Source organism: Lacibacter luteus (assembly GCF_004118265.1).
Lineage (GTDB): Bacteria > Bacteroidota > Bacteroidia > Chitinophagales > Chitinophagaceae > Lacibacter > Lacibacter luteus.
This window is the reverse complement of sequence record NZ_SDHW01000006.1, coordinates 1-230,686: the sequence shown is the minus strand read 5'-3', so window position 1 is coordinate 230,686 and position 230,686 is coordinate 1. Positions and strand designations below refer to the sequence as shown.

Sequence of the window (230,686 nt, the reverse complement as noted above, 5' to 3'; positions counted from 1 at the left end):
AGCAGGTAGGTATCGGTGTTACAAATGCCGATGAAGCTTTTGTATGGTATAACAAACATTTCGGAGCAGATGTGGTGGTGTTTAAGGATGCAGCACGTGCTGAACTGATGAAACGTTATACTGGCGGCGAAGGTCATGAGCGTTATGCTATTCTTGCTATTAACATGCAAGGTGGTGGTGGTTTTGAAATATGGGAATACCGCAGTCGTAAATCGCAACCGGCTGCATTTGAAGTACAGCTTGGCGATACAGGCATTTACATCATCAAAATAAAATGTAAGAATGTAAAAGCTGCTTATGCTGAATATCAGAAAGCAGGATTGAATCTGTTAAGTGCACCAAAGGAAAATCCTGGCGGCATTGAATCCTTCTTTTTAAAAGATCCTTATGGAAATATTTTTGAAGTAATGGCCGATGACAACTGGTTTGGTGATACAGGAAGATATACCGGAGGTGTATGTGGTGTTACTATTGGTGTTTCATCTATTGCGAAAGCAATTCCGTTTTACGAAAAAGTATTGGGCTACGATAAGCAATTGTTTTTAGATGAAGGCAAGTACGAAGAGTTCAGCAAAATGCCCGGTGGTGAAAACAATTTCAAACGTGTTATGCTTGGACATACACGAAAACAAGAAGGTGCATTTTCAAAACTGCTTGGTCCAACTTACATTGAGTTAGTTGAAGTAACAGATCGCACACCAAAGAAAATATTTGAGAATCGTTATTGGGGCGACCAGGGATATATTCATCTCTGCTTCGATATCAATGGCTACGACGAGCACGAACGCATCTGCAATGAAAATGGATTTCCGTTTACTGTTGACAGTGCAAACAGTTTTGATATGGGTGAAGCTGCTGGTCACTTCTCTTACAACGAAGACCCAGACGGTACATGGATCGAATATGTAGAAACACATCGTGTACCTATTCTTAAAAAGATCGGTTGGTATCTCAATCTTAAAAACAGAAAACCTGAAAAGCCTTTGCCTAACTGGATGGTGAAGAGTTTAAGTTTTTCGAGAGTGAAAGTGTAGGAGTCCTGAGCGGTAGTCGAGATGGACGTTTACAAGCGAAATAAAAAACAACAATCAATTTAACTGCGGATCAATAGGATAGTTCACCAGTTGTGCGTACTTGCCACCCATTGCCTGCAACGAATTTTTCCAGATAAGATCTGTTTCTTTTTCAAATACAAGCTGGTTCGAAGCCTTAACGGTCAACCAGCTTTTTTCTTTCAGTTCACTGTCAAGCTGTCCATTGCTCCATCCGCTGTAGCCTAGATAAAAACGGATCTTGTCCAGGTCGAGTAAACCCTGTCTCAACAGTGTTAGTACAATATCAAAATCACCACCCCAGAAAATATCTCTGGCAATTTCTTGACCACCGGGTATTTCGCCGGGTAGTTGATGAAGAAAATGAAGTGTGTCCATTTGTACCGGCCCTCCATAATACACCGGCACTTCAAAACCATCAATATCAGTTATCAGCTGGTCCAGTGTTTGTTCAAACGTACGGTTAATTACAAGGCCGAATGTTCCGGTGGCATCATTGTGTTCACAAAGAAGAACCACTGTTCGCATAAAATTAGGGTCTCGAAGAAAAGGATCAGAAATCAACAATATGCCACTTGCAGGGTCTATCATAACATTAATATACTAAGGAAAATTCAAATTTCCTTCTTTTGAAAATGTAATGTAAAAGGCACGTTAAAAAGACTGCTTGTTTTTAAATCGGGGATTTCCTTTAATTTTCAAGGGTATTTTTGCACACTGCCGAAATTGTATAACAGGAACACAACACATGAAGAAAACATTTCCCGTAATTATTGCTTTGATCACTTTATCGTTGATGGGTATTATCTATATCCAGGTATCGTGGTTAAAAAACCTTGCACAGTTGCGGGAAGAACAATTGAAGGAAAAACTGTCGACCGTTATTCAACAGGTGGGCGATGAATTGGTAATGCAACGAAGCGATGCGTTTAATAATCTCGGCCGTATGCCTGGTATGAAATTCCCCGGCGATGGCTATGATATTTACAAACAGTTTTCGGTTACCAATCGCTTTACATTGTATGAGATTAAAGAGAAGTTGCAGAAGGCCTTTCAACGACAAAACTTAAAAGATACCAAGTTTGAATTTGCTGTTGCAAGTGATAACGTGTTTGGGCATTACGAACTAAAGTCGCAACAGTTTATGGATATGGCAATCGATACGGTACATAACCTGAAAGTATGGTATCCGTTGGTTGCTGCAAGCGGAACGTATCTCGAAAGTCTTGCACCTGATGAAGTGTTTGTAATTGTGGTGCCCGACGTAAAAAATTATGTTATCCAATCGTTGGGTTGGATGATTACCGGTTCATTGTTGTTTACACTCATCATCATCACAGCATTCTTCTTAACCATCCGTACGTTGTTGCGCCAGAAAAAACTGGGCGATATGAAAAACGACTTCATCAATAACATGACGCATGAGTTAAAGACTCCGCTTGCAACGATTTCACTGGCAGTAGATGCGTTAAAGAGTGAAAAAGTGTTGAGCAATCCTGATAAGCTCAGCTATTTCACTACCATGATCAAGGATGAAAACAAACGCATGAACAAACATGTGGAACAGATTCTGCAGGCTGCACAAATGGAGCGACAGGAAGTGCAATTAAATCTGCGTGAACTGCATGTACACGACATCATCAACAAAGTATTAAGCAACCTGCAGTTACAGATAGAAGAGAAACAGGGCAAGGTAGATGTACAGCTCAACGCCACAAACGATGTAATGGATGCAGATGAAGTACACCTCACCAACCTCATCAACAACCTTGTTGATAATGCATTGAAATATTCCAAAGACGATTCATTCCGTTTAAATATCGCTACACGTAATGCAGGCAAGTTCATCCGCATTACTGTAGAAGATCATGGTATAGGCATGAACAAAGAAACACTTACAAGAGTGTTTGAAAAATTCTACCGTGCACATACAGGTAATGTACACAATGTAAAAGGTTTTGGTTTAGGCTTGAGCTATGTAAAAACAATGGTGGAAGCACACGGTGGTAAAGTAAAAGCCGATAGCGTTGTTGGTAAGGGCAGCACGTTTACAGTTGAGTTACCGTTGAAGAAGTAATCATTTCTTCGCAACTGGTATTACCAGTTTCAATCCGCTCCATTGTTCTGTAACAGCACATTCTATACTAACGTTACTACCACTCGCTTTTCAACTTGCGAAACAACATCAGCATTATTTTCGAATCCACACCAATCAGTAAAAACAACAAGGTGTCTGACATCTGCGTTGTCCTGATACCACAAACTCTCTGAAATTCGGAGATTGGTATCAGGACGTTGCTAAACGTCAGATACCTCGATAAAGTTTTTTCATTCAGGATTGATGTTGCACAAGATGAGTTGTAGAGTAGTCTGCTCTGGCAATTCGTTTAATTCACATTTAGCCTTCGTTTATCCACGGGTTATTCACCGCAATTCACATCTCTGTTCACCAAAAAAGCAATGGTTTTCCCCTGAAACCCTTTACCGTAAAGGCATAGCGGTTTGTGGAAAAAATAAAAACTTTCACTTTTGGTTTGAAAGTGGGAAAAAGTGTTATTTTGTGTGTAAATGTGTAGGTTTAGTGTCAAAATCGTTTAAATGATTGGTTTTCTGGGAGAATATGAGGTAACGCTCGACGTAAAAGGTCGATTCCTGCTCCCGGCTGGCTTTAAAAAGCAGATGCCGGAAGAGTGGAATAGCCAATTTGTGGTAAGTCGTGGCCTCGATTCCTGCCTCACGTTATACCACATGAAGCATTGGGAACCCATTTTCACCCAAATAAGTTCTTTAAACGATTTCGATCCGAAGGTAAGGCAATTCCAACGCTTCTTTTTGAACGGAGCTACAACGGTGGAACTGGATTCTGCAGGTCGTTTGCTCATCCCCGCTCAGTTGAAAGAATATGCAGGGCTCGATAAGGATGCGGTGTTGTTTGCCAAAGGAAACAAGATAGAAATATGGGATAGTAATAAGTACAAACAGTTCTTTGAAACCCTTTCAGCCAGCGATTTCAGCAACCTGGCGAGTGAGGTGATGGTGAAACTTTAGGCACAGCAAGAAGTATGGCGAAACAAAAACACATACCAACTGCTGATGAAGGCCAGGCCAATCAGCAACAGGATGTTTATCATGTTCCTGTAATGTTGAATGAAACGGTGGATGCTCTGAACATACAGTCCGATGGGGTGTATGTTGATTGCACATTTGGTGGCGGTGGGCATAGCAGGGAAATATTAAAGCGATTGGGAAAGAACGGTAAACTGGTTGCTTTCGACCAGGATCCCGATGCCAAACGAAATCTTCCCGATGATGAACGCATTGTTTTTGTGCCGCACAACTTTAAACATCTGTCACGCTTTTTAAAACTCAACGGCTTTTCAAAAGTGGACGGTGTAATGGCCGACCTTGGCGTTTCCAGTCACCAGTTTGATGAAGGTGCAAGAGGTTTTTCTACAAGGTTCGATGGTCCGCTCGATATGCGGATGGATCCATCGCAACCCGTAACCGCCGCAACCATCCTTCAAACTTACTCGCAACAGCAGCTGCATAAATTGTTTGAACAGTATGGTGAGGTAACAAATGCAAAAACGCTTGCAGCAACAATTGTTCAGCAGCGCAGCACCAATCCGTTTCAAACCATTGAGCATCTTAAACAGGCATTGCAACCGGTTGTAAAGGGTAATCCCAATAAATATTTCGCACAGGTATTCCAGGCATTGCGTATTGAAGTGAATGATGAATTAGGTGTATTGAAAGAATTGTTAGAGCAGTTGCCTGCGGTACTGAAACCCAAAGGCCGTGCGGCCATCATTTCCTTTCATTCGCTGGAAGACAGATTGGTTAAAAACTTTTTTAAAAAGGGAAGTTTTGAAGAGGAATCGTATAACCCTTTCGACAGGGAAGTAAAGGAACAAGTGTTTCACATTCTCTCAAAAAAGCCAATAGAAGCTTCGGCCGAAGAGCTGAAGCGCAACTCAAGATCAAGAAGTGCACGGCTACGTGTAGCCGAAAAACTCTAGACCCATTGTAAAACACAAGCATAAACAAAAACAGATAACGGGAAAAATTACAAACAAACCAATGGCAGTAAAAGAGCCGAAGATTGATGTAAAAAAGTGGTTCAATTACCAGTGGATCGTTCGCAACGTTCCATACTTTCTCTTTCTCTCTGTACTGGCGATCATCTACATCGCCAATGGCCATTATGCCGATAATACAATCCGGAACATTAACAAAACAACCAAAGAATTACGTGAGCAGGAGTATGAGTATAAAACACTCAACGGAAGATTAATGTATCAAAACCGTTTGAGCGAAGTGGCAAAGGCAACAGAAACAATTGGTTTAAAAGAAAATATTCAGCAACCCATCAAATTAACAGACAGTACAAAGCTGAAAGAAAATTAATGGAAGTAAAGAAAGACATATTGTGGCGTGTTTACCTCGGTTTTCTCGGACTGGGTGTATTTGGCTTCCTTATTTTGGGGAAGGCTTTTTACACACAACGTTTCGAGGGAAGCTATTGGAAAAGCATGGGCGATAGTCTGCATACAAAGATCCTTGATCTTGCTGCTGAACGTGGTACTATTTACAGTGAAGATGGAAGTATGCTCAGCACATCTTTACCACAGTTTGATATTTACATCGACTTTGGTGCCGATGGTTTGCGTGCAAAAGAAGGAAAGAATTTTTATGAGAATGTTGATTCGTTAAGTATTTCTCTTGCAGGGTTGTTTAACAATAAAACTGCTGCTGAATATAAAAAGGAATTGAAGCAGGCTTATAAAGACAAAGAGCGTTATTATCAGCTGCATAAAAAAGTATCGTTCGAAGAGTATAAAGAGTTGCGTGCTTTTCCATTGGTGCGTTTGGGCCGTAACAAAAGTGGTTTTATTGCTGAAGTAAAAACAAAACGTTTAAATCCTTTTGGTGAATTGGGTTTCCGTACCATTGGATTGTATCGTGAAAATTCGAAACTGGTTGGTTTAGAACGTTCGTTCGATAGTGTGTTGCGTGGTACAACAGGTAAACGTTTGGTGCGCTACGTAGCAGGCGGTGTGTTAATGCCGGTTGAAGGTTTTGAAGTAGAACCTGAAAATGGCGATGATGTGTACACAACCATTGATGTAAACATTCAGGATATTACCGAGCGTGCATTAATGCGTACAATGACTACCAATGAAGCATTGGAAGGAACATGTATTGTAATGGAAGTGGCAACAGGAAAAATCAAAGCCATTGCAAACCTTGGCCGCACACCTGAAGGACAATATTTCGAAACAGATAATTATGCGTTGCGTACTTCCGAGCCGGGTTCAACCATTAAACTGGTTACATTATTAGCTGCATTGGAAGATAAGCATGTAACCATCAATGATAATATTGCCATACACGGTGGTCGTTGGAATTTGAATGGAAGAACAATTGTAGACGATCATCATGGCCCTGAAGTAACAAATATTAAAACAGCGTTTATTCAAAGCTCGAATGTTGCAATGAGTAAACTTGCCTATCAATATTATACTGGCAAACCAAAAGAGTATTACAAACATTTTACAGCACTTCATCTCACTTCAAAAACAGGTGTTGAATTAAATGAAGAGTTCAGTCCGCTTATTCGTAACCCCAATAAGGTGAAACCAAAGAACTGGCACCCGCAAACATTGGCATCGTGGGGCTTTGGATATGAATTGATGGTGTCGCCTCTGCAAATGTTGATGGTGTACAATGCTGTTGCCAACAATGGTAAGATGATGAAGCCTTACCTGTTGAACGAAATAAAAAGTTACGGAACAATTATTCGCAAAAACGAACCTGTTGTATTAAACGAAGCTGTTGCAGGCGAAGCAACCATTAAACAATTGCAGGAATGTTTGGCTGCGGTTTGTACAGATGGTACAGCACGTAAACAATTTGAAACCGCTCCTTACAAAGCAGCAGGTAAAACAGGTACAGCAAAAGTGAACGATGGTAAATATAAATATCGTGATGGTGTGTATCAATCTGCCTTTGCAGGATACTTTCCGGCCGATGCACCGAAGTACTCCATTATTGTAGTGGTGAAAAATAAACCGCATGCAGCCAACTACTATGGTGGTTCTGTAGCTGCACCGGTGTTTAGAGAAATTGCCGATCACTTATATAAATACAGCATCGACAAACAGCAGCCCTTGCAATTGCCGGTACAGGATTCAATGCTGTACACATTTGCAGGTTTAAAGAAAGAAGTAAACAGTATTGCCACACAGTTTGGCTTTACTTATGCCGATCAGTTGGCAGGCAGCTGGCGACGTTCGTACTTAAAAAATAAAACAGTGCAATCACAAACCGTACAAACATCGAATGCAGTAATGCCCGATGTAAAAGGTATGGGTTTGAAAGATGCTTTGTATGTACTGGAAACAGCCGGTATGAAAGTACAGGTAACAGGAAGAGGAAGAATTGTAAACACGTCTGTTGCTGCAGGTGCGCCTGTTGCGAAAGGACAGGAAATCATGTTGTATCTCAATTAATGGCGGAGTTAAAAGACATATTGTACAAAGTGCATCTGCGCAGCGTTCACGGATCAACAACAGTTGATGTGAACGATCTGCAGATCGATTCACGCCATGTAAAAGCAGGTACCTGCTTTATTGCAGTAAAAGGTGTTTCGGTTGATGGGCATGCATTTATTGCGAAAGCAGTTGAGCAAGGTGCATCAGCAATTATTTGCGAACAGTTACCGGAGCATTTGAAGGAAGATGTAACCTACGTACAGGTTGCCAACAGTGCAGAAGCGGCCGGTTATATAGCTAACGAGTTCTTTGGAAGTGTTACAACACAAATGAACGTAGTGGGTGTTACCGGCACAAACGGAAAAACAACCATTGCAACATTATTATACAAATTGTTCAGCGGTTTAGGTTACCGCTGCGGATTGGTTTCTACGGTGCAGTATCATGTAGGCGATAAAGTTTATCCTTCTACACATACTACTCCCGATGTTATTAATCTCAACAGTTTATTAAAAGAAATGTATGATGCAGGTTGCACGTATGTGTTTATGGAGTGCAGCAGTCATGCTATACACCAGCATCGTATTACCGGTATTCATTTTACCGGGGCTTTGTTCAGCAACATCACCCACGATCACCTCGATTATCACAAAACTTTTGATGAATACATCAAAGTTAAAAAGAGCTTTTTTGATGGATTAGGTAAGGATGCATTTGCAATCAGTAATAAGGACGATAAGCGGGGTGAAGTGATGTTGCAGAATACAAAAGCAAAAAAACTGTACTACGGTTTAAAGAACCTCGCTGATTTCAAAGGCAAGATCCTTGAAAACGGATTAACAGGTTTGCAGATGATGGTGAATAATGATGAAGTGCATTTTCGGTTGATCGGTGAGTTTAATGCATATAATCTGCTGGCAGTTTATGGTGCAGCAGTATCGATGGGTGAAGACAAACAAAAAGTGTTGCAGGTATTAAGCAGCATTACAGGTGCAGAAGGAAGATTTGACTATATCATTTCTCCCAACCATTTAATACTCGGCATTATTGATTATGCACATACACCCGATGCGTTGGAAAATGTATTAGGAACTATTAAGAAATTAAGAAGAGGACACGAACAGATTATTACGGTTGTTGGTTGTGGTGGCGATAGAGATAAAACCAAACGTCCGGTAATGGGTGAAGTGGCTTGTGAATTAAGTGATAAGGTGATTTTCACCAGCGATAACCCACGCAGCGAAGATCCGTTGGAAATTCTTGCTGATATGGAATACGGGTTGAGCAGCGCAGCAAGAAGAAAATTTATTTCCATTGCCGATCGCAAGGAAGCAATTAAAACAGCAGTAAGTCTTGCAAAGAACGAAGACATTATTCTGATTGCAGGTAAAGGACACGAAAAGTACCAGGAGATCAAAGGCGTAAAGTATGCGTTTGATGATAAACAGGTACTGGAACAAATGTTTGAACTGTTAGAAAGATGAATGATGAGTAATCAGTGATGAGTAAGTATTCAGGACTCACCACTGACGATTCACGATAAAAAGAAACACATGTTAAAGAACTTATTTGATTGGTTGAACAGCATCGGAATTAAAATGCCGGGCGACAATCTGTTTCAGTTCATCACCAGCAGGGTGATGCTGGCGGTATTGTTATCGCTGATCATTTCAACGGTGTTTGGTAAAAAGCTCATCAACTACCTGCGTAAAAAACAAGTAGGTGAAACCGTTCGTGATTTAGGATTGGCGGGTGAGCAACAAAAGAAAGGTACACCAACCATGGGTGGTCTTATCATCATACTTGCAATTGTAGTTCCAACCCTTTTGCTGGCCGATGTAAGTAAGGTTTATATTCTGTTGATGTTGTTTGCAACTGTATGGATGGGACTGATTGGATTTATTGATGACTATTTAAAGATACGAGCCAAGCGAATTGCTCAGGAACAAGGCATTGCTTATAAGAAAGGTGATAAAGATGGTTTGGCAGGTTGGTTTAAAGTTTTAGGGCAAGTGGTATTGGGTATTGCCGTTGCAACAACGCTGATGTTTAACGATTCGGTTAGTGCTTACCGTGAGTTTACAGGCACAACTGTTCCGGCAAATGCCGATACAATTGTGGTAAAACTTAATGGAAAAGAACGTGTAATGGTTAAGGCAAACGAACCGGTTACAACAATTCCTTTTGTAAAAAGCCATGAGTTCAATTACTCAAAGCTGTTGCCGAAGGCAATGCGTGGTATAACCTGGTTGATATATGTACTGGCTGTCATCTTTATTGTTACAGCTGTGTCAAACGCATCCAACTTAACAGATGGTATTGATGGTTTGGCAACAGGAGTATCTGCCATTATCGGTATTGGCCTTGGCATTTTTGCTTATGCCAGTGGAGATTCACGACTTGCAGAATATCTCAACATATTGTATGTGCCGGGTATTGGCGAGCTGTCCATTTTTATTGCAGCCATGATTGGTGCATGTATCGGTTTTCTCTGGTACAACTCTTACCCTGCGCAGGTGTTTATGGGCGATACAGGAAGTTTGATGTTGGGTGGTGTAATTGCATCGCTTGCGTTTTTAGTACGTAAAGAATTGTTGATTCCGATTTTGTGTGCGGTGTTTTTTGTAGAAACACTGAGTGTAACACTGCAGGTAAGTTATTTCAAGTATACCAAAAAGAAATATGGTGAAGGCAGAAGGATTTTCTTAATGAGTCCGCTCCATCATCATTATCAGAAAAAAGGATTTCATGAAAGTAAAATCGTAACACGTTTCTGGATTGTAACCATCCTCTGCGTTGCGTTTGCGATTGTAACACTCAAAATCCGGTAAAGAGGTTTTTGAAAAACCACCCCTGGTTTTCAATCCTTACCCATCCAATCCTGTGTAAGACCAACAGTGTCCAATGTCTGTGAACCACCGAAGGATCGAGTACTAACCCATACTTGTGAAGAACCTTCTTTTATTTCTGCCGAAATGAAAGAAAGGAGAAAACCAAAATCCAAAAAGAAGTTACTGGTTGCAGGTTACCAGTAACAGGTAACAGGCAACCTGCAACCAGCTTATGGCACACAAATGTTACATACTAGGAGGCGGCGAAAGTGGAGCAGGCGCAGCTATTCTTGCAAAGAAGCAGGGGTATGATGTATTTGTGAGCGATGCAGGACCTATCAAAAACATTTATAAAGAAGAGTTGCGGGAGTATGGAATTGAGTTTGAAGAAAGCATGCACAGCGAAGAGAAAATTTTAAGTGCAGATGAAATTGTGAAGAGCCCCGGTATTCCTGAAAAGAGTGAGATGATGAAGAAAATCCGAAAACAGGGCATTCCGGTCATCAGTGAAATTGAACTTGCGTATCGCTTTAAAGGCAGCAGTAAAATACTTGCTGTTACGGGAAGCAACGGCAAAACAACTACAACATCATTGGCTTATCATATCTGCAAACATGCAGGTGTTGATTGTGCATTGGTAGGAAACATCGGTATCAGTATTGCCAAACAGGTGGCACTCGATCCAAAGGAAGTGTATGTAGCAGAGATCAGCAGTTTTCAGCTCGATGATATTAAAGAGTTCAAAGCAGATATTGCTGTGCTCACCAACATCACCGAAGATCATTTAGACCGGTACGATTACAAGTTTGAAAATTATATCAACGCAAAATTCAAGATCACGAATAACCAAACAGCAAACGATTCTTTCATATACTGTCCGGACGATCCGGTAACAGCAAAATATTTAAAGAAACTTACTCTCCAATCAAACCCATTACCATTCACCATGAAACAAGAACCGCAAAAAGGCGCTTTTATTAAAGACGGAACAATGACGATTGCAGTAAACGACGACAAACTCACTATGAGTGTCGACGATTTTAAGATCAAGGGTAAACACAATCAATACAACACCATGGCAGCAGGTATTGCAGCGGCTACGTTAGGTATCCGCAAGGAGAAAATAAGGGAAGCCGTTACTACGTTCGAGAGTCTTGCGCATCGGATGGAGATGGTGGCAATGGTAAAAGGAGTGGAGTATGTGAACGACAGTAAAGCTACCAACATCAACTCTACCTGGTATGCGTTGGAAAGTATGACCCGTCCAACTATCCTCATCTTAGGTGGTGTTGATAAAGGAAATGATTACGAAGTGTTGAAAGAACTGGTGAAGGAAAAAGTAAAAGCAATTGTTTGTCTTGGGTTAGATAACAGAAAAATTCATGAAGCATTTGGCGATACTGTTGCCTTGATGGTAAATACCACAAGTGCAGAAGATGCGGTGAAAGCAGCGTATCATTTTGCAGAAAAGGGTGATGCTGTATTGCTGAGTCCTGCATGCGCAAGTTTCGATCTGTTTAAAAATTACGAAGACAGAGGCGATCAGTTTAAGCAAGCGGTAAGAAATCTGTAAGCACAAGTACAAAGTTAGAAGTACGAGGTACGAAGTAAGAACTAAGAAACCAAAGCGTGCTCAGCAACAAGAAACAAGAAACAAGAAACGGAAAACAAGAAACAAGCTTTTGAATCAAATCGCAAACATATCATCTAAATTTTCACCGGCAGGGCTGCGGGATAAAACCCGTGGCGATAAAGTGATCTGGGCAATCGTGGTTGTATTGTCGCTGGTAAGTTTATTGGTGGTGTATAGTGCTACTAATTCATTGGCGTATAAATTATACAAAGGCAACACATTTGTTTATTTGTTTAAACAGATTGCATTCATCACACTTGGCATCATCATTGTTTATTTTGCACATCGTGTAAACTATACTATTTACTCAAGGGTGGCAAAGATGTTATTCTACATCTCCATTGTATTACTCATTTATACATTGTTCTTCGGTGCAAAAATCAATGATGGCAGTCGTTGGATAAAGCTGCCCATTATTAATCTCACAGTGCAAACATCCGACATTGCCAAGCTGGCTTTGTTCATGTATTTGTCGAGATTGTTATCGAAGAAACAGGATGTGATCAAAGATTTTAAGAAAGGCTTTCTGCCGTTGATGATGCCGATCGTTGTTATCTGCGGATTGATTGCACCAGCTAATTTATCAACCGCATTGCTTACCGGGGCAACAAGTATGTTGTTATTGTTCATTGGTCGTGTAAGCTTTAAGCATATTGCATTGGTTGCAGCTGCGGTGCTGGTGCCTGTAATTATTCTTATTTCCATTGCCGGTGCTTATTACGATAAGGCTGAGGGAAAAACAAAAGAACTGCCTGCGGTTTTATCTGCAGGGCGTATTCCAACATGGATCAAACGTGTGCAGGATTTTATGTATGCAGCAAAAAGCGAAGCACCTTACCAGGTGCAACAGGCAAAGATCGCTGTTGCAAAAGGTGGTTTGTTCGGTCTTGGTCCGGGTAACAGTGAGCAACGCAATTTCTTACCGCATCCGTATTCCGATTATATCTATGCCATCATTATTGAAGAGTATGGGTTGATCGGTGCTTCGTTCATCGTGTTTATTTACATGGTGTTTTTGTTCAGGAGTATACGGTTGTTCAGAAAATGTCCGTATGCATTTGGTGCATTCCTGGCATTGGCCTTAAGCTTTACATTGGTAATACAGGCCATGACGAATATGGCGGTGAATGTGGGTTTGTTTCCCGTAACAGGTGTAACACTTCCATTGGTGAGTATGGGTGGTAGTAGTTTTCTGTTTACGTGCTTAGCAATCGGAATTATTTTAAGTGTTGCAAGAAATGTAGAAGATGCAGAAGGTTCGGCAGAACCTGCAAAGGAGGAACTGGCATGAGTGTGAAAGTGATTTTAGCGGGAGGTGGAACCGGTGGACATATTTTTCCTGCCATCGCCATTGCCAATGCCATTAAAAAACAACAACCCGATGCAGAGATTTTGTTTGTAGGTGCAAAGGGAAAAATGGAAATGGAAAAAGTGCCGCAGGCCGGCTACAAAATAGAGGGGTTGGATATTGCAGGTTTTAACAGAAGTTCTTTGATAAAAAACATCGGTTTGCCGTTTAAGTTGTTAAAGAGTTTTTTCCAGGTACGTACCATCATTAACAATTTTCAGCCCGATGCAGTAATAGGTGTAGGTGGTTATTCCAGCTTTCCGGTATTGCGTTTTGCGCAAAGCAAAGGCATTGCAACGTTCATTCACGAAAGCAATTCGTTTGCGGGCAAGAGTAATATCCTGTTAGGAAAGAAGGCAACGAAAGTATTTGTGGCGAGTGATAAGATGCAAAAGTTTTTTCCTGCAGAGAAGTTGATGATCACAGGTAATCCAGTTCGTTCTGCAATTGCACATGCAACTGTAAGTAAGGAAGAAGGTTTGAAGTTCTTTGGTTTGAATACGGAGAAGAAAACAGTGCTGGTGGTTGGTGGAAGTCTCGGTGCAAAAAGTATTAACGAAGCCATTGATGCAGGTATCGATCAGTTTCAACAAAACGATCTGCAACTCATCTGGCAAACAGGTAAACCTTATGCTGCACAAGGCAAAGCCAGCGCAAACGGAAAAGCAAATGTGTGGGTAAACGATTTTATTAAAGAGATGGAGAACGCATACGCTGCAGCTGATGTGGTGATCTCAAGAGCAGGCGCCATGGCCATTGCGGAGATCTGTTTGGTAGCAAAGCCTGCTGTATTTGTGCCGTTTCCTTTTGCGGCAGAAGATCATCAAACAGTAAATGCACAGCATTTGGTTGAGAAGCATGCAGGGCTGATGGTGAAGGATAGTGAAGCAAAAGAAAAATTAGTAAGCAGCATCATTGCATTGGCAAGGGATGAAGCAAAGCAAAACGAATTGAAACAAAACATTGCAAAGCTGGGTGTAGATAATGCAGACACAGTAATTGCAACAGAAGTATTGAAGTTGATAAAGAAATGATTCAGTTGAACGATATAAAAGCAGTGTACTTCGTAGGAATTGGTGGCATTGGTATGAGTGCACTCGCAAGGTTCTTTAATGAGAAGGGAGTGAAAGTAAGCGGTTACGATAAAACAGTAACGCCGCTTACATCGCAACTGGAAGCTGAAGGAATTGCGATTCACTACAGCGAAGAAGTAGAATTGATTCCGAAGGATGTGCAGTTAGTGGTTTATACACCTGCTATTCCGAAAGAGCATAAAGAGTATCAGTATTATCTGCAAAACGGGTACAGTGTAGTAAAGCGGAGTGATGTATTGCAGATCATTACACAAAGTTCTTTGAACATCTGCGTAGCAGGCACGCATGGTAAAACAACTATCAGTACAATGACGGGGCATTTGCTTCGCCACAGTGGTTATGGTTGCAATGCGTTTCTCGGAGGTATTGCGGTGAATTATAACAGCAACTTCTGGGCAAGCGATAATAATGTTTGTGTGGTGGAAGCTGATGAATACGATCGTTCTTTTCACAAACTGAGTCCTGATGTTGCAGTGATCACCGCAATGGATCCTGATCACTTAGACATCTATGGAACTGCTGAAGCAATGGAAGAAGCCTTCATCGAGTTTACTCGTAAGATCAAACCCGGTGGCTGGCTCATCAGCAAACATGGATTGAAGCGATACAGTGATTTGGTTGCAGATAATCATATCACCTATCATCTCAACAATACAAATGGAACTGTACATGCAACGAATTTGAAAGTGCAAAACGGCAGTTATGTTTTTGATGTAGTGTTTGGCGATTGGTTATTGAAAGATGTGTTATTGAATGTTGGTGGATTGCACAATGTAGAAAATGCATTGGCTGCTATTGCAGTTGCACATATACTGAAGATCGATGATGAAAAAATAAAAGCAGCGGTTGCAGCTTTTAAAGGAGTGAAAAGAAGATTTGAATATGTGATTGCGCCGGGTGAAGGAGAGGTAGTGTTTGTTGATGATTATGCACATCATCCTGAAGAACTGAGAGCGTTGATTACCGGAGCAAGAAGTTTGTTTGGAGACAAGAAACTGGTGTTGGTGTTTCAGCCCCACCTGTTCACAAGAACAAGAGATCTGGCCGATGGGTTTGCAGCCAGTCTGGATATGGCAGATGAAGTAATTCTGTTACCGATTTACCCGGCACGTGAATTACCCATTGAAGGTGTAACAAGCGAGCTCATCTTAAACAAGATGAAGCTGGAGAAGAAAGCGATTCTAACGAAAGAGGAATTATTGAATAGTGTGAAGTTAAAAGTGGATGCTAACAGTGTATTTGTAACAGCAGGAGCAGGCGATATTGATGCGTTGTTGCAGGAATTAAAAAAGACGATCGAAGCATAATTATACAATGAGCAGTAAAAAGTTTTCGTGGAAAAAGTTGATGCTGGCCATGCTGTGGACAACAGTAGGGGCATGCACAATTGTATTGCTGGTTGCTGCTGCCCGCAATCAAAACGGAAAGCGTTGTAAAGATGTACTGGTGAAAATGAAAGCTGTTGATGGTGTGGAATATGTAAGCAAAAAGCAAATTCTGAAAACCATTTCCGGCGGCCGACCTGATTTAATGAAAGGTCAGCTGGTAAAAACATTCGATCTGCAACAGCTGGAACAATTGCTGGAACGCAACCTGTGGATCCGTAATGCCGAACTGTTCTTTGATAATAATGATGTATTGCATGTTGATATTACTGAACGTGAACCGGTGGCGAGAGTATTTCGTACAAATGGTCAATCGTTTTATATCGACGACTTAGGTGAGCAATTACCTGTAACCAACGACCAGGTTGCACGTGTGCCTGTATTTACATCGTTCCCTACAGAAACAACTGCTGCACGTACAAAGGATAGTGTGCTGCAACAGCAGATAAAGGAAATGGGACGGTTCATTTTACGTAACGATTTCTGGATGGCGCAGGTAGAACAGGTAAACATCAGCAACTACGAATTTGAATTAGTACCAAAGCTCGGCAATCACATCATTAAGTTTGGAGCAGCAGAAAAAATTGAACCGAAGTTTAACCGCCTGCTGTTGTTCTATAAACAGATCATGAACAAAACCGGATGGAATTATTACAGCGCATTAGATGTGCGTTTCGATAAACAACTTGTTGCAGTGCGCAGAGACAGTGCAAGTCTGTTTGCAAGTTTAGTAGTTGAACAAAATAATTATCAGGTTAACACTGCTGTTGATACCGGTTATGCTGCAACAGCAAATACAAAACCTGATAGTTTGCTTACCTCTGGGATCTATAAGAGTGAACCAACACCTACAGAGCCCGTTTTAAAGTCCGCTACTGTGAAACCACAAAACCAAAATCACAATGCTTTGAAAAACCAACTCCCTACCCCCTCAACAGGAACCAAGGTACAGGGAGACAAGGCACAAGACAAAAAGGCCAATGTGCAAAGTCCAAAACCCAAACCAAAAACCGAAGAAAACAATGTCCTTAACGAAGCTAAAAGCCAACCTGTGAAAAAACAACCTAAGGCAGTGATGAAGAAGAGGGATCAATGATGAGTAATGAATGATGAGTGATGAGAGAGTAAATCCCCTCCAGGGAGGGGGAGCAAGCTGTTACACAGGAGATAGGTAAATGGGGTGGGTTAACGAGGAGAGTTCGAAGAACGATGAAGTGAGTGACACAACGAAGATGAATAAAGTACAAAAGTTGATAACCATAAAAAACAAACACGCACACAACTAAAACAACATACAACTATGACAACGGAATCACCCACAAACGGAACAGCAACGAACGGGCAGGCTGTCAATAACAATCCCATTATTGTGGGGTTGGATATTGGTACCACCAAGATCGCTGCTATTGCCGGACGCAAAAACGAATTTGGTAAATTGGAAATTCTCGGCTTTGGTCGTGCAAACTCCAGCGGTGTACAACACGGCATGGTGTTAAACATCGATCAAACCATTAAAGCTATTGAGCAGGCTTTACAAAACTGCTATGCGAGCAATCCGAACCTTGAGATCAACGAAGTATATGTAGGTATTGCAGGCCATCATATTAAATCATTGCAAACACGTGGCGATATTGTTCGTCAGCAAAACGAAGAAGAAATTTCGCAACGTGAAATTGATCAGCTCATCGGCGATCAATACAAAACCTATATTCCTGCAGGCGATCAGATCATTGATGTAATACCGCAGGAATTTACAGTGGATAACTTTCAGAATATTCCTAACCCGATTGGGTATAGTGGCGTGAAAGTTGGAGCAAACTTCCACATCATCACCGGCGATAAAAATGCTATCCGCAATATCAATCGCAGTGTTGAGAAAAGTAATTTAAAAGTGAGAGATCTCGTATTGCAGCCGCTTGCATCTGCAGCAGCTGTAATGTGCGAACACGATCTTGAAGCAGGTGTTGCCATTGTTGATATTGGTGGTGGTACAACAGATCTTGCTGTGTTTTATGAAGGTATTTTAAAACATACTGCAGTAATTCCGTTTGGTGGTGAAAACATTACCAACGATATTAAAATGGGATTAGGTGTGTTGCGTACACAGGCCGAACAAATGAAAGTGCAGTTTGGCAGTGCGTTGGCCGATGAAGCAAAAACAAATGCATTCATCACTATTCCGGGAATTCGTGGTATGCAGCCGAAAGAGATCAGTGTAAAAAATCTTGCACACATCATCCAGGCACGTATGAGCGAGATCATGGATTTTGTAACCTATCATTTAAAGCAGGTTGGTTTAGATAACCGTATGCTCAATGGTGGTATTGTGTTAACAGGTGGTGGTTCGCAATTGAAACATTTGATTCAGTTAACAGAATATGTAACAGGTTTAAATGCAAGAATTGGTTTTCCAAACGAGCATCTTGCATCCGGACATATTGATGAGTTGGCGAAACCAATGTATTCAACCTGTATTGGTTTAATTCTGAAAGGATACAATGTTTATGAAAATACAGAGAACAAACTGAAGGGCATAGAAATAAAAGAAGAACCAGTTGCAGAAGTTATACAGGAGTACAACGAACAAACCGATACGCATGTTGTTCGTGTTAAAAAACGCAAGAGCCTGAAAGGATTTATGGATAGCATTAAAGACGGATTGATCGATTTGTTTAACGAAGAAGAAGACAGGAAGCTATGAGTGATGAGTAAGTAGTGATGAGCAATTCATTCACTATTGACCATTCACCATTCACAACAAAAACTTACTAACCCAGCAAACCCGGAAAGTTATGATACATTTTGATCTGCCAAAGGAAAAGTCATCCATCATTAAAGTAATTGGTGTTGGTGGCGGTGGTAGCAATGCAGTTAATCACATGCATGCTCAGATTATTGAAGGCGTAAATTTTATTATTTGTAATACAGATGCACAGGCTATTGCAACCAGCATGGTGCCAAACAAAGTGCAGTTAGGTCCGCATTTAACACAGGGCCTTGGTGCAGGTGCCAATCCTGAAATTGGAAGGCAGGCAACCGAAGAAAGTTTAGAAGAATTAAAAGCAATGTTGGAAGTAAACACCAAGATGGCGTTTATTACTGCCGGTATGGGCGGTGGTACAGGTACAGGTGGTGCACCCATCATTGCAAAAATCTGTAAGGATCTTGGCATTCTTACTGTAGGTATTGTTACAACACCATTTAGTTACGAAGGAAAGAAACGTATACAACAGGCAGAAGATGGTATTGGCCGTTTGAAAGATTATGTTGATACATTGCTTGTCATCAGCAACGATAAACTGCGTCACCAGTTTGGTAATTTGAAAATGAAAGAAGCATTTTCAAAAGCTGATAACGTTTTGGCAACTGCAGCTAAATGTATTACTGATGTAATTAACAGCACCGGCCAGATCAATGTTGACTTTGCCGACGTTTGTACAGTAATGAAAAACGGTGGTGTAGCTATACTTGGTAATGCAAGTGCAAATGGCGACAACCGTGCACAACGTGCAATTGAAGAAGCACTCAACTCACCATTGCTGAATGATAATGATATTCGTGGTGCGAAGTGGATCCTCATTAATATTAACAGTGCTGAGAATGAGCACGAGTTTACAATGGATGAAGTAGAGATCATTCAAAACCATTTATTATCGCAAGCCGGCGAAAACACAGATGTAATTCTTGGTTTAGGTTACGATAATACATTGGGCGATAAAATTGGTATTACATTAATTGCAACAGGTTTTGAAGCAAAGAATCCGTTTGATAAAAAACCTGCTGTTGTAGAAGAAGTAAAACCAAAGGTTGAAAAGATTGTAATGACCTTGGCCGAACCTGAAAAAAAAGCATACTCACAACCCGCTCTTTTTACGGAAGAGCCGAAGCCTGTTCCAGCGCCTGCTCCGGCTCCTGTTGAAGTTGCGCCTGTGGCAGAGAAGGTAAATCTGCAACCTGTATTGGTAACAGAAACTCCTGTTGCAAAGGTTGAAGAAAAACCGGCTCCGGTTGTTGAAACAGAAAAGATCGAGTTTGTATTAGAGCCGCTTGTTACGCCAATGCAAACAGTACAACCGGAAGTAAAAGTTGAAGAGCCTGTGTACGCTGCGCCTGTTGCGCAAACACAATCGGTAATTAAACAGGAAGTTGCAGAGGTAAAACCGGTTACTACAGGTGGGTTTCTGAAAAAACCTTCCATCATTTATGTAGAAAAAGAAGAAGAATCCATTCCGGAAATAAAGGCCGAAGAAAAACCGGTTGCAGCTCCAGTACAGTTGAATATTGTTAAGGACGATGAAGAATCGTTCGATATGCAGCTGGTGGAGAAAAAAGAACAACCAACGGCGGAGAAAGAGCCTCGGGCCGATCAAAATGTTCATCTTGCTTTTTCGGAAGAGCCTCCGGTAACGGATGAGGCAGAAGAGCAACGGAAAAAAGCTGCAGATCGTTTACAGAAGTTGAGAAACCTCTCGTTTAACATCCATGCCGCTGATCCGAACAATGAGTTTGAAACTGTGCCGGCATACCTCCGCCGTAATTTAGAATTGTATAATACTATTTCGCCTGCAGAAAATTTCTACAGCAATTATACTGTTCAAAGCGATGAAAACAACCAGGCACAGATCAATACCATCAATACATTTCTGGATGGTAAAAAACCCGATTAATGCATAGCTCCGTGCTTCAGCATGGAGAGAAATTTAGTTTTATAGTTGTAAGGTGAATTTTTAGACCCTTTGCGTTTTATTAGTTGTGTAAAAGCCCCTCCATAAAGAGGGGCTTTGTTGTACATAAACCTTAAACAGAGAAAATACTAAACATGCATACGGGAGAAAATAATACCTGCAATCAACGCCTGGAAAAATCCATACAACAACCACGAGCCTACTGTTAACAACGAAACATTGATTGCGCTGTATAATATAATTAACGAAGGAAGTGTTGCTATAGCTGCATAGATCAGTGCCATTTCAATTCCCTGCATTAATGCATTTCCTTTTAATAACGATTTAAATCTGTTCCAGAACCAGGCTAAACCAAAAGCTAATAGTACAGGGTGCACATAATAAAACATATTGCGGCTTTCATCGTTCACAAATGCAGGGCTGTAATATTCTTCGGCTACTTTCGGTAAAAGCACGGGCATAATCAATATACATATGTAAGCAAAAGCGAGTAATGCAACACTGGCTACAAGACCGGAGCTGATGATTTTTTTCATACGTGATGATTTAACAGCGAAAATACTTTGCACGCCGAAATCCGGAACTAACAATGGTAAGAAAATGAACTGATCGTAGTCATTTGTTATCTCAAAGACGGATAACTTTTTTGAAGAAAGATAGAAAGAGTACTGTTTGATGTGAAAGTATAACCTGTTATATACGACAAGGTTTAATAGCTGGATTTCGATAAAGAAAATTTATTTTTTTTGAAAATTTTTATAGCATTCACTTCATGTTCTTGTTCTTCTGAAAGCTTGTTATGCATTGATTATTAATTGAAATTGCATGCTCTTCATTTTAATGTGTAACAAAAAAATCGATTGGCATGCTTTATGCAAATGCAAGAATAAAGAGGTTGAAAATTTTTATCAACAGATTTAAACCTCGCAAAAAAACACCCGTCAATTAATCCGTTAAAAGCAAAGCGCTTTTAATTTTTAATCATCTAAAAACAACTCTGTATGAAGAACAGTATGAAAAAAGTAATGATCGCATTTGGTGCAATTGTAATTACAAACGCAGTAATGGCCCAGGTTAATGTAAATCTTAACAGTACAACAAGTGCAGTTACAAAGGCTACAGTAAGTACAACAAAAGTAGCAGATGCCGTAAGTAAAACAACACAGGCTACAACACGAGTGGTTAATGCAACAGGTAAAGTTGTACAAACAACAGCAAATGTTGTAACAAAAACCACGGGTAACGTTACAGCACAAACAAATGCAGCTGCCAATGCAACAGCAAAAAGTAACAATGCTTCCGTTAAAAATGAAACAGCGGTTGATGCTAAGGTAAAAGCAGAAACCAATGCCAAAGAACAGGCAAATGGTATGGCAACAGAAGTTAAAGAAGAAGTTGTAACAGAAGCAAAAGGTATACGCACAACTGCAAAGGAATTGCGTAACGAAGTAAAGCCTGGCTTAAACGTTAGCAGCAATACAAACACCAATACACAAGGTGAAGTTAGCTCTGAGAACGGTGCATTGAATGGTGGCATTAACAGCAGTACAAATGCTGAAGCCGATGTAAAAGTAAAAACTGATGAAGCAAAGCAAAAAGCAGATGCCGCAAAACAAAAAGCAGCAGAAGCTAAACAGAAAACAAAATCATCGGTTGAAAAAGTAAAGAAAACGAAAGTAGAAGTAAAAGCTGATGCTTCGGCCAGCAGTACTACTACAACAAGTACCGGTAATAATTAATTCAACTGTTTCAGTTGTGTGATTGGTGATTAGTGACCGGACATAAGAGTCCCGTACGACGGGACTCTTTTTTTAACCCTTTACCAAAACGTAAATCCATGAAAAAGATAATTCAGTTACTGGTAGCATTTATCTTATCACTGCATTTTTTTGTACAAGCGCAAGACAGTACAGATAAGCGTAAACCCGTGTTTGCTGCCAACATTGCACACCAGAGTTATGTACACTTTCTTGGACGTTCGGATAGTTTGAGCAGCAATGCTACTTTGCCGATTGTAAGCTACCAGCTTAAAAACGGATTGTATGCACAAGGCGCAGCAATTTTTATTGCAAACAGTGCAACTCCTTTTCAATATACAGGTACAAGTGTGGAAATGGGCTATCGTTTTCCGCAGAACGATAAGTTTTCAGGAAATGTTTTTCTATCCCGATTTTTATATAAAGACCAATCGGTGTTGGTACAGTCGGCGTTAAAATACCAGGCAGGTGTAAATACCAGCTTTCAAAATAAAATAATCAATATAAATCTGGGTGCCGATTTAAAATTCAGCGATAAAACAGATGTGGGTGCAACAGCAGGCATCGATCATTTATTTATCATTAAACTGAAAGAAGGTAAGCCAAGAGCATTTGCAATTAATCCTACACTTACTGCATATGGCGGTACACAGCGATTTACCGAAACTTATCAGCAAAAACAAAATACCGGTATTGGCGGCTTGCCAATTGGAGGCAATCCACAAACAACAACAGCTACAAGAAACGTAAACACATTTTCACTTCTTGCTTACGAATACACAATGCCGTTGGTGTTGGTGGTTGGAAAGTTTAATGCAGCATTAAGTCCTTCGTATGTAATGCCACAAAATATTCTTACATCCAATGGTGAGTATGGACGAAATCGTTTTTATGTAACGGCAAGTGTAGGCGTTCGATTATAACGAATCTTATTCCCTTAAATATATAAATGCCCTGGAGACATCCGGGGCTTTTAATTTAGAACAGCTGTAAACGAATATTAACCAGTAGTTTAATGAGCGGCAGCAGGCTTTTTTTTGCTTAACACTAAGCGGAAAAAAGTGTTACTGTATTTATAATCGCAATGAGATTAAGATCTCGGGAAGGTTAAAATCGGTTAAGTATTGAGCAAATAACAGCATTGAAAATACTCCTGACTAAGGTAGTTTTGGATGAGAGGCGAAATTAAACTGCTTGTTTCTGTAGCGTACGCAACAGATTTTAAAGAAAGGAATCAGTAATTAAAGTAATCCCGAACAGGTTTAGTTCTAATTTCAGCTTTCGATCATTTACTCATTTTGCAATAAGGAAACATGAATTTTCTTTCGAATAAATTAATTGCTGCAATTATACCGGCATCAGTTTTCAGCTGCTCTGTTTTACACGCACAGGTAAAAAACGATTACCCCATACAACCTGTTGTGTTTACACAGGTGCATGTAACCGATCAGTTTTGGGCTCCAAAGATCAATGTAAATGCAGATGTAACCATTCCCTATACATTGGAACAATGCAAACGTACAGGCCGCATTGATAATTTTCTCCGTGCTGCGGGTGTTATTCCTGTTGATACATTAACAGCATTCACATTTGATGATACCGATCTGTATAAAGTAATTGAAGGAGCATCGTACAGTTTGCAAACGAAGAAGAATGCATCGTTGGAAAAGTATTTAGATACGCTCATCAATGTTATTGCTGCTGCACAGGAACCCGATGGTTATCTCTACACTTTCAGAACCATGAAACCTGCCAAACCGCATGAATGGGTGGGCGGCAAACGTTGGGAAAAAGAAGAAGACCTGAGTCATGAATTATACAACAGTGGACACTTATACGAGGCAGCTGTTGCACATTACCTTGCTACAGGAAAAAGATCCTTACTCAATATCGCAATAAAAAATGCCGATCTGTTGGTAAACACTTTTGGCTGGGGCAAGGAAGAAAAATTTCCCGGTCACCAGGTAGTAGAAATGGGACTGGCACGTTTGTATCGTGTAACAGGAAAGAAAGCTTATCTCGATCTTGCAAAGTTCTTTCTCGATCTCCGTGGTAAGAAAGGCCATCTTAATCATGAATACAGCCAGGCACATGTACCGGTAGTTGATCAGCATACAGCTGTTGGGCATGCAGTACGTGCAACATACATGTACACAGGTATGGCCGATGTGGCAGCACTCACCGGCGATCAGCAATATCTATCTGCAATTGATGACATCTGGCGTGATGTCATCAGCAAAAAAATATATATCACCGGTGGTATTGGTGCAACGGGCAATGGCGAAGCATTTGGTGCAGCGTTTGATCTGCCCAATATGAGTGCTTATGCTGAAACCTGTGCATCTATTGCCAATGTTTATTGGAACAGCCGCATGTTTTTATTACACGGCGATGCAAAGTATATTGATGTGTTGGAACGTGTAATGTACAACGGGTTACTATCAGGTGTTTCATTAAATGGTAAACGTTTTTTCTATCCTAATCCATTAGCATCACTTGGTCAGCATCAGCGAAGCGAATGGTTCAGCTGTGCCTGCTGTATTTCAAACATGACTCGTTTTCTTCCATCGATGCCGGGATATATCTATGCGCAAAATAAAAACGATCTGTATGTAAATCTTTTTGTAGGCAGTTCGGCAAGTATCAAATTACCTGCTGCAAAAGTTGAGCTTACACAAAACACCAATTATCCGTGGAGTGGTAAGAATGAGATCAGCATCAATCCCGACAAGAAAACAAGTTTTTCGGTGTATGTACGTATTCCAGGTTGGGCAATCAACGAACCTGTGCCCGGCGACTTGTATACCAATAGCAAGAAGAATGTAAAGCCGGTAACAATATTATTGAATGGCAAAGCTGTGAAGTATGAAATGAAAAAAGGGTATGCTGTTATTACAAGAGTATGGTCGAAGAATGATAAGCTGCAGTTAGAGCTTCCAATGGACATACAAAAAGTAATAGCGAACGATGCAGTTGCAGCAAATAAAAATCGTTTTGCATTGCAAATGGGCCCCATCGTTTATTGTTTGGAAAGTCCCGATAACAACGATTCGGCTGTGATGAACATTGTAGTTGATCAAAATACCGTCGTTAACACAACCTATCAACCAAACTTACTTAATGGTGTAATGACGTTACAGATGAAAGGCTTCGCTACCAAACGGCAGGAGCAAAGTAATCAACTGTTGAAAACAGAGCAGGAGGTAACTGCTATTCCTTATTATGCATGGGCTAATCGGGGACCATCGGAAATGGAAGTATGGATTCCTTATAACGAATCGGCAGCCCGTCCAAAACCGGCTTCAACCATTGCATCAAAAAGCAAGATATCAGCATCGGTTAAAAATAAAATGATGTACAGGTCGCTCAACGATCAGTATGATCCTGTTGATTCTAAAGACCCCGGCGCTTCTTACCTGCATTGGTGGCCAAAGAAAAATACAACTGAATGGGTGCAGTACGATTTTGATGCAGCGTACACTGTTTCCTCATCAAAGATCTATTGGTTCGATGACGGTCCCTGGGGTGGTTGCCGTATTCCTGCAGCATGGAAAATTTATTACCTCGATAACGGACAATGGATACCTGTAAAGAATACAAGTGCATACGAAATACAGAAAGATAAATTCTGCACAGTAAATTTTGAACCGGTAAAAACAACTGCTTTAAAAATTGAAGTACAGTTGCCGGCAGAATATGCAACCGGTATACACGAATGGATCGTACAATAAATAATCCAACTGGATCTGAGCTGTCACCGGAAAATTATTAGTCTACTGAATAGGTAGATTGTAGTAAGTTTGCAGCAACTATTTTTTCATGGTTACAGATTTTAGTAATTTTACGTCAGTGGATACAGTAGCGCTATATACCGATGAGTATTTGCTTCAGCAAATAGCAGCAGGCGACAGGGATGCGTTTTCAACGTTATATAACCGTTACTGGGATGAGTTGTTTACTACTGCCGCTAAAGTATTAAGAGGTACAGAGGAAGCGGAAGATGTATTGCAGGATGTTTTTCTTTCATTCTGGAAAAGAAGAAATGAATTAAATATCAACGGTTCTCTGGCTGCTTATCTCCACACAAGTGTTCGTTACAAAGCCATACATTATATTGAAAAAAATATAACCCGCCGGGATTACCTCGCCTTACTTACAAATGTTGCGGTAGAAACACTGCCGCCCGATTCGGAGTTACAACTTCAGTTTAAAGAAGTACAGCAACTGATCTCCAATGCAGTTGCCGAAATGCCTCCCAAGATGCAGGAGGTATACAAACTCAGCAGGCAACAATACCTCAGCCACCAGGAAATTGCCGATAAACTGGGTATTTCAGCAGAAACGGTAAAAAAACATATTCAGCACGCCCTTGCCATGATCAAAACCGCCCTGTCCAAATCATCTGTACCTGTTTCCGTACTGCTGGGCTGCCTCTTTAAATAATTATTATTTTTTATTACCCCCTCGGGTTTAGTTGGCGGACATCTTTAATAAGAAACGCATTTTATGAATTTGAAAGCTGCTAACGATTTGCTGCAACGCTACCTGAATAATGAATGCACTGCTGAAGAAAAGAAGCTGGTGGAAGATTGGTATGGTCACTTATTAGAAACGGGTGATCTGCAATTATCAGCCGAAGAAAAACTGGTAGTAAAGCAACGAATGGAGAAAAATATCCTGCAACAGATATCCGGATCGGAGTCTGATGCAGGAGGGAAGGTTTATAAAGCACAGTTCAACTGGCGAAAAGTTTGGTGGGCTGCTGCAATAGTAGTGGCGCTCTTGAGTGCTGGTCTGTTTGTGTTGACCGATCGTACAGAAACAAAAACAGAATTGGCTCAGAACAATATAGAAGCTGATGTACAAGCGCCGGAATCGAACAGGGCAGTGATCACACTGGCAAACGGACAAAGAGTATATATCGACAGTGCTATCAATCGCCAATTATTGCTACCGGGCAATATGAAACTGGTGAAGCTGCCAAGTGGAGAAATTGCTTATGAACTGGATGAAACTGCAGCAGGAAGCAACATCAGTTATAACACTGTTTCAAATCCTAGGGGCAGTAAAGTTCTTTCAATGATGTTGGCAGATGGTACAAAGTTTTGGTTGAACGCAGGTTCTTCACTTACATACCCGGTTGTATTTACAGGTGATGTAAGGAAAGTAGAGATAACCGGTGAAGCATATTTTGAAGTGGCACATAACGACAAGCTGCCGTTTGTTGTTGCCAAAGGTGAAACGGAAATAAAAGTATTGGGTACGCATTTTAATGTAAATGCATACCATGATGAGAAGGAATTAAAAGTAACACTGCTCGAAGGTGCAGTGCAGGTGCAGAATGGTAAAGAAGCATTACTGTTAAAGCCAGGCCAACAGGCAGAAGTTGAAACGGGTATTAAGCTGGTTGATGGTGTAGATATTGAACTTGTAATGGCCTGGAAGAATGGAATGTTTGCTTTTCATGATGCAAGTGTGCAGGAAGTGATGCGGCAACTGGCAAGATGGTACGATGTTTCAGTGAGGTACGAAGGGACAATACCTGTTCACTCATTCAGGGGGAAAATTCAAAGGGATAATAACCTGTCGGTGGTATTGCAGATTTTGGCAGAAGCAAATATTCATTACAAGATAAACGGTAATGAAATAGTGGTAACAAAGTAGAACCTGAACGAATTAATTCAAACAAAAAACCGGGCGTGTTGGAAGCACTACCCGGCGAACGGATGAATTAATACAATTGACATAGTCTGGCGACTTATTTATTGTTTAACCCAAACCAAAACAAAGTTATGTTTTTAACGGCTCTTGGTAACAATTCTCTATGGACGCATGTGTTACCATCACAAAAACTGCTGCGGATCATGAAACTATCTGTCTTCATTATGTTTCTGGCCTGCCTTACCGCAAGTGCAGGCGGCTACGCCCAAAAGGTTTCTATTTCAGAAAGAAACGTTTCTCTCGAAAAAGTATTCCGGATCATCGAGGTGCAAACCGGTTATGTTTTTTTCTACGATTATTCGGTACTGAAAAAAAGCAAATCGGTTTCGTTGAAAGTGAATAACATTTCACTGGATGAAGCGCTTGCTCTTTGTTTTAAAGAGCAGCCTTTAACGTATTCGATCCTGAACAAAACCATTGTTGTAAAACAAAAGCAGGAAGTGGTTACTACGTCGCCTGCAGCGCCCGAAGTACCACAAGCCCCGCCACCTGTGGAAGTAACAGGTGTGGTAAAAAGCCAGAACGCCGACGAGCCGTTGATCGGTGCTACGGTAAAAGTGAAATCTGCCAGCAAAGCTGTTACAACAAATGGAAAAGGACAGTTTACCATTTCAGTTGATGAAGGTGCTGTACTTGTAATTTCCTATGTTGGTTATGTAGATAAAGAAATTAAAATTCAGAAAGCCGGTTATTACGAAGTAAAGCTGGAAGTTTCCAGCAAATCAATGAACGATGTAGTTGTAACGGGTGTGTTTTATCGTCCGAAAGCAAACTACACAGGTGCTGCAAGTTCATTCTCTGGAGAAGACCTTGCAAAAGTGAGTAATAACAACCTGCTTACTGCATTAAAATCAGTTGATCCTTCTTTTCAATTACCGGAAAATATCAATTTAGGTTCAAACCCTAATGCATTACCGGAAGTGGTATTGCGTAGTGGTAACAGTTTGGTTGATCTGAGTCAGCCAAACAATACACCTTTCAGTTATACAACAGGTGTTAACACACCGCTCTTCATCTTAGATGGTTTTGAAGTATCGCTGCAACGTATCAACGATCTTGATATGAACAGGATATTGAAAGTAGACATCTTAAAAGATGCGGCCGCAACTGCTATTTATGGTTCAAGAGCAGCTAATGGTGTTATCGTTATTGAAACCATTCGTCCGAAAGATGGTAAGCTTCGTTTTTCGTACAATGGTAATTTATCCATTGAAGCACCAGACCTCAGCAGCTATGATCTGTTGAATGCAAGAGAAAAATTTGATATAGAAAATAAAGCGAACGCTTATACATTCTACAACTGGAATTTTCGTGAACAGGATCTTGCGTTTTATTACAATGCACGTCTTGCAGCCATCAACAGCGGTGTTAATACCGATTGGCTGGCACAACCGGTACAAACAGGTATTGGGCAAAAGCATAATATTTATGTTGAAGGTGGTGGTAACAATGCATTGTATGGCATTAACCTTACCTATAACAGAATTTCCGGTGCAATGAAAGGTTCTAACCGTCAGAACATGTCGGGTAATACCTTTTTGTCGTACAGGGTTAAGAATTTCCAGTTCAGAAACGATCTGACGATTTATAACAACAAAGCAAACAACTCGCCTTACGGTTCGTTTTCGCAGTATGCACGTTTAAATCCATACTGGAGCCCGTACGACAGTGCAGGTAATCTGAAAATCTATCTGGAAGATGTAAGAAATCTTTCAGGTGCAAGATTAACCAACTTCGATACCTATGACAATCTTGATGGACAGGCTGTTGGTCGTCCTACAAATCCATTGTACAATGCAAGTCTCAATATTGTTGATCAAACATCGTACAACAGTATTGTCAACAACTTTTCATTACAGTGGCAGGTAAAACAATGGTTGCGTGTTTCAGGTCGTGTTGCTTATCAATACCAGGCCGATGAGTCGGATAAATTTTTACCGGCACAACATACATCCTTTGTATCGAAGCCAACGTTTGAAAAAGGTACTTATACAAAAGGCTACGGTAAAAAGAATAATATTGAAACCATGCTTACTGCCGATGTAAACAAAGCAGTAGGTGCTCACATGATCTTTGGTACTGTTGGTGTAAACACAAGCCAGGCAAAATATCATACTGAAAGTTTTATGGTGCAGGGTTTCCCTAATCCAAATCTTGATCAGTTGGTGTTGGGTAATCGTTTCCCTGATGCTACAAAACCAACAGGTACAGAAAGTATTTCACGTATGATTGGTTTCTTAAGCAACCTTAGCTATTCATACGATAACAAATACCTTCTTGATCTTTCGTACAGAATTGATGGTTCATCACAATTCGGAACAGACAAACGTTTTGCTCCGTTCTGGTCGGTTGGTGCAGGTTGGAATTTGCACAACGAAAAATTCTTTAAAGATCATTCGATCATCAACCGTTTGAAGCTTCGTTATTCATTTGGTTACACCGGTTCGCAAAACTTTGCAAGCTATCTTGGTTTAACTACCAGCCAGTATTATACCGATCGTGAATACCGTGGTGTCATCAGCACTTATCTGTTAGGCTTTGGTAACTCAATACTTGCATGGCAAAAAACACAGAAGAATAATATTGGTGCTGATATCACTTTGTTTAAACGCCTCGATATCATTGCCAACTACTTCGTTGAAAAAACACAGGGTAGCATTGCTTCGATCTCTACTGCACCATCAACCGGTTTCAACTCGTATGCAGAAAACATGGGTGATGTAATTGGCCGTGGCTGGGAACTCAATACACGTTTCAACATACTGGCAAATCCTAAACGCAGAGATAACTGGAGTGTGTTTGTAAACATGTTCTCTGTTAAAAATAAAATTGAACGAGTATCGAACACCATCGCTAAACTCAACGAAGCAGCAAACAACACAAAGAGTTCACGCCCCATCGTCCGTTATGCAGCTGGTCAATCAACAACTGCAATCTGGGCAGTGCCATCAAAAGGTATTGATCCATCAAACGGCTATGAAATTTTTGTAAAGAAAGATGGTACGTTAACCAATGTGTATGATCCACGTGACCAGGTGATCGTTGGTGATCTGCGTGCAGATGTAGAAGGAACATTCGGTACAAACTTCGAAAAGAATGGTATTGGTTTTAACGTGTTCTTCCGTTTCCGTTATGGTGGACAGGCGTATAACCAAACATTGATCGAACGTGTAGAGAATGTAAACGTTGCTTTATATAATGTTGACAGAAGGGTAGCAGAACAACGTTGGTTAAAACCCGGTGATGTAACCTTCTTTAAAGGATTGATCGATAATGCAGGGTTTGCAATTACAGAACCAACGTATGCAACTTCACGTTTTGTGCAGGACGATAATTCAATTTCACTGGAGAATATTTCATTGTACTACCGTTTCTCTGATCAGTTTAATAAGCGACTGAAAGTAGAGAACACAAAAGTTACGCTGTACAGTGGTAATATGTTCTGGATGTCATCTATCAGAAGAGAGAGAGGTCTTGACTATCCATTTGCAAGAACCTTTACAGTTATGTTACAAACATCGTTCTGATCCATTCATTAACCTAAACTGATTACAATGTTGAATACATTAAAATATAAAAAGCAAAATTTCCTGAAAGGGAAACTGCATTTGAAAGCAGGGCATCTGTTACTACTTGTGCTTTTGCTCTCAGCAAGCTCCTGCAAAAAATGGCTGGCAGTAAGTCCTGCTACGCAGATAAAAGAAGATAAACAATTTTCTACTCAACAAGGATTTGTTGATGCCTTGTTTGGTGTGTACCAGAAAGCAGCCGGTACAAACGGTTACAGTTACAATGCAACCTATGGTTTTGTAGATGTAATGGCACAGTTGTACGAAAACAAAAGTTCGCAAACAACAACCTGGTACGGGCAAACAGCTCGTTACAATTTTGTTTCGGAAGTAGCAACACAACAAAATGTACGGAGTACGATCAATAATATCTGGGGCAACTCCTATGCAAGTATTGCACAGGCGAATTATATTTTGAAGAATGTTGATTCACGCCCCGGTGTATTATCGCCTGCTGCCTACAAGATTATTAAAGGTGAAGCATTGGCCTTGCGTGGTTTTTTACACTTCGATCTGGTGCGTTTGTTTGCACCTGCTTATACAGATGCAGCAAGTGCAGCTGCAAATGCCATTCCTTATATGGAAGCATTCACCGTTACACCACAAGCGAAATTAACACTTGGCGCTGCATTGGATAAATGCGAAGCCGATCTGAAAGCAGCTGAGGTTTTACTAGCCGATCATCAAACGATCGATCAGATAGCTTTGAACCAGGGTTCAACATCTGCCGATCTGTTTTTAATGTTTCGTCAGAATCATTTAAACTATTGGGCAGTAAAAGGAATGCTCGCAAGATTGTACATGTACAAAGGCGATAAAACAAATGCATTGAAATATGCATTGGAAGTGATCAATAGTGCCAAGTTCAGCTTTGCATCACCAACAACATTGAGTGTGGATGCTACAACTACTGCATCAGATATGACCTTCAGCAGTGAGCATCTGTTCTCCTTTTATGTTTCCGGTTTAAAAGGCATCAGTGATAATTATTTTAAAAACTCAACTGCTGCAGGTGGCGATGCCAACGATCTGTTTTCAACCAAAGCAAAACTCACTGCTTTGTATGAAACATCAGTAGTTGGTTATGGTACCGACATCCGTAATCCTGATGCATCAAAAAGTTTGTGGACACAGGTTACAACAGGTGTTGTTTATACCAAAAAATATTATTCGGATAATGTGGCCAATGTAAAGCAGTTTCTGGTTCCTGTATTGCGTTTGCCGGAGATGTATTACATCGCAGCAGAAGCAGCAGCAACATACACCGATGGTTTAACGTATCTCAATGCTGTACGTACTGCACGTTTATTACCTGCTCTTACAACAGCTTCTGTAACATCGGATGCGGTATTGAATGCCGAAATACAAAAGGAATACCGTAAAGAGTTTTATGGTGAAGGACAGATCTGGTATTATTTCAAGCGCAAGAATGTTACCACCATTCCTGATGGAGTTGGTAACCCAATGACGGCTGCTAAGTACACACTGCCTCTTCCTTTGGCTGAACTTGAATTTGGTAAATAACAAAACAAGAAACATGAACTTATTTAATTCATATACACGCATCATTGCAACACTGGCAATTGGTTTGTCGCTTGCCGGTTGTTCAAAGAACGACAGACTGATGTACGAAGAAGATCCACGTATTTACTTTTACACAAGCGCTGTTGTAGACTACACATTTGCTGTAAGACCTGCATCGTATACAGTAGATACATTGTACATGCCCATCCGCATTATGGGTTCTGCGCAAAACAGGGATCGTACGTTTAATTTAAAAGTAGAAGACAGCTCTACTGCAAAGCTTGGTTATCACATAACCTTTGCTCCGCTGGTAATTCCAGCGAATACGTACCAGATATCATTGCCTGTTTATCTACATCGCAAACCGGGTTTAAAAGACAGTATTGTAACTGCACATATTTCTATTGTTGAATCTGCCGATTTTAAGTTGGGTTATATTAATGGTGTAACAGGTACCGGTACAACAGGCGTGTTAGATCGTTTGCATTACCGTATCAACATCACCGATCAGTTAACAAAACCTGCGAACTGGGAAACTGTTTGGGTGAATTATTTTGGTGTTTTCTCCAAAGTAAAATTCCAGTTCCTTATACAGGTTACCGGCCGTACATCATGGACAAGCACAGGTCTTCCACAAGATCTCAACTTTATGATCCAGACAGCCAAGTATGCTTTGTACAACTACGAACTGGCAAACGGACCATTGATCGATGAATTCGGTAACAGGGTGGTTTTCCCATAACTTAAAACAGCAACACAATGAACAAGCAATCATTTTATATATCATTTGTACTTGTAGCAGCACTGGCATTCTTTGCCGGTTGCTATAAAGACAAAGGCAATTACGATTATACAAGCGTTAATAAAATAACGGTAACAGATGCACGTGCTGCCAACCGGATATTTGTTTTCCAGGGCGATACATTACGTTTGTCGCCAGCAATCACCCAAACTATACAAACAGAAGGATTAACCTATTTGTGGTTTGTGTATAACAACTCTTCAAACAGTGCGTACAATCTTCCGAGAGATACCATCTCCCGTGTAAAGGATCTCAACTATGTTGTCGACAGTCGCATATTTGTATTGGGTGAAAACTATCGGTTGACATTGAAAGTAACTGATCCGAAAACAGGTGTATCAGCATTTATACTTTACGATCTTACTGTATCAAATAAGTTGGGTGAAGGATGGATGCTGTTTGAAGATAAAGGCGGCGAAGGTGATGTATCGATGATCTTACCGAACAATACGATTGAACGGAAAGTGTATTCATCGATCAATCCCACTGCACCTTTAGGTAAACCTGTTGCTATCAATGCAACATCGTTTAGCATTACCGATGATCTTTCATCACCCGGCAAACGTATTTACCTGTTAACAGAAAATGACGGACAGGAATTAAATGCATTAACGCTGCAAAAGAAATTTCCGTTTGGTTATTTGTATTTCGCAACACCTTCTGTTGTGAAGCCAACATTCCAGGGATGGACAGCATACCTCAGTGGCGTAAATCCGTTTCAGCGTATGGGTGTATCAGTTAACAATGGAAAAGTGCATGTAAACCTTGTTGGTGGTTTCCCCGGTATTAAAAAATGGGGTGAAGCATTAAGTACACCTGATGGTGGTTTTGATTATGATATGGCTACAGATATTGCAGGTGCTGCATCATTCTCTGCAACGTATCCGATTGTGATGTTTGATAAGAAGTACAAGCGTTTCTATTCTGTTGGTACAACACGTTTGGCAAGTTTTCCTGCAGCAGCAAGCACTGTGTTTGATATGAACAATGTAGGACTTGATCTGTTGAAACTTGATTCGTCAAATGTTTCAGGTGTGTGGAGTGCGGTAATGAAAGATGCAACAACGCCTTATCTCTTGCAGTTTAAAACATTGGCAACTGCTGCCGATCCTGTTATTACCACAGCAAAGATCAGCATGAATGCACCTGGTTTAACTGGTACAAATGTGATCACCGCTTCAACACTTACACCACATATTTATTATGGTGCAGGTAATACCATCACGAAATACGAAACAACATCAAACACTACAGCTATGTCCTTCAGTTTTGCTGCAGGTGAAACCGTAACAAAACTGGTTTATCAGAAAGTTGTTCCGGGCACAGGTGCTGCACGCCTTGTTGCTGTAACATGGAATGGCACAGAAAGTAAAGTGTACTACTTCACGGTCTCGGCAGTGGGCGATCTTGGTGCTACTTACACAAATGTGTTTACAGGTTTTTCAAAGATTGTTGACCTCGTTTACAAAGTACCATAGTAGTTATTCAATTTAATTGTTCATACACAATACCGGGGACAAAAAATGTCTCTGCTGTCCCCGGTATTGCCTTTTAAAAAAAAAGAAAGCATGAAAAGCAAACTACGATTGTCAGCATTGTTACTGTGTGCACTGTTGCTGGCAACTGCAACAAAAGCACAGACAGTTAAAAAAGGATTTGTTATTACAGGAATAGTGAATGGTATTGATACAGGCAAAGTGTACTTAAGTCATTTTTTAAAAGATGGTACACGGGTAAATGATTCAACAAGACTGAAGAGTGGGAAGTTTGCCTTTAAAGGCGCTGTAAAAGATGCTGATTTTTATTATCTGCGTATGGCAAATGATGGGTTGCCGCTTTTTGTTGAAAACAGCAACATCAGTATTACAGCAAACAAAGGCGAGCTGCGTAAAGCAGCAGTGACAGGTTCAGAAACACATATACAGTTTAAAGAGTGGAGCGAACTGTGGAGTGCTATTACAAGCAGGGCCGGAGAATATTATCGTTTGCTTGCTACGGGTAAAAAAGACAGTACGGGCAATGTAACCATGCAAACCGATTCAGTTGTGCGCAAAGCATTTGATGATGGTATGGCTGCATTAACCATCAGTACTGATAGTGCCATTAACGTCATGGTTTCAAAATATCCATCATCGCCTGTTACTGCATACGTTATCATTGACCGTTATATCAATTATACCGATCTGCCCCGTGTAAAAAAGTTCTTTGCATTGCTCGACAGTAAAGGAAAGAATACATCGTTCGGAAAACAGATATCAGAATATCTCTTGATTGCTGCCAAAACTGAACCGGGGGCTACACCAACATTTGCTATTGCCGATACATCAGGAAAAATATTAAAGCTCTCTTCGTTAAAAGGAAAATATGTACTGGTTGATTTTTGGGCAAGCTGGTGTGTGCCCTGCCGCAGAGAAAATCCAAACGTAGTAAAAGCGTATCAAAAATATCATGAGAAAGGATTTGAGATCGTTGGTGTTTCGCTCGATACAAAAAAAGATATGTGGATGAAAGCAATTGCCAAAGATGGATTGAACTGGTACCATGTAAGTGATCTGAAAGGATGGGAGAGTGGTATTGTAAAAGAGTTGGGTGTTAAAGTGGTGCCTACGAGTTTTCTGCTTGATCCGAATGGAAAAATCATTGCCAACAATTTAAGAGCTGAGTTGCTCTGGGAAAAGCTTGCCGAAATATTTAACTGATAAACATTATTCATCACCATTCATACAGCTGTTGCTGTATTCGTAAACAAAAAGCAAATGAAAAAACTTGGTTTCCTTATTGTTGTAGCAGCTTTGTTCTGCACACAGTCATCTGTTTTTGCACAGACCGGTCGTCCTGCGGCTGATACCCTGCGCAGGTATTACACACGGTTAGCTAATTCAAAAGACCAGGCCGATAAAGATCTGCTTGCCTCAAAAATGTATGAGTTGCTGAAAAGCAAAAACGAAAGCGATTGGTCAACAGCCAGGCAATACTTTTATCAGTTGCAGAAAACAAATGTGTCAGATTCAATTGGTAAAGCCATTAAGATCAAATTTCCATTAGGTGCAGCGGTAAGAAACGAAGAAGCAAGCAAGATCTATGAAGCTAAAACAACTGCAACAAAAGAAGCAGCTTATAAAGCATGGGTGAAAAAATTTCCACCTGCAAAATTCGGTAACGACAGGATCATGTACGATTATGCACGCAATAATTTAGCTACTGCATTTGCCGAAGAAGATAATGTAAAGAAAGCAATGCTGTATGTGAACATGATGGAATCGAAATTCTGGAAAGGCGAAGGCTCAATGGGTTCTATCCGTTCATTTATTAAAAACGGACATTACAAAGAAGCAAAACTGTTGATGCAGGAAGCCATCGATAACGCATACAAATACAAAACCATCTGGAAAGATTCTACCGGTGCAGGTTTTGCAGCAATGGGCTATCCTTCTTATTTAAGTATGTATGCAAACATTCTGCTTGAAAGTAAAGATTACCAACAGGCGCTCGACTATCAGCAAAAAGCATACGATGTAGCGGACAGTACACGCCGCATCGGGATGAACGGAGTGTTTGCAAAAATTTATATGGCATTGGGCAGAGACCAGGAAGCGTTTGATAAATATGATGAACTGGTGCGCCATGGTTTGGCAACACCTGAGGTAAACGAAAATCTGAAAGTGCTGTATAAAAAACTGAAAGGTGAAACAGGGTTTGATGCATACATGGCCGAAGTGCGTAAGATACTTGCAGCGAATGTGCGTAAAGATCTGGCGAAGCAGATCATCAACAAACCGGCGCCAGCATTCAGTCTTGTGAACTTTGAAGGAAAAACAGTTTCATTGGCAGACCTGAAAGGCAAGATTGTGATCGTTGATTTTTGGGCAACATGGTGTGGCCCTTGTAAAGCTTCTTTCCCCGCTATGCAAACTGCAGTAAGCAAATACAAAGACAACCCGGATGTTGCCTTCCTCTTTATTCATACATGGGAGCGTGAAGAGGCGGCAGTTGCTACAGAGAACGCTATCAAGTATATCAAAGAAAATAATTACACATTCAACGTAATGATGGATCTGAAAGACCAGGCATCAGGAACAAATAAAGTTGTTTCAAGCTTTGGCGTATCGGGCATTCCTACCAAATTCATTATCGATAAGAACGGAAATATCCGCTTTAAGTTCATTGGTTTCTCCGGTGGCAACGAACTCGCTGTTGAAGAAATTGATGCCATGATTGAAATGGCTTTGAAAGGATAGTTGTTGCTTCACTTGCCCCGGCCTTAAGGCCGGGGCAAGTGAACAAAATCCACCTGCACTTTAATGCTCCGTTAGTGGTTGCGTAAATACGATCACTAAAAAAAACAGTTGATGAACGGTTTTAAAACTCTTTAAATGATGGGGTAAGGGATTGCTTTGCCCGTAAAAAAATAATGTTACCTGTTCTTGGGGTAAAACTGCACAGTTGTTAGTCTACTATCAAAGTTTTCAAAAGCAGTTTCCTTCAAGACGATAAAAAACAAACCATGATTCGTAAAGTAAAACAGTGCTTCTTTTTTTCAGTTGCCCTATCAGGTCTTTTACTATGCAGCAATGAATTAACTGCACAAGCAAGACCAACAACAGCTCCAGCCGATACAACAAATGGCGGAAACAGAACAATGCGTCCACCTGCTGCAGGCGGGTTAAGACCATACCAGGAAGTTGTGCCTGCATCTGCACGAACAGATAAAGGCATGTTCAGCGTGCATAAAGTAAGTGAACGTTACCTGTTGGAAATTCCGGATTCATTACTTGGCAGAGAAATATTAGTGGTGAACCGTATTGCCAAATCAGCCGCTGGCGGCAGAGCAGGTTTTATGGGTTATGCCGGTGATATGATCGGTGAAAATGTGATCCGTTTTGCAAAAGGTCCCAATAACAAATTGTTTTTATACAGTGTATCGCACCAGGAAGTATCGAAAGACAGCAGTGAAAATGGAATGTATCGTTCGGTGATGAATTCGAACCTGCAACCCATTGTTGCATCATTCGATATTAAAGCGTTGGCGAAAGATTCTGCCGGAGTGGTGATCGACTTCACTGATTACATCAATACTGATAACGATATTTTTTACTTCGAAGCAATGACCAAGCGCCAGCTTTCATTGGGTATGATGCAGCCCGATAAATCATTTATCAGCGGCATGAAATCATTTCCACAAAATATCGAGATCGGAACTGTGCGTACCTATATGCGTACACCTGCACAACAACAGGGACAACAAAGTTTTGGTCCGGCAACAGGTGCACCTGCAACTTACGAACTCAACAGCTCCTTAGTGTTGTTACCAAAAACACCTATGAAGCCACGTTATTTCGATAACAGGGTTGGTTATTTCGCAACAGGCTTTGTTGACTTTGATGCAAATCCTCAGGGTGTGAAAACAACGGCCATGATCACACGCTGGAGACTGGAACCAAAAGCAGAAGACATTGAAAAGTATAAGCGTGGTGAATTGGTAGAACCAAAAAATCCCATCATTTATTATATCGATCCGGCAACACCAAAAAAATGGGTGCCTTATTTAATACAGGGTGTAAACGATTGGCAGGCTGCATTTGAAAAAGCAGGTTGGAAGAATGCCATCATTGCAAAAGAAGCTCCGAAGAATGATCCTGAATGGAGTGTGGAAGATGCACGACATAATGTGATCGTGTACAAACCATCGGATGTAGCAAACGCAAGTGGTCCGCATGTGCATGATCCTCGTAGTGGTGAAATTATGGAAACACATATCAACTGGTACCATAACATTATGGAGCTGGTGCATAACTGGTATATGGTGCAAGTATCACCACTTGATCCAAAAGCAAGAAGCATGCAGTTTGATGATGAACTGATGGGGCAACTTATTCGTTTTGTATCATCGCATGAAGTAGGACATACATTGGGCCTTCGTCACAACTTTGGTTCTTCTTCAACTGTGCCTGTTGAAAAACTGCGTGATAATAAGTGGTTGACAGAACATGGTCACACACCATCTATCATGGACTATGCACGTTTTAACTATGTGGCACAACCGGAAGATAATATTGATCGCAACAACCTGTTTCCACGTATTGGTGAATATGATAAGTGGGCCATTGAATGGGGTTACAGATGGATGCCGGAAGAACAAAAAGAAACATTGAACAACTGGATCATCAGTAAAACAACTGCAAACCCTTATTTGTGGTTTGGTACAGAAACAGATGCAAACGATCCACGTGGACAAAACGAAGATCTTGGCGACAATGCGATGAAAGCAGGATTGTATGGTATTAAAAATCTGAAGCGCATTGTACCTAATCTTATCACCTGGACAAAAGAACCAACAGAAGGTTATGCAAGCCTGCGTGAAATGTATACGGAAGTAACAGGACAGTTCAACCGTTACATGGGCCATGCAGCAAAAAATATCGGTGGTATTATGACCACGCCAAAAACAGTGGAAGAAAATGGTTCGGTGATCGAGTTTGTATCGAAAGCAAAACAAAAAGAAGCCATGGCTTTCTTACAGGAACAATTGTTTACCACACCAACCTGGTTACTCGATAAAAAGATATTCTCGTTAACAGGCGCAGGTGATATGAATACGATTGCTAACATGCAGAACGGAGCACTCGGTCGTTTGCTCAGTAATGCAACCATCAGCAAATTATTGTTGTTTGAATCAGTTCATGGAGCACAGGCATATACAGCAAAAGAAATGTTGGATGAATTAAAGAGAGGCATCTGGAGCGAATTGAAATCAGCAAAAGCAATTGACATCTATCGTCGTAATCTGCAGAAATTATATGTTGAACGTTTGATCGCATTAACCGCAGAAGCACCTGCCGCAACTGTTCCCGGTGCACCAAATACAAGTGCTGCTGTAAGTAAGATGAATGATGGTCTGTCAATCGTGAAAGGACACATGCGTACGTTGCTTGCAGAAATTAAAGCAGCGATTGCAACCAGCAGCGATCCGCTCACCAAATTACACCTGCAGGATCTTGCAGACAGATTAACCACATCACTTGACACTAAAAAATAAAGATCATGAGGAAACTAGTATTGTTCGTTGTGTTATTAGTGGCAGGCTTTATGGCCAATGCCAAGGTACAAAACCCAGTTAAGTGGGCGTACAAATTAAAGAAAGTAAACGCCACTACGTACGAAGTGCATATTACCGCCACCATTGATAAAGGCTGGCATATCTATTCACAAACAACACCCGATGGCGGGCCTGTACCAACAGCTATCAACTTTACTAAAAATCCATTGATTACACTGGTAGGTAAAGCCAAAGAAGTGGGTAAGCTTGAACAACGCCATGAAGAATTGTTTGGTGTGGATGTAAAACAGTTTTCCAACACGGTAAACTTTGTGCAAACCATTAAAGTAAAAGCAGCTGTTAAAACAGCTGTATCAGGAACGGTTGAGTTCATGGTGTGTAACGATACACAGTGTTTACCACCCACCAGCAATAAATTTTCATTGGCCATTCAATAGTTAAACGATGAGAAAGATCTGTGCGGTTCTTGGCCTGCTGTTCTGCTTTGTTACAACAGCAGTTCAGTTGCAGGCTGCCGATTCGTCGGCTGTAACATTCAGTTATAACAAACAACGCATCAGCGATAAGGAAATGCTGTTGCAGTTAAGGGTGAGTATTAAGCCCGGGTATAAACTGTTTGCTTTGCAGAAGAAAGAAGAAGATGTGTTATTCTCAACACTCAATTTCGATTCTGCTGCTGCCAAATATTTGTCGGGCACTGTTACCGAAAAAGGAACAGCAAAAACAGAACTTGATGCCGGCACAAAGGCGCAGGTAAGTTTCTTTTCCGATTCGGTGTTGTGGGAGCAAAAGATCAATGCAACTGCAAGCGATAGCTTTTTGGTAAAAGGAAACATCAGTTACCTCTTTGCTAAAGGCGATGAATACTTACCCGGTGAGCAATCGTTTAAGTTTTTTATTCAACCGGAAACGACAGCAGTAAACACAGCTGCTGATGGGAGTAATTCTGTTGCAGATAAATCATTGCTCTGGATATTTCTTGCTGCCTTTGGCGGTGGTTTACTGGCATTGCTTACACCTTGTGTGTATTCAATGATACCCGTTACCGTTAGTTTCTTTACCAAACGCAGCAAAACAAAAGCAGAAGGTATCCGCAATGCTTTGTATTATGCAGGTTCTATTGTGGTGATCTTTACACTGCTTGGCTTTTTGGTCACACTCATTTTTGGTCCGGCAGCGTTGAATAACCTTGCCACCAACTGGATCGCCAATCTTGTGTTCTTTGCTTTGTTTTTGATCTTTGGTTTTTCATTTCTTGGAGCATTTGAAATTACATTGCCCTCAAGCTGGACAAACAAGAGCGACTCCAAAGCAAGTACCGGAAGTTTTCTCGGTATCTTCTTTATGGCATTAACACTGGTGCTGGTATCATTCTCCTGCACAGGTCCTATCATTGGTAATTTGTTGGTTCTTGCTTCAAAGGGAAGTTATTTTGGTCCCCTAGTAGGTATGCTTGGTTTCTCCACTGCTCTTGCATTACCGTTTGCTTTGTTCGCTTTCTTCCCCAGTAAATTAAATGTATTGGGAAAAGCAGGCGGCTGGTTGAATGCTGTGAAAGTAACACTCGGCTTTTTAGAGCTGGCACTGGCATTGAAATTTTTATCGAATGCAGATTTGGTAAAAGGATGGCGGTTGTTGGATCGTGAAGTATTCTTAGTGTTATGGATCGTCATCTTTGCATTACTTGGTATTTATCTGTTGGGTAAACTCAAATTTCATCACGATGATGAATTGCCAAAGAATGATTTTGGTTTGCCCTATCTCACTGTAACAAGGTTGATGTTTGCGATCACTGCTTTTGCATTTGCTGTGTATATGATCCCCGGTTTATTTGGTGCGCCATTAAAAAGCATCAGTGCATTTGTGCCGCCCATGGGTACACAGGATTTTGTAATGGGAGCAGGTATTCATCAGCGCCCTGAAAGGAACGCTGCTACTCAGCATCCGCAGAAATATTATGAACAGATGAAAGTGTACGAACCGGAAGTGGTAACAAAGTATGGCATGGTCACTTATTTCGATTATGATGAAGCATTGGATGTTGCAAGAAAATTAAAGAAACCATTGATGCTTGATTTTACCGGTATCAACTGTGTGAACTGCCGCAAAATGGAAGGACAGGTGTGGAGCGATGCAGCAGTGATGAATAAACTGAAAGAAGATTTTGTGATCGTATCGTTGTATGTGGATGTGCAGAATGTTGACCTGCCGGAGAGTGAACATTATTTCTCCAAAGCATTGAGCAAACAAGTGGAAACGCTGGGCGATAAAAATGCAGACCTGCAGGTAACAAGCTATGGTGCCAACAGTCAACCCTATTATTTCTTCCTCGATGCCAATGAAAAAAGGATCGTTCCCGATGGATATGGTTATGATCCGGATATCAACAAGTTTAAACAACTGCTGGATACCGTAAAAGAAAAATACGCAGCAGGCAATCAGTAAAACTATGATCATGCAGAACGAACTAACATCAAACAGCATCAACAACGATTGCGGTTGTTATGATGCTTCACCTTCCGTATCGGATAAATTGGAAAGCAAGTTTCGTCACCTCTGGGGATTGGTGGGCAATACACCTATGCTTGAAATTGCTTACAAATACAAAGACGAGTGCAGAAAAATTTATGTGAAGTGTGAGAACTATAATCTTACCGGGAGTATTAAAGACCGTATGGCCCTGTATATTTTACAGCAAGCCTATCGTCAGAATAAAATAAAACCAGGCGATACCATTGTGGAAGCCACAAGTGGCAACACCGGTATTGCCTTCAGTGCAATTGGTAAAGCATTGGGACATGATGTAACCATCATTATGCCCAACTGGCTCAGTAAAGAACGTATTGATATCATCAAGAGTCTTGGTGCTGATGTGGTACTCATCAGCAAAGAAGAAGGTGGTTTCCTCGGCAGTATTGCATTGAGTGAACAAATGGCTGCTGCAGATAAAACAGTTTTCTTACCGCAGCAATTTGAAAATTTATACAATGCTGAAGCACATGAAAAAACAACCGCCAAAGAAATTTGGATGCAGTTGCAAAGCATCGATCTTACACCCGATGCATTTGTTGCTGGTGTGGGCACAGGTGGTACAGTAATGGGCATGGGTAATTATTTGCGTAAGCGTAATCCTGCCATTAAAGTACATCCGTTGGAGCCTGCAGAATCACCCACACTTTCCACTGGTTATAAAGTTGGTTCGCATCGAATACAAGGTATTTCCGATGAATTTATTCCTGCTATTGTAAAGCTTGATCAATTAGATAAAGTAGTAAAAGCATCCGATGGTGATTCCATCATCATGGCACAGAAGTTAGCGAAGCAATTAGGATTGGCAGTAGGTATTTCATCGGGTGCTAATTTTTTAGGTGCTATTCAGTTGCAGAACGAAATGGGTGCAGATAAAGTTGTTGTAACCGTATTCAGCGACAGTAATAAAAAATACCTGAGCACCGACTTAATGAAAGAACAACCGATGCGCCAGGAATATTTATCACAACATATTGAACTGATCGATTACAAAGCAATCGATCGATTATAATTTGGTTTAAGTAAGAATGTTTTCTCATGTTGATTGTACCCGGAGGATTGTGTCGACTTTCCTCCCGGTTAATCACAAATGTCAAAATCAAAAAAGCAGTTCAATTGAACTGCTTTTTTGTGCCCGGGACTGGATTCGAACCAGCACGTCCTTTCGAACACCACCACCTCAAAGTGGCTTGTCTACCAATTTCAACACCCGGGCTTAATTGGGCAGCAAATGTAAAGTGCTTGCCCGACCTCATCAAATTTTTTTTTAGGGCGGGAAAAATGTAAAATGAAAAATAAAAAATAGCCGCTTGCAGCTTATTTCTTCAACACAATTCTGAAAGTAGTACCCTTACCCGGTTCGGAATGTTTTACATACAGCTGGCCTTTGTGGTACTGTTCAATAATGCGTTTGCTCAGCGAAAGGCCTAAACCCCAGCCACGTTTTTTAGTAGTAAAGCCCGGTTTAAATACTCTGTTTACGTTTTGCGATGCAATGCCCTTTCCGGTATCACTTACATCAAGGATAATACTCCGTTCTTCGTTATGCATATCAACGATAATATTGCCTTTTCCATCCATTGCATCCAATGCGTTTTTCAGCAGGTTTTCAATAACCCAATCGAAAAGGGGAGGCGAAATTTTAGCGCTCATCTCAGCAGCATTTTTCTTCACATCCAGGTGAACCTTTCCTGTTGCACGTTTGCGGATGTATTCAACCATTTCTTCAACCTGTATCACCACATCATGCTGTTCTAACTGCGGCGTACTGCCGATTTTTCCAAAGCGATCGCTTACAAGTCGTAAACGTTGTACATCTTTTTCAATTTCGGTAGCAATTTGCCGGCTGCTATCTTCTTCTTTCAACATTTCCACCCAACCCTGTAAAGAAGATACAGGTGTGCCCAGCTGATGTGCCGTTTCTTTGGCCATGCCTGCCCAAACCTGGTTTTGTGTTGATTTATTACGGATCTGCAGGGAGAAGATCGTAATGATGATAAACAGCGCCACTATAAACAACTGCACCATTGGGTAATACTTTACCTGCTGCAGTAATACCGAATGACCATAGTAATACTTGTTAATGAGCAAAGGTTGTTTGCTTATTTCAAGTATGATGGGTTGATTCTGTGTTTTAAATGCTTTCAGTTGTTTTTGCAGGTACATGGGGTCGGCAGCAATTTTTGTACTGTCGATGTTAATGTAACTCACTATGCTGTCCTTCTCATCTGTTTCAATAATGGGGATCGATTTCTGTTCATTCCGTATCAGCGATGGCAGTTTTGTATCGGCATCAACAGGCGCATAAATCAGGAAACGGCCTGCTTCAACCCATTGCTCAACTTTCTGTCGCTCTTCCACAGCAATTTTCCCGGCTAAATAATTCGAGTAGAAAATAGTACCCGTAACAATAAGTATTGCAACAAGTGCCAACAACGTGCGCCAGTTAAAATATTGACCAAGCATGCCCTAATTTAGAGAAGGTTTGGCTCTGTTGAACTATTTTTGAAAAAATATTTATCGCCCTTGCAAACTCAACCTGCAGTAGCTGTTGTAATTCTTAACTGGAATGGAAGAAAATTCCTGCAGCAATTTTTACCATCAGTACTTGCATCAACTTATCCCAACCTGCGCATCATTGTTGCCGACAATGCATCAACCGACGATTCGGTTGCGTATGTAGAGCAAATATTTCCAACGGTTGAAGTTTTAATAAGCAAAGAGAATTATGGTTTTGCAAAAGGGTACAATCATTTTCTCCAAAAGGTTCAATCGGATTATTATATTTTGCTCAACAGCGATGTGGAAGTGGAACAGGGTTGGATTGAACCGGTAATCAGTTTGATGGAAAGCGATGCATCAATTGCAGCATGTCAACCGAAACTATTGGCGTATCATAACAAAACCGAATTTGAATATGCAGGTGCAGGCGGGGGATGGATAGACATGTTGGGCTATCCTTTTTCCCGTGGGCGGGTGTTTGATGAGTTGGAAAAAGACGAAGGGCAATACAACAACGCAACCCCCATCTTTTGGGCAAGCGGCGCAGCTTTATTTATCCGTGCCGATCGCTTTCATGCAATGCAGGGCTTCGATCCGTTCTTTTTTGCTCACCAGGAAGAAATTGATCTTTGCTGGCGACTGCAACGGGCGGGCTATAAAATTTATGTATGTCCACAATCCGTAGTATACCATGTAGGTGGCGGCACATTGCCCACCGGCAGTAATCGCAAAGTGTATCTTAATTTCCGCAATAACCTTGTAATGATTACCAAAAACATGCCCTGGAGTGAGCTTTGGTGGAAGCTGCCGTTGCGGTTGGCATTGGATGGATTATCGGCCTGGAAAGAGCTTTTGGCAGGAAAAGGAGGGTATTGGCTGGCGGTTTACAATGCACACATGGCTTTTTGCGAATGGGCATTGGGCAGGCAAAAACGAAACACGCAAGCCTACCCTGTATTGCAAACTGTGTACAAAGGCTCTGTGGTATACCAATACTTCCTCAAAAAAAAGAAGAAATTTTCTGAAATTGTAAAGCAAGGGTAAACAGATGTTGCGATCATCCCTTACATTTGCAACGATAAAAAACTGACGCATATATGGCACACGAAACTAACGATACAAAGCAAAAAGACATTACCCGCAACTGGGTAACATCATCCCGTTTTCTGTTTTATGTTCAACTGTTTTGTATTGCTGCGTTTTTATTAGGCGGTTGTTACAAATTGTACAATTCACGCTATAAAGGCAAGCCTGCTGTAGAAGTACCCGAAAGCACACTCTACAATCCAAAGTATAAATAAGTTACTTGTTTAAATAACTGAACCCTCTTAACAGAGGGTTTTTTTATAGCATTTTGCAGCATTGAATATGAATACACCAAAACAGCTTTACATCGCAACAGGTATTGCCATACTGGTAAGTTTCTTCATTTACTATCCTGTTTTTTTTACCGATTATGCGTTTACCGATGAAGCGCACCAGCTCTGGAACAATAAAGACGGTTCTAATTTTACTATTTTTTTAAACCATGGCAGGATCATAACCGGCTGGTTATTCGATGCTGCTTTCGCAAACATTCAATCTGTAGGCGATATAAAATGGTTGCGGATGTTTTCTTTTGCCAGCCTGCTTGTATTTATTCTTGTATATGCTGTTTACGGAAGAAAGCTGTTTAAACAACTTGGTCTGCCTGCTGAATTATGGTGGCTTTCAGTTGTGTTTATCCCTTGCAGCTTATCTGCCGCTATTTATATTGGCTGGGCATCCTGTGCAGAAATATTTTTTGCAACAACCACAGCTTTTCTTTCGGGCTATATTCTTTTTACCAAACTCAATAGTAGCGAACAATATATTCAAATACCAACCGGAACACTTGTAATGAGTGTTGTATTCGCTTTAAGTTCGCTGTTTACCTATCAAACGGCATTTGGGTTTTTTCTGTTTCCATTTTTCCTCTATTTCATTTCGAAGAAGGCTGCAAAAACTGACAGAACAGTTGTAATTGGAATTGTATTTTATCTTGCCTGTTATGTTCTCTATTATTTACTTTTTAAATACTCATTAAAAGTTTATAACGTAACTGCAAGCGAAAGAACAGCAATAAATATCGATCCGTTGGGGAAGCTCAGTTTTTTCTTTTCCTATCCGTTAGCACAGGCGTTTAGTTTTAATTTTCTGTACAATGCCAGGAGTATTGTGTCGCAACTGTTTTATCCTGCAATGCTGGTTTTATGGATGCTTAGTCTCTATTGGCAAAATAATAAAAAACAGGTTGGTAAAATTTTACTGCATGTTGCTTTCTGTATTGGTTTTTTTGTGTTGATGTATCTGCCATTGATGATCTCACTCGAAAACTTTGCATCTTACCGAACAATGTTTGCTTTTAATTTTGCAGCTTTTGTTATCCTGTGTTATAGCCTGCTGACATTTTTTAAAAGCGAGCCAATTATTCGTTGGGTTACTGTTACCGCATCGTTGATTTTAACTGTAACGGCTTTTTACAATTACCACTACAATTTCTCCAAACCGTTGGCAATGGAGTATCAAACTTTACGCAACGTTTTTTTAACGGCGTATAAAGAAGGAGATAGTGTGCTTCTGAAACGGCCTCCGGTTAATGCATTTAAACCTCTTTACGGCATTAATTATTATACCGATGAGTTTGGTTATCCTTCAACTGAAAAAGACTGGACAGCCGATCCTTTATTAAAACAATTGTTGTTGGAGAAGACAGGAAGCCGGGAAAAAGCAGGGCGTTTGATTGTACTACAATATGCCCATGCCGATTCAGTGCAATTTAATGAGAAGCGAAGAGCATTTTCAGGGTTAGTGATTGATATGGAACAACTAATGATGAAAAATAATGCTGAATGAGTTATGCAGGAGAGAAAAGAAAAAGTAATTTTTTTAGAAATTTTTCTTCAACTTTTTTGTCAATATTAAAACGTCCCTTACATTTGCACCCCAATCGTTCTTTAACACATCAGCGGAAGTAGCTCATTTGGTAGAGCACGACCTTGCCAAGGTCGGGGTGGCCGGTTCGAGCCCGGTCTTCCGCTCAAAGTCCCGCTCACAAGCGGGATTTTTTTTCACTAAACGGATGCCCCGGTGGTGGAATTGGTAGACACGCAGGACTTAAAATCCTGTTCGCAGCAATGCGAGTAACGGTTCAACTCCGTTCCGGGGCACAAAAAAAGCGACGAATTATCGTCGCTTTTTTTTATGCTCATTACTTCCTGTTCATTATCATCATTCATAACTATACGTTACATATCCCATCAGTTGTTTCTGTTTGCTGAAACAGCTTTCTTTTGTTTTTAATCCCTGCTCATTGTATTGGTAACGCCAGGTAACATAATCGCTGCTGCCGCTTTGTACAGAGATCATTTGTGTTAATTGCGATTGTTCGTTGTACTCATACATATAATCAGGCAGTAAACGTTTGGCTCTTGTGTTATAACGTACAACATCTGTCAAACGGTTTTTATCATCATAATAATAATACCAGGTTTCTGTTTGTTTGTTACGGCCTGTTATGATCTCTTCACCAACATTTCCTTTCTCATCGGGCTTAAACTGTACATAACTGGTATCTGTTACATTTTTTATTCGCAGCATCGATACAGGAAAACCGGTTGAATCATATTTGTATTCATGCCGTACTGTTTCTTTTGTTTTGTATGCATAAGCCTGCGATACATTTTCAACCACCAGCAAACGGCCGGCAGCATCGTACACGTAATTCGATACGTTTAATGTTGTGTTCGAGCTGTCGGCACTGCGTATCAATTGCCCTTTTGTATTAAACTGTGTTACCAAAACCGATTGCATGGTAGCAATGGTTTGCGTATACGTTTTAATGATGTTGTAGGCAGGAGTAATTTCCTGGAAACAGATAAACTGATCAACAGGTTCTCCTGTTGCTTCGAACGATTGTAATACAACCTTTCTTACTTTATTGGTTTTGTACTGCTTTACCTGGTTCGTAGCCTGCTGAGTACTTACAATATCTTTTTGATAATACTGGCTGCTGCCGGCTAACGGCAACAACATCACTGCAAGAAGCTGAAAATAGAGTTTACGCATATGGTTGTTCAAAGATATTCCTGAAATAAGAAACGTTTGGGGTAATCTTTTTATTTTTAGCAAAAGCAAAAGGGTATGTCGCACGGGCACGAACGAAAGGAAAAAAACTGTTTAAACTGTAATGCAAGGGTGTTTGGCCGTTATTGTCATGTATGCGGACAGGAAAATATTGAGCCCAAAGAGTCGGCATTCGGACTTATTACGCATTTTTTTAACGACATCACGCACTTCGAGGGTAAGTTTATTACCTCTTTACGATACATTCTTTTTCGTCCGGGTTTTTTGGCAAAAGAATATGAACGGGGCCGCCGTGCAAGTTATATGAACCCGGTGCGGATGTATGTATTTACATCAGCATTTTTCTTCATTGTTTTCTTTTCCTTATTTAAAGTGCCCGACGAAGATGTGGCGATGAGCTATAATAAACTGGAAGAACGGTTGAAGAACAGCAATGCCAATTTCAACGTAAACTTTGTAACCGGTAACATTACGGTTGATAAAGTGGTTGTGGGTAACATTAAGCAAATGGAAAAGGTGAATGATCGTTTGATCGATTCCATTGCCAATGCTGCAGCAAAAAAGGATACAGCTTCAACTGCAGTTGCCGACTCAACAGAAGAATCGGGTTCTACGCTTTTTAATTTTGGTAAACGTTATACAACTGTAGGGCAGTACGATTCTGTACAGCAAACATTGCCGGCAGCAGAAAGAGATGGATGGTTAGGTACGCAGTTGAACAGGAAAGTAATTTATGTAAACAATAAGTACAGTAAAAGTCCCGGACTTGCCTATGCACGCATCTTCGATGTGTTTCTGCACAAGCTGCCAACTATATTATTTATATCCCTGCCTTTGTTTGCACTCATCTTATCGTTGTTGTACATACGACGCAGACAATACAATTATGTAAACCATGCAATTTTCAGCATCTATTATTATATCTTCTGTTTTTTAACTCTGCTCATTTATTTTGGTACCGATAAACTTTCGGAGCTTACACATTGGCGCATTTTTTCCTGGTTGGAGATCATCTTGTTCCTCTCGTTTTATGTGTATCTCTACAAAGCGATGCGGCATTATTACCTGCAGGGGCGGGCAAAAACAATTTTGAAATATATGTTTCTGAATTTCGTGTTTTTATTTGTGATCATTTTCCTGTTTGCCGGGTTCTTTATTTTCTCGGCTTTAAATATTTAAACTATGCAAGCAACAGCAGACAGCTTTTTACGTTTGGTGAAAATTATGGATGAATTGCGGGAACAATGCCCGTGGGATAAAAAGCAAACCATTCATACACTCCGTCAGCTTACTATTGAAGAAACCTACGAATTAACCGATGCTATTTCTGAAGAGAACTGGAAGCATATTAAAGAAGAGCTGGGCGATCTGATGTTGCACCTTGTGTTTTATGCAAAGATCGGTACCGAACAACAGCAGTTTACATTGCCCGAAGTGTTGAATGGTATTTGTGAAAAGCTGATTGCCCGTCATCCGCATATTTACGGCGATGTAAAAGTTACCGACGAAGAAGAAGTAAAACGTAACTGGGAAAAGCTGAAAATGAAAGAAGGCAAAACCTCTGTATTAAGTGGTGTACCCAAAGGATTACCATCGATGGTAAAAGCAATTCGCATACAGGAAAAAGCAAAGCAGGTAGGGTTTGAATGGGAGAATAAAGAGCAAGTGTTTGAAAAGATAGAGGAAGAAATAAATGAGTTGAAAGAAGTAGTAAACACCTGCGAACAGGATAAAATAGAAGAGGAGTTGGGCGATGTGTTTTTTTCTCTGGTGAATTATGCACGGTTTTTGCAGATTGATGCAGACCATGCGTTGGAACGTACAAATCAGAAGTTTATAAAGCGGTTTACACAAATGGAGCAGGAAGCAATTAGTGAAGGCAAACAGCTTACACATATGACGCTTGAGGAAATGGATAATATCTGGAACCGCATTAAACAGAAAAACAGGGAAGCGCAATAATATTTTGAACCACATTTTAACCATCCGCCGCTTTGTTTACCGAAATGGCTACCTGCTTATCCTGGCAGGTTGGTTACTTACATTTTCCTACTTATTTCAATATTACTGGTCGTACACCTCTGCGCCGGAACAGGTAAAGAAAACATTGCAGAAAGCAATTAATAAACGAGAGAAGGATTTTGCACGGCTGCTTACCGATTCTTCGCTTCTGCTGAAATTAAAAACCGGTAAGGCCGATTTAGAAACCGTTGAAAAACTTGTAGAGAAAGATTATTTCATTTTTGTGGCAAGCGATGGAGACGATGGTTTTCAAACACGCTTCTGGAATACACAGGCTATTTTACCCACTTACCAATTATGGCAACGAGCAGATGGTATCTGGTTCGAGCAATTAATCAATGGATATTATACAGTTTATAAAAAAACAAAAAAACTTGGCGATGGAAGTATTTGCCAGGCAATGGCCTTAATTCCTGTTAAATGGAATTTTTTTGTTGAAGCCGACTACATCAGTAACGATTTTGCATACCTCAGGGGAATAGAAAAATATTACAACTTAAGTGATGTTGAACAATCGCAACTAAAAGTGCAGAGTACCGACGGTACAATATTGTTCTGGTTAAAAGAACTCAACAATCTGCCACAGCCTTTAAACAGTACAACCATTATTTTCCGTTTGCTGGCAATGCTGTGCCTGTTTATGTTTTTGCATAAACTGTCTGCAATGCTTACCGAACTGTACTCGTTTGCAGCAGGCTTATCATTTCTCATAGCGGTTATTCTGCTGTTACGCATTTCAAGTTATTATCTCCCTATACCATTTAATCTGCGTCAGTTCGAGCTGTTCGACCCATCTGTGTATGGCTCCAATAAAATATTACGATCCCTGGGCGATTTGCTCATCAACTCTTTTCTGTTGTTGTGGATATTGCTTTTTATACGGCGGTACGCAAAACTGGCAAGAAAAATTCCATTGAAGTTAAAAGCGAATGCAGGGCTTATTATCAGCACATTGCTTTTATTCGGCACAACAATTCTATTTGGTAACATTATTAAAAGTCTTGTTTCCGATTCGCAGATTTCGTTTGATGTTATTAATATTTTCAAACTTTCTATTTTCAGCTTTGCAGGTTTTTTTGTGTTGGGTTCGCTTGCGCTGAATTATTTTATTATTGCCGATTGGCTGTCGGGCTATCTTAAACATTACAGCCACCGACGTATTCCTTTGCAATTGCTCACACTTACAGTTGCAGGTCTTATTTATCTTACATTCAACATTAATTCCTCTTCCGTTATTTATCAGTTGTGTTTGCTTGGCTGGTTGTTACTGCTTGTAATGTTGCTTAATAATAAGCGGATGCGGCTTAACTTCTTATCATCAAACGGAAAAACAATTTTCTGGTTATTTTTCTTTTCACTGTCGCTTACACTTTTATTAATAAGCGAAAACGGAGAACGGGAATGGAAAGACCGTATTCGTACAGCCGAAAAACTAAGTCTGCAAACCGATCCCTCTTCGGAAAGTTTATTGAATATTGCCATGCGCAATTTCAGAAGCGAATTTCTTCAAAGCGAGTTTCGTCGTTTTTTTGTTTCCGGCGATAACCAGTTATTAAAAGACAGTCTTATTAGTGAAAATTTCAGTGGCTACCTGAACGTATATGAAACAGAAATTTACACGTTCGATAAGGATGAGAATCCATTGTTTAATATCGATTCAGTTTCATTCAATACTTTAAATACGGTGTACAATCTGCAAAGCAGACGTACCAGTTCTGCAGAATGGAAGTATTACGAAGAGTCGTTCGACAAGTTTTATTACATCGCAAGAAAAGTAATTACTGATACAGCCGAATCAGGTCAGCCAAAGGGCTATGTATTTGTAATATCACGCCCTAAACGTTATGCCGATGAAAAGTTTAATGCGGATATCTTCTATCGTTCCGATACAAAAGTTCCTGATAATACGGTTTCATATGCCTATGCCATTTACAAAAGCAATGAACTCATCAGCAGCGTAAACGATTATCCGTTCCCCATTCATCTCGATAAAAAAGCAACAGGAGAAAAAGCTGAACGGAAAGTAATCAAGAAGGGTTACTCCGAACTGTGGTACAACGCATCCAACAACTTCACCATTATTATTGCAAAATCGCAAAACAGGTTGCTGGAAACAATTACACTGTTTGCTTACTTGTTTTGTGTGTTTTTATTGATGCTTGCCTCTTTCAGACTGGTGCAATATTTTTTGCAGTTAGGGTTGCGTCCTGCTGAATGGAAAGCACATTTGCAGCTAACCTTCCGCACACAGGTGCATACAACCATCATTGGCATCAGCATTTTTTCATTTCTCGTTATCGGGGCATCTACTATTTTCTTTTTTATAAACAGGCATAGCAGGATTAATAAAGAGCGCTTGTCAAGATCGATTGCCATCATGAAAGCAGAAGTTGAAACTGCTTTAAGTAATCATGCACTTTTGGATGATGTGTTGAAATTGTACGATGCACCTTCATCGGCAGAGTTAAAAGGAAAGATCAATCGTATTTCCGAAATACATGGCGTGGATGTAAATATCTACGACCCTAACGGTAATCTGCGGATATCGTCGCAGCCATATTATTACAACAAAGGTTTATTAAGCTCCAAAACAGATCCGCTGGCATACTACAAACTTTCAAGAGAGTACCTGGTACAAACAATTGAAAACGAAAAAGTGGGTAAGCTTTCGTATATGAGTATTTATGTGCCGGTGCGTGATGATGATGGTAAAACCTATGCTTATCTCAATATTCCTTACTTCACTTCGCAAAATGAGCTCAAGCAGGAGATATCGAATTTTCTTGTTACACTGATAAATCTGAATGCGTTTATATTTTTAATAGCAGGGTTAATTGCATTTTTTGTTACAAGCAGAATCACCAATTCATTTGCCATCATTAGTGAAAAAATGAAAGAGATCAAACTGGGAAAAACAAACGAAGCCATTGTTTGGAACAGGAACGATGAAATTGGTGAGCTGGTACAGGAATACAACCGAATGGTAAAGCAACTGGAAGAGAGTGCAAATTTACTTGCACGAAGCGAAAGGGAAGGGGCATGGCGTGAAATGGCCCGGCAGGTAGCTCATGAAATTAAAAATCCGCTTACCCCAATGAAGCTGAGTATTCAGTACCTGCAAAAAGCAGTTGACAGTAATTCTGCAGATACCAAACAGATTTCGCAGAACGTTGCCAAAACATTGGTAGAGCAAATTGATTATCTTTCTAACATTGCATCCGACTTCTCCAGCTTTGCCAATATTGGCAATCCCCGTATGGAACGGGTAAATCTTATTGCATCGGTACAATCGGTAGTGGAATTGTTTAACATGCAGGAAAATGCGCAGGTTGCATTTACTACTACAATTAATGAAGCTTACCTCATGGCCGATAAAACACAACTCAACCGTTTGTTTACAAACCTGATTCGTAATGCCATTGAAGCTGCAGGAGAAGAAGAAGCGGTTGTTGAATTGCACATTGATTTGCGGAATGATAAGGCAGTTGTTGCAGTGCGTGATAACGGACAAGGTATACCTGCAGAACTGCAACAGAAAATATTTTATCCCAACTTTACAACAAAAACTTCAGGTACAGGTTTAGGACTGGCCATGTGCAAGAGCATTGTAGAACAAATGAAAGGCGATATATGGTTCACTACAGAACAATACAAAGGCAGTACATTTTTTGTAGAACTGCCTTTACTGATGACTGGTGAGTAGTAAGTGAAAGAGCACTTTCATTATCCGCTGCTTACTACTATCCACCCGTCACTAACTACTCACTTTCCCCGGCTTCTTCTTTCTTTAATAATTGTGTTTCGATGATTTCTTTAAACACTTTTTTGGGAAATGCACCGGGCTGCATCATCGGGTCATCATTAACAGGAATAAATAAAAAAGTAGGAATGCTGCGAATACCAAACACTGCTGCTAATTCCATTTCGGCATCTGTATCAACTTTATAAACAATCAGTTTGTCTTTGTATTCATCCGATAATTCTTCCAGCACAGGCGCAACAGCTTTGCAAGGACCGCACCAGTCAGCATAAAAATCAATAATAGCCGGAACTGATCCCTTGTATTTCCATTCTTTCTCGGTATCGTAGTTAAAGATGTTCTCTTTAAAATCCTGTGTGGTAAGTTTTACTGTAGCCATAAAAAAGAATTTGTCTGTAAAAGTAACTGAAAGCTGCATGTATGCTGCAGACAAAAGCACAGGCGCAATATTTGCCTGTAACAGCAGGTAAAAGGTAACACAGTTACGAGAAGAAAACAATTAAGAATTGCTGATTGTGGTTAGGATAGTAAAGTATTGATATTAAAAAGGGTTCATCAAACAACTGTTTGATGAACCCTTTTGTAAAAGAGAATGGAGTATTAATTCCAGCCGCCGCCCAATGATTTGTAAATATTTACTTTGGCATTAAACTGTTTCAGTTTGATCTCGATCAATTCAATTTTCGAATCCAATGCTTCACGTTGTGTCAACAATACTTCAATATAATCTGCTCTTGCCGATCGGAAGAGGTCGTTTGAAATGATGATTGACTTTGTAAGTATCTCCACTTCCTTCGCTTTTGTTTCAAAGCTCTTCGTAAAATTATCCATGCGTGAAAGCTGGTTCACTACTTCGATGTGTGCATTTAAGATTGAGCGTTCATAATTATAAACGGCCTGTATCTGTTTTGCATTGGCGTTGAAGTAAGTTGCCTTGATCGCATTCCTGTTAATCAACGGAGCGATCATATCGCCTGCTAAATTGTATAGGATCGATTCGGGTCTGATGAGATACACAGGATTGAACGCCTGCAAACCAACACCTGCATGTAGGCTGAACGATGGATAGAAGTTTGCCTTCGCTACTTGCACATCTAATTTCGCTGCTGCAAGTTCTAGCTCAGCCTGCCGAATATCCGGACGGTAGGAGAGCAGTTGCGATGGTACACCTGCAAAAATGGGATCGAATGCAAGATGATTGAACGCAGTTGAATTGCGTACAACAGGTTGCGGAAAACGGCCTGCAAGAAAATTGATCCTGTTTTCTGTTTCAACGATCTTCTGTTGAATTTCGAATTGCAGATTTTTTGTGTTGAGCAATTGTGCTTCAAAACGGTTCACTGCTAACTGCGTAACCTTCGCTGCGTCTTTCTCCAGTTTTACCAGCTGCAGTGCATTGTTTTGCAGTTCGATGTTTTGCTGAACAATGGTGAGCAGGTTATCAAGCGCCATCAATTCGTAATACGATTCAGCAATTTCTGCAATGATGTTTGTCAGCATAAAGTTTTTGCCTTCGATGGTTGACAGGTATTTCATCACTGCCGATTTTTTTGCGTTGCGCAATTTCTTCCACACGTCGAGCTCCCATGTAAAGTAAGTGCCCACCATAAAATCACCAACATATTTATGCTCTTTGTCTGGGCGTGCTTTCCAGTCTTCTTCCGATAAACCATCCCATGTGTATTTACCTGCTCTGTCAACAGCAGCGCCTGCTTTCAAATTCAGGAAGGGCATGTATTCCCCTTTACGCTGCATGATCTCATTTTTCGTCATCTCAATTTCCTGCAATGTAATATTCAACTCCTGGTTGTTGATGAGTGCAGTATCGATGAGTGCAATAAGATTGGGGTCGGTAAAGTATTGCCGCCATTTCATTTTTACAATGTTGCTGCTGTCCTGCGAGTTGTTATAAGCCGCAGGAACTGATTTGTTTTCCTGTTTGCCGGTAATGGCTGGCACTTTACAGGCACCAAGCCAAACAATACAGGCAACAAGTACAACGTATTTAGCTGTTATCTTCTTTGTCATTTTTATTTCTGATTCGTTTGATAATTTTTGTAATGCGTTTGCTGAGTGCACGGTCAGAGCCACTTTCGACAAAATCTTCACTCAATGGGTTTTCATCTTCGTCCCTGATAAGATGTCTGCTTTCTGCCATTTTACCGAATATGAAGTAAAGTCCCGGCACAATGATCACACCGAACACAGTACCGAACAACATACCACCCAATGCAGATGCACCAATAGTGTGGTTGCCAACAGCACCGGGTCCTGTTGCAATTACTAACGGTATCAAGCCGGCGATAAACGCAAAGGATGTCATTAAGATGGGACGGAAACGTGCTTTTGCACCTTCAATTGCTGCCTGCAAAACAGTTGCTCCCTGGTTGTGTTTCTGTACAGCAAACTCAACGATCAACACCGCATTCTTTCCAAGCAAACCAACCAACATGATCAATCCCACCTGGGCATACACATCGTTTGCAAGCCCCATTCCTTTTAATAAGAGGAAGGAACCGAAGATGCCCGGAGGTAATGAAAGCAATACAGCCAACGGCAGAATAAAACTTTCGTATTGTGCTGCAAGAATGAGGTACACAAAGAAGAGTACCACAAGAAATAAATACAACGCTTCATTTCCACGTTTCGCTTCATCGTACGATAAACCTTCCCATGCAATATCATAACCACGTGGCAACGATTGTTTCGCTACTTCTTTAATGGCGTTGATGGCATCGCCTGATGAATAACCTTTTGCCGGCATACCATTAATAAGTGATGAGATGTACAAGTTGTAACGTGCAATTTCATTTGGCCCCTGTGTTTTTTTGATTTTCATAAACGCCGAGTAAGGAACCATTTCACCATGATCGTTTTTAATGAACATGTTCAAAATATCGCCTGGTTGTTTTCTGAATTCGGGACCGGCCTGTGTGTACACTTTGTAATAATTATTGAAACGGATAAAGCCCTGCTCGTAGGTACTGCCGATCATGATGTTGAGGTTTTCCATGGCATCGCCAACGGAAACACCTTTTTGCATCGCCAGTTCGTTATCAACAAATATTTCGTACTGCGGATACTTGGCTGAGTAAAACGAAAATAAACCTGCCAGCTCTTTTCTTTTTTTCAATGCTGCAACAAACTCTGCATTTACTCTGTCGAATTCCTGGTAATCAACATCGCTGCCTTTGTCTAACAAACGCAACGAGAAGCCATCAGATGTACCATAACCTGGAACAGCAGGAGGTTCAAAGTATTCGATGTTGGCAGGAAGATCTTTTGATTTTTCTTCCAGCTCTTCAACGATCTGTTTTACGGAATGCTTCCGTTCTGACCAATCTTTTAAATTGATCAAACAAGTACCTGCATTGGAACCACGACCTTCAGTCAAAATTTCGTAACCTGCCAATGAAGTAACCGATGCAACACCTTCTACTTGTTTCGCCAGCAACTGCAACTTCCTTGATATTTCATTAGTACGTTCAAGCGTTGTGCCCGGAGGTGTTTGAATGATGGCATAAACCTGTCCCTGGTCTTCACTTGGAATAAAACCTGCAGGCAACACTTTGTTTATACCCATAATACCAAATGCAAAAGCGATCAAAATACCAAACGTAACTACTCTGCGGTTAACGATGAGTGTTAAGAATTTTGTGTACTTACCCGTTACACGTTCAAAGGTTCGGTTAAACCAATTAATAAACATGCTGATGGGTGTTTTGCGTTTTGGCTGACCATGTGTATTCTTCAGTAAAATAGCACACAATACAGGTGTAAGTGTAAGCGCCACAAAACCGGAAATGAAAATGGCGCTTGCCATGGTGAGTGAAAACTGGCGATACAATACACCAACCGGTCCACTCATAAATGCAACGGGCACGAACACGGAGATCATCACCAATGTAATGGCAATGATGGCTCCACTTATTTCGCCAATTACTTTTTTCACCGCAGCAAAAGGGGAGAGATGTTCTTCTTCCATCTTCACATGCACTGCTTCCACTACCACAATGGCATCATCCACCACCACACCAATTGCCAATACCAATGCAAACAACGTAATGAGGTTAATGCTAAGCCCAAAAAACTTCATTAAGGTAAATGCACCGATCAACGATACCGGTACAGCAAGAATGGGAATGAATGTCGATCGCCAATCGCCAAGGAAAATAAATACCACAATAGCAACAAGCACGAAGGCTTCCAGTAATGTGTGTATTACTTTTTCAATGGAGGCATCCACAAATTTTGATACATCGTAGTTGATCTCGTAATCAATACCCGGAGGAAAATCTTTTTTCAACTCCTGTAGTTTTGCTTTTACATCTGCAATAACAGTGTTTGCATTACTACCCGGGTTTTGTTTCAACACAAGCGATGCAGAAGGGTTGCCATCTTTGTTCGAATAGATATCAACAAACTCACTGCCCACTTCCACTTCAGCAATATCTTTCAGCTTCAGTATCTCTCCATTGGAGTTAGCTTTGATCACAATATTCTCATACTGCTCGGGTGTATTGTACCAACCTTTATAAGTAAATACATATTCCTGCGACTGTGCTGTTTTACCGGAGCTAAGACCAACACGGCCCGGCCTTGCCAATACACTTTGCTCATCAATTGATTTCAATACTTCATCTGCCGAAATGCTATACGCTCTCATGCGTTCAGGATTTAACCAAACCCTGATAGCGAATGAACGGCTACCAATGGCTTGCGCAAAACCCATCCCTTTGATACGTTGCAGTTCGGGTAAGATGTAGGTATTGGCATAGTTGAACAGAAATTTTTCGTCGATGTTTTTTTCTTTGCTGTAAAGATTTAAATACATCAACATACTTGGCTGTAGCGGAGAAATGATCACACCTTCACGTTGCACCAATGGTGGAAGATTGGTCATTACCTGGTCAACTCTCGATTTAACTCTTACTGCTGCAAGTGTTGGATCGGTGCCCGGTTCAAAGATCACTTCAATACTTGCTTCACTTGCACTCGTTGCATCGCTCAAGATGTATTGCATACCCTGCACACCGTTGATGGCACGTTCAAGAATTGTGAGTGTCGATTTTACCAATACATCCGCATTCGATCCGGGAAACTCGATAAAGATGTTTACCCTTGGCGGTGCTATTTCGGGAAACTGTGCAACCGGCGATGAGTTAATTGCCAACAAGCCCATGAACACAATTACGATCGATAGGGCAATGGCAAGAACCGGCCTTTTTATAAACTTATTAAACATTGTTCTTTTGTTTTTTGGTTCCTGCCTTACTCGGCGTGTAAATTGTTTAACTCAGCTAATTCTTTTTCAAAAGGAACAAACTCGTATTTGATCTTCTCGTTGTTTTTTACTTTACCCAAACCTTCTGCAAGAATTTTAGCATTTGCCTGTAAGCCCGCTGCAACAACATATACATGCGGCATTTCGTAGCCGATGGTAATTTGTTTGGCAGTTAACACGCCATTGGCATCAACTACGTACACATACTTTTTATCGAGTACATCAAATGTTGCTTTTTGCGGAATGAGGATAGCTTTTTTAATGGTAACAGGCATTTGTATATTACCTGTTTCGCCATGACGAAGAATTCCTTTCGGATTCGGGAAGGTTGCTCTGAAAGCGATGTTACCAGTTTCGTTGTTGAAATCGGCTTCGATGGTTTCAACAACACCGGGTACATCAAACATTTCTTTGTTAGCCATTTGTAGTAATACAGTTTGTCCGCTCTTTGCTTTTGCGTTCTTCACATAGTCGAGATATTCTGCTTCGGGCACATTAAAGTACACCCACATTTTGCTGTTATCGGAAAGTGTGGTGAGTAATTCGCCTTCATCAATAAGACTTCCTAAACGTTTTTGAAAGCGATCCATGATGCCATCAAACGGTGCACGTATTTCTGTAAAACCTAAATGTGCTTCAGCTAAAGCCAGCTCGGCTTTTGCTTTATTGAGCTTGGCTTTTGCCAATGCGAGTTCGTTGGGTGATACTACATCTTTATCGGCGAGGCTTTTGGTATTGTTGTATTCGATCTCAGCAAAATTCATTTCTGCTCTTGCTTTCTCCACTTCGGCCTGGTAAATAACAGGCATGATCTTGAACAGGAGTTGCCCTTTCTTTACAAACTGGCCTTCGTCAACGTATATTTTTTCGAGATAACCCTTTTCCTGTGAGCGTAATTCAATATGACTGGATGATTGAACCTGGCCAACATATTCTTTATAAATGATCGTGTCTCTTTCTAATGGACTTGTAACTAAAAATTTTAAGTCTTCTGTTTTTTCTTCCGTTTTGTGTTTGCAGGATGAAAAAATAAATGCGGTTGCCACAATGGCGAGAATAAATATCCTCTTCATTAAATAGTTGTTTTGTTGATGAATAATAAACTGTGCAGTTGGCATAACGCCAATGCGTATTGGAAATGAGGTTTACCTGGAACTATCCGGGTAATTAAATCAAACTGATGTAAAAAGGGGAATTAAGCGAGGTGGTTTTTCCAGGAATGGTACAGAATGAAGAAAGGAATTGCAGGTTGGTCGTGAACGGAAGATGCTATTTGTAAATAGCGGCTTCGTAAGTAAGAGGTATAAACCTGTTCTTCTATTGCATGTATGGCAGCAAGGTTGCTGCAGAATTCTTCAAGATCGTTTTTGGTATCGTCTTCTTCTGCAACTTCCACTTCCATTTCAAATCCTACGGGTGAAGATTGGTAGGGAAGATGAACTGAAAGCTGTGTATTTGTAAGAGAATTTGTTCTCTGCTCTGCAGAGAAATTAGTTTTTGCAGTACCACCGGCTGTTTTTAAAACAGTAAAAGCAGAAAGTTGCTGCAGGAAAAAAACAAAAGCTAAAAGAAAAACAACGCAACGGTTAATCACTGATTTTACAGATAAACAGTGATTCGGAAAACGGTTTCTATTGTTGTTTTGCTTATGCATTTCGGTCAGCGAAAGTACAACAGATTGTACTATTCCGGAAAAAGAGCTTTTTGCAAATCGTCACTCTTCTGTTAAATTATTGCAGAACAGGTTGTTTGGTAATTGTTGTAAGTGCTGAAGCATTGGCTAAAGCAGTATTTCAAGCGGTTAAGAACCATCGCTTTTCTGCTTATCCTTCATCGCCCCTGAGTGTGTAAATTGCTACTGCCCCACCACTGCCATATAGCATGTTGCCACCAAACGGACCTTTAATAATTTTGATCATCGCAATATCTGCCGGATTGATTATGCCGGCATACGCATGCTCAACAGGCATTTCATCAATAAATACGGTTGCAAGCTGGTTGCGAATAAAAGGTAATGTAACTCCCGTACGGGTAGTATAAATTGTTAAGCCTGCTACACGGCCCTGCAACCATTGAAGAACATTTGTAAAACCCTGTGCAGTAACCTCATCAGTAAAGTCGAAAATAGTACCATGCGCTGTTTTAAACAAACTGCTGCAATACTGTTCGTTTAACTGTTCTTCCCTTGTAATTGTTTGTTTGCTGCGGTAAACCTGTGCCTGTGTAAGAACTGCCGAAGCCACAAGAAGCAGCAAAAGGATCTGCTTTTTCATACATCCACATTTTAATAGTATAAGTTACGAAAACTGTGGCTGAAGCAGCGTTAAAGGAAGGCCAAAGAATCAGCTTATTTCAGAGAGTTTTTCAACCAGTTTTTCCAGTTGACCGTTATTGTATAAAACAGGTCCATGACCAAAGCAGATGATGTTTGGTTTGAGCGCATAAATTTTTAATACGGATTGAATGGCTGTTTCCCTGTTGGTAGTAAATAAAGACGGGGGTAAACTCAAGCCCGTAATTGTGGTTAGTAAGTTCATGTTTATGAGTGCATCACCGGCAATTAACAATCTGTCCTTTTCTCTGAAAAAAGAAAGATGCCCGTTGCTGTGTCCGGGTGTTTCTATTACAGTAAAACTGCCCACAGGATCGCCTTCCTTTAATGTTTTTGAAACCGGCATGCCTTTGCCTGCCCAGTACTTTTGTTGAAACCTTGCAACAACATGTGTGGCATCGGGGTATTCATAAATAACCCTGCCTGATTCGGCATTTGCTTTTTCTGTTTCTGATGTCCAGAGAGGAATGTTGCGTGCTATACAAATAGCATTACTGCTTCCCTGGTGATCGGCATGTGCGTGTGTGAGCACATGTGTGTTGATTGTTTTAGTACGAATGGCTTTTAAAATTTTTGCTGCCGAACTGCGAATGCCGGCATCAATAAGTATATCATCTACTACATAGCAGTTAATGCTGTTTCTTGGCAGGAGCGAAAGTTGAAAAACATTTGTTGCTATTTCTTTCATGCTGTAATGCTTGTTGAACAAAACTAATTGGACAACAGGCAGCGTTACTTACCAATTGTTAAGAAATACTCTTCCGTATTCTGCTGAGTGATTCGGGAGTAATACCGAGGAACGAAGCAATATAGATCTGTGGTGTGCGCTGAATAATTTTTGTTGATGAAGTTGATAAAAAGTCGAGGTATTTATCTTTTGCAGGTACAGCTTGCAATTTTAAGATCCGATCGGCCATGCAGATGTAATTTTTTTCAGCCAGTATTCGCCCGATAATTTGCCAATTGGGTACATCTCTGTACAACTCCTGCATGTGGGTATGCGAAATAGAAAGTGTTTTCGTTGCTTCAATACATTGAATGTTTTCTGCGGAGTTTGTTTGTGTAATAAAACTGGCATAAGCCGAAATAAAACTGTTATCACACGCTAAATAGGTAGTGATCTCTTTATCGTTCCGTACATAATAATTGCGCACAAGCCCTTCTGAAATAAAATGAATAGCCGAACAAACTCTGTTTTGTTTTTGCAGAAAAGCTTTTGCTTTAAATGAGTGAGGTATAAATTTCGATACAATTAATTCCAGCTCATCGTTAGAAAAATAGGCAAACGAACTGATTTGTTGTTTCAGGTTTTTGTGCTGCATCAGTCAGATAAGGTTATATGATCGATCTCTTTAAGAAATTGTTAAGGCAACAAAAATAAACCTATTAAACGCAAATACCGTGGGAGAAAATGCAAAGAAATGCAAGAAAATGCGGTTTTTTAAGGCCGTTTTATGCTATTGGGCATCATTCGCCTTATTGGCTGAAACCCTTTACTGTAAAGGGTTTTTGCAAAATATTTTAAAATTTAAGACCATAAAAGCAACTGTTTTTTGACTTGCGGGGCAGTTTGCGGCACTGTACTTTTGTACTGTCGATGATGCTAACGGAATAAGAGAACCAAAAAACACTTCCAACATTACACAATCGACAATCTGCATCTTGGTAGATTTTCCCCGATTACTTGCCTGCGAAAAGAAACAGTAAAAAATTATTAAACTTATAAATTAAAAGACATGAAAACGACAATTAAAAACGCAGTGATCGGATTAGTTACGCTGGTAGCAATTTTTACAGTAAACTTTGCAAACGCAACAACAACAGAAGATGTTGCGCCTGCAGCAGAATTAAAATTAATTACACACTTAGATAACCAACCTGTATTTCAACTTTCGCTCAACAACGCACAAAATGCAAAATACCTTGTAGTGGTTAAAGATGAATCGGGTGCAATTGTTTACCAGGAAACTGTAAGTGGTGTAAACATTAAACGTAAGTACCAGTTAAACACAGAAGAGCTGGGTGTTACAGGTCTTACTTTTGAAATCGTTGGTAAAAGCAATGAAAAGCCGGTTGTATTTACAGTAGGCAACGGCGAAGAAACATTGATTGTAAAAAAATAATCAACCTGAGGAAACATAATAAAAGAGTCGCCTTTTTGGGCGACTTTTTTTATTGCTTGTATTGTTAACAATTGAAGAGATAAATTGTATAACGGGTTACAACATGCCGGTCAGACGTAATTGCCGGAACTTAAGAACACCAAGATGATCTACTCAAGCTCAATATTCATTTGCCGTAACAAACCATCTTCTAAACTGTATACATGTTTTACAGTACCATCAAACAGTACCTCATCCAATAAACTTTTTACAGTTTGATGAACAGTAATTTCGATGCTGCCATTTTCCCGTTCACTGAAGCTAATCGGTTCAACAACAGGATTTATCTCTGTCCATTGCCGGGTCCAGTACTTTTCTATTTCATTGTGTCCGCTTACATAGCCACCTTCAAATGCTTTTGGCCATTCAACATTGGCATGCATGGTAGAAAGTGCAGTAGCAATATCTCTTGCATTAAAGGCTGCGTAAGCTTTTTTAATTAGCTGCTCAATTTGTGGTTCCACTAGTAAAGATTTATAGTTTATAATTTGTGTTTGCTTACAGAGAACCGATGCAATGGTTATTACATCGAACGAACAAGTCCGAATTTTTTATTTTTTGTGTCGATGATCAACGTATAGTTTAAAAAAAGTTTATTACCCGTCATACCACCGATTCCCATTTTCATCATCTGCTCTGCCTGCGAATTACTGGCACCATCAATATACGTTGCTTTGTTTAAAGGTATTTTGCTGTTGCCGATTTCTATACTGTCGTTTGTTGCAACGGTGTTTGCAGTTAAATAGCTTCCCCATGATTTTACGTTGCTTTGTATAACCTGTTTATCAACAGCAAGCAACTCAACCGTTTTCCGGTTTGTCAGCAACTCGAACATGCTGGATCCTGTATCAAAATAAAGCAATGTTTGTTTACCTTTTATTACTGCAGGCAGTAATATCCTACGCTGTATGTAGATGAAATCTGTTAACGGAGCATTTGCTGCTAACTCTACCGGAATTGCTGCTGAAATGGTCAATTTCTTTTTTGGATAATCAATGATGCCAACTTTGCCATCGAGCAAGTCTGCACCAATTGTGCCGATAATTTCTATACTGTTTTTGTCGCTCCAGTTTACAGTTGAACTATCGAACGCTTTTACAGCTATCTGTTTTGCAGAAACCGGCATTTTGTCTACATGAAAAGAATAGTCAGTCAGTTCATGATCCGTTTCTTTTAACTGTACTGCTTTGGGATACCTGGCCTGAATGGCACGCAGTTTATTTTTATAAAAAAGTGAATAAGGCGAACCCAGATCGAACTGCATATAAAACCGGCGTGGACAGTTTTTTAGTTTTACAGGTAAAAGGATGGCCGTATGTTCTTCCCATTTTGCGTTAATACTATCTCCCTGCCAATAGAAAGTAATTGTTTGCGCTTTTGCCGGGAGCAGCAGTTGGTTGTCGGGAATAGCGGACGCAACTTGTGCTTTTGCTGTATCAGCAACAAGAAGCATAAAGAAAATAACTGCAGCACTTTGTTTGATCGATTTCAATTTTGTATACATCATTTACTTTTTTGGTATGCAAAACTGTAACAGATCGTTTTAACTGCACCCGCATTTTGCCCGACATTTCCCCGACGTTACTACGAATTTTACGGACAATCAAGAAGTTAAACTGGCTACTTCAAGGAAAAGTCGGTCTTTTGAATGCGCAGGAGAGTGATGCTGATAATAATTGCGTTAAGAAAATACATGGCAAAAAAAGGAACGAGATAACTGATGAGATAGTTTTTTTGAAACCAGGCAGCCATTATCAGATTATATGCCAGGGTACCTAAAAGCAGCAGCCAAAGTGCAACCTTCCAATACAACTGCGTCCTGATCATTTTTTTTGCAAATGCAACGATCGTTGGATTCTGTTCATTTGATTTTTTTAGCAAACGGGTTGGTATAAGAAAATGGATAAAGGGAACTACCAGGTAACTGAAACAGGAAAGACAAATTATTTTGAGCGTATGTTTGCTGTCTGTATAGTCGGGAGTTTGAACCGTGCTTTCGGAAGCAGGTAAATGTTCTGCAAGGTTATTATCCGCTGTTAGTTCTTCAAAACTGATGTTGAGGGCAGTTGCAATTGCTTTTAACGTATACGCTCTTGGCATACTCTCACCACTTTCAATCCGCTGAATAGTGCGGACCGTTACGTTCGATAAATCTGCAAGTTGCTCCTGCGTAAGCCCTTTTTGTTTTCTTGCATGAACGATCTTCTTATATACTTCCATTAAAGAAATGCTTTGAGCAAAGTTAGCGGTTTATGATTGCGGCGGGAAGTGCTGCACCAACAGATGACAGGATAATGCCTGACCAAACAGGTAGGGCAAAATGTTCTTTCGTTATAATAGAAGAAAGGATGCTGTTTTTGTTATGAGTAACAGAAAACGTACATCGTAATTGTTTATGTTGTTTCGGTTGGAGGAGACTCCAACCGATAAGGGAAAGATAGATGCCTTCATCAAAATAGTTGCACTAGATTTTATGAAGTTGACTTAGGCCCAAAATTTCCACCATGGCTTTTTAGGTTTTAAATAAACTGTCACAGGTTGTTGTTTATAATAGTCGGATTCCTGATGGTCAATCGTTTCTCCATTGTAATCAATTTTATATATGCTGCCATTGAAATCCATCAGTTCAATATAAGTCTCATGCATTTCAAAGGGATTCCCATCATAAAGTCTAACAAAAATGTCGGCGCCACCATAACTCCAAATGATATTTCCATTCTTGTCAATTCTTGCTATGGATGTTTCTCCATGAGTAATGTAAGAGTTCTGGTATTTATGAATTGAAAAGCATGTTGCCAAATCTGGTTCTGCCATCCAGTTTATTGTTAATTCGGGTAGAGTTAAACTGAATAATTTGTTACAGCAGCGAATTATTAAATTATTCTCGTCAATTAAAGCTGTGTCGCTATGAACACCTGTGCCGCCACCGGTTGCCAAAATAATGGCACTGCTAATAAGATTATTATCTCTATAGATTTTTATAGCATGCTGTGAAATTGATGAATATTGTTTGTCTTTGTCTGCTTGAATGACTTTATCATAACTTGTCGGACTGTCTGCTGTTTGATTAAATGCGGAGTCGTCAAAGATCTGAATTCTCAAGTCCTTATGTAGAAGGGTAATTGCCATTTAAAATTTATTTGTAGCCGAGTCTCCTGCGAGGGGCTAAGCGTGTTTCATTCATTTCTTGATTATTAAACGTCGAGTCGGTTGCACCAGACTCACCTGCGAAGTAGCGGCGTTATCAGTCCGCCGACATAACACAAATGCACCTGTTGGCAGCAGCTTTATCCGTAGCCACCAATTGAAAACTCGTCAGCTTTTTTGTCAGACAAGTTTACTCGTAAAGTGAATTTTGTAATACCTCCATGAAGTCTGCCTGAATAAATTTTCTCTTTCCAGTCAGCAAAAGGTGATGAGAAGCAAATAAGCTGAAATACTTTTTGTCCATTGTTGTCTTTGTACGGAAAATATTGTCGCTTGTATTTGGTCAAGTCAATAGTGAAACTGTCAATGGAAAATTGTTTATTGAATTCCTCATAAAGTCCTTTGCTGTTTGTCTGATTAAATTTTTGAACTGCGTCAACCAGTAAACTGTCTACAAGTTTTACATCGTCATTTGTCAGGGCTAATGGTTCAGAGAATTTTGGAAAAGTGTATAAAGCAGAGTCGTATTTAAAGACTTTGATGTAATTCGTGTCAACTTGAAGCAAACTATAATCAAAAGTGTCTTTTGCGTTTTGTCTGCAAGAGAAAACTACGAAAGCCAAAATGAGAAAATAAAAAATTGATTTGTTTGTCATTTGTAGGTCGTCACAAAGCAGCTAACAATACGTAAATATATGATATAAGGCGCCATCCTCTAAAAAACACTACTTGAAAATAAATAGGTTAGTGTTATGCAATTTACTTTGTTGTTAGTACAATCTAATATCAACTCAAATCCCTTTCTCCATCCGCACATCCATAATGTATTCTTCAAATTCTTTTAAACCAAAGCTGCTTAAGTTGCGGCTGTTGGTGAGGCGTCCTTTCTGTGCAGCCAGTACACCGTATTTAATATCGTTGTAACCACTCAGCTCGTGCGCATCGGGGTCAATGGAGATCATGGCACCTTTGGCTAACGCATACGGTATCCAGCGCCAGTCAATATCCAAACGGCGGGGGTGTGCATTCAGTTCTATCACTACGCTGTTGGCAACGCAGGCGTCAATAATTTTTTTATGATCGAGTGGGTAACCTGCACGGCTTAACAACAAGCGTCCCGTCATATGTCCGAGAATAGTGGTGTACGGATTTTCAATCGCATTCAGTACACGCATCATCGCTTTCTCTTCGTTCATTTTTAAATTGCTGTGTACCGATGCAATCACCAGATCAAAACTTGCCAATGTATCATCATCGTAATCCAGCGAACCATCACCTAAAATATCGGCTTCAATACTTTTAAAAATACGGAAGCCATTGAGTTTGCTGTTGAGCTCATCAATGTACCGGTGCTGTTGTTCAATACGCTCCACACTTAAACCATTGGCATAACCGGCGCTTTTACTGTGGTCGCTTATCACCAGGTATTCAAAACCCATTTGCTGTGCATGGCGTGCCATGGTTTCAATGGTTTCGCCACCATCGCTCCAATTACTGTGGCTGTGTATAATGCCTTTGATCGATGATACATTGATCAGGTCGTTTACAGGTTCTGCATTGTATTCTTCCCGCAGACAGGAAGGAAGAAAGGCAATACCTTTTTCTTCAAACAAGAGTTGTTCTTCTGCAGCAGGTTTTACTTCGCCCCAGCTTTGCAAAAATTCTTCAGCTGCCGATGTTGTAAACAGCGTGCTTCCAAATACATCGTTGGCTGCAATATGAAACTGCAGCGAAATATTTTCAGGCCCTTTTACCCACAAAAAATCTTCACGCTGTTCTTTTATTTCAAAATTATGATTGGTAAAAACAGGCAGCAGTGTTGCAACCGCTGCTGTGGTAACCCATTCCAGCTGGTGAATAATTTCCATCTGTCGTCTGAACTCGCCTGTTAGTTCAAACTGATGATCAGTAAAATGTGTACGCAGATTTTTATCAACCGCCAATGCATATGCTTCCACATCGGCATACAAATGAATATCCTTATGTTGCAGAAAAAATTCGATCGACTCTTTTACATTCTGCTGTGTTTTTTCACCAAAGCCTTTAAACAGCAGCAAACGGTTTTCGTTACAGGCATAGAGTAATTCACCAATGCTTTCAATTTCCATCTCTTTCCAGATGGTTGAAATTTTCTTCGGACCAATACCTTTTATCTGCAGCATTTCAATTACACCGGAAGGTGTACGGGCAATTAAATCGTTTAGCACCTGCAGTTCGCCTGTTTGCAAAATCTCCACTACTTTTTTTGCAGTGCTTGCACCAATGCCTTTGTACGTAGAAATTTTAGCTGCTTCAACTTCGGCTAACTGCACCGGCAGTTTTTCAATATTAAATGCTGCGGCTGCATAAGTTTTTGCTTTAAAGGCATCTTCACCATGGATGTCCATGAGTTTGCTTAATAATGAAAAACGGTCGGCTATCTGGTAATTATCGATCATGAAGGCAATTTCTTTCTACAAAGAAACAGATTTAGCCGATGTAAAGGAGGGAGAACAAAACAGGGTAAAAAAAGAAAAACTTCCGTTTCGGGAAGTTTTCAAGGGATAGGCGGATCCAAGTTCCGATATTCCATAAGATTAGAATTACTTGTCTTTCGCAGGAATTGAACTTTTTTATGGTTCTCTTATAGGGTAATCAGAGTTAATTCTGATACTTAAAAGTAAGCAAAGCCTCGTGTAAAAAAGGATACACTTAAACTTAATTTTCCTGTTTAAGTGTATCCTTTTACCGCTATCATAAGATAACTTTCGGTTAGAATGTATAACGGATGGCTATACCGCCCCAGTTACCACTCCAGCCACCATAATCGCCAAATTCAAATGATGGTTGCCAGTCGACTGACATGTTGATGGGTGCTCCGTTGAATTTATAATCCAAACCCAATACACCATCAATACCAATTAATGCACCACCATCGTAACCCGGATAATTTCTGTTCCAGTAACGATTGTTCCAGAAACCAACGTGTGCACCGGGACCAACATACCATTTTAAACCGGGAGCACCGTTGATGTTTCCATGAAACTCATACAGGCCTGTTACACGAATACCGTCTCTCCAGAAATAGGCAATTCCTTCAATTGCATTTTTATCAACAAAATGTTTGAGTGTAATACCTGCACCGGGATAAAATTTCACACCTAATGCTGTTTTGTAGCTGCTTCCTTTCGATTGGGCATTTGCAAATGTTACGCTTACTGTTACTAACACTGCTGCCATGATAAGTTTTTTCATACAAGTGAGTTTTAGATAGCTAACATTTGTAAAAACCATGCCAAAGTATTCTGCATTGTTCAATTAAGCGCCTTTCGGCTGCTTTCTATTACCTTTGCAGCTTCGGAAAATTTCTTGAAACGCAAAGCAGTTACTGCTTTTGCCGCTCATAAAAAAATAATCACTACAAATGAAGAGTAAGACCTTAAAAAAGGACAAAGTAAACATCATTACACTTGGTTGCAGTAAAAACATGGTTGACAGTGAAGTGCTGAGTGGTCAGCTGCAGGCAAATGAAATTGATGTGGTGCATGAAAGTTCGAAGCGTGATCATAACATTGTTATTGTTAATACCTGCGGTTTTATTGATAAAGCAAAAGAAGAAAGCATCAATACTATTTTAGACCAGGTAGAACTGAAGCGGCGTGGTAAGTTAGATAAAGTGATTGTTACCGGTTGTTTAAGCGAACGCTATAAAAATAATCTTGAAGCAGAAATACCGGAAGTGGATGCGTTTTACGGCACTATGGAATTACCGATGATCTTAAAACAATTTGAAGCCGATTATAAAACGGAACTGGTAGGCGAACGTTTGCTGAGTACACCATCGCATTATGCGTATTTAAAAATCAGCGAAGGTTGTAACCGTACCTGTGCATTTTGTGCTATTCCCTTAATGCGTGGGCAGCATGTGAGCAAAAGCATGGACGACCTGGTGAAGGAAGCAGAAGGGCTTGTAAAGAAAGGTGTGAAAGAGGTAATGCTGATTGCACAGGAACTTACGTATTACGGTTTGGATTTGTACAAAAAAAGAATGCTGGGCGATTTGATGAATCGTTTGGCCGATGTAAAAGGGTTGGAATGGATCCGTTTGCATTATGCCTATCCGCATAAGTTTCCGCTAGATGTATTGGATGTGATGCGTGAGCGCCCCAATATTTGTAACTATCTTGATATGCCGTTGCAACATGCAAGTGATAATATGTTGAAAGCAATGCGCAGACAGATTACAAGAACCGAAACAGAAGAATTGATTGCTGCAGTAAGAGAAAAAGTTCCGGGTTTGTGTTTACGTACCACATTAATAGCAGGTTTCCCCGGCGAAACATTGGATGATATTGAAGAAACAAAACTCTTCCTGCAAAAACAACGTTTCGATCGTGTGGGCATTTTTACTTACAGCCATGAGGAAGGTACAAGTGGATTTGATCTGGTGGATGATGTGCCTGCAGAAGAAAAAGAACGTCGTGCACAGGAGGTGATGGGCGTACAGCAGGAAATTTCGTACGAACTGAACCAGGAAAAAGTTGGGAAGACGTTTAAAACGATCATCGATAAAAAAGAGGCGGGCCGTTATCTTGGCCGTACAGAATTCGATTCGGTTGAAGTGGATAACGAAGTGATCATTCAAACAGATAAGCGCTTAAAGATTGGTGAGTTTGTAAATGTAAAAATCACAAAGGCGTTTGATTACGATCTGGAAGGAGAAGTGACAGCTTAAAGCAGATGATACGAATCAATTGATAATAAGAAAGCTTAATAAAAGTAAAAGCCCCGGTTGTTAATACGGGGCTTTTATTTTTATCTGAAGGGGGTCAAAAATTTTTCATCTTTTGCTATCGCATAATCAGTAAGAGTTCTCAGGAAAGCGAGCAGATCATCTTTTTGCTGTTGTGTAAGGTTTAATCGTCGTGGGCCTGTACCATCGGCATTTCGTAACTGGGGAGGTAAGTTGGTATTGAATTTAATGCCACTGTTGTAATGCTCAATCACCTGTTCAAGTGTACTAAATCGTCCATCATGCATATAAGGAGCAGTAAGCTCAATGCTTTTCAGAGATGGCACTTTAAATTTCCCTTCATCTGCAGTATTATTTGTTATGGCACCAACACCACGATCTGCAATTGGAGATTCAAGCCCATTGTTTTCTGAACGGGGAGCTGTAAAAGTTTCCGTTCCATGGCAGGTTGCACAAGCTGTTTGTGCACTAAAAAAAAGAGCTTTGCCCCTGTTTTCTGCTGCAGTAAAATTGGGGTAATCTGTAACAAGAGGATTAGCCGGCGGTACAATCGAAGATCGGCCGGTATCAAACTTAGTACGGTAAGAGATCATCGAACGAACAAATTGTGCAAGTGATCTTGCTACACGATCTGATGTGATAGTTCTGTCGCCAAATGCTTTTTCGAAAAGATAAGGGTAATGTGTTGTTTTGTTCAAACGATTCACAAGCGTATCTAAGCGCATGCCCATTTCCACTGCATCCTGAATAGGAATAAGTGCCTGCACCTCTAATGTAGCAGCACGTTCATCCCAAAAGAAACGACGGTTGGGATAATACACTGCATTTATCAATGACATGGAGTGTCTGCCGGTGCGGCCATTATTAAACCCTTTGCTTGTTATTTCTGAATCACTGAAACCTGTTTCTTTTTTATGACAACTGCCACATGATATGCTATTGTTGATGGAAAGTATCTTATCATAAAACAATACACGACCTAATGTTGCACCCCAGTTTGTAACAGGATTTGAAGCGTCGGTATTGATCTGACCAGTAATGTTAGGCGCATTAAAATAAACAGGTAACGGCTGATTGCTGTAATTGAATGGTTCTGCAGGTAAGTTGAGGGCAGCAAGTGCGTTACCGTCGTTTGCTATGTCATTATTTTTTTTCTTACATGATTCGCCAATAAGTAACAAACAAGCTATTGCAGCAGAAAAGCTGAGACAGGTGGAACGGGACATATGGCTGGTTTTAATGATGACGTTGGGCAACGCCTCTAAGCAGTATCGTTATTTTGGACCATCTTTCGGTGCCGGAACCGGCATCCTTCTTTTCCGCATTTCGTCGAGCATTTTTGTAAACAATTCCAGTTGTTCTGGTCTGCACAAGGCCCTTATCTCCATAAAATGCTTGTGAAATGCCATCTCAAATTTCTTTTTGTTGGCGGCTGCAAGTGTAAAAACCGAATCAAGTTTCAAACTATCGGTAACCCCATCTTTCAGTAACAACGTTTTTACATCCTGTATGGTTTTCTCTTCTTTACGCAAAGAGTCGAGTTCCAGCTTGTGGCTGTCACGCAAGAGTTTCAGCTGCTCTTTCTGTACTGTATCGAAGTTTAATTTTTTGCTGATGTACTCCGAATAAGGACGGCCGCCTCCGTTACCGGGGCGACGTTTTTCTCCATCTTTTTTGCCCCAAACAAAATACAGCGTAACGGCGTTGAGGGCCAGTAGCAATACTACAAGTACGGTGAGGAATTTTGTTTTGTTCATAATTACTTGCTATCAGGGTAAAGACGTGTAAGAATTATCGGTATCGTATTCGTTTATTACGGTTTCAATATCAACACCCGAAGCGTTGTCTGCAGAACTGCTGTTGCTCCAGCCCATTACATTCAATAACAACATAATGGTAAATACGCCGGCCATAGCATACACCCATTTTAGCTGAACAGGTTGCCTGTCGGGCAACTGTTGCTGAATGCGGGCCAATACACGGGTGTGCAGGTAGGGGTTACCCTCAGCCGACTGCAAACCTTGCAGGCTGCCCATTACTTCATCAACCCATTGTTCCTGATTTTTCTTCATGTCTCGTTAATTTGACGTTCTGTTTGTAAAAAACTTGCGATTATCGCTCTTTTTTATAAAAATCGGCCAACATACCCCGCAGATTTTTGCGTGCCCGAAACAACATCGACTCGATAGACGATACCGAACTGCCTGTAATTTCGCTAATTTCTGCATAACTAAGACCCGCCGTTTCACTCAGTAAAAAGGCAATTTTCTGGGTTTCGGGTAGTTTGTCAATGGCTTTGTACAGAATTGCCGCTTTTTCCCGGTTTTCGGCCACCACGCCCGGGTGCACAAAATCACCGGCATCGCTGATGGGTTCGCCACTATCGTGAAAAAGGCTGGTAAGAAAAGCAAACCGCTTCTTCCGCTTCTTGCTCCGCAAATGATCAATGCTTTTGTTGATGGTGATGCGGTACAGCCAGGTACTTACCTGGGCCTCGCCTTTAAATGTGTGGGCTTTGTTCCATGCTTCAACAAAAACATCCTGTGTAATCTCTTCTGCATCTTCGGCATTTTGCAACAGGTTCAACGCTGTATTATACACCCTTGGCTGGTGTTGCGTAATAAAGTCTTTGAACGCCTGTTCATTTTGCTGAAAACTGAGCATGAGTAATATTGGCCGTTAAGATAAGGAGGAATGTGTGAATGAAAAAAATCCCCTTCTGCTATGCAAAAGGGGAGCGATGATAAGGTTAGCTGCTATAAAAAGGAATTAAGAAACTTTTCTAAAAATGTCCTCCCGAAGAATCAGGAGGGCCTGAATCAATCAACATGAGAAAAAGGCTTTATTAAATAACTTCTTTTTTCTTTTCTTTCTTTTTTTCTTTCATATCCTCTTCGGTTGCCTGGCCAATAATGATTTTACCGAAGCTTGATTTTACTTCCACTTTCGAGGAACCGGAGCCCGATTTACCCTCGTAACTGCGGTTTGAATCGGGGCCGTATTTATCAGGTTGATCGGTACGCTTAATGTTGGCGTTGCTGCGATCGGTTACAGTTCCAAAACTTGTTTTGATGCTGTACGTACCCGAAAAATTTGATGAAGGTTTAAGGTTAACCGTACTGTACGATTCGTTTAACTGTAAAGAAGTAACATCGTTATCAATAACAATACGGCTGCTGCTGCAGAACGAAAGATTAACTTTGTTATCTCCTTTCATATTTTCAATGGAAACTGTAGAAAACTTAAACGTTGTATTTGCATCGTTGAGGTTTTTTAGATTGGCTTTGCCGAACTCAACTTCCAGTTTTTGAACGGAAGAAAGGTTGCCTGCAGTTAACGAACCAAACTTACTTACCAGCGATACAGGGCCGTTGTAATCGGGGAGGCTGATGGCACCAAACGAATTTTCAATTTTTAACGGAACAGATGCAGGTAACTGAATGCTGTAAGTAATGTTCATACTTACTTTACAGTTTTTGCAGTTAATGTTATTGTTCTTGTTTTTGCTTGTGGTGGTTTTGAATTTTATTTCGTTACCATCTTTGCTATCAGTTACATCGAGGTTTTCGAACATTTTTTCTGCCAGCTCTTTATCGCTTGAGCTTGCTTCGATGTGTACATCAACTTTTATTTCGTTTTTGTTCCAGGTAGTTATTGTAACATCGCCGAAACTGTTTTCAATATTTAACGTTGCGCCCGATGATGAATAGGTTTTTGAAACGGTACGTTCTTTCACGTGTTCGTAACGTTTACGTTCATGCTTCTGTTCGTTTTGTTGTGCTGTTGCCTGCAGTGTAAGGAACAGCAATACAATTCCTGTAAAGGATTTCAATACTAAGTTCATGCTTAAAAATTTTGTGTGATGTAAGGTGAACAGCAACCGGTTATCCGTTCGGCAGTTCATTGTTTTGTTTTGTTTGTTTTTTGATGTCGTTGGTGATCAGCAGCTGTCGGTACAATAACTCTGCCTGCAGTTGCAGATTTTGTAACATGGCTTTCATGATCACATCTTTATTGGCTGCTTGTGCAGCCTGCCGTTGCAACATATTGTAAGTGCTGTCGAGCAGTTGCAGATCGTCGAGAAACTGTTTATATAAAGCAGGGTTATCAGCAGTTGCTTCTTTTAATTCTTCCTGGCGTGTTTCAATGGCATTGAACATTTGTTTTGCCTGTGCCACGTATTCAGGCGAAATGTTTTTTAACTCAGCAGTATTTGTTTTTGGTTCAACCGAAGCAGTTTCTGTTTTCTGTTGACGGATGTAAATGAAATACACGGATGTTAAAACAATGCACAACACAGCTGCCGCTGCTGAGAATTTATAAATATCTCTTAATGAAAAAACTTTTGCTTGCTTTTTAACCGGTAGTGTTTTTTCAATTTTACTCCACACATCATTACTTGGATGTTCCGTATCAAACTCACTTCGGTTTCTGTTCACGAATTTTTCCAGGTTACTGCTCATATACTTCTTGTTTTAAGACCTGTAATAATTTTTGTTTTGCACGCATGTATTGTGTGCGTACGGTTGAATGGGCTACCTTCATCATAGCTGCTACTTCTTCCTGTTCAAACCCTTCAATTAAATGAAGCGCTAACACAGTGCGATAGCCATCCGGTAATTTTTGCATGGCTTGTTTAATACTGTCAACAGTGTACCATACTTCATCCTCTTCAAGCATCGGCTCATCTGCAACATTTTCTGCATCAGCTTCCAGTCCATTTAAATGCAGTTTTTGTTTTTTGAGATGTGCAATGCTTTTATACACCACGATCTGCCGCAACCATGCACCAAAGGTTGATCTTCCTTCAAAAGAACTTAGTTGCTGAAACGCATCGGTAAAAGCTTCCTGCAAAATATCTTCCGCATCATCGCTGCGGTTGAGTATACGCAGGGCCGTGTTGAACATTGCCTTGGCGTAGCGGTCGTACAGGGCCCTGTAAGCCGCTGCTTCGCCATTAAGGCATTGCTGCACCAATACTTCAGCAGATGGGATGATCGTTGACAGGTTCAATGGTTTATTTATAAGAAAGTATAGAGGTTATACGTTTTGTTGCATGCTTTGGACAGGATTTTTTGATCTTAGAGATAAAAGGAGAAATAGAAGGATGAGTGGCGAAAAATAAATTGCCTTAACCTCACGCCACCACAACCACCCGTTCATCTTCCTTCGTATGCTTCATCACAAACCAAAGGGTGACAAAGGTTGAAAGAATGAAGTAAGCACCAACAATATATTTAAGCACAGGACTTAGAGCAGCTGCGCCAAACCAATCACCGGTTTGTAAAAGAATAGCAATGCCAAGACAGTTTTTTATGAGTTCCCACACAATGGCATATTTGTTACGGTCCATCAATTCAGTGTAAGCATACACACTCAGGAACACAAACAATCCATAGATATAAATGTAAGAGGCGTTTAACACATTAATGGAAGCGATATTGCCAAACAGGTAACTGATGAACAACAACACCATCGTTATCTGCACCCAACTCCAAATATGTAACGAAGTGGAGGCTTTTGTATCATACTTCTCCATATTGTATACATCATTGATCTTGTACACAGGAAATTTTTCTGCAACATCAGTCGGCCGCCAGCCGGTAGGCATCACCCAAATGCGGAATTTATCGTTCCAGCTTTTAGTATGCCATGCATCTTTAATCAACAAACCCAAATGCATGAAATTTATTTTAATGGGGTTCCATGTCTGCACCGGTCTTGTAATACCATACACTGGAGGTTTATCTGCAAGTTCTTCCTGGTAAGTGCCAAACCATTTATCCCAGAAGATAAAGATCTGTCCGTAGTTCTTATCTAAATACTCTGGATTGATGGCATGATGCACACGATGATGCGAAGGAGTAACAATGATCTTCTCCAAAAATCCCATCTTGTTGATGTGTTGTGTATGATACCAGAACTGTGCAAACAAATGCAGTGGAGCTACAACTGCAATGACTATCGGCGGTACACCAAGCAATGCAGCAGGCAATAAGAAAATAGCGAAGATGCGGAACACGACTGATATGCTTTGTCGCAATGCACAGGCTAAATTAAAATCTTCGCTGCTGTGATGAATGATATGTGCGTTCCATAAAAAATTATACTCATGATCGAGACGATGCACCCAGTAACCGGCAAAGTCGAGTGCCATAAACGCAATGATGTAAGTAAGAAAACTGTTCTCTACATGCACAATGGCGAGTTTATTCACAAGCCATCCATAACCGATGATGGCAATGCTTAAACCCAACACATCTTTTGTAACATTGGTAATACCACTGCTGAGGCTGGAGATCATATCCATATTGCGGACGGTTTGTTTTCCCTTCCAAGCTCCATACAATGTTTCGCCGAGCACCAGCAACAAAAAAGCTGGCATGGCAATGAGTAAAATTTTACCGTAGGTTTCCATGTGCAAACAATCTTTATTAAAGATAAGTAATCATCAGCAGAGATCATCTCAAAAGGATCGTCATTGCGAGCCTGCGAAGCAATCTTTAATGAGTAGACTGCTTCATTCTTCGCAGTGACGAAATTAGTTTACCTGCTGCCGGTAATCGGCCATATAACGGGAAGGCGACACACCGGTTACCTGCTTGAACACACGGTTAAAACTCACCGCACTGCTGAAACCACATTCATAAGCAGCGGAGGAGATCGTTAACCCATTTACTCCCGTCATTTTTTTGCAGGCTTCGTTAATGCGTATCTCGTTTAAAAAACGCACATAGGTTTTACGGGTATGCTTTTTAAAGTAGCGACAAAAAGCCTGAACGGTCAAATGTGCCACTGAAGAAATTTGTTCAAGACTGATGTGTTCAGAAAAATGCTCCATCGTGTAACGATACACATCATTCATACGCAAACCTTCCGTATCGGAAATGGTATAACCTGCAGAAGCCGATGCAAGCACACGGTTTCCTTTTGTATAACTGATGCTTTGCAACAGGTGAATAAATGAAGCTAATTGATAACCTTGTTTGGTTCGCTGCACCAGCAATATTTCGTTGGTGAGTTTTACTGCTGCATTTGCATTGATCTGTATGCCCGACTGACTTTGTTCAATTAACCGGCGAATAGCTTTTGTTTCGGGCAGGGCCAGCAGGGTGTTAGCTAATTGTGCAGGATGAAAAAAGATCGACAACGCATGTACGGTTTTCTTTCTGCGTTTATCAAAATAATCAGGATCGCTTTTAAACACATGTGGCTGATTGGCACCAATCAGATAAATGTCACCCGTTTTAAATGGCTGCATGTAGTTGCCCGCTATCAATGTGCCGCTGCCCTCTCTTATCCATGTCAACTGCATTTCAGGATGGCGATGAAGATGTACATAAAAATGCGGCAGTACATCTTCCTGCACCACAATGGAACTGTCGCCTGCAACCGGTATGGTAAACTGTACAACTTTCATCAGATTTTATTCAGGACATATTTCGTGTTTAGCCAATATTAGCCCTTTTTGTAAATGTAAAATTATTTCAGGTTAAAATCGGTAAACTATCCGTTAAGAACGGCTTTTTGTTTGTTTACGGCATCGGTTATTTTCGTTTAAAATTTTTTACTATGTCATTTGAATGGAAAGGGGTGTTCCCCGCTTTGCTTACACCGTTTACAGCTAACGAGGAAATTGATCTGCCGATGTTTGAAAAAAATCTGCAGGCACAACTCGATGCCGGTGTACATGGTGTGATCATTGGTGGTTCGCTGGGCGAAGCAAGTACCATTACTGCCGAAGAGAAAGAACAACTCATCAAACATGCAATTAAATATCTCAACGGAAAAATTCCGGTGATCATGAATATTGCTGAAAGCACTACCAAAGATGCAGTGCAACAGGCAGCGAATGCAAAAGCATGGGGAGCCGCAGGCTTGATGTTGTTACCGCCCATGCGTTACAAAAGTGACGACAGGGAAACAGTGGAATATTTTAAAACCATTGCCAAATCAACTGATCTTCCGATCATGATCTACAACAATCCGGTTGATTATAAAATTGATGTTACACTGGATATGTTTGAAGAACTGATCGAATACAGCAACATCACCGCCGTAAAAGAAAGCACAAGAGATGTAACCAACGTAACACGATTGATCAATCGTTTTGGAGGTCGCTTAAAAATTCTTTGTGGTGTTGATACATTGGCAGTGGAAGAATTGTGTTTGGGTGCTGATGGTTGGGTGGCAGGATTGGTTTGCGCTTTTCCGAAAGAAACCGTTACTATTTTCAACCTGGTGAAAGAAGGTAAGATAGCAGAAGCTGCGGCCATTTATCGTTGGTTCATGCCTTTGCTTGAATTGGATATTCATCCAAAGCTGGTACAATATATTAAACTGGCGGCTACACAAACAGGAATCGGAAGTGAATATGTTCGTGGTCCTCGTTTAACTTTACAGGGTAGTGAGCGGGATCGTATTTTGAAGATCATTAACGATGGTATCGCTGCACGACCTGTTTTGTAAACCACTAAAAACGAACAATGAGTTATACCGACACTCCAGTACAGGAAATTGATGCATCTATGCAGGAAGCATGGAAAGCTTTTCATGTGTATCGCAAAAAAAGTTTAAAAGAAAGAGCAGCATTGATGCGTGCCATTGCTAAGGAACTGGAAAACTGTGGCGATCATTTAATTGAAGTGGCCATGCGTGAAACCAATTTGCCTGAAGCAAGATTACGTGGCGAACGTGGCCGTACTATTTTTCAATTGAACAGCTATGCAGATGCATGCGAACGTGGCGATTGGCTCGAAGCAAGAATTGATACAGCGATTCCTGATAAAAATCCACCAAAGCCCGACATCAGAAAAATGTTGGTGCCGCTTGGTCCGGTAGTGGTGTATGGTGCAAGTAATTTTCCATTTGCGTATTCAACTGCAGGTGGCGATACGGCTTGTGCATTGGCTGCGGGTTGTCCGGTTATTGTAAAAGCACATCCTGCGCATGAGCATACATCGGAGATTGTTGCTGATGCTATTCATAAAGCTGTGGCTTATCTCAATTTACCAAAAGCGGTGTTTCAACATGTGTACGGAAAAAGTATTGAAGTTGGAAAAGCATTGATACAGCATCCGCATACAAAAGCAGTTGGCTTTACGGGATCGTATGGAGCAGGTATGCAATTATTCAAATGGACGAACGAACGCAAAGAGCCTATTCCTGTATTTGCAGAAATGGGCAGTGTGAATCCTGTGTTCCTGTTACAGGAAAAATTAACTACATCAGCAACAGATATTGCAACGATGTATGCCGGTTCTATTACATTAGGTGTCGGACAATTCTGTACCAATCCCGGTCTCATCATTGGTATTGAAAGTGAAGCGTTGAAAACCTTCACACATGATCTGGGTAAGGCTATACAAAAAATACAACCTGCGGCCATGTTGCATGCAGGTATTGTGAGCGCATACAAAGAGAAAAAAGGAAATGCATTGTTGCAGGACGATGTACATCTCGTTGCGGAAAGTGAAACAGCAGTAGAAGAAAACCAAGGATTACCAACTGTTGCAACCGCAAGTGCACAGGCGTTTTTAAACAATCCTGTGTTGCACCAGGAAGTGTTTGGTCCTTATTCACTCATTATCCGTTGTGCAAACAAAGAAGAAATGCTGGCTGTTGCACAACATCTCGATGGACAGTTAACATCAACACTCATGGCAACAGAGAACGATATGCTGCAACACGATGAACTCGTAGAAGCAGTGAAAAATATCTGCGGCCGTTTTATTCTCAACAGTGTGCCAACAGGTGTGGAAGTTTGTTTGAGTATGCAACATGGTGGTCCGTTTCCTGCAACAACCGACAGTCGTTTTACAAGTGTGGGTGCCGATGGCATTAAACGTTTTGCACGCCCCATTGCATTCCAGAACTGGAGCAACAGTTTGTTGCCTGATGAATTGAAAAATGAAAACCCGTTGGGGATTATTCGTACAGTGAATAATACCCCATCTGCTTCTGTACTATAAAGCAATCGTAAAAGCAAAAACCAAAATGAGAAAAATCTGTTTATTGCTGATGCTGCCACTTGCTGTGGCAGCTCAGCAAAACAAAAGCACAACCGGTGCGCAAAGGATGACGGCATTTAAACAGCAGCAATTGTTGTTACAGCAATCGCCGTATAAAAATCTGCAGTGGCGCTTAATGGGGCCCGATAACCGAAGTGGCCGTAGCACCGATGTGGTGGGCATAACTGGTAATCCCAATGTGTTTTATGCTGCGTTTGCAACAGGCGGTTTATGGAAAACAGAAGATGCCGGTACAAACTGGAAACCCATCTTTGACAAAGAAGCAACACAATCCATCGGCAATATTGCATTAGCTCCATCAAACAGCAATGTGTTGTACGTTGGTACTGGTGAAGCAAATATTTTTCGTGCATCCTTGCCTGGCATTGGTATGTATAAATCAACGGATGCAGGCAAAAGCTTTCAGCATATTGGTTTGGAAAATACGGGCACTATTGCACGTGTCATCGTTCATCCAAAAAATGCAAACACTGTTTATGTGGCTGCAAGTGGTAACGAGTGGACGTATAACAAAGAACGTGGCGTTTATCTTACAACTGATGGCGGTAAAACATGGAAAAATATTTTGTTTGAAAGTGAGAAGAGTGGTTGTATTGACCTGGTGATGGATCCAAACGATCCAAATACACTGTATGCAAGTATGTGGAACCGCATCCGCAAACGCTGGAGCGATCCGATGCCTGAAGACGGTGACTATATTTATAAAACAACTGATGGCGGCAAAACATGGAAAAAGATCTCCAACGGTTTACCCGATACAAAACTCACAGGAAGGATAGGCCTTGCCGTTAGTCATTCCAATCCGAATGTCTTGTATGCATTTGTGGATGATCATAATAAAAAGCGTGATCCAAATCCCGGTGAAACAGATAGCTACGAACGACAGGTGCAGAAAGTAGTGATCGGTGCGGCTATCTATCGCAGCAACAACAAAGGTGAAAGCTGGGAGAAGATGGGAGAAGTGCATGATTTCTTAAAACCGTTTTCAGGAACCTATGGTTGGGTGTTTAGTCAGATACGTGTACATCCGAAAAATGAAAACCGTGTATATGCTTTTGGTGTAGAGAAAGCGATCAGCGAAGATGGCGGTAAAACATGGAGGGTTTGGGACGCAACAGATAAACAAAGTGAGTGGACACATGGCGATCATCATGCATTGTGGATCGATGAAGAAAATCCTGATCGTATGATCATGGGTGATGATGGTGGCGTTTCCATTACGTATAATGGAGGAGCGAAATGGAAAAACTTCTTTGATGAAATTCCTACTACACAATTCTATACAGTAGCATACGATATGCAAAAGCCCTTCAACATTTTTGGTGCAGTACAAGATGAAGGAACAATGAGTGGCAATGTAAGCAACACGTTTGGAACAGCAGCTGATACAACACTTCGTCCGTGGCGCATGGCACCAGGTGGCGAAGGAACACAAATTGCAGTTGATCCGGAGAATGCAAATATTGTTTATGCTTCATCGTACTATGGTCGTTTGATGCGTACCGATATGAGTAAAGGAAGAAGAGAAGGCACGAAACAGTTCAAGCAATTTGATGTGGGTCGTATTGATTCCCTGCGTGGCGAATGGCTGGCAGCAACCATCATGAGTAAGTATAACAATAAAGTATTGTATCATGGTTTGCAGCATTTATATAAAACAGAAGATGGCGGCGAAACATGGAAGATGATCAGCAGCGATCTCTCGTACAACAGCAAGCAACGTAATGGGGTATATCCTTATTTAATTTATCACCAGGCCATCACGGCTGTTGCAGAAGGTGATAAGGCAGGTGTATTGTATGCAGGTACGGATGATGGCCGTGTTTGGTTGACTACAAATGATGGCGCAAGCTGGAAGGAAATTACAAGAGGACTTCCTTACAATAAACATGTGGCAAAGATTGCTGCATCAACATTCAAGTCATCAAGAGTGTATGTGGTATTGAATGATCGTCGTGCAGATAATCATACTCCTTATTTGTATGTAAGTGATGATTATGGTACAACATGGAAACCAATCGTTGCAAACTTGCCTGCATCGCCTGTGAATGTAATTGCAGAACATCCCGACAATGCAAATACTTTATTCTGCGGAACAGACTTTGGTGTGTACATGAGTAAAGATGGCGGTAAGAAATGGATAGCGATCAATGGAACTATTCCTGCAGCAGTTTCGGTGAACGATCTGTTCATTCATCCAAGAGATAAAAAATTAGTGATCGGCACATACGGCCGTGGCGTATATGTGCTCGACGATTTAAACAGTTTACAATAATGGCAACAAGCCCGATCGTAAAAAAATATCCCAACAGTTCGCTCAATCGTTTTGGGGGATGGGTGTTTCATTGTGTGGATGCACATACCTGCGGCAATCCTGTGCGTTTGGTTGCAGAAGGTGGTCCAGCATTGGAAGGAAAGAACATGAGTGAAAAGCGACAACACTTTTTAAAAGAGTATGATTGGATCCGCAAAGGGCTCATGTTTGAACCACGTGGACATGATATGATGAGTGGGAGTATTTTGTATCCACCACATGATCCGCAGAATGATGTAGCTGTGTTGTTCATTGAAACAAGTGGCTGTTTACCCATGTGCGGACATGGTACTATTGGCACTATCACTATTGCAGTAGAAGAAGGATTGATCGTTCCGAAAACGCCAGGTGTTATTCGGATGGAAGCGCCGGCGGGATTGGTGATGATAGAATACAAAACGGACGATAGACCACGGACGACACACCACCACATCTCTTCAAAGGTTACGAGCGTGAAGTTGACAAACGTTCCTGCTTATTTACATTCAACAGAATTAACGGTTGATTGTCCTGAGTTAGGAGAGTTGGTTGTAGATGTTTCGTATGGCGGTAATTTTTATGCCATCGTTGATGTGCAGAAAAATTTCAAAGGACTGGAACATTATGCAGCTGATAAATTAATTGCTTGGGCAAGAGAATTGCGAAAGAACATCAATGCAAAATATACATTCGTTCATCCGCAAGATGAAACGATCAATGGCTGCAGTCATATTTTGTGGGCGGGTTCGGTGATCGATCCAACATCAACTGCACGCAATGCTGTGTTCTATGGCGATAAAGCAATTGACCGTAGTCCATGTGGCACTGGTACTTCAGCACGCATGGCGCAATGGTATGCAAAAGGCAAACTGAAAAAAGGCGATCATTTCATTCACGAAAGCATCATTGGCAGTAAGTTCAATGGTACCATTGAAGAAGAGTTGGAAGTGAATGGCATCAAGGCCATCCGTCCGGGTATTGAAGGTTGGGCAAAGATCTATGGTTACAATACCATCAGCATCGATAAAGAAGATGATCCTTATGCGTATGGATTCCAGGTGATCTGAAACCTTCCCGACCTCCCTGAAAGGAGGCCATCAAACACACTGAGCCAACTTATTTGAATACCTGACTTTTATTGTCATATAAATTAAAAAGTTATGCAACAATATGTCATCATCGCAAAAGACGGAACAGATGAAGGTGCGCTTGAAAGAAGAATGGAAGTGCGTCCGTTTCATTTAGCAGGTGCAAAGAAATTAAGAGAGCAAGATAATTTAGTGATCGGTGGCGCTACGCTTGATGAAGAAGGGAAGATGCGTGGCTCGATCATGATCGTACAGTTTGAAACAAAAGAAGAGTTTGATCATTGGTATGCAAATGAACCATACATAAAAGATGGTGTTTGGCAATCGATAGAAGTGAAGCCGTTTAAAGTAGCGGATGTTTAGTAACAGAATTTGTTCCGTAGGAACATTTGATCGGTAGATAAAAACATGTACATGTATTGGAGTTCCATAGGAACGCCTGGCGAATGCAGAATAGAAATACAGTACGCATAAGTGAGTGACACAACAAATGAATAATAGTAATTCAATAGCTGGTATCATGAAAAAAATAATTTTCCTTTTGATTGTTTGCCTATTTCAATTAAGCCTATCTGCGCAAAACAACCTGCAGAAAATTGAGTTCATCAATTTTTCGCAGGTAAATGTTACAGATGCATTTTGGAAACCGAAGATCGATAAGGTGGCAACCAAAACATTAGCTGCCTGTATTTATCAAACAGAAGTGGCAACACCACGTCTTCGCAATTTTGAACGTGTTGCACGAAAAAAAGGTGAACCGCATGAAGGTATTTTTTATGATGACAGTGATGTGTTCAAAGCATTGGAAGCAATGGCGTATTCGTTAAAGACGCATCCCAATGCAGAGATGGAAAAGAAATGCGATGAGTGGATCGATAAAATTGCAGCTGCACAACAACCGGATGGTTACCTCAACACATGGTACACATTGAAAGGTTTGCAGGATCGTTATACCGATATGAGTATGCATGAAGATTACAATGCAGGTCATATGATTGAAGCGGCGGTTGCTTATTACAATGCAACAGGCAAGCGAAAATTTTTAGATGTATGTATCAAGTGGGCCGATCATTTTGATGCATTGTTTGGACCGGGTAAACGTCATTGGGTAACGGGTCACCAGGAATTGGAATTAGCATTGGTGAAATTGTACAAGACAACAAAGAATGAAAAATATTTAAAGCTGGCTGATTGGTTATTAAGCGAACGTGGTAAACGTTTAGCAAAAGGTTATACATGGACCGATTGGAAAGACACTGCTTATGCGCAGGATATTCTTCCTGTGAAAGAGCAAACACAAATTACAGGTCATGCAGTACGTGCCATGTATATGTACACAGGTGCGGCTGATGTAGCTGCACAAACAGGTGATGTAGATTATATCCGAGCAATGAAAACAGTTTGGCAGGACGTAGTGTATCGTAACATGTACATCACCGGTGGTATTGGTTCTGCAGGAAGCAATGAAGGATTTAGCCAGGATTATGATTTGCCGAATGAACAGGCTTATTGCGAAACCTGTGCAAGTGTGGGTATGGTGTTCTGGAATCAACGGATGAATGCACTCACAGGCGATGCGATGTATATGGATGTATTGGAACGCAGTTTATACAATGGTGCATTGGATGGATTGAGTTTAACAGGTGATCGTTTCTTTTATGGCAATCCGTTAGCATCACGTGGACAGCATCAACGGAGAGAATGGTTTGGTACAGCTTGCTGCCCTGCAAATATTGCACGCATGGTGGCATCGCTTGGCGATTATATTTATGCAAAAAGCGACGATGGTATTTATGTGAATTTGTTTGTAGGTAGCAACACAAGTATTCAGTTGCCCAAAACAAAAGTGGATGTAAAGATGGAAACAAATTATCCTTGGGAGGGAAAGGTGAAGATTATTGTAAATCCGCAAGAGAAAAAATCAACTTTCAAATTGTATATCAACATGCCTGATTGGGCGTTTAATCATCTTGATATCGATGGTTTGTATAATATAACAACAGATGATGGTGAACCATTCCACTTCAGTTATAAAATTAATGGAAAGAGCTTCAGCGGTTCGTATGAAAACGGTTACCTGTCGATTACAAATGAATGGAAGAAAGGCGATGTAGTTGAATTAGACCTGCCAATGGATGTAAAGCTTATTACTGCAAAAGCTGAATTAAAACAGAATAATAACCGCATTGCCATTCAACGTGGACCAATTGTATATTGTGTTGAAGGTGCAGATAACAATAACAAAGCATGGAATATTGTGTTGCCTGCCGATACGAAGTTTGAAACCATCGATTATAAAATCATGGATGAACCGGTGAAAGCATTAGCGGCAGAAGTGCCGGTTGTACTTGTTGGTGAAGATGGTTTATCGATCAGAACAGAAAAAAGAAAGATCGTTGCCATTCCTTATTACACATGGGCTAACCGTGGTAAGAACGAAATGCAGGTATGGCTGCCTTCTACAATTAAAGATGTAAAAATTAATTACTGACACTGATAAGTATCATGAAGAAATTAATCTGCACAGTTGCTCTTTTGTCCTCATTGGTTTTTTGCACTGCACAATCATACATTCCCGAAAAGAAGAACGCAAAAGTAAAAGTGCAACCTGTTGTAAAGGTGAATGCATTTGCTTTTCCGTTGAATGATGTGAAGTTGTTGCCAAGTCCGTTTACAAAAGCTATGCAGCTCGATAGTGCTTACCTACTTTCATTAAGTGCTGATCGTTTGTTGTATCGTTTTTATAAAAATGCAGGACTGCCGGTGAAAGATTCGATTTATGGCGGATGGGAGAGTGATGGATTATCAGGTCATACATTGGGGCATTATTTATCTGCGGCATCGATGATGTATGTGTCAACAGGCAATGCGGAGTTCAAGAAACGTATTGATTATATCGTTGCTGAACTGGAACGTTGTCAGCTTGCACGCAAGACCGGTTATATTGGCGCCATACCAAAAGAAGATTCCATTTTTGGTAAAGTAGCAAAAGGAGAAATCAAATCATCCGGGTTTGATCTGAATGGCGGATGGAGTCCCTGGTACACGGTGCATAAAGTAATGGCAGGTTTGTGCGATGCGTATTTGTATTGCAACAGCAATAAAGCATTAAAGCTGGTTACAGGAATGGCCGACTGGACATATAACACTGTCAATCATCTTCCCGATTCAACACGTTTAAAAATGTTGAACTGTGAATACGGCGGCATGAACGATGTGCTGGCGAATATTTATTCCTTCACCGGCAATAAAAAATATCTTGATCTGTCGTATAAGTTTTACGATGAGTTTGTAATGGGCAAACTGGCGCAACGCATTGATCCCTTGCCCGGCAAACACAGCAACACCAACGTGCCAAAAGCAATTGGCAGCGCAAGACAATACGAATTAACAGGGAATACAAGTGATCAGACCATTGCTTCTTTCTTTTGGGAAACGATGGTACACAACCACAGCTATGTCATTGGTGGTAACAGTAACTATGAGTATTGTGGAGAAGCCGGTAAACTCAACGATCGTTTGAGCGATAACACCTGCGAAACCTGCAACACTTACAATATGCTGAAGCTGACAAGACATTTGTTTGCCTGGCAACCTTCGGCACAATTAATGGATTATTACGAACGTGCTCTGTACAATCATATTCTTGCGTCGCAGAATCCTGAGAACGGTATGATGACTTATTTTGTTCCGCTGCGCATGGGAACAAAAAAACAATTCAGCGACCAGTTTAATACGTTCACCTGTTGCGTGGGTAGCGGTATCGAAAATCATGCAAAGTATGCTGAGCAGATCTACAGTTACGATGGAAAGAATAGTCTCTATGTCAATCTTTTCATTCCTTCTGTATTGAACTGGAAGGAAAAAAACATCCGCATTACACAAACAAACTATATACCTGAAAGCAAACAGGCAAAACTGGTTGTTACTGCTTCAACACTAACTTCGTTTACACTCAAAATACGTAAGCCATCATGGAGTGTAGCTACTGCTGTTGTCAAAGTAAACAACGGATCAGTAAAAACAGAGGCAGATGCAGCAGGTTATTTATCTGTAACTCGTGCATGGAAAAATGGCGATGTGGTAACAGTTGATCTCGATATGAATCTCTACACTGAAGCAATGCCGGATAATCCTAACCGCATTGCATTCAAGTACGGTCCGTTGGTATTGGCAGGTTTGCTGGGCAAAGAAAAACCCGACCCTGTTGTTGGTGTGCCGGTGTTGCTAACTACAAACCGTAATGTGAATGATTGGATTCAGTCAACTTCATCTTTACAATTTCAAATGAAAGGAGTGGGTAAACCATTTGATGTAAAACTGATCCCGTTCTATCAAACATACGATCAGTATTACAGTGTGTACTGGGATTATTTTACACCTGATGAGTTTACCAAACTGCAGGCCGATTATGAAGCGGAGAAAAAGCGTGTGCAGGAAATTGAAAACAGAACAATCGATCACTTCCGTGTGGGCGAAATGCAACCTGAGCGTGATCACAATCTCAAAGCAACAGAACGTTCTTATGTAAGCAATGCAATGGATCGTATGGGTCGTGAAGCAAGAAGTAATAACTATTTCGAGTTTGAAATGAAAGTGGATGCATCTGTAAATAATACCTTGCTGTTAACTTATATCGGCGATGACAAGGATCGTGTATTTGATATTCTGGTTGATGGGATAAAACTTGTAACTGTAGAATGGAAAGGCGGCAAGACGGGTAAGTTTTATGATATGGAATATAAACTGCCTGCAAACATGATCGCCGGAAAAACAAAGATCACAGTAAAGATCGATGCGAATCATGGTAAAACAGCAGGTCGTGTTTTTGGCGTACGAACAATAAAAGAGCAACAATAAAATGGGCAAAGCAATAGTTATCGGCGGCGGCATTATCGGGTTAAGTTCTGCTTACTATCTGCAACAAAGCGGGTGGGATGTGACGGTACTGGATAAAGATGATTTTTCCGATAACTGCTCGTATGGCAACGCAGGTTATGTTTGTCCCAGCCATTTTGTGCCGTTGGCAACACCGGGTATTGTTACGCAGGGTTTGAAATGGATGTGGAATTCAAGAAGCCCGTTTTATGTGGAGCCACGTTTAAATGCTGCACTTATTTCCTGGGGATTGAAGTTTATGAAAAGTGCGACAACGAAGCATGTTGCTGAATCGGCTATCCCTCTCCGTGATATTGCGTTGCTCAGTCAGCAGTTGTATGAAGAGTGGACAAACATTCCGGGTTTTGATTTTGCGTATGAAAAGAAAGGCCTGCTCGAAATGTTTCAAACAGAAGCCAATGAAGAACATGCACATCACACAGCAGCAGATGCAGCAAAGCTTGGACTGGAAGCGGTGATGTTATCGAAAGAGGAAGTACAGGCAATGGAACCACAGGTTGAACTCAACATACGTGGTGCATTGTATTTTAAATGCGATGCACATTTGTATCCGCAGAAATTAATGAAAGGATTAATCAACATCCTTCAGCAAAAAGGCGTACAGTTAATTTCCAAACAGGAAGTAACCGGTTTTGAAATGAAGAATGATCAGATCAAATCTGTTATTTGCAACAATCAACGTTACGATGCAGATATGGTAGTGATCGCTACCGGTTCATGGTCGAGAGAAATGGCTGCAAAGCTTGATCTTAATTTGCCGCTCATGCCCGGCAGAGGTTACTCTGTTACGTTAGAGGATTCGCCGTTTACATTCAATCATCCGGCAGTATTGCAGGAAGGTCGTGTAGCCATCACGCCAATGGATGGAAACAAGATCCGCTTTGGTGGTACGATGGAAATTACCTCCACAAAAACGCCTCCCCGTTATAAAAGAGTGGAAGGTATTTTAAATGCGGTTGAACGTTTTGTTCCGCAGTTTAAAATTCCTGTTCCTTCGCCTGAAAATATCTGGTATGGTTACCGTCCCTGTTCGGCTGATGGCTTGCCCTATATCGGAAAAATAAAACAGAACGCCATCATTGCTACCGGTCATGCTATGATCGGTTTAAGCGTTGGCGCAGGAACCGGCAAGCTGGTTGCTGAAATTGCAAACGATCAAATGACTAGTGTGGATATAAAGCCTTACAATCCCAAAAGGTTTTCATAATTTGCTGTTCTCTTTTCAAACAGCAAATACATAATATGAAAAAGCTTGCATCTGTTCTTCTGTTTACTTCAATCCTGTTTACAGCAACAGCACAACATCAACTGGTAAAATTGTGGGAAACAGACACCACTTTAAAAGTTCCTGAATCAGTTTATTTCGATGGAAAAAACAAAGTGCTTTACATCACAAATATTGATGGTAAAGAACCTTGGGGTAAAGATGGAAAAGGAAGCGTTGGTAAAGTAGGGTTGGATGGAAAAATAATTTCTGCAGAATGGATAACAGGTTTGAATGCACCAAAGGGAATGGGTTTACATAAAAACAAATTGTACGTTGCTGATCTTACTGAACTGGTGGTGATCGATATTAATAAAGGAACGATCAGTGAACGTATTGCTATTGAAGGTTCAGCAGGTTTAAACGATGTATCCACAGAAGAAAACGGAACAGTGTATGTGACCGATTCTAAAGCAAGACGAGTATATGAAGTGAAAGAAGGCAAAGCATCTATCCTGCTCGATAGTTCAAAATTAAAAGGACCAAACGGTGTATTAAAACACAAAGGCAATTTATATGTGCTTGATGCGGGTACGATGTACCGTATGGAAAAAGATGGTTCGCTCTCTAAACTTGCCGAAGGCATGGAAGGTGGTACTGACGGAATCGAAAATATTACAGGTGGTGATTTTCTTGTATCAACATGGGGCGGCGTTGTTTATTATGTAAATGCGGATGGAACGAAACAGGTGCTCCTTGATGGAAGGGAACAAAAGATCAACTCGGCTGATATTGGCTATGATGCTGCGAAACGCATCGTATATGTTCCCACTTTCTGGCGAAACACAGTAGTAGCCTACGAACTAAAATAAAGGAATGTGAAAACTTGTCGGACGGTTGTTTGTAACCGTCCGGATGTTCCTAATTTTACAAAACGTATGGACTGTACATCGCAACGGATCAGTTACCGTAACACGGCTGCTTTTTCAACTATAGTTTTGGATTACCTGGATGATGCTGCGGCATTAAAGCCTTTTTATGTGCATCGCCCAAACATCGAAGGTATTAAGCAAGCCATTGCACAACGTTCGGCGTTTAATACCAATCGAACTGTTTTGGTCGATCACCTGAAAAAACAATATGCTGCAGTAAGTGAATCGGCAGCGGTTAACCGCAATATTGATCTGTTGTTGCAGGAAAATACATTTACGATTATCACCGCACATCAGCCCAATTTATTTACAGGTTCGCTGTATTTTATTTATAAAATTCTGCATGCTATTAAACTGGCCGATTCCTTAAAACAGGAGTTAACACAACACAATTTTGTTCCCGTTTATTACATGGGTAGCGAAGATGCCGATTTTGAAGAGCTGAGTTATGCAACAGTGAACGGTGTAAAGTACCAATGGGCAACGCAACAGAATGGTGCGTTTGGTAAAATGGTAATCGATAAGAACATCACACAACTGATTCATGCCATTAGTGGACAATTACTGGTGGAGCCACATGGAAAAGAAATTGTAGATGCATTGCTTACAGCCTACAAAGAAAAAACAACCATACAGGATGCAACTTTTTCATTTGTGCATTTCCTGTTTGAACGATTTGGCTTGATCGTCATCATTGCTGATGCAAAAGAGTTGAAGCAACAGATGATACCTGTGTTTGAAGATGAGTTGCTCAATCGCTCTTCATCGAAACATGTGGCTGCTACAATTGAATCGCTTGAAAAGAATTACAAAGTGCAGGCGGGTGGAAGAGAGATCAATTTATTTTATTTTGATGAAGACCTGCGTGAACGGATAGAAGCAGATGGGGATGGTTTTGCTGTTGCAAACACAACGATTAAGTTTAGCAAGGAAGAAATGCTGAAAGAGTTGAAGGAACATCCCGAACGTTTCAGTCCGAATGTGATCTTGCGTGGACTATACCAGGATACCATATTGCCCAACATTGCATTTATTGGTGGTGGTGGTGAATTGGCTTACTGGCTGGAATTGAAAGAAGTGTTTACTCACTATAAAGTACCGTATCCTGTTTTGATCGTTCGGAATTCTTTTCTTGTAACGGAACAGCAATGGATCGATAAGGTGGAGAAACTTGGTTTTACTGTTGAAGAATTTTTCAAGAACAGTGAAGCATTGCTGAATGATTATGTACATCGCACAACAGTAAATAAAATTCAACTCAATGGCAGCTTAACAAAAGCTGAAGAGTTATATGAATTGTTGAAGACCCAAGCTTCTGCAGTTGATCCTACGTTGCTGCAACATGTGGAGTCGTTAAAGGTGAATGCCATTTATCGTTTGCAGGAACTGGAGAAGAAAATCATTCGTGCAGAAAAAAGAAAATATGCCGATGAACAACGACAAATACAGACAGTAAAGCAGCAACTCTTCCCCGGAAACGGCTTACAGGAACGCAAAGAAAGTTTCTTAAGCTTTTATGCAAAAAAAGGAAAGAGTTTTATTGATGCGTTGTATCAACATTCTCTTTCCCTTGAACAGGAGTTTGTGGTATTATCCTTATAATTATTTCTTCTTAACTGCTTTTACCGGATCGAACTGAAAACCTATACTGAAATAGTTGCTGCGGTAGTTTGTATTTGTGCTACCTGTTAGCAACGATACATTCATTTGTGCCTGTATGCGAAACCAGGGCGCACTTTCAAAACCAAAGCTGGTCATTAATGCAGGTTCAATAAAAAGCAAACGCTTATTGGCAATTTCGAGCAGTTGGTATAATTCCAATTCATTATTGTCGTAATTGGTTTGAATGTTGGTGTAACCAATAGAAGTAAAACGCAATGCAGGTGTAAGCGTAAAATTATTACCGGGATGAAAACTGAATGATGGTTGAAAATAGAATCTGTTGGTTTTGCTTTTATGGAAACCATTACCCCCATTATTCGTCGTCATATTATCAGTGATATCATTTTTACCAAAACCATATCCGCCATACAATTCAAAAAATACCTGTTTGTCTAATGAAACAGGGTAGAAGATACCTGCACCAAATTCGGCAGAGGTACGATTGTATTTAACTACTTCCGTAGTTGTTGTTCCGCTGCCATTACTTGTGGTTAATTCGTCCTGGCTGCGTAACGAACCATTCCATGCAGCGGTTAATGCAAAATGATCGGTTACTGCATAAGCACCCTGCACGCTGTAACTGTTTTCTGTACCAACTAATGAACTTGCAGCAGAAGCAATGATCCTTGATTCATTTTTTTCTTTGAATGCAGGAATCTGTTGGATGGTTGGCGAATAAGCAAAACGGAATAGTGTGCATGAGCTGAACAGCATGCTCAACAGTATTGCAGAAGCAAAAAAATGTAACTGTGATTTCATAGCAGATGTTTTATTTGATAAGGAATAGAATGCAGATCAATCGAATTTATTTTCCCAGCCCTGTTGTTTCAGCTTCTCAACTTTCGTAAGCACTTCATCATTCATGTTTGTTTTGTAAGCCGCAATTTTTGCTGAAACAGCTTCATCGAATGTTCCAATGATCTCAGCAGCAAGTATACCTGCATTCTTTGCAGCATTTAATGCTACTGTTGCCACCGGCACACCGTTGGGCATTTGTAAAATAGATAAAACAGAATCCCATCCATCAATTGAGTTGGATGATTTTACAGGCACACCAATAACCGGCAAAGTAGTAATGCTGGCAACCATGCCCGGTAAATGGGCAGCACCGCCGGCACCGGCAATGATCACTTTCAATCCTCTTGCATTAGCAGTTTTGGCATATTCTACCATGCGCAACGGTGTGCGGTGTGCGGATACTACGGTCAACTCATAGTCGATACCAAATTCTTTGAGGATGTCTGCAGCGGGTTGCATAACAGGAAGATCGCTGTCGCTGCCCATAATAATGCCAACCAATACCGTTTCTGGTTTTTTGTTTATTGTTTCTTGTTCTTTCACTTTTGTCTGTCTTTAAATTTTAAACCTTTATGTGCTGTTGTGTTTAAATAGCTCATAAAGGCTGCGATTTTAGCACACAAGGTATCAGCTTTTTTGTAAAGTTCTTGAAACTCTTTTTCGGTAATGTATGTGTCGATATTTAGCCTGTGCAATTGGGATTTTAATTCACCGGCTTCACCTTTAGAAATGCCAAGGGAGTTGATAAATTCTAAGCGACTGCTGCGCTCAAAACCTTCACCAATATTGTCCATAATGGAACCCGATGAAGATTTTATCTGTTCTGCAAACCTGAAATCTTTGTTCTTCTTTAGCTTGTCTGATAGTGGTGAGATTGTTTCGTATAAGTCTTTTGCAAGTTGCCAAATTTCCAACTCCTCAAACTTGTGAATAGTTGCCATTTGTTTTTGTTTATAAGTTTAGCTTCCTTAAAAATAGAGAACCTCAACAATAAACTATAAACAAAAAACCAGAAACATTACAGCTTATTCAAATCTCCCGCCAATAGCTTCATTTCTGCTTCTGCAAGCTTGGCCATATACAGCGAGTTGATATAACGTGTTTGTCCGTTGATATAATCGATCTGCACTTGTCTTAATTCAAGTGATGTAATGGCTAATTTGCGAAAACGCTCTGTTGAGATCATATTGTTTTCTTCAATCAAACTCAATGTACTTTTTTCAAGTTTCACTAAGTTGAGTGCATTTTGAAAATTAGAATAGGCATTCAGCAGATTGGTGTACACCTGGTTTTTCAACCGGTCAATAATTACCTGTTGATTTTTGATATTGATATCAGCAACCTGCTCCTGGCGTTTAATATTTCCACCCTGGAAAATAGGAACGGCAATTCCGATGTTTCCACTGGGACCAAGGTTACGGTTAAACAAAGTAAAACCTGCATCGTTACGGCTTTGCGATAAGTTGAAGTTGCCGTTTAATGTAACAGAAGGTAGACGTTGCGCAATAATCTCTCTCTTCTGTTGTACTAACACACTTAAATTACTTTGCGCAAGTAAAAGATCGTAGTTATCGCTTTCCGATTTTGTTACCAGGCCTGCAAATGTTAATCCTGCATCCGGTTCAATTACATCCAGTACTTCAAAAACAGTTTCCGGCTTGCGTGCAAGTAAATTGTTGAAATCGGCTTTTGCAATGCGTATGCTGTTTTCGATTGTTAAGAGATTTCCTTTTTGTTGATTTAAATCTACTTCAGCTTGCAGGAAATCAGTTTTAGGAGCAGTGCCAATAGTAAAGCGGCTTTCAGCAATTTGTTTACGTTCTTCAAAAAACTTGATGGTTGCCTGTAATGCTTTTTTTTGTTGATTGAGTTGTACAATCTGATAATAAGCAGCAATCACATTAAACACCGTTGTATTCACCTGGCTGCGGAAACTAAGTTCTCCGATTTTTTCCAGTTCTTCTAACCGGCGCTTGGTTGCAAACATGCGCATACCATCAAATACACGCCAGCTTACGGCAAAACCTGCATTAAGATTACGCAGGAGAGCACCGTTACGTTTAATGGTAGTACCGTTACTTAAACGTTGTTCAAGATTATTCGATGCAATACCAATAGTAGATGTTGCACTGATTGTTGGAAGCAAACCGGCAGTACCCCAATTGTTATTGATGGCGCCGATCTGTTGGGCATTGCGTTCGATCTCCACATCAAAATTCTTTTCAACGGCAATTTTAATTGCTTCATCGATGGTAAGCGTGGTTGATGCCTGTGTATAAGCGATACTGCTAATCAGCAAGATTGCTGATAACAGTTGCAGTTTCTTCTTCATTCACTTTAATTTTTTTGGATGAGAGGTACGAATACATGGCCGGGATCACAAACAATGTAAGGATCAACGAGAACATGATACCACCCACAATTACGATACCTAACGGAATACGACTGGTTGATGCTGCACCCAATGAAAGCGCTAACGGTAATGCACCTAACGCCATTGCAAGACTCGTCATCAAAATCGGTCGCAAACGCATGGTTGCTGCTTCAATTACTGCAGGCTTCTTCAACATACCGCCGTGTTTTTTCTGGTTGGCAAATTCCACAATGAGGATACCGTTTTTGGTTACAAGACCAATCAACATGATCATACCAATTTGCGAAAAGATATTGATCGTTTGATCGAATAACCACAAAGAGAACAAGGCACCTGCTATCGCCAATGGTACAGTTACCATGATAACGATCGGATCGATAAAGCTTTCGAACTGTGCAGCCAATACCAGGAAGATGAGAATAAGTGCCAATCCAAATGCGAAAAAAGTGTTACCACTGCTTTCTGCAAAATCACGTGAGTTACCGGAAAGGGCAGTGTTGAACGATTCGTCTAACAACTTATCTGCAATCGCCTGCATTTCTTTAATACCATCACCAATTGTTTTACCCGGTGCCAAACCTGCACTGATGGTTGCCGATTTGTAACGGTTAAAGTGATACAATGTTGGTGGTGTTGTTTCTTCTTCGAACGAAACAAACTGATCTACAGAAATCATTTGCCCCGAAGCATTACGAACAAATAGATTTTTCAGATCGGTAGGGTCATCACGGTCATCACGCAATACCTGTCCGATAACCTGGTATTGTTTACCGTCTTTAATAAAATAACCCAGGCGACGGTTACTGAGCGATAACTGCATCAGTTCCGAAATATCTGTAACGCTTACACCTAATTCGCTTGCACGCAAACGATCGATATTTAAACGCAACTCAGGTTTATTAAACTTCAAGTCAACATCCACACTGTTGAAAGCTGGATTTTTTTGTGCTTCTTCTAAAAACTTCGGCAGTATGGCTTTCAGTTTATCGAAGTTGTTATTCTGGATTACAAACGCAACAGGTAAACCACCACGACGGTTTACAGAAATGGTTTGTTCCTGTATTGCAAATGCACGCCCCTCGTTATACTTTGGCAGATTACGGTTAATTACATCTACAATCTGTTGTTGCGAACGTGTTCTTTCGTTTGGATCTACCAGTAATGAACGTACAAAACCACTGTTAACAGAACCTGCACCGGTAAAGCCGGGAGCAGTGACGGAGATGAGCACTTTTGTTTCCGGCACACTGTCCATTACCAACTGGTTCAGTTTATCAATATAAGCATCCATGGCATCGTAACTGGTACCTTCCGGTGCACTTACCTGCAAACGAAACTGACTGCGGTCTTCCATTGGTGCAAGTTCGCTTTGCAGTTTGCCACCAATCATATAGATCATTACACCGCAGGCGATGATCAATACCCACGCAACCCAACGTACACGCATAAACGCAACAAGCGCTTTGTGGTAACCGTTTTCCATTGCACGGAAGAATGGTTCTGTTACACGGTAGAACCAGCCATGTTTCATACCGCCTTTGCGTGTTAAATAAACGTTGAGTACAGGTGTAAGGGTGAGTGATACAAATGCAGAGATCAATACCGCACCTGCTACCACAATACCAAACTCACGGAAGAGTCGGCCCACAAAACCCTCTAAGAAAATGATGGGAAGAAATACAACTGCCAGTGTGATGGAAGTAGCAATGACAGCAAAGTAAATTTCATTGGAACCTTCACGTGCAGCTTTGTATTTGTCCATGCCCTGTTCCATCTTTTTAAAGATGTTTTCTGTTACCACAATACCATCATCTACCACAAGCCCTGTTGCCAATACAATGGCCAGCAGCGTTAATACGTTAATGGTAAAACCGCTGAGGTACATAATAAAGAACGCACCGATCAATGAAACAGGAATATCGATCAACGGACGTATTGCCACGATCCAGTCACGGAAGAAGAGGAAGATGATGAGCACCACCAATGCAAATGAAAGCACCAGTGTTTCCTCTACTTCAGCAATTGATTTGCGTACAAACTTTGTCTGGTCCATACCCACATCAAGCTTAATATCGGAAGGAACTTCTTTTTTGATCTGTTCGTAACGTTTGTAAAATTCATCTGCAATAGCTACGTAGTTACTGCCTGGTTGCGGTACAATGGCAAGAGCGATCATGGGAATGCCGCTTTCCTTCAATACACTCTCTTCATTTTCCGGACCAAGGATCGCCTGTCCAACATCTTTCAATTTAATATCACGGCCTTCAACATTCTTTACAATAAGATTATTGAAATCTTCTTCTGTACTTAAACGGCCAAACGTACGCACCGTTAACTCCATGCTATTACCCGAAATTTTACCCGATGGTAATTCAAGGTTTTCACGTTGCAGTGCGGCCTGTACATCTTTTGCCGTTAAATTATAAGCCAGTAGTTTATCCGGTTCAAACCAAACACGCATGGCATACCGCTTCTCTCCCCAGATCATTACATTACTTACACCGGGAATGGTTTGAATGCGTTCAAGTAAGTTGTTTGTAGCATATTCTGTTACCTGCAATGGATTCCTGCTTTCACTTTGAATGGTCATGGAAAGAATAGGATCGCTGCTGGCATCGGCCTTTGTAACAACAGGCGGCGCATCCAGATCGGACGGAAGAGAGCGTGCTGTCTGTGATACTTTATCACGCACATCATTGGCCGCTTCTTCCAGGTTAAAGCCCAATTCAAATTCAACATTGATGTTGCTGTTACCCTGGCTGCTGCTGCTGGTAATATTTTTTACACCGGCAATACCGTTAATGGCTTTTTCCAGTGGTTCGGTAATCTGCGATTCAATTACATCGGCATTGGCACCGGGGTACGAAGTACGTACGCTGATGTTGGGAGGATCGATAGCCGGATAGTCACGGATACCTAAAAAGCGAAACCCGATAACACCAAACAGTACGATCATGATGTTCATCACGATAGCCAGTACGGGTCGCTTTAAACTCAGTTCGGAAATAGTCATACTTAATTATTGAACTTTTGAGAGTTTCACTTTTGCATCGGGCTTAAGGCCAAGTAAACCGGTGGTGATAATGGTGTCGCCGGGAACAACACCACTCGTAATTTCTACATTGGCAGAATCACGAATACCGGTTTGCACATCTACAAACTTTGCAACACCATCTTTATACAGGATGAGTTTTTTACCTCTTGCCTGTGGCAATACAGCCTGCGAAGGAACAAGTATAGCATTGCTGTTTTTTGCAAAATCCATATCTACTTTCGCAAAGGCACCCGATACCAATGCGGCATCGCTTTGTTGAACAACACAACGCACATTCATACCACGTGAGGTTTCACTTACGGTTGCTTCGGTTGCATAAACCTTAGCCAGGTATTTTTTTGTATTTCCTTCAATAGAGAAGCTGATGCTTTGACCAACAGCAATTTTGGAAGTGTATTTTTCAGGAACGCTGAACTGCAGTTTCATCTGGTTCACCTGTTTAATATTGGTGATGATGGTTGCAGGAGTAATATAGGCGCCAATAGAAATATTGCGGAAACCGATACGACCGTTGAACGGTGCACGAATTTCTGTTTTTGCAATATTGGTTTTCATCAATTCAATATCGGCCTTAATGTTGCTTACCTGCAAAAAGCTGAGATCGTAATCCTGCTGGCTGATGCCATTAATCTTTAAAAGTTCTTTATTACGTTCTTCTGTTTTTTCTGCGATCTGTAATTGCACTTCCAGTTTTTTTAACTGCGCCTGCAAATCGCCATCAAACAGTTTTACCAGTAAAGCTCCTTTGTTAACATAAGCTCCTTCGTTAATGGCATGAGAAACAACACGGCCGTTTACTTCGGCGTGAATTTCTGTTTCTTCCATTGGTAATAAAGTGCCCGGTAGCTGCAAAGGTTCGCTTACTGCCCCTGTTTTTACAATATAACCAACTACGGTCATAGGGCCTTGCTGTCTGCCTGCCTGTGGAGCTGCCTGTTTCTTATCGTCTTTACAACCAACAGCCAATAATGCGACTGCAGTTGCCATAGTAATTGTTCTTCTCATGTGAATATCAATTGGCTAAAGGTAAGCACAGAAGCTTGTTTACACCCCTTCAATGGATGAGTGGTAAATGTTATTCCATAACTGCTACAAATGATGGATATACAGCGTTGTTTTGCGCTGCAGAGGTTACTTCGATTTAACTTTCAACAGGTGTTTAATACGGTTGGCTTTGTAGGTAAGTTCAGACCTGTCTTTACCAATTACGGTAACATGTCCCATTTTACGGCCGGGCTTGGTTTGTGCTTTGCCATACAGATGTACAAAAGCGTTTTCCATTTTTAATACATCTTCCAATCCTTCGTAATGGGCTGGTCCGCTGAAACCCTCATCTCCTACAATGTTTAGGATAACCGAAGGCATGATAGCATCGGTACAGCCCAGCGGATAGCCGAGCATAATGCGCCACAACATATCAAACTGCGATGAATAGTTGCCTTCAATGCTGTGATGACCGCTGTTGTGCACACGTGGAGCGGTTTCGTTTACCAGTACATCGCCATTTTTATCAACAAAAAGTTCAACAGCAAATAAGCCCGGCGATTGCAGATTACGGACAACAGCCATGGCAATGGCTTCCACTTTCCACAATGTTTTTTCGGGGAGTACAGAAGGAGATATCTGGTAATCGAGCAGGTTCAACAACGGGTCGAATACCATTTCGGCAGGCGGATACATGGTGGTATCGCCATCTTGCCCCACAGCAACGATCATGGCTATTTCCTTTTCAATCGACACCAGTTTTTCCAAAACAGAAGGGGCCTCAAAACCACGTTCAAGATCGGCTTCGGTTTTTAATAACTCAACGCCTTTACCATCGTAACCACCCATACCGATTTTATGTGCTGCCGGAAGAAAGGAAGCAAATGCTTTCAGCTCTTCTTTGTTTTCAGTAATCAGAAATTCGGAAGTAGGGATCTGGTGTTGCTGGTAGAATTTCTTTTGTTCAATTTTATTTTTGATGATGCGTAAGGCCGATGGTTTGGGAAATACTTTTACACCTTCTGCTTCCAGTTTTTCCAGTGCTTCCACATTCACCGCTTCAATTTCAATGGTAATTGCATCCAAACCCTTACCAAACTGGTAAACTGTTTCAAAATCTTTAATATCACCTTTGGTGAAATGATGACAGAGATGAGCTGAAGGACAATGCTCATCGTTTTCAAGAATATATGTTTCAACAGGATAGTTTGCTGCTACCTGCAATAACATACGGCCAAGCTGACCGCCACCAAGGATACCAATACGTTTCATGGCGGCAAAGATAGTTGCTCATGGCATTTCCGTTTGAAGTTGATGGTTTTATTTAATTTTGCCTCATGCACCCCGATTATGCCAATAAACGCTTCAACGATAAACGCAGCAACTACTGTTTGCTGATGGAAGTATTGGCGACAGATTCTAACTGATTGTTTGAGAATGGTTCCTTCCCGAACCAATGTTTTTTATCGTTCTTCTTCACAGAAAAAAATCAACAATCATGTCAACAATTACTGTTAACAAACTCCGTGCTGTACAACAGGATTTTCTTCCTTTACACGGTACCGATTATGTAGAATTTTATGTAGGTAATGCCAAGCAGGCAGCTCATTTTTATATCACCGCATTTGGCTTCCAGCCATTGGCTTATGCCGGTCCGGAAACCGGTATGAAAGATATTGCCAGTTATGCAGTGCGTCAGAATAAACTCACTTTTGTATTAACCACGCCGTTACGTTCGGGCAACGAAATGGCCGATCATGTATATAAACATGGCGATGGTGTAAAAGTATTGGCCTTAAAAGTAGAAGATGCTGCTTCAGCACTGGAAGAAACCACCAAACGAGGAGCCAAACAATACCAAGAAGTAACAAAGCTTAACGATAATGATGGCGAAGTTGTAGTAAGTGGTATTCATACCTATGGTGAAACTGTACACTTATTTATAGAACGAAAAAATTATAACGGTGTGTTCATGCCGGGCTACCGTGCGTGGAGTAACCCTTATTTCAAAACCGGGCAAACCGGATTGCAATATGTTGATCATTGCGTAGGCAATGTTGGTTGGAACCAGATGAATCCATGGGTAAGCTTTTATGAAAATGTAATGGGCTTCCGCAATATCCTCAGCTTTGATGATAATGATATTTCAACTGAGTACTCTGCACTAATGAGTAAGGTAATGAGTAATGGAAATGGTTATGTAAAGTTTCCCATCAACGAGCCTGCTGAAGGCAAGAAAAAGTCGCAGGTGGAAGAGTACCTCGATTATTATGCAGGCGAAGGTGTGCAGCATGTAGCACTTGCTACTAATAATATTGTGGAAACCGTCATGGCTTTACGCAGTCGTGGTGTTGAATTTTTGCGTGTACCCACTACTTATTATGATGATTTGCTCGATCGTGTTGGGCATATTGATGAAGACCTGGAGCCATTAAAAGAATTGGGCATCCTGGTAGATCGGGACGATGAAGGATATTTACTGCAGATATTTACCAAGCCGGTGGAAGACCGTCCTACGCTGTTTTTTGAGATCATTCAGCGGAAAGGAGCGCAGAGTTTTGGTAAAGGAAACTTTAAAGCTTTGTTTGAGGCCATAGAAAGAGAGCAGGAAGCAAGAGGAAACCTGTAAATCAATAGCAAAAGGGAGCAGAAATACTGCTCCTTTTTCGTTTTGCAATATGTGATAGTTACGACAGAATATTTGTTGTTTTTCCTGCCTTATTTAACAAGGGATTTCGTTTATTTTTGTGCACATTTTCAAATATTTTTGTGTGACGGACGTTCATTAAAAATCCAGTATGCTCAACAAAGGCCTCTTTTTAATCGTAACTTTTACAGCGGCATTATCAGTCGCTTTTGCACAATCTCCCTACGAGGGTAGCAATGCTACCGTTACAGCAGCCCGCAATTTTAAAGGCGCAGGTATTTTTTCACGTGTAGAAGATTCGCTGCGGAAAGAACTGAGAGAAAAAGGTTTTCAGTGGCCGGCGAAATACATGTACATCCGTTCGTTCAAACACGAAAAGCAATTGGAAGTTTGGTTAAAGAACGATTGGAGCGAAACCTTCGAACTTTTTAAAGTGTACAAAGTTTGCGCTACTTCCGGCACCTACGGCCCTAAGCGTAAAGAAGGCGATAAGCAGATTCCCGAAGGATTTTATTATATCAATGAGTTTAAGCCTAACAGTAACTACCATTTGGCACTTGGCTTAAATTATCCCAATGTTTCCGATGCAATTCTCAGCGATCAAAACAAACCGGGTGGCGATATTTATATTCATGGTAACTGTGTAACCATCGGTTGTTTACCACTTACCGATTCCTTAATTGAACAGGTGTACTATCTCGCATCGGTTGTAAAAGATCAGGGTCAGGATTTTATTCCCGTTCATATTTTTCCTGCACGTTACGATAGTAAAAAATCAATGGAGCAGGTAATGCAGCGGGCAAAGAATAAAACAGAAGTACAAAAGTTTGCAGCACAGATACAGGATGCATATGAGTATTTTGAAGACACACATCAGCTGCCAACAGTACTCATTGCTAAAAACGGGCAATATGTTGTTTCAACCAACCCCGAAACGCCTAAGGTTAAACGGATAAAAATAATAGAAACCAATAATCCCGTTAATCCTTATGCTGCCTGGGCATTGGAAGAAAAAGTAGACCGTGTTCCTTTTTATAAAGATGGCAATGCTGCTTTGCAGCGTTGGTTATTTAATCTTAGTCAATCGCTTGTACCCATGTTGAATGGTAATAGCTCCATGTCGGTACAGGTTGAGTTCATTGTTGATAAAAACGGTAACACTGCATTGGCAACTGTTATCCGTGGTGGCTACACCGAATTAAACAGAGTGATCAAGCAAAAATTTGAACAGGAATTAAAATGGCAGCCTGCATTAAAAGGCGATCAACCTGTAAATACAAAGCTTGTACAGAATCTGAATATTGTAGCTCCCGAAGATTTGTAATATCTTACGTACCCATTACCTCCATTTTTGTAGAGCCTCGGACCCTGTGGAAATAACGAAACCACGTGAAACCCGTTTGGCCCATACTAATTTGCTTATCTCTAACTGTTTTTTTAATCCCACAAAAAAGCGGAGGGCAAACTATATCCGGTGTTATCAACAGTTATTACGAGCCAACAGCCATTATTTATTACGGCACTCACAATTCACAGTCTTATTCCGGAATTACGTTACAAAGTATTGCAGGACTTGCATCAGGAGATCGTGTATTGATCATTCAAATGAAAGGAGCTTCTATTACATCAACCGATAACTCTTCTTTTGGAAATATTACATCTATCGGAAATGCAGGCAAATATGAGTTTTCATCCATCTGCGGTTTTTTAAATAACACCATTGTTTTAAGCAATCACTTACTGCATACTTATGATGTTTCAAGTGTGCAGGTTGTGCGTGTGCCTGTGTATACCAATGTTACAGTAACCGGTACACTAAGAGCAGGCGAATGGGATCCTGCTACCGAAACAGGCGGTGTTATTGCTTTGGAAGCAACAGGAACCGTTACACTCAATGCAGCAATAAGTGCCGATAGTGCAGGATTTAAAGGAGGTGGACTTTTTGTAAATACTACAGACAGATGCGGAGAAGAAACAGCCTATTATTATTCATTGGCACAATCATCAGGCTCTAATCTTGGTGGCTCTCCAAAAGGTGAGGGGATTGCCTATTATATTTCCAGCAGAGAATACGGAAGGGGCAAACAATCAAATGGAGGAGGAGGAGCGAATGTAGATAATACAGGTGGGGGTGGAGGAAGTAACTATGGCACAGGCGGAAATGGAGGACAAAAAAGTAATTCATTTTGGTGTAGTGCCAACACTGTAGGTTTAGGTGGTGTTGCTCTTAATTCTTATGGGTACCCTGCTTCGGTTACTGCTACGAGTACAGCCAATAAAATTTTTCTCGGCGGCGGCGGCGGTAGTGGCGAAATGAATAACATTTATGATGTTGCAACAGGAATAGGTGAAGGAACCCCTGGTGGTGACGGGGGAGGTATTGTTTTTATTAAAGCGGCCACTTTAACCGGAAACGGATATACAATTTCTGCAAACGGAGCCCAGGGTGTTAATCCTGTTTTGCCTGTTAAAACAGAAGCGGCAGGTGATGGCGGCGGAGGTGGTGGCGCAGGTGGTGTTGTAATTCTGAATGTCTCCAACTTTTCGGGTAATCTTTCAGTACAGGCAAGTGGAGCAAATGGAAGTAATGCAGGATTTCAGAATGCCTGCCCCGGTCCCGGTGGTGGCGGAGGCGGTGGTGTTATTTGGTCGAGCGGATCGTTACCCGGTACAGTTACAACAAATGTAACCGGTGGTGCAAGTGGTATTATCAAAAACGCTCCGTCGCACAATCCACCTTGCGAAGGTTCGGCAAATGGTGCAGTTGCAGGTTCAAACGGTCTTATACAATCGGGCTATGTTGCTCCGCAGGGAAATATCAGCATCAACTGTTCTATTCTTCCGCTTGATCTGCTAAAACAGTTTACAGGTAAGCGTAACAATCAGCTTATTCAATTGAACTGGTCATTAATAAATGCTGAACAGGTGAAGAAAGTGGTATTGGAAAAGAAAACAGGAAATGGGGCATTTATTTCTGTTACTGAACAACAGTTGCCGGTAGAAAATGGTTTTTATGTTGATGAAATTAATGCTGCGCCTGTTACATATCGGTTATTACTTTTTGCATCAGACGGCGCTGTCCAGTATTCGAAACATTTATTTTTTGATGCGGCTAAAAATGCATCATTCAACCTTTATCCAAATCCTGTTAGCGATAAAGTAACTGTTCAGTTGCCTGTGAACACAAAAGGGAAAACGATTATTGCAATTACAGATGTTAACGGAAAACAATTGCTGCAACAGGAAATACTTATTCAACCTTCTCAAACAATTTTAGAACTTTCGTTGAAACAATTGCCGGTAGGTATTTATCAAATACGTTTAGTAAACAATGGTCAGCAGTTTATTGCAAAACTCATCCGGCAATAACCTTACAACAACAGCATCTGTACTGTTGATGCACTTTGCTGTTTCAGTTCAATTGTTTTTCCTGCAGTTAATTTTTCTACCGTTTCGGTATTGTAGTGACGAATGCTGAGCAGTGTCAATCCTTTCTCCACCTGTACATCAAATTCGTTTGATGCAGCCAACGCTAATTTCTCTACTTTATCCGGACGATCATCCAGACACAACTGCAAACTCACTGCATGTGTTTGAATAAGGTTGGGTTTAATGTGGAGCTTAGCCATCATCTCGTACAGATCGCTCATTGGTTGTTCACCAACAAACGAAAAATCTTTAGTGTGCAGTTCCAGCAATACCTGGTTTTGTTTAACAACAATAATCGGTGGCAGATTTTTTACCGGGTTGTTATGAATAACGGTGCCGGGTAAGCTTGCATCAGCAAAGCACTTTACATACAGCGGAATATTTTTATTCTGTAAGGGCTTAATTGTTTTTGGATGGATGACCTGTGCACCGTAAAATGCCATTTCAATCACTTCATCGTAATTCAGTTCGCTGATGTATTGTGCATCGGCAAATAATTTAGGGTCAGCATTCATTACACCTTTTACATCTTTCCAGATGGCTACATTTTCTGCATCGAGCATATAAGCAAACACGGCTGCAGTATAATCACTTCCTTCACGACCAAGCGTGGTGCTTTCATTTTCATCGGTACAACCAATAAAGCCCTGCGTAACAACAATGCGCTGTTTGCTGAACAGTGGTTTTACCTGTGCATCTACTTGCTGCTGTGTAAACGAATAATCAATGGCAGCATCACGAAAATTATCATCGGTGCGGAACACATCACGCACATCGATCCATTGATTAGCGATGCCGATTTCGTTGAGATAAGCACTTACAATTGCCGTGCTTAATAATTCACCCACGCAAACGATCTGATCGTAATAGTAATCGTATTCACGTACCGGTTGATCGTGCAGCAGCCATTCCACTTCAGTAAAGAAATCATTCAATTGTTCCATTAATGGATTGAAGTGTGTAACCAGCAAATACTTTGCTTCATCGAGGTGCAGCAGTTTCACCGCACGGAAAAGTTGTAATGCTTCCTCTTTTTTTCCTGCAAAAAAAGCTTCGGCTACTTTCTCCAGTGCGTTGGTGGTTTTGCCCATGGCCGAAATAACGATCATCAATTGTTCATCGGGAAACTGTTTGATGATATTGCCAAGGTTCTGCACTTTTTCATAGTTACTTACGCTGGCACCGCCGAATTTGAACACACGCATGGGGAGAATTTGAAAATTTGTTGATTTGAAAATTTGAAAATTGAATGAACGTTCAATATCAAATGAGGGACAAAGATAGGGAGTGACGGAACCCTGTCAGCGGTTGTAAACCCTGACAGCGGTTAATTTAAAAGAATGATTGAAACGTGTCTGACGTCTGCCGACGTCCTGACACTAAATATTTCTCGGATTCTTCCATTGCTTACTTAATCGTTCAATCGTTCCTTCAACACGTTCAGTTCTTGTTTTCTCCTGCTTGGCAGTAACGATCCATTCAATATATTCTTTCTTATTGGTGAACGAAAGCGTTTGAAAGAACTCGGTTGCTTTTTTATTTTTCTTTAGAGCTGTTGCAAGATCATTGGGCAGCTTTACTTCTTTGGTAGTTGGGTTCACCCAATTAAATATCTCCCGCACTTTGGGTGCAGCTTCTTTCTTTTTATCAGCTTCGGTTTTGGGGCGGAAGCCAAATGTGCTCCACGTATCATCAAAGGAAATGAGACTGATCCATGTCAGCTTATCGCCTTCGGCCAGTAAACAATCCCAGCCTTTGTCTCGTGTAAGATCGGTTTGTATGCCCGATGTGCCTTTGGGATAATAAACCCAAATCGTTACATCAGGTTTCAGTAGCTTCATCACCTTACTCATTTCTTTTTCCATCTGTGTTCTGTTAAGCACAAACCAATGTACCTGGTTGTATTGTTTACCGGTGCTGACGATTGCTACATCGGCAGGTAGTTTACCGAGACTCTTTTCAAAACCTTTTGGGGCATTGATGGTGAGTAATGAAAAATTTTCTTTGATCCTGAGTTTTTGGGCAAGAGAAGTCGGCATGTGATGTCTGATTTATGATGTCGGGTGTATGATTTCTGATTGTTGAAATGTAAACTACATTACTAAATTAACTTATTGAGGAATAAGAGTGATGAAGTTTGCCTTGCTCCGTAGGAGCAAAATGTTAGTAGCTGATTAAATGATTGTTGTTTGAGCCCCGGAGGGGCGATATGTTTTGCTGCATTGCAATGTTGCTGTCAGGACGTTGAAAACGTCAGACAGCTTTGATGAAAAAAGATTCAAGTGTGGAGATGAGCAGTCACCCGTTGGGTGAGCAGTCATCGGTCAGCAATTGCTGAAAAAAGATTCAACTGTTCAAGGGCTGCGGGATGCGGAGGGCCCGGTGCGAAACGAACCCCACCGATGCTGAAAGCGAAGGTGGGTGAAGTGGGGCACGGAACCCCGCAGCAGCCCGGACAGGAGATGAAGCCTGCAAACAATTCAGAGCCCCAACAAATGAACGCAGTAGGGCAGAAGGTGGGAGGCATAGGGAAAACAGCAGTCGATCTGCTTCTTCCCTTTAACCTTAAGCCCTCAACCATACACCCAATCTCTGCCATTTTTTCACCTAAGCCCCTCATGGCATTATCATTGAGTATTGTTAGAGAACTTAAAAACAATCCATATCATGGGCAAGATTATAGGAATCGACTTAGGAACAACAAACAGCTGCGTTTCGGTAATGGAAGGAAACGAGCCTGTTGTAATTGCAAACGACGAGGGACGCCGTACAACCCCGTCGGTAGTGGCTTTTTTGAAAAACGGCGAGCGTAAAGTGGGCGATCCTGCAAAGCGTCAGGCTATCACAAACCCCATCAACACCATCAACTCCGTAAAGCGTTTTATGGGTCGTCGTTTCGACGAAGTGGGCGAAGAGATCAAACATTGGAGCTACAAAGTATCGCAAGGTGACAATAATACCGTTCGTATTGACATAGATGGCAGACTGTACACGCCACAGGAAATTTCGGCAATGGTGCTTCAGAAAATGAAGAAAACCGCTGAAGATTACCTGGGCCAGGAAGTAACAGAAGCGGTAATTACCGTGCCTGCTTACTTTAACGATGCACAGCGCCAGGCAACAAAAGAAGCTGGTGAAATTGCAGGTTTGAATGTTCGTCGTATTGTGAACGAACCTACAGCTGCAGCGTTGGCTTACGGTCTCGATAAAAAACACAAGGACCAGAAGATCGCAGTATTCGATCTTGGTGGTGGTACATTCGATATCTCTATCCTCGAATTGGGCGATGGCGTGTTTGAAGTAAAATCTACTAACGGTGATACACACCTTGGTGGTGATGATTTTGATAAAGTGATCATCGACTGGTTGGCTGATGAATTTAAATCGCAGGAAAATATTGATCTGCGTAAAGACCCGATGGCTTTACAACGTTTGAAAGAAGCTGCTGAAAAAGCAAAAGTGGAACTGTCTTCTTCAAGCGAAACAGAGATCAACCTCCCATATATTACAGCAGTGGATGGTGTTCCCAAACACCTTGTACTTAAACTGAGCCGTGCAAAATTTGAGCAACTGGCCGATAACCTGTTTGCACGTTGCTTACGTCCTTGCGAAGCAGCATTGAAAGATGCAGGCATGAGCATCAGCGAAATAGATGAAGTGATTTTGGTGGGTGGTAGTACACGTATCCCGAAAGTGCAAGAGATTGTTGAAAAATTCTTCGGCAAAAAACCAAATCGTGGAGTAAATCCTGATGAGGTGGTGGCAGTAGGTGCAGCTATCCAGGGTGCGGTATTAACCGGTGAAGTGAAAGATGTATTGCTGCTCGATGTTACTCCACTGAGCCTCGGTATTGAAACACTTGGTGGTGTTATGACAACCCTGATCGGCAGTAACACAACCATTCCATCTAAGAAAAGTGAAACCTTTTCAACAGCGGCCGATAACCAACCTGGTGTACAAATTCATGTATTGCAGGGTGAGCGTCCGATGAGTAAGGATAACAAGAGCTTGGGTATGTTTAACCTCGATGGTATTCCACCAGCTCCACGTGGTGTTCCACAGATTGAAGTAACATTTGATATTGATGCCAACGGTATCTTACACGTAAGTGCAAAAGATAAAGGCACTGGTAAAGAACAAAAAATCCGTATTGAAGCTGGTAGTGGTTTAAGCAAAGATGAGATTGAAAAGATGAAGAACGAAGCGAAGGCCAACGAAGCTGCAGATAAAGCAGAAAAAGAAAAAGTAGAAAAGATCAACCAGGCAGATAGTTTGATCTTCCAAACAGAAAAGCAGTTGAAAGAATATGGCGATAAAATTGGTGCCGATAAAAAAGCACCGATCGAAGCGGGTCTTACCAAACTGAAAGATGCACACAAAGCACAGGACCTTGCAGGTATTGATGCTGCTATGACTGAGTTGAACACAGCATGGACTGCAGCCAGCGAAGAAATGTACAAAGCAACACAGGATGCTCAAGGCGCACAACCGGGTGCTGATGCAGGAGCCGGAGCAAGCGCCGGTGCTGCTGGCGACAATGTGGAAGATGCGCAGTTTGAAGAAGTGAAGTAGTGATTTTTTATCTTAAGCCACCTTCTAGGTGGCTTTTTTAATTTTATAATATGGCTAAACCAAGAATTTTTATTAGTTCTACATTTTTTGATTTACGTCAAATCAGGGCAGATTTGGATCGATTTATCAAAGAAATGGGTTATGAATCTGTACGTCATGAAACGGGTAATATTCCATATGGGAAGGATGAGGGATTAGAAGAGTATTGTTATAGGGAAGTTAGTGTGATAGATATGCTTGTTGCAATTATAGGAGGAAGGTTTGGCTCTAACAGTCAGCATGGAGATTATTCAGTTACACAAATGGAAATTAAAACAGCTTTAGAAAATGGTAAACAAGTATATGTTTTTGTTGATAAAAATGTCTATTCAGAACATCAAACTTACCTGTTAAATAAAGAAAATGAAACTATTAGATATAGGTTTACTGACAATATTCAAATTTTCAAGTTCATCGAAGAAATAGAGAAACTACCGCAAAACAACACCATACATCAATTTGAAACTGCTCAAGATATTGTGCTTTATTTGAGAGAACAATGGGCTGGATTATTTCAGCGATTTTTAAAGGAAGAAACACGTGTAACAGAGGTCAATTTGATTAAAGGATTAGAGAATACAGCCAAGACGCTTGATCAACTTGTAACTTACATAACGGAAGAAAAAAAGGGAAACGAAAGTGTTATAAAAGAGATTTTGTTGAGTAATCATCCTGCTATCGAGCGGATGAAAAAAATATTAGGCGTTAAGTATAAAGTTATTTTTTCTAATGTTCAGGAACTTAATACATGGCTTGATGCAAGAGGGTTTAAAATTGAGGATTATACCGAAATTTTGGATATTTATTTATGGCGAAATAGACGGCATACTCTTAAAAAGGATTATATAATTAAGGTTCATAAATCACTGTTTGACGAATTTGGTAAACTTAAAGTTGTAACTGAAGATTCTTGGGATCCTTCATTAATTCAAGACGAAATTATTCCTTTAGAAGAGCCGAATCCAACTATTTCTGATGATCTACCATTTTAGATTTCCCAGCTATCCGTAGTCTTGTTCTAACTTTCCTTCTCAGCCGAGTGAACCTAACTATACATTCCAAGGCGAAGTGTCAGATAGATATGTGTGCAGGGGCTGCGGCACTCGCCTAATCGTCCAAGTACATCGGTATCTTAAAATTTCAGAAGTCTGGCGCATGAATGAGGCGTTGAAAAAAATTGCGTAAGCTTCCTGTGCTTGAGATGAAAACTGGTTAAATCACAACTAGTCCAAGTGTTCGGCATCTTAAATTTCAGGAAACTGGCGCAGGAATGAGGCGTTGGAAAAAGTGCGTAAGCTTCCTGTGCCTGATATTTAAAATTGATAAAATCAGCGTCACTTCATCCGTACATGCACAACTCTTAGTATAACAAGCTGCTCCTTCTTTACTGTATAAATTATGGCGTAATACTTCGTAACAAAGGTTTTTCGGAAGCGTGAGTGTTTGTGGCTTTTGAAACCGATAGATGGTTGTTTTTGGAGAAGTTGCGTTTTTACAAGGAGGGCTTTTTCAAAACGGGTCAGCACTTCAGGTGGCCAACATTCTTTGAGGTAAGTTACAATATCCCAAAAATCAGCTTCAGCCTGTTTGGTCCAGACTATTTCTTTTTCCATTCCTCAAAACGTTTCATCAGTTCGGCATGTGTGGTAAACTCTTTCCGCTCGTATTGCGCTTCGCTTTCCAGCAACAGATTTTGGTCGGTAGTACTGAGGTCGTTCCACCAATCCTCAGCACCGGAGCTTTCTAACAAGGTTTTTATTTCTTCCAGCAGTGCTTCATTGGAGCAGGCATCAACCAGTGAATGGAGTTTTTCCTTAACAGTAGGCATACTAGTCGTTTGTATAAATTTACAAAAAAGCCCGTCACAAATTGTAACGGGCCATCTATATTGAATGTAAGCTTAACTTAAATAAGATCTAACGCTTTTACAAAGAAATAGCAGATAAACGGGAATGTTGCCGTAATGTAGTTAGCCAGGCCTAAACCGGGAACCATATACATAATAATACAGGCAGCTACAGAAACAAAGAACCAGATCCAGTTTAATGCAGAAGATTTCTTTTCCATGCGTTAAAAATTTTTGCGAAGATAAGGGAAGCAAGCTAAATAGAAAAGCAGAAGCTTGCCATCAATTTATACAGGAATAACAACCGTTTATCCGCTGTTTTACGCAACATGTTTATGTGGTTGTTTTTATTTGCAGCTTTTTGCTATTTTGCCGCTTATTAACCAAAAATTTAAAGCTCACTATGAGAAAGTTAATCATCGTTCTTCTGGCTGTAGTTATCAGCATCTCTTCTAACGCAGCCGGTATTATCTCTGTTCCTGTTGATGCTACAGACAATGCGAAAGCAGGTGTTGAAGCAACAATTGCAAACGTAAAAGCTTCTAACATGGAAGCCTTCCTGTCACTTACTCCCGAAAAAGTAAAAGCAATGACTGGTAAGAAAATGACGTTTGCTCAAAAAATGGCTTTGAAAATGGCACAGAAGAAAGCAAAACGTGCAGGTGGCGAAATTCCTAAAGGCCTGTACATTGTTTTAGCCATTTTTGGTCTGGCATGGATCGCAATGGGCGTAATGGACAACTGGAGCGGAAGTACATGGATCATTAACCTGGTACTTACATTCCTCTTCTGGTTACCCGGTCTTATTCATGCATTGGTAGTAATGAAGAATTATTATTAATCGGCGAATAAATAAAAAAAAGGCTCTCAATTCTGAGGGCCTTTTTTTTAAGCATACACATCCTCAGCGAAACTTACAAACTCCCGGTAGTTCTGTTCTGATTAATTACTTATTTTTAGTTTATCTATTAACCAAAAATTAAACTCAGTATGCGAAAGTTAATCATCGTTCTTTTGGCTGTAGTTATCAGCATCTCTTCTAATGCAGCCGGTATTATCTCTGTTCCTGTTGATGTTACAGATAATGCGAAAGCAGGGAAATCTTCCAATGTAGAAATGCTGGCACAAATAGATGCAAAAACGTTTGCAGCACTAACGCCGGCTAAGTTTTCTGAAATAACAGGTCAGAAAATGACTCTTTCAAAGAAAATAGCTTTAAAAATTGTTCAACGGGAAGTTAAAAAGGAGCTTAAGAAGGGCCATGATGTGAATATGATGGAAGTGGCAAAAAGAGCAGCTGGCGGTTCATTTAACTGGGGTGCTGCTGCTTTGGGATTCTTTTTGGGTTTGATTGGCGTTTTAATTGTTTATCTCGCATTTAAAAATGATAAAGAAATAGCAAGAAAATCGGCATGGATTGGTTTTGGAATTTGGGTTGCAGTTGCTATTTTAATCTACGTCGTGTAATGATTGAATTCTATTAAGTTTGTATAAAAGGCGCTCAATTTGAGCGCCTTTTTTTTGTTTGCATGAAACCGTGTTTTACTTTTACGTCCAATCAGAAAAAAATGAACGACAAACTATCGATTTTAGAACAACAGAAACAACTTATCGAAGCCAACGGTTTCCGCATTAATACCTTCGACTTTACACGCCCATGGGGTGGTTTTTTTGTACTGGACGAAAGCCAGGCAGATAAATTTATTGAGGAATATTTTCCTACATACAAGAAAGAAGACCTGATGCTGGGAAATAAATTAAGCCCAAAAATTTTATGTGTGGCCCCCGAGCAACGTCTTTCATGGCAATATCATTTTCGCCGTGCAGAGATCTGGCGTGTGGTAGAAGGTGAAGTAGGTGTTGTAATGAGCGAAACAGATGAGCAAACAGAAGTAGAGCATTTCGAACCCGGCGATATTATTGTTTTAAACAAAGGTCAACGCCACCGTTTAGTTGGATTAAGTGGCTGGGGTATTATTGCCGAAATCTGGCAACATACCGATCCATCAAACCCATCAGACGAAGAAGATATTGTTCGTTTGCAGGACGATTTCGGACGGTAATTATTTTTTGTGTTTACAATAAAAAAAGATGTGCGACATTAACGCACATCTTTTTTTATTTCAGTAATTTAATGCAAACAAAAACCGGGACTATGAGAAAAGTAGCACACTTACTGCAACGCAAAGGCGCAAATATTATTTCTGTTGAACCCGGCTTACCGGTATTACAGGCATTGCAATTAATGGCCGATAAAAATATCGGTTCGGTAATGGTGATGGAAAATGACGAGTACTTAGGTGTTATGACCGAACGTGATTATGCACGCAAAGTAATTCTTAAAGGAAAAGCATCGGCCGAAACTCTGGTGAAGGATATTATGAGTACAGGCTTGCCACGCATTACTCCCGATAACTCCATTGAAACCTGTATGCATATTATGAGCGAAAGCAATATCCGCTATCTGCCGGTTTTCGATAACGATCATGTTTGCGGTATTATTTCAATTACCGATGTGGTAACGGAAACCATTCTGTCGCAAAAAGAAACCATTGAGCAGCTGCAGAATTATATTCAGTCGTAGTAAGCTTTAAGATTGTTTCAGGCCATATACTGTTTACAGTTGTTGGTTGTTAATGTCATCTTTCATTTGATGAACGGCCATGCTGTAGATATTCCCTTTGTACCTTTGCCCACGCATGAAGCAACTCTCGCATCTCAATAAATATTTCTGGAAGTACAGGTGGCGGTTAATACTGGGCATTCTTTTCATTTTTATATCCAACTACTTTGCTGTGCTTGCACCCCAGGTTACGGGTTATATCATTGATAAAGTACAGGCGCATTTAACCGATGCAGCACAGGAAAAAATTGTACAGCAGAACGATTGGCTCGTTACGATCACCATTGCATGGATCGAGCAATTCAAATTTTCATTTACAGGTATTGTAGCCTTGTTTGGGTTGGTATTGCTGCTGTTTGCCATACTGCGAGGTTTCTTCATGTTTCTGATGCGGCAAACGATTATTGTTATGAGCCGCCATATTGAATACGATCAGAAAAGCGAAGTATTTCAACATTACCTGCAGCTCGACACCAATTTTTATAAAACACACGAAACAGGCGATCTGATGAACCGTATGGCCGAAGATGTAAGCCGTGTGCGGATGTATACAGGTCCGGCTATTATGTACCTCATCAACCTTATTGCACTCATTTGGCTGAGTGTTTATTATATGGTGAAGAAGAACCCCGAACTTTCGTTGTACGTGTTGGCGCCATTGCCCATTCTTGCAATTGCCATTTATTATGTAAACAACATTATTAATAAAAAGAGCGAAGAGGTACAGGCAAAACTTTCCGACCTTACCACCAATGCTCAGCAATCATATTCAGGTATTCGTGTAATAAAATCGTTTGTACAGGAAAAAGCCATGCTGCGTTTTTTTGAAAAAAACAGTGAAGACTACCGTACAAGCGCAACCGCTTTATATAAAGTAGAAGCCATCTATTTCCCCATCATGGGTTTAATTATCGGCATCAGCACCATTCTTGTGGTATTGATAGGCGGTTTAAAATATATGAATGGCCAGATCAACTTTGGCGACATGGCCGCATTTATTATGTACCTCACCATGCTTGCATTTCCGGTAAGTGCCATTGGTTGGGTGGCAAGCACCATCCAGCGTGCTGCAGCCTCACAGCGTAGGTTAAACGAATTTTTATTAACGAAATCTACAATACCCGTTACTGAAACAGGTAAAGAAATTGAGCTGCAGGGAAATATTGAATTTGAAAACGTAAGCTTTGTTTATCCGCATACCGGGATAAAAGCGCTGAGTAATTTTAATTTACAAATCAAGAAAGGAGAGAAGATCGCTCTGATTGGCCGAACAGGTTCGGGTAAATCCACAATCGCACAATTGCTTTTACGCTTTTACGATCCTGTGGCCGGTGTAATACGTATTGATGGAACGGAGATAAAAGATCTTGCTTTACAGGCTTATCGACGACAGGTAAGCTATGTACCACAGGAAGTATTTCTTTTTAGTGATACCATTGCAAACAACATCGCTTTCGGTGGCGGTAACGAAAATGAAGAAGCGATTAGAAATGCAGCAACTTCAGCATCTGTTCATCGGGATATACAAACGTTTCCCGAACAATACCAAACAATGGTGGGAGAGCGGGGTGTTACATTAAGCGGCGGACAGAAACAACGTATTTCCATTGCCCGTGCATTAATTAAGGATCCGGGTTTAATTATACTCGACGACTGTTTAAATGCTGTAGATGCCCGCACCGAAAAAGAAATTCTTACGCACCTTGCCACTTACCTGGAAGATAAAACAGCGATCGTAATTACGCATCGCATTTTCTCACTCCTCCAATTCGATAGAATATTGGTAATGGATGATGGGTTTATAGCCGAACAGGGAACCCATGAAGAACTGTTGCAAAAGCAAGGATTGTATGCCGATTTATACAACCGCCAGCAACTGGAAGAAACGGTTTCTTGATAGTGAAAATCAAGTGTTTCAGGGCTTTCTGGAAAATTTTGCCAAATCGAAAAGAAATATATCTTTGTCGCTGTTTGAAAATAAGCATTGACAACTAAAACCTAAAAACTGTGGCGTACGAAAACAATGACAAACGCATGGAAAGTATTTACAGCAAGCGGATCCGTGCCGGAAAGAGAAGAACGTATTTCTTTGATGTAAGATCAACCCGTGGCAATGATTACTACCTCACAATTACGGAGAGCCGTAAACGCTTTACCGGAGAAGGGTACGATCGCCACAAAATTTTTCTTTACAAAGAAGATTTCAACAAGTTTATTAAAGGATTGAATGAGGCAGTAGATTATGTGAAAACCGAGTTAATGCCCGATTTCGATTTCGATGCATTTAACCACGAAGATGCTCCTTCAAGTGGTGATGGTGATTATAATAATGATGTACAGGAAACTGTAGCAGCACCAGTTGCAGCAGCAGCTCCTGCACCAGCCCCCGCTCCTGTTGCCGCAGTTGAAGAAGTGCCTGCAGCAAGCGGCGACAACCTCGCCAACGAAGAGGTTGACAAATGGTAAGAAGAATCAAAACCGACTGATAAAAAGTAAGCCCCGCATTTGCGGGGCTTTTCATTTATGTTGAAGTCAGCTAAAAAGTTATTAGTACACTTTCACCATGTACACATATTCTAATACTTTATTCGCCTGTTGTGTACGATCCATTCCTTTTAAAGATGACTTAGAAGTAAGCTTCAGATCAACAGTAGAATCTGCTTTCTTCAATTCGTTTACTGCATCGATAATATATTTCGACTGAATGGCAAAAACAACGCCATCTGCTTTTGTTTCTTTGGTACTGAGGATACCGATCACTTCTCCAAAACGGTTAAATACAGGCCCACCGCTATTTCCGGGATTGGCTGCAACTGCAATCTGGCAGCTGAGCGTATCGCCGTTGAAGCCTGTTTTGGCACTCAGGTAACCTTCGCCGTAAACAATTTCGTTACGTGGATAACCCAATGTAAAAATAGGTTCAGCTATTGCTGTAGAAGATTTGCGGATGCTGTAAGGTAACGTAGCGGTTGCTTTATAATCTTTATCTTCTATTTTCAAAATAGCAATATCTCGTTCCTCGTCAATCTTTACAATCTGCGCTTTAAACTCTGCTCCTTTGTTGTTTGATACGAAAGCACCTTTGGCATTTTTTACCACATGGGCATTTGTAACCAGGTAACCCTTACCATCAACCAAAAATGCAGAACCAATACCGGTAATAACGATATCAGGACTTATTTTGCTGATAACATTATCAAGCTTACGATCCTGTTGTCGGTATTTTGTTTCGAGTTGATTTACTTTTTTACCTAACTCGGTAAGCGCTTTTTCGTTGCCTTTTGGTGCAACTAAAAGCGTCATGCTGCTGATTGAAAGAGCAGTAACACCAGCAATAGAAGCTGCAATGGTAATGGTGCGTTTGTAACGCTTCCATAAGTTTACCACTTTGGCGCTGCCCGATAATACTTCTTCTTTTATTTCACCATCCTGCATCAGCTGGTTGTGCACATCGTGCAGCGTATGTTTCATTTCACGAAGACCACCATAGCGCTCAAACTGTTGCAGAAAGAACGTATGCTCCACCACCATTTGATCAACCTCCTGGTTGCTTTGGCGGAGTTGCTCGAACATAGCTTTCTCTTCGGCGTTCATTTCGCCGTTGAGGTAACGTTCCGTTGCATCTAAAAGTAAAATCTCATCCATCTCAGTCCACTTTTTTATATTGTGCAAAGAATAATTTCTTTAACCGCATCAGGCATTTATACTTCTGGTTCTTTGCATTGTCGGCATTGGTATAACCAAATTCAGCGGCAATGTCAAGCATCTGTTTTTTCTGGATATAGTAGGATTCAAGTAAACTTTTGCAAGGCTCGCCCAAATGGGAGAGTGCTTTTTCCATAACGCCAAAGGCTTCGTTCTTCCGTTCATGGTCCTCCAGTTCTTCTTCCACCGGAACAGTTTCTTCCAGGCTCTCAACCGGGGCGCCAAAACGCTGAAGTTGCTGTAAACGCTTTAACCAAAGTCTTCGGCAAACCGAATAAACATAGGTTTTAATTTGGCAGTTCAGCTCCAGCGAACCATCCCGGGCCTTTTCATAAAGAACGATCATGGCTTCCTGAAAAACATCTCTTGCATCGTCTGCTGTACCATTATTGTTCAGGATAAACGCCTGTACCATGCTGTAATTCAGCCTGTAAAGGGTTTCTACCGCCTTCCTGTCGTTCCGGGCCAAGCCTTCCAGTAATTCCGATTCGTTAATCTCAGGTTTCACTATTTCTCTGTTTTAATACCAAAAAGGACAAATTGTAACCCAAAGAAAGGCCAAAAAAAATTTTTAAAAAAGTCGGGTTACCTTTTTTCGGTACAGGTATTAATCCTCGATAATTATCTTAAACTTTTAAAAATTTAAAAAGAATGAAAAAGGTTTTATTAGCGTTCGCTATCCTCGGTTTTGTAGCTTGTAACAATGAAGGTGAAAAAGCAGCTACTACAGATTCAACTGCAGTAGATACTCCAGCTGTAGCTCCAGCTACTGATTCAACTGCTACTGATTCAACTGTAGCTCCTGCTGCTGATACAACTAAAGCTGACACAACTAAGAAGTAATTTCAGCTTTCGGCTCACCGTGAAGAGTGAACAATCCCAGCTTGCCGGGGAGTGATGAGACCGAAATAAATCTTTCATATGGCAAGCAATCGTTAACGGCCGTTCCATTCCTGGAATGGCTTTTTTCGTTTTATGACCTTATCGAACACACATGCTTTTTGAAACAGAATGATCGATTGCGCAGATTTTTTTTACGGCTAACGCTTGTTTTATAGAAAACCCTGTCTACATTTGACTCTCATGACAACAAACAGAGCATACGGTTTCTTTTATTTTAGCTTCTTTTATTTTAGAATGAAGCCGGGCTTCCTTTTGTTGAAACAGAACTGATAACAGAACAAAACAACATAAAGAATCCCGGCTCAAAAGCCGGGATTCGTCATTTAAGACTATGGCGAAAGTTACAATACAAGGTTACGAAGGCAGTTTTCACCAGGAAGCGGCAAGGCAATTCTTTGGAAAGGATGTAGAAGTAATTCCCTGTGCAACATTCAGGGAAGTGGTAAAGATCGGCGCTAACAAAAAAGAAAGTGATGGTGCAGTGATGGCGATTGAAAATTCCATTGCCGGCAGCATCTTACCTAACTACAATTTATTACAGAAAAGTAACCTGGTCATTGTGGGCGAAGTGTACCTGCACATCAAGCAAAACCTCATCGTTAACCAAGGTGTAAAACTGGAAGATATTAAAGAAGTGCACTCGCATACCATGGCTTTGCAGCAGTGCTACGACTTTCTGGATAAATACAAATGGAAGCTGGTTGAAACAGAAGATACAGCGTTGAGTGCAAAACATATTCACCAGCACAAGAGCAAACATATTGCTGCTATTGCAAGTAAACTCGCTGCTGAATTATATGGATTGAATGTAATTGCTCCCGGTATTCAAACCATGAAGAACAACTATACACGTTTCCTCATTTTGCAACGTGAACAAAATGGTTCTATTGAACAGGCGAATAAAGCATCGGTGAATTTTGTGACCGATCATTCGAAAGGAAGTTTGGCAAGGGTGTTGGGAAAAATTGCTGATGGCGGTATTAACCTCAGCAAGCTGCAAAGCTTTCCCATTCCCGGCTCCGATTTCAAATACAGTTTTCATGCTGATATGGAGTTTGACAGCATTGAGCAGTTTCATAAAGTGATTGAAGCAATTAAACCTTCAACAGTTGAGTTGAAGATATATGGTGTTTATAAAAACGGAAAAACAATTTAACCCCTCTAAATCTCCCCTGAAAGGAAGACTTGGCAGCGGCACAAAAAGGTTGATTAAATAAAAGATAAACGAAAGTTGAACAGTATATGCAAACAGCAAAACGATTGGATGGCATTGGTGAATACTATTTCTCACAAAAGCTGCGTGAAATAGAAGAACTGAACAAGCAGGGTAAGCAGATCATTAATCTTGGTATTGGTAGTCCTGATCTGCCACCGCATCCTGATGTAATTAAAATATTGCAGGAAGAAAGTGTGAAACCGAATGTACATGGCTATCAATCGTACAAAGGTTCACTTGTGTTGCGCAAGGCCATGAGCGATTGGTATAAACGCTGGTACAATGTGGAGTTGAATGCTGATACAGAAATTCTTCCACTCATTGGAAGTAAGGAAGGCATTATGCATATCTGTATGACGTATTTGAACGAAGCTGATGAAGTGTTGGTGCCCAACCCAGGTTATCCAACATACAGAAGCGCAGTGAAGTTAGCTGGTGGTGTTTGTGTTGATTATGATTTGAAAGAAGAAAACAATTATGCTCCTGATTTTGCAGCATTGCAAGCAAGCGATCTTTCAAAAGTGAAATTGATGTTTGTGAACTATCCGCAAATGCCAACCGGACAAGCATCTGATAAAAAACTGTTTGAACAATTGGTTGCTTTTGGAAAGAAAACAGGCATCCTCATTATTCATGATAATCCCTACAGTTTTATTTTGAATGAAAACCCGATGAGTTTATTAAGCATTGATGGTGCAAAAGATTGTGTACTTGAATTAAACTCATTGAGTAAATCGAGCAATATGGCCGGCTGGAGAGTGGGTATGTTGAGTGGAGCAAAGGAACGTATTGATGAAGTGCTGCGTTTTAAAAGCAATATGGACAGTGGTATGTTTTTGCCTTTGCAGTTAGCTGCAGCAAAAGCATTGAGCCTTGGTAAAGATTGGTACGATGGCGTAAATGAAATTTACCGTGAACGTCGTAAAAAAGTATTTGAATTACTCGATTTGCTGAACTGTACTTATTCAACCGAGCAGGTGGGGATGTTTGTATGGGCAAAGATTCCTGCGAAGTACAAAACAGGTTACGAAGTGAGCGATGAAGTGTTGTATGGCAGCAATGTATTTATAACACCGGGCGGCATTTTTGGTAATGCAGGTGATGGGTATATCCGCATCAGCTTATGTGCACCGGTTGAACGGTTTGAAGAAGCAATCAGCCGAATTAAAAAATGATAATTGATAATTGACAATGGAACGTAAACGTATTGCAATCATTGGTGTGGGATTAATTGGTGGTTCACTCGCCATTCGTCTGCATGAGAAAAAGATCTCATCACGATTGATTGGTGTAGATGCCAGCAAAGAACACGAAACAAAAGCAATAGAGCTGGAACTGGTAGATGAAGTTTTACCATTGGAGGAAGCCATTGCACAAAGCGAAGTAGTGATACTGGCTTTTCCCGTTGATAAAATGGTGGGACTGTTACCATCGATCCTTGATAAAGTAGAAAATCAAATTGTGATTGATCTGGGTTCAACCAAATCGCAATTAACGGAAGCTGTTGCCAATCATCCAAAACGTGGACGATATGTTGCAACGCACCCGATGTGGGGTACGGAGTATAGCGGCCCCGCCGCAGCAGTACGTAACGCATATGAAAATAAAGCCGTGATCATTTGTGATGAAGGTGACAGTGATCTTGATGCATTGGAGTGGACAAAAGCGATGTATAAAAAAATAGGTATGCACTTGCTGAGTATGGAAGCGAAAGCACATGATCTGCATGCAGCGTATGTAAGTCATATTTCGCACATTACTTCGTTTGCATTAGCAAATACAGTGTTGGAAAAAGAGAAAGAAGACAATGCGATTTTCGAAATGGCGAGTGCAGGTTTTGAAAGCACGGTGCGTTTGGCAAAAAGTAATCCTGCCATGTGGGTGCCCATCTTTTTGCAGAACAAAGAAAATGTGCTGGATGTATTGAATGAGCACATTGAACAGCTGAAAAAGTTCAGAGATAAAATTGAACAGAGCAATGAACCTGAGCTGAGAGGATTGATTGAACATGCGAATAATATCAAACGGATTCTTAAATGATCTTTCGTGAAGCAACCATACAGGATATTCAACAAATGCAGGTTGTACGCAATGCTGTAAAAGAAAACACATTGAGTAACCCGGCTTTGGTAACCGATGCTGATGTGGAAAAATACATTACAAAGCGTGGGAAAGGATGGGTGTGTACGATCGGTGGTTCAGTTGTTGGTTTTGCCATTGCTGATTTAGTGGATCATAATATCTGGGCGTTGTTTGTAAACCCCGATGTGGAAGCAAGAGGCATCGGCAAACAATTGCATGAGCTGATGATGAATTGGTATTTCGAACAAACAAATGAAACGGTTTGGTTAAGTACAAGTCCGGGTACAAGAGCAGAAACATTTTATCGTAAGCAAGGATGGATTGAAACAGGTGTGTATGGAAAAGGAGAGATCAAGTTTGAAATGACGGAACAAAGATTTAAAGCGATGATGAGGGATTTATGATGTAGGATGTATGATTTAGGATATGAATGATGAATGATGAACGATCAGTAATGAGTGAGCAGAGTGTTCATCCCCTCCCTGGAGGGGCAACAGAGTGCAAAACATGAACAGAGATTGAAAGGGGTGGGTGAGATGAATAGAATTACAAAACGCACAAGAGTGCGACGCAACGAACGCTTAATAGCAGAACAAGTGTTCGCAACATAAAACTTAACTTTACAACCAATAACAATGCAAACATTAGAAGCAAACATGAAAGAAAAAGTGCAGGCTGCGTGGAATAAACGTCCGCTGGTGATCAGTGGTCCTTGCAGCGCCGAAACAGAAGAGCAACTGGTTGCCACAGCGCAACAGTTAGCCGCAACAGGAAAAGTAGATATTCTGCGTGCAGGTATTTGGAAACCCCGTACCAAACCCGGTATGTTCGAAGGGATTGGTGCAAAAGGTTTACCCTGGTTACAAAAAGCAAAAGAGTTAACAGGTTTACCAACTGCAGCAGAAGTAGCAACTGCCAAGCAGGTGGAAGATGCGTTAACGTTTGATGTGGATGTATTATGGATCGGTGCACGTACAACCGTGAACCCTTTCAGTGTACAGGAAGTAGCTGATGCGTTACGTGGTGTGGATGTACCTGTGTTGATCAAGAACCCCATTAACCCCGACCTCGAATTGTGGAGTGGTGCAGTGGAGCGTGTTGCTCGTGCAGGTATTAAACAAATCGGTTTGATCCATCGTGGTTTTTCTTCGTATGGTAATACCGAATACCGCAATGCACCAATGTGGCATCTGGCAATTGAAATGAAACGTCGTAACCCGGGTATGTTGATTGTGAATGATCCTTCGCATATCTGCGGACGCAGAGATATTTTACAGGAAACGGCACAACGTGCAATTGACCTCGACTTTGATGGTGTGATGATCGAAAGTCATATTGATCCCGATAAAGCATGGAGCGATGCGAAACAGCAGGTTACTCCTGAACGTTTGGGCGAAATGATCAGCAGCATCATCTGGCGTAAAGAAGATGTGGCATCGGAAGAATATCATGCTGCATTGGAAAAATTGCGTCAGCAGATCAATCATCTTGATGATGAATTGATGCAGATCATTGGTCAGCGTATGAAAATTGCTGAAAGCATTGGTCAGTACAAAAAAGATAACAACATCACCATCCTGCAAACAAACCGCTGGAACGAAATACTGGAACGTGCTTACAGAGAAGGTGAACGTAAAGGTTTGAGCAAAGAATTTATCACCAAGTATTTTGATGCGGTGCATATGGAAAGCATTAACCATCAGAAGAAGGTGCTTGATTCGTGAGTGGTGAATGGTGAGTTGTGAGTGGGCTGCGGAGCAATGATATTGCTTTCGTTGTGTCACTCACTTGTGCTGCAGCAATTCTATTCATCTTTTTTCTTTGTGCCTTAGTGCCTTTGTGGCAATCATATTATGGTAAAACAGACCTATCAATTTTCTACAGCATCGGTTGATTATTATTTCAACGGAAGTATGGAGCAACTGTCTGCAATTGCAGATACGAACAGCACTGTGCTCATTACCGATGAAAATGTTTTTGCTGCACACACTGCAAAATTCAATGGCTGGAAAACCATTGTAATGAAAGCAGGTGAAGCACATAAAATACAATCAACAGTTGATGATGTGATTCGCCAGTTGATTGAACTTGGCGCTGATCGTAAATCAACAGTTGTTGGTGTTGGTGGTGGTGTGGTAACTGATATGGTTGGTTACATTGCTGCAGTGTACATGCGTGGTATTGCCTGTGGTTTTATTCCTACAACTATTCTTGCCATGGTTGATGCAAGCATTGGTGGTAAGAATGGTATTGATGTAGGCGTGTATAAAAACATGGTAGGTATTATCCGTCAGCCTTCGTTTTTGCTGTATGATGTATCGTTGCTGGAGTCGTTACCATTAAAAGAATGGGAAAATGGTTTTGCTGAAGTAATTAAACATGCTGCTATTAAAGATGCAGCCATGTTTGATGAACTGGAGCAACACAGCATTGCGTACTACCAGGATAACAAAGAAGCATTGCAGCAGTTAATTGAACGTAACTGTTTAATTAAAACAAAAGTGGTTCAGGAAGATGAGTTTGAAAAAGCAGATCGCAAGCTGCTGAATCTTGGTCATACGTTGGGGCATGCTATCGAGAACAAATATGAATTGATGCATGGTCATGCTGTAACAATTGGCATGGTGGCCGCCGCAAAGATTTCGGAAGAGATCAACAATTTTTCTTCTGCTGAAAAGCAACGTCTCACCAAACTCATTGAACAATACGGACTCACTTCTTCTTTTGCGTTTGATAAAGCCGAAGCATTTGAAACGCTGAAGAAAGACAAAAAGAAAGCACAGGATGTTATGCAATATGTTGTGCTCAATAAAATAGGCGAAGCCAAAGTGATGAATATTCCTTTGGTACAGCTGAAAGAATTAATTGAAAATTTATAAGTAAAGCAAAGCCGGTGAGCCACCCTTGCGGGGTGACTCACCGCAAACAGCTATGAAGGTTACAATACATCCATCAACCATCACAGGAACTATTCAGTCGAACGCATCAAAAAGTTCGATGCAGCGTGCATGTGCTGCTGCATTGGTGGCGAAAGGAAAAAGCATCATTAAAAATCCCGGTCATAGTAACGACGATAAAGCGGCGATGGATATTACGCAACGCTTAGGTGGTACAGTTACAAACAATGGGAATGAACTGATCATTGAAAGTAATGGTGTACAACCCGTGAGCAGCGAGATCAATTGTGGCGAAAGTGGATTGAGCATCCGAATGTTTACACCACTGGTGGCATTGAGCAATCATGCACTAACGGTGAACGGCAGCGGCAGTTTGGTTACACGCCCAATGGATTTTTTTGATGAGATATTGCCACAGCTGGGTGTGCAGGTGAAAAGTAATGCAGGTAAGTTGCCGTTGAATATCCAGGGGCCGATCGTTCCGAAAAATATTACGATTGATGGATCACTCAGCTCACAGTTTTTAACTGGCATGTTGCTGGCGTATGCAGCAAGTGATGCAAACGATGTATCGATCACAGTAACAAATCTCAAAAGCAAACCTTACATTGATCTTACGCTTGATGTAATGAAACAGTTTGGGTTGAAAGTGCCGGAGAATAAAAATTACGAATCGTTTTATTTTTCAAAGTCGGATTTCGACTCCGCTCAATCCTCCGCAGAAACTCCTTCGACTTCGCTCAGGACTTACACCGTAGAAGGCGATTGGAGTGGTGCTGCATTCTTATTGGTTGCAGGCGCTGTTGCAGGTAATATTGTGGTAAAAGGATTGGATGTGTTTTCGCCGCAGGCTGATAAAGCTGTGTTGCAGGCATTGATGGATTGTGGTTGTGTAATTTCTATTCAACCCGAGCAGATTGAAATTGGTCCGGCGCCTCTGAAGCCTTTTCATTTCAATGCAACTGAATGCCCGGATCTGTTTCCACCACTGGTTGCACTCGCATCTTATTGCAACGGTAAATCAGTAATTGAAGGCACAACACGTTTAACACATAAAGAAAGCAACCGGGCATTAACACTGCAGGAAGAATTTGCAAAGCTGGGTGTAACGATTGAGTTGCAGGATGATCTCATGATCGTTCATGGCGGTGGCGGATTAAAAGGTGCTACTGTACATTCACGTCACGATCATCGTATTGCCATGGCTTGTGCTGTTGCAGGGTTGAAAGCAGCAGGTGATGTAACGATTGAAGAAGCAGAAGCGATCAATAAATCGTATCCTGATTTTTATGAGCACTTGAAAGTATTGGGTGCAAACGTATCTTTATAATCAAACCATTCAACATTGAACTCATTCGGTAAATTATTTCGTGTATCCATCTTTGGCGAATCGCATGGCGAAAGTGTAGGTATTGTGGTAGATGGTTGTCCGGCAGGATTATCATTAACAGCTGATGATCTGTTACCCGATCTTGAACGCAGAAAAGGCGGTAAGCAAAAAGGAACAACACCCCGCCAGGAAGCAGATTTTCCTTTTTTCAAAAGCGGAACGTTTAATGATAAGACCACAGGTTTTCCCATTGCTATTTTCTTTGAGAACAATAATACCCGCAGCGAAGATTATGCAAAGCAACGGAGCATTCCACGTCCGGGGCATGCCGATTGGGTGGCGCATCAAAAGTTTGGTGGCCATGAAGATTATCGTGGTGGTGGTCACTTCAGTGCACGACTCACAACAGGTTTGGTAGCGGCCGGTGCTATTGCAAAAAAACTCATGAGTGGCGTCGGCATTCATGCTGAGGTAATTGAAATAGGAGGAGAGAAGGATCTGGAAAAAGGTTTGCAAAATGCGATCGATGCAAAAGATTCTGTTGGTGGTTTGCTTGAATGCAGAGTAACAGGATTGCCTGTTGGTTTGGGTGAACCATATTTCGATTCAGTTGAATCAGTATTGGCGCAGATGATGTTTGCTATACCTGCAGTACGTGGTGTGGAGTTTGGAACAGGTTTCGCTGCAGCAAAAATGTTTGGGAGCCAACACAACGATGCCATTGATGATATGACGGGTAAAACAAGAACCAATCATGCAGGCGGTGTGGTAGGTGGCATCAGCAATGGAAATGAGTTGGTATTTCGTATTGCCATCAAACCAACTTCATCAACACCAAAAGAACAAACAAGCTTAAACTGGGATACGGAACAACAGGAAACATTTTCTATCAAAGGCCGTCATGATCTTTGTGTGGCCTTGCGTGCTCCAGTTATTGTAGAAGCTGCAACGGCTATTGTATTAGCTGATCTCATGTTACAAGAACAACAGATCAAACGTATCGTCTCCTAAACTTTTCATTATGTTTTTACGCTTAACGATTGCTTTTTTTGCCTTGCTTACTACAACCTCTTCATTTGCACAAACCGATGCAAAGATTGAAGTGGTGAAACACAATCATGTAGCACTGCATGTAAAAGATATTGCAGCCAGTACAAAGTTTTACAAAGAAGTGATGGGATTGGAGCCGGTTGCTGTACCAGATTCACTCAAAGCAATACGTTCATGGTTTAAATTAGGAACCGATCAGCAAATACATTTATTGGCAGGAAGAGAGTTTGAAGTAAAGAACGATCGCAACGGTAGTCACTTTGCATTGTTTGTTATATCGATCACTGCTGTTGAAAAATATTTAACGCAACACAAGATGAGCTTTCACAAACAGGTTCGTTTTGATGGTGCAGTACAGATCTATGTTGCCGATCCGGATGGTTACCTGATTGAACTGAACGAAGTAAAACGTTAACGATGCCCATTATTTATCATGTTACTACTGCTGCTGAATGGACTGCAGCAAAAGCCAATGGCTATTACGAATCTCCATCATTAAAAGCTGAAGGATTTATTCATTGCTCCCAAGACCACCAGGTGGCGGGTGTGCTTGAGCGTTATTTCACAGGCAAAGCCGATCTTGTAAAACTGGTGATCGATACCGATAAGCTCACGAGCCGCTTTGTGTTTGAATGGAGTCCTTCAACTGAAGATACCTTTCCGCATGTGTATGGAACAATTAATGTGGATGTGGTGGTGGACGTAATTGAACTATAAGTTTATTTAAGACTGTAGCGGACAGTAATTTGCTTTGAAACAATAACTTTCGGATTTGTGGGTTCTGCATCGGCATCACGAAGCATTGATAATGGTGGGTATGCAGTCCATCCACCTGTTCCTTCTGCTTCTTTTATTGTTATCTGAATAACCCTGTCAAGTTCACGTTGCGATTTTGAAGAAACCAGTAATGCATCTTCTTTTGCTTTCAGAAGCAGTTTGTCATAGAGTTTGTTGGCTGCCTCTTTCATTTTTGAAGAGTATGTGTTTACAAGAAAGCTTTGAATGTTTTGTATAGCTCTTATTTTTTTACTGAACTCTTTCAAATCGGTTAGAGATTTAAACAATACTGATATTTGACGATGACCTCTGTTCATATTATTGAACGCAATATCATTAACAACGGTATCTAATTTCATTTCTTTTAATAAGCTGTATACATATTTAATCGCTGGATTCTCTTCATATTTATATTCATCCTCTATTACCGTCTCGATAGGTGAAAAAAACAAAGTGAATGTAAATGTTTCCGGTTCAACCTGCACAGAATCAATGACAGTAACTTCAATAAAATCGGGTTCATTTTTTTGGGCTGAAAGCGTAAACGAAAATGATATACTGAGAAATAAGGCAAGCAGTTTTTTCATGATTAGTTCTTTTGTGTGAATTTATTAAGTTTCTTAAAATCAAGATCCAGCACTTCATAGTTTCTGTTATTCGGCCAGTAATAATGCCACCATTCTGTTTCCAGTGCAGTAAAGCCATGTTTCAGCATTACCTCTTTCAGAACTTTCCTGTTTTGTAAAACAGTTGTGCTTAATTGTGTAAAGGAGTGATGGGCAGTATCAGAAAAATTATCAAAGCCGGTACCCATATCTAATTCAATACCTGTTTTCAAATCAATGATGGTTAAGTCAACAGCCAGTCCACGGTTATGCCCACTCCCTTTGCTTGGGTTTGCAACATAACGTTCATCTTTTATCAGCTCCCAGAATTTAATGGTAACAGAGTACGGGCGATAAGCATCAAAAATTTTTAAGCCCAACCCTTTTTGTTTCAGTTCCTGTTGTACCTGTTGTAAAGCATTGGCAGCAGGCAGGCGCAAAAAAGTAGATGTGGTTGTTACAGGGTACAGAGGTAGTTTTACGAAATTGTTTACAGTAGCATAACGTAAATCATAAACTAAACCGGGCATTTTTGTTTTTAATTCAACCATTTGTTTTTGATTGTCTTTTTTTAACGTATGCTTGTAGCTTTTTTCAGATGCTATATAGGAGACACCATAAGAGCTGGTTTTCAATTCCTGTGCTGTAACAGGTGTTGGACAGTATAAAAAAAAGACAGAAAGCCCGATTGCCATGTGCAACCGTTTTGTTATTTTAATTATCTGAAAAGCATTCATGCCTAACCTGTTTAATGGAAAATAAATGTAATAAATACATGAGAAAAGCATTCGATTATTCTTTTTGTTGTGTCTGCATCGGTATTCTCTTTTTCTGCTATTCATGTGGGGAAGGAAAACCCGGAGAGATTAAAGATATTGTTGAAGAACCTGCACAAATGAACCAGCGTGTTGAAACAAATATCAACGAATATCTTTCTGCAATTGGAAATGATGGTGAGCTGGATGATACGACTACATTTGTTTTAATTGCTGATGTAAAAAACTTTTATTCCGAAACAGGATATAAACCTGTTTGGTGCGATAACGAAGCTTTTCTGCCGGTAGCCGACTCGTTGATATTGTTTATTAAAAATGCAAAACAATATGGGTTATTTCCAAACATGTACCACAATGCAGTAATGCAAACAGTGAATGATCGGTTTGTTGCAGATACGGCTTCAACAGGCGATCGCAGAGATGCTGGTTTATGGGCGAAAGCAGATGTACTTTTAACAGATGCTTTTTTTGCCATTGCTAAACATTTATACGTGGGGCGGTTAAAGCCGGATAGTTTATCGGCCAGAACCGATTCGTTGGTAACCGATGATTTTTATGCAGCACTCATTAAACAAGTAAAAAAAGGGAAACAACTTTCTGATATACTGCATGCACTCGAACCTAAGCATGAAGGTTATATTGAATTAAAGCATGCAATTCATTCATTTCTCGATAGTGCAGATTTTCAACATACGTTCACCTATGTTTCTTATCCTTATAAAGATTCGCTGGAGTTTGTAGAAACGCTTACCAAACGTTTACAGGAAGAAGGAGTACTTAGCTGGCAAATAAAAGAAGTTGACAGTATGCAGTTAAAAGAAGCATTGATTAAATTGCAGAAAAATAAAAAACTTACTGTAGATGGTAAGTTTGGCGCACAGGTAGTACGTTATCTTAACAATACCGATCAGGAAAAATTCAAACGCATTGCCATTAACCTCGACCGTTATAAATTACTTCCTGCTGAAATGCCCGAACGGTACATATGGGTTAATTTACCGGCTTATCAATTGCAGTTATGGGATAAGGATACTGTTCGTCTTGAAAGCAGAGTTGTGGTAGGTAAACCCATTACACGCACTCCGTTACTTACAAGCCGCATCAGCGATATGGTTGTTTATCCGCAATGGACAATTCCCAACAGTATTATCATGAAAGAAATTGTGCCGGCATTACGCAAAAATCCCGGCTATCTTGCCAAAAAAGGATATGCATTAATGACTTGGGAAGGAGAAGAAGTAGATCCATATACAATTGACTGGACGAAGTATAAAAAAGGCATTCCGTTTCGTATAGTGCAGGGCAGTGGTGATGACAATGCGCTTGGTATTATGAAATTCAATTTCCCCAATAAATATTCAGTGTACCTGCACGATACCAATCAACGTTATTTGTTTAAAAACGATAAGCGTGCCTTAAGTCATGGGTGCGTGCGGGTGCAGGAATGGGAAAAACTTACTTATTATATTTCAGGATTAGACAGTACAAATTATGAGTTTGATACATCAAGAGTTGTAAGCGACTCTATTCGTGTATGGCTCGACAGGAAGGAAAAGCATGTGGTAAAAGTAAAAAGTAAACTACCGGTTTATTTCCGTTATTTTACCGTGGCAGTTAAAAACGGCAAACTTGTTTTCTTTGAAGACATCTATAACGAAGACAAAACAGCTCGTGAAGCTTATTTTTCAACAAAATAACGATTGATGCCAAAACCTCTTTTCGTAGTGGGTTTGTTTTTCTTGTTTTTTCATGTTACCGCAATTGCACAGCAAGACAGCAGCAAACCCACAAAAAAAGCAACAGGCAAGTCAAAAATTCAATACGGCTTAGCCAGCTTTTATTCAAATAAATTTAATGGCCGTAAAACGGCAAATGGCGAAATATTCAGTCAACAGAAACTAACGGCGGCGCATAATACTCTTCCGCTAGGCACCTATGTGCGTGTTACTAATTTACGTAACGGTAAAACGGTTGTGGTTAAAATAAACGACCGGCTACATCATCGCAATAAACGCATTATCGATCTTACAAGGGCTGCTGCTACTAAACTTGGATTTATCAAGAGTGGTCTTACAAGGGTTAAAATAGAAGTTCTGGGTAAAAAGCCTGTTTCCCGGTAAGTTTTTCTAGGGACTTTTTTTTTGTGGGTTATTTTATTTTACGGTTATGCTACCTACCGTTATTTTTGCTCAATCCAAAACAATTGATATATGAAAAAATTGCTTTTATTGCTTTTTGTCATGGGTGGTTGTTCAGCCGCTTTTGCACAAAAAACGGATCTTAAGAAACAGCCATCCTTCGGCTTTCAATTTTCTTTTTTTGATTATAAATCAGGTGTCGACATTCAAAGCAAAGGGTTAGCTGCTGTATTAAGAGAAAAACAACTTGGCAAAGTACAGCGCATGAGCCCGGGCATTACATTAAATTATATGCAAGGGCTTACGAACAATATTGATGTAATGGCAAGAGTTGGTTTTTCATTTCTTAAATATCCTACACGTGGTGTAACTACTATTTCACAGGGTGACAAGTTTTACTCTGAAATTGATGCGAACCTAAATTTTAAGCTTTTATCAGATAATTATTGGGTAGTACCATATTTACAGGCTGGTATTGGGGCTTCAATGGAACGCACTAATTACATGGCACAAATGCCTTTTGGTGCCGGACTTCAAATTAATCTGGGAAGCCAGGTGTTTTTGCATCTTAATACAAACTATAGGGTTCCTATTACAGCTAAAGCAAACTATGGTCTTGCTCATTCATTCGGATTCAGTGTTCCTTTCACCGAACGCAAAGCTCTTCCGCCACCACCTCCTCCTGCACCTGAACCTCCAAAAGATAAAGATGGTGATGGCGTGTTAGATGTAGATGATGCTTGTCCTGATGTTGCAGGTTTAGCCGCTTTACGTGGTTGCCCCGATACAGATAAAGATGGTATTGCCGATAAAGATGATAAGTGCGTTGATGTTGCAGGTGTAGCTCGTTACAATGGTTGCCCTGTACCCGACAGCGATAAAGACGGTATTAATGATGAAGAAGATAAATGTCCTCAACAGGCAGGTGTAGCCCGTTACAGTGGTTGCCCTGTACCCGATAGCGATAAAGATGGTGTAAATGATGAAGAAGACAAGTGTCCTTCAGTTGCAGGTACTGTTGCGAACGCAGGTTGTCCTGAAGTAAAAGAAGAAATTAAAACAAAGGTTGAATTTGCAGCCCGTAATATTTTCTTTACAACAGGCAGCTACCAGTTAGCAAAAAAATCGTTTGCTCCATTAAATGAAGTAGCACAGATTTTAAAAGATAACCCAACACTTCAGTTAGATGTTGAAGGCCATACCGACAATACAGGTGATGCTGCCAAAAACCAAACGCTTTCTGAAAACCGTGCTGCAGCAGTAAAAGCCTACTTGGTGGCACAGGGTATTGAAAAAGGTCGCTTAACATCGGCAGGTTACGGTCAGGATCGTCCGGTTGCAGATAATAAAAATGCAGCGGGTAAGGCTCAAAACCGCCGTGTAGAACTGAAATTAAGAAGCTATTAATTGCAATAATATCAGGTAAAAAAATCTCCCTTTGTAAGGGAGATTTTTTTATGCCCTGCCGTTAACAAGTTTTATCTTCGCCCACTTACAAAAGCAAAAGGTCAAATACAGATATGAGTACTACGAAAGAGATAGTGATGAGTGGTCTTCGCCCCACAGGTTACCTGCACCTTGGGAATTATTTTGGAGCAATGCGCAACTATGTAAAAATGCAGGATGAATACGAATGCTATTTTATGGTGGCCGATTGGCATTCGCTTACAACACATCCCGATACAAAAGAGTTGAAGGAAAATGTACGTCGTGTATTTGCTGAAAATATTGCTTGTGGATTAGATCCTGAAAAAGTAGCATTCTATTGTCAAAGCCATGTTTACGAAACAGCAGAGCTGTATTTGTATTTAAATATGCTTGCTTATAAAGGCGAACTGGAAAAAACTACAACGTTTAAAGATAAGGTTCGTCAACATCCCGAAAATGTAAATGCAGGATTGTTAACGTATCCGGTTTTGCAGGCGGCCGATATTATTCTGCATCGTGCAAAGTATGTTCCGGTTGGTAAAGACCAGGAACAACATCTCGAAATGTCCCGCAATTTTGCCAACCGTTTCAACCATCGTTATGGCGATGTATTTCCCGAACCACTGGCTTTTAATTTTGGTGGCGAGTTAATAAAAGTGCCCAGTCTTGATGGTACAGGTAAAATGAGTAAGAGCGAAAACCAGAACGCAACTATTTACCTGGCCGATGAAGACGATGTGATCCGCAAAAAGATTATGAAGGCAAAAACAGATGCAGGTCCAACAGAACCAAATTCTGTAAAGCCGGATTATATTGAAAACATTTTCCAGTTAATGGGTTTGGTAAGCACAGCCGATACTGTGCAAAAGTTTGAAGACGATTTCAACAACTGTGTTATTCGCTATGGCGATATGAAGAAGCAACTGGGAGAAGATATGGCGAAGTTTGTAGCTCCTATTCGTGAAAAAGCAGCTGCAATACAAGCCGATGAAGATTACCTGAAAAAAGTAATGCAGCAAGGTGCTGAAAAAGCCCGGGCAAGTGCGCATGAAACAATAGAGCTGGTAAGGCAGGCAATGGGATTGAATTATTACTAAAAAATCTAAACCCCGAAAACCAAAATCCAAAAAGATTTGATACATTCAACATTCACGGATTTTAGTAATTGTTTTTTTGGAATTTTAAACAGTTTATGGCGAAAAGTAAAAAACCAAAACATGTGGCAATTGCCGGCAATATTGGAGCCGGTAAAACAACGTTAACAGAAATGCTGGCCAAGCATTACAAATGGATTCCCCAGTTTGAAGATGTGGACCATAATCCCTACCTCAACGATTTTTATGAAGATATGCCCAGGTGGAGCTTTAACCTGCAGATCTACTTTTTAAATAATCGTTTGAACCAGGTATTGGAAATTCAGCGTGGTACGGAAACGGTTATACAGGATCGTACCATTTTTGAAGATGCAAATATTTTTGCTCCCAACCTTCACGATATGGGGTTAATGGGCAAGCGTGATTTTAATAATTACTACTCTTTCTTTTCTACACTAAAGACAATGGTATCGCCGCCCGATCTGTTGATCTATCTTAAAGCATCTGTACCAACGCTTGTTGCACAAATACAGAAACGGGGCAGAGAATACGAAGAAAACATTCGTCTCGATTATCTGAAGAAGTTAAATGAGTATTACAATAAGTGGATTGATAATTATAAAGAAGGAAGCTTATTGGTAATAGATGTAGATCATAACAAATTTGCCGAAAACGAGGAGCATTTTGGTGAGATCATCAATAAAATTGATTCTCAACTGTACGGTTTGTTCTGATTCATCTTACAAAAAAATCGTTGTACAATATGGAACAGGAAAGCAAAAACGGATTTTGTTTTTATGCAGGTTTGTTTGGTGTACTCATGTCTGTTGTTTCATTGTTCCAGATGTTTGCCTTTGGTGCAGAGAACTGGATGGCACTGGCTGTAATGATAGTGGAGTTACTCAGCATTACTGCATATTCCTTCCTTATGGCAAAGAGTCGGTTTACATTACCGTTGTTATTCGGCAGTACTGTATTGGTATTACTCATGAATATCCTGTTTATTCTTACACTCTCATTTTCTTTAATAATTGTTTTCCTCCTTATTTATTCAATTGTTATTCTTTCAATTTTTTGGGCAAATGGATATACGCCCTATCTTAAACAGCGATATGCATTGAAAAAGAAAGAAACGCTTGAATGGCAAAATAAACTTTCTTAAAAAAATTAAACCCCGCCAGGAATAGCGGGGTTTTGTTCTTAGCAAACAATCGATTACGACCACTTACACTTGCGGCGAAGCAGCAAGGATATCCTCACTACAGCCGGAAGCATATTTTTTAAAGTTCGTTGTAAACTGCTCTGCTAATGCAATTGCCTTAGCATCGTATGCAGCTTTATCGGTCCAGGTATTTCGGGGATTCAAAATTTCAGCAGGTATTCCTTCGCATGTTGTTGGAATAGCAAGATTAAACACAGGCATATTTTCGTAAGCAACATCGTTTAATTTACCATTTAATGCTGCCGTTATCAACGCTCTTGTGTACGACAGTTTAATACGACTGCCAACACCATAGCAACCACCTGTCCAGCCGGTATTAACCAGCCAAACATGTACGTTGTGTGCATTCATTTTTTTGCCTAACAACTCTGCATACTTAGCAGGATGCAATGGTAAAAACGGAGCACCAAAACATGCACTGAAGGTTGACTTAGGTTCGGTAACACCTGCTTCTGTACCCGCCACTTTTGCGGTATAGCCACTAATAAACTGGTACATGGCTTGTTCTTTCGTAAGTCTTGATATAGGAGGCAGCACACCCGTAGCATCGCAGGTAAGAAAGAAAATATTTTTTGGCAGACCTGCAACGGCAGGTTCCAATGCATTACTGATGTAGTGAAGCGGATAACTTACCCTTGTGTTTTCGGTAATGCTTTTATTGGCAAAATCAATTTCGTTGCTTCCGTTGTAAAAGCCAACATTTTCAACTAATGCACCTGGCTTGATGGCACGGAATATTTCAGGTTCTTTTTCTTCTGTAAGATCAATACATTTAGCATAACAACCACCTTCGAAGTTGAACACAGAATCATGATCCCATCCATGCTCATCATCACCAATTAATTTACGTGAAGGATCTGCACTTAGTGTTGTTTTACCTGTTCCGCTCAATCCAAAAAACACAGCAACATCAGCAGCTTCACCAACATTGGCACTGCAATGCATACTCAACACATTCTTTTGTTGCGGCAGTAAATAATTCAGTACAGTAAAAATGCCTTTCTTCATTTCACCTGTATAACCGCTTCCGCCAATAAGGATCATTTTATGTGTAAAGCTTACAATTGCAAAGTTGCTATTGTTTACTCCATCAGTTTCGGGATTTGCAAAAAAGGAAGGAGCTTGTATAATATGCCAATCCGGTTCAAAGCTTTCAAGCTCTTCATCAGTTGGGCGTAAAAACAAATTATAGGCAAACAAGTTGCTCCATGCGTTCTCATTCACCACACGAATATTCAGACGATAGTTTTTATCGGCACATACATACGAATCCCGCACCCATATTTCATCCTTTGTGCCTAAATAATCCATCATCTTTTTATAAAGAATATGGAAATATTTTTCATCGATGGCTTGGTTAAACTCATTCCAATGAACTGTATCTTTTGTAACCTCATCCTGTACAATAAACTTATCCTTTGGCGAACGGCCGGTGAATTTTCCTGTATTGATGCAAAGGGCGCCGGTGTTGTTTAAATAACCTTGGCCACGGTTAATCGTTTGCTCGGTTAATTCTTCCGGACTGAGTTGGTAATGGATATTGCTCGATAACTTTAAGCCGAGCTGCAGCAATTTCTGCTCGGGCAGATAAACACTTGGTATAGACATAATCAATAGTTGACTTTATATGGCCGCACAAAAGTAACAGGTTCGGAATTTCTAAAAAAATTACGCAATCGTTTCCGTTTTTAATATTTCTACTGAAAATAACAGAATGTTAGATTGTTTCTAATTTGAGTGAATTAAAATGGAGGATATTAAAATATTTTCAAGGGAGAGTAGAGGTTTTATAAAAATATTCCAAACGTGTGTTAGTTTTTCACTTTCTGTGGATTATTAAGGCTTAGAATTGGGTGACCAAGGCCGATACCTTATTTTGCAGCCCTAATTATTGGTATATGAAATTTCAACCCGTTAAACCTCAACTCTTCACAAAAAACCGTGAACGTTTTATAAAAGCAATGCTTCCAAACTCAATTGCCATTTTCGTTAGCAACGATGAGTGGCCAATGAATGGCGATGCCTTGCATGCATACAAACAAAACAGCGATCTGTACTGGCTTACCGGCGTTATGCAGGAAGATAGTATGGTGATTTTGTTTCCGGATAATCCAGATCCTAAATTCAGGGAAGTGTTGGTACTTGTTCGCCCCAACGAATTAAAAGAAAAGTGGGATGGTAAACGTTTGCGTGCAAACGAAGGAAGAGAAATTTCAGGTATTCAAACCATTGTTTGGGTAGATAGTATTGAAGCGTTGTTACAAACATGGGTTCATCTTGCCGACCATGTGTACTTAAGCAGTAACGAGAACGATCGTAAAGCTTCGCCTATTCGTAGCCGTGACTATCGCTTTATTGATGAAATGAAAGCGAAATATCCGTTGCACAGCTTTCAGCGTGCTGCTAAAATTATGAATAGCCTTCGTGCAATTAAAACTGCAGATGAAGTGGAGCTTATGCAAAAGGCAATGGATATAACAGATGTTGCATTCCGTCGGTTACTGAAGGTTATTAAGCCCGGTGTACTGGAAAATGAAATAGAAGCTGAGATCTATCATTCATTTTTATCGCAGGGATCAACGGGTCCTGCATACGGCAGCATTATTGCCAGCGGCGACAGAGCTAGAACATTACACTATGTAAGCAATAACCAGGAATGTAAAGATGGTGAGTTGATTTTGATGGATTTTGGTGCAGAGTATGGTGGCTATAATGCCGATCTTACCCGTACAGTTCCGGTAAATGGTAAGTTTACCAAGCGCCAGAAAGAAGTGTACAATGCCTGTTTGCATTTGCATAAGTATGCAGCAGGTATTTTAAAGCCAGGCATTACCATTGTTGATTACACCAACAAAGTAGGTGAGGAAGCAACCAAACAATTCATCAAGATTGGTTTGATTTCTAAAGCCGATGTAAAGAATGAAGATGCAGAGAACAGGGCTTACCGTAAATATCTGTATCATGGTATTTCGCATCATCTTGGTATTGATGTGCACGATTTAGGAACAAAGACACAGCCCATTAAAGCGGGAATGGTATTTACTATTGAGCCCGGTATTTACATTGAAGAAGAACAAATGGGGGTGCGTATTGAAAACAACTTCTGGATCACCAAAAACGGTAATAAAGATCTGATGAAGAATATTCCGATTACTGTTGAAGAAATTGAAACATTGATGAAGTAATAACGCTGTTCATGGTTGATGGTTCATAGTTCATAGCTGTGATCCATTAACTATGAACGATGAACCATGAACCTTACATGAAACAAATCCCCAATCTCTTTACATTACTCAACCTCGTTTGTGGTTGCATTGCAACTATTCTTATTCTGCAACCGGGCGAATCGATCGTTGCAATTGACGGTGCCGCTTTTAAAATGAACATGCCGGAAAAGATTGCGTATGCTTCTTTCTTCATTTTTGCTGCAGGTATTATCGATTTCCTTGATGGATTTCTTGCCCGGCTGATGAAGGCCTCTTCCGAAATGGGAAAGCAGCTTGATTCGTTGAGCGATGCGGTAACTTTTGGTGTGGCGCCGGCAATGATTATGTACCAGTTGCTGCGAATGAGCTATTTAAAAGAAGAGTCGGCATTGGAAACTTCTATCTTACTGTTGTTACCCGCACTGCTTATTGCTTGCTGCGCAGTTTGGCGACTGGCCAAGTTTAACATCGATGAACGCCAAAGTCTGTCGTTCCGTGGCGTACCTACTCCCATTACCGGTTTTGCCGTTGCTGCCTTGCCGTTGGTGATCTGGTATAACAGCTGGAACCTTACAGATGTTATTTTGAATCGTTGGGTGCTGTATAGTTTCACATTGCTCATAAGCTACCTCATGGTAAGCGATATGCCTATCATGAGTTTGAAGTTTAAAGATTTCAGTTTTAAAAACAATCAGCCCAAAGTGATATTGCTGGTGCTGGCCATTGTATTGGCAATTGTTTTTCAGTGGGCTGCCATTCCGCTCATTTATTTAACCTACGTTGTTTTATCTTTGCTGCTTCGTAAACAAATCTCATAATTTAATTATACAACAATGACGTACACAGTTCAGGTAAAAGTAATGCCGCTGAAAGATTTATTAGATCCCCAGGGAAAAGCCGTAATGGGCGGATTAAGCAATTTAGGCTTACAAGGTGTAGCTGATGTGCGCATTGGAAAAAACATCAGCATGCAGATCGATGCTGCAAGTGCAGAGGAAGCAAAAGCCATTGCTGAAGAAGCAGCAAAAAAACTCCTTGCCAACCCGGTAATGGAGCAGTACGAAATTTCAGTTAATTAAGCAATTTGGGAATTTGAAAATTTGAAAATTGAACCTGGTTCGGTTTTCATTTTCAAATTGGTTCATTTTCAAATTTTCAAATTATGTTGATTCTTGTTCCCACTCCAATCGGTAATCTTAAGGATATCACTTTCCGTGCATTGGAAGTATTGCAGGAAGTAGATGTTATTCTTGCAGAAGATACTCGTACCAGTTCGGTACTGCTGAATCATTACAATATTCAAAAGCCGCTTTCGCCTTACCACCAGCACAACGAACATAAAATTGTGCAACACCTCATCGATCAGTTAAAGGAAGGAAAGAAGATGGCCTTGCTTACCGATGCAGGCACACCCGGTATTAGCGATCCTGCTTTTTTATTGGTGCGTGCCTGCGTACAAAACGAGGTGCCGGTTGAAACCTTGCCAGGTGCAACCGCATTTGTTCCGGCGTTGGTCAACAGCGGCTTACCTACCAACCGTTTTGTGTTTGAAGGATTTCTTCCGCAAAAGAAAGGCCGCATGACGGCGTTGAAACAACTTGCAGAAGAAGAAAGAACGATGATCTTTTACGAATCGCCTTTTCGCTTAGTAAAAACATTGGCCGATCTGATGCAGTATTTCGGCGAAGACCGTTTATGCTCGGTAAGTCGGGAACTCACCAAAAAGTTTGAAGAAAACAAACGGGGTACCTTAAAAGAAGTACATGATTATTTCGCAGCTAAAGCTGTGAAAGGTGAAATCGTACTTGTTGTTGCAGGAAAAGAATAATCTCCTTATTTATCTATTACATTCAACGTACTCTTAACAATTTGCGGCATGATAGCTGTGTAAATTGCAGTATCAAAAAAGTTGAATTATGAAATATGTTTTTTCATTTGTGCTTTCATTCATAGTTGTAAGTTTTTCTGCCAAAGCACAACAGTTGTTTTCAGTTCCTGACATTGTTAAGCAAACATTCGATAAACAATACCCCGATGCGCAGGATCTGAAATGGACGAATGGATTAGATAATCATGCTGTACGTTTTACATTAGGTGAGCGAAAGCTCAAAGCTAATTATGCGCCAAAAGGCGATTGGATTAGTACAGAGGAACAGGTAAAAATGGAAACTTTACCCGAAGTAGTACAGGAAGGGTTTAAAAACAGCAAATACAAAGACTGGGCAGTGAAAGATGTTGTAGCTGTTACAAAGCCAAGAGAAAATGCAAATGAATATTTTATTATCGTACAAAAATCTGCCATCAACAAAAAGAAACTGGTATTTGATGTAAAGGGCAGACTGTATGAAGAGTTAATAAGTTTATAGCTTATAGTTGGTATATAAAAAATGCTCCTTTTCGGGAGCATTTTTTATAACAATTGCTGTTATTATTTTTTCTTTTTTGGGAGGTGAAGTTGGAATCCTACGTTCACCGGAATATAAAAGCGGGAATATTCACTTGTGTAATCATAGCCAGTACCAGATGATGGTCTGTACTCATACATTGTTTTTGATTTACCATAGTTAAAACCAATACTGGCATAAAAACCCGCATATTGACTAATGAAATGTTCATAACCAACAGCAACACCTACGTTCCAATCGCCTTTTGGTTTTGTTGTGGTTTCGCTGCTGCTGCCCGAGCTGCTTTTACTTTTACTTTTTCCACCATAAATACCATATTGGGTATTGAGTTGTGCAAAGGGCATTCCTTTTTTGCTGCCGCCAAAATAATATCTGGCCCAGGGACCTATATAGAAAGATGGTTGCGTGCTGTTTGATTCTGATGTTGTACTGCTCGACGTATTGCTGCTGGTGCTTTTGCTTTTGTAAAACGAAAGGCTAACATATGATCCGATAGCGAGATTGTCCTGCACAAACCATGCTATATTAGGATTAACGCTGATGCTGAAACTGTTTCCTTCACTATTATAAATAGTAGGTGTGTTAGAGTAAGTTGTTTTGCTGTCGCTTGATGTAAAGCTAATGCTGCCAAGGCCTACACCAACAAGTTTGGTTCCTTTTTCTGTTTGAGCGTTAGCTGATGTAATAAGCATTACAAATGCAACAAGGGTTAATAGCTTTTTCATATTTAATTTGTTTGGTTGCTGCGAAGAAACAACTCTTAAGTGAACCGTACAATTACACAAATGGGGTATATGTGCACATAAGTGTGCATATGCTGAATTAGTTATTGAAACGTAATTTTACTGTTTGTTATTCGTAAACTTTCTGCTGCTTTTCTTTTTGTTCATGCAAAACCATTGTAAACACAGCATTGTGCATTATTAAATTGTTGTTTCAAAAAAAATACCTGATAGTAGTATTGACATTTGTTTTTTTTCTTTTCAATTTAGCAGCACTACTCGAGAGATACACATTGTAACGAACCATTTCCCCCACTGAAAACATTTTAGATCATCAGTTACCATAGTTAACGGTTGCCGTTAACCTTAAATCTTATTGTGCAATGATAAATGAATCATTGAAATTCCTCGCTGAGGAAGTGAACCGTTATTTGAATTTGAAAATACCGAACCCAACCCTTACGCAACCAAGGTTGGTGGTTAGTAATATTGCTTTTGCCAATGATACAAACGCTTCTGTTGAACCAAAGATCGATGACAGAGCAGTGCTTACATTGGTAAATGTTGAAGAAGATAAAGTTGCAAAGCAGCAGGAACATTATTCTAAAACAGATAGCTCAACTGTTTACAAGAATCCACCGCTGTATCTTAATTTTTATATTCTGTTTGCCATGAACAGAACAAGTTACAGTGATAGCCTTCGTTTTCTTGGCCATATCATTCAGTTTTTTCAACATCAGTTTGTGTTTACGCCTGTTTCACATCCCGGGCTCGATGCTAAAATTCATCGGCTGGTTGTTGATCTGCATAACCAAAGCTTCGAGCAAAACAATCATCTGTGGAGTGTACTCGGAGGTAAATATTTTCCTTCTGTAATGTACAAAGTGCGCCAGGTTACAATGAATGAAGATGTGGTGATCAGCGAAAGCGGCTTCATAAAAGAAATTCAACTGATTGATAAAAGCAAAGCACCTGTTTCATGACAACGACTTACAAAATATTATTCATGGTTGAGTTGTTGCACGATTTCTACAGGAATGGGCAGTGCACCGATTTCAGAATTGTGCCATCTACAGAAACTGCTGCACTGTTACGCAACTGCAAAGCCATGTATAAAATGACGGGCAACAAACTGGTTGTATTAATTAAAACAGATACAGCAGGTAAGCCGTTCATACAACCATCGGCTACAGATAAGTTTACATTTTATATGGAGTTAATGAAGCCTCTCTTCATTACAGTTTCGAACATCGATGCGTCATTGCTTTCAAATAAGCGTTTCTATTTTTCTAACCTGTACAACAATAAAGCAGTTGTTGCGCCGGGAAATGAATTGCTTTACCTGTCGCAACCAATAACTGCATTTGCAGGAGCAGTAAATTATAAACCCGGCGAGTTTGCTGCACAAGCGGGTACAGTTTACGAATCAATAAAAACATCAACAGGTGTAACTCCACCCGATACAACTAATTGGGTAAGCCGGAATAAAAATCAATATGCAACAAAAGAGGATATGCTGCAGTTTATTTCAACTGTACATACGTTTACAACAGCGCCGGCAACATCCATCCAGGTACAGTTGTTTGCGTTAAATACTGCAACGAATATGTTTGATGTAATTGTGTTTGATAAAACTGTTCATTATCAAACAAACGTAGAAGCAGTTGCAGTTGATCTTTCGCATTTATCCAAAGCAAAATACAAAGCAGTTGTAAACGGCACAGAGCAATTTGTATACATCAGTAACGAAGCGGTGTTCAACAACCTGTTTGCTGTAATTGAACTGTATAATCATTTGCCAAATGGTAACGATTTTTCTTTTTTTGATGCAGGCGGATTTGTGAAGGATAAAATTGTTGCAGCAAAAAATGTATGGCTTCATTTTTCTGTACGTTTTGCAAATCGTCTTGCTTTCTGGAAATATATTGCAACAAGAAAAGGAATACAGGCAATCGACAGTAATCCTTCCTATTCTTTTGCAGGCAATGATAATCCGGCAGATTATTTTGTGTCAAATATTCCTGTTCCCTTACAGGAAACGCCGCATGATTTTAAGCTAACCCTCTTTCAGCCAATAAGCCCCGAGCCACCGCCTGCACCAAATCCTGATGTACATGCAAGCGGCATGCTTACAAAAAGCGGCAACGATTATTACTGTAATATTTATTTAAACTATTAACCATTCACCTTAAAAATTAAACTATGGCAACAGTGTACAAAACTCCCGGAGTATACGTGGAGGAAATACCAAAACTTCCGCCTTCGGTGGCGCAGGTTGAAACAGCTTTACCTGCTTTTATCGGCTATACAAAGAAAGCTACTGACGGAACAACTGATCTTACTAAAAAGCCTAAACGCATTTCTTCGCTCGTAGAGTTTGAGCAGTATTTTGGTGGCGGCGCAGCACCAACTGTAACAGAAGTGAATGTTGACAGCAACAACAATTTTGTTTCTGCAAAAGTGAACAACTCGTTTTACATGTATGATGCGTTAAGGATGTTTTATGCAAATGGTGGTGGTGATTGTTATATTGTTTCCGTTGGTAAAAGCGAAACGGGTACAACCGTATTGCCTGCACATTTTACAGATGGCATGGCCGAACTGGAAAAAGAAGATGCACCGACAATTATTCTTTTCCCCGATGCTGTTGCTTTAAACGATACCGATATTGCCACTGTTCAACAGGCTGCATTACTGCAATGTGCTAACCTGCAGGATCGCTTTGGTTTGTTTGATGTAAAGCAAGCCGATACACTGGGTGCAACATTCCGCAATAATGTAGGCATTAACAACCTGCGTTATGGTGCAGTATACACACCCTGGTTAAAAGTTTCGTTGCCCAAAACAATTCGCTACACCGATGTGCAAACAGTAATTAATCGTGCAGGTATAAGCGTTACACTTGCTGCATTAACTACCGATGCAGATGTACAGGCATTGATTGGTAAAACAGAACAGTCATATACCGACAATACATTGGTAACAACTAAAACAAAAGCGCTCAATCCGCCGAATGGTGTGTTGAGTGATAAGTTTGCTTCTTTGCTTGCAACGTTTAATGCGCCTGCCGGTAATACAGATGGTAACTTGCAAAATCTGTTTGATTTTGTGCTGAGCATCGGTAACCAGGTTGATGATTTTATCAATGCCGCATCACCCAATGGTATTACAAACCCCGATTTTAAAGCCGATCTTGAGGCTGCGGTGCTTTCCAACTTCGATCCGGTGTTTGCTGAAGTTGTAGCATTAAATAAAGAAGCTGATGATGATATTGCGGCTTATGCTGATACGGATTTTATTGCCATGATTACTGCTGCCGACTGGCCGCAAAGCAATACAGCAGCAGGTGCAGCTGTTCCGGTGCCAGGTCTTATTGATGAAGCAAATGATAATGATCGGCGTATTGCTGCAGTAAACTTATTGCAACCGCTCTTCGACGAAATCAATACAGCTTACATCAACTTAATTGTAAACTCTGCTTCGTCTTATACAAAAACATTGGATGATTCGCTTGCACTTGCATTTCCTGCATACAAGTCAATTGTTACAGGCGTAAGCAACAGTATGACAGTGATGCCTCCAAGCGGTGCTATTGCAGGTGTGTATGCGCAGGTAGATCGTACACGTGGTGTATGGAAAGCGCCGGCCAATGTAAGCCTCAATAATGTTGTTGCTCCGGATGCTGTGTTTACTGCAGCACAACTTGATAATTTAAATGTAGATGCTGTTGCCGGAAAATCGGTAAATGCCATCCGCTCTTTTACAGGAAAAGGTACACTCGTATTTGGTGCCCGCACACTTGCAGGTAACGATAACGAATGGCGTTACATCAGTGTTCGCAGGTTCTTTAACATGGTGGAAGAAAGTTGTAAAAAATCAACCGAACCATTTGTGTTTGAACCGAACGATGCCAACACCTGGGTAAAAGTGCAGGGCATGATCGAAAACTTCCTTACTGTATTGTGGAGACAAGGTGCTTTGCAAGGTGCTAAACCTGAACATGCATTTTATGTTGCAGTTGGTTTAGGCAAAACAATGACTCCACTCGACATTCTGGAAGGAAGAATGATTGTTGAAATAGGAATGGCAGTTGTTCGTCCGGCTGAATTTATCATCCTTCAGTTCTCACACAAAATGGCTGAAAGTTAGTAGTGGTTACTGGTTTTAGGTTTCAGGTTGCTTCATTGCAACGGCCAGCAGTAACTACACAGCTGTCAACAATAAACATCAAATAATAAACATCAAACTAAAATTATGGCAACATATCCTCTTCCAAAATTTCATTTCCAGGTACAATGGGGTGGTGTACGTATAGGCTTTACCGAAGTAACAGGTTTAGATATGCAGGTAGAAGCAATTGAATACCGTGAAGGCAGCAGTCCCGAATATTCAAAGATCAAAATGCCGGGCATGCACAAGTTCAGCAATATCACTTTCAAGCGTGGCACCGTTGCAGGCGACAGCGATTTTTATAAATGGATCAACACCATCAATCTCACCGTTTCAGAACGCAGAGACATCGTCATCAGTTTATTAAACGAAACACATGCACCGGTAATGACCTGGAAAGCAAAAAATGCATTTCCTGTTAAAGTGCAGGCGAGCGATTTAAAAAGCGATGGCAACGAAGTAGCAATTGAAACACTGGAGCTGGCGCATGAAGGATTGAATATTCTGAATTGATGCTTGCCCTCCGCAACATTTTGCGAAGGAGAGAATGATGAGTGTTTCGTTCGACGTTATCGTTGGACGGATAAAGCAATACTTTTTCTGTAAACAGTTTAAATGAATGTATATGGCTGCCTCTCCCGGTGGATATTATCCTCCCGTTGGCTTTCATTTTAAAGTGGAGTTTGTTGGTATCGGTAACGATAACGATATACGCTTTCAGGCTGTATCGGGTTTAACCATTGAGTACGATACAGAAAGTTTTAAAGAAGGCGGTGAAAACCGTTTCGAACATAAACTGCCTGTACGTACAAAGTATGCCGATCTCTCACTCAAGCGTGGAATGCTTACCGATTCGAAAGTGATCGAGTGGTGTTTAAAAGCATTTGAAGCAAGAGAGTTTAAACCTGTTACAGTAAATGTTTCGTTACTCAACGAAAAGCATACAGCCATTAAACGTTGGGAAGTAGTGGATGCATGGCCAAAGAAATGGGCAGTGAGCGATTTGAATGCACAGGAGAACAGCATTGTTGTAGAAACACTCGACCTCGCTTACAAATATTTCAAAGTTAAAAGTTGATGTATGCCGCTTGAAATACGGGAGCTCGTTATTAAAGTAAGTGTAAACCAAGACCAGGCCGAAGTTAAACCTTCGGCCGGTAGTGGTGCTGCTGCAAAAGAGAGCGATGAAAAAGAAACACTCATTAAAGAAGCAGCAGAGCAGGTATTACGCATTATCGATAATAAAAAAGAACGCTGAGTATGAGTGAAGGTAAAATGGAGAAGCTGAAAATTTTTGCGTACAGCGATCCTGCATGCGAACAGCAATCGGGAGAGCCGTTTACTGTTATGCTCAATCCCGAAAACTATTCGCTGGAAACAAAAATGGAATTCCAGGCAGCACAGGGGCAAGGCACATCGGCAACACCGGCAAAGTTTATTGTAAAGCCACCGGAAGAACTGGCGTTTGAAATTTTATTCGATAACACAGGCATCATTGATGGAAGGCCAAGAACAGATCTTGCAGATGAGTTAAAAGCCTTTAAAGAATTTTTGATGGGATATGATGGAGAAATTCATCGCCCTAAGTATTTAAAGTTTGTATGGGGAAAAGATCTGGTGAAAGGCGTTTGTTCATCACTCAACATCGCTTACAAATTATTTAATCCGAATGGCACACCTATCCGTGCAATGTGCAAGGTTACCATTCGTGAAATGAAAGATGATGAACGTCGTGTAGCAGAAGAACGCAGAAGCAGTCCCGATCTTACACATTACCGCACTGTAAAAAAAGGCGATACGCTTCCGCTGATGTGCTATCGTATTTACGGTCATTCAAAATATTATGTGCAGGTTGCAAAAGTAAATGGACTGAGCAACTTCAGAAATCTGCAACCCGGCACCGAAATTTTTTTTCCACCCATTGATAAAACTGTGCAGTAAGTATGTCGAATGGAAATACGATACCATCAGACAGGCCCAAGACCGTTGTAACCGCAAGTATTTTTTCAGCAGGAACCAAAGTGTCGGATTCGCTGCATGTATTGTCGATTGTTGTAAACAAAGAAGTGAACAGGATTCCGTCGGCAATCATCATTATCAAAGATGGTGATGCAGCTGCACAAACATTTGAAGTAAGCAGCAAAACCGATTTTGAACCGGGAAAAGAAATTGAACTGAAACTCGGCTATCAAAGCAGCGAAGACACCGTGTTCAAAGGAGTTGTTGTAAAGCACTCGATCAAAACAAGAAAAAAGAATTCGGTACTGGTAATTGAATGCAGAGATAAAGTTGCGAAGATGACTGCAGCGTGTAAAAGTAAATACTTCCGTGAAGTGAAGGATAGTGATGTGATGGAAGAGCTCATTGACAGTTATGGTTTGGATAAGGATGTAGAAGCAACAACAGTGGATCATAAGCAGTTGGTACAATACAATTCAACCGATTGGGATTTTGTTTTGTGCCGTGCAGATGTAAACGGATTGCTCTGTATAGCGAACGATGGCAAATTGAAAATTGCCAAGCCCGATTTTTCTGCAGAGCCTGCACTTACCATTCAGTATGGTGCAACGGTGCATGAAATGGATGCAGAAATTGATGCACGTCTGCAATACAAATCGGTAAAAGGAACCATGTGGAACTATACCGACCAGGAATTGCTGAATGATGTAGAAGCAGAAGATCCAACATTACCAACCGCAGGAAATCTTGATGCAGGTGCATTGGCAAATGTGTTGGGCGAAGAAGCGTTTATGCTGTACCACAGTGGTAAAATAGAAGAGCCCGAACTGCAGCAATGGGTAAATGCAAAAATGATGAAGCATCGCCTTGCAAAAATTCGTGGCAGTGTAACGGTTGATGGAACAGCAGATGTAAGTGCAGGACAGATCATTGAATTAAAAGGTACAGGCGATCGCTTTGAAGGCAAGTTGTTTGTTACTGCTGTGCGCCAGCAATACGAAAATGGTGATTGGCAAACCAGTTTTCAGTTTGGCATTAACCCCGAATGGTTCGCAGAAACCTACAACGTACAGCAGCCAATGGCAGCAGCATTGTTACCGGCAATTGACGGACTGCAGATTGGTATTGTAACAAAACTCGAAGAAGACCCGGATGGTGAGCACCGCATTATGGTACGCATACCGGTTATTCATAAAGATGATGAAGGTGCCTGGTGCAGAGTAAGTTCGTTAGATGCAGGAAAGGAACGGGGTATGTTTTTTTTACCAGAGATCAATGATGAAGTGATTGTTGGTTTTATTAACAACGATCCACGGCATGGCGTTGTACTGGGCATGCTCAACAGCAGCAAACATCCTGCACCCATTGAAGCAAAAGATGATAATCATGAAAAAGGTTATGTGAGCAGAAGTAAAATGAAAATGGTTTTTAATGATGAAAAAAAGATCATCAACATTGAAACACCGGGCGGACATAAAGTGCAGATCGATGAAGATGCAAAAAAAATTCATCTCGAAGATTTGAATGGAAATAAAATTACGATGAACGAAGACGGCATCAACATCGAAAGCATAAAGGACATCATCATTAAGGCAGCGAACGATGTAAAAATGGAAGGCGGCAGTAATGTAAATGTAAAAGGCGGGGCACAAACAAAAGTAGAAGGTGGTGCCGGAGCAGAATTGTCAAGTGGTGCAACAACAGCAGTGAAGGGGAGCATGGTGAATATTAATTGATGAGTAATGAGTGATGAATGATGAGTTTAGTGGTGTCAGGACGTTGCAAATGTCAGACACCTGTAGTAATAAGAATTGAAGTGATGAGCATGTTCATCCGCTCCGTGGAGGGGTAGCAGAAATTAAACATGCAGAACGATTGAAAGGGGTGGGTTCTTCAGTTTCAATCAGGATGAATAGTCCTTCGACTTCGCTCAGGATTGAATAAAACGTACAAGCGTGCGACGCAACAATTGAAATATAGTAGTACAAAAGCTAACAACACAAATACAAACCATGCCATTAGCAGCAAGAGTAAACGATATGCATGTTTGTCCGATGGTTAACGGAACGGTGCCACATGTTGGTGGTCCAATACTTCCGCCCGGCGCACCAACAGTAATGATCGGCGGTATGCCTGCAGCAACAGTAGGCGATATGTGTACTTGTACAGGTCCGCCGGATTCTATTTTGATGGGATCATCAACAGTAATGATTGGCGGTAAACCTGCAGCACGTATGGGCGACAGTACTGCACATGGCGGGGTGATAGTCGCCGGATGTCCAACTGTAAATATTAATTAAACCATTATGGCTTTTCAACAACAGGATAATTTTTTAGGCAGAGGCTGGAGCTTTCCACCAACGTTTAATCTGCAATCGAAAGAAGTGCAGATGACCGAGAAAGTGGAAGACATTGAAAAGAGTTTACAGGTTTTGCTTACTACAAGTTTGGGCGAACGCATTATGCAACCACGTTATGGCTGCGATATGAATGATCTTTTATTTGAATCGCTCGACACAGGAACAAAAACAATCATCATCGATCGTATTCAAACGGCCATCCTGTTTTTTGAACCACGCATTAAGGCAACAAAGATTGAACTGAATACACAAAACGAACTGGAAGGTGAAATACTGGTGGAGATCGAATACATTATTCCCTCTACCAACTCCCGTTACAATTTCGTATTCCCCTTCTACCGTAAAGAAGGAACTGAACTTGATTTATTAACCAGTAATCATCCGTTGGGTAATTAATTATGAGCGGCTGCAAAGACCAAAAAAATCCTCTGCAACGGAACGGTATTTCAAGAGCCGATCGTTTGCTTCCCGGCATGACCAATGGTTATGTAAACGTGGATGAAAACAGTTTTGCTGCCTGGATTGTATTTGCAAAAGAGTTTGCACAATACCTGCAATATTATGGATTGAGCGATACTGTAGAAGGCGACTGGACGCCTTTCTTCAGCAGCGATGTATCGGCTGTGCTTGGCACCATTGCTTTACAGGATACAGATGCATACAGAAGAAGCATCAAAGATCGTTTCGATTTTTTGAAAGATGATGATCATGCAGAACTGTTACCAAAAGCGGAACGCAAACTCAACGAATTGTTTTGTGCAATTGTAAGTTTTAGTGAAGCATTGGATATTTATTACCGGCAGTTACCCGATGATGTTGCACTAAAATCATCCATTGAAAACAACATACGTAACCTGCTTGCACCGGCACTGCAACGTTTACTGCGTTATTACAAAGCTGCCGATGCAGCAGGTTACCTTTTAGCAGGTAACCTCAGCAATTGGCAGGTAATGGGAAAGAATGTAAAAGATGTAAAATTAATTACCGATGGTAATGGCCTGAGTGAGTTGTGGTGGATGCAGCCAAAAGCACCTGCAGCTCCGTTTACAACATGGGCTGCTTATTATGCTTCCATAACTGCCGATGCAACCATTTTTGGTAATGCAGCACTCGATCTTTATTTCGACAATCTTTACATTGCCACAACCGATTATACACAGGCGCAATGGCGGCAGTACATGAAAATGAATCATGCAGCTAATCACAATCTGTTCAGTTCGGTATTCGATCAATACCTTATGCAATACAGCAAGCTGGTAAAGGATAGTGAGAAGGAATTATTGCTGAGCCTCGAGAACAGAAATACACATGCGCCGCATTATGCTTTGTTCCTTGCCTTTCTGCGTTTGTTCCGTTTTGCACAAAACGATCTTAATACCATTACATGGCGACATCTTGATCTGTACTATAAAGAAATTCTGCAGTTAAAACCAAAAGCTGCATTGCCCAACAGTGCGCATGTAATTGCAGAGTTGGCCAAACCTGTTGATGAATTTATACTTGCAAACGATACCTTGTTCAAAGCAGGAAAGGATAGTGAAGGGAAAGAAGTGTTATATGCACTTGATGACGAGGAGACATTCAACAAAGCAAAAGTTGTATCGCTTCGTTCGGTTTATCTTGGTAAGGCAGAAGATGATCATGCGAGTGAAAGTAATCCTGCGGTAACTGTTACAAACAGTGGACGTTTGTTTGCTGCACCGGTTATTAATTCTGCAGATGGAAACGGAGCAGAACTTACATCAACCAATAAAGAATGGCATCCAATTGCAAATCGTTTGTATGTAGAAGGTAAAGTAACCGATGTCCAGATGCCTTTGGCAGAAATTGGTTTTGCTGTTGCCAGTCATTATCTCTATTTGCAGGAAGGCGAACGCAAGATCATGTTGCGGTTAGATACAAGTGACAACAATGCTTTAACGGGCAAGCAATATTCCTGTTTGCTTACAACAGAAAAAGGCTGGTATAAAGTTGCATCAGTTATTACTGTTGCTGCAGCAAATAAAATGGAGAACGGTACAAAGGCCTGTACAGAAATTTCGTTTACGTTGAATGGATCGGAACCGCCAATAAGTAATTACAATGCAGCACTGCACGGCGGTACATTAAATGTTCAACTGCCTGTATTAAAAATTGTATTGGTAAACGATGAAGCAAGCGCTTACCAATACACTGCTCTGCGTGATGTGGAGATAAACAAAGTGGAGATAGCAGTGGAAGTAGGCATGGGCACCTCTGCATTTAACCAGAAAGGGTTAAAACAGTTACTCATAAGTACCGATGCAGGTCCTGTTGATGCATCGAAACCATTTATGCCTTTTGGTGCACAACCACGAACCGATGCCACATTGGTGATCGGTAACAAAGAATTATTTACCAAGAAAAATGCAAGCGTTAAACTCAATATCGAATGGGGTGGTATTTCGGGTTTCCTTGCGGGAGATATTGATTTTGATGCAGGCTGGACTTCCGACGAAGATTATCCCAGTACACGGTTTAGTTTATTGCAAAGCGGCGAATGGATAAAAAAAGAATCAGCTGTTGATCTGTTCAATGGCAATGCTTCCGATGTGCAGATCTTTTCTTCTGCCATACAGATACCGCAGGAAGCAGTGAGTGATTATGCAACAGCTTATACAAATTATGCTGCCGATTCAGTACAGGGCTTTATGCGCTTTACATTGAATGCAGGGTTTGGTCATAAACAGTTCATTGTTTCAATGGCCGACTATTTAATTGCAAAAGCAAATGGAACAGCATCTGGCAATGCCCCTGTTGAACCTTATACGCCCATCATTCAATCCATGCACATCAGCTATGCTGCATACAGCGATGTGGTTGATTTAAACAGCAGCAACGAAACAGATTATTCAGCTAAGCAAATCAGCTTCTTTCACCTGTATCCTTTTGGCGATGCAGAGCAGCACAACGTTCAAAGCAAACAGTTATTTCATTACCTGTTACCGCAGTTTCGCCATACCGATGAAACATCGAAACCTGTTTTGCATGAAGGCGAATTTTATATCGGGTTTGAAAAATTAGGCGCACAGCAATCGGTAAATGTATTGTTCCAGGTAATGGATGGCACAGCCAATCCAAAAATTACCAAACCTGTTGAACATTTGCATTGGAGTTACCTGAGTAATAACCAATGGAAAGCATTTACAAAACAGCAGGTAAGCGATGCAACATTACAATTGCTGCAAAGTGGCATCATCAGTTTTATTATTCCTGCCGATGCTACAACAGCTAACAGCTTAATGTCTGCAGATTACTTATGGATCAAAGCAGCTGTTGCAGAAAAAAGCGATGCAGTTTGTAAATTATTGTCGGTAGATGCACAGGCCGCTGTTGTAACGTTCAGGGATAAAGACAATGCTGATGATTTCCTCAATACGGCACTGGCGGCATCAACCATCAGCAAATTAAAAACGCCTGTTGCTGCGGTTAAAAAACTTACGCAGCCCTATTCTTCTTTTGGGGGAAGAGCACTCGAAGGCAGCGAAAGTTTTTATATACGTGTAAGCGAACGGCTTCGGCATAAGGCAAGAGCAATTACTATCTGGGATTATGAACATCTGATACTTGAAGCCTTTCCGTTGATTCATAAAGTAAAATGTTTAAACCATACCAAAAGTGTGGATGCAGAATTTAATGAAGTGTTACCGGGTCATGTAACTATCATTACTATTCCTGATGTACAGCATCGCAATGATATTAATCCGTTGCGGCCATATACCAACCAGGATGTATTGCTGCAGATAGATGCGTTCTTACGCAAACGCATTTCCTGTCATGTGCAACTGCATGTAGTAAATCCTGATTTTGAAGAAGTGCAACTCAAATTCAAACTGCGGCTGGCAAAAGGTTACGACGACTTTACGATTTATTCCAACAAACTACGGGAAGAGATCACTTCGTTTTTATCGCCCTGGGCTTATGGTGCAGGCGAGTTGGATTTTGGCGGTAAAGTATATAAGTCAGTACTCATCAATTTTATTGAAGAGCGGCCTTATGTAGATTTTATAACCGATGTTGAAATGGCGCATTACGATGCAAACAATGTATTGGTAAAAGCAGATAACGATGAAATTATTGCATCAACAGGTAAAAGTATTCTTGTGTCTGTTGCCGCTTCAAAACATGTAATAGAAGAAATACCCGTAAGCTCTATTACCGAACCGGCAGAATGTGCATACATCGAAGCGTTGAACAATCAAAGCTAACCGCAACTGAAAAAGAAGAACAGCATGCAACAAAGCATCTCCATACAAAAAAATCCTGCGCTGGCCGATAGCAGTAATTACGAATTGCTGCGTAAGAAAGGGATTGAATACATCGAGCAACTGAGTAGCAGTATCTGGACGGATTATAATATTCACGATCCCGGTATTACAATACTTGAGTTGTTGAGTTATGCCGTTACAGATCTTGGTTATCGTACCAATCTTGATATGAAAGATCTGTTGGCCGAACCGGAAGAGAAGTTTCCCAAACAAAATCCATTGCGCCAGGGCTTTTATACTGCAAGAGAAATTCTTACTGTTAATCCCTGGACCAATGCCGACTATCGCAAACTGCTTATCGATATCAACGGTATTAAAAATGCCTGGCTGAAGTGTAAAGAGTGTGCCTGCAACGATTTGCTTATTTATGCCAAATGCAGCACCAGTTCTTTACAGTATCAACCAACCGAACATCCCATCATCATCAAAGGATTTTATGATGTACTGGTTGAATTTGAAACCGATGATACAGCCGGCGATCTCAACAGCGGAAAAGTTAAATACAATTTCAGTTTTGCTGTGGCCGATGGCATTTCAACAGCAATGATCGAAATGCGTTTACCTGCATGGCAGTTGATCGATGCAAACAAAACCTTATACAAAGATCTGTTGAACCCTAACAGTGAAATAGACGCAGTAACAGTTCAGTTTATTTCGGGTAATAAAAATGATAACACCGATATCCCGGCCGATCAGATGGCGAGTGTTTTGCGCAGACCTGTTTACACAACGGTAGATGTTACTTATAAGCCAGATAAAACTCAGGCTGCTACACTTACTATTACGTTTGCCGATGTGCCTACAACGATCTGGTTCCGCAGCGACAGTGATCGCAAGCAAATCAAACTTGATGCCATCAAACAATCCATCACAGACAGTTCTACTTCCGGTTTGTTTGCAAAATACCTGGCATTGATTCATAAAGCAGAAGCGGTGATGCAGGAAACAGAACAGTCGTTACATGCGCATCGGAATCTTAGTGAGGATTATTGCAGCATCAACGCAATAGCTGTGGAAGATTTTGGTATTTGTGCTGATATGGAAGTTGATCCTGCTGTTGATATTGAAGCTGTATTGGCAGAAGCGTATTACAGGATCGATCAGTATTTCAGTCCGGATATAAAATTCTATTCGTTAAAAGAACTGATGGATGCAGGTGTGCCCGTAGATGAAATTTTCGATGGCCCCAAACTCAACAACGGCTTTATCAATAACGATCAGCTTGCCTCAACCAACCTCAAACAATTTATTTATACATCCGATATCATCAATCTGCTGATGGATATTGAAGGCGTGAAGAGTATTAAGAATTTTGTACTCACCAAATTTGATGCAGAAGGAAATTTAATTACGAATGCGGAATGGGTGATGGAAGTAAGTTACAATCATCAGCCACGCTTATATCTTGAAGCATCGAAAATTCTTGTGTTCAAAAATGGTCTTCCGTTTTTACCCGATAAGCTGGAGCTGAGCGATACATTGCAAGTGATCAAGGGCGAACATGCGCAACCAAAATATTCCATTATTGAAAACGACTTGCCTGTACCAACAGGAACGTTTTATGCGTTGGGCGATTATCAGCCCTTGCAATATTCACTGCCGTTAACTTATGGTGCAGGTTACGATGGTTTACCGAAAACAGCTACTGCAGAGCGAAAAGCACAGGCAAAACAACTAAAAGCCTACCTGTTGTTTTATGAACAGCTATTGGTGAATTACCTGGAGCAATTAAAAAATGTACAGGAGTTGTTTGCAATTGATCCGTCTGTTACAGCAACTTATTTTACACGTGTGCTTACATCGGCCGATATAAACACTGTGGAAGCTGATCTTTACAATGGATTAACCGATAGTAAACTGCAAACACTTGCAGAAACACAGGAAGAATTTTTCGACCGGCGCAACCGTTTCCTCAATCATTTGCTTGCAAGGTTTGCCGAAAATTTCAATGAGTATGCATTAATGCTGTATACCTACAGCAGCAGCAAAGCCATTGCCGATGATAAATTGATAAAAGATAAGATCGGCTTTTTAAAGGCATTTCCGTTTATGAGTGCCAATCGTGGCAAAGCATTTAACTATAAAGATCCGGCACATGTTTGCAATGCAGAAAATGTAAGTGGACTGCAGGTGCGCATTCAGCGCTTACTTGGGTTAGATGCCTTTGGCAATCAGTTTGAATTGTATGAAGAAAGTGATACGGATGCAGTATTGTACGAACGTCGCTGGCGCTTGCGTGATGCTGATGGAAAAATACAATTAAGCAGCAGTACAAAATACTTCGACGAAGATCTTGCTGTTGCCGAAGCAAAAGCGTTTGCAGAAATAGCAGAAGTTAAGAAGTATATCGCCGATGAAACACGCTGGCAAATAAAGAAAGTAAATAAATGGGTCATTAACCTTACCGACCCAACAGGCGAAATTATTGCAACACGCAAACAGGTCTTTAGTAAAAAAGCCGATGCAGAAGTAGTCGTGAAAGAGCTGCTTGCATTTGGTAAACAGTTGCTGCTTGCCGATAAAGTTTTTGTTGTAGAACATTTGTTGTTGCGGCCCCGCAATGTTCCTTCGGCAAAATTTCCGGCAGGCGATCCATTGTTGAGCATTTGCATTCCCGATAACTGCGAAGCCTGTGGCGAAGATGATCCTTATTCGTTCCGTTTAACAGTTGTACTGAGTGGCGAAACAGGTATTGCCAACAGCGGTATCGAATTCAGACGTTTTGCAGAGCAAACCATTCGCATGGAAGTACCCGCACATCTTGCAGTAAAAATTTGCTGGGTTAGCAATGAACAACTCGAAAAATTTGAAACTGTTTATTGTGCATGGCTTGCTGAATTGGCAAAACCCGAACCCGATGCTGTACAGTTACACAACAAATTAACAGCGCTGTTGGCTGTATTTGAACAATTGAAAAATGTTTACCCTGAAGCAAGATTACACGATTGCGTGGATGGCGACGATAGTAACAGGGTGTTTTTAGACAATACCATTATTTAATCATTCCGCAGTATGCGGAACATAAATTTTAACCATATGCTTCCGGTGCAAGTTGAATTTCCGAAGTTCGTTGCTGATCAGTTACTCACATCTGAAGACCTGAATGATCTGTTTGGATATCTTGATGAACAGAACAGGATCACCCGTACAAACCTCATTGGTATTGGTATAGTTTGCGGTTTACAGGTACAGGTAAACGCTGCGCAATCGTCTGTTACCATTACCAAGGGTTGTGCTGTAACCTCCGAAGGTTATTTAATTACTGTTCCAACAAACAGCTACACACAATACAAAAAGTACAAAGTTGATACGCCACAGATCTACGATAAGTTTTACAAAACAATAAACGGCAGTAAAGTTGCCATGGATATATGGGAGCTGAAGAAAGCTGCTGTTGATCCCGATTTGCAAACGATTGATGCCGGTTTTTTGAAAGGCAAAGTGATCATGTTGTTTGTAGAGCTGAAGGAAATGGAAAACAAGAACTGCGATCCAAACTCCTGTGATGATAAAGGGATCAATATTGAAGTTTCGTTTTTGCCAATGGCTGTTGATATTGCCGATGCTGCATTGCTGATGGGCACAACAGCAGTAAGTTTTGGCGTAAACACATTTACTGCCTTGCCCGAAATACGGATGAAGCGTTGGGATGTACCCAATACTTCACCGGTAGGAACAGATGATATTTTTAAAGCGTACTTCGATCTGCTCAGTAAAAATTTTATCGATCAAACAGAAGCAACACTCAGTTCTGTTTATACCATGTTTGGTTCGTTGGTTGCACAAGGGTATGCATCCAATCCGTTTGCAGGTCTGTCAGCAAAATTCAGTTACCTGTATAATGGCAGCATCAATCAAAATCAACTCATCCATCTGCAATATCATTATGATCTGTTCAGCGATCTGTTGCTTGCTTACGATGAGTTTAGAAAAGCAGGTACGCATGTATTGAGCACCTGTTGTCCCGACAGCAGTTTATTTCCCCGTCATGTATTATTAGGCGAAGCAATACCATCTGTTACAAGTGGATTGTTACCATACAGGCATTATTTTATTTATTCGCCGCTATTCGATCAAAAAAATATGCTGGCCGAATTAAAACTGTTGTTCAAACGCCTGGTGCTGCTGACCGAACAGTTTTTCCTCCCGCCGGTAACAGGAGTAAACAGCAAAGAAGATGAATACCTCCGCATTACACCAAGTATGTTGTGGGATGTTCCGCTTTCGCAAAAAGCAATTCCTTATTACTATGTTGTAAACAGTGGTCCTGCGCCTTTGTATCTAAACTGGAGTTACCGTCGCAGTTTGTTGAATGATGCAACAAGAAGCCTTTCTTATCATGCAAAGCAATATAACAGCAGTAACGATTTTGTGCGGGAGCCATTGAACTACGATCTGGAGCCTTACAATTTTTTACGCATCGAAGGTATCGTTGGCAAACCTTACACGCATGTGTTGAAGCAGGTAAAACAACAGATACAGAAAAACAGGCTGCCGGTTGATATTATTGCACTCACTACAGAAACGGGTTCGAAATTCAGTACAAGCCTGCAAATGCGTGGCGATAAAATAAGCCGTACAGGTTCGCTTGAAATGCTTTGTCATTTCCAGGATCTTGAATCGATGTACGACAGTATGCGCAGGGAAATACTTTGCTCCTTGTGTAAAGAGCTGAAGTATTATTATGATTTCTCCATCAACTTCATGGGTAAGATGCTCGACCGTTATAAACTTGCGGGAGAAGTATCACAGGTAGAATTATTTGATGTATGCAGTAAAGGTTATAAGCTTCGTGAAAAGTCGTTGGGTTTGATGATTGAACTGTTACATCGCAATGGATTAACCGACGAAACGCTTACACTCGAATCATTTTTGGAAGTATTGTTTGGAGCCGATCTGCCCGATGTAAACAATGATGATATACCTGATGGAATGAATATTTCGCAAGGCAATATCCTGTTAACGGTACTCAACTTTTTTAAAGTGCCTTTGGGTATTATCCGTTTATCAACATTGTTAACAGAAGACCTGGCAGAGTTTGATGTAAAAGCCTATTGCGATGCAAGTAACAAACTTGCCGAGTACGCAAAAGCTTTAAAAGCCATGTTTGATATTTTTACCAACGCACAACGTTCTACACTTGGCAGTGCAACAACTATTGCCGAAACAGAAAAAACTTCACTTGCAGGTAATATTACAAACGATACCGGCACAGCAACAAACGATACCGGTAAGCTTGCAAACCGTAACATGTTTACTGTGTTAGCAGCAAATAACAACGGGTTAGCCATCATCTTCCTGCTCATTTTTATGATTGAAGATTTAATGGATCACCTGGATGTATTGATCTACAACTGCAAATGCAGTGCATTAAGTTCGTTAAAGAAAGATTACCTGCGCAGGTATCAGCTTGTTTCAAGATTGCGTCAGTTTGGTTACTTCAGCAAAATGCATCCCGGCTTGCAACACAAAGCAGGCGTGCCGATGGGAGGAACTTTTGTTATTGTGTATCATGCAAAACGAAGAGGAAGGATTATTGTCAGCGATTCATTAGCAGACAGGAGAAGAGAAAGTTTTATGAAAACAGAGTCGGGCGACAGATTGTTTAATAAAACAAGCGAAGTAAAAGAAAGAACAACAGCTGTTGCAGGTGTTGTAGTTGATGAAAGTAATACACCCATACCCGGTGCAGTAGTAAGCATTGCAGAAACCGGTGAGGCAACTGTTACAAGTATGAATGGTGCGTTTAAGTTTACCAGTAGTGTGGTGCCGTATACAATTGTGGTGGAAGAACATGGTTATGATGTTTATGAAGAAGAAATGAACGATGATGCAACGAACATGCGTATTGTACTTACAGCAGCAACTGCAGATGGCTTTGGCGAAATAGGACAAGGAATGGTGATTGCCGATTTTTATTTGCCTTATCGCTGTTGTTCCGATTGCCCGCCGATACAATACATCGTAAACGAACCAGCAACGCCACCTGAAACACCAAATAAAGGACCGGTTGCCAATGCAGGCCCCGATCAAACAATTGTAGCGCCGTTAAATAAAATTTCATTAGACGGCACAGCATCAACCGATCCGGATGGTGTAATCACTTTCTATCAGTGGACTAAACTTTCAGGACCGGGAAGTCCATCGTTTACTACTGCAACAAGTTCAAGAACCGATGTGATCGATCTGCAGGAAGGAACCTACGAATTTGAATTAAGTGTTACGGACGATAAAGGATCCATTGCACGGGACTCTGCATTGGTAATTGTGTTACCGGCACCACCGGAACCGAATAAACCTCCGGTTGCTGATGCAGGGGCTGATCAATCTGTTGTATTATCATTTGCAACAGCTACAAGTTTTATTCTCGATGGAAGTAATTCAAAAGATGAAGATGGTAGTATCGTTGCATTCAACTGGTCGCCGGTTAGCGGACCAAATGCAATTATTGAAACAGCATCGCTTGTACAAACTGTTGTAAAAGTATTCCAGGTTGGTAAGTACGAGTTTCAGTTAAAGGTTACAGACAACGATGGCGATAGTGCCATCGACAATGTAATAGTTGAAGTAGTGCCTCCGGAAAATAAACCGCCGGTTGCTAATGCAGGTGCAGACAGGGCTGTGATCATTACAGCAACAAACCGTTCAACAACATTAGATGGAAGTGCGTCGAGCGATCCTGAAGGTGGAGCATTACAGTTTGAATGGAAGGCAATCAGTTTTCCTGCAGGAACAACAGCTCCTGTGTTCAACGATGCAAAACTGGAAAAACCAACCGTTAAAGGTATTGCTCCAGGTGCGTATGAATTTGGATTAACAGTTACAGATAATAAAGGTGCTTCTGCAACAGATACAGTTGTGTTGAAAGTTGAAATGCAGGATATCCCACAACAAAAAGTATGCGATTCGCTTGTGGATATAATCGGACAGTTCCGTGCATTGCCAAACGTTGATACGAATCGTTTCAGTCAGTTCAGAGAAGTCTTTCAATCATATTCCTCAGTTGAATCGTTCTTTAAGCTGTTAACCACTGTTGTAAATAAACCAACCGACGATCAGCTTGCGTTGTTTGCTGCAGAGCAAAGCGAAGCAATCATTGCAAGATGGTTAGCAGAACTGCATGGGATCATCACTAATCCGGATCGTGCAGTGTTACGCATACAGGCCCTGTTCCTTTATCGTGTATTAACCAGAGTGGCCATGTACATTGTTTGTATACAGAAAGAAGATTTTGATGTAGCAAAAGTGCCGATGGCCAGAACATTTACGGCAATAAGGGCACATGTAAAAGAATGGACAGCCCTGATTGCTGCCGGAAGTTTTTCTGCGAAAGATGTGGCAATGGTAAAAGAAATGGGTAACGACATGGAGAATGAATTTAACCGCACAACACAAAACGGTGAAGCAGCAACAAAACCAAAATATCTGAAATTGTTAAAGACAATCATTGATATGATCAAATCGGTATAATCAAATGCAGGAGCAACAAACACATATCATCAAAAAAGCCAGCCTCGATTTCATGTATCATGGAAAGGAGGATGGCTTTGCTTTGCAAAAAGAAGTAAAAGATTGGCTGCAGCAGTTCATGGATCAACTCAATACAGAACTGGAAAGTTATTGCAATGCCGATGCTGTAATTACACTGGATAAACTGCAGCTGAATGTAAATCTTCGGAACAAACAGTGGAAAGAAGAAGCAACGAAACAATTGCTTTTTCAGCTGAGAGACAAGTTACAGTTATACCGTTCGGGCTCTGTTGCTAAGGCTGGTTATAAAGAAGTAAAAGTTGTACAACATTTTGAAGAAGAATTTTTATTTTACTTAAAGCACGGCTTTACTTCCTGGAAAACAAGTGTTGAGCAAAAAGCGAATTGGTTTGAAAAAGTTGAGCAATTGTTCATACAACCGGATATTCAGTTTTTACAGCAGCTGCTTCAACTACTGAAACAAAATGATAATGGAATCGTTCGTTTAAAAGAAGCGTTGCCGGCTGCTGTTCAATTGAATTTGTTTCAACCATTGTTTAAAACAGATGAGCACTATCAACAGTATACAAATGATTTGCAGCTGCTCGTTGAAAACCTCAGCAGCAGCGCACAAATAAAAGAACTGTTGCTGAAAACAGCTTTGCAAATTGCCGGTAATTGGAAGGATGAAACTTTTATAGAATATGCAGCGGTTACTTTGTTTCAACAATTGCAGCAAACAGCAGCAATACAGCCCAAAAGTTTGCAGATAATTTCTTTTCAATCAAAACTGTTTAAAAAAGCGCAATCGCAAATAGCAAGAGCAGAAAAAAATGTACAGCAGATTGATGAACAAAAGCAGTCTTCATTTACCCGTAAACAATTAACAGATGAGGCTGCTTTAAACAAATTGTTGCAGGAAGAACAGCAGCATGAGCAAACAAGCATTGCAGAAGAGGGCATTTTTATTTCCAATGCCGGTCTTGTATTGGTAGCTGCTTTTCTTCCTGTCCTGTTTGCAAAAGTGAATATTACAGCAGAGAACGAACTGTTGCATGTAAGAGATGCTGTTTGTCTGCTGCATGTAATTGCAACAGGTGCTGTACCAAAAGACGAAACAGGGTTGGTGCTGCCAAAGATTTTGTGCGGACTGCATCCCTCGCAGGCACTTGAAGTAAGTGCGTTTACAGTAAGCGATATAATGAAAGAAGAAATAAACAACATGCTTGCTTCTGTAATTGAGTATTGGAATGTATTGGGCGATACATCTGTTGCAGGTTTACAGGAATCGTTTTTACAGCGAAACGGAAAATTGTTGTTACGTAATGGTGAGTGGATTTTGCAGGTGGAACAGCAACCCTATGATATGTTATTGCAGCATTTGCCGTGGAATATGTCAATGATACAGCTGCCGTGGATGAAACAGATGCTGAAAACAGAATGGTTTTATTAACTTAAAAATAAGCATATGAAATACCCAAACCGTTTAATTGAAGAAGGCGAACAGGATGCCAGAATTGTAAAAGCTATTCAGAAAAAATTAATGGAACTGCACATCGGCGATCTGCAGGGCACGGGAGTGTATGGTAAAAAAACAGTAAATGCTGTTAAACTGTTCCAGGCAACACATATGGATCAGAACGGGAATGCATTGGAGATCGATGGCAAAATAGGTTCGTTAACATGGGCTGCTTTGTTTGGCATAGAAAATATTGTTGTAACCGATGCTGCACCCAATGTGCTGCTTACAGAAACATTGAAAGTAGCCATTACGCAATTAGGCATTATGGAAAACCCGCCCGGCAGTAACAAAGGTCCTGAAGTGAATGCTTATCTGGCAAGTGTTGGTTTGCCGCCGGGTTTGTTTTGGTGTGCCGCATTTGTTTACTGGTGCTTCGATAAAGCAGCGGCAAATGTTGGTAAGAACAATCCATTGGTGAAAACAGGTCATGTAATGACACATTGGAATAAAACTGCAGGAAAGAAAATTACAACTGCAGAAGCTGTAGATAAACCATCGCTCATAAAGCCCGGTCATATTTTTATTTTAAACACAGGTGGCAGTGCAGGTCATACAGGTATTGTAGAAAAAGTGGAAGGCGGTATTATTCATACCATTGAAGGCAACAGTAATAACAGTGGCAGCAGGAACGGTATTGGCGTGTTTCGTTTGCAACGTAAAATTGCAAAAATCAACAGAGGGTTTATTGAATACAAATGATGCATGATTAGTGATGAGTATCCTCCGGCTTACGCCTTCGTTGGGCGGAGAAATAATAATTTAAAACCCACAATGTATGAAACAGCAAAGCCCGATACAGCAAACCAAAGTTGCTGAAACATTGAACCTGGATTATAAACCCAACAACGATGAGATATGGCTTGGGAAAAACCAGGATGTACTGCGTAATACAGTAGGCATCTTGGGTTTGCTTTTACCTGTGCTTATTTACTTTGGTCTAATGATCGACTGCGGACATAGTAAACCACTTGAGTCGATCAGTCATTATTATTTTACCAGGGTAGGAAGCGTGTTTATTATTGTTGTAAGCCTGCTTGCATTCTTTTTGATCATTTACAAAGGCAACAGGGAAATTGATTTTTGGGTATCTACAATTGCAGGCATCAGTGCATTGGTTGTTCTGCTTTTTCCTACCGGCGATATTCGTGCAGCTGAATGTACACAGGGACATAAGTTTATTGTAAATGGATTAAAAGCACCGGAAGCAAGAGAAACCCTGCACCTTGTTGCGGCAGCAATTTTTTTAACCAGCCTTGCAGTTATGTCGCTTTTTCTATTTCCTCATCCAAAAGATGTAACGAAAATGCAAAAGAAAAAACTACGCAATACGATTTACCGCATTTGTGGTGTGTTGATGTTGTTGTTTTTAGCGGTGTTGCTTTTTTGTTTTCTAACAAAGAAAACGAATACTGAGTGGTATTTCAATGCAAAAATTACTTACTGGATGGAAGCGTTGGCTGTATGGAGTTTCGGAATTTCATGGATGGTAAAAGGGTCAATCGTAAAACCAATTACCGGGTAATAAGTTCAGTTAATAATGTTCACATCTGCAGAAAAAACAACGAATGTAACTGTACAGCGGCAGCAACAGCAGCCGGTGCAGACCTTCTTTCGTAAAGCAGGTGAGGAAACATTTTTTGGAGCAAAAGAAAATGCATCGTTCTTCGGTTCACCGGTGCAGGCAAAGCTTTCGGTGAGCAGTCCAGATGATCCGCAGGAAAAAGAAGCCGATGCTGTTGCCGACCAGGTGATGCGTATGCCGGAACCATCTTCCGCTAAAGTTTCGGAGGATAAAGAAGAAAAAATTCAGGCCAAAGAAGAAGATGAACTGCAAACAAAATTGCAAAAACCTGCAATAGCTGTTCAACGCAAGTGTGCCGATTGTGAGAAGGAAGATAAAGTACAGACCAAGCTGTATCGCATGATTCAGCGAAGCGAAGACAGCAGTGCTTCTTTTGCAGATGATGCCGCAGGCGAAACAGCATCTGGTTACAATATCAACCGGAAAGAATTAGCATTACACAGCTCAGATATTATTCAATGCAGCGGCAGGGGCCCGCCCGCCAGTTCCCCCCAGGCAAATTTCGAGAGCACACTTTCTTCATCAAGAGGAAGCGGATCGCCATTGCCTGATACAACGAAACAATTTATGGAAACCCGTTTTGGTGCAGACTTTAGTGGCGTTCGCATTCATACGGGAAGCTATGCAGAAGGTTTAAGCAGTACAATACATGCCCAGGCTTTCACGCATGGTAACGATATCTATTTCAACTCCGGTAAATATTCTCCGCATACGGAGGCTGGAGGTACTTTGCTTGCGCATGAATTAACGCATACTATTCAGCAAGGTGCAAGTCGTTCGCATGCCGGTAATACAACAAGTGTTGCCACAAAACTCATTGCACGGAAGAACAGCATTCAACGCAGTGCTGCTGCCGTGCCTTCGCAATTAACCAATGCGGTTACAAAAGCAAAAACAGTAGAAGGAAAGATTGATGCCAATAAACCGCAGGCCGATGGTAACCGTACCGGTTATGAACATCTCATCGATATTTTCAAAACAACATTTGGTGCAGATAAGATCATCAGTGGAGGTGGAGGTTCTGCAGTAGAAGGTGCTGTTGCCGAACAGGATATTAAAAAGAAACGGGAAACCACCGGAATGATCGTTGATAAAACAACGGTTACAACCGCTAATGCTGTTCCTAAAACAACAACAGGTAAACGTGATGCGATGCCAAGCTGGTGTGGCATATTCGTGTTTTGGGCCTTGAACAAGAGTGGTGTGCCTATGCCAAAATGGAAACTGGGCGAACGAATGATTAAGCCGGAAGCGGCACGTGCTCCCGGTACGCAACCATTACCGGGCGATATAGCATATCGCAATGCATATTCGCATTATGCAATTGTTGAAAGTGCAAATGGCGGAACGGTTACTACTGTAAATGGTAATACAGCCGGTGAAGATAATCTGGGTGGACAGGTGCAAACAAAAGATCATCCAATGAGTGAGTGGACGGCCTTCTTTGATCCGTTACAGATTATGCAGGGGCCATTAGGAACAGGTGAAGCCCAGGCTGTTGATACAAAACCAAAAACATTGGCAGAGATAAGAGAAGCTGCAAAAAAATTACAACGCAAAGAAGAAGGCGATGATGAACAACAGCTAAACGATGCATCAACTGAAGTACAGGCAAAAACAGAATTAAGTAACTGGACGGTTGATGCAGGTGGAAGCTTGCAAACAACAACTGCTGTGCAAAAAGCAACGGATGAAAAAGAGTTGCAAAAGAAAGAAGAGCATGAACAGGAGGAAGAAGTACAGCAGAACAGTTTGGAACATGGCATACAGAAAAAAGAGGCAAATGAATATGAGCAGGAAACTGCTGTATTAAACAGTGAGTCGCAAGGTTCATCTGCACAACAAATTATTCAATCAAAAGAAGAAGGAACAAACAGTTCTTTGATAAGTAACGAAGCACCTGTTGATGAAATGCAAACGGTGCAGGATCGTGGCCCGCCATCAATACAATGTAAAACAGAAGAAGAGGATGTTGTGCAGCGCTCGGTAATTGATGATGCATTATCGCACACCAGTCTTTCTGAGCTGGCAGGTTGCTTGGGTATTGATGTAAATGAAATATCCATTTGCCTGTTACGCAAAGCAAGCCAGATTGCAATGTACATACCGGGCTATAAAGCGTTGCGTGTTGTATTGGGTCGTGATCCGATTTCGCATGATGAAGTAGAACGCAATGGACATAACCTGTTGGATGCTGCGTTTGATATTATGCCGTTCGGCAATCTCATCAAACAAAAACTGCAGGAAGAAGAACTACTCGACCCTGCTGCTGCATGGATCGATACGAAGATTGCAGGACTTGAAACAATTGTAAACGATCTGTTCAGCGAGTTCGATCAGTTCTGGAATGGCATTGAGTTTGGCCTGGATATGTCGCCAATGGGTGTGTTGCGTGATGGAGCCAATATTGTATTGCGGTTCATCAACAACATTATTTCGTTTGCAGAAAATGCGGCGAAAGAAATTCTGGAAATGATCAAGAATGCATTGCTCAATGCTATTGTTGATTTCATTAAAGAAAACACAACGGCGTATCCGTTGCTTACAGTGATATTGGGCGAAGACCCTGTAACCAAACAGGAAGTTGAACGCAACGGTACCAATATCCTCAATGCAATTCTTGAGTTAGGAGGCGAAGAAGGTATACAGCAACGTACGCAAATGCAGGAAACAGGTACGTTCCAGAAAGTGGTGGCGTATATCGATGAAGGTATTGCTGTGTTTGGCAATTTGTACAATACCATTGTGCAGAACTTCAGCAACATCTGGGATATGGTTACCATCGAGGCGTTGATGAACCCTGTTGAAACCTTCCGCCGTATCTACAACATTTTTGCCGACCCTGTTGCGCAGGTGCTCGACTTTATGCGTCGTGTTGCCATTGAAATTCTCAAGCTTATTAAAGAAGCGTTGATGCAACGCCTCAGTGCCTGGGCAAGAACAGTAAGAGGCTATTCGCTTGTAACAGTCATCATAGGAAGAGATCCGTTTACAAACGAACTCGTTCCGTTTACAATGGAGAATGTAATTAAAGGATTCTTCAGTTTAATGGAAGGTGGCGAAGAGCAGTACAACCAGTTGAAAGAAAGCGGAGCAATTGATCGAACAGTCGCCAAGATCAATGCAGCCGTCCGGCGATTGAATATGACACCTGCAGCTATTGTGCAGTTGTTTATCGATTTGTGGAATTCGTTCAGCATAAGCGATCTGATGGACCCCATCGGCTGCTTCAGAAGAATACTCGATCAGTTTGGCGCACCGATTGGCAGATTGATTGCTTTCATTGTTGAGATAGTGAAAATTGTTGTTGAAGCTATTTTGATTGTGATGAACTTTCCGTTCGATCTCATCAACAACATCATTGCAAAAGCAATGCAGGCTTTTGATCTCATCAAACGTGATCCTGTTGCGTTCTTAAAGAACCTTCTTCGTGCAATCAAAGAAGGGTTCATGCAGTTCTTTGATAATATTCTTACGCATTTGTTTAACGGATTGAAGCAATGGTTCCTTGGTGAAGTACAGGCCGCAGGTATTCCGATACCAACCGACTTTACAGTAATGGGTATCATTAAATGGTTGCTGGCAGTGCTGGATATTACTATGGAAAAGATCTGGAAGAAACTGGAAGAACGTATTGGAAAACCAAAGGTGGATAAGATCAAAAAAATGATTGATACAGCCGAACGTGTAGCGAATGCTGCAGGCGAAGCTTACCAGTTTATGAAAGATGTGCAGGAACGTGGTTTTATGGCGGTGATGATTGAAAAAGTGAAAGAACAATTGAGTAATGTATGGGAAATGGTGCTCGATGCAGTGAAGAGTTTTGTGATGGATCAGATCATTAAAAAAGTAACAACCAAGTTGCTGAGTATGCTCGATCCTACGGGCATTATGGCCGTGGTAAACAGCGCAATTGCATTGTACAAAGCAATTCAGTCGTTTATTAAATACCTGCGGCAAATGCTGGAGATCGTTAATTCATTTGTTGAAGGAACATTGCAGATAGCACAAGGTGCAACTAAAAATGCGGCCGACTTTTTAGAAGGTGCATTGGCACGTGGCATTCCGATCGTTATTGGTTTCCTTGCCAACCAGGTAGGATTGAATTTGAGTGAACGGCTGAAGGAAGCGTTAGAGATCGTTCGTGAAAAAGTTGATAAAGGGTTGACATGGGTAATTGATAAGGTTGTGGTAATTGTTGAAAAGATCGTAAGCTTTGGTAAGGCGGTTGTGGCATCGCTTGTAAACTGGTGGAAGGGTAAAAAAGAATTTACAGGCGGCGATGGTAAACATCATGAAGTATTCTTCGAAGGTGAAGGAGAGAGCGCTGTGCTGATTATTAAGAGTGATCCAACACCATACACAAACTTCTTAACGAATTATGAGAAAGAATTGGGCGATGCAGCTTCTGAAGAAGTAACTGTTGATGGAAAGAAAATGACCAGGAGCCAGGTAATTGCTGCAGCAAAAGTGGTGGCAAACGATATTGAAACAGAGAAACGTAAAAAAATAGAAACTTATCCCGGTGCTGATGAAAAAGAAAAACAAACAAGCAAAGCCGGAGAAATTGATAAACTGTTAACCAAGCTTGCTGCAGTTTCAGTTCCATTATTCGGCGAAGCAAAAGATAAACCAAAGGACAATGAAATTATTGTGCCCGCAGGAGCCAATACAAACGACTTTGCAACATCGCAGGAAGCGAAGATGATCTGGAAAACAAACAAGGTTACCGGTAATGGCTCGGGGCCCGATACAAGTGCTAAACATTCGGTTTATGATAAGATCGATTTCAGACAGAAAGGCAATGGCAGTTACTACATACGTGGTCATCTCATTAACGATAATCTTGGCGGACCGGGAAAATGGAATAATATGACAGCATTATCACGCACAGCTAATCATGAACACGAAGGAAAAGTAGAAAGTAAAGTGAAAGCTGCATTTGATGCAGGAGCTGTTGTGCGTTATAAAGTTGTTGCATCGGGTAATCAGAATGTGAAGAAAGCTACGATGGCAGATAAAGATAAGTTTACCAAGATCGGCGATTTTGCTGCTGCCTTCCCGTATCTCGAAAAAATAACAGAAGCAGAATCGCATGTTCCAACAACAATTACCTGCGAAGCATATACCATGAAGAAGAAAGGCGAAGCATGGGAAGATGATAAGAAGATCGTAACAGATACCATTACATTCAGCGTAGGCGATTATAGTGATTACGAAATTGGTGCATTGGGTGGATCGGTTACATTGGATCTTACCAAGCTTAAAACAGAAGCAGCAACATCAGACAAAACATTTGTACAGTTTAAAGCGCAGGATAAGATACATGAAAACAGCATTCAGCTATTAGATGCTGCCCAGTTGGCCGAACTTGAAAAAGTGTTTATTGAACGGGATAGAGAAAAATCGAAGAAAGACGAGTTAGACAGAATAAGTAAAATGACTACAGCCGATGATATTACAACCTGGGCATCGTTTACAGCAGGAAGGAGTTTTTATACCATTAAAACAGATGCTGCTTACAGCGATGTGGAGAAAGCATTTGAAACAACGCAAACAGGGTTACGTAACGGAGCAATTCTTGCAGCTAAAACAAAAGTTGCAGGAGCTGCACCCAATGCATTTGTTTCTGTTTTATGGCAGGCATTTAAAGTAAGTGAGAAAATTAATTTCAAAGCAAGTGCAGATGAAACAACTGAGATTGGAAAAATAGAAACCGAATTCAGAAAAAAACAATAACAGCAAATTATATGAAACCTTCTATCTACCGTCGTGTACGACGCAGAGCAACACACGACACAACAGTTGCAAAAAAAGAAAACAAACAGGAACAGGGTTTCTTTGCAGGCCCTTCGTCCGAACATTTCTTTCAGCCTGTTGCGCAGGTACAACGTAAATGCGATAAATGCGAAGAAGAAGACAAAAAAGTGCAACGTGTTACGGATAAAAAAGAGGAAGAGAAGCTGCAGAAAAAAGAAGACTTGTCATCCAAAACTTCGGCGAAGGAGGAAGAGAAAAAAGACGAGAAGCTGATGAAGAAAGAAGGTGAAAAGGAAGAAGATAAAAAACTGCACAAGAAAGATGCAGGCGGAGCAGGTAATGGGTCTGCAACATCATCTTACATTCATTCACTAAATGGGAAAGGAACAACATTACCGGTAACAGCACAGCAGTTTTTTGCAACACGTATGGGTTACGATTTCAGCAACGTAAAAGTACATACCGATAAAGAGGCGCAGCAATCGGCAAAAGATGTAAATGCGAAAGCTTATACTATCGGTAATAACATTGTGTTTAACGAAGGACAGTACAATACAGAATCAACTGAAGGGAAAACGTTAATGGCGCATGAACTTGTGCATGTCATTCAGCAAAATGAGCAGGATGCTGTTTTTAGAAAAGGAGAGGAAGAAGAAGCCGAGCCCGAATGCACTGCAGGTTCTGTTGACCTTGAAGGCGAAACAAACGCTACTTATAAAAAGGGAGCAGGTACTGCAAAGAATGAAGTAACAAAGAAGAGCAAAAACTGTGATGGTTGTGGAGACGATTCCTGTGTATCAATTACAGGTACGCTTAAAGTTCCGTACAGTGTTGCAACAAAAGTGAACCTGCCTGCTGTTCCAACCGATCTCACCCCCTGTCAGCAGGATCGTGTAAGAGCAGCAATTAATGGCCCGTTAACCGTTCATGAACAAAAACACGTAGATGCATTTAATACATTTAACGGTACAGCTTCGTTGCCTATTAACTACCAGGGATGTTCCGAAAATTATGTAACCTACCAGGAAGGATTGGCTGAAGCAGAATATGAACGCCGGAAAACAATAGCCGATGCAAAAAGTGCAGCATTAGATCCGTTCTCTATACCTGTAGATCTTTGTTGTAAAGACAAACCCAAAAAATAAATTGTATTTTGTTGTATGCTTTACACCTTACATAAAAACATCAACACATCGTTTGCACTTGAATCGGCTTTAACTGATTTAAAGAAGATTATTGCGCATCGGCTGCAAACACATTTTAATGAGCAGTATGTTCACTTTCACGATTGGCTGGAACAACAGTTCAACGGCGCACTTTACAAGCAGGACATCAAACAATATTTTCCTCAACTACAGCATACTGATGAATGGATCATTTTAATGCTGGCAGTAGTGCCACACATAAGTCCTAATTTTTTTGAATCGGTAATACAGGAACAATTACCCAATGGTGGCGATTTTCCAGAGTTTGGTGGTGTAAAAGCAACCAATCATCGCAGCATGTTGCCAACCGGCGAAACAGTGCAGTTTGTATTGGCCGGTGCAAATACCGAAGAGCGTTTGCGCATTCATCAATACTTCGCCGAAGATCATTTCTTTTTTAAACAAAACATTCTTTGGCTCGAACCGGTTAAGGAAGGTGAGCCGGTAATGAGTGGCCGCATTATTCTTGCACAGGATGTAATTGATAAAGTATTGTTGCATAAAGAAACAACACCACGTTTCGGATTGGATTTTCCTGCCAAGCGAATAACAACGGAAATGAACTGGAACGATATTGTACTCAACAATCAAACCGCCGAACAGGTAAAAGACATCAGCACCTGGTTGCAGCATCATCATTTATTACACGAAGATGAAAACCTTAAACGAAAAGTGAAACCAGGTTATCGTGTGTTGTTTTACGGTCCTTCGGGTACAGGTAAAACATTAACGGCTGCATTGATTGGTAAGGAGTTTCAGAAAGAAGTGTATCGTATCGATCTCAGCCAGGTTGTATCAAAATTCATTGGCGAAACAGAAAAGAATCTGGAGAATGTTTTTCGCCGTGCAGAATCGAAGAACTGGATCTTGTTTTTTGATGAAGCAGATGCCTTGTTTGGTAAGCGTACCAACGTACAATCATCGCACGATAAATATGCTAACCAGGAGGTAAGTTATCTGTTGCAGAGAGTGGAAGATTATCCGGGTCTGCTCATTCTTGCATCTAATTTTAAATCAAATCTCGACGATGCATTTCTTCGCCGCTTTCATGCAGTTATTCATTTCCCGATTCCTAATTCTGCCGAACGGTTAATGCTTTGGCAAAAAGCCATGCCTGCTTCTTTAACTACTGATGAAACGGTAAATCTTCAGGAGCTTGCCAAGCAATACGAAATGAGTGGGGCCTCCATTCTCAATGCGGTACAGTTTGCTACACTTTCGGCCTTTGCAGCCAACAGCCGTACTCTTACAAAAGCATTGTTGCTGGATGGTATCCGTAAGGAGTATATGAAAGAAGAGAAATCTTTATAATCTTCTCCGCTCATCATTTAAGCTTTTCCAAACAGGATTTTTAAGGATATTTACCGCTCAAATTTTGAGCATGAAGAAAATTGTTTGGACGATGGCTGCTCTTATGGCCATGTTTACAGCACTTGCCCAGCCAAACCGTTGGCAGCAACGTGTAAAGTATGTAATGGATATTAATATGGATGTAACAACTAACCGTTACTCAGGAAAACAAAAACTGGAATACACAAATAATTCGCCCGACACATTAGATAAACTATTTTATCATTTGTACTGGAATGCTTTTCAGCCAAACAGTATGATGGATACCCGCAGCCGTGAGCTTGGTAAAAAGAATTTGCCGAATGGCCGTGCCGATTGGGATGCACGTGTACGGGATCGCATCCTTAATCTTAAAGACGATGAAATTGGTTACCAGAAAGTCAAGGTACTCAAATTGAATGGTGTCGTTCAACAAACGATTGACCATGAAACAATACTGGAAGTAAAACTCAGTAAGCCCATTTTGCCTAAGCAAAAAGTTGTGTTGGAAATGGAATGGGATGCACAGGTTCCTTTACAGATACGCCGTAGCGGAAGAGATGCTGCCAATGGTGTAAAATTTTCAATGAGCCAATGGTACCCGAAATTATGCGAATACGATAACGATGGCTGGCATCCCAACCCTTACATTGCCCGTGAGTTTTACGGGGTATGGGGCGATTTTGATGTAAACATTACCATCGATAAAAATTACATCATCGGCGGTACGGGTTATTTAACCAATGCCAATCAAATAGGTTATGGTTACGAAGCATCAGGAGTAAAAGTTGTTCGCCCTGCCGGCGATAAACTTACATGGAAATTTACGGCACCCAACGTACACGATTTTATGTGGGCTGCCGATGCAGAGTACAAACATCTTACACGGCAGGTAAGTGGTGGCAGAACCATTCATGTATTGTACAATTACAAACCGAATGATGCAAAGAATGATGAGGCATGGCAGAAAGTTGCCGATGCTGCTGTAATTGTATTGCCGTTTATTGAAAAGAATTTTGGTGCTTATCCTTACAAACAATATTCGTTTATACAAGGTGGCGATGGTGGTATGGAATATCCAATGGCTACTTTGTTAAACGGTCCGGGTGTTGGTACCGTTTTTCATGAGTGGATGCATACCTGGTACCAGATGCTGATGGGCACCAACGAAAGTTTATATGCATGGATGGACGAAGGCTTTACCGATTATGCAACAGGGCTTGTAAACTATTATTATAATACCGAGCTTGCAAAACAAAACGGAACTGTTTATACCGATGATAAATTGCCGAAGTATAATTCCGGCAGCTATACCAGCTATTTTAATCTTGCTAAAAGCGGATTGGAAGAGCCATTAACCACACACGCCGATCATTTCAACACCAACTATGCTTACTCAAGCGCAGCTTACTCAAAAGGCGCTGTGTTTATTGCACAGCTTGGTTATATTGTTGGCGCACAGGTAAGAGATAGTGTTTTACTTGAGTATTACAGGCAATGGCGTTTTAAACATCCTAATGTAAACGACTTTATGCGTGTGGCGGAAAAAGTAAGTGGTTTGCAGCTCGACTGGTATAAAGAATATTGGGTGAACAGTACCAAAACCATCGATTATAAAATTGACAGTTTGTGGGAAGAGGGAGGCAAAACAAAAATCAGTATTATGCGATTAAAAGAAATGCCCATGCCGATCGATCTGGTGCTTACGTTTAAAGATGGCACACAGCAATTGCATTATATACCTGCTTACTTAATGTTTGGTGCAAAGCCTGCAGAAGACAATACAGCACGTGTTGTGCATCCTGCATGGAAATGGACACACCCCACTTACATTGTTGAATTTGATAAACCATTGCGTGATTTGAAAGTTGCAGAAATTGATCCTACGCAACGCATGGCCGATATGGATCGTAAAAACAATAAGCTGGAATTGAACTGGTAGATGGAGGGATCGTGAGTAGTGAGTTGTGAGTAGGGTGAGGGCTGATGATTTCTTTCAGTATTTAAAAATAACAAAGCGGCTGTTCGGTAACGGGCAGCCGCCTTTATTTTGTGAATAGTGCTTGCTTTCCGTAGCTTTTGCGAAGGAGAGAATAGTGAATGACGAACTGTAGTCGTCTGTCGACTATCGACCATGGTCTCTTACAAAAAAAGGTGCTTAAAAAAGCACCCTCTTTATTACTCTTGATGTTGATCTATCGACCATAAAATTTATTTACGGCTTCTACACGGTTGTTAACGTGCAGCTTTTCGTAAATATGGTATACGTGCTTGCGTACAGTTTCAGGGCTGATGTCAAGTTCGTTACCGATTTCTTTATAAATTTTTCCCTGTGCCAGTTTTTCCAGCACGGCTTTTTCTTTCTTGGTTAATACAGATGTTTCTTCATTATCGCCACCGGGTAAAACTGCTTCAACAACCGGCATATCTTTAAATGCATTTACCACTTTCAATGCAATCTGGCTGCTCATGGGTGCGCCACCATCAACCAACTCACCAATAGCATCTAATAATTTAGAAGGTGAAGATTTTTTCAGAATATAACCACTTGCGCCTGCACGGAGTGCATCAAAGATCTTTTCATCTTCTTCATATACTGTACACATCATGTACAATATATCAGGATGCTGGGGCTTCAGTTCTTTTACAAGATCAATACCGTTGGTAGAACCAAGTCCAATATCCATCAGCACAACATCGGGACTAACAAGCGGAATTTTTACCAGGGCTTCTTCACCGGAGGAAAATGAACCGACCAGTACGCAGTTATCACTTAATTCAATGATCTGCTCTAATGCCTGGCGGATGTCTGTTACATCCTCTACTATACACACAGCAATTTTATTCATAGTGCAAAGTTGTTGATTTTGAACAAGCAGAGAAATACCACAAAGTGGTAGTATTTAAGGGAAACAAGTGTTTAATGCTACATGAAAACTACTGCTTTTCACTCAACGTTTTACTGCCAGCACATATTTCTCTTTAAAAAAATCTTCGGTAAACAGCTGTTCAATTTCCCAAACAAGGGGGTGCAGGCCGCTTTCATGTATTTCCTGTGTAAGATCGCCACCCTTCAAACAAATAAGCCCGCCATAGATGGGCTCGTCAAAAGCAGTAGCCGCTTTGCCCTGTCCTTTTGCTTTTAAAATTGGAACACTCCAGCGCCAAAGATCTTTTAAAGGAGCTACTGCACGACTAACCACAAAATCGAACTTGCGGTCTTTAATTTCTTCGGTACGGGTGTGCTGTGTAGTTATATTTTTTAAACCAACAGCGGCTGCCACTTCACGTACAACGTTTAGTTTTTTGTTGATGCTGTCGGTTAAATGAAACTGTACTTCGGGAAAAAAGATTGCCAAAGGGATGCCGGGAAAACCCCCACCTGTTCCAAGGTCGCATATTTGTGTGCCGGGCTGAAAATCAAAAACAGCGGCAATGCTTAACGAATGCAATACATGTTTTTCGTAAAGGCTGTCGATGTCTTTACGTGAAATAACATTGATCTTTTCGTTCCATTCGGTATATACAGCCTGCAGTTGTTGCAGCTGCTGCAGTTGCCCCGCAGAAAAGTCGGCGAAATATTTGGTTACTACTTCCAATTGTTACCCGGTTTTTTAAATAAAGTATTTGCAAAGAAAAGATAATAAAACCATTGCCAGATGTCGAGCAAAGGATAGAGCCAGACCAAATCTTTTTCATCCAGCTTTTTCATACTCTTACTGTAAACGATACCCTGTATAATTAAACGGAAGGCAAATACGCTTAATGCTATCCACCAGCAATAAAATACTGCAGCAACAACCAGCAAGGGATAAAATAAAAAATGTGCAGCTGCATACAAACCCAGCCAGAATTTATGTTTGGATTTGTAATGTTTACTGGTACTGTAATGCCTTGTTTTCTGACTGCGCCATTGTACCCAGCTTGTTTTAGGTTCGGAATAAGTAAATGCTTCGGCATCAACCACAATCGCTGTATTGGTCTTGGTTGCTACTTTATTAATAAACAAATCATCATCGCCACCCGGCAATTGGTTGTGCGATGAAAAACCTTTATTACGAAAAAACAATTCTTTGCGGTAAGCAAGGTTGCGGCCCACACCCATGTACGGCATACCGGCTAAAGCATAAGAGAAATATTGCAGTGCAGATATAAAGGTTTCGAAACGGATGAGTTTATTCAACAGGCCCGGCTTTTTGTAATAAGCACCATAACCCAATGCAATTTCTTTTCCGTTGCTGAAAGCATCCTGCATTAGTTCGATCCAGTTTTTTCCTGCTGGTTTACAATCGGCATCAGTAAGCAACAACAGCTCATACTTCGATTCTTTGATGCCCATCGACAAAGGGAATTTTTTTCCCTGGATCAATCTTGCTTCCTGCTTCAGCTCAATAGGGCGCAGGTTGCGGAAGGGTTTTGATAAATACTCCAGCACATATTTACTGTCGTCGAACGAATTATCGTTTACCGCCACAACTTCAAACGTGCTTTTATAATCCTGCTGCAATACTTCAGGCAGGTTGTCGGCGAGGTTCTGTGCTTCATCTCTTGCACATACAATTACCGATACCGCATGCTGCATCGAACTTTCACGCTTTGGTTTTTTATAAAAAGCAAAACGACTGAAGAAGTACAGGTAGTAAAACAGCTGCACAGCGGTTATTACACAAAAAACAAGGAAGACGATTTCGGGCCAAGACACACTCATAAGCAGCTGCGAAAATAAGATAAATGTAGCCGATAGCTGTTAGTCTTTAACCGATAGTTGTACAGGCATTGTCAATTGTTCGCTACGCTCATATTTTTTACCACAAAGGCACAGAGATGCAGAGGTGTTAGGAATTGGTTTTTGAGTTTTGTTTTACTTCCTGGTTGCCGGTTTCCTGCTTCTTGTTCGTTCAGCCTTTCGCCTTGTACCTTTTTCCCTTGGATTTACTTCTTGATTACCGGTTTCTTGTTCCATGAGCCTTTTTTGGTTTTTCTATCTTCCTTAACTTAGAACACAAGAATAACGTTTATGGCAACAGCACAGCAAAACATGGAACGGGTGTTTAAAATGTCGTTTGCAGGATTATACCCGATGTACATACAAAAGGCAAACAAAAAAGGACGTACACAAGAAGAGGTGGATACTATTCTTTACTGGCTTACGGGGTACAACGAAAAGACCATGCAAAAGCAGATGGAGAAGAAGGTGAGCCTTGAAACTTTTTTTGATGAAGCGCCGAAGCTGAACCCCAATGTTCATCTGATTACCGGTGTGGTTTGTGGTTGCCGGGTGGAAGAAATTGAGCATCCGTTGATGCAGAAGATCCGTTACATGGATAAGCTCATTGATGAACTTGCGAAAGGGAAAGCGATGGAGAAGATATTGAGGAAGTAGCGAGGGAAGAATAATGAGTGACGATTAACAGCTGTAAACTTGTATTGGGTTTGAACTATCGTGCAATATCAGTTATGGGTTACGTTTAATTTGTTAAAGGTGAGTGACCGAGCAATCAACCAGTTGTGGTCTTTCATCAGTCGTCTGTCGTCTATTCCTCATTTTCCTATCGGTTCACAACTATTAGCTATCGGCTATCTTTGCGCTCTTATGGCCGCATTACAGTTTCAGTTACAGTATACCGATACACAGTCGAAAGCAAGAGCAGGGGAAATCACTACCGATCATGGAACCATTCAAACACCCATCTTTATGCCGGTGGGTACCGTGGGTAGTGTAAAATCGCTTACCGTAGAACAGTTGAAGCGTGAGGTAAAAGCAGAAATCATTCTCGGTAATACCTATCACCTGTATTTACGCCCCGGAACTGATGTGCTGGAAGCTGCAGGTGGGTTGCACAAATTCAACGGATGGGATAAGCCAATCTTAACTGACAGTGGCGGCTACCAGGTTTTTTCACTGGCAGGTAACCGTAAGATCAAAGAAGAAGGCGTGGTATTTCAAAGTCATATTGATGGAAGCAAGCATTTGTTTACACCGGAAAATGTAATGGATGTGCAGCGTAGCATTGGTGCTGATATTGTAATGGCCTTTGATGAATGCCCGCCATACCCCAGCGATTACAAATATGCCCATAAGAGCATGGAGTTAACGCATCGCTGGCTGGATCGTTGCATCAAACATTTCGCCAGCACACCCGATAAATACGGTTACACACAAAACCTCTTTCCCATTATTCAAGGCAGTACGTATAAAGATCTGCGCAAAGCATCTTCGCAATTTGTAGCCAATACCAATCTTACCGGTTGTGCTATTGGTGGTTTAAGTGTGGGCGAGCCCGAAGAAATGATGTATGAGTTTACAGAATTGTGTTGCGATGAATTGCCAACGCAAAAGCCCCGTTACTTAATGGGCGTTGGTACGCCGTGGAATATTTTAGAATGTATTGCATTGGGTGTAGACATGTTTGATTGTGTAATGCCCACCCGCAACGGACGTAATGCCATGTTGTTTACAAGCAAAGGCGTCATCAATATCGATAATAAAAAATGGGAGAAAGATTTTTCGCCACTGGATGATGGTATTGATTGTCACATCAGCAATTATTACAGCAAAGCTTATCTGCGGCACCTCATTAAAGCAAAAGAAATTACCGGCTTAACGTTGGCAAGCGTACATAACCTTGCATTTTATTTGTGGCTGGTAAAAGAAGCACGCAAACATATTCTTGCAGGCGATTTTACCGGCTGGAAGAATGAAATGGTTCCTGTACTGAAAACAAGATTGTAAAAGATACGATTGTGCTATTGTTAATTTGATAAGGAAGCGTAGTGATCGTATTGTTTTTAACTAAACAAAAAGTACCTTTTGCTGACTAATTTTATTATACGTGAAACGAATTGCCAGTTTTATTGCCATATGTTTTATTGGGGCCTGTTCCCATTCTAAACAAATACAAATCCAGCAAACGATCTTTTCATCAAAAGAAGATGAAGCCATTTTTACTGATGTGCAACGTGCAACATTTCAGTATTTCTGGGATGGTGCTGAGCCGACAAGCGGGTTGGCAAGAGAACGTTTTCATGCAGATAATGTGTATCCGCAAAACGATAAACATGTTGTAACAAGCGGCGGTGCAGGTTTTGGCGTTATGGCCATACTTGTTGGTATTGAACGGGGTTTTATTACAAGAGATGAAGGAAGACAACGTTTGGAAAAAATTGTTCAGTTTTTAGAAACAGCCGATCGCTTTCATGGTGCATGGCCGCATTGGTGGAATGGTGAAACAGGAAAAGTAAAACCTTTCAGCCGTTACGATGATGGTGGCGATCTTGTGGAATCTTCGTTTATGATACAAGGCCTGCTTTGTGTACGGCAATATTTCCAAACAGGATCTTCAACAGAAAAAGCATTGGCAACACGTATCGATAAACTCTGGAAAGAAGTGGAGTTCGATTGGTATCGCAATGGAAAGAACGCATTGTATTGGCACTGGAGCCCCAACCATGCATGGCGAATGAATTTTGCAGTGGATGGTTACAACGAATGTTTAATTATGTATGTGCTGGCAGCATCATCGCCTACACATGGGGTGCCTGCAGAAGTGTATCATGAAGGATGGGCGAAGAACGGCAAGATCAATGAACTGCCTGCAGGTTACGACGGTATTCAACTAACAATGAATCATCACAACAAAGAAGGAGCTGCAGGTCCTTTGTTCTGGGCGCATTATTCGTATCTCGGTCTCGATCCACGTGGATTAAAAGATAAGTATGCCGATTACTGGCAACACAATGTTGGGCATGCAATGATCCATTATCGCTGGTGTGTAAATAATCCGAAAGGTTATAAAGGTTATGGTGCAGACAGCTGGGGTTTAACATCGAGCTATTCGGTGAAAGGATATGCTGGCCATGCGCCAAGCAAAGAAAATGATCTTGGTGTTATCTCTCCAACAGCAGCATTATCATCGTTCCCTTACACACCTAAGGAATCGATGGCTGCTATGAAAAACTGGTACAGTAATAAAAAAGATAAACTGTTTGGCGTGTATGGTTTTTATGATGCCTTCAGCGAAACAGCCAATTGGTATCTGCCGCATTATCTTGCAATTGATCAGGGTCCCATTGTTGTAATGATGGAAAACTACCGAAGCGGATTGCTTTGGAATTTGTTTATGAGTTGCCCCGAAATAAAAGATGGCTTAAAGAAACTCGGATTTGAAAGTCCGCATATAAAAAAATAAAACAAACAACGTAGGAGTTCATTATTTGTTAATGCTGTAACGAACATTACGCAGCTAATTTTGCCGCATGTTGTATTGCACTGAACAAATGGCCTGCTTAATAAAATGATGAAGCATTTAAGTTTAGCAATCGGGTTATTGTTTGTGTTCTTTGCAAAAGCACAAACGCAGGATTTAAGTCTGTACCAAAAACAATGGTTTATACAGTATGGCGATACATTGCCGTATCGCATTTTGTTACCGGAAAACTATGATGCAACTAAAACCTATCCACTCGTTTTGTTTTTACACGGAAGAGGAGAGAGTGGTAACGATAACGAGAAACAATTAATGCATGGTGCCAAACTGTTTTTGCAGGACAGCATCCGTAAAAAATATCCGGCCATTGTTGTGTTTCCGCAATGTTCGGCAACAAGTTACTGGAGTAATGTGCAGGCTGTAACAAGCGACAGCAAAACAGGTAAACGTAGTTTTTATTTTGTACCCGATGGAGAACCCACAACACAATTACGTTTAGTAATGAGTTTACTCGATAACCTGCAGGTACGTTACCGCATTCAGAAAAAGCAGGTATATGTAATGGGTTTATCGATGGGTGGTATGGGTACGTTTGAACTGGTACGACGTAAACCCAACCTCTTTGCAGCAGCAGTACCTATTTGCGGTGGTGCAAATCCTGCAACGGCAGCACAACTGGTAAAAACAAAATGGTGGGTGTTTCATGGTGGAAAAGATGATGTGGTGTTGCCTGCGTTTTCGCAAAAAATGGTAGAGGCATTAAAGCAACAAAAAGCATCGGTGAAGTTTACATTTTATCCGGATGCCAATCATAACAGCTGGGATGCCGCATTTGCAGAACCGCAACTTCTGCAGTGGTTGTTTCAGCAACGCAAACAATAATCATTCAATAAAGAAACGATCAAGTGAAACGCTTTAGTTACAGTCTTTGTCTTTTATTCTGCTTATCCTGTACAGCAACAAAACAATCAACAAAAAAAACAAACTTTGCTGCCAACCCTGTGGTGGCACATCGTGGTGCATTTAAGTTGAACCTGCTGCCCGAAAATTCCATTGCTTCGTTGAAGGAAGCTATCCGGTTAAAATGCACCGGATCGGAATTTGATATTCGCATGACGGCCGATGATTCACTCATCATCAACCACGATCCGCATTTTAATAAACTGGAAATTGAAAAAGTTACATATGCAGCGTTGATGCAGTTTAAACTTTCAAATGGCGAATCCTTGCCAACATTGCAGCAATACCTTGAGGCCGGATTAACCAACAATACAACTACACGTTTGATCCTTGAAATAAAACCTTCAGGCATCAGTAAAGAAAGAGGCAAACGCATTGCCGAAAAAGTTGTGCAGCTGGTAAAACGCCTGCATGCTGAACCGATGGCCGTGTACATCAGTTTCGATTACGATATTCTGCTCAAGATCCGTGAGCTGGATGCAACAGCCATTCTGCAATACCTCGAAGGCAATAAATCGCCTGCGCAGGTAAAGGCCGATAAGATCGATGGCATCGATTATCATTACTCTTTTTTTCAAAAGAACCCGCAATGGATCAGCGAAGCAAAGCAAAACGGTATTGCATTAAATGCATGGACGGTGAACGACAGTACCACGATAAGCTGGTTGCTGAAAGAAGGCTTCGACTATATTACAACCAATGAGCCGGAGTTGTTGTTTCGGCTGCTGAAGAAATAAGCAACTGTTGTGCGTATAATTTTACCGGTCGTTTTGCAGAAAGCGACCGGTTTTTATTTCTAACACTTCTTTTCCAAAATCTGCCCTTACTTTGCAGCCATCAATGAAAATTCTCGACTGGTACATATTAAAGTCGTTTTTAAAGACGTTCTTTTTCCTGCTCCTCATCTTCTCGATGATTACCCTGGCTATTGATGCAAGCGAAAAGAGCGAAGATTTTGTGCGGAGCGGATTAACCTTCAGCGAAATTGTTACCAAGTATTACTATGGTTTTTTACCGCACATCATCGCTTTACTGTTCCCTGTATTTGTATTGATAGCGGTGGTGTTCTTTACTTCGAAGCTTGCATTACGCAGCGAAATAGTTGCCATGCTCAGTGTAGGTATGAGTCTGAACCGCATTCTCCGTCCTTATTGGGTAGGCGGTATTTTTCTTGCATTAATGCTGGGGCTTGCCAATCACTATCTTATTCCTGTTGCCAACATCATCCGTACCAATTTCGAAAACAAGTATGTTGATATGGGCAATATTGCCAAACAGCAGCGGCAGTATCTCAACAATATTCATTTCCGGGTTGATACATACACGTATGCCGGCATGCGTAATTACGATACCACTACCAAGATCGGCAATGGCTTTTTTCTTGAGAAGGTAAAAAACAATCAGGTGTTTTACAATCTCCGTTCCGAATCCATTTTGTGGGATACGGCCAAGAAACAATGGAAGCTGGAGAATGCAGTTGAACGAAAGATCAACGGGCTTGATGAAGAAATTAAAACATTAGCCAACTACTATCTTAAAATGGGTTATTTGCCCAGCGATATTTCGGAAGATGATTTTAAGAAAGATAAACTGAAAACACCTGCATTAACCCGCTTTATTAAACAGGAACAGATTCGTGGATCGGAAGGTGTAAATGCAATTAAGTTTGAGCGCTATCGCAGGGATGCAAGTGCTGTTTCCGTAATTGTAATGACGATGATTGCCGCTATTCTCGCCTGTCGTAAAATAAGAGGCGGCAGTGGCTTTCACCTGGCACTGGCATTTATTATTGGTGTAACATTCATTGTTGTCGATAAATTCTCAATGGTGTTTTCTACAAAAGGCAACCTTCCCCCAATGATAGCGGCCTGGATACCGAACGTTATTTTTGCGGTTATCGCCTGGCGCCTCTACAAACGGGCACCTAAATAGCGTTCGTTTCAACGCAAGTTTTTTCGCTGCTGTAAATTGCTATGAAACTGCTTATTGGTTAACTTTGACGGATTCGCAAGTAAATACGCTTACAAACGATTATTTCAATATAAACAAACTTAAACAGTAAACAGGGATATGAAATAACCATTCTGGAGTTCATTTTGCAGCAACCCGGATCGATTGGTTCTTAGCCGGGCATTGCAGAAGGTTTGGTTATACATGTGTTCCATTAAAACCACAACGAATACACACATGAAAGAACGGTTTAAAGAGAAGGCGGATGCGGCGAGTGCCGAAATAAAGAATATACTGAAGGAACACGGAAACAAAGTAGCTGGCGAAGTAACACTTTCACAAATCTATCAGGGTATGCGTGGTATTACCGGTTTGGTTACCGAAACATCTTTGCTCGATTCGCAGGAGGGTATTCGTTTTCGTGGTTACTCAATTCCTGAATTACAACAAAAGCTTCCCAAGTTCCCTGATGGTGGCGAGCAGCCTTTACCCGAAGGTTTGTTTTACCTGATGCTTACCGGCGATTTACCCGATGCTGAAATGGCAGAATCGGTTACCGACAACTGGATGCGTCGCAGCCATGTACCGAATCATGTGTTTGATGCTATCGATGCATTGCCCTTGCATACACACCCGATGACGATGTTTGTGGTGGGTGTAATGGCCTTACAAACCGAAAGCACATTTGCTAAACAATACGGCGAAGGCATTAATAAAAAAGATTACTGGGATCCGGTTTATGATGATGCAATGACGTTGATTGCACGTTTGCCACGTGTTGCTGCATACATCTACCGCAGAAAATATAAAAACAACGAACATATTCATCCGAATGGTTTGCTCGACTGGTCGGGTAACCTTGCACATATGCTCGGTTACGAAGACAAAGGTTTTATGGAACTGATGCGTTTGTACATGACCATTCATGCCGATCATGAAGGTGGTAATGTATCGGCACATACAACACACCTTGTTGGTTCTGCATTGAGCGATCCTTATTTAGCGTATGCCGCAGGCATGAATGGTTTGGCTGGTCCGTTACACGGTTTAGCTAACCAGGAAGTAATTAAGTGGATCTTCGAAATGCAGGAAGCTTTGGGTACCGATGCGCCTGACAAAGTACAGATCGCAGACTACGTAAAGAAAACATTGGAAGAAGGTAAAGTGGTGCCGGGTTATGGTCATGCGGTATTACGCAAAACCGATCCACGCTTTACCGCACAAATGGAGTTTGGTAAAAAGCATATGCCCGATGATAAACTGGTGAACACCGTTTGGAATATTTATGAAGTGGTGCCACCGATCTTGCAATCACTCGGTAAAGTAAAAAATCCGTGGCCGAATGTTGATTCGCACAGTGGTGCATTACTGGTTCACTACGGTATGGTGGAATATGAATATTACACGGTCTTATTTGCTGTAAGCCGTGCATTAGGTGTAATGGCGAGCTTGATCTGGGACAGAGCATTGGGCTTCCCGTTAGAGCGTCCAAAATCAGTAACAACTAAATTGGTGAAACAGTGGCTCGACGGAAAGGATAATATCTGGGGCGATTAATTTCACTTGATAAAATAAGTAAAGCCGCTTCGTACGAAGCGGCTTTTTTGTTGATGTTCCTGTCATCCCGAAGAATGAGGGATCTGTACATCTTTCGTACAAATGCCGATAGATTCTTCGTACATCAGGATGACAGTTCTGTTATACTTTTTTTTTCTTTGCATTAATCATCGAAATCTTCAACCGCTTTGCTTCTTCCTGCCAGTTAGCTGCAGTAAGTAGTACTTCTTCAATTTGTTTGGTTTGAATTTCTTTTTTGCTGCGGATGATGACAGATGCTACCATTACCCGTTTGCCTTGTTCCAGTTGTGGTAATACATCAACCAGATCTTTACCACGGCATAAACCAAGATCAATCCCGTCCTTTACTTCGTTGAGGTAACAGAACATGCCATGATAATGATAGAAGGGGATTTTAAAGCTGAGTTTTTCCTGCACATGCGGAATCAATGTGAGAATCATTTCACGAAGCTGTTCTGCAATTGCTCTTTTTTCATCGGGCAGGCTTTCGATGTATTCATCAACGAGGCGGTTCATGAGTTAATTTAGCGATCATCTTTAATGATAAATGTAGTATCTTCTCTCAGACAATACTTGCCAACTAAATACCAAGTCAGCAAATCACCAAAAGTCATATCCATGGGTTGTCTTTCTGACTCAGAAAATAGTTGAAGTTTATCCAGATTTATTTTGCCGAAGGTTAAGATTTTTATTGCCCAAAGCAAAAGTGAAATCGGAATTGAGACGAGTGTTATCAATGCAGATGTAGATCCAAACAATTCGCCTTCAGAAAGGAAGTGTTTGGAGTAGTCAAAACCAGATGAATTAAGATTATATGTAATGATAAATTTTTCAAGTAATTCATAATTATCATCTCCTGCACAACCTAAGTCTCTATCTATTTTTGTTTTTAGTGAGGGTACTTTAACCCCAATTTCATTTTCTAAAAAAGTCTTTACTTCTAGGTATGAATGTCGTAATGTTTTAAAGTCACAGTAAATTATCGTATTAGTAGAAATCATGTGTTACAAAAATTGTAAAATTTACAGTCTGCTCAGTTTAATCATTTTTTGAACAACAGCTTTTGTTTTTTTCAACTCTTCCTGCTGTTGAAGTATAAAACTGTTTTCTTTCAGCTTACCCGTAACAGCTTCCAGTTCGGCTTCTGTTTCGTACATCATTTTGCGGAAGAGGCTGCTGTAATCTTTTTCTCTTGATGAGGCAATGCCTTCCACCATCCATATTTTGGTAGCAAGATAACTTTGCAGATAACTGCTGTATGTTTCTTTTGTGAGTTTTGTTGTGCCGGTTAATTCAAACAAACAGCTTAATGCATGCTGTAATTTTTGTTGTGGATATTGTTTTGCCTGTGCTGCATAAAATGCATGTACCGCATCCCAGCTTTTTATTTTGCCTGCAACAATTTTCTGTTTCAGCTGATTCAATTCTGCTACAGGAATTAACTGTCCGCCCACATTCACCCATTCGCTGCGTTTTTGTTTCTTGGGCAATTGTGAAAACAACTCATCGGCTGTTTTATAGTTTACTGTTGCTGCAAACTGTAACAGTTGTTCAACTGCGTAGTAAATGATCAGCTCTTTAAATGCATGATAACTTTTTGAAGTCTTCAGCACTACAATTTTTCGTTTGCTGTTTTCAAAAATGCCTGCAGGAATTTCTACCGTATCAATATTCTCTGTCAATGCTTTCTTGCCTGCATATTGTTCCATCAGTTGCAACGCATGCATTACTTCGTTCATGCTGTCGGGTGCAAAAAAATCGTATTCGAGATGTTGTGTTTTGTCGGTGCGTTTATCACGGTCAATATATTTCCATGCGTTGCGTGCAAGTGCATACATGTTGTACATAAACCAATAGCCGGGCATTACAACCAATTGATCGTTGGCTGTGTCGTTACTCACCAATGAAAACGGAAAAGGAATATTCAGTTCTGCAGGATAATCACCTTTTGCTAATAAGGTATAAGAAGCAAAGCGTGAGTTGTGTTTAATGCTTACACACAAGCCCGGCCAGAAACCACGGCCGGCAATCATTTCACCATCGGCACTGCGACTGTTGTGATTACTGCCCAGCGTTGCACCTGCAGCAATATTGCTTTGTCCCATTACGGTTGCTGCACACAAGAACGAGTTGTTATGATGTTGTTCATGCGCCGGAAAGATGAGTGAGTTCAAAACTTCGCAGCAGGAGATGGTTGCATTGTTGCCGAGATAAGAGTTGATGAGCCGTGCACCATATTTCAACTGCGAATGCGATGCCATGTAAAAACGTACGGCTTTTACACCATAGAAAATACGGCAACCTTCGCCAATAATTCCGTTCACCAGTTCGCAACCTTCACCAATCTGTGAGCTTGCTTGTGGCGATGAATTGATGGTAAGGTTTTTCAGTTTGTTGGCGCCTTTCAAATAAGCATCACTACCTATCCATACATCCTTGATGATATCGCAGCTTTTAATCACTGTACGATCACCCACTTTACCATAGTAGCCACGCAGCTTATCAAACTTATTTTCGGTGAATTCTTTCAACTTCTCTTGCAGTTGCTCATTATCCCTGTTGCGGCTCCACAGCCAGGCATCGCCGGGCAACATCCCATTGAAGGGAATGATTTTTCGACCTGCATTTTCATTGCACACTTCCAGCCAGATGCGGATCTTTTCTTCTTCGCCCTGCTTTAAAATACCATTACCAAACTTGGCATAGTTGGTAGTGCCCATTTCATGCACATTGGTAATGATCACTTCGTTGCCAATGATGTAATGGGAGAGATAATGCACATTGTCGATGACAACATTGTCGCCAAAATCGCAACTGATGATGGTGCTGTTATATAAACCCACCTGCAACTTCACCGAATGAAACTCGAGATAGTAAGGCTCCAGTTTACCAATACGCACCAAGCCAAAAAACTTACAGTTCTTTACCAACTCCGGATTGAATGCATCTGATACCAGTATATTATTCCAGTTGTCGGAAGTATTACGGTTACGCACCAGCACTTCAATTTCAAGTGCTGAGAGTTTACGGTAGTTAATACCGCTGCGGTTTTGTTTATTGCGCAGGTAGTACTCATCTTTTCCCTTTGGCAGAAACTGCTTCGGAATAAAATCGTAACCAATGCCGGAGATAGGTTGTTTATTGATGGGATTCATTTCCAGTTTTTAGTTTGTGGTTTGTAGTTTATGGTTATTTAGGTTCAATTAATCTGAATAAATGCAGTTTGTTCATGTTATGCAGAGTAGTTACATAACTATAAACAAAAAACTACAAACCATAAACTTCATTAAACTATTCCACCGTTACACTCTTTGCAAGATTTCTCGGTTTGTCAACATCAAAACCTTTGGCTACACCAATATAGTAGGAGAGCAGTTGTAACGGAATTACACTCAGCATTGGTGCCACAATTTCATCGGCTTCGGGTACAAACATAATATCGTTACTCATGGTTGGAATCACTTCATCATTGTCTGTAACCACTGCAATTACCTGTCCCTTGCGTGCTTTAATTTCCTGGATATTGCTCACTACTTTTTCGTAGTACGCATCTTTTGTTGCAACAAAGACAACAGGTAGTTTTTCATCAACCAATGCAATTGGTCCATGCTTCATTTCTGCAGCAGGATAACCTTCTGCATGGATGTAGGAGATCTCTTTCAGCTTCAGTGCTCCTTCCAATGCTACAGGGAAATTATAACCACGGCCAAGGTATAAGAAGTCGCTTGCATCTTTATACTTCAAGCCAATTGCTTTTACATCTTCTGCTTTTTCAAGTAAGGTTTTTACTTTTTCCGGTACTGCATGCAGTTCGTTTAACAAATGCATGTAACGGTCGTGTGTAATGGTGCCTTTTTCAATAGCGATCTTTAAGGCCACCATTGTTAATACTGCCAACTGTGCCGTGAATGCTTTTGTACTGGCTACACCAATTTCAGGTCCCGCATGTGTGTATGCACCTGCATGTGATAAACGTGCAATGGAACTACCCACTACATTCACTACACCAAAAATAAATGCACCTTGTTCTTTTGCTTTATCAATGGCAACAATGGTATCGGCTGTTTCGCCACTTTGCGAAATAGCAACAATTACATCGCCTTTGTTGATAACAGGATTACGGTAACGGAACTCCGATGCATACTCCACTTCAACAGGAATACGGCAGAGCTCTTCAAAAATGTATTCAGCAACTAATCCTGCATGCCAGCTGGTACCACAGGCGATCATTACTATGCGTTGTGCATTTTTCAGCTGTTCAATATTATTCTCCACACCGGCCATTGTAATACGACCGTTTTGTGCATCTAAACGACCACGCAAACAATCTTCAATGGTATGTGGTTGCTCGTTGATCTCTTTGATCATAAAATGATCGTAACCGCCTTTCTCAATAGCCGCAAGCTCCAGATCGAGCTTTTGAATGTACGGGGTGATCTTTTCATTACCGAGATTTTTAAGGATCAGTTCATCGGCTTTTACAATGGCCAGTTCGTAATCGTTTACATACACTACTTCTTTTGTGTATTCAATAATTGGTGAAGCATCGCTGGCAAGAAAATGTTCGTTCTTACCAATACCAATCACCAACGGACTGCCTTTACGTGCTGCAATAATGGTATCTGGATTGTCTTCATCAATCAGCAGAATAACATAAGCCCCAACAACACGGCGTAATGCAATACGCACTGCTTCTTCGAGCGAGCATTCGTTATTTGTTTTGATGTCTTCAATAAAATTGAGGAGTACTTCTGTATCGGTATCGCTTTTAAAGCTGTAACCTTTTTTCAGCAATTCATTTTTAATGGATACATAGTTTTCAATGATGCCGTTGTGGATCATTGCCAGTTTACCACTTTTCGATTGATGAGGGTGCGCATTACGGTCGCTGGGTTCGCCATGTGTAGCCCAACGAGTATGGCCAATACCGATGTGGGATTGTAAATTTTTTCCAATTGCTTCTTCTTCGAGTTGCGCAACCTTGCCTTTCTTTTTATAAACCTTTAAACCTTGGTTCAGCAAGGCCACACCGGCACTGTCGTAGCCCCGGTATTCCAGTCGTTTCAATCCTTTTAATACAATAGGATAGGCTTCCTTTGACCCTATATAGCCAACGATTCCACACATGATAATCAGTAGTTTGTTTAATGCAAAGATGCAAAAATATCAATATGGAAGGGGGATAAATTTCCTAAAGGATAAAGCAGCTTTTTACAGCTTTCACATTTCTTTATTAATCGAATAAGCGGTTGCTGCATCATATACGTGAAGAAAGGTAACAATTGAGGCGTTTGGTTGATCTGCTAAAAAGAAAGGATCATGAACAACAACATTCACATTGCCGCTACACTCGACAGTCCGGAACTGTTAGAAAACCTTGTTGAACAACTGGCTTACCGCCGTTACGATCTTGGCTTTGGTTTACAGCGTGTACCCGTCGACAGCGAAGCGTTGGAAACATCTTCTTCCACTATTTATCTCAGCGGAACAATTTTACTTAACAATGAAACAGAACAGTTCAATGTTCCGTTTATCACCAGCTTTTTGTTTACCTGTGTAAAAGGTACAGATGGTATTTATAAACTGGCCTGGAGTACATCATTATCATAAAAAAATGCCCCGCATAAGCGGGGCATTTTTTTATCAATTATTCTTTTTGCGGAAGGGCCACCATTTTTTCTTTGTAGTATCGGCGGCTTTTTGATTTTTATCGGTAGTTGTTTCTTTCTTCGGATCCTGTTTTTTATCGTCCTGTTTTTTTGCTTCCTGCAATACTTTGTTTTCTTCGTTTATCTGCGATTCCGGTCCGAGTGTTGGGTCGGGCGTTAATTGCAGATCGTTATAATCGGATGATGTGCCATTGCCTGCATCAGGATTTTCAGCATCAGGTTCGTTACGGTATTTGTCTGCAAAATTTTCAAAGTCCATAAAGGTTTCCACCTTCATACTTTCAGGTTGTACAAATTTTGCATCTCTTGAAATGGCCAATGTTCTATCGCTTTGTACACGATCCATAAAGTAACCCCAGATGGGTAATGCAGTACGGTTACCTTCGCCCACCATTTTCAGGAAAGGATCATCGCAACCAACCCAACCGCCTGCCAGTAACTGTGGCGTATAACCGATAAACCAGGTATCGGTATTATCATTCGTCGTTCCTGTTTTACCTGCAATCTCTCCGGTTAAACCCATTCCACGTAAACGACGACCTGTACCGATGTCGATTACACCCTGCATCATTTTTACCATTGTAAATGCAGCCGATTCGCTTAACACCACTTTTTGTTCGGGTGCGTACGATTGTAAGATGTTGCCATTACGATCTTCAATACGTGTAATAAAGATGGGTTGCGTGGTCATACCGTTTGTTGGAAACATGGTATAGGCCTGCATCATTTCAAACACGCTTATTTCGGCAGCACCTAATGCAATAGACGGATAAGGAGGCATTTCGCTTTTGATACCTGTGCTTTTTGCAAAGGTGATCACAGGTTTTACTCCAAACTGATTCATTAAATAGGCAGCACCGGGGTTTTTTGAAAAAGCCAGACAGATAGCCATTGGACCGCCGCTGCCGGTAATAATTTTTCCGCCAAGATTGATTGGCCCACTTGGTAACGGAGTTTCAGGTGTAAAACCATTTTCAACAGCATACGCATACAGGATGGGTTTAAAGGTTGAACCTACCTGGCGTTTGGTGTTTGGATTAACGTGATCGTATTTAAAGTTTTTAAAGTTTACACCGCCAACCCATGCTTTTACTTCACCTGTAAACGGATCCATTGCCATAAAACCTGTTTGAATGATCATACGGTGATAGCGAATGGAATCAAACGGCGTCATGGTGGTATCTGTTTCACGCTTGGCGTTCCATGCAAACACTTTCATTTTTGTTTTTGTTTCGAAAGCTTTGCGAATTTCATCTTCACTTGAACCGGCCTGTTCCATTTTTCGCCAACGATCGCTTTCTTTCATGGCACGCTCCAGTATTTTTTCGTGCCCTTTCCAGATGCTGTTGGTTTTGATCCATGGCAGTGTCCAGTAGTTTTTTTGCAGTGCACTCATATGCTTCGATACTGCTTCTTCGGCATACAGCTGCATACGTGGATTGATGGTGGTGTAAATTTTTAAACCATCTCTGTAAATATTGTAGTTATCGCCGTTTGGCTTGGTATGTTCTTTTGCCCACTTCTTCATAAAGTCCCGCAATACATCACGGAAGTAGGGAGCAAGGCCTGTACTTTCATCGAGCTTTTTATATTTTAAGTTGATGGGTTTGCTTTTGAGCGATTCGCCATCAGTTTCCGAAACAAATTTGTTCCGCACCATATCGTTGATAACCGCATTCCGTTTTTGCATAGCACGTGGTGGAAATAAACGGGGATTGTATGCGTAAGGTGCATTCACCATACCAATCAGCAATGCAGCTTCATCAACTGTAACCAATGCCGGTTCTTTCTGAAAAAATGTTTTGGATGCGTTGCGGATGCCAAACACATTATCGCTGTACTCAACAGTATTAAGATAAAGTGCAACAATTTCATCTTTGGTAAAATTGCGTTCCAGTTTAACAGCAATGATCCATTCCTGAATTTTTTGAAACAGTCGACGCACTTTATTTTTTGCACGGCCGCCAAACAGGTTTAAAGCCAGCTGTTGCGTAATGGTACTGCCACCACCATCGCTGCCGAGTTTTACAACTGCTCTTGCCAACGAACGGCCATCGATACCGGAGTGATCGTAAAAACGTTCATCTTCGGCAGCAATCAATGCTTTAACAATGTTGGGCGAAATATCTTTGTATTCAACATTGGTGCGGTCTTCGAGGTAAAACTTACCCATCATGGTTCCATCAGAAGCAATCACCTCACTTGCAAGTGAAGCCGAAGGATTTTCGAGTTCTTCCAGCGAAGGCATTTTACCTAATAAACCAAAGTTGGCTCCAACTACAATTACCACAAACAAGCCAATGCAGATAAAAAATGCACGCCAGAGGTATTTGATGGGTGTACGCATAATCAAATTTTAAAAACTGAATTATTGCAAATTCAGTACCAGACAAATCTATAACAATTAAGGGAGTGCTGCTGTCGTAAAAAACCTAAAATTTATCCTTGATGTGCTGCCGCAGGAAGAGCTTATATTCTTCCATACTCTTTCTCGTTTTTAATATTTCGAGGTTACGTTCAGATATAACGATGAAATTATATTTCGCCTCGGCTAACCAGGGAATGATCTGACGGGCACCTTTTTTCCACTCGTCCATATAACCCATTGCAATGGTAACATCGGAGAACATACCCATTTCCATCCAGAAGGTTTCTTTATCTGTATCGTTCACTTTCAATCCGATTGTTTCACCGCCATGCGAAGAATTGTTGTATCGCTGAAATGCATTTTTTGCTTCGCTGATGTAAACAGGATCTACCTGGTCGAAATAGATCAACACCGTATATGGTTCGTTTGAATTATAGATGTATGCCGTTTCAACTTTAACTTCCTTGATCGGTTTTAACGTAGTGGTATCTTTTGCCGGTTTGGGAGCAATGGTAATTTTTCCGGCATTATTGCGATCTGTTTTTTCAACTTCGGTTTTTTGTACCGGAGCTGCAGGGCGGGTAATGTTGGCGTTGTTTTGCGTTGGCTGATTGCCGGTTGCTATTTTATTATCCTGTTGCTTTTTATCCTGTACAATTTTGTTTACAGTTGGGCCTTCATCAAACGGAATAACAACACTGTCTTCTGTTTGGCGAACAATATTTGTACGGGTAAGATAGTCTTCGATCTCAGCTCTGCGGCTTACCACATCTTTCATGATCGCTGCTTTTTCGGCCATTGGCGAACCGGGGAAATTGCGTTCGAGGTTTGTAAGCGTTACAATGGCAACACTGTCGTTTTTTTGTTTGATGTGATACAACGATTCGATATAAAGTAACTGCGGCGTCCAGTAAGAACTGCCATAAATAGAGTCGGCAAGTTTTTTCTGTTGTACTGCTTCATCGAACTTACCTGAAATAAACAGATCGTAAATGTTTTCGTATGCAATTGTCTTTTGATCTTTACCGGGCTTAACAGGATTGTTGGCAGCGGTTATTTTCTGCACAGGATCGCCATTGGGATATTTCTTTTTCAATTCCTGTTGATAGAAGGCTGCCCGTTGTTTATCGCCCAGCTTATTGTAGCAATAAAATAATTCAAACAACACTTCTTCTTCTTTTTCGTAATTGCCGAAACGTTTCCACAGTTCTTCAAACACAGCCGCAGCCTGCGCATAATCTTCCAGCTGATTTTTATAAATCTGCCCTTGTTCAAACAACGACTCTGCAATTTTTTTGTTTGATGCAAGCAGCTGTTCTTCGGTAAGCGGTAAACGTTTCTTTAAACCTTCAACACTTAATTCATCTGCCGGAATATTGTTGGGGTCAACACTGTTCTCATCGCCGGGTTTTACATCGGCTTGCGGATTATTAGCAGCAAAACTTGTTGTTGCATCAACAGCACTTTGTCTGCGCCAGTTATCAACGTTCGGACGGTTACCCCATTTTGCTTTGAATTCATTAAAACCCTTTGCTTTCTGCGAAGCATTGTAAAAATACCAGCTGTTACCACTGCCGGTGCTTGTAAATAAAGGAGCACTTGCATCTTGCTGATTGCCGGTAAACACTGCAGGGGTATAGGCAACTTCTTCTTTAAGTCCTCTTTCTTTACGCAGCTTTCTTGCAAGCGAACGCAGATAGCTGTCCATTTCTTTCTCCGGCATTTTCGCTACAGTTTGTAAACTGTCTTGTTGTTTTACCACCGTAATTAATTGTACCAACTGTTTCAACAGTTGCTGTTTGGTTTGCAGTTGATCTGCTTTATCAACAAGAGAAGGATCGCTCATGTTTACACTGTCGAGCGATGAAGAGGCAAGAACATAATCTCTGCGATGATATGCCAGCTCCGATAACTTTACAAATGCCTGGTTTTTTACCGATGGGTTTTCTGTTTGATAGGTTACACTACGTTTCAGCAGATTCATAGCCTGTGCAGTATCGCCTTTTTGCAAGGCTGCACCAGCAGCAGCATAGAACAAAACATCTTCATACCCATCAAACCTTTCTTTCTTCGATAATTTTAAAAGGTCGGCCAATGTTTCATCCATTGTTACAGCTTCACCTTCCTTCTTTACTAATTGTGCTTCGTAAATGCGTGCATGGATGTACAATACCGGATCGGTTGTATGCGATTTTGATTTGTTGAAATATTCCGATGCAAGGCCGGGCTGGTTTGTTTTTGCATACAGCTGTGCCAGCAAATACTCCCAACGGGCCAATTCTGTTTTATCAGTTGCTTCGGTTAATGCGTTCTTTAAATAATGAGCTGTACTATCCCATTGCTCCTGCTTATAAAAGGAGTAAGCCTGAATTTCGTTTAACTGACCATGCAAACGTTTTGGAAAAGTAGGGTCTTTTTTAAGCAGGTTCACCAGGCTGTATGTTTCCGGAAAGAGATTGTCTTCGGCATAGGTTCGTGCAAGCCAGATCAATGCATCGTTACGGCTCGGAGCTTTCGTAAAAGCACGGTGCAGTAAGCTGTTGTTTTCTTTGGTAGCAATATTGAGATCACCTTTTGTAGAGCGGTCGTTTGCACCAACTACAATAATGTATTCATCTTTTCCTTTCGGGAAAAAGTTATAGTTAATGAACTGGAAAATGCGGTAAGCCGAATCGTATTTCTGCCAGTAGAAATAACTTTTGCCGATGAGCAGGTACATATCATCGATATAGCTGTTGCGCAGATCGTGTAAAACAATACCGGCTGTTGCTTTATAAATTACCGAATCCAGTTCGGCCGAATCTGCTGCTGTAATATTGGTTGAATAATTGTAAAAGGGGAGCAGCTGGGTATAATCGTCCCGATGACTTGCTTTAGCTCTCTCGAGAATAGCATTTATTTTATTGGTAGCGTTATAGTAAAAATTGTAGTGCGTTACCGTGCTTTGGTAAATTTTACGAGGTAGTGTAAACTTCTTATCATCGGTTTTTTCCGAACCCAGTATTTTGTTTTCGTACTTTTTGGGTTTAACCAGCGGTAGTGTAAAATCGGGTTGTGCCGATGCGGTGAAACAGCCCAGCAGGAAAAAGATGAAGAACAGTCGGAATTTTGGTACAAGAATTGGCTGCATGCAGGCGTTTACTCGTTTTTCTTAATAACTCAATACGGTCAAAAATATTTTAATTCGGGGTAAAATAGGGAAGAAATTCTTTTTTTACCCTTGGTAAACAGTAAATTTAGCCCTCATTTACGCTATGGCAAAACGAATTGATGCAGAAAGTACGTTGAAAAGGTTACGTAACCGCTACCGCCTGGTGGTGATGAATGATGATACCTACGAGGAAGTGGTGACGTTTAAGTTATCCCGATTAAGCGTTTATATTACTCTTAGCACCATTTTTGTGTTGTTAGTGGGGCTTACGGTGGCGCTTATTACGTTTACCAACCTCAAATATTATTTACCGGGGTATGGTTCGCAAAGCCAGCGTAAGGAATTGATCTTTTATAAAACAAAAATCGATTCGTTGGAAAAATCGATGTTGTATAAAGATCAGTATCTTGAAAACCTGAAAAAGGTTTTGTCGGGCGATGTGAAGACAAATGTGTTAGATACCGCTACCTTAAAAATACCTGAAGTAGAACGATCGACACAATAAAAACCAACGCATATGTTCAACAGTAAATCCAGTTCCTCAGAAAAAGAGTTCACTACAGGAGTAGCCACCATTGTGGCGCAGGGCACCGAAATTAAAGGCAACATCAACAGTAAAGGCGATATTCGTGTTGATGGTGTATTGGTGGGCAACCTCACCACTTCTTCTAAAGTATTAGTTGGTCCTTCGGGCAAAATTACCGGCGATGTAATTGCACAACAGGCCGATGTATTAGGAGCAATTACGGGTACTATTAAAGTTACCGAGCTGTTATACCTCAAAGGCAGCTGCCAGATCAACGGTAATATTTATGCCGGACAGTTACAGGTAGATGCTACTGCTTCGTTTAACGGCGAATGCCATATGGGTGCTGAAGCTGTATCGAAAGCTCCATTGGCAAGCGTGGTTGATATTGCGAAAGAACAGGTAAATGCCGCAGCAAACGACCAATAAAGATCCCAAAAAATATAAAAGCACTTCGGCTTACCTGCTGGAGTATTCAGGTTTAGCCATTCAGTTAATGGCTGCACTGGGCATAGCTGTTTTTCTTGGATTGAAAACAGATGGTTGGCTGAACATGAATTTTCATTTATTTGCATTTGTGTTGCCTGTGCTGGTAATTACGGGATTACTGGTAAAGGTGGTTAAAGACACATCGAAGAAGAAATGAATGCACAAACCAATAAACTTTACCTGCCCTTACTTGCTTTTTTTGCTGTACTCAACTGCTTTTTCCTGTTGGGGAAAAATCTGCTGTTAAAATATGGCATCAACCAGGATGTGTTGATCGTTGGTAACCTGCTGGTTTTTTTTGTTACCATTGTTTCTTTATTCTTTCACATAAAAGGTTTTCGAAACAACAATGCACAGGTGTTTTTGCGTGGAGTATATGCGTCGCTCATGATCAAAATGATTGTGGTTGCAGCAGCGGTGTTGATCTATGCATCAACTGCTGCCAAACTCAACCGGCCTGCGGTATATATTTCGATGGGTTTATATTTTATCTATTCCTTTATTGAAGTGCGGACCATCTTCCGCCTGATGAAACAGCGAAAAAGCGAATGAGCAAAAAGGAAGTTCCCTTACATGCATTATCGGCTTATGTGCCGGAAGGCTCGCTTGAACCTGTGCTGGAATACCTGCATCAGTACAAAATTCATTTAACCATTACAAGGGAACGTAACAGTATACTCGGCGATTACCGCCATGCAATCCATCAAAAGAATCACCGCATCAGTGTAAACGGCAATCTTAACAAGTATGCTTTTCTTGTTACGTTGCTGCATGAAATTGCACACCTGCTTGCTTTTGAATTTTATGGTAACCGCATTGCAGCGCATGGTAAAGAATGGAAACATGAATACGGAAAAATTCTTGCACAGTTTTTATTGAAGAAGATTTTTCCTTCCGATATTGAAAAAGCATTGATGAAATCGCTGCAGAACCCATCGGCTACCAGTTGCGGCGAAGAACATTTGATGCGTGTGCTGCGGAACTATGATGTACGCAAAGACGGTGTGGTGCTGGTGGAAGAATTGCAACACGATCAATTGTTTAAAACCAAAGACGGACGTATTTTTCAAAAGAAAGAAAAGTTGCGTAAACGACACAAAGCTGTTGATGTGAAGAGTAAGGCTATGTATTTGTTCAGCGGTGTGTATGAGGTGATGTTGGTGATGGAATGAAAGTGATGAATAATGAGTGATGAGTGGGTTTCGTCTAACACACGTCTGATGAATAATAGTATCAGCTGCTATTTATAATTGCAGATTAACTTTCCCGATCACTTTATATTTTGATGAAGAAAGAATAGAAGATTCAGTTGCATTTTGTTTGATGACAACCTGAGGCATTTGATAAGATGCATGAATAAAATAAAGTTCTCGGTTATTGTGATAGATAAACCCTGTATGAAAATCGAGGCCAACAATGTATAATCCGTTTTCTGATTGAAGCAGTTCGTTTATAAATGCCGGCATTACAGTGTTGCTAAAACGTTTTATGCTGTTTCTGTTGCAGATTGATTTGATCATTTCTTCACTTGGAACCTGCGCAAGCTTCACCCGGTTGATGTGTAGCCCTGCATCCCGTAATACTGTTGTAACAAAATAGCCACAGGCAATTGAGCCTTTTTGCGGCTCTTGTGTATTGCCATAAAAATTCCACTTCGTTCCGTACCAGAATGGAATAATCGAATCGACAATAAAGCGACCGTATATGATTTCGAAGCTATCCGAATCAATACTTTTTTGTTTGAAAGATTTCGCAGCAGAAAGTACAGTCAGGTAGTCTTTCTTTTCTTCTTTTTGTTTCTTAACTGTAACAGGAGTAAGCTGTATTCCTTTTTGTTCTCTGCCTTGAGCGCAGGAAATCAAAAGCATTAATAAGAAGGGAAGCGTTCTGTACATAAAAAAAGGATGCAATTACATCCTCTTTCCATATAAAAAATGTTCGTGATTTGCGCCACACTCATTTCTCATGTTCACAACTTCTTCAACATCCACCGGTCGCATCCAAAATGGCCGCTGTTACCGAGTGGTCCGTTTAAATATTCAAAGCCGAAGAGTTCGTATACTTTCAATGCCTGTTTTAATTCGGGCATGGTTTCGAGGTACACCTGTTCGTAGCCGTTAGCTTTCGCCCAGTTTAAACATTCTTCGATCATGCGTTTGCCTAAACCTTTACCACGGGCATCTTTGTGTAAATACATTTTTACCAGCTCGCATGTTTTCGCAGGTAAACCTTCGGTTGGAAAAATACCGCCGCCACCTAATAACTTGCTTTCTTCTTCAGCAATAAAATAAACACTGCCGGGAGTTTGAAACAGCTCGTATAATGCATCGGTTGTTGGATCGAAGAATACAGTGCCCGGCTTGTTGGCACCAAACTCTGCCAACGAATTGCGGACAATAATGGCTAATGCAGCATTATCGTTTGGCTGTATGTTGCGGATGGTTACTGATGAAGACATAAATGCAAAAGTACAGTAGGGAAGGCACAAGATACAAGGTGAAGGAAAATCTAAAATCCAAAATTCAAAGAAGAAAATCCAATCCTCCAATTCCTAAATCCAAATTCCCAATAGCTCTGTCATGTTCGTATTCTACTAAATCCAACATCAGCAATCCTAAATCAGACAAAGCTTAGTATTCCCCTTTGTATTCATCAAACAAACCACCACCCAGTGTAATACCGAGTTTAATACCAAAGTAGTTGTTGTTGATGTTATCGGTCTTGCCAACGAAGTTGTATTCAAAACCTGCACGTAAATGCCATATTTCAACACCTGCACGGGCAAAGCCACCAAAGCGGGTAGAGGTGGGAATTTGTATAGTACCGCCATTATCGCTGTTGGCTTCAATACTCATAAAATTATAAACACCTGCACCGCAACCAATGAACGGACGGACAAGGCGGTTTGTAAAATAATATTCAACAGTAGGGGTAAAATGTAAACCCAAGCCTGCTTCGCCATTACCATTCGGTGTAGTTCCGTTTACGCCAACATAACCACGTGCCATAGCTGTTGCTTCCATGCGTAAACCAATTGCAACCTGGTCAACAATGTTATAACGAGGTTCCATACCTAACAGAAATCCAACTTTAGCTCCCTTGCCTTGCGGTCTGGCATAACCGGCGTTCAGTTCTACTTCAAAAGGTTTGTAATGATGCACTACTTCGAAACGGTCTTGTGCAGCCAGTGCAGAGCAAATAAAAAGAGAAAGTACAAAAAGAAACTGTTTACGGATCTGTGTTGTCATACGATTTTGGTTGATGGTTATTGGCTGTACATGGTTCAAAAATGCAGCCACATCAGCTTGTTATATGCTAAAAGAAATACAAGAATAAAAAACGAACGCCATACGATTATCGTATGGCGTTCGGGAAGTTTATTTTTGTTGTGGTAGTTACGCTACAGCCTGCTTCACCAGGTCAGCAGCTTCGCTTAACTGAATAGCGCTTTGAACTTTCAATCCGCTTTCGTCGATGAGTTTTTTCGCTTCTTCGGCATTGGTTCCCTGTAAACGAACAATAATAGGAACAGGGATATCGCCAATTGTTTTGTACGCTTCAATTACACCTGCAGCAACACGATCGCAACGAACAATACCACCAAAGATGTTGATGAGGATCGCTTTTACGTTCGGATCTTTTAAAATGATTTTGAAACCTGCTTCAACTGTTTGTGCATTGGCTGTACCACCTACGTCGAGGAAGTTTGCCGGCTGACCACCACTCAACTGGATCATATCCATTGTAGCCATTGCCAAACCTGCACCGTTTACCATACAACCTACGTTACCATCTAACTTAATAAAGTTGAGGTTGTGGTTGCCTGCTTCAACTTCTGTAGGATCTTCTTCTGTTGTATCACGCATTGCAGCAACATCTGCATGACGCATTAATGCGTTATCATCAATGTTCATTTTACAGTCAACAGCAATTACTTTGTCATCAGCTGCTTTAAACAAAGGGTTAATTTCAAGCATACCGCAATCCAGGCCAACATATGCGTTGTAAAGATTGGTTACAAACTTTACACAGTTCTTAAATGCTTCACCGCTTAAGCCGAGGTTGAATGCAATTTTACGTGCCTGGAAACCTTGTAACGGACCACCCGGGTGTACCCACTCTTTAAAAATCTTTTCAGGCGTATCGTGTGCAACGTCTTCAATGTTCATACCACCTTCGGTAGAATACATGATAACGTTTTGTTTTTTTGTACGGTCTAATAAAATTGACAGGTAAAATTCTTTGCGTTCGCTGGGACCATCGTAATACATATCCTGTGCAACAAGAATTTTGTTTACCACTTTACCTGCAGGTCCTGTTTGAATAGTAACCAACGTACCACCCAAAATACCTTTTGCAAACTCAGTGATCTGATCGATGTTCTTTGCAACCTTAACACCGTTGATACCGGTTTCTTTTACAGTACCCTTACCACGGCCACCTGCATGAATCTGTGCCTTTACAACTGCAAAGCTGCTTCCGCTCTGGTTCTTGATCTGACGATAGGCTTCTTCAGCTTCATGTACAGTACTGCAGGCAAATCCTTCCTGCACGGGAACATTGTATTTTTTCAATAATTCCTTCGCTTGATATTCGTGGAGGTTCATACGTAAAAAAAATTTTGGCGAAGATAAGGAAGAATCGAATGGAGAAAACGTAAAAACATAAGCTAACAGGCATAAGGAAAACGACTGTTTGTAGTTTATAGTTTGCTTGTTTATAGTTGATTTTTTTCGTGAATCCTGACTCTTGTGCCTTGCGCTTTTCTTGTTCCTTGTAACTGCTTCTCTTCCTTATAGCTTAAACCTTAAACCATAAAGCTTCTTGCTTATATTTGCCGCCTTACAAAATTTTGAAACGATGGGCGAATTACTCAACAAGATCAATGAAACCGTTGCCTTTATCCGCAGTAAATATGCTGATGCTTCAACAACAGGTGTGGTATTGGGCAGCGGGCTTGGACATTTTACCGATGAATTGCAGATCGAAGCAGAGATCAGCTACAACGAAATTCCACATTTCCCGGTATCAACGGTAGAAGGACACAAGGGTAAACTCGTATTCGGAACATTGGGTAATAAAAAAGTAGTGGTAATGGCCGGTCGTTTTCATTATTACGAAGGTTATTCAATACAGGAAGTGGTGTATCCTATTCGTGTAATGAAATTTCTTGGTGTGCAGCAGTTGGTTATCAGCAATGCTGCAGGTGGCGTAAATACTTCGTTTAAAGTGGGTGATCTGATGATCATCAACGATCACATCAGCCAGCTTACGGTAAATCCGCTGATAGGTAAAAATGAAAATGAATTTGGCCCTCGTTTCCCCGATATGAGTGAGCCGTATAAAAAAGTGTTCATTCAAAAAGCAAAAGACATTGCTGCAAAGATGAATATTGAGGTAAGAGAAGGCGTATACTGCGGAGTAACCGGTCCTACATTTGAAACACGCAGCGAATACAAAATGATTCACGCATTAGGTGGCGATGCGGTTGGTATGAGTACGGTACCCGAAGTAATTGTTGCGGCACATATGGGCATTCCGGTTTTTGCAATGAGTGTAATTACCGATATCGGTATTCGTGAAGAAGAAAATGTGATTACACACGAAGAGGTGCTGGAAGCAGCCAAAGCAGCCGAACCCAAAATGACGGCAATTGTTAAACAGCTGATTCTTGAACTTTAAGTTGCTTTTAGTAAAGCACAAATTCAATTCAACTATTTTTGCACGGGCTTTAACAGCCCGTTTTTCTTATATGGTCCGCATATTTTTTGTTTTACTGTTTATTATTTCTGTTACAGCAGTGCAGGCACAACGACCGAACTTGTTGCAACGTTTACCAAGCGGAGGCGGTGGTGGCAGCACAAGCGGACCATTTAAAGATTCGTTGTTACACCGTACCGGCCTGGAAGATTCGGTAACCATTGCGTTCCGTTATCTGGATACAGCCCGTTTTTCAATTCTCGATTCATCGGTAAACGATTTCAGTAAACGCTGGCATTTACCCTGGACGCATATTTTTCTCGGCAATACCGGCAGTGCATCACGTTCCTTAGTGTTTTCGCCCAATATGAAACCGGGATGGGATCATGGCATGCATGCGTACGATGCATACATACAAAAAGTTGAAGAAACAAAGTTTTACAATACTACAAGACCTTATACCGAGTTGAGTTATGTGTTGGGTGCAGAGCAGGAGCAGAGCATTGGCGTGCTGCATACACAAAACATCCGCTATAACTGGAACTTTGCGTTCAACTTCCGTTTAATTAATGCACCGGGTATTTTCCGTAACCAAAAGACCAATCACAGCAATCTCAATTTTAATACCTGGTACACATCGCCTAAAAAACGTTACAGCATCTTTTTTATAGCGGCCAACAACAAGATCGGTGCAACAGAAAACGGCGGTATTAAAAGCACGGCGTTTTTAGATAGTCTGCCTTATTTCCGTGAACGTTTCAGTATTCCTACCAATCTTGGAGGAACAGATGCGGTACAGGCAGGTTTGCTCAGTAGTACTATCAATACCGGCAATCGTTATACCGTTAGCAATTTTTTAATTCGTCAGCATTACGATCTGGGGAAAAGAGACTCTGTTATCGTGAACGATTCCACCACAAACTATCTTTTTTATCCACGTTTTCGTTTTCAGCATACTGCACAGTTAAGCCGTTATACTTTTCAGTTTAACGATACACGAGTTGATGCAGAAGGTTATCAGAAACTGTACGGGTTAACCAATCTACCATCAACATTTGGTTTAAAAGATTTCTGGCAGGTACTTACCAACGAAGCTGCCATCTATACTTTCCCTGATATTAAAAATCCGTTGCAGTTTTTTAAAGCAGCTGCAGGGCATCAGCAACTCAATGCCGATTTTGGAACAAACGAGCCCGGCTTCACCAATATTTTTCTTAATGGTGAATACCGCAACAAAACCCGTAACAAAAAATGGGATATGGAGCTGGCAGGTACATTTTATTTAGCCGGTTTTAATGGCGGCGATTACAATGTACAGGCTTCATTAAAACGCTTGATTGGGCAGAAACTTGGATATTTAACACTCGGCTTCCAGAACGTAAACCGCACGCCTTCGTTTATACACGACGACAGAAGCAATTTTAAAAAGTTCAATCTTGGTGCAACCAATTTTGGAAAGGAAAATACAACCATTGCATCTGCAGTGTATGAACTGCCGCAATTTGCTTTAAAGCTCGGTGCAAAATATTTTCTTGCATCAAACTATATTTATTTTAAAAACTATACGCAGGCCGAACAGGAAGCTACATTGTTTAACCTGTTACAGCTACAGGTAGAAAAACAATTTCACTTTGGCAAACACTGGAACTGGTATGTAGAAGCCTATGTGCAACAAACAACAGGAAATGCGCCTGTAAATTTGCCATTGCTTTTTGCAAGAAGCCGGTTTGCTTTTGAAGGAAAATTTTTCCGCAGCCTTAATATCAGCACAGGTATTGAAGCCCGTTACCACACGCCTTATAAGGCCGATGGGTTTTCGCCAATACTTGGTCAGTTCTTTCTGCAAAACGATACAACCATCAACAACCTGCCCGATGTGGCTGCTTATCTGCAGTTCCGTATCCGCAGTCTGAGTTTGTTTTTGCGTGCTGAAAACCTCAACACTTTCCAGGTGGGGAGTTCAACCGGGTTTTTGAACAACAACCTGGCAACGCCGCTGCAACCAACGCCGGGTTATTTCCTGCGCTTTGGTATTTATTGGGGTTTTGTTAACTGATCCGGAAGCAGTCCATTTTACGTAGTTTATATATCTTTGTACATTGATGAAAAAACTGGTTATACTGATAATGGCTTTTTTCTACCTCACCGTTTCAAGCGGTATGGTGGTGAATGTGCATTACTGTATGGGTAAGTTTTCGTCGGTTACATTTGGCCACGAGCAAGACCATAACGATGGAGCCTGCGATAAATGTGGTATGGCTAAAACAGAAAACCATTGCTGTAAGGATGAAGTAACAAAAGTTAAGCTCAGCGATTCGCACCAACTTTCATCCTTTGCATTTGAACTGGACGGCATCAGTGCTGTTTTGCCGGAAAAAATGATTGTACTGAACGATCCGGAACAAGGCGTATCTCCTGTTCCGTCTGCTTCTTATCATTCCCCACCTCCGAATACGCTTAACAAGCTGTATCTCGCTGTTGTCACTTTTCGTATTTAGTTTAGATTGATTTCGAACCGCTGTGCTGTTAGCATAACAGTGCATGCATGTTTTATTATTATCAATCAAAAAACTAAATCAAAATGAAATCAATTAATATCATTGCTGCATTCATCTTTTTGTTTGCAGGTATTTCTGCAAATGCACAATCATCGTCTCAAGGAAAAACGTTTACTGTAAAAACCGCTGTATTTAAAGTATGGGGTAACTGCGGTATGTGTAAGAAGACCATTGAAGCTGCTGCAAAAACTGCCGGAGCCACTTTCGCAAGCTGGGATACCGAAAGCAAAATGCTTACAGTAAAATATTCAAGCAAAACAACGCCTGAAAAAATTCAGAAGTCTATTGCAGGTGCAGGTTACGATAACGAAAAATATACTGCTCCGGAAGATGTTTACAACAACTTGCATGAATGCTGCAAATACGACCGCAAAACCACGGCAGCAAAAGAAGCAGGAGCATGTTGCATAAAAGATGGTAAATGCACAGGCACGATGGAGTGCTGTAAGAAGGTAGCCGGTAAAAGTGATTGTTGCACAAACGGCACTTGTGCGAAAGAAGGCGGCTGCTGCGCAGATATGAAATGCGAAAAAGGTGCTGATTGCTGCAAAAAGGAAGGCACTGCTATGGCCGATTGCTGCAAAGATGGTAAATGCTCCAAGCACAGTTAATAATCACCTGAATATTTCTTAATTTACTGTTGAGGACAACCATCCTCAACAGTTGTTCAATAACCAAATTAGTTCCGATGAAAAAGATAGTTGTAGTTGTGTGTGTGTTGTTTGCTGTTATTTCGGCATCAGCTCAATTTAAATCGGCGAGTTTGCAGGCAAGCGGGTTAACCTGCGCTATGTGCAGTAATGCCATTAATAAATCGTTGAAAACACTTTCGTTTGTTGAAAGTGTTGAAGCAGATATTAAAACATCTTCTTTCACGATCATATTCAAAGCAGGAAGCGATATTAACTTCGATCAATTGCGTAAGAAAGTAGAAGACGCAGGGTTTTCTGTAGCAAAACTGCAGGTAAAAGCCGTGGTGAGTAATGTAAGTGTGCAGAACGATCAACAGGTAACAATCGATGGTAAAGTATTGCATTTTCTTGCAGTAAAAAATCAGCAGTTGAGTGGTGAGCAAACATTCATCATCATCGATAAGAATTTTTTACCGGCAAAGGAGTATAAAAAATATGCAGGTCTTACAAAAGCCGAAAGTTATAAAAGCGGACAGGCAAATGGCATGCGTGTTTATCATGTAACTATTTAAACAAAGGGAAGCGGATCCGCTTCCCCTTTTTCTTTATGCGTTATTTATTGAATTGTTTGCTGCTGCTGCTTGTTACGAAAGCACAAACACAGGAGCTTTATATATTTTCAAATCCTGCATCGAATATTCCGGCAAAAGCGCTGGTGGCAAAGGTTGGTACCAAAACCATGCGCTCGTACCATAACAACGAACGTGAATTTCGTTTTATGCCCGAGTTGCAGTTAGGGCTTACAAAAAACTGGATGCTTACCGGTAATGCAAGTTTTTCGAACATGTTCTTTCAATCGAAACAACAGTTTGAAAGTGCAAGACTATATACGAAGTATCGTTTTTACAGTAACGATGAAGTACATAAACATTTTCGTGCGGCTGTATATGCAGCAGGAGCGTGGAGCAATAATCCATTGGTTTACCAGGAATTGAATCTTGAAGGCGATAACAGCGGTTTGCAGATAGGTGTTGTTGCAACACAACTGGTAAATAAGTTTGCTGCATCAGCAGGTGTAGCGTATGTACGTCAGTTAGAACGGAAGGATAAACTTTTCCTCGGCTATCCTTTTTCCAACAATGCACTGCAGTATAATTTATCGATGGGCTACTTGCTCTTTCCGTTGAAGTACGAGAACTATAAGCAAACAAATCTCAACCTTTATTGCGAGGTTCTTGCGCAGCAAAACACCGATGTAAAAGTTGGGTTTATTGATATTGCACCGGCAGTACAATTAATCTTCAACAGTTCCACAAGGTTTAATGTTGGTGCACGTTACCAGTTAACAGGCAATGCGCATCGCATGGCCGATCGTTCAATGTTCATCAGTCTTGAACATTATTTTTTAAATGCATTAAAATGAAACGTGTAAAGACAGTATTGCTTTTTATTCTTTCACTTTTTCGGAAGAAAGATTGTTGCAGATAATACAGCCCCGCAATTGCGGGGTTTTTTGTTTACCGTAACTGTTGTTACTTTTAATTAACACGAATATGTTTAAAGGAATAACAAGAACGATCTGGTTTGTTTCGCTGGTTAGCCTGTTTACCGATATGGCCAGCGAAATGCTGTACCCGGTTATGCCGGTGTATTTAAAAACGATCGGCTACTCCGTATTAATCATTGGTTTGCTCGAGGGTTTTGCTGAAGCTGTTGCAGGTTTAGGTAAAAGTTATTTTGGAAGATTAAGTGATGCAAGTGGTAAACGTTTACCATTTGTTCAATTGGGGTATTTGTTCAGTGCAATATCAAAACCAATGCTCGCCATCAGTACACAATTGTGGTGGATCTTTCTTGCACGCTTTGCCGACAGGGCAGGAAAAGGTTTGCGAACAGCACCACGTGATGCCATGTTGAATGCAGAAGCAACTGTAGATAATAAAGCAACAGTGTTTGGCTTTCATCGTTCAATGGATACATTGGGTGCGGTGCTGGGGCCGTTACTGACGTTGATTTTTTTGTATTACTATCCCGGTAAGTACCACAGCTTGTTTTTATTGGCAGCTGTACCAGGTTTAGTTGCTGTGTTGTTTACTTTGTTATTGAAAGAAAAGAAAACTGTTGCGGAAAAGAAAGCAATTCCTTTTCATCAAACATTCAGTTACTGGAAACATTCACCAATTGCTTACCGCAAATTAATAAGTGGCCTTTTGTTGTTTGCATTGTTCAACAGCTCCGATGTTTTTTTGTTGTTGAAGATGAAAGAAGCAGGTTTGTCGGATGCAGCATTGATCGCTGTTTATATTTTTTACAATCTTGTATATGCATTGTTTGCGTTTCCTATAGGTAAACTGGCAGATAAAACAGGAATACAAAAAGTATTTCTCGGCGGACTATTCTTTTTTGCAATTACCTATACCGGTTTTGCTTTTGCAGATAACACAACTCTCTTTCTCCTTTTGTTTACTTGCTACGGTATTTATGCGGCTGCAACGGAATCGGTTGCAAAAGCCTGGATCAGCAGCCTTGTTCCTTCAACAGAAAATGCATCGGCTATTGGTTTGTTTACCGGTTTGCAAAGTGTTGCTACCTTGTTAGCCAGCAGTTTAGCCGGTTTTTTATGGTTCCGTTTCAATGCTTCGGTTGTTTTTTTTGCAGCAGCCCTTGCTGCAATTGTCGTTTTGCTCTGGCTGCGGCAGCAAACTAACAACCATAAATAAATTTGACTCCTTTCAACTATTTTCTATATTTGTCTAAACATAAATTTAGACAAGTCTAAAAAATGAAACAAAGAAGTATCTTTTTTATCGTGTTGATGTTGTGGTCGGTAGCAACTATGGCGCAAACTTTTACCTTATCGGGAGAAGTAACCGATCTGCGGACAGAAGAGCAATTGAAACATGTAACTGTAAAAAATATCAGGAGTGGATTATCGGTAATAACCGATCATGCAGGAGGATTTAAGTTAACTGCAAATGAAGGTGATTCGTTATTGGTTTCTGCCGTTGGTTATGCTGCTGATACAATTGCTGTAACGGGTATGCAAAAGTTTGTGCTGATCCAGTTAAAGCCGGTAACAAAAGCTTTAAGCGAAGTGGTGATCAGCGGAACATTGAAAGAAATAAAAAAATCGAACAGCCCGATTGCAGTTGAAACCTACTCTCCGAAATTTTTCAAGAAGAATGTAACAGCTTCGGTATTTGAAGCCTTGTCAATTGTAAATGGGGTGCAGCCACAATTGAATTGCAATGTTTGTAATACAGGCGATATTCATATTAATGGCATGGAAGGGCCATATACAATGGTGTTGATTGATGGGATGCCGGTAGTAAGTAATCTTGCAACGGTTTATGGATTCTCAGGTATTCCTGCAAGTTTGATCAAACGTGTTGAGATTGTAAAAGGTCCGTCTTCTACATTGTACGGCAGTGAAGCTGTTGCAGGATTGATCAACATCATCACCAAAGATCCCGGCTCTGCTGCATTGTTGAATGTAGATGTAAACATGACATCGTATGAAGAACTGAATGCGGATGTGAGTGCAAAATTTAAGTTAGGAAAAGCACATTCATTACTTGGGTTAAATGTGTTTCACTTTGATAAGCGTTACGATATTAACAACGATAACTTCACCGATGTAACATTGCAGAAACGCATTTCTTTATTCAATAAGTGGAGTTTCGAGAGGAAGAATAAATTGCCTTTCCAGGTTGGAGTACGTTTATTAACAGAAGACCGTTGGGGTGGCGAAATGCAATGGAACAAAACATGGCGTGGCAGCGATAGTGTGTATGGCGAAAGCATCTATACCAAACGGCTTGAGGTAATTGGCAATTACGGTATCAAAGCCGGTAAAGAGCAATTGCTGCTTGAGTATTCGTACAACCTGCACGATCAAAATTCATACTATGGCACCACTCCGTATTTTGCAAAACAGCATGCAGGTTTTGCTCAGCTTCGCTGGAATAAAGAGATCGCTAAACATTATCTCTCAGCCGGGTTGCCTTATCGCTTCACCTGGTACGATGATAATACGATTGCTACAATGAAACCAGATGCTGTGACGAACAATCCATCTATACAACAGATGCAGGGTTTGTTTGTGCAGGACGAATGGAAGTTTCATTCCAACTGGACATTGCTTACAGGATTGCGTTACGAATTAACCAATATACAAGGCAGCGTTGTGTCGCCACGACTGGCATTAAAATACAGCAGTAACGATAACCAGGTGCTTCGTTTCAGTGCAGGTAACGGATTTCGTATTGTGAATTTGTTCACCGAAGATCACGCAGCATTAAGTGGTGCAAGAGAAGTGGTGATTGCAGAATCGCTTAATCCGGAACGCAGCTGGAATGGTAACCTCAACTATACGGGAACATTTACGCCGTCGTTTGGCTATGTAACAATTGATGCAACCTTGTTCTATACTTATTTCACAAACAAGATCATTCCCGATTACGATACTGATCCGCAAAAGATCATTTATAAAAATATTGATGGCTATGCAGTGTCGAAAGGTTTTACATTGAACACCGACATTTCGTTTAAGAAGCGTTTTAAAGTGTTGGCCGGTATTACATTAATGGATGTGTTTACAAAAGAAGCAAATGCGCAAGGGATTGCTGAAAAACAACAGCAACTGTTTGCACCAAAGTTTTCGGGTAACTATGCTGTTACCTATAGTTTACCCAAATGGAAATTAACCATCGATTTAACAGGCAAAATATATGGCGAACAACGTTTGCCAATTGTACCGAATGATTTTCGTCCCGAGTATTCACCATGGTTTACATTGGCAAACCTGCAGTTGACACAGCGCATCGGCAAACAGGTTGAACTTTATTTAGGCGTAAAGAACCTGTTGAATTTTATGCCGCAGAATCCGATTCTTCGTCCGGAAGATCCGTTTGATAAACGTGTGAATGATCCGGTAAATAATCCGAACGGGTATACATTCGATCCATCATACAATTATGCACCGGTGGTGGGAAGGAGAGTGATGCTGGGTTTCCGGTTTAATGTTGATTGATCTTAAATAAAAGAAGCGGCAGAAAATCTCTGCCGCTTCTTTTTTATAAAGTTAATTTACGAGTTACATTCTTTCCGGAACATTGATGCCGAGCAATTGCATACCACTTGCAATAACATTTGCAGTGAGCTCACAAATAAACAAACGCAATTGTTTCTTCTCTTCAGTTTCGGCATTCATTACCGAATGTTCGGTGTAGAATGAGTTAAAAGTTTTTGCAATGGTATAAATGTAATTTGCCAGGTGCGAAGGATCGTGTTCGTTACCAGCCTGTACAATTACTGTTGGATAGTTTTCCAGTTCGATCAATAATTCTTTTTCTAAAGGAAGCAACACTGTTTGTTGAATGCTGTTGCTGTCGTTTGCCTTTTGTTTACGCAGTATGGATTTGATCCTTGCATGTGTGTATTGAATAAATGGTCCCGTATAACCATGAAAATCTATTGACTCTTCGGGATTGAAGATCATTTTCTTCTTCGGGTCAACACGCAGCAAATAAAACTTTAATGCGCCTAAGCTGAGTGTGCGGTAAAGCTCTTTCAATTCTTCTGCTGTAAAATCTTTTACCTTGCCCAGCTCTTCTGTTTTTTGCTGTGCTACACGCTCCATTTCATCCAACAGATCATCAGCATCAACAACAGTACCTTCACGGCTTTTCATTTTACCGGTTGGTAATTCAACCATACCATAACTCAGGTGATAGATACTATCGGCGTAGGGCAATCCGAGTTTTTTACAAATAAGCTGCAACACTTTCATGTGGTAGTTCTGCTCATCACCAATTACATAAATGCTTTGGTCAATTTTATATTCATCATACTTCTGTTGCGCCAAACCAATATCCTGTGTTATGTAAACAGAAGTGCCATCTTTACGTTGTACAATTTTTTCATCCAGTCCATCAGCAGTCAGATCGATCCACACACTGCCATCTTCTTTCTGCACAAATACATTTTTGGCTAAACCTTCCTGTACCGTTTTCTTTCCAAGTAAATAAGTATTGCTCTCGTAATATGTCTTGTCAAAGTTGCTGCCGATGCGTTTATAGGTTGCATCAAAACCGGCATACACCCAACTGTTCATTTCCTTCCACAGTTCCATCACTTCTGGTTTACCTGCTTCCCAATCTAAAAGCATTTGCTGTGTTGCCTTCATAATCGGTGCTTCTTTTTCAGCATCGTCTTTTTTGATGCCGGCAGCAATCAATTCTTCAATCTGTTTTTTATATTCATCATTAAACTTCACATAATAGTCGCCTACAAAATGATCGCCTTTTGTAGTTGTTGATTGTGGTGTTGCTCCATTAGCAAACAGCTGCCATGCAATCATACTTTTACAAATATGAATACCACGATCATTCACAATACAAGTCTTTACTGTATCGTATCCGTTGGCTTTAATAATTTCTGCGGCACTCCAGCCCAGGAAATTATTACGTAAATGACCAAGGTGTAAAGGCTTGTTGGTGTTGGGTGAAGAATACTCCACCATCACCTTCTGATTTTTTGCAGCAGCTTTCCCAAAAGATACATTGTTGTAATTGGCTGAAAGCAATTGCAACCAATAGGCATCAGCAACAGTAAGATTTAAAAATCCTTTGATAATGTTGTAGGCTGTAAACAATGTTGCATTGTTCTCAACCAAGTGTTTACCTAATTCATTACCCAATGCATCGGGGCTTTTGCCCAATGGTTTCAGCAGGGAGAACAATACAATGGTATAGTCGCCTTCAAACTCGGGCTTGGTTTTGTTTATCTGAAAATCTTTTGCTGTAAACTGTTTACCGTAAAGTTGTTCCAGACTTTTAATAGCTGCCTCTTGTATCTGTTGCTGAATTGCCATGCTGTTTATTTGAGCCGCAAAAATAAATGAATTGCAGGTAGGGCAGGAGCTGCTTCTGCAGAAAATAAAAAACCTCCTGTTCTGCAGGAGGTTTTAAAAAGATTGTTGAAGTTTTATTGGCCTCCACCACCCATACGGAACTGGAAGTTACCGTTACGGCCACCACCTTGGTTCATTTCGCTCATGGGTTTTACATCGTAATCTTTCGGAACAACAAATGTTTTATCGTCAACTTTAGCTGTAAGGTCAACCTTTGTAACCTGGAAGTGAACTTTTGCACCGTTTTGTCTTACAAGATCAAACTCCATCGGAAAGCCTTTCAGTTTTTCCAAACCGGGAATGTTGGTCATACGCATTACATCACGAATGCGGAAACCTTCGCCCATAACAAAATCCGGGCTATACCAAACTTCCTGTTGTACTTCCTGTCCACGGCGATCTTTATAGCGGATGAGTGCTTTTTTGCAATCCATACCGGCAATTTTCTTGGTATCGCTTAAATATTCAATAAACACTTCGGGAGTAAACGGCTGCGGCATGCGTTGCTGGCGGGTTGAATCTGTACCATTATTGTTACCGCCTGCCATCATACGTTGCATATCTGCATCGGTAGTGTAAAAACCCATTTTACGACCCATTGCTTCAAACAGCGTAGTGGTTTTCTTTTCTTTACTGTCAATAATTACCTGGTTGGTACCCATACCCATATCGCTTTCAATCTTGGTCATACCATTTTTGAAATACATTTTCGATTTTATTTCGCCATCGCCCATTCGAACGGTAACCCGACCCTCTCCATCATTAGCAACAGCTGGGCCGTTTGCATCGGAGTTAGGGTTCGTTGTTTCTGTTTTCATTTGAATAACTGCTTCATTTACTACTTGCTGAGCATGCGTAAGCGTGGTCATGAAAAGCATCGCAATCGCAGGAATAATCAATTTCATTGTTTAAATTTTGAGAAGGCTAATTTACGAGGCTATTCGTAAAGTTGGGTTGCCGTTGCTGTAATTAGAAAAAGTTTAAGAAAAAAAGAAGGGTTGATGGAAATCAACCCCGAAACCTAAACCAACTGCATGTAGAAAACATGAAATTATCATTTTGACTTAAGCAGTGCGTCGATGTAGCTGTCTGCAGTTGCTGCATCAGCCGGACGAACTGTTTTGAATGTGTTTTTATACATTGCTACGTCAATATTTTTATCAGCTTCTGTTGTGCTGATTGTTGTTGTTTTTTCAATTGCTGAAGCATAAAGCATCAGGTCAACCAATTCATCCGCCTGGATGCTGTTACCTGTAACCGCTTTTGTAAAGGCAGATGCTTTTGCTTTATTCTCTGCATCATCTTCTGCAAGTTTATCAGTCGCTATGTCGGCCGCAGCAATTTCAGACTGAAGCATTTTACCGAAAAGAGGAGCAGCTACAGTTTTGTCGAACTCATTGTTCAACGCATTGTCAGCGGTTTCAACTTCGGTTTGCATGTTTTTACCATAGTTAACAGCCATTGTTCTGTTTAAAGCTTCTGCAACATTGAAGGCAACATCAATTTTGGTATCTGATGAACCGATCATATTAAAGTTGAACTTCTTAAATGAGTAGGCTTTCAGGCTGTTTACCCAAGTATTCAAATCCATATTGTTGATGCGAACTTCGGCTCCAAATGCATTGGCATTTTTAACCAGAATTTGCTGGTTGCCGTAAACAAAGGTTACGGTGCAGCAGCTGTCAGCATTTTGAATGCCTTCTTCAGCATATTTAGTTGTGTCGTCTTGTGTAAAAGACATTGTAGCGATTGCTACTACAGTCAGTACTAACGATGCAGTCATGCGCATCATCCTGGTTACTAAGCTGTTGTTCTGTTTAAGTGTTCCGTTTGTGGAGTTCACTGTTAATTTTGTTGTCATCTGTTTTTGATGTTTAAGGTTTTTATTTTTTTATCCCTTTCGGGTTTTCTTTTCTTCCAATTGTATAACAAAGATACTATTTAAAACTGGTACTTTGCAATACATAATACCTTGTTTGGCTTATTAAGCTGATGAATGGTCTTTTTTTCATGTTGACCGGCCATCAAGGCAATTTGTTTGGTTTTGTTTGCGATCGTTGTTCGTTGGTACCTGTATAAAAAAGCAGTTTAACAGGGATGTTTTTCGAAGTAAACTGTCAAAGGCGGTGTTTCTATATTAACCGGAGCTTTGGGTACCTTAACTTGACGCTGCAAAGTTAAATCAGTACTTGCGATCTTCCAACAAAATTTTCAAAAATTTTTGAAAATTATATATTTTTTGAGAGTTCGGTGTTTTCCGTAAAGTTAGCCAATCAAAGAACTTGTATAGATGTGACGGGGATTGAGCCTTTTTGTTACATCGACCATGCAAAATTCTTATGTTTTTTCGGTGTAACGGAGTGTAAAGAGGATGGATGGCCACAACGAAATGTTAAGGCAAAACAGAGAGCTGCCAACTGCATTTATGTGCGGATGAAAGGCCTTAAAACAGGGATGAAACGAACTACCTCAAAGTGGTAATCGGGATAAACGGTTTTTTCATCAGGCATTTTGGGGCTTAATGCGTTTGGCGAGCCAGCTTTCGGTAACAGGTATCAGCCAGCTATCTTCCAATTCCTGTTTTGTTTGAACAAGATTATTAAAATACAGAGTGTTTGCCTGGACGAAGTTATTATCGGCAGCGTATTGTAATTGACCTAACGGTAACAGTTGAACTTTATCCTTTACTACAAAGGCCAGGTTTTGCCTATCGAACATCGCTACCTTATATAATTGTTCAATTTCTTTTATTAACCGCACACTGCTGTCGGTGCTGCAGCCACTTACCCCTGTTGCATTTTCATCGGCCATCAGAATAATAAACTGGCCAAAGAACAAAGTACCAAATCCCTTTACCGGTGTTCCATGGCTTTTCCAGTTGGTGGTAAAGTGGTTCAACAGATCTTCTATCTGCAAAGCCTCGCTCATGCTAAACAGGCGGCTGCTTTGATAGATCCATACACGGGAATCGGCTGCAAAATCGGCAGGTAAAAGATGACGGTATGCTAAGTTCATACTGCAAAGTTAAAGGCAGGAAACCATCCATCAACGACCTTGTGCTCTTTTCTTAAGTCGGTAATAGTTACGAACCGCATCATATATAGTAAAGGTGATGCTGATAATAAGGATCAAAACCAGTGTAGGTTGAATAATCTCCGATAGTCTGCCACTAAGTTCCGATCTTATTAATAAGAGTATTACATAAGTGAGACCCATCAGCACCGCAACAAACAAAGTGCAGATAAGCGCAATAAATACAGCAAACCAAACATAAAACTTTACGGCAGCAGCAATACTGTCAAATGCCTTTGGTTCACTTTCAATCTTTTCTTCGGGTTGCGGTTTGTTCCATGTTTTTCCGTCAACAAAACCAAAAACAATTGCCGTAAGCAATTTGCCATAAAGATTGGTGAGCAGGATTGTACGAAGTGCATAGTTACCTGAAAACAATTCGTATAACAGGTGTACTGCATTTATGAACAGAAAGAACAAAACTGTTCTTCGCAAGAAATTCTTCCAGTTAAAATTTTTCAAAGGCATTTTCATCAGTTTGTTTTTGCAAACTATTGCATACTTGCTGCTACCAATTCGGCAACATCCATTACTTTAACAGCATCTTCTTTTTCAGCAACTTTTACACCATCCGTCATCATTGTATTACAGAAAGGGCATGCAGCAGCAACAATGGATGCTCCTGTTTCAACAGCTTCTGCAGAGCGTTCCCAGTTTACACGTGTGCTTCCTTTTTCTTCTTCTTTAAACATTTGTGCACCACCGGCTCCGCAACACAAACCATTACTGCGGCAACGTTTCATTTCAACCAACTCTGCATCCAATGCTTCCAATACTTTGCGTGGCGCTTCGTAAATATGATTGGTTCGTCCTAAATAACAGCTATCGTGGTAAGTGATCTTTTTTCCTTTGAACGATCCTTCTTCTTTCATTTTCACTTTTCCCTCGTCTATCAGCTGTTGCAATAAAGTTGTGTGATGAATAACGTCATACTCGCCACCCAACGCAGGATATTCGTTCTTTAATGTATTGAAGCAATGCGGACAGGTTGTAACAATTTTCTTAATGCCATAACCGTTCAGCAATTGAATATTGTTATATGCCATCATCTGAAACAGGAATTCGTTGCCGGCTCTGCGGGCAGGATCGCCTGTACACATTTCTTCTTTACCCAGAATAGCAAACTTAATTCCTGCTTTATCTAAAATTGCAGCAAATGCTTTGGTAATTTTTTGTGCACGTGCATCGAAACTGCCTGCACAACCAACCCAAAACAACACATCGGGTGTTTCGTTATTCGCCATCATTTCAGCCATTGAAGGAATATGCATATTCTTTAATTTGTTTCAAAACTAAGAGAAACAGATGAAATGCAGACAGTTGTTTGTCTGTATATCCGTTTACCCGTTTATCTTTGAATTTCATGGTGAAGAAATTTTTTGAACGATTGACGAATTGGGAACTGTGGCCTTTTGCAGTTATTTATTTTCCCATCAGTTTTGTGTGGATCTGGTACATTGTACGCAGCAGAGCTGTTTGGTTTTTTACCCCATCGAACCCCACCATTGATTTTGGCGGGTTTGAAGGAGAAGGGAAGAAAGAAATGTACGATCAGCTACCGCCGCATACAGTGCCCCGTACAATTTATATTATGCACGATCTGCCGTTCGATGATGTAAAGAAACGCATTGCAGCAGCAGGATTTCAATATCCGTTTATTGTAAAGCCCGATGTGGGGATGAAGGGAATTCTGTTTCGTAAAATTGACAATGAAGAGCAATTACATAAATATCATGAGCGTATTCCTGTTGAATACATTGTACAGGATTTGATTGAACTGCCGGTTGAGGTGAGTGTGTTCTACTACAGACATCCTGCACAAACCAAAGGAACAGTCAGCGGCTTTATACATAAAGAGTTGCTGCATGTAATCGGTAATGGAGAGGACACTTTACAACAGCTTGTACAAAAACATCCGAGAGCAAAACATCGTACGGAAGAAATGGAACACCGTCATGCACACCGCTTCGATCGTGTAATTGAGAAGGATCATATTTTTTATCTCTCATATGCCGGTAATCATAACCGTGGCGCACATTTTACAAATCTGCATGCAGAAATTGATGAGCAGTTGCACAAAGTATTTGATGAGTTAAGTAATTACTCCAAACATTTTTACTACGGCCGTTACGATATTAAAACAACAAGTATTGAAGATCTGAAAGCGGGCAGGAACTTTCTGATTCTTGAATACAATGGCTGTGGCGCAGAGCCTAACCATATTTACGATTGCAACATGCGCTTAGGCGAAGCGTACAAAGAAATTCTGAAGCATTGGAAAGCTTTGTATGAAATAAGCAAGTACAATCACAACAACGGGTTTCCGTATTGGGATTTTGCAAAAGGTTACCGCTTTATAAAACAGAGTCAGAAACATTTTAAGCTGCTGCAGAAATATGATTAATTTCAAGGCATAATCTTGTTATGGGCAGTGATGATAAATTTTTACTGATTCGCAACTACGACCTTTTTGCGCATATAACAGATGAGGAGTATGAAGAATTAAACCTTGCTCATCATTTTATTGAAGCCGGAAAAGGTGATTATATCTATTTCGATTCGGCCTATCACAACAAATTATATTTTCTTAAAGGCGGAACCATCAAGATCGGTTATGTAGGTGAAGATGGTAAGGAAGTGATCAAAGAAATTATCCGGCAGGGAGAAGTGTTTGGCCAGTTTACATTGGAACGAAATAACCTGAATGGTGAATTTGCCCAAGCCTACAAAGCTGATGTTTCGCTCTGTGCATTTAATATTGATGATTTTGAAAAGCTGCTGAAAACAAAACCGGCAATCGGTTTTCACTTTACAAAACAGGTAGGGCAGAAATTACGTAAACTTGAAAGCCGCCTGTTAAACCTGCTGAATAAAGATGTAAAAACAAGGCTTGTCAATTTTCTGATAATGCTTGCACAGGAGTATGGCAACAAAACTGCAAACGATGAGCAAACTGTACAGAACTTCCTTACACATGAAGATATTGCACAGCTCATCGGCAGCAGCAGACAAACTGTTACAACGCTGTTGAACGAACTTGAAGCCGCAGCTTTGGTAGAAGTAAGCCGGCAGCAGATAAAAATTCCATCCGTTAAAAAACTGCAAAAGAGCTTGGCTGTCAGTTAAGCGACAAAACCTACCGTAACCGGAATCTACTTTTGTTTCATCAAAACAAGTATATGAAACAGGTATTTCTTCTTTTATTCTTTATTAACGGATTTACTTCGTTAAACGCACAGGATCAGCAACGGCAAAAGGAATTTAATCTTGAAAACGGAGTAGCTGCAAAAGGTTACGATGTGGTTGCTTATTTCAAACAAAGTAAAGCCGTGAAGGGTTCCTCGTCGCTTGCGGTACGTTATCAAGGTATAAACTACTATTTTTCTACAGCAGCAAACCGGGATGAGTTTAAGGCCAATGCAGCGAAATACGAACCGCAATACGGAGGCTGGTGTGCTTATGCCATGGGCGCAACCGGCGAAAAAGTAGATTTCGATCCCGAGACTTTCAAAATTGTAAATGGCAAACTCTATCTTTTTTACAATCGTTTTTTCACTAACACATTACCCAAGTGGAATAAAGATGAAACGAACCTTCGGGCAAAGGCCGATGCAAACTGGAAAAAGTTCAGCAATTAATACACAGCAAAATGAAACAACAATTATTGCTTGTGCTGCTGTTTGTAACACTGCACACAAGTGCACAGACTTCTGAAATATTTGCCCCCGATAGTATTGCTTTGCGTGGCTACGATGTAGTTGCTTTTTATACCGAAGGAAAAGCAATAACCGGCTCCGATAAATTCATGTACAGCTGGAAAAATGTAAAATGGTTTTTTGCATCGGCCAATCATCTTGCATTATTTAAAGCCGATCCTGCCAAGTACGAACCTCAGTATGGCGGATACTGTGCATACGGTTTGGCAAGGGGATACAAAGCACCTACAGTTGCTGATACCTGGTATGTACTCGATGGCAAACTTTATTTCAATTACAATCAGAAAGTGAAAGCGATCTGGCAAAAAGAAAAAGAACGGTATATCGATTCGGCCAATCGTAAATGGCCGCAAATACGACTTAACTGATTAAACTTATCGATCATGAATTTTCAAAACATTTTTAGCTGGGTGTTGCGTTTACTTGCAGCACTAATAATGCTGCAGACCTTATACTATAAATTTTCGGCCAACGAAGAATCAGTTTATATTTTTTCTGAAATAGGAATGGAGCCCTGGGGCCGTATTGGAACAGGAGTAATGGAGTTAATTGCATCTGTTCTGTTGCTTTATCCACGAACAACGCATTTGGGTGCATTGCTGGGAGTGGGGTTGATGGGGGGGGCATTGTTTTTTCATATTACAAAGCTGGGCGTTGAAGTAAAAGGCGATGGTGGTTTATTGTTTGTTTATGCTTTGCTTGTAATGATGAGCTGTTTACTGCTCCTTTACTTTCATCGTAATAAAATAAGTGAACTGCTTACAAAATTCAAAACAAAATAAGCTTCACATACCAATGCCGGCTTATTTACCCGGAAGGCAGTAGAAATCTTTCGCAGAAGTTTGTGCGTATCTTCTACAGCAACAATAGCCATTAAAACGGGAGAAACCGCCCTTTGTGTAAAAAGCACAGTTGTTAGAAACTTAAACCGGAAAGGCCGGCAAAAAAGAACTATTTTTAAAAAGATCCTGTTAACTATATGCACTTATTTACCGCAGTAAAAAACGTTCTTCAGCAATTGATAGCTGTGCTCGATCAGTTAACTGCAGAACAATACCAAACCGCCTCTGCTTATCTGTCGGGCTCAACAATTGGCCAGCACACCCGTCATGTTATTGAACTGTATCAATGCCTGTTGAACGGATACGATCGGCAATACGTTTGTTACGACGACCGTAAAAGAGATGTGCGTATTGAAACCGATCTATTATTTGCAAAAGAATTGTTGCAACAGATTGCATCTGCTGTTAGCAAAGAAAATATCGATCTGCAACTTGCAGGCACTTACGATAAAACATCAAACGAACAGATCCATATAACAACAAATTACTATCGTGAATTGTTATACAATCACGAGCACACAATTCATCACATGGCATTGATACGTGTTGGATTAAAAGAAGTTAGTGCAGCAGTAATTGAAGCTGATTTTGGTATTGCATCATCAACTATCCGTAACAAGCAACAATGTGCACAGTAACCTATATACCCGTAAGCAATCATTCCTTTTTTCTTACTTCCAACAGAGATGAGAAGCAGGTGCGCCTGCGTGCCGAAGAACCGAAGTGGCACAAATTTGCAAGTGGCAATTTATTATTTCCGAAAGATGGTAATGCCGGTGGAACCTGGATGGCCTTGCATGAAAACGGTAATGCAATGGTGTTGTTGAACGGAGGTTTTGTAAACCATGTTTCGTTGCCACCATACCGTAAAAGCAGGGGATTGATTTTTTTAGACGTGTTCGATCATCCAAGACCTGTTGACGCATTTGAACAGATTCACCTGCATAAAATTGAACCGTTTACGTTGGTTATACGGCAGGCCGAACAATTGTTTGAAGCAAGATGGGATGGGCAGGAAAAAAGTATACTTGAGCTTGATGCATCAGCTGCACACATCTGGTCGTCGGTTACATTGTACAGTAACGACATTATTGAAAAAAGAAAAGCATGGTTCCAGGCTTTTCAAAAAGAATACAAAGAAACAGGCTCCAAAGAGATATTGCACTTTCATCGTTTTGCAGGCGATGGCGATGGCAGCAATGATGTGTTAATGAATCGCAACAACGAAATGCTGACGGTAAGCATTACACAATTACACCGCAAGCAGGAACTTTCTTTTATGCATTATCTCGATTTACAGGATGGCAGGTTATATTCGCAGGAATTCAACCATACCATTACACAACTACATGCGTAAGCTGTTTACTCATCATCCGTTTTTTATCCGTTTATTTCATTGGGAGTATTGGAGTTTTACTGCTATTTATGGATGGATCTACCCGGTGTTTACACTCTTGTGTATTCGTGCAGGCGGTAAATTTTTCTTTACAGCAGCTAATCCAACCATTAAGTACGGTGGTTTTTTAATGGAGCAGAAGCAGGATATTTATCCACTGTTACCCAACGGTTATTATCCTTTGTTCTTTCACGTGCCTGCGCAAACTTCGTTTACACAAATTGAAGAGTTGCTGCAGCAACATCAATTTACTTTCCCTCTCATTGCGAAACCTGTAATTGGCATGCAGGGTAAAGCTGTAAAAAAAATCAACAACGTTGATGAACTGAAACATTACGCAGCAATATGTACTGTAGATTTTATGGTACAGGAATTATCGCCATACACAAAAGAAGTAGGTATTTTCTATCATCGTATACCAGGCGAAGCAAACGGAAGAATAACCGGCATTGTAGCAAAAGAGCCCATGACAGTTGAGGGCGATGGCGTTTCAACATTGTATGAACTGATCATGAATGTGCCAAGATACATTCTGCAGATAGATGCATTAAAACAGATGTACGGAAAAGATATTCTGCAGGTGTTGAAGAAAGGAGAAGTGAAAGTATTGGCGCCTTATGGTAACCATGCACGTGGCTCAAAGTTTATTGACCGGACAGAGAAAGCCGATGCAACATTTGTTGCCAGTATTGATGCGGTATGCCAACAGATCGACGGCTTTCATTATGGCCGTTTAGACGTGATGTATAATGATTGGGAAGATCTGCAACAGGGAAAGAATTTTCATATTATTGAATTGAACGGGGCAGGAAGCGATCCCACACATATGTACGATCCGAAACATACTCTTCTTTTTGCCTGGAAAGAAATCATCAAGCATTGGTTTATTCTGTGGCGCATCAGTAAAAAAAATCATGCAAAAGGTCATCGGTACATGACCATAAAAGAAGCTGTTGCAATGTTTAAAAGTAATGCAGCGCATGTAAAACAACTCGATGCCGTTGCATTGAAATTATAATCGTTCGTTTTGGCGCAAGCCTTTATATTTGTTTTATGCCACAACCGGGTAAAATTTTAATGTGGGGCTTTATCATCAGTTTTTTAGGATCGCTGCCCTTGGGAACACTTAATATTGCTGCTATGCAAATCGGAATTACCGATGGCATATCACCTGCACTGTGGTTCTCCGCCGGTTCGCTTACTGCCGAAATTATCTACGTACGCATATCGCTGGTTGCAATGGATTGGGTACGCAAACAGGAAAAATTATTAAAAGCACTCGAATGGCTTACTGTTGTAATTGTGCTGGCACTTGCAGCTTCGAGTTTTTGGGCAGCAGCTCATCCATCGGTTGATAAGAATGTAATTCTCTCTAACAGTATGCACAGGGGGTTGCTTGGTTTTACCATGAGTTTAATTAACCCGGTGCAGATTCCTTTCTGGTTTGGCTGGAGTACGGTTTTGTTTACCAAGAATATTTTAAAACCGGGAATATGGAATTACAATACCTACATCCTGGGTATTGGCATTGGTACATTTGCAGGCAACTGTGTATTTATTTTTGGCGGCAGATTATTGGTAGACAGATTGAATGCTTCTCAGCATATGTTGAACTGGATTATTGGTGGCGTGTTTTTGTTTACTGCACTTATTCAGTTGTACCGCATTTTCCGGAAGAAAGACGCTATTCACCAGTTAGAACACCCCGAAGATGTTACGGGAGGTTTGGAGAAAAACATTCATTGAGATGTCTGATTTCTGATGTAGGATTTAGGATGTATGATGTACGAAGCAGGAAATAAGAGCGCATTGCTGCTTTGCTTCATACAGTTGAACGGAGCGTCGCCAATGCAGCTGAATGGAAAACATCAGCCGGTAAACAAATCAGTTTTTTAAGCCTGGTTCATTTCTTCGGCCCATTTATCTCTTTCATCGGGGCTGAATTTCCACGGAGCAAAATTGTTTTCTACGTTGCCGAACATTGCATTCCATTCGCCGGGAGCATTACTGTCTTCCATGATCAACGAGCGACGTAATTCAAGAATAATACTCAACGGATTGATGCTTACAGGGCAGGCTTCCACGCAGGCATTGCAGGTAGTGCAGGCTCGCAATTCTTCTACTGTTATATAATCGTTGAGCAGGGTTTTACCATCGGGTGTAAATGTTTTATTGCTGTTGATGTTGCGACCCACTTCTTCCAAACGGTCACGGGTGCTCATCATAATTTTTCGAGGACTTAATAATTTACCTGTTGTATTTGCCGGACAGCTTGCACTGCAACGGCCACACTCGGTGCAACTGTATGCATCGAGCAAACTTTTCCAGCTAAGGTCCATTACATCTTTTGCGCCGAATTTAGCAGGTGCTGCAGCATCGGTGGGTGCAAGCTCGGGCTGCATCATATACTTTACTTCGTTTTGCACCGAAGTCATGTTGGCCATTGTGCCCGTATTGGTTAAACGTGCATACCATGCATTGGGGAAAGCCAATACAATGTGCAGGTGTTTGCTCCACGGTAAATAATTAAGAAACGCAAGTATGCCGATGATGTGTAACCACCATGCACTGCGTTCAATAGCAATTAACCCTGTTTCGGAAATACCTGCAAGCGATGGTGCCAGTAAACCGGATAACAGAAAGTCGCCGGTTTGATGATAATGATCGGCTCCGTTTAACTGCAATGCACGATCGGTTGCATTCATTAACAGGAACAGACTCATCAATACAATTTCTGTAATAAGGATATAGTTGGCATCGCTGCGTGGCCAGCCATTAAGATCGTTACTGATAAAACGTTTGAGCTTAAGCATATTCCTGCGCACCAGGAAAAGGACGCAGGCTGTAAGCACCAACAAGGCCAGTACTTCAAAAGCGTTGATTAAAAAGGTATAAAACGAACCAAGCAAAGGCAGGAACAAACGATGTGTACCAAACAAACCATCGAGCACAATTTCCAGCACTTCGATATTGATGATGAGAAAACCTGCATACACTACAAAATGCATGACAGCTACCAGCGGGTTCTTGAACATCTTCCTTTGACCAAAAGCCAGCAGCAGCATATTTTTCCAACGGGCCGAAGGATTATCGGTCAGTTCTTCATCAGCACCCAGCAGAATATTTCTGCGGATCTCTTTTACTTTTTTGCTGAAGAACCAAACGGCTGCACCTAAGCAAAGGGCAAATAAAACCTGTTGAACAATCTGCATACAAACGTTATTTGTATTGCTAAGATAAGGATAAGGGTGAAAGGTGTAAGGTAAAGGGTGTTGAGTTTATGGTGTATGGTAGGTTAAAGAAGTAGAAGTGTATAAGCGTTGTGTAAGTGAAACTACAGGAAACTCTTTTTTGTTTCTTCGAATAGCTAAGATAGTCTGATATACGCTTAGTATACGCTCTATATACTTAGTACGTCCTTTTGGGCATAAAATGGCCAAACCGGCTTTTTTGTACAAAAATGGCTGAATACGGCAAAAGCGGCCGGTTGATTTTTAAGCATCTGTTGATGATTGTACTCTTGTGTTGTCGTTGCAACTGACGGGTTTTAATTTAAAGTGTACCCTGAACATTTTCTTTTTTCAATTTTAAATTTTAAACCGATGGCACAACAAAAAGGTATCCTTCCATTGTGTAAATACCACCCAAACTAACCCCCTTCCGCCATTTTAAATTGACCCCCTAAAAAAATCATCCAAAAACTGGTGGAGAGATGTTCTGAAGCTGTTAAAGAACTGGCTGTTTTTTGTTTATCAAAC

The 230,686-nt window shown here is 40.8% G+C and carries 197 protein-coding genes and 3 tRNA genes (1 of these 200 cut by a window edge); 133 read left to right on the top strand and 67 right to left on the bottom strand.

What is annotated here, in order from left to right; genetic code table 11:
- A protein-coding gene (locus tag ESA94_RS17635; RefSeq protein WP_129132260.1) for a VOC family protein crosses the window boundary here: on the top strand, window positions 1-1,034 show its 3' portion. 25 nt of this gene lie to the left of the window's left edge; the window shows 1,034 of its 1,059 coding nt (coding positions 26-1,059); its start codon lies off the left edge, out of view; the stop codon is at window positions 1,032-1,034.
- Between the two features lie 54 nt (window positions 1,035-1,088).
- Here the strand turns inward: ESA94_RS17635 and ESA94_RS17630 are convergent, their stop codons facing one another.
- Window positions 1,089-1,643 (bottom strand): YqgE/AlgH family protein, encoded by a 555-nt coding sequence (locus ESA94_RS17630; protein ID WP_129132259.1) that lies wholly within the window; start codon window positions 1,641-1,643, stop codon window positions 1,089-1,091.
- 157 nt (window positions 1,644-1,800) lie between these two features.
- Between ESA94_RS17630 and ESA94_RS17625 the strand changes: the two genes are divergently transcribed.
- The 14 genes from ESA94_RS17625 (at window position 1,801) to ftsZ (ending at window position 20,504) form a co-directional block, all read left to right on the top strand.
- Window positions 1,801-3,129 (top strand): sensor histidine kinase, encoded by a 1,329-nt coding sequence (locus ESA94_RS17625; protein WP_129132258.1) that lies wholly within the window; start codon window positions 1,801-1,803, stop codon window positions 3,127-3,129.
- A gap of 521 nt (window positions 3,130-3,650) precedes the next feature.
- Window positions 3,651-4,100 (top strand): division/cell wall cluster transcriptional repressor MraZ, encoded by a 450-nt coding sequence (mraZ, locus tag ESA94_RS17620; RefSeq protein ID WP_129132257.1) that lies wholly within the window; start codon window positions 3,651-3,653, stop codon window positions 4,098-4,100.
- A 14-nt stretch (window positions 4,101-4,114) separates the two neighbouring features.
- On the top strand, window positions 4,115-5,071 hold the full coding sequence (rsmH, locus tag ESA94_RS17615; RefSeq protein ID WP_129132256.1) for a 16S rRNA (cytosine(1402)-N(4))-methyltransferase RsmH: 957 nt from the start codon (window positions 4,115-4,117) through the stop codon (window positions 5,069-5,071).
- Window positions 5,072-5,132: 61 nt separating this feature from the next.
- Window positions 5,133-5,459, top strand: a complete 327-nt coding sequence (locus ESA94_RS17610; RefSeq protein ID WP_129132255.1) for an FtsL-like putative cell division protein — start codon at window positions 5,133-5,135, stop codon at window positions 5,457-5,459.
- Window positions 5,459-7,564: a penicillin-binding protein gene (locus ESA94_RS17605; RefSeq protein WP_129132254.1), complete on the top strand. Its 2,106-nt coding sequence runs from the start codon at window positions 5,459-5,461 to the stop codon at window positions 7,562-7,564. The genes ESA94_RS17610 and ESA94_RS17605 overlap by 1 nt, the downstream gene beginning before the upstream one ends.
- On the top strand, window positions 7,564-9,030 hold the full coding sequence (locus ESA94_RS17600) for a UDP-N-acetylmuramoyl-L-alanyl-D-glutamate--2,6-diaminopimelate ligase (RefSeq protein ID WP_129132253.1): 1,467 nt from the start codon (window positions 7,564-7,566) through the stop codon (window positions 9,028-9,030). Before ESA94_RS17605 ends, ESA94_RS17600 begins: the two co-directional genes overlap by 1 nt.
- A gap of 69 nt (window positions 9,031-9,099) precedes the next feature.
- Window positions 9,100-10,377, top strand: a complete 1,278-nt coding sequence (gene mraY / locus ESA94_RS17595) for a phospho-N-acetylmuramoyl-pentapeptide-transferase (RefSeq protein ID WP_129132252.1) — start codon at window positions 9,100-9,102, stop codon at window positions 10,375-10,377.
- A gap of 232 nt (window positions 10,378-10,609) precedes the next feature.
- Entirely contained in the window at window positions 10,610-11,950 is a 1,341-nt protein-coding gene (gene murD / locus ESA94_RS17590) for a UDP-N-acetylmuramoyl-L-alanine--D-glutamate ligase (RefSeq protein WP_129132251.1), read from the top strand.
- A gap of 109 nt (window positions 11,951-12,059) precedes the next feature.
- Window positions 12,060-13,301 (top strand): FtsW/RodA/SpoVE family cell cycle protein, encoded by a 1,242-nt coding sequence (locus tag ESA94_RS17585; RefSeq protein WP_205756006.1) that lies wholly within the window; start codon window positions 12,060-12,062, stop codon window positions 13,299-13,301.
- Window positions 13,298-14,392 (top strand): undecaprenyldiphospho-muramoylpentapeptide beta-N-acetylglucosaminyltransferase, encoded by a 1,095-nt coding sequence (murG, locus tag ESA94_RS17580; RefSeq protein WP_129132250.1) that lies wholly within the window; start codon window positions 13,298-13,300, stop codon window positions 14,390-14,392. The genes ESA94_RS17585 and murG overlap by 4 nt, the downstream gene beginning before the upstream one ends.
- Window positions 14,389-15,759 carry a UDP-N-acetylmuramate--L-alanine ligase gene (gene murC / locus ESA94_RS17575; protein WP_129132249.1) on the top strand — a complete coding sequence of 457 codons (1,371 nt, stop codon included), beginning with the start codon at window positions 14,389-14,391 and terminating at the stop codon, window positions 15,757-15,759. Before murG ends, murC begins: the two co-directional genes overlap by 4 nt.
- Window positions 15,760-15,766: 7 nt before the next feature.
- Window positions 15,767-16,933, top strand: a complete 1,167-nt coding sequence (locus ESA94_RS17570) for a cell division protein FtsQ/DivIB (protein WP_129132248.1) — start codon at window positions 15,767-15,769, stop codon at window positions 16,931-16,933.
- Window positions 16,934-17,137: 204 nt separating this feature from the next.
- Window positions 17,138-18,538 (top strand): cell division protein FtsA, encoded by a 1,401-nt coding sequence (gene ftsA / locus ESA94_RS17565; protein ID WP_129132247.1) that lies wholly within the window; start codon window positions 17,138-17,140, stop codon window positions 18,536-18,538.
- A gap of 91 nt (window positions 18,539-18,629) precedes the next feature.
- The gene (ftsZ, locus tag ESA94_RS17560) at window positions 18,630-20,504 is read left to right on the top strand and encodes a cell division protein FtsZ (protein ID WP_129132246.1); all 1,875 of its coding nucleotides are present in this window, start codon (window positions 18,630-18,632) and stop codon (window positions 20,502-20,504) included.
- A 146-nt stretch (window positions 20,505-20,650) separates the two neighbouring features.
- On the opposite strand, the gene ESA94_RS17555 is transcribed toward ftsZ, so the two are convergent.
- Window positions 20,651-21,058, bottom strand: coding sequence for a hypothetical protein (locus ESA94_RS17555; RefSeq protein ID WP_129132245.1), 408 nt, complete (start codon window positions 21,056-21,058; stop codon window positions 20,651-20,653).
- Between the two features lie 465 nt (window positions 21,059-21,523).
- Between ESA94_RS17555 and ESA94_RS17550 the strand changes: the two genes are divergently transcribed.
- The 15 genes from ESA94_RS17550 to ESA94_RS17480 all read left to right on the top strand — a co-directional run bounded on the left by ESA94_RS17550 (window position 21,524) and on the right by ESA94_RS17480 (window position 44,493).
- Window positions 21,524-22,261: a hypothetical protein gene (locus ESA94_RS17550; protein ID WP_129132244.1), complete on the top strand. Its 738-nt coding sequence runs from the start codon at window positions 21,524-21,526 to the stop codon at window positions 22,259-22,261.
- A gap of 98 nt (window positions 22,262-22,359) precedes the next feature.
- Window positions 22,360-23,202 carry a hypothetical protein gene (locus ESA94_RS17545; protein WP_129132243.1) on the top strand — a complete coding sequence of 281 codons (843 nt, stop codon included), beginning with the start codon at window positions 22,360-22,362 and terminating at the stop codon, window positions 23,200-23,202.
- A 390-nt stretch (window positions 23,203-23,592) separates the two neighbouring features.
- A complete protein-coding gene (locus tag ESA94_RS17540) occupies window positions 23,593-26,010 on the top strand; it encodes a glycoside hydrolase family 127 protein (protein ID WP_129132242.1) in 2,418 nt (805 codons plus the stop codon).
- 88 nt (window positions 26,011-26,098) lie between these two features.
- Complete coding sequence (locus ESA94_RS17535) at window positions 26,099-26,722, top strand: RNA polymerase sigma factor (protein WP_129132241.1); 624 nt, start codon at window positions 26,099-26,101, stop codon at window positions 26,720-26,722.
- A gap of 63 nt (window positions 26,723-26,785) precedes the next feature.
- On the top strand, window positions 26,786-27,943 hold the full coding sequence (locus tag ESA94_RS17530) for a FecR family protein (RefSeq protein ID WP_129132240.1): 1,158 nt from the start codon (window positions 26,786-26,788) through the stop codon (window positions 27,941-27,943).
- A gap of 200 nt (window positions 27,944-28,143) precedes the next feature.
- Window positions 28,144-31,527, top strand: a complete 3,384-nt coding sequence (locus ESA94_RS17525; RefSeq protein WP_164972783.1) for a SusC/RagA family TonB-linked outer membrane protein — start codon at window positions 28,144-28,146, stop codon at window positions 31,525-31,527.
- Window positions 31,528-31,554: 27 nt separating this feature from the next.
- A complete protein-coding gene (locus ESA94_RS17520; RefSeq protein ID WP_129132238.1) occupies window positions 31,555-33,093 on the top strand; it encodes a RagB/SusD family nutrient uptake outer membrane protein in 1,539 nt (512 codons plus the stop codon).
- A 13-nt stretch (window positions 33,094-33,106) separates the two neighbouring features.
- Window positions 33,107-33,835 carry a DUF4843 domain-containing protein gene (locus ESA94_RS17515; protein WP_129132237.1) on the top strand — a complete coding sequence of 243 codons (729 nt, stop codon included), beginning with the start codon at window positions 33,107-33,109 and terminating at the stop codon, window positions 33,833-33,835.
- Window positions 33,836-33,852: 17 nt separating this feature from the next.
- On the top strand, window positions 33,853-35,373 hold the full coding sequence (locus ESA94_RS17510; RefSeq protein ID WP_129132236.1) for a PKD-like family lipoprotein: 1,521 nt from the start codon (window positions 33,853-33,855) through the stop codon (window positions 35,371-35,373).
- 90 nt (window positions 35,374-35,463) lie between these two features.
- Entirely contained in the window at window positions 35,464-36,594 is a 1,131-nt protein-coding gene (locus tag ESA94_RS17505) for a TlpA disulfide reductase family protein (protein WP_164972782.1), read from the top strand.
- Between the two features lie 57 nt (window positions 36,595-36,651).
- Window positions 36,652-38,133 carry a TlpA disulfide reductase family protein gene (locus tag ESA94_RS17500; protein WP_129132234.1) on the top strand — a complete coding sequence of 494 codons (1,482 nt, stop codon included), beginning with the start codon at window positions 36,652-36,654 and terminating at the stop codon, window positions 38,131-38,133.
- Between the two features lie 266 nt (window positions 38,134-38,399).
- Complete coding sequence (locus tag ESA94_RS17495; RefSeq protein ID WP_129132233.1) at window positions 38,400-40,931, top strand: zinc-dependent metalloprotease; 2,532 nt, start codon at window positions 38,400-38,402, stop codon at window positions 40,929-40,931.
- 5 nt (window positions 40,932-40,936) lie between these two features.
- Window positions 40,937-41,389 (top strand): protein-disulfide reductase DsbD domain-containing protein, encoded by a 453-nt coding sequence (locus ESA94_RS17490; RefSeq protein WP_129132232.1) that lies wholly within the window; start codon window positions 40,937-40,939, stop codon window positions 41,387-41,389.
- A gap of 7 nt (window positions 41,390-41,396) precedes the next feature.
- Window positions 41,397-43,397 (top strand): protein-disulfide reductase DsbD family protein, encoded by a 2,001-nt coding sequence (locus ESA94_RS17485; RefSeq protein WP_129132231.1) that lies wholly within the window; start codon window positions 41,397-41,399, stop codon window positions 43,395-43,397.
- Between the two features lie 10 nt (window positions 43,398-43,407).
- Entirely contained in the window at window positions 43,408-44,493 is a 1,086-nt protein-coding gene (locus ESA94_RS17480) for a PLP-dependent cysteine synthase family protein (protein WP_129132230.1), read from the top strand.
- A gap of 120 nt (window positions 44,494-44,613) precedes the next feature.
- On the opposite strand, the gene ESA94_RS17475 is transcribed toward ESA94_RS17480, so the two are convergent.
- Together ESA94_RS17475 and ESA94_RS17470 are read right to left on the bottom strand one after the other, a co-directional pair.
- Window positions 44,614-44,697 (bottom strand) — tRNA-Leu (locus tag ESA94_RS17475).
- 101 nt (window positions 44,698-44,798) lie between these two features.
- On the bottom strand, window positions 44,799-45,947 hold the full coding sequence (locus tag ESA94_RS17470; protein WP_129132229.1) for a sensor histidine kinase: 1,149 nt from the start codon (window positions 45,945-45,947) through the stop codon (window positions 44,799-44,801).
- A gap of 60 nt (window positions 45,948-46,007) precedes the next feature.
- On the opposite strand from ESA94_RS17470, the gene ESA94_RS17465 reads away from it, so the two are divergent.
- The 5 genes from ESA94_RS17465 (at window position 46,008) to ESA94_RS17445 (ending at window position 49,171) form a co-directional block, all read left to right on the top strand.
- Window positions 46,008-47,027, top strand: a complete 1,020-nt coding sequence (locus ESA94_RS17465) for a glycosyltransferase family 2 protein (protein WP_129132228.1) — start codon at window positions 46,008-46,010, stop codon at window positions 47,025-47,027.
- Window positions 47,028-47,080: 53 nt separating this feature from the next.
- The gene (locus ESA94_RS17460; protein ID WP_129132227.1) at window positions 47,081-47,284 is read left to right on the top strand and encodes a hypothetical protein; all 204 of its coding nucleotides are present in this window, start codon (window positions 47,081-47,083) and stop codon (window positions 47,282-47,284) included.
- 67 nt (window positions 47,285-47,351) lie between these two features.
- Window positions 47,352-48,857 carry a hypothetical protein gene (locus ESA94_RS17455; protein ID WP_129132226.1) on the top strand — a complete coding sequence of 502 codons (1,506 nt, stop codon included), beginning with the start codon at window positions 47,352-47,354 and terminating at the stop codon, window positions 48,855-48,857.
- 112 nt (window positions 48,858-48,969) lie between these two features.
- Window positions 48,970-49,042: transfer RNA gene (locus ESA94_RS17450), tRNA-Gly, on the top strand.
- 43 nt (window positions 49,043-49,085) lie between these two features.
- A tRNA-Leu gene (locus ESA94_RS17445) sits at window positions 49,086-49,171 on the top strand.
- A gap of 61 nt (window positions 49,172-49,232) precedes the next feature.
- Here ESA94_RS17445 and ESA94_RS17440 read toward each other — a convergent pair.
- Window positions 49,233-50,069, bottom strand: a complete 837-nt coding sequence (locus tag ESA94_RS17440; protein ID WP_129132225.1) for a hypothetical protein — start codon at window positions 50,067-50,069, stop codon at window positions 49,233-49,235.
- A 75-nt stretch (window positions 50,070-50,144) separates the two neighbouring features.
- On the opposite strand from ESA94_RS17440, the gene ESA94_RS17435 reads away from it, so the two are divergent.
- From ESA94_RS17435 to ESA94_RS17425, 3 genes are read left to right on the top strand one after another with little or no spacing between them, the layout of a single operon-like run.
- Entirely contained in the window at window positions 50,145-51,266 is a 1,122-nt protein-coding gene (locus tag ESA94_RS17435; protein WP_129132224.1) for a DUF3667 domain-containing protein, read from the top strand.
- A 3-nt stretch (window positions 51,267-51,269) separates the two neighbouring features.
- Complete coding sequence (gene mazG / locus ESA94_RS17430) at window positions 51,270-52,049, top strand: nucleoside triphosphate pyrophosphohydrolase (protein WP_129132223.1); 780 nt, start codon at window positions 51,270-51,272, stop codon at window positions 52,047-52,049.
- Window positions 52,050-52,053: 4 nt separating this feature from the next.
- Window positions 52,054-55,812: a sensor histidine kinase gene (locus ESA94_RS17425; RefSeq protein ID WP_129132222.1), complete on the top strand. Its 3,759-nt coding sequence runs from the start codon at window positions 52,054-52,056 to the stop codon at window positions 55,810-55,812.
- 55 nt (window positions 55,813-55,867) lie between these two features.
- Here ESA94_RS17425 and trxA read toward each other — a convergent pair whose 3' ends face one another.
- The 8 genes from trxA to ESA94_RS17385 form a co-directional block, all read right to left on the bottom strand.
- Window positions 55,868-56,248 carry a thioredoxin gene (gene trxA, locus ESA94_RS17420; RefSeq protein ID WP_129132221.1) on the bottom strand — a complete coding sequence of 127 codons (381 nt, stop codon included), beginning with the start codon at window positions 56,246-56,248 and terminating at the stop codon, window positions 55,868-55,870.
- A gap of 221 nt (window positions 56,249-56,469) precedes the next feature.
- Window positions 56,470-57,897 (bottom strand): TolC family protein, encoded by a 1,428-nt coding sequence (locus ESA94_RS17415; protein ID WP_129132220.1) that lies wholly within the window; start codon window positions 57,895-57,897, stop codon window positions 56,470-56,472.
- Window positions 57,875-61,114: an efflux RND transporter permease subunit gene (locus ESA94_RS17410; RefSeq protein ID WP_129132219.1), complete on the bottom strand. Its 3,240-nt coding sequence runs from the start codon at window positions 61,112-61,114 to the stop codon at window positions 57,875-57,877. Before ESA94_RS17410 ends, ESA94_RS17415 begins: the two co-directional genes overlap by 23 nt.
- 26 nt (window positions 61,115-61,140) lie before the next feature.
- Window positions 61,141-62,226 (bottom strand): efflux RND transporter periplasmic adaptor subunit, encoded by a 1,086-nt coding sequence (locus tag ESA94_RS17405; RefSeq protein WP_129132218.1) that lies wholly within the window; start codon window positions 62,224-62,226, stop codon window positions 61,141-61,143.
- A 122-nt stretch (window positions 62,227-62,348) separates the two neighbouring features.
- Entirely contained in the window at window positions 62,349-62,747 is a 399-nt protein-coding gene (locus tag ESA94_RS17400) for a hypothetical protein (protein ID WP_129132217.1), read from the bottom strand.
- Window positions 62,748-62,976: 229 nt separating this feature from the next.
- A complete protein-coding gene (locus tag ESA94_RS17395; RefSeq protein ID WP_129132216.1) occupies window positions 62,977-63,426 on the bottom strand; it encodes a Plug domain-containing protein in 450 nt (149 codons plus the stop codon).
- A gap of 69 nt (window positions 63,427-63,495) precedes the next feature.
- The gene (locus tag ESA94_RS17390; protein ID WP_129132215.1) at window positions 63,496-64,173 is read right to left on the bottom strand and encodes an MBL fold metallo-hydrolase; all 678 of its coding nucleotides are present in this window, start codon (window positions 64,171-64,173) and stop codon (window positions 63,496-63,498) included.
- A 58-nt stretch (window positions 64,174-64,231) separates the two neighbouring features.
- Entirely contained in the window at window positions 64,232-64,807 is a 576-nt protein-coding gene (locus ESA94_RS17385; protein WP_129132214.1) for a Crp/Fnr family transcriptional regulator, read from the bottom strand.
- Window positions 64,808-65,221: 414 nt separating this feature from the next.
- On the opposite strand from ESA94_RS17385, the gene ESA94_RS17380 reads away from it, so the two are divergent.
- Window positions 65,222-65,608, top strand: a complete 387-nt coding sequence (locus tag ESA94_RS17380; protein ID WP_129132213.1) for a hypothetical protein — start codon at window positions 65,222-65,224, stop codon at window positions 65,606-65,608.
- Window positions 65,609-65,757: 149 nt separating this feature from the next.
- On the opposite strand, the gene ESA94_RS17375 is transcribed toward ESA94_RS17380, so the two are convergent.
- From ESA94_RS17375 to ESA94_RS17345, 7 genes are all read right to left on the bottom strand, one after another.
- Window positions 65,758-66,111 carry a nuclear transport factor 2 family protein gene (locus ESA94_RS17375; RefSeq protein WP_129132212.1) on the bottom strand — a complete coding sequence of 118 codons (354 nt, stop codon included), beginning with the start codon at window positions 66,109-66,111 and terminating at the stop codon, window positions 65,758-65,760.
- Between the two features lie 59 nt (window positions 66,112-66,170).
- Complete coding sequence (locus tag ESA94_RS17370; protein WP_129132211.1) at window positions 66,171-67,154, bottom strand: hypothetical protein; 984 nt, start codon at window positions 67,152-67,154, stop codon at window positions 66,171-66,173.
- 113 nt (window positions 67,155-67,267) lie between these two features.
- Window positions 67,268-67,867 (bottom strand): helix-turn-helix domain-containing protein, encoded by a 600-nt coding sequence (locus tag ESA94_RS17365; RefSeq protein WP_129132210.1) that lies wholly within the window; start codon window positions 67,865-67,867, stop codon window positions 67,268-67,270.
- A 264-nt stretch (window positions 67,868-68,131) separates the two neighbouring features.
- A complete protein-coding gene (locus ESA94_RS17360) occupies window positions 68,132-68,776 on the bottom strand; it encodes a hypothetical protein (RefSeq protein ID WP_129132209.1) in 645 nt (214 codons plus the stop codon).
- 158 nt (window positions 68,777-68,934) lie between these two features.
- Window positions 68,935-69,450: a hypothetical protein gene (locus ESA94_RS17355; protein WP_205756005.1), complete on the bottom strand. Its 516-nt coding sequence runs from the start codon at window positions 69,448-69,450 to the stop codon at window positions 68,935-68,937.
- Between the two features lie 135 nt (window positions 69,451-69,585).
- The gene (locus ESA94_RS17350; protein ID WP_129132207.1) at window positions 69,586-71,232 is read right to left on the bottom strand and encodes a DNA polymerase/3'-5' exonuclease PolX; all 1,647 of its coding nucleotides are present in this window, start codon (window positions 71,230-71,232) and stop codon (window positions 69,586-69,588) included.
- 313 nt (window positions 71,233-71,545) lie between these two features.
- Window positions 71,546-72,028: a hypothetical protein gene (locus ESA94_RS17345; RefSeq protein WP_129132206.1), complete on the bottom strand. Its 483-nt coding sequence runs from the start codon at window positions 72,026-72,028 to the stop codon at window positions 71,546-71,548.
- A gap of 169 nt (window positions 72,029-72,197) precedes the next feature.
- Between ESA94_RS17345 and rimO the strand changes: the two genes are divergently transcribed.
- Window positions 72,198-73,508 carry a 30S ribosomal protein S12 methylthiotransferase RimO gene (gene rimO, locus ESA94_RS17340; protein WP_129132205.1) on the top strand — a complete coding sequence of 437 codons (1,311 nt, stop codon included), beginning with the start codon at window positions 72,198-72,200 and terminating at the stop codon, window positions 73,506-73,508.
- Between the two features lie 80 nt (window positions 73,509-73,588).
- On the opposite strand, the gene ESA94_RS17335 is transcribed toward rimO, so the two are convergent.
- The 9 genes from ESA94_RS17335 to ESA94_RS17295 all read right to left on the bottom strand — a co-directional run bounded on the left by ESA94_RS17335 (window position 73,589) and on the right by ESA94_RS17295 (window position 80,946).
- The gene (locus ESA94_RS17335) at window positions 73,589-74,752 is read right to left on the bottom strand and encodes a cytochrome-c peroxidase (protein WP_129132204.1); all 1,164 of its coding nucleotides are present in this window, start codon (window positions 74,750-74,752) and stop codon (window positions 73,589-73,591) included.
- A 48-nt stretch (window positions 74,753-74,800) separates the two neighbouring features.
- Entirely contained in the window at window positions 74,801-75,283 is a 483-nt protein-coding gene (locus tag ESA94_RS17330) for a periplasmic heavy metal sensor (protein ID WP_129132203.1), read from the bottom strand.
- Between the two features lie 12 nt (window positions 75,284-75,295).
- Entirely contained in the window at window positions 75,296-75,598 is a 303-nt protein-coding gene (locus ESA94_RS17325; RefSeq protein ID WP_129132202.1) for a hypothetical protein, read from the bottom strand.
- Between the two features lie 40 nt (window positions 75,599-75,638).
- A complete protein-coding gene (locus tag ESA94_RS17320; protein ID WP_129132201.1) occupies window positions 75,639-76,190 on the bottom strand; it encodes an RNA polymerase sigma factor in 552 nt (183 codons plus the stop codon).
- A 181-nt stretch (window positions 76,191-76,371) separates the two neighbouring features.
- A complete protein-coding gene (locus tag ESA94_RS17315) occupies window positions 76,372-77,370 on the bottom strand; it encodes a hypothetical protein (protein WP_129132200.1) in 999 nt (332 codons plus the stop codon).
- Between the two features lie 40 nt (window positions 77,371-77,410).
- Entirely contained in the window at window positions 77,411-77,989 is a 579-nt protein-coding gene (locus ESA94_RS17310) for a hypothetical protein (protein ID WP_129132199.1), read from the bottom strand.
- On the bottom strand, window positions 77,979-78,539 hold the full coding sequence (locus ESA94_RS17305) for an RNA polymerase sigma factor (protein WP_164972781.1): 561 nt from the start codon (window positions 78,537-78,539) through the stop codon (window positions 77,979-77,981). The genes ESA94_RS17310 and ESA94_RS17305 overlap by 11 nt, the downstream gene beginning before the upstream one ends.
- A 124-nt stretch (window positions 78,540-78,663) precedes the next feature.
- A complete protein-coding gene (locus tag ESA94_RS17300; RefSeq protein WP_129132197.1) occupies window positions 78,664-79,944 on the bottom strand; it encodes a sterol desaturase family protein in 1,281 nt (426 codons plus the stop codon).
- 123 nt (window positions 79,945-80,067) lie between these two features.
- Window positions 80,068-80,946, bottom strand: coding sequence for an AraC family transcriptional regulator (locus tag ESA94_RS17295; RefSeq protein ID WP_129132196.1), 879 nt, complete (start codon window positions 80,944-80,946; stop codon window positions 80,068-80,070).
- 152 nt (window positions 80,947-81,098) lie between these two features.
- On the opposite strand from ESA94_RS17295, the gene ESA94_RS17290 reads away from it, so the two are divergent.
- From ESA94_RS17290 to bshC, 10 genes are all read left to right on the top strand, one after another.
- Window positions 81,099-81,995 carry a dihydrodipicolinate synthase family protein gene (locus tag ESA94_RS17290; protein WP_129132195.1) on the top strand — a complete coding sequence of 299 codons (897 nt, stop codon included), beginning with the start codon at window positions 81,099-81,101 and terminating at the stop codon, window positions 81,993-81,995.
- A 17-nt stretch (window positions 81,996-82,012) separates the two neighbouring features.
- Window positions 82,013-83,497, top strand: coding sequence for an aldehyde dehydrogenase (NADP(+)) (locus ESA94_RS17285; RefSeq protein ID WP_129132194.1), 1,485 nt, complete (start codon window positions 82,013-82,015; stop codon window positions 83,495-83,497).
- 25 nt (window positions 83,498-83,522) lie between these two features.
- Window positions 83,523-85,832 (top strand): WD40/YVTN/BNR-like repeat-containing protein, encoded by a 2,310-nt coding sequence (locus ESA94_RS17280; RefSeq protein WP_129132193.1) that lies wholly within the window; start codon window positions 83,523-83,525, stop codon window positions 85,830-85,832.
- On the top strand, window positions 85,832-86,917 hold the full coding sequence (locus ESA94_RS17275; RefSeq protein WP_129132192.1) for a 4-hydroxyproline epimerase: 1,086 nt from the start codon (window positions 85,832-85,834) through the stop codon (window positions 86,915-86,917). Before ESA94_RS17280 ends, ESA94_RS17275 begins: the two co-directional genes overlap by 1 nt.
- 93 nt (window positions 86,918-87,010) lie before the next feature.
- Window positions 87,011-87,301, top strand: coding sequence for a YciI family protein (locus ESA94_RS17270; RefSeq protein WP_129132191.1), 291 nt, complete (start codon window positions 87,011-87,013; stop codon window positions 87,299-87,301).
- A gap of 157 nt (window positions 87,302-87,458) precedes the next feature.
- Window positions 87,459-89,429 (top strand): glycoside hydrolase family 127 protein, encoded by a 1,971-nt coding sequence (locus ESA94_RS17265; protein ID WP_129132190.1) that lies wholly within the window; start codon window positions 87,459-87,461, stop codon window positions 89,427-89,429.
- 14 nt (window positions 89,430-89,443) lie between these two features.
- The gene (locus ESA94_RS17260) at window positions 89,444-91,798 is read left to right on the top strand and encodes a glycoside hydrolase family 127 protein (RefSeq protein ID WP_129132189.1); all 2,355 of its coding nucleotides are present in this window, start codon (window positions 89,444-89,446) and stop codon (window positions 91,796-91,798) included.
- Window position 91,799: 1 nt separating this feature from the next.
- The gene (locus tag ESA94_RS17255; protein ID WP_129132188.1) at window positions 91,800-93,044 is read left to right on the top strand and encodes an NAD(P)/FAD-dependent oxidoreductase; all 1,245 of its coding nucleotides are present in this window, start codon (window positions 91,800-91,802) and stop codon (window positions 93,042-93,044) included.
- A 35-nt stretch (window positions 93,045-93,079) separates the two neighbouring features.
- On the top strand, window positions 93,080-93,913 hold the full coding sequence (locus tag ESA94_RS17250; protein WP_129132187.1) for an ATP/GTP-binding protein: 834 nt from the start codon (window positions 93,080-93,082) through the stop codon (window positions 93,911-93,913).
- A 66-nt stretch (window positions 93,914-93,979) separates the two neighbouring features.
- Window positions 93,980-95,575, top strand: coding sequence for a bacillithiol biosynthesis cysteine-adding enzyme BshC (bshC, locus tag ESA94_RS17245; RefSeq protein WP_129132186.1), 1,596 nt, complete (start codon window positions 93,980-93,982; stop codon window positions 95,573-95,575).
- Here bshC and ESA94_RS17240 read toward each other — a convergent pair whose 3' ends face one another.
- From ESA94_RS17240 to ESA94_RS17210, 7 genes are all read right to left on the bottom strand, one after another.
- Window positions 95,576-96,394 carry a hypothetical protein gene (locus ESA94_RS17240; protein WP_129132185.1) on the bottom strand — a complete coding sequence of 273 codons (819 nt, stop codon included), beginning with the start codon at window positions 96,392-96,394 and terminating at the stop codon, window positions 95,576-95,578.
- Between the two features lie 36 nt (window positions 96,395-96,430).
- Window positions 96,431-96,976 carry a 5-(carboxyamino)imidazole ribonucleotide mutase gene (gene purE / locus ESA94_RS17235; RefSeq protein ID WP_262708037.1) on the bottom strand — a complete coding sequence of 182 codons (546 nt, stop codon included), beginning with the start codon at window positions 96,974-96,976 and terminating at the stop codon, window positions 96,431-96,433.
- Complete coding sequence (locus tag ESA94_RS17230; protein ID WP_129132184.1) at window positions 96,973-97,374, bottom strand: four helix bundle protein; 402 nt, start codon at window positions 97,372-97,374, stop codon at window positions 96,973-96,975. The genes purE and ESA94_RS17230 overlap by 4 nt, the downstream gene beginning before the upstream one ends.
- A 77-nt stretch (window positions 97,375-97,451) precedes the next feature.
- Window positions 97,452-98,765: a TolC family protein gene (locus ESA94_RS17225; protein ID WP_129132183.1), complete on the bottom strand. Its 1,314-nt coding sequence runs from the start codon at window positions 98,763-98,765 to the stop codon at window positions 97,452-97,454.
- Entirely contained in the window at window positions 98,722-101,820 is a 3,099-nt protein-coding gene (locus ESA94_RS17220; protein WP_129132182.1) for an efflux RND transporter permease subunit, read from the bottom strand. Before ESA94_RS17220 ends, ESA94_RS17225 begins: the two co-directional genes overlap by 44 nt.
- 6 nt (window positions 101,821-101,826) lie before the next feature.
- Window positions 101,827-102,867: an efflux RND transporter periplasmic adaptor subunit gene (locus ESA94_RS17215; RefSeq protein ID WP_129132181.1), complete on the bottom strand. Its 1,041-nt coding sequence runs from the start codon at window positions 102,865-102,867 to the stop codon at window positions 101,827-101,829.
- Between the two features lie 126 nt (window positions 102,868-102,993).
- Window positions 102,994-104,118, bottom strand: a complete 1,125-nt coding sequence (locus ESA94_RS17210) for a 5-(carboxyamino)imidazole ribonucleotide synthase (RefSeq protein ID WP_129132180.1) — start codon at window positions 104,116-104,118, stop codon at window positions 102,994-102,996.
- Window positions 104,119-104,344: 226 nt separating this feature from the next.
- Here ESA94_RS17210 and hppD point away from each other — a divergent pair, with 226 nt between their 5' ends.
- The 3 genes from hppD (at window position 104,345) to ESA94_RS17195 (ending at window position 108,862) form a co-directional block, all read left to right on the top strand.
- Window positions 104,345-105,475: a 4-hydroxyphenylpyruvate dioxygenase gene (hppD, locus tag ESA94_RS17205; RefSeq protein WP_129132179.1), complete on the top strand. Its 1,131-nt coding sequence runs from the start codon at window positions 104,345-104,347 to the stop codon at window positions 105,473-105,475.
- Between the two features lie 169 nt (window positions 105,476-105,644).
- Window positions 105,645-106,817 (top strand): L,D-transpeptidase family protein, encoded by a 1,173-nt coding sequence (locus ESA94_RS17200; RefSeq protein ID WP_129132178.1) that lies wholly within the window; start codon window positions 105,645-105,647, stop codon window positions 106,815-106,817.
- Window positions 106,818-106,882: 65 nt separating this feature from the next.
- The gene (locus tag ESA94_RS17195; RefSeq protein WP_129132177.1) at window positions 106,883-108,862 is read left to right on the top strand and encodes a T9SS type A sorting domain-containing protein; all 1,980 of its coding nucleotides are present in this window, start codon (window positions 106,883-106,885) and stop codon (window positions 108,860-108,862) included.
- Window positions 108,863-108,864: 2 nt separating this feature from the next.
- Here the strand turns inward: ESA94_RS17195 and ESA94_RS17190 are convergent, their stop codons facing one another.
- A complete protein-coding gene (locus tag ESA94_RS17190; protein WP_129132176.1) occupies window positions 108,865-110,127 on the bottom strand; it encodes an aspartate kinase in 1,263 nt (420 codons plus the stop codon).
- 174 nt (window positions 110,128-110,301) lie between these two features.
- On the bottom strand, window positions 110,302-110,961 hold the full coding sequence (locus ESA94_RS17185; protein WP_129132175.1) for a YdeI/OmpD-associated family protein: 660 nt from the start codon (window positions 110,959-110,961) through the stop codon (window positions 110,302-110,304).
- A 628-nt stretch (window positions 110,962-111,589) separates the two neighbouring features.
- On the opposite strand from ESA94_RS17185, the gene dnaK reads away from it, so the two are divergent.
- A complete protein-coding gene (gene dnaK, locus ESA94_RS17180; protein ID WP_129132174.1) occupies window positions 111,590-113,494 on the top strand; it encodes a molecular chaperone DnaK in 1,905 nt (634 codons plus the stop codon).
- Window positions 113,495-113,544: 50 nt separating this feature from the next.
- Window positions 113,545-114,525, top strand: a complete 981-nt coding sequence (locus ESA94_RS17175; RefSeq protein WP_129132173.1) for a DUF4062 domain-containing protein — start codon at window positions 113,545-113,547, stop codon at window positions 114,523-114,525.
- 342 nt (window positions 114,526-114,867) lie between these two features.
- Here ESA94_RS17175 and ESA94_RS17170 read toward each other — a convergent pair whose 3' ends face one another.
- The 3 genes from ESA94_RS17170 to ESA94_RS21495 all read right to left on the bottom strand — a co-directional run bounded on the left by ESA94_RS17170 (window position 114,868) and on the right by ESA94_RS21495 (window position 115,600).
- The gene (locus ESA94_RS17170) at window positions 114,868-115,146 is read right to left on the bottom strand and encodes a type II toxin-antitoxin system RelE/ParE family toxin (RefSeq protein ID WP_129132172.1); all 279 of its coding nucleotides are present in this window, start codon (window positions 115,144-115,146) and stop codon (window positions 114,868-114,870) included.
- Window positions 115,131-115,361 (bottom strand): hypothetical protein, encoded by a 231-nt coding sequence (locus tag ESA94_RS17165; RefSeq protein WP_129132171.1) that lies wholly within the window; start codon window positions 115,359-115,361, stop codon window positions 115,131-115,133. Before ESA94_RS17165 ends, ESA94_RS17170 begins: the two co-directional genes overlap by 16 nt.
- Window positions 115,362-115,438: 77 nt before the next feature.
- Window positions 115,439-115,600: a hypothetical protein gene (locus tag ESA94_RS21495; RefSeq protein ID WP_164972780.1), complete on the bottom strand. Its 162-nt coding sequence runs from the start codon at window positions 115,598-115,600 to the stop codon at window positions 115,439-115,441.
- A 182-nt stretch (window positions 115,601-115,782) separates the two neighbouring features.
- On the opposite strand from ESA94_RS21495, the gene ESA94_RS21615 reads away from it, so the two are divergent.
- The 6 genes from ESA94_RS21615 (at window position 115,783) to ESA94_RS17135 (ending at window position 120,468) form a co-directional block, all read left to right on the top strand.
- Window positions 115,783-116,220, top strand: a complete 438-nt coding sequence (locus ESA94_RS21615; protein ID WP_205756004.1) for a YqaE/Pmp3 family membrane protein — start codon at window positions 115,783-115,785, stop codon at window positions 116,218-116,220.
- Between the two features lie 149 nt (window positions 116,221-116,369).
- Window positions 116,370-116,846: a hypothetical protein gene (locus tag ESA94_RS17155; RefSeq protein WP_129132170.1), complete on the top strand. Its 477-nt coding sequence runs from the start codon at window positions 116,370-116,372 to the stop codon at window positions 116,844-116,846.
- Between the two features lie 101 nt (window positions 116,847-116,947).
- A complete protein-coding gene (locus ESA94_RS17150; protein WP_129132169.1) occupies window positions 116,948-117,442 on the top strand; it encodes a cupin domain-containing protein in 495 nt (164 codons plus the stop codon).
- A gap of 92 nt (window positions 117,443-117,534) precedes the next feature.
- Complete coding sequence (locus tag ESA94_RS17145) at window positions 117,535-117,963, top strand: CBS domain-containing protein (RefSeq protein ID WP_129132168.1); 429 nt, start codon at window positions 117,535-117,537, stop codon at window positions 117,961-117,963.
- 115 nt (window positions 117,964-118,078) lie between these two features.
- Complete coding sequence (locus tag ESA94_RS17140; RefSeq protein ID WP_129132167.1) at window positions 118,079-119,899, top strand: ABC transporter ATP-binding protein; 1,821 nt, start codon at window positions 118,079-118,081, stop codon at window positions 119,897-119,899.
- A 110-nt stretch (window positions 119,900-120,009) separates the two neighbouring features.
- Complete coding sequence (locus ESA94_RS17135; RefSeq protein WP_129132166.1) at window positions 120,010-120,468, top strand: DUF3276 family protein; 459 nt, start codon at window positions 120,010-120,012, stop codon at window positions 120,466-120,468.
- Window positions 120,469-120,549: 81 nt separating this feature from the next.
- On the opposite strand, the gene ESA94_RS17130 is transcribed toward ESA94_RS17135, so the two are convergent.
- Together ESA94_RS17130 and ESA94_RS17125 are read right to left on the bottom strand one after the other, a co-directional pair.
- The gene (locus tag ESA94_RS17130; protein ID WP_129132165.1) at window positions 120,550-121,647 is read right to left on the bottom strand and encodes a S1C family serine protease; all 1,098 of its coding nucleotides are present in this window, start codon (window positions 121,645-121,647) and stop codon (window positions 120,550-120,552) included.
- Between the two features lies 1 nt (window position 121,648).
- Window positions 121,649-122,215: an RNA polymerase sigma factor gene (locus ESA94_RS17125; RefSeq protein WP_129132164.1), complete on the bottom strand. Its 567-nt coding sequence runs from the start codon at window positions 122,213-122,215 to the stop codon at window positions 121,649-121,651.
- Between the two features lie 143 nt (window positions 122,216-122,358).
- Here ESA94_RS17125 and ESA94_RS17120 point away from each other — a divergent pair, with 143 nt between their 5' ends.
- The 11 genes from ESA94_RS17120 (at window position 122,359) to ESA94_RS17070 (ending at window position 131,902) form a co-directional block, all read left to right on the top strand.
- A complete protein-coding gene (locus ESA94_RS17120) occupies window positions 122,359-122,550 on the top strand; it encodes an entericidin (protein WP_129132163.1) in 192 nt (63 codons plus the stop codon).
- A 391-nt stretch (window positions 122,551-122,941) separates the two neighbouring features.
- On the top strand, window positions 122,942-123,766 hold the full coding sequence (locus ESA94_RS17115) for a prephenate dehydratase (protein ID WP_129132162.1): 825 nt from the start codon (window positions 122,942-122,944) through the stop codon (window positions 123,764-123,766).
- An 86-nt stretch (window positions 123,767-123,852) separates the two neighbouring features.
- A complete protein-coding gene (locus ESA94_RS17110) occupies window positions 123,853-125,001 on the top strand; it encodes a pyridoxal phosphate-dependent aminotransferase (RefSeq protein ID WP_129132161.1) in 1,149 nt (382 codons plus the stop codon).
- A gap of 16 nt (window positions 125,002-125,017) precedes the next feature.
- A complete protein-coding gene (locus tag ESA94_RS17105; RefSeq protein WP_129132160.1) occupies window positions 125,018-125,866 on the top strand; it encodes a prephenate dehydrogenase in 849 nt (282 codons plus the stop codon).
- Window positions 125,863-126,312 carry a GNAT family N-acetyltransferase gene (locus ESA94_RS17100; RefSeq protein ID WP_129132159.1) on the top strand — a complete coding sequence of 150 codons (450 nt, stop codon included), beginning with the start codon at window positions 125,863-125,865 and terminating at the stop codon, window positions 126,310-126,312. The genes ESA94_RS17105 and ESA94_RS17100 overlap by 4 nt, the downstream gene beginning before the upstream one ends.
- A gap of 231 nt (window positions 126,313-126,543) precedes the next feature.
- Window positions 126,544-127,632, top strand: a complete 1,089-nt coding sequence (locus ESA94_RS17095; protein WP_240671084.1) for a chorismate mutase — start codon at window positions 126,544-126,546, stop codon at window positions 127,630-127,632.
- Window positions 127,633-127,761: 129 nt separating this feature from the next.
- On the top strand, window positions 127,762-128,787 hold the full coding sequence (gene aroB / locus ESA94_RS17090; RefSeq protein ID WP_129132158.1) for a 3-dehydroquinate synthase: 1,026 nt from the start codon (window positions 127,762-127,764) through the stop codon (window positions 128,785-128,787).
- A 52-nt stretch (window positions 128,788-128,839) separates the two neighbouring features.
- Window positions 128,840-130,135 carry a 3-phosphoshikimate 1-carboxyvinyltransferase gene (aroA, locus tag ESA94_RS17085; RefSeq protein WP_129132157.1) on the top strand — a complete coding sequence of 432 codons (1,296 nt, stop codon included), beginning with the start codon at window positions 128,840-128,842 and terminating at the stop codon, window positions 130,133-130,135.
- 15 nt (window positions 130,136-130,150) lie between these two features.
- The gene (locus ESA94_RS17080; RefSeq protein ID WP_129132156.1) at window positions 130,151-131,146 is read left to right on the top strand and encodes a chorismate synthase; all 996 of its coding nucleotides are present in this window, start codon (window positions 130,151-130,153) and stop codon (window positions 131,144-131,146) included.
- A 10-nt stretch (window positions 131,147-131,156) separates the two neighbouring features.
- Window positions 131,157-131,600, top strand: a complete 444-nt coding sequence (locus tag ESA94_RS17075) for a VOC family protein (protein WP_129132155.1) — start codon at window positions 131,157-131,159, stop codon at window positions 131,598-131,600.
- 2 nt (window positions 131,601-131,602) lie between these two features.
- Complete coding sequence (locus tag ESA94_RS17070) at window positions 131,603-131,902, top strand: DUF952 domain-containing protein (protein WP_129132154.1); 300 nt, start codon at window positions 131,603-131,605, stop codon at window positions 131,900-131,902.
- 2 nt (window positions 131,903-131,904) lie between these two features.
- Here the strand turns inward: ESA94_RS17070 and ESA94_RS17065 are convergent, their stop codons facing one another.
- Both ESA94_RS17065 and ESA94_RS17060 read right to left on the bottom strand, forming a co-directional pair.
- Window positions 131,905-132,549 carry an SIMPL domain-containing protein gene (locus tag ESA94_RS17065; protein ID WP_129132153.1) on the bottom strand — a complete coding sequence of 215 codons (645 nt, stop codon included), beginning with the start codon at window positions 132,547-132,549 and terminating at the stop codon, window positions 131,905-131,907.
- Window positions 132,550-132,551: 2 nt separating this feature from the next.
- Complete coding sequence (locus ESA94_RS17060; protein ID WP_129132152.1) at window positions 132,552-133,262, bottom strand: M15 family metallopeptidase; 711 nt, start codon at window positions 133,260-133,262, stop codon at window positions 132,552-132,554.
- Window positions 133,263-133,342: 80 nt separating this feature from the next.
- Here ESA94_RS17060 and ESA94_RS17055 point away from each other — a divergent pair, with 80 nt between their 5' ends.
- The 6 genes from ESA94_RS17055 to ESA94_RS17030 all read left to right on the top strand — a co-directional run bounded on the left by ESA94_RS17055 (window position 133,343) and on the right by ESA94_RS17030 (window position 139,165).
- Entirely contained in the window at window positions 133,343-135,040 is a 1,698-nt protein-coding gene (locus tag ESA94_RS17055) for a L,D-transpeptidase family protein (protein ID WP_164972779.1), read from the top strand.
- Window positions 135,041-135,046: 6 nt separating this feature from the next.
- The gene (locus tag ESA94_RS17050) at window positions 135,047-135,463 is read left to right on the top strand and encodes a septal ring lytic transglycosylase RlpA family protein (RefSeq protein ID WP_129132150.1); all 417 of its coding nucleotides are present in this window, start codon (window positions 135,047-135,049) and stop codon (window positions 135,461-135,463) included.
- 90 nt (window positions 135,464-135,553) lie between these two features.
- Window positions 135,554-136,888, top strand: a complete 1,335-nt coding sequence (locus tag ESA94_RS17045) for an OmpA family protein (protein ID WP_129132149.1) — start codon at window positions 135,554-135,556, stop codon at window positions 136,886-136,888.
- Between the two features lie 113 nt (window positions 136,889-137,001).
- Complete coding sequence (gene trpS, locus ESA94_RS17040) at window positions 137,002-138,006, top strand: tryptophan--tRNA ligase (RefSeq protein ID WP_129132148.1); 1,005 nt, start codon at window positions 137,002-137,004, stop codon at window positions 138,004-138,006.
- A 95-nt stretch (window positions 138,007-138,101) separates the two neighbouring features.
- The gene (locus tag ESA94_RS17035) at window positions 138,102-138,737 is read left to right on the top strand and encodes a deoxynucleoside kinase (RefSeq protein WP_129132147.1); all 636 of its coding nucleotides are present in this window, start codon (window positions 138,102-138,104) and stop codon (window positions 138,735-138,737) included.
- A gap of 29 nt (window positions 138,738-138,766) precedes the next feature.
- Window positions 138,767-139,165: a hypothetical protein gene (locus tag ESA94_RS17030; RefSeq protein ID WP_129132146.1), complete on the top strand. Its 399-nt coding sequence runs from the start codon at window positions 138,767-138,769 to the stop codon at window positions 139,163-139,165.
- A 63-nt stretch (window positions 139,166-139,228) separates the two neighbouring features.
- Here ESA94_RS17030 and pckA read toward each other — a convergent pair whose 3' ends face one another.
- Entirely contained in the window at window positions 139,229-140,833 is a 1,605-nt protein-coding gene (gene pckA, locus ESA94_RS17025) for a phosphoenolpyruvate carboxykinase (ATP) (RefSeq protein WP_129132145.1), read from the bottom strand.
- A gap of 290 nt (window positions 140,834-141,123) precedes the next feature.
- Here pckA and ESA94_RS17020 point away from each other — a divergent pair, with 290 nt between their 5' ends.
- The 5 genes from ESA94_RS17020 (at window position 141,124) to ESA94_RS17000 (ending at window position 144,797) form a co-directional block, all read left to right on the top strand.
- A complete protein-coding gene (locus tag ESA94_RS17020; protein ID WP_129132144.1) occupies window positions 141,124-142,410 on the top strand; it encodes an aminopeptidase P family protein in 1,287 nt (428 codons plus the stop codon).
- Between the two features lie 59 nt (window positions 142,411-142,469).
- Window positions 142,470-143,249 (top strand): CDP-alcohol phosphatidyltransferase family protein, encoded by a 780-nt coding sequence (locus tag ESA94_RS17015; RefSeq protein WP_240671083.1) that lies wholly within the window; start codon window positions 142,470-142,472, stop codon window positions 143,247-143,249.
- A 15-nt stretch (window positions 143,250-143,264) separates the two neighbouring features.
- Window positions 143,265-143,510 (top strand): phosphoribosylformylglycinamidine synthase subunit PurS, encoded by a 246-nt coding sequence (purS, locus tag ESA94_RS17010; protein WP_129132143.1) that lies wholly within the window; start codon window positions 143,265-143,267, stop codon window positions 143,508-143,510.
- An 83-nt stretch (window positions 143,511-143,593) separates the two neighbouring features.
- Window positions 143,594-144,259: a 16S rRNA (cytidine(1402)-2'-O)-methyltransferase gene (gene rsmI / locus ESA94_RS17005; protein ID WP_129132142.1), complete on the top strand. Its 666-nt coding sequence runs from the start codon at window positions 143,594-143,596 to the stop codon at window positions 144,257-144,259.
- Window positions 144,260-144,347: 88 nt separating this feature from the next.
- Window positions 144,348-144,797 carry a PepSY-like domain-containing protein gene (locus ESA94_RS17000; RefSeq protein WP_129132141.1) on the top strand — a complete coding sequence of 150 codons (450 nt, stop codon included), beginning with the start codon at window positions 144,348-144,350 and terminating at the stop codon, window positions 144,795-144,797.
- A 62-nt stretch (window positions 144,798-144,859) separates the two neighbouring features.
- Here the strand turns inward: ESA94_RS17000 and ESA94_RS16995 are convergent, their stop codons facing one another.
- Complete coding sequence (locus ESA94_RS16995; RefSeq protein ID WP_129132140.1) at window positions 144,860-145,561, bottom strand: hypothetical protein; 702 nt, start codon at window positions 145,559-145,561, stop codon at window positions 144,860-144,862.
- Between the two features lie 380 nt (window positions 145,562-145,941).
- Here ESA94_RS16995 and ESA94_RS16990 point away from each other — a divergent pair, with 380 nt between their 5' ends.
- From ESA94_RS16990 to ESA94_RS16895, 20 genes are all read left to right on the top strand, one after another.
- Window positions 145,942-146,541 carry a DUF4255 domain-containing protein gene (locus ESA94_RS16990; protein ID WP_129132139.1) on the top strand — a complete coding sequence of 200 codons (600 nt, stop codon included), beginning with the start codon at window positions 145,942-145,944 and terminating at the stop codon, window positions 146,539-146,541.
- Entirely contained in the window at window positions 146,538-147,737 is a 1,200-nt protein-coding gene (locus ESA94_RS16985; RefSeq protein ID WP_129132138.1) for a hypothetical protein, read from the top strand. The genes ESA94_RS16990 and ESA94_RS16985 overlap by 4 nt, the downstream gene beginning before the upstream one ends.
- A 23-nt stretch (window positions 147,738-147,760) precedes the next feature.
- Window positions 147,761-149,707: a phage tail sheath C-terminal domain-containing protein gene (locus ESA94_RS16980; protein WP_129132137.1), complete on the top strand. Its 1,947-nt coding sequence runs from the start codon at window positions 147,761-147,763 to the stop codon at window positions 149,705-149,707.
- A gap of 105 nt (window positions 149,708-149,812) precedes the next feature.
- Window positions 149,813-150,241, top strand: a complete 429-nt coding sequence (locus tag ESA94_RS16975) for a phage tail protein (protein WP_129132136.1) — start codon at window positions 149,813-149,815, stop codon at window positions 150,239-150,241.
- 112 nt (window positions 150,242-150,353) lie between these two features.
- On the top strand, window positions 150,354-150,806 hold the full coding sequence (locus tag ESA94_RS16970) for a phage tail protein (protein WP_129132135.1): 453 nt from the start codon (window positions 150,354-150,356) through the stop codon (window positions 150,804-150,806).
- A 3-nt stretch (window positions 150,807-150,809) separates the two neighbouring features.
- Window positions 150,810-150,986 (top strand): DUF5908 family protein, encoded by a 177-nt coding sequence (locus ESA94_RS21490; RefSeq protein WP_164972778.1) that lies wholly within the window; start codon window positions 150,810-150,812, stop codon window positions 150,984-150,986.
- A gap of 2 nt (window positions 150,987-150,988) precedes the next feature.
- Window positions 150,989-151,669: a CIS tube protein gene (locus ESA94_RS16965; protein WP_129132134.1), complete on the top strand. Its 681-nt coding sequence runs from the start codon at window positions 150,989-150,991 to the stop codon at window positions 151,667-151,669.
- Window positions 151,670-151,671: 2 nt separating this feature from the next.
- On the top strand, window positions 151,672-153,423 hold the full coding sequence (gene vgrG / locus ESA94_RS16960; protein WP_129132133.1) for a type VI secretion system tip protein VgrG: 1,752 nt from the start codon (window positions 151,672-151,674) through the stop codon (window positions 153,421-153,423).
- A gap of 276 nt (window positions 153,424-153,699) precedes the next feature.
- Window positions 153,700-153,987: a PAAR domain-containing protein gene (locus ESA94_RS16955; protein WP_129132132.1), complete on the top strand. Its 288-nt coding sequence runs from the start codon at window positions 153,700-153,702 to the stop codon at window positions 153,985-153,987.
- Window positions 153,988-153,993: 6 nt separating this feature from the next.
- A complete protein-coding gene (locus ESA94_RS16950; protein WP_129132131.1) occupies window positions 153,994-154,443 on the top strand; it encodes a GPW/gp25 family protein in 450 nt (149 codons plus the stop codon).
- Between the two features lie 2 nt (window positions 154,444-154,445).
- Window positions 154,446-158,273: a baseplate J/gp47 family protein gene (locus ESA94_RS16945; RefSeq protein ID WP_129132130.1), complete on the top strand. Its 3,828-nt coding sequence runs from the start codon at window positions 154,446-154,448 to the stop codon at window positions 158,271-158,273.
- A 24-nt stretch (window positions 158,274-158,297) separates the two neighbouring features.
- Window positions 158,298-161,333 (top strand): hypothetical protein, encoded by a 3,036-nt coding sequence (locus tag ESA94_RS16940; RefSeq protein ID WP_129132129.1) that lies wholly within the window; start codon window positions 158,298-158,300, stop codon window positions 161,331-161,333.
- Window positions 161,334-161,369: 36 nt separating this feature from the next.
- The gene (locus tag ESA94_RS16935; RefSeq protein ID WP_164972777.1) at window positions 161,370-165,803 is read left to right on the top strand and encodes a PKD domain-containing protein; all 4,434 of its coding nucleotides are present in this window, start codon (window positions 161,370-161,372) and stop codon (window positions 165,801-165,803) included.
- Between the two features lie 4 nt (window positions 165,804-165,807).
- A complete protein-coding gene (locus tag ESA94_RS16930; protein WP_129132127.1) occupies window positions 165,808-167,256 on the top strand; it encodes a contractile injection system tape measure protein in 1,449 nt (482 codons plus the stop codon).
- 15 nt (window positions 167,257-167,271) lie between these two features.
- Window positions 167,272-168,024 (top strand): CHAP domain-containing protein, encoded by a 753-nt coding sequence (locus ESA94_RS16925; protein WP_129132126.1) that lies wholly within the window; start codon window positions 167,272-167,274, stop codon window positions 168,022-168,024.
- Window positions 168,025-168,100: 76 nt separating this feature from the next.
- On the top strand, window positions 168,101-168,847 hold the full coding sequence (locus tag ESA94_RS16920; protein ID WP_129132125.1) for a hypothetical protein: 747 nt from the start codon (window positions 168,101-168,103) through the stop codon (window positions 168,845-168,847).
- Window positions 168,848-168,862: 15 nt separating this feature from the next.
- Window positions 168,863-174,646 carry an eCIS core domain-containing protein gene (locus ESA94_RS16915; protein ID WP_205756003.1) on the top strand — a complete coding sequence of 1,928 codons (5,784 nt, stop codon included), beginning with the start codon at window positions 168,863-168,865 and terminating at the stop codon, window positions 174,644-174,646.
- Window positions 174,647-174,657: 11 nt separating this feature from the next.
- A complete protein-coding gene (locus ESA94_RS16905) occupies window positions 174,658-175,812 on the top strand; it encodes an eCIS core domain-containing protein (RefSeq protein ID WP_164972776.1) in 1,155 nt (384 codons plus the stop codon).
- Between the two features lie 15 nt (window positions 175,813-175,827).
- Complete coding sequence (locus ESA94_RS16900) at window positions 175,828-177,183, top strand: ATP-binding protein (RefSeq protein WP_129132123.1); 1,356 nt, start codon at window positions 175,828-175,830, stop codon at window positions 177,181-177,183.
- 70 nt (window positions 177,184-177,253) lie between these two features.
- The gene (locus ESA94_RS16895; protein ID WP_129132122.1) at window positions 177,254-179,143 is read left to right on the top strand and encodes a M1 family metallopeptidase; all 1,890 of its coding nucleotides are present in this window, start codon (window positions 177,254-177,256) and stop codon (window positions 179,141-179,143) included.
- Between the two features lie 253 nt (window positions 179,144-179,396).
- Here ESA94_RS16895 and ESA94_RS16890 read toward each other — a convergent pair whose 3' ends face one another.
- The 3 genes from ESA94_RS16890 to ESA94_RS16880 all read right to left on the bottom strand — a co-directional run bounded on the left by ESA94_RS16890 (window position 179,397) and on the right by ESA94_RS16880 (window position 181,855).
- Complete coding sequence (locus ESA94_RS16890) at window positions 179,397-180,050, bottom strand: response regulator (RefSeq protein WP_129132121.1); 654 nt, start codon at window positions 180,048-180,050, stop codon at window positions 179,397-179,399.
- Between the two features lie 102 nt (window positions 180,051-180,152).
- A complete protein-coding gene (gene rsmG / locus ESA94_RS16885; RefSeq protein ID WP_129132120.1) occupies window positions 180,153-180,800 on the bottom strand; it encodes a 16S rRNA (guanine(527)-N(7))-methyltransferase RsmG in 648 nt (215 codons plus the stop codon).
- Window positions 180,791-181,855 carry a glycosyltransferase gene (locus ESA94_RS16880; RefSeq protein WP_240671082.1) on the bottom strand — a complete coding sequence of 355 codons (1,065 nt, stop codon included), beginning with the start codon at window positions 181,853-181,855 and terminating at the stop codon, window positions 180,791-180,793. Before ESA94_RS16880 ends, rsmG begins: the two co-directional genes overlap by 10 nt.
- 363 nt (window positions 181,856-182,218) lie before the next feature.
- On the opposite strand from ESA94_RS16880, the gene ESA94_RS16875 reads away from it, so the two are divergent.
- From ESA94_RS16875 to ESA94_RS16845, 7 genes are all read left to right on the top strand, one after another.
- A complete protein-coding gene (locus ESA94_RS16875; RefSeq protein ID WP_205756002.1) occupies window positions 182,219-182,584 on the top strand; it encodes a DUF2200 domain-containing protein in 366 nt (121 codons plus the stop codon).
- 99 nt (window positions 182,585-182,683) lie between these two features.
- Window positions 182,684-183,934: a tRNA guanosine(34) transglycosylase Tgt gene (gene tgt, locus ESA94_RS16870; RefSeq protein WP_240671081.1), complete on the top strand. Its 1,251-nt coding sequence runs from the start codon at window positions 182,684-182,686 to the stop codon at window positions 183,932-183,934.
- 100 nt (window positions 183,935-184,034) lie between these two features.
- Window positions 184,035-185,390, top strand: coding sequence for a glucoamylase family protein (locus ESA94_RS16865; RefSeq protein ID WP_262708036.1), 1,356 nt, complete (start codon window positions 184,035-184,037; stop codon window positions 185,388-185,390).
- A gap of 105 nt (window positions 185,391-185,495) precedes the next feature.
- The gene (locus tag ESA94_RS16860; protein WP_129132118.1) at window positions 185,496-186,290 is read left to right on the top strand and encodes a carboxylesterase family protein; all 795 of its coding nucleotides are present in this window, start codon (window positions 185,496-185,498) and stop codon (window positions 186,288-186,290) included.
- Between the two features lie 23 nt (window positions 186,291-186,313).
- A complete protein-coding gene (locus tag ESA94_RS16855) occupies window positions 186,314-187,105 on the top strand; it encodes a glycerophosphodiester phosphodiesterase (RefSeq protein ID WP_129132117.1) in 792 nt (263 codons plus the stop codon).
- Window positions 187,106-187,208: 103 nt separating this feature from the next.
- Entirely contained in the window at window positions 187,209-188,300 is a 1,092-nt protein-coding gene (locus ESA94_RS16850; protein WP_129132116.1) for an LptF/LptG family permease, read from the top strand.
- Window positions 188,301-188,555: 255 nt separating this feature from the next.
- Entirely contained in the window at window positions 188,556-189,875 is a 1,320-nt protein-coding gene (locus tag ESA94_RS16845) for a citrate (Si)-synthase, eukaryotic (RefSeq protein WP_129132115.1), read from the top strand.
- Between the two features lie 141 nt (window positions 189,876-190,016).
- On the opposite strand, the gene ESA94_RS16840 is transcribed toward ESA94_RS16845, so the two are convergent.
- The 4 genes from ESA94_RS16840 to glmS form a co-directional block, all read right to left on the bottom strand.
- Complete coding sequence (locus ESA94_RS16840; protein WP_129132114.1) at window positions 190,017-190,412, bottom strand: DUF1801 domain-containing protein; 396 nt, start codon at window positions 190,410-190,412, stop codon at window positions 190,017-190,019.
- Between the two features lie 8 nt (window positions 190,413-190,420).
- Complete coding sequence (locus ESA94_RS16835; protein WP_129132113.1) at window positions 190,421-190,897, bottom strand: DUF1493 family protein; 477 nt, start codon at window positions 190,895-190,897, stop codon at window positions 190,421-190,423.
- Window positions 190,898-190,918: 21 nt separating this feature from the next.
- Window positions 190,919-193,051, bottom strand: a complete 2,133-nt coding sequence (locus ESA94_RS16830; RefSeq protein WP_129132112.1) for a DUF4954 family protein — start codon at window positions 193,049-193,051, stop codon at window positions 190,919-190,921.
- 136 nt (window positions 193,052-193,187) lie between these two features.
- The gene (glmS, locus tag ESA94_RS16825; protein WP_129132111.1) at window positions 193,188-195,023 is read right to left on the bottom strand and encodes a glutamine--fructose-6-phosphate transaminase (isomerizing); all 1,836 of its coding nucleotides are present in this window, start codon (window positions 195,021-195,023) and stop codon (window positions 193,188-193,190) included.
- Between the two features lie 192 nt (window positions 195,024-195,215).
- Between glmS and ESA94_RS16820 the strand changes: the two genes are divergently transcribed.
- Window positions 195,216-195,506, top strand: coding sequence for a hypothetical protein (locus tag ESA94_RS16820; protein ID WP_129132110.1), 291 nt, complete (start codon window positions 195,216-195,218; stop codon window positions 195,504-195,506).
- 33 nt (window positions 195,507-195,539) lie between these two features.
- On the opposite strand, the gene ESA94_RS16815 is transcribed toward ESA94_RS16820, so the two are convergent.
- The gene (locus ESA94_RS16815) at window positions 195,540-197,912 is read right to left on the bottom strand and encodes a transglycosylase domain-containing protein (protein WP_129132109.1); all 2,373 of its coding nucleotides are present in this window, start codon (window positions 197,910-197,912) and stop codon (window positions 195,540-195,542) included.
- Between the two features lie 85 nt (window positions 197,913-197,997).
- On the bottom strand, window positions 197,998-201,063 hold the full coding sequence (gene porW, locus ESA94_RS16810) for a type IX secretion system periplasmic lipoprotein PorW/SprE (protein ID WP_129132108.1): 3,066 nt from the start codon (window positions 201,061-201,063) through the stop codon (window positions 197,998-198,000).
- Between the two features lie 124 nt (window positions 201,064-201,187).
- Here porW and ESA94_RS16805 point away from each other — a divergent pair, with 124 nt between their 5' ends.
- The 5 genes from ESA94_RS16805 to ESA94_RS16785 are packed head-to-tail and all read left to right on the top strand — an operon-like array spanning window position 201,188 to window position 203,271.
- On the top strand, window positions 201,188-201,589 hold the full coding sequence (locus tag ESA94_RS16805) for a hypothetical protein (RefSeq protein ID WP_129132107.1): 402 nt from the start codon (window positions 201,188-201,190) through the stop codon (window positions 201,587-201,589).
- Window positions 201,590-201,601: 12 nt separating this feature from the next.
- Window positions 201,602-202,039: a bactofilin family protein gene (locus tag ESA94_RS16800; protein WP_129132106.1), complete on the top strand. Its 438-nt coding sequence runs from the start codon at window positions 201,602-201,604 to the stop codon at window positions 202,037-202,039.
- Entirely contained in the window at window positions 202,017-202,256 is a 240-nt protein-coding gene (locus tag ESA94_RS16795; protein WP_129132105.1) for a hypothetical protein, read from the top strand. Before ESA94_RS16800 ends, ESA94_RS16795 begins: the two co-directional genes overlap by 23 nt.
- Complete coding sequence (locus ESA94_RS16790) at window positions 202,253-202,651, top strand: hypothetical protein (RefSeq protein WP_129132104.1); 399 nt, start codon at window positions 202,253-202,255, stop codon at window positions 202,649-202,651. The genes ESA94_RS16795 and ESA94_RS16790 overlap by 4 nt, the downstream gene beginning before the upstream one ends.
- Window positions 202,648-203,271 carry a SprT-like domain-containing protein gene (locus tag ESA94_RS16785; protein WP_129132103.1) on the top strand — a complete coding sequence of 208 codons (624 nt, stop codon included), beginning with the start codon at window positions 202,648-202,650 and terminating at the stop codon, window positions 203,269-203,271. Before ESA94_RS16790 ends, ESA94_RS16785 begins: the two co-directional genes overlap by 4 nt.
- Before the next feature lie 72 nt (window positions 203,272-203,343).
- Here ESA94_RS16785 and ESA94_RS16780 read toward each other — a convergent pair whose 3' ends face one another.
- From ESA94_RS16780 to sucC, 4 genes are all read right to left on the bottom strand, one after another.
- Window positions 203,344-203,994, bottom strand: a complete 651-nt coding sequence (locus ESA94_RS16780; protein WP_129132102.1) for a hypothetical protein — start codon at window positions 203,992-203,994, stop codon at window positions 203,344-203,346.
- Between the two features lie 74 nt (window positions 203,995-204,068).
- A complete protein-coding gene (locus ESA94_RS16775) occupies window positions 204,069-204,557 on the bottom strand; it encodes a GNAT family N-acetyltransferase (protein WP_129132101.1) in 489 nt (162 codons plus the stop codon).
- A gap of 172 nt (window positions 204,558-204,729) precedes the next feature.
- Complete coding sequence (locus ESA94_RS16770; protein ID WP_129132100.1) at window positions 204,730-205,347, bottom strand: porin family protein; 618 nt, start codon at window positions 205,345-205,347, stop codon at window positions 204,730-204,732.
- A 147-nt stretch (window positions 205,348-205,494) separates the two neighbouring features.
- Window positions 205,495-206,706: an ADP-forming succinate--CoA ligase subunit beta gene (sucC, locus tag ESA94_RS16765; RefSeq protein WP_129132099.1), complete on the bottom strand. Its 1,212-nt coding sequence runs from the start codon at window positions 206,704-206,706 to the stop codon at window positions 205,495-205,497.
- Window positions 206,707-206,959: 253 nt separating this feature from the next.
- Here sucC and ESA94_RS16760 point away from each other — a divergent pair, with 253 nt between their 5' ends.
- The 8 genes from ESA94_RS16760 to ESA94_RS16725 all read left to right on the top strand — a co-directional run bounded on the left by ESA94_RS16760 (window position 206,960) and on the right by ESA94_RS16725 (window position 216,021).
- Window positions 206,960-207,781: a purine-nucleoside phosphorylase gene (locus ESA94_RS16760; RefSeq protein WP_129132098.1), complete on the top strand. Its 822-nt coding sequence runs from the start codon at window positions 206,960-206,962 to the stop codon at window positions 207,779-207,781.
- A 70-nt stretch (window positions 207,782-207,851) separates the two neighbouring features.
- The gene (locus ESA94_RS16755) at window positions 207,852-209,855 is read left to right on the top strand and encodes a putative porin (protein WP_129132097.1); all 2,004 of its coding nucleotides are present in this window, start codon (window positions 207,852-207,854) and stop codon (window positions 209,853-209,855) included.
- 46 nt (window positions 209,856-209,901) lie between these two features.
- Window positions 209,902-210,297, top strand: coding sequence for an HYC_CC_PP family protein (locus ESA94_RS16750; protein ID WP_449405346.1), 396 nt, complete (start codon window positions 209,902-209,904; stop codon window positions 210,295-210,297).
- 83 nt (window positions 210,298-210,380) lie between these two features.
- Complete coding sequence (locus ESA94_RS21610; RefSeq protein WP_205756001.1) at window positions 210,381-210,968, top strand: heavy-metal-associated domain-containing protein; 588 nt, start codon at window positions 210,381-210,383, stop codon at window positions 210,966-210,968.
- Between the two features lie 77 nt (window positions 210,969-211,045).
- Entirely contained in the window at window positions 211,046-211,561 is a 516-nt protein-coding gene (locus ESA94_RS16740) for a heavy-metal-associated domain-containing protein (protein ID WP_129132095.1), read from the top strand.
- A 35-nt stretch (window positions 211,562-211,596) separates the two neighbouring features.
- Entirely contained in the window at window positions 211,597-212,412 is an 816-nt protein-coding gene (locus ESA94_RS16735; protein WP_129132094.1) for a hypothetical protein, read from the top strand.
- Window positions 212,413-212,542: 130 nt separating this feature from the next.
- On the top strand, window positions 212,543-213,709 hold the full coding sequence (locus ESA94_RS16730; protein WP_129132093.1) for an MFS transporter: 1,167 nt from the start codon (window positions 212,543-212,545) through the stop codon (window positions 213,707-213,709).
- A gap of 62 nt (window positions 213,710-213,771) precedes the next feature.
- Window positions 213,772-216,021 carry a TonB-dependent receptor gene (locus ESA94_RS16725; protein WP_129132092.1) on the top strand — a complete coding sequence of 750 codons (2,250 nt, stop codon included), beginning with the start codon at window positions 213,772-213,774 and terminating at the stop codon, window positions 216,019-216,021.
- Window positions 216,022-216,084: 63 nt separating this feature from the next.
- On the opposite strand, the gene argS is transcribed toward ESA94_RS16725, so the two are convergent.
- The 6 genes from argS to ESA94_RS16695 form a co-directional block, all read right to left on the bottom strand.
- Window positions 216,085-217,863, bottom strand: a complete 1,779-nt coding sequence (gene argS / locus ESA94_RS16720) for an arginine--tRNA ligase (protein ID WP_129132091.1) — start codon at window positions 217,861-217,863, stop codon at window positions 216,085-216,087.
- Between the two features lie 113 nt (window positions 217,864-217,976).
- Window positions 217,977-218,807 carry a hypothetical protein gene (locus ESA94_RS16715; RefSeq protein WP_129132090.1) on the bottom strand — a complete coding sequence of 277 codons (831 nt, stop codon included), beginning with the start codon at window positions 218,805-218,807 and terminating at the stop codon, window positions 217,977-217,979.
- A gap of 149 nt (window positions 218,808-218,956) precedes the next feature.
- Complete coding sequence (locus ESA94_RS16710; protein WP_129132089.1) at window positions 218,957-219,763, bottom strand: hypothetical protein; 807 nt, start codon at window positions 219,761-219,763, stop codon at window positions 218,957-218,959.
- Between the two features lie 641 nt (window positions 219,764-220,404).
- Complete coding sequence (locus ESA94_RS16705) at window positions 220,405-220,917, bottom strand: hypothetical protein (protein ID WP_129132088.1); 513 nt, start codon at window positions 220,915-220,917, stop codon at window positions 220,405-220,407.
- Window positions 220,918-220,947: 30 nt separating this feature from the next.
- A complete protein-coding gene (locus ESA94_RS16700; RefSeq protein WP_129132087.1) occupies window positions 220,948-221,442 on the bottom strand; it encodes a hypothetical protein in 495 nt (164 codons plus the stop codon).
- Window positions 221,443-221,465: 23 nt separating this feature from the next.
- Entirely contained in the window at window positions 221,466-222,245 is a 780-nt protein-coding gene (locus tag ESA94_RS16695; RefSeq protein ID WP_129132086.1) for a (Fe-S)-binding protein, read from the bottom strand.
- Window positions 222,246-222,337: 92 nt separating this feature from the next.
- Between ESA94_RS16695 and ESA94_RS16690 the strand changes: the two genes are divergently transcribed.
- From ESA94_RS16690 to ESA94_RS16650, 9 genes are all read left to right on the top strand, one after another.
- On the top strand, window positions 222,338-223,378 hold the full coding sequence (locus ESA94_RS16690; RefSeq protein ID WP_129132085.1) for an ATP-grasp domain-containing protein: 1,041 nt from the start codon (window positions 222,338-222,340) through the stop codon (window positions 223,376-223,378).
- A 20-nt stretch (window positions 223,379-223,398) separates the two neighbouring features.
- Window positions 223,399-224,100, top strand: a complete 702-nt coding sequence (locus tag ESA94_RS16685) for a Crp/Fnr family transcriptional regulator (RefSeq protein WP_129132084.1) — start codon at window positions 223,399-223,401, stop codon at window positions 224,098-224,100.
- Window positions 224,101-224,153: 53 nt separating this feature from the next.
- Entirely contained in the window at window positions 224,154-224,612 is a 459-nt protein-coding gene (locus ESA94_RS16680; RefSeq protein WP_129132083.1) for a YHS domain-containing (seleno)protein, read from the top strand.
- 11 nt (window positions 224,613-224,623) lie between these two features.
- The gene (locus ESA94_RS16675; protein ID WP_129132082.1) at window positions 224,624-225,058 is read left to right on the top strand and encodes a YHS domain-containing (seleno)protein; all 435 of its coding nucleotides are present in this window, start codon (window positions 224,624-224,626) and stop codon (window positions 225,056-225,058) included.
- Window positions 225,059-225,073: 15 nt separating this feature from the next.
- Complete coding sequence (locus ESA94_RS16670) at window positions 225,074-225,472, top strand: DoxX family protein (RefSeq protein WP_129132081.1); 399 nt, start codon at window positions 225,074-225,076, stop codon at window positions 225,470-225,472.
- 197 nt (window positions 225,473-225,669) lie between these two features.
- Window positions 225,670-226,170, top strand: a complete 501-nt coding sequence (locus tag ESA94_RS16665; protein ID WP_129132080.1) for a DinB family protein — start codon at window positions 225,670-225,672, stop codon at window positions 226,168-226,170.
- Complete coding sequence (locus ESA94_RS16660; RefSeq protein ID WP_129132079.1) at window positions 226,158-226,889, top strand: NRDE family protein; 732 nt, start codon at window positions 226,158-226,160, stop codon at window positions 226,887-226,889. The genes ESA94_RS16665 and ESA94_RS16660 overlap by 13 nt, the downstream gene beginning before the upstream one ends.
- The gene (locus ESA94_RS16655) at window positions 226,882-227,946 is read left to right on the top strand and encodes an ATP-grasp domain-containing protein (RefSeq protein WP_129132078.1); all 1,065 of its coding nucleotides are present in this window, start codon (window positions 226,882-226,884) and stop codon (window positions 227,944-227,946) included. Before ESA94_RS16660 ends, ESA94_RS16655 begins: the two co-directional genes overlap by 8 nt.
- A gap of 35 nt (window positions 227,947-227,981) precedes the next feature.
- The gene (locus ESA94_RS16650; RefSeq protein WP_129132077.1) at window positions 227,982-228,674 is read left to right on the top strand and encodes a LysE family translocator; all 693 of its coding nucleotides are present in this window, start codon (window positions 227,982-227,984) and stop codon (window positions 228,672-228,674) included.
- A gap of 146 nt (window positions 228,675-228,820) precedes the next feature.
- Here the strand turns inward: ESA94_RS16650 and ESA94_RS16645 are convergent, their stop codons facing one another.
- A complete protein-coding gene (locus ESA94_RS16645) occupies window positions 228,821-230,140 on the bottom strand; it encodes a (Fe-S)-binding protein (RefSeq protein WP_129132076.1) in 1,320 nt (439 codons plus the stop codon).
- Window positions 230,141-230,686 lie beyond the last annotated feature (546 nt).

What these genes read in the sequence shown, in the direction of transcription:
- ESA94_RS21610 (WP_205756001.1), top strand. Translation starts at nt 210,381, where the DNA reads ATGAAATCAATTAATATCATTGCTGCATTCATCTTTTTGTTTGCAGGT.
- ESA94_RS17185 (WP_129132175.1), bottom strand. Translation starts at nt 110,961, where the DNA reads ATGCCGACTTCTCTTGCCCAAAAACTCAGGATCAAAGAAAATTTTTCA.
- ESA94_RS17035 (WP_129132147.1), top strand. Translation starts at nt 138,102, where the DNA reads ATGGCGAAAAGTAAAAAACCAAAACATGTGGCAATTGCCGGCAATATT.
- ESA94_RS17140 (WP_129132167.1), top strand. Translation starts at nt 118,079, where the DNA reads ATGAAGCAACTCTCGCATCTCAATAAATATTTCTGGAAGTACAGGTGG.
- ESA94_RS17110 (WP_129132161.1), top strand. Translation starts at nt 123,853, where the DNA reads ATGCAAACAGCAAAACGATTGGATGGCATTGGTGAATACTATTTCTCA.
- ESA94_RS16680 (WP_129132083.1), top strand. Translation starts at nt 224,154, where the DNA reads ATGAAACAGGTATTTCTTCTTTTATTCTTTATTAACGGATTTACTTCG.
- ESA94_RS17045 (WP_129132149.1), top strand. Translation starts at nt 135,554, where the DNA reads ATGAAAAAATTGCTTTTATTGCTTTTTGTCATGGGTGGTTGTTCAGCC.
- ESA94_RS16670 (WP_129132081.1), top strand. Translation starts at nt 225,074, where the DNA reads ATGAATTTTCAAAACATTTTTAGCTGGGTGTTGCGTTTACTTGCAGCA.
- ESA94_RS17455 (WP_129132226.1), top strand. Translation starts at nt 47,352, where the DNA reads ATGAATACACCAAAACAGCTTTACATCGCAACAGGTATTGCCATACTG.
- ESA94_RS16985 (WP_129132138.1), top strand. Translation starts at nt 146,538, where the DNA reads ATGACAACGACTTACAAAATATTATTCATGGTTGAGTTGTTGCACGAT.
- ESA94_RS17485 (WP_129132231.1), top strand. Translation starts at nt 41,397, where the DNA reads ATGAGAAAGATCTGTGCGGTTCTTGGCCTGCTGTTCTGCTTTGTTACA.
- ESA94_RS16925 (WP_129132126.1), top strand. Translation starts at nt 167,272, where the DNA reads ATGAAATACCCAAACCGTTTAATTGAAGAAGGCGAACAGGATGCCAGA.
- ESA94_RS16840 (WP_129132114.1), bottom strand. Translation starts at nt 190,412, where the DNA reads ATGAACCGCCTCGTTGATGAATACATCGAAAGCCTGCCCGATGAAAAA.
- ESA94_RS17480 (WP_129132230.1), top strand. Translation starts at nt 43,408, where the DNA reads ATGCAGAACGAACTAACATCAAACAGCATCAACAACGATTGCGGTTGT.
- ESA94_RS16935 (WP_164972777.1), top strand. Translation starts at nt 161,370, where the DNA reads ATGCTTCCGGTGCAAGTTGAATTTCCGAAGTTCGTTGCTGATCAGTTA.
- ESA94_RS17190 (WP_129132176.1), bottom strand. Translation starts at nt 110,127, where the DNA reads ATGCGTGTGTTCAAATTCGGCGGTGCCAGCGTAAGTAACTATGAAAAA.
- ESA94_RS17335 (WP_129132204.1), bottom strand. Translation starts at nt 74,752, where the DNA reads ATGTCCCGTTCCACCTGTCTCAGCTTTTCTGCTGCAATAGCTTGTTTG.
- dnaK (WP_129132174.1), top strand. Translation starts at nt 111,590, where the DNA reads ATGGGCAAGATTATAGGAATCGACTTAGGAACAACAAACAGCTGCGTT.
- ESA94_RS17285 (WP_129132194.1), top strand. Translation starts at nt 82,013, where the DNA reads ATGAGTTATACCGACACTCCAGTACAGGAAATTGATGCATCTATGCAG.
- rsmI (WP_129132142.1), top strand. Translation starts at nt 143,594, where the DNA reads ATGTTGATTCTTGTTCCCACTCCAATCGGTAATCTTAAGGATATCACT.
- ESA94_RS16685 (WP_129132084.1), top strand. Translation starts at nt 223,399, where the DNA reads ATGGGCAGTGATGATAAATTTTTACTGATTCGCAACTACGACCTTTTT.
- porW (WP_129132108.1), bottom strand. Translation starts at nt 201,063, where the DNA reads ATGCAGCCAATTCTTGTACCAAAATTCCGACTGTTCTTCATCTTTTTC.
- ESA94_RS16740 (WP_129132095.1), top strand. Translation starts at nt 211,046, where the DNA reads ATGAAAAAGATAGTTGTAGTTGTGTGTGTGTTGTTTGCTGTTATTTCG.
- ESA94_RS17525 (WP_164972783.1), top strand. Translation starts at nt 28,144, where the DNA reads ATGAAACTATCTGTCTTCATTATGTTTCTGGCCTGCCTTACCGCAAGT.
- ESA94_RS17210 (WP_129132180.1), bottom strand. Translation starts at nt 104,118, where the DNA reads ATGAAACGTATTGGTATCCTTGGTGGCGGTCAGCTTGGCCGTATGTTA.
- argS (WP_129132091.1), bottom strand. Translation starts at nt 217,863, where the DNA reads ATGGCAATTCAGCAACAGATACAAGAGGCAGCTATTAAAAGTCTGGAA.
- ESA94_RS16930 (WP_129132127.1), top strand. Translation starts at nt 165,808, where the DNA reads ATGCAGGAGCAACAAACACATATCATCAAAAAAGCCAGCCTCGATTTC.
- ESA94_RS17380 (WP_129132213.1), top strand. Translation starts at nt 65,222, where the DNA reads ATGAAAACGACAATTAAAAACGCAGTGATCGGATTAGTTACGCTGGTA.
- ESA94_RS16705 (WP_129132088.1), bottom strand. Translation starts at nt 220,917, where the DNA reads ATGAACTTAGCATACCGTCATCTTTTACCTGCCGATTTTGCAGCCGAT.
- ESA94_RS17230 (WP_129132184.1), bottom strand. Translation starts at nt 97,374, where the DNA reads ATGGCAACTATTCACAAGTTTGAGGAGTTGGAAATTTGGCAACTTGCA.
- ESA94_RS17505 (WP_164972782.1), top strand. Translation starts at nt 35,464, where the DNA reads ATGAAAAGCAAACTACGATTGTCAGCATTGTTACTGTGTGCACTGTTG.
- ESA94_RS16970 (WP_129132135.1), top strand. Translation starts at nt 150,354, where the DNA reads ATGGCTGCCTCTCCCGGTGGATATTATCCTCCCGTTGGCTTTCATTTT.
- purS (WP_129132143.1), top strand. Translation starts at nt 143,265, where the DNA reads ATGACGTACACAGTTCAGGTAAAAGTAATGCCGCTGAAAGATTTATTA.
- ESA94_RS17020 (WP_129132144.1), top strand. Translation starts at nt 141,124, where the DNA reads ATGAAATTTCAACCCGTTAAACCTCAACTCTTCACAAAAAACCGTGAA.
- ESA94_RS16805 (WP_129132107.1), top strand. Translation starts at nt 201,188, where the DNA reads ATGGCAAAACGAATTGATGCAGAAAGTACGTTGAAAAGGTTACGTAAC.
- ESA94_RS17155 (WP_129132170.1), top strand. Translation starts at nt 116,370, where the DNA reads ATGCGAAAGTTAATCATCGTTCTTTTGGCTGTAGTTATCAGCATCTCT.
- ESA94_RS16715 (WP_129132090.1), bottom strand. Translation starts at nt 218,807, where the DNA reads ATGAAATTGATTATTCCTGCGATTGCGATGCTTTTCATGACCACGCTT.
- ESA94_RS17410 (WP_129132219.1), bottom strand. Translation starts at nt 61,114, where the DNA reads ATGTTTAATAAGTTTATAAAAAGGCCGGTTCTTGCCATTGCCCTATCG.
- bshC (WP_129132186.1), top strand. Translation starts at nt 93,980, where the DNA reads ATGGACTGTACATCGCAACGGATCAGTTACCGTAACACGGCTGCTTTT.
- ESA94_RS16735 (WP_129132094.1), top strand. Translation starts at nt 211,597, where the DNA reads ATGCGTTATTTATTGAATTGTTTGCTGCTGCTGCTTGTTACGAAAGCA.
- ESA94_RS17310 (WP_129132199.1), bottom strand. Translation starts at nt 77,989, where the DNA reads ATGAGCAGTAACCTGGAAAAATTCGTGAACAGAAACCGAAGTGAGTTT.
- ESA94_RS16655 (WP_129132078.1), top strand. Translation starts at nt 226,882, where the DNA reads ATGCGTAAGCTGTTTACTCATCATCCGTTTTTTATCCGTTTATTTCAT.
- ESA94_RS17060 (WP_129132152.1), bottom strand. Translation starts at nt 133,262, where the DNA reads ATGGCAATCGGGCTTTCTGTCTTTTTTTTATACTGTCCAACACCTGTT.
- ESA94_RS17095 (WP_240671084.1), top strand. Translation starts at nt 126,544, where the DNA reads ATGCAAACATTAGAAGCAAACATGAAAGAAAAAGTGCAGGCTGCGTGG.
- ESA94_RS17120 (WP_129132163.1), top strand. Translation starts at nt 122,359, where the DNA reads ATGAAAAAGGTTTTATTAGCGTTCGCTATCCTCGGTTTTGTAGCTTGT.
- ESA94_RS17360 (WP_129132209.1), bottom strand. Translation starts at nt 68,776, where the DNA reads ATGGCAATTACCCTTCTACATAAGGACTTGAGAATTCAGATCTTTGAC.
- ESA94_RS16800 (WP_129132106.1), top strand. Translation starts at nt 201,602, where the DNA reads ATGTTCAACAGTAAATCCAGTTCCTCAGAAAAAGAGTTCACTACAGGA.
- ESA94_RS16945 (WP_129132130.1), top strand. Translation starts at nt 154,446, where the DNA reads ATGAGCGGCTGCAAAGACCAAAAAAATCCTCTGCAACGGAACGGTATT.
- ESA94_RS16665 (WP_129132080.1), top strand. Translation starts at nt 225,670, where the DNA reads ATGCACTTATTTACCGCAGTAAAAAACGTTCTTCAGCAATTGATAGCT.
- ESA94_RS17075 (WP_129132155.1), top strand. Translation starts at nt 131,157, where the DNA reads ATGTTTTTACGCTTAACGATTGCTTTTTTTGCCTTGCTTACTACAACC.
- ESA94_RS17390 (WP_129132215.1), bottom strand. Translation starts at nt 64,173, where the DNA reads ATGAAAGAAATAGCAACAAATGTTTTTCAACTTTCGCTCCTGCCAAGA.
- ESA94_RS16695 (WP_129132086.1), bottom strand. Translation starts at nt 222,245, where the DNA reads ATGCATATTCCTTCAATGGCTGAAATGATGGCGAATAACGAAACACCC.
- ESA94_RS17385 (WP_129132214.1), bottom strand. Translation starts at nt 64,807, where the DNA reads ATGCAGCACAAAAACCTGAAACAACAAATCAGTTCGTTTGCCTATTTT.
- rimO (WP_129132205.1), top strand. Translation starts at nt 72,198, where the DNA reads ATGAAGAGTAAGACCTTAAAAAAGGACAAAGTAAACATCATTACACTT.
- ESA94_RS17170 (WP_129132172.1), bottom strand. Translation starts at nt 115,146, where the DNA reads ATGGAAAAAGAAATAGTCTGGACCAAACAGGCTGAAGCTGATTTTTGG.
- ESA94_RS17470 (WP_129132229.1), bottom strand. Translation starts at nt 45,947, where the DNA reads ATGCTTGGTCAATATTTTAACTGGCGCACGTTGTTGGCACTTGTTGCA.
- ESA94_RS17290 (WP_129132195.1), top strand. Translation starts at nt 81,099, where the DNA reads ATGTCATTTGAATGGAAAGGGGTGTTCCCCGCTTTGCTTACACCGTTT.
- ESA94_RS17460 (WP_129132227.1), top strand. Translation starts at nt 47,081, where the DNA reads ATGGCACACGAAACTAACGATACAAAGCAAAAAGACATTACCCGCAAC.
- ESA94_RS17405 (WP_129132218.1), bottom strand. Translation starts at nt 62,226, where the DNA reads ATGAAGAGGATATTTATTCTCGCCATTGTGGCAACCGCATTTATTTTT.
- ESA94_RS16890 (WP_129132121.1), bottom strand. Translation starts at nt 180,050, where the DNA reads ATGAATAAAATTGCTGTGTGTATAGTAGAGGATGTAACAGACATCCGC.
- ESA94_RS16785 (WP_129132103.1), top strand. Translation starts at nt 202,648, where the DNA reads ATGAGCAAAAAGGAAGTTCCCTTACATGCATTATCGGCTTATGTGCCG.
- ESA94_RS17365 (WP_129132210.1), bottom strand. Translation starts at nt 67,867, where the DNA reads ATGGAAGTATATAAGAAGATCGTTCATGCAAGAAAACAAAAAGGGCTT.
- ESA94_RS16710 (WP_129132089.1), bottom strand. Translation starts at nt 219,763, where the DNA reads ATGACAACAAAATTAACAGTGAACTCCACAAACGGAACACTTAAACAG.
- ESA94_RS17000 (WP_129132141.1), top strand. Translation starts at nt 144,348, where the DNA reads ATGAAATATGTTTTTTCATTTGTGCTTTCATTCATAGTTGTAAGTTTT.
- ESA94_RS16760 (WP_129132098.1), top strand. Translation starts at nt 206,960, where the DNA reads ATGGGCGAATTACTCAACAAGATCAATGAAACCGTTGCCTTTATCCGC.
- ESA94_RS16815 (WP_129132109.1), bottom strand. Translation starts at nt 197,912, where the DNA reads ATGCGTACACCCATCAAATACCTCTGGCGTGCATTTTTTATCTGCATT.
- ESA94_RS16820 (WP_129132110.1), top strand. Translation starts at nt 195,216, where the DNA reads ATGAACAACAACATTCACATTGCCGCTACACTCGACAGTCCGGAACTG.
- ftsZ (WP_129132246.1), top strand. Translation starts at nt 18,630, where the DNA reads ATGATACATTTTGATCTGCCAAAGGAAAAGTCATCCATCATTAAAGTA.
- ESA94_RS17550 (WP_129132244.1), top strand. Translation starts at nt 21,524, where the DNA reads ATGAAGAACAGTATGAAAAAAGTAATGATCGCATTTGGTGCAATTGTA.
- aroB (WP_129132158.1), top strand. Translation starts at nt 127,762, where the DNA reads ATGGTAAAACAGACCTATCAATTTTCTACAGCATCGGTTGATTATTAT.
- ESA94_RS17175 (WP_129132173.1), top strand. Translation starts at nt 113,545, where the DNA reads ATGGCTAAACCAAGAATTTTTATTAGTTCTACATTTTTTGATTTACGT.
- ESA94_RS17065 (WP_129132153.1), bottom strand. Translation starts at nt 132,549, where the DNA reads ATGAAAAAACTGCTTGCCTTATTTCTCAGTATATCATTTTCGTTTACG.
- ESA94_RS16915 (WP_205756003.1), top strand. Translation starts at nt 168,863, where the DNA reads ATGTTCACATCTGCAGAAAAAACAACGAATGTAACTGTACAGCGGCAG.
- ESA94_RS17030 (WP_129132146.1), top strand. Translation starts at nt 138,767, where the DNA reads ATGGAACAGGAAAGCAAAAACGGATTTTGTTTTTATGCAGGTTTGTTT.
- ESA94_RS16995 (WP_129132140.1), bottom strand. Translation starts at nt 145,561, where the DNA reads ATGAAAAAGCTATTAACCCTTGTTGCATTTGTAATGCTTATTACATCA.
- ESA94_RS17350 (WP_129132207.1), bottom strand. Translation starts at nt 71,232, where the DNA reads ATGATCGATAATTACCAGATAGCCGACCGTTTTTCATTATTAAGCAAA.
- ESA94_RS17165 (WP_129132171.1), bottom strand. Translation starts at nt 115,361, where the DNA reads ATGCCTACTGTTAAGGAAAAACTCCATTCACTGGTTGATGCCTGCTCC.
- ESA94_RS16690 (WP_129132085.1), top strand. Translation starts at nt 222,338, where the DNA reads ATGGTGAAGAAATTTTTTGAACGATTGACGAATTGGGAACTGTGGCCT.
- ESA94_RS16850 (WP_129132116.1), top strand. Translation starts at nt 187,209, where the DNA reads ATGAAAATTCTCGACTGGTACATATTAAAGTCGTTTTTAAAGACGTTC.
- vgrG (WP_129132133.1), top strand. Translation starts at nt 151,672, where the DNA reads ATGTCGAATGGAAATACGATACCATCAGACAGGCCCAAGACCGTTGTA.
- ESA94_RS16645 (WP_129132076.1), bottom strand. Translation starts at nt 230,140, where the DNA reads ATGCAGATTGTTCAACAGGTTTTATTTGCCCTTTGCTTAGGTGCAGCC.
- ESA94_RS17200 (WP_129132178.1), top strand. Translation starts at nt 105,645, where the DNA reads ATGCTCAACAAAGGCCTCTTTTTAATCGTAACTTTTACAGCGGCATTA.
- ESA94_RS17265 (WP_129132190.1), top strand. Translation starts at nt 87,459, where the DNA reads ATGAAAAAAATAATTTTCCTTTTGATTGTTTGCCTATTTCAATTAAGC.
- mraZ (WP_129132257.1), top strand. Translation starts at nt 3,651, where the DNA reads ATGATTGGTTTTCTGGGAGAATATGAGGTAACGCTCGACGTAAAAGGT.
- ESA94_RS16980 (WP_129132137.1), top strand. Translation starts at nt 147,761, where the DNA reads ATGGCAACAGTGTACAAAACTCCCGGAGTATACGTGGAGGAAATACCA.
- ESA94_RS17275 (WP_129132192.1), top strand. Translation starts at nt 85,832, where the DNA reads ATGGCAACAAGCCCGATCGTAAAAAAATATCCCAACAGTTCGCTCAAT.
- ESA94_RS17270 (WP_129132191.1), top strand. Translation starts at nt 87,011, where the DNA reads ATGCAACAATATGTCATCATCGCAAAAGACGGAACAGATGAAGGTGCG.
- ESA94_RS17630 (WP_129132259.1), bottom strand. Translation starts at nt 1,643, where the DNA reads ATGATAGACCCTGCAAGTGGCATATTGTTGATTTCTGATCCTTTTCTT.
- ESA94_RS16895 (WP_129132122.1), top strand. Translation starts at nt 177,254, where the DNA reads ATGAAGAAAATTGTTTGGACGATGGCTGCTCTTATGGCCATGTTTACA.
- ESA94_RS17150 (WP_129132169.1), top strand. Translation starts at nt 116,948, where the DNA reads ATGAACGACAAACTATCGATTTTAGAACAACAGAAACAACTTATCGAA.
- murG (WP_129132250.1), top strand. Translation starts at nt 13,298, where the DNA reads ATGAGTGTGAAAGTGATTTTAGCGGGAGGTGGAACCGGTGGACATATT.
- ESA94_RS17050 (WP_129132150.1), top strand. Translation starts at nt 135,047, where the DNA reads ATGCCAAAACCTCTTTTCGTAGTGGGTTTGTTTTTCTTGTTTTTTCAT.
- ESA94_RS17520 (WP_129132238.1), top strand. Translation starts at nt 31,555, where the DNA reads ATGTTGAATACATTAAAATATAAAAAGCAAAATTTCCTGAAAGGGAAA.
- ESA94_RS17015 (WP_240671083.1), top strand. Translation starts at nt 142,470, where the DNA reads ATGAACCATGAACCTTACATGAAACAAATCCCCAATCTCTTTACATTA.
- ESA94_RS16700 (WP_129132087.1), bottom strand. Translation starts at nt 221,442, where the DNA reads ATGCCTTTGAAAAATTTTAACTGGAAGAATTTCTTGCGAAGAACAGTT.
- ESA94_RS16830 (WP_129132112.1), bottom strand. Translation starts at nt 193,051, where the DNA reads ATGAATCCCATCAATAAACAACCTATCTCCGGCATTGGTTACGATTTT.
- ESA94_RS17555 (WP_129132245.1), bottom strand. Translation starts at nt 21,058, where the DNA reads ATGAAAAAAATCATCAGCTCCGGTCTTGTAGCCAGTGTTGCATTACTC.
- ESA94_RS16675 (WP_129132082.1), top strand. Translation starts at nt 224,624, where the DNA reads ATGAAACAACAATTATTGCTTGTGCTGCTGTTTGTAACACTGCACACA.
- hppD (WP_129132179.1), top strand. Translation starts at nt 104,345, where the DNA reads ATGTCAACAATTACTGTTAACAAACTCCGTGCTGTACAACAGGATTTT.
- mraY (WP_129132252.1), top strand. Translation starts at nt 9,100, where the DNA reads ATGTTAAAGAACTTATTTGATTGGTTGAACAGCATCGGAATTAAAATG.
- ESA94_RS17545 (WP_129132243.1), top strand. Translation starts at nt 22,360, where the DNA reads ATGAAAAAGATAATTCAGTTACTGGTAGCATTTATCTTATCACTGCAT.
- aroA (WP_129132157.1), top strand. Translation starts at nt 128,840, where the DNA reads ATGAAGGTTACAATACATCCATCAACCATCACAGGAACTATTCAGTCG.
- ESA94_RS17240 (WP_129132185.1), bottom strand. Translation starts at nt 96,394, where the DNA reads ATGAAATCACAGTTACATTTTTTTGCTTCTGCAATACTGTTGAGCATG.
- ESA94_RS17130 (WP_129132165.1), bottom strand. Translation starts at nt 121,647, where the DNA reads ATGGATGAGATTTTACTTTTAGATGCAACGGAACGTTACCTCAACGGC.
- pckA (WP_129132145.1), bottom strand. Translation starts at nt 140,833, where the DNA reads ATGTCTATACCAAGTGTTTATCTGCCCGAGCAGAAATTGCTGCAGCTC.
- sucC (WP_129132099.1), bottom strand. Translation starts at nt 206,706, where the DNA reads ATGAACCTCCACGAATATCAAGCGAAGGAATTATTGAAAAAATACAAT.
- ESA94_RS17600 (WP_129132253.1), top strand. Translation starts at nt 7,564, where the DNA reads ATGGCGGAGTTAAAAGACATATTGTACAAAGTGCATCTGCGCAGCGTT.
- ESA94_RS17300 (WP_129132197.1), bottom strand. Translation starts at nt 79,944, where the DNA reads ATGGAAACCTACGGTAAAATTTTACTCATTGCCATGCCAGCTTTTTTG.
- ESA94_RS17325 (WP_129132202.1), bottom strand. Translation starts at nt 75,598, where the DNA reads ATGAAGAAAAATCAGGAACAATGGGTTGATGAAGTAATGGGCAGCCTG.
- ESA94_RS17440 (WP_129132225.1), bottom strand. Translation starts at nt 50,069, where the DNA reads ATGCGTAAACTCTATTTTCAGCTTCTTGCAGTGATGTTGTTGCCGTTA.
- ESA94_RS17605 (WP_129132254.1), top strand. Translation starts at nt 5,459, where the DNA reads ATGGAAGTAAAGAAAGACATATTGTGGCGTGTTTACCTCGGTTTTCTC.
- ESA94_RS17280 (WP_129132193.1), top strand. Translation starts at nt 83,523, where the DNA reads ATGAGAAAAATCTGTTTATTGCTGATGCTGCCACTTGCTGTGGCAGCT.
- ESA94_RS17500 (WP_129132234.1), top strand. Translation starts at nt 36,652, where the DNA reads ATGAAAAAACTTGGTTTCCTTATTGTTGTAGCAGCTTTGTTCTGCACA.
- ESA94_RS16990 (WP_129132139.1), top strand. Translation starts at nt 145,942, where the DNA reads ATGATAAATGAATCATTGAAATTCCTCGCTGAGGAAGTGAACCGTTAT.
- ESA94_RS16650 (WP_129132077.1), top strand. Translation starts at nt 227,982, where the DNA reads ATGCCACAACCGGGTAAAATTTTAATGTGGGGCTTTATCATCAGTTTT.
- ESA94_RS17315 (WP_129132200.1), bottom strand. Translation starts at nt 77,370, where the DNA reads ATGAACTTAGTATTGAAATCCTTTACAGGAATTGTATTGCTGTTCCTT.
- mazG (WP_129132223.1), top strand. Translation starts at nt 51,270, where the DNA reads ATGCAAGCAACAGCAGACAGCTTTTTACGTTTGGTGAAAATTATGGAT.
- murC (WP_129132249.1), top strand. Translation starts at nt 14,389, where the DNA reads ATGATTCAGTTGAACGATATAAAAGCAGTGTACTTCGTAGGAATTGGT.
- ESA94_RS21615 (WP_205756004.1), top strand. Translation starts at nt 115,783, where the DNA reads ATGAGAAAGTTAATCATCGTTCTTCTGGCTGTAGTTATCAGCATCTCT.
- ESA94_RS16905 (WP_164972776.1), top strand. Translation starts at nt 174,658, where the DNA reads ATGAAACCTTCTATCTACCGTCGTGTACGACGCAGAGCAACACACGAC.
- ftsA (WP_129132247.1), top strand. Translation starts at nt 17,138, where the DNA reads ATGACAACGGAATCACCCACAAACGGAACAGCAACGAACGGGCAGGCT.
- ESA94_RS17610 (WP_129132255.1), top strand. Translation starts at nt 5,133, where the DNA reads ATGGCAGTAAAAGAGCCGAAGATTGATGTAAAAAAGTGGTTCAATTAC.
- ESA94_RS16940 (WP_129132129.1), top strand. Translation starts at nt 158,298, where the DNA reads ATGCAACAAAGCATCTCCATACAAAAAAATCCTGCGCTGGCCGATAGC.
- ESA94_RS16750 (WP_449405346.1), top strand. Translation starts at nt 209,902, where the DNA reads ATGAAAAAACTGGTTATACTGATAATGGCTTTTTTCTACCTCACCGTT.
- ESA94_RS16975 (WP_129132136.1), top strand. Translation starts at nt 149,813, where the DNA reads ATGGCAACATATCCTCTTCCAAAATTTCATTTCCAGGTACAATGGGGT.
- ESA94_RS16875 (WP_205756002.1), top strand. Translation starts at nt 182,219, where the DNA reads ATGGCAACAGCACAGCAAAACATGGAACGGGTGTTTAAAATGTCGTTT.
- ESA94_RS17105 (WP_129132160.1), top strand. Translation starts at nt 125,018, where the DNA reads ATGGAACGTAAACGTATTGCAATCATTGGTGTGGGATTAATTGGTGGT.
- ESA94_RS17530 (WP_129132240.1), top strand. Translation starts at nt 26,786, where the DNA reads ATGAATTTGAAAGCTGCTAACGATTTGCTGCAACGCTACCTGAATAAT.
- ESA94_RS16860 (WP_129132118.1), top strand. Translation starts at nt 185,496, where the DNA reads ATGATGAAGCATTTAAGTTTAGCAATCGGGTTATTGTTTGTGTTCTTT.
- ESA94_RS16780 (WP_129132102.1), bottom strand. Translation starts at nt 203,994, where the DNA reads ATGTACAGAACGCTTCCCTTCTTATTAATGCTTTTGATTTCCTGCGCT.
- ESA94_RS16660 (WP_129132079.1), top strand. Translation starts at nt 226,158, where the DNA reads ATGTGCACAGTAACCTATATACCCGTAAGCAATCATTCCTTTTTTCTT.
- ESA94_RS17510 (WP_129132236.1), top strand. Translation starts at nt 33,853, where the DNA reads ATGAACAAGCAATCATTTTATATATCATTTGTACTTGTAGCAGCACTG.
- ESA94_RS17115 (WP_129132162.1), top strand. Translation starts at nt 122,942, where the DNA reads ATGGCGAAAGTTACAATACAAGGTTACGAAGGCAGTTTTCACCAGGAA.
- ESA94_RS17495 (WP_129132233.1), top strand. Translation starts at nt 38,400, where the DNA reads ATGATTCGTAAAGTAAAACAGTGCTTCTTTTTTTCAGTTGCCCTATCA.
- ESA94_RS16725 (WP_129132092.1), top strand. Translation starts at nt 213,772, where the DNA reads ATGAAACAAAGAAGTATCTTTTTTATCGTGTTGATGTTGTGGTCGGTA.
- ESA94_RS17370 (WP_129132211.1), bottom strand. Translation starts at nt 67,154, where the DNA reads ATGATGTATACAAAATTGAAATCGATCAAACAAAGTGCTGCAGTTATT.
- ESA94_RS21490 (WP_164972778.1), top strand. Translation starts at nt 150,810, where the DNA reads ATGCCGCTTGAAATACGGGAGCTCGTTATTAAAGTAAGTGTAAACCAA.
- ESA94_RS17320 (WP_129132201.1), bottom strand. Translation starts at nt 76,190, where the DNA reads ATGCTCAGTTTTCAGCAAAATGAACAGGCGTTCAAAGACTTTATTACG.
- ESA94_RS17345 (WP_129132206.1), bottom strand. Translation starts at nt 72,028, where the DNA reads ATGAAAAAACTTATCATGGCAGCAGTGTTAGTAACAGTAAGCGTAACA.
- ESA94_RS17225 (WP_129132183.1), bottom strand. Translation starts at nt 98,765, where the DNA reads ATGAAGAAGAAACTGCAACTGTTATCAGCAATCTTGCTGATTAGCAGT.
- ESA94_RS17515 (WP_129132237.1), top strand. Translation starts at nt 33,107, where the DNA reads ATGAACTTATTTAATTCATATACACGCATCATTGCAACACTGGCAATT.
- ESA94_RS17330 (WP_129132203.1), bottom strand. Translation starts at nt 75,283, where the DNA reads ATGAACAAAACAAAATTCCTCACCGTACTTGTAGTATTGCTACTGGCC.
- ESA94_RS16965 (WP_129132134.1), top strand. Translation starts at nt 150,989, where the DNA reads ATGAGTGAAGGTAAAATGGAGAAGCTGAAAATTTTTGCGTACAGCGAT.
- ESA94_RS16795 (WP_129132105.1), top strand. Translation starts at nt 202,017, where the DNA reads ATGCCGCAGCAAACGACCAATAAAGATCCCAAAAAATATAAAAGCACT.
- ESA94_RS16730 (WP_129132093.1), top strand. Translation starts at nt 212,543, where the DNA reads ATGTTTAAAGGAATAACAAGAACGATCTGGTTTGTTTCGCTGGTTAGC.
- ESA94_RS16755 (WP_129132097.1), top strand. Translation starts at nt 207,852, where the DNA reads ATGGTCCGCATATTTTTTGTTTTACTGTTTATTATTTCTGTTACAGCA.
- ESA94_RS21495 (WP_164972780.1), bottom strand. Translation starts at nt 115,600, where the DNA reads ATGGAAAAGAAATCTTCTGCATTAAACTGGATCTGGTTCTTTGTTTCT.
- ESA94_RS17535 (WP_129132241.1), top strand. Translation starts at nt 26,099, where the DNA reads ATGGTTACAGATTTTAGTAATTTTACGTCAGTGGATACAGTAGCGCTA.
- trxA (WP_129132221.1), bottom strand. Translation starts at nt 56,248, where the DNA reads ATGGCTACAGTAAAACTTACCACACAGGATTTTAAAGAGAACATCTTT.
- ESA94_RS17215 (WP_129132181.1), bottom strand. Translation starts at nt 102,867, where the DNA reads ATGAGAAGAACAATTACTATGGCAACTGCAGTCGCATTATTGGCTGTT.
- ESA94_RS17255 (WP_129132188.1), top strand. Translation starts at nt 91,800, where the DNA reads ATGGGCAAAGCAATAGTTATCGGCGGCGGCATTATCGGGTTAAGTTCT.
- rsmH (WP_129132256.1), top strand. Translation starts at nt 4,115, where the DNA reads ATGGCGAAACAAAAACACATACCAACTGCTGATGAAGGCCAGGCCAAT.
- murD (WP_129132251.1), top strand. Translation starts at nt 10,610, where the DNA reads ATGGCACACAAATGTTACATACTAGGAGGCGGCGAAAGTGGAGCAGGC.
- trpS (WP_129132148.1), top strand. Translation starts at nt 137,002, where the DNA reads ATGAGTACTACGAAAGAGATAGTGATGAGTGGTCTTCGCCCCACAGGT.
- ESA94_RS17250 (WP_129132187.1), top strand. Translation starts at nt 93,080, where the DNA reads ATGAAAAAGCTTGCATCTGTTCTTCTGTTTACTTCAATCCTGTTTACA.
- ESA94_RS17395 (WP_129132216.1), bottom strand. Translation starts at nt 63,426, where the DNA reads ATGAAAAAGCAGATCCTTTTGCTGCTTCTTGTGGCTTCGGCAGTTCTT.
- ESA94_RS16955 (WP_129132132.1), top strand. Translation starts at nt 153,700, where the DNA reads ATGCCATTAGCAGCAAGAGTAAACGATATGCATGTTTGTCCGATGGTT.
- ESA94_RS17490 (WP_129132232.1), top strand. Translation starts at nt 40,937, where the DNA reads ATGAGGAAACTAGTATTGTTCGTTGTGTTATTAGTGGCAGGCTTTATG.
- ESA94_RS17435 (WP_129132224.1), top strand. Translation starts at nt 50,145, where the DNA reads ATGTCGCACGGGCACGAACGAAAGGAAAAAAACTGTTTAAACTGTAAT.
- ESA94_RS17540 (WP_129132242.1), top strand. Translation starts at nt 23,593, where the DNA reads ATGAATTTTCTTTCGAATAAATTAATTGCTGCAATTATACCGGCATCA.
- ESA94_RS16790 (WP_129132104.1), top strand. Translation starts at nt 202,253, where the DNA reads ATGAATGCACAAACCAATAAACTTTACCTGCCCTTACTTGCTTTTTTT.
- ESA94_RS17355 (WP_205756005.1), bottom strand. Translation starts at nt 69,450, where the DNA reads ATGACAAACAAATCAATTTTTTATTTTCTCATTTTGGCTTTCGTAGTT.
- ESA94_RS17295 (WP_129132196.1), bottom strand. Translation starts at nt 80,946, where the DNA reads ATGAAAGTTGTACAGTTTACCATACCGGTTGCAGGCGACAGTTCCATT.
- ESA94_RS16845 (WP_129132115.1), top strand. Translation starts at nt 188,556, where the DNA reads ATGAAAGAACGGTTTAAAGAGAAGGCGGATGCGGCGAGTGCCGAAATA.
- ESA94_RS16775 (WP_129132101.1), bottom strand. Translation starts at nt 204,557, where the DNA reads ATGTCTTCATCAGTAACCATCCGCAACATACAGCCAAACGATAATGCT.
- ESA94_RS17145 (WP_129132168.1), top strand. Translation starts at nt 117,535, where the DNA reads ATGAGAAAAGTAGCACACTTACTGCAACGCAAAGGCGCAAATATTATT.
- ESA94_RS16920 (WP_129132125.1), top strand. Translation starts at nt 168,101, where the DNA reads ATGAAACAGCAAAGCCCGATACAGCAAACCAAAGTTGCTGAAACATTG.
- ESA94_RS17625 (WP_129132258.1), top strand. Translation starts at nt 1,801, where the DNA reads ATGAAGAAAACATTTCCCGTAATTATTGCTTTGATCACTTTATCGTTG.
- ESA94_RS17570 (WP_129132248.1), top strand. Translation starts at nt 15,767, where the DNA reads ATGAGCAGTAAAAAGTTTTCGTGGAAAAAGTTGATGCTGGCCATGCTG.
- ESA94_RS17260 (WP_129132189.1), top strand. Translation starts at nt 89,444, where the DNA reads ATGAAGAAATTAATCTGCACAGTTGCTCTTTTGTCCTCATTGGTTTTT.
- ESA94_RS16835 (WP_129132113.1), bottom strand. Translation starts at nt 190,897, where the DNA reads ATGATTTCTACTAATACGATAATTTACTGTGACTTTAAAACATTACGA.
- ESA94_RS16770 (WP_129132100.1), bottom strand. Translation starts at nt 205,347, where the DNA reads ATGACAACACAGATCCGTAAACAGTTTCTTTTTGTACTTTCTCTTTTT.
- ESA94_RS17415 (WP_129132220.1), bottom strand. Translation starts at nt 57,897, where the DNA reads ATGACAAAGAAGATAACAGCTAAATACGTTGTACTTGTTGCCTGTATT.
- ESA94_RS17055 (WP_164972779.1), top strand. Translation starts at nt 133,343, where the DNA reads ATGAGAAAAGCATTCGATTATTCTTTTTGTTGTGTCTGCATCGGTATT.
- ESA94_RS16950 (WP_129132131.1), top strand. Translation starts at nt 153,994, where the DNA reads ATGGCTTTTCAACAACAGGATAATTTTTTAGGCAGAGGCTGGAGCTTT.
- ESA94_RS17220 (WP_129132182.1), bottom strand. Translation starts at nt 101,820, where the DNA reads ATGACTATTTCCGAACTGAGTTTAAAGCGACCCGTACTGGCTATCGTG.
- ESA94_RS17070 (WP_129132154.1), top strand. Translation starts at nt 131,603, where the DNA reads ATGCCCATTATTTATCATGTTACTACTGCTGCTGAATGGACTGCAGCA.
- ESA94_RS16900 (WP_129132123.1), top strand. Translation starts at nt 175,828, where the DNA reads ATGCTTTACACCTTACATAAAAACATCAACACATCGTTTGCACTTGAA.
- ESA94_RS17100 (WP_129132159.1), top strand. Translation starts at nt 125,863, where the DNA reads ATGATCTTTCGTGAAGCAACCATACAGGATATTCAACAAATGCAGGTT.
- glmS (WP_129132111.1), bottom strand. Translation starts at nt 195,023, where the DNA reads ATGTGTGGAATCGTTGGCTATATAGGGTCAAAGGAAGCCTATCCTATT.